General features: G+C 44.8%; 183 protein-coding genes and 4 riboswitches. Of the genes, 93 read left to right on the forward strand and 90 right to left on the reverse strand.

All coding sequences use genetic code 11. The features are described 5' to 3' along the window. Positions 1-489: 489 nt before the first annotated feature. From ACVBJC_RS02840 to ACVBJC_RS02850, 3 genes are all read right to left on the reverse strand, one after another. Positions 490-1,377 carry a phosphoribulokinase gene (locus ACVBJC_RS02840; protein WP_447159367.1) on the reverse strand — a complete coding sequence of 296 codons (888 nt, stop codon included), beginning with the start codon at positions 1,375-1,377 and terminating at the stop codon, positions 490-492. Between the two features lie 172 nt (positions 1,378-1,549). Then, positions 1,550-1,804 (reverse strand): YheU family protein, encoded by a 255-nt coding sequence (locus ACVBJC_RS02845; RefSeq protein WP_447159368.1) that lies wholly within the window; start codon positions 1,802-1,804, stop codon positions 1,550-1,552. Beyond that, positions 1,798-2,778: a hydrolase gene (locus ACVBJC_RS02850; RefSeq protein ID WP_447159369.1), complete on the reverse strand. Its 981-nt coding sequence runs from the start codon at positions 2,776-2,778 to the stop codon at positions 1,798-1,800. The genes ACVBJC_RS02845 and ACVBJC_RS02850 overlap by 7 nt, the downstream gene beginning before the upstream one ends. A 307-nt stretch (positions 2,779-3,085) precedes the next feature. Between ACVBJC_RS02850 and ACVBJC_RS02855 the strand changes: the two genes are divergently transcribed. Then, positions 3,086-3,601 carry a TAT leader-containing periplasmic protein gene (locus ACVBJC_RS02855; RefSeq protein ID WP_447159370.1) on the forward strand — a complete coding sequence of 172 codons (516 nt, stop codon included), beginning with the start codon at positions 3,086-3,088 and terminating at the stop codon, positions 3,599-3,601. A gap of 35 nt (positions 3,602-3,636) precedes the next feature. Next, on the forward strand, positions 3,637-5,223 hold the full coding sequence (locus tag ACVBJC_RS02860; protein ID WP_447159371.1) for a GMC family oxidoreductase N-terminal domain-containing protein: 1,587 nt from the start codon (positions 3,637-3,639) through the stop codon (positions 5,221-5,223). Between the two features lie 27 nt (positions 5,224-5,250). On the opposite strand, the gene ACVBJC_RS02865 is transcribed toward ACVBJC_RS02860, so the two are convergent. Together ACVBJC_RS02865 and ACVBJC_RS02870 are read right to left on the reverse strand one after the other, a co-directional pair. Then, entirely contained in the window at positions 5,251-5,712 is a 462-nt protein-coding gene (locus tag ACVBJC_RS02865) for a TIGR02444 family protein (RefSeq protein WP_447159372.1), read from the reverse strand. A gap of 107 nt (positions 5,713-5,819) precedes the next feature. Continuing rightward, complete coding sequence (locus tag ACVBJC_RS02870; protein WP_447159575.1) at positions 5,820-7,730, reverse strand: ABC transporter ATP-binding protein; 1,911 nt, start codon at positions 7,728-7,730, stop codon at positions 5,820-5,822. Positions 7,731-7,883: 153 nt separating this feature from the next. Between ACVBJC_RS02870 and ACVBJC_RS02875 the strand changes: the two genes are divergently transcribed. The 3 genes from ACVBJC_RS02875 to dbpA all read left to right on the forward strand — a co-directional run bounded on the left by ACVBJC_RS02875 (position 7,884) and on the right by dbpA (position 10,855). After that, on the forward strand, positions 7,884-8,099 hold the full coding sequence (locus tag ACVBJC_RS02875; RefSeq protein ID WP_447159373.1) for a YheV family putative zinc ribbon protein: 216 nt from the start codon (positions 7,884-7,886) through the stop codon (positions 8,097-8,099). A gap of 180 nt (positions 8,100-8,279) precedes the next feature. Next, positions 8,280-8,990 (forward strand): DUF3313 domain-containing protein, encoded by a 711-nt coding sequence (locus ACVBJC_RS02880; RefSeq protein WP_447159374.1) that lies wholly within the window; start codon positions 8,280-8,282, stop codon positions 8,988-8,990. A gap of 455 nt (positions 8,991-9,445) precedes the next feature. Continuing rightward, positions 9,446-10,855, forward strand: a complete 1,410-nt coding sequence (gene dbpA / locus ACVBJC_RS02885; RefSeq protein ID WP_447159375.1) for an ATP-dependent RNA helicase DbpA — start codon at positions 9,446-9,448, stop codon at positions 10,853-10,855. Positions 10,856-11,189: 334 nt separating this feature from the next. Here dbpA and ACVBJC_RS02890 read toward each other — a convergent pair whose 3' ends face one another. Beyond that, on the reverse strand, positions 11,190-12,722 hold the full coding sequence (locus ACVBJC_RS02890) for a DEAD/DEAH box helicase (RefSeq protein WP_447159376.1): 1,533 nt from the start codon (positions 12,720-12,722) through the stop codon (positions 11,190-11,192). Positions 12,723-13,104: 382 nt separating this feature from the next. Here ACVBJC_RS02890 and ACVBJC_RS02895 point away from each other — a divergent pair, with 382 nt between their 5' ends. The 4 genes from ACVBJC_RS02895 to cydC all read left to right on the forward strand — a co-directional run bounded on the left by ACVBJC_RS02895 (position 13,105) and on the right by cydC (position 17,769). After that, positions 13,105-13,305 (forward strand): DUF3565 domain-containing protein, encoded by a 201-nt coding sequence (locus tag ACVBJC_RS02895; RefSeq protein ID WP_447159377.1) that lies wholly within the window; start codon positions 13,105-13,107, stop codon positions 13,303-13,305. A 204-nt stretch (positions 13,306-13,509) separates the two neighbouring features. Next, positions 13,510-13,857, forward strand: a complete 348-nt coding sequence (locus tag ACVBJC_RS02900) for a DUF3622 domain-containing protein (protein ID WP_447159378.1) — start codon at positions 13,510-13,512, stop codon at positions 13,855-13,857. 370 nt (positions 13,858-14,227) lie between these two features. Further along, positions 14,228-16,033 carry a heme ABC transporter permease/ATP-binding protein CydD gene (gene cydD / locus ACVBJC_RS02905; RefSeq protein WP_447159379.1) on the forward strand — a complete coding sequence of 602 codons (1,806 nt, stop codon included), beginning with the start codon at positions 14,228-14,230 and terminating at the stop codon, positions 16,031-16,033. Then, the gene (cydC, locus tag ACVBJC_RS02910; RefSeq protein ID WP_447159380.1) at positions 16,030-17,769 is read left to right on the forward strand and encodes a heme ABC transporter ATP-binding protein/permease CydC; all 1,740 of its coding nucleotides are present in this window, start codon (positions 16,030-16,032) and stop codon (positions 17,767-17,769) included. Before cydD ends, cydC begins: the two co-directional genes overlap by 4 nt. A 100-nt stretch (positions 17,770-17,869) precedes the next feature. On the opposite strand, the gene ACVBJC_RS02915 is transcribed toward cydC, so the two are convergent. From ACVBJC_RS02915 to ACVBJC_RS02940, 6 genes are all read right to left on the reverse strand, one after another. Next, positions 17,870-19,750 carry a methyl-accepting chemotaxis protein gene (locus tag ACVBJC_RS02915; protein WP_447159381.1) on the reverse strand — a complete coding sequence of 627 codons (1,881 nt, stop codon included), beginning with the start codon at positions 19,748-19,750 and terminating at the stop codon, positions 17,870-17,872. A 386-nt stretch (positions 19,751-20,136) separates the two neighbouring features. Continuing rightward, the gene (locus ACVBJC_RS02920) at positions 20,137-22,017 is read right to left on the reverse strand and encodes a methyl-accepting chemotaxis protein (protein ID WP_447159382.1); all 1,881 of its coding nucleotides are present in this window, start codon (positions 22,015-22,017) and stop codon (positions 20,137-20,139) included. 371 nt (positions 22,018-22,388) lie between these two features. After that, complete coding sequence (gene putA, locus ACVBJC_RS02925; RefSeq protein WP_447159383.1) at positions 22,389-25,583, reverse strand: bifunctional proline dehydrogenase/L-glutamate gamma-semialdehyde dehydrogenase PutA; 3,195 nt, start codon at positions 25,581-25,583, stop codon at positions 22,389-22,391. Positions 25,584-26,160: 577 nt separating this feature from the next. Beyond that, positions 26,161-26,736: a TIGR04211 family SH3 domain-containing protein gene (locus ACVBJC_RS02930; RefSeq protein ID WP_447159384.1), complete on the reverse strand. Its 576-nt coding sequence runs from the start codon at positions 26,734-26,736 to the stop codon at positions 26,161-26,163. 162 nt (positions 26,737-26,898) lie between these two features. Beyond that, positions 26,899-28,167: an inorganic phosphate transporter gene (locus ACVBJC_RS02935; protein WP_447159385.1), complete on the reverse strand. Its 1,269-nt coding sequence runs from the start codon at positions 28,165-28,167 to the stop codon at positions 26,899-26,901. A gap of 24 nt (positions 28,168-28,191) precedes the next feature. Next, positions 28,192-28,872: a TIGR00153 family protein gene (locus ACVBJC_RS02940; protein WP_447159386.1), complete on the reverse strand. Its 681-nt coding sequence runs from the start codon at positions 28,870-28,872 to the stop codon at positions 28,192-28,194. 232 nt (positions 28,873-29,104) lie between these two features. Here ACVBJC_RS02940 and ACVBJC_RS02945 point away from each other — a divergent pair, with 232 nt between their 5' ends. Beyond that, positions 29,105-30,592: a CYTH domain-containing protein gene (locus ACVBJC_RS02945; RefSeq protein WP_447159387.1), complete on the forward strand. Its 1,488-nt coding sequence runs from the start codon at positions 29,105-29,107 to the stop codon at positions 30,590-30,592. Between the two features lie 207 nt (positions 30,593-30,799). Here the strand turns inward: ACVBJC_RS02945 and ACVBJC_RS02950 are convergent, their stop codons facing one another. The 8 genes from ACVBJC_RS02950 to ACVBJC_RS02985 all read right to left on the reverse strand — a co-directional run bounded on the left by ACVBJC_RS02950 (position 30,800) and on the right by ACVBJC_RS02985 (position 37,740). After that, on the reverse strand, positions 30,800-31,627 hold the full coding sequence (locus tag ACVBJC_RS02950) for a potassium channel family protein (RefSeq protein ID WP_447159388.1): 828 nt from the start codon (positions 31,625-31,627) through the stop codon (positions 30,800-30,802). A 58-nt stretch (positions 31,628-31,685) separates the two neighbouring features. Then, a complete protein-coding gene (locus ACVBJC_RS02955; protein WP_447159389.1) occupies positions 31,686-32,015 on the reverse strand; it encodes a hypothetical protein in 330 nt (109 codons plus the stop codon). Positions 32,016-32,142: 127 nt separating this feature from the next. Further along, entirely contained in the window at positions 32,143-32,793 is a 651-nt protein-coding gene (locus tag ACVBJC_RS02960; protein ID WP_447159390.1) for a hypothetical protein, read from the reverse strand. A gap of 11 nt (positions 32,794-32,804) precedes the next feature. Beyond that, complete coding sequence (locus ACVBJC_RS02965; protein ID WP_447159391.1) at positions 32,805-33,494, reverse strand: PspA/IM30 family protein; 690 nt, start codon at positions 33,492-33,494, stop codon at positions 32,805-32,807. A 12-nt stretch (positions 33,495-33,506) separates the two neighbouring features. Continuing rightward, positions 33,507-33,920, reverse strand: coding sequence for a YjfI family protein (locus tag ACVBJC_RS02970; protein WP_447159392.1), 414 nt, complete (start codon positions 33,918-33,920; stop codon positions 33,507-33,509). Positions 33,921-34,011: 91 nt separating this feature from the next. After that, entirely contained in the window at positions 34,012-35,739 is a 1,728-nt protein-coding gene (locus ACVBJC_RS02975) for a polyamine aminopropyltransferase (protein ID WP_447159393.1), read from the reverse strand. A 128-nt stretch (positions 35,740-35,867) separates the two neighbouring features. Continuing rightward, entirely contained in the window at positions 35,868-36,767 is a 900-nt protein-coding gene (locus ACVBJC_RS02980; RefSeq protein WP_447159394.1) for a DUF350 domain-containing protein, read from the reverse strand. A 13-nt stretch (positions 36,768-36,780) separates the two neighbouring features. After that, positions 36,781-37,740: a hypothetical protein gene (locus ACVBJC_RS02985; protein ID WP_447159395.1), complete on the reverse strand. Its 960-nt coding sequence runs from the start codon at positions 37,738-37,740 to the stop codon at positions 36,781-36,783. A 365-nt stretch (positions 37,741-38,105) separates the two neighbouring features. On the opposite strand from ACVBJC_RS02985, the gene glnE reads away from it, so the two are divergent. The 3 genes from glnE to ACVBJC_RS03000 all read left to right on the forward strand — a co-directional run bounded on the left by glnE (position 38,106) and on the right by ACVBJC_RS03000 (position 42,674). After that, a complete protein-coding gene (gene glnE / locus ACVBJC_RS02990) occupies positions 38,106-40,961 on the forward strand; it encodes a bifunctional [glutamate--ammonia ligase]-adenylyl-L-tyrosine phosphorylase/[glutamate--ammonia-ligase] adenylyltransferase (protein ID WP_447159396.1) in 2,856 nt (951 codons plus the stop codon). A 385-nt stretch (positions 40,962-41,346) separates the two neighbouring features. Further along, entirely contained in the window at positions 41,347-42,030 is a 684-nt protein-coding gene (locus ACVBJC_RS02995) for a DUF4347 domain-containing protein (RefSeq protein ID WP_447159397.1), read from the forward strand. A gap of 197 nt (positions 42,031-42,227) precedes the next feature. Then, positions 42,228-42,674: a hypothetical protein gene (locus ACVBJC_RS03000; protein WP_447159398.1), complete on the forward strand. Its 447-nt coding sequence runs from the start codon at positions 42,228-42,230 to the stop codon at positions 42,672-42,674. Positions 42,675-43,007: 333 nt separating this feature from the next. Here ACVBJC_RS03000 and ACVBJC_RS03005 read toward each other — a convergent pair whose 3' ends face one another. Then, positions 43,008-43,607 (reverse strand): hypothetical protein, encoded by a 600-nt coding sequence (locus tag ACVBJC_RS03005; protein WP_447159399.1) that lies wholly within the window; start codon positions 43,605-43,607, stop codon positions 43,008-43,010. A 669-nt stretch (positions 43,608-44,276) separates the two neighbouring features. Here ACVBJC_RS03005 and ACVBJC_RS03010 point away from each other — a divergent pair. From ACVBJC_RS03010 to ACVBJC_RS03030, 5 genes are all read left to right on the forward strand, one after another. Further along, complete coding sequence (locus ACVBJC_RS03010) at positions 44,277-44,975, forward strand: hypothetical protein (protein ID WP_447159400.1); 699 nt, start codon at positions 44,277-44,279, stop codon at positions 44,973-44,975. Positions 44,976-45,253: 278 nt separating this feature from the next. Next, positions 45,254-45,745: a hypothetical protein gene (locus ACVBJC_RS03015; protein ID WP_447159401.1), complete on the forward strand. Its 492-nt coding sequence runs from the start codon at positions 45,254-45,256 to the stop codon at positions 45,743-45,745. After that, positions 45,732-46,244 (forward strand): DUF3592 domain-containing protein, encoded by a 513-nt coding sequence (locus tag ACVBJC_RS03020; protein ID WP_447159402.1) that lies wholly within the window; start codon positions 45,732-45,734, stop codon positions 46,242-46,244. The genes ACVBJC_RS03015 and ACVBJC_RS03020 overlap by 14 nt, the downstream gene beginning before the upstream one ends. A gap of 331 nt (positions 46,245-46,575) precedes the next feature. Then, a complete protein-coding gene (locus ACVBJC_RS03025) occupies positions 46,576-47,142 on the forward strand; it encodes a TetR/AcrR family transcriptional regulator (RefSeq protein ID WP_447159403.1) in 567 nt (188 codons plus the stop codon). A 47-nt stretch (positions 47,143-47,189) separates the two neighbouring features. Beyond that, positions 47,190-47,699 carry a GNAT family N-acetyltransferase gene (locus tag ACVBJC_RS03030; protein WP_447159404.1) on the forward strand — a complete coding sequence of 170 codons (510 nt, stop codon included), beginning with the start codon at positions 47,190-47,192 and terminating at the stop codon, positions 47,697-47,699. A gap of 116 nt (positions 47,700-47,815) precedes the next feature. On the opposite strand, the gene ACVBJC_RS03035 is transcribed toward ACVBJC_RS03030, so the two are convergent. Further along, positions 47,816-48,844 carry a helix-turn-helix domain-containing protein gene (locus ACVBJC_RS03035; RefSeq protein WP_447159405.1) on the reverse strand — a complete coding sequence of 343 codons (1,029 nt, stop codon included), beginning with the start codon at positions 48,842-48,844 and terminating at the stop codon, positions 47,816-47,818. A gap of 161 nt (positions 48,845-49,005) precedes the next feature. On the opposite strand from ACVBJC_RS03035, the gene ACVBJC_RS03040 reads away from it, so the two are divergent. Together ACVBJC_RS03040 and ACVBJC_RS03045 are read left to right on the forward strand one after the other, a co-directional pair. Continuing rightward, positions 49,006-50,244 (forward strand): carbohydrate porin, encoded by a 1,239-nt coding sequence (locus tag ACVBJC_RS03040; protein ID WP_447159406.1) that lies wholly within the window; start codon positions 49,006-49,008, stop codon positions 50,242-50,244. Between the two features lie 121 nt (positions 50,245-50,365). Beyond that, positions 50,366-51,622 (forward strand): dipeptidase, encoded by a 1,257-nt coding sequence (locus ACVBJC_RS03045; protein WP_447159407.1) that lies wholly within the window; start codon positions 50,366-50,368, stop codon positions 51,620-51,622. 131 nt (positions 51,623-51,753) lie between these two features. On the opposite strand, the gene ACVBJC_RS03050 is transcribed toward ACVBJC_RS03045, so the two are convergent. The 4 genes from ACVBJC_RS03050 to dsdC all read right to left on the reverse strand — a co-directional run bounded on the left by ACVBJC_RS03050 (position 51,754) and on the right by dsdC (position 55,673). Next, positions 51,754-52,509 carry a leucine-rich repeat domain-containing protein gene (locus ACVBJC_RS03050; protein WP_447159408.1) on the reverse strand — a complete coding sequence of 252 codons (756 nt, stop codon included), beginning with the start codon at positions 52,507-52,509 and terminating at the stop codon, positions 51,754-51,756. Between the two features lie 201 nt (positions 52,510-52,710). Continuing rightward, on the reverse strand, positions 52,711-52,980 hold the full coding sequence (locus ACVBJC_RS03055; RefSeq protein ID WP_447159409.1) for a hypothetical protein: 270 nt from the start codon (positions 52,978-52,980) through the stop codon (positions 52,711-52,713). Positions 52,981-53,297: 317 nt separating this feature from the next. Next, positions 53,298-54,632 (reverse strand): cell division protein ZapE, encoded by a 1,335-nt coding sequence (gene zapE / locus ACVBJC_RS03060; RefSeq protein ID WP_447159410.1) that lies wholly within the window; start codon positions 54,630-54,632, stop codon positions 53,298-53,300. Between the two features lie 99 nt (positions 54,633-54,731). Beyond that, positions 54,732-55,673: a DNA-binding transcriptional regulator DsdC gene (gene dsdC, locus ACVBJC_RS03065; RefSeq protein WP_447170477.1), complete on the reverse strand. Its 942-nt coding sequence runs from the start codon at positions 55,671-55,673 to the stop codon at positions 54,732-54,734. A 247-nt stretch (positions 55,674-55,920) separates the two neighbouring features. On the opposite strand from dsdC, the gene dsdX reads away from it, so the two are divergent. Together dsdX and ACVBJC_RS03075 are read left to right on the forward strand one after the other, a co-directional pair. Then, the gene (gene dsdX, locus ACVBJC_RS03070; RefSeq protein WP_447159412.1) at positions 55,921-57,258 is read left to right on the forward strand and encodes a D-serine transporter DsdX; all 1,338 of its coding nucleotides are present in this window, start codon (positions 55,921-55,923) and stop codon (positions 57,256-57,258) included. A gap of 21 nt (positions 57,259-57,279) precedes the next feature. Then, a complete protein-coding gene (locus tag ACVBJC_RS03075) occupies positions 57,280-58,599 on the forward strand; it encodes a D-serine ammonia-lyase (RefSeq protein WP_447159413.1) in 1,320 nt (439 codons plus the stop codon). A 302-nt stretch (positions 58,600-58,901) separates the two neighbouring features. Here the strand turns inward: ACVBJC_RS03075 and ACVBJC_RS03080 are convergent, their stop codons facing one another. The 6 genes from ACVBJC_RS03080 to ACVBJC_RS03105 all read right to left on the reverse strand — a co-directional run bounded on the left by ACVBJC_RS03080 (position 58,902) and on the right by ACVBJC_RS03105 (position 66,987). After that, a complete protein-coding gene (locus tag ACVBJC_RS03080; protein ID WP_447159414.1) occupies positions 58,902-59,582 on the reverse strand; it encodes a hypothetical protein in 681 nt (226 codons plus the stop codon). Positions 59,583-59,592: 10 nt separating this feature from the next. Beyond that, a complete protein-coding gene (gene parM / locus ACVBJC_RS03085; RefSeq protein WP_447159415.1) occupies positions 59,593-60,606 on the reverse strand; it encodes a plasmid segregation protein ParM domain-containing protein in 1,014 nt (337 codons plus the stop codon). 310 nt (positions 60,607-60,916) lie between these two features. Then, the gene (locus ACVBJC_RS03090; protein WP_447159416.1) at positions 60,917-62,530 is read right to left on the reverse strand and encodes a M16 family metallopeptidase; all 1,614 of its coding nucleotides are present in this window, start codon (positions 62,528-62,530) and stop codon (positions 60,917-60,919) included. Next, a complete protein-coding gene (locus ACVBJC_RS03095; protein ID WP_447159576.1) occupies positions 62,530-63,927 on the reverse strand; it encodes a M16 family metallopeptidase in 1,398 nt (465 codons plus the stop codon). The genes ACVBJC_RS03090 and ACVBJC_RS03095 overlap by 1 nt, the downstream gene beginning before the upstream one ends. A 178-nt stretch (positions 63,928-64,105) precedes the next feature. After that, positions 64,106-65,653, reverse strand: coding sequence for a nitric oxide reductase transcriptional regulator NorR (norR, locus tag ACVBJC_RS03100; protein ID WP_447159417.1), 1,548 nt, complete (start codon positions 65,651-65,653; stop codon positions 64,106-64,108). A gap of 407 nt (positions 65,654-66,060) precedes the next feature. Next, a complete protein-coding gene (locus ACVBJC_RS03105) occupies positions 66,061-66,987 on the reverse strand; it encodes an LpxL/LpxP family Kdo(2)-lipid IV(A) lauroyl/palmitoleoyl acyltransferase (RefSeq protein ID WP_447159418.1) in 927 nt (308 codons plus the stop codon). A 100-nt stretch (positions 66,988-67,087) separates the two neighbouring features. On the opposite strand from ACVBJC_RS03105, the gene hldE reads away from it, so the two are divergent. From hldE to ACVBJC_RS03120, 3 genes are all read left to right on the forward strand, one after another. Continuing rightward, positions 67,088-68,518 carry a bifunctional D-glycero-beta-D-manno-heptose-7-phosphate kinase/D-glycero-beta-D-manno-heptose 1-phosphate adenylyltransferase HldE gene (gene hldE / locus ACVBJC_RS03110; protein WP_447159419.1) on the forward strand — a complete coding sequence of 477 codons (1,431 nt, stop codon included), beginning with the start codon at positions 67,088-67,090 and terminating at the stop codon, positions 68,516-68,518. A gap of 15 nt (positions 68,519-68,533) precedes the next feature. Then, entirely contained in the window at positions 68,534-69,385 is an 852-nt protein-coding gene (locus ACVBJC_RS03115; protein ID WP_447170565.1) for a hypothetical protein, read from the forward strand. Between the two features lie 95 nt (positions 69,386-69,480). After that, on the forward strand, positions 69,481-69,957 hold the full coding sequence (locus ACVBJC_RS03120; protein WP_447159421.1) for a TetR family transcriptional regulator: 477 nt from the start codon (positions 69,481-69,483) through the stop codon (positions 69,955-69,957). Positions 69,958-70,017: 60 nt separating this feature from the next. Here ACVBJC_RS03120 and ACVBJC_RS03125 read toward each other — a convergent pair whose 3' ends face one another. The 4 genes from ACVBJC_RS03125 to ACVBJC_RS03140 form a co-directional block, all read right to left on the reverse strand. Beyond that, the gene (locus tag ACVBJC_RS03125; protein WP_447159422.1) at positions 70,018-71,385 is read right to left on the reverse strand and encodes a MipA/OmpV family protein; all 1,368 of its coding nucleotides are present in this window, start codon (positions 71,383-71,385) and stop codon (positions 70,018-70,020) included. A gap of 166 nt (positions 71,386-71,551) precedes the next feature. After that, complete coding sequence (locus tag ACVBJC_RS03130) at positions 71,552-72,934, reverse strand: NAD(P)(+) transhydrogenase (Re/Si-specific) subunit beta (RefSeq protein WP_447159423.1); 1,383 nt, start codon at positions 72,932-72,934, stop codon at positions 71,552-71,554. 6 nt (positions 72,935-72,940) lie between these two features. Continuing rightward, positions 72,941-73,216 (reverse strand): NAD(P) transhydrogenase subunit alpha, encoded by a 276-nt coding sequence (locus ACVBJC_RS03135; protein ID WP_447159424.1) that lies wholly within the window; start codon positions 73,214-73,216, stop codon positions 72,941-72,943. Next, a complete protein-coding gene (locus ACVBJC_RS03140) occupies positions 73,216-74,430 on the reverse strand; it encodes a Re/Si-specific NAD(P)(+) transhydrogenase subunit alpha (protein WP_447159425.1) in 1,215 nt (404 codons plus the stop codon). The genes ACVBJC_RS03135 and ACVBJC_RS03140 overlap by 1 nt, the downstream gene beginning before the upstream one ends. Positions 74,431-74,775: 345 nt before the next feature. Between ACVBJC_RS03140 and ACVBJC_RS03145 the strand changes: the two genes are divergently transcribed. From ACVBJC_RS03145 to ACVBJC_RS03170, 6 genes are all read left to right on the forward strand, one after another. Continuing rightward, the gene (locus ACVBJC_RS03145) at positions 74,776-76,572 is read left to right on the forward strand and encodes an assimilatory sulfite reductase (NADPH) flavoprotein subunit (RefSeq protein WP_447159426.1); all 1,797 of its coding nucleotides are present in this window, start codon (positions 74,776-74,778) and stop codon (positions 76,570-76,572) included. Positions 76,573-76,662: 90 nt separating this feature from the next. After that, on the forward strand, positions 76,663-78,360 hold the full coding sequence (cysI, locus tag ACVBJC_RS03150) for an assimilatory sulfite reductase (NADPH) hemoprotein subunit (protein WP_447159427.1): 1,698 nt from the start codon (positions 76,663-76,665) through the stop codon (positions 78,358-78,360). After that, entirely contained in the window at positions 78,353-79,123 is a 771-nt protein-coding gene (locus ACVBJC_RS03155) for a phosphoadenylyl-sulfate reductase (protein ID WP_447159428.1), read from the forward strand. Before cysI ends, ACVBJC_RS03155 begins: the two co-directional genes overlap by 8 nt. Before the next feature lie 728 nt (positions 79,124-79,851). Then, on the forward strand, positions 79,852-81,576 hold the full coding sequence (locus ACVBJC_RS03160) for a hypothetical protein (protein ID WP_447159429.1): 1,725 nt from the start codon (positions 79,852-79,854) through the stop codon (positions 81,574-81,576). Positions 81,577-81,665: 89 nt separating this feature from the next. Continuing rightward, positions 81,666-82,088, forward strand: a complete 423-nt coding sequence (locus ACVBJC_RS03165) for a DUF3010 family protein (protein WP_447159430.1) — start codon at positions 81,666-81,668, stop codon at positions 82,086-82,088. Between the two features lie 171 nt (positions 82,089-82,259). Beyond that, positions 82,260-82,832, forward strand: coding sequence for a peroxiredoxin family protein (locus ACVBJC_RS03170; protein WP_447159431.1), 573 nt, complete (start codon positions 82,260-82,262; stop codon positions 82,830-82,832). 101 nt (positions 82,833-82,933) lie between these two features. On the opposite strand, the gene ACVBJC_RS03175 is transcribed toward ACVBJC_RS03170, so the two are convergent. From ACVBJC_RS03175 to ACVBJC_RS03185, 3 genes are all read right to left on the reverse strand, one after another. Further along, positions 82,934-83,794, reverse strand: coding sequence for a PA4780 family RIO1-like protein kinase (locus ACVBJC_RS03175; RefSeq protein WP_447159432.1), 861 nt, complete (start codon positions 83,792-83,794; stop codon positions 82,934-82,936). 97 nt (positions 83,795-83,891) lie between these two features. Then, positions 83,892-85,406 carry a hypothetical protein gene (locus ACVBJC_RS03180; protein WP_447159433.1) on the reverse strand — a complete coding sequence of 505 codons (1,515 nt, stop codon included), beginning with the start codon at positions 85,404-85,406 and terminating at the stop codon, positions 83,892-83,894. A 172-nt stretch (positions 85,407-85,578) separates the two neighbouring features. Next, positions 85,579-86,511, reverse strand: coding sequence for a phospholipase A (locus ACVBJC_RS03185; RefSeq protein WP_447159434.1), 933 nt, complete (start codon positions 86,509-86,511; stop codon positions 85,579-85,581). Between the two features lie 423 nt (positions 86,512-86,934). On the opposite strand from ACVBJC_RS03185, the gene cobA reads away from it, so the two are divergent. The 6 genes from cobA to ACVBJC_RS03215 all read left to right on the forward strand — a co-directional run bounded on the left by cobA (position 86,935) and on the right by ACVBJC_RS03215 (position 93,325). Beyond that, the gene (cobA, locus tag ACVBJC_RS03190; RefSeq protein WP_442529463.1) at positions 86,935-87,753 is read left to right on the forward strand and encodes a uroporphyrinogen-III C-methyltransferase; all 819 of its coding nucleotides are present in this window, start codon (positions 86,935-86,937) and stop codon (positions 87,751-87,753) included. Positions 87,754-87,843: 90 nt separating this feature from the next. Further along, on the forward strand, positions 87,844-88,752 hold the full coding sequence (gene cysD, locus ACVBJC_RS03195; RefSeq protein ID WP_447159435.1) for a sulfate adenylyltransferase subunit CysD: 909 nt from the start codon (positions 87,844-87,846) through the stop codon (positions 88,750-88,752). Positions 88,753-88,801: 49 nt separating this feature from the next. Next, entirely contained in the window at positions 88,802-90,247 is a 1,446-nt protein-coding gene (cysN, locus tag ACVBJC_RS03200; RefSeq protein ID WP_447159436.1) for a sulfate adenylyltransferase subunit CysN, read from the forward strand. Between the two features lie 2 nt (positions 90,248-90,249). Further along, positions 90,250-91,974 carry an SLC13 family permease gene (locus ACVBJC_RS03205; protein WP_447159437.1) on the forward strand — a complete coding sequence of 575 codons (1,725 nt, stop codon included), beginning with the start codon at positions 90,250-90,252 and terminating at the stop codon, positions 91,972-91,974. A gap of 175 nt (positions 91,975-92,149) precedes the next feature. Continuing rightward, entirely contained in the window at positions 92,150-92,767 is a 618-nt protein-coding gene (cysC, locus tag ACVBJC_RS03210; RefSeq protein WP_447159438.1) for an adenylyl-sulfate kinase, read from the forward strand. Between the two features lie 114 nt (positions 92,768-92,881). Continuing rightward, entirely contained in the window at positions 92,882-93,325 is a 444-nt protein-coding gene (locus ACVBJC_RS03215; RefSeq protein ID WP_447159439.1) for a GNAT family N-acetyltransferase, read from the forward strand. A gap of 187 nt (positions 93,326-93,512) precedes the next feature. Here the strand turns inward: ACVBJC_RS03215 and ACVBJC_RS03220 are convergent, their stop codons facing one another. Both ACVBJC_RS03220 and ACVBJC_RS03225 read right to left on the reverse strand, forming a co-directional pair. After that, positions 93,513-94,373: a TIGR03899 family protein gene (locus tag ACVBJC_RS03220; protein WP_447159577.1), complete on the reverse strand. Its 861-nt coding sequence runs from the start codon at positions 94,371-94,373 to the stop codon at positions 93,513-93,515. 191 nt (positions 94,374-94,564) lie between these two features. After that, entirely contained in the window at positions 94,565-95,767 is a 1,203-nt protein-coding gene (locus tag ACVBJC_RS03225; RefSeq protein WP_447159440.1) for an MFS transporter, read from the reverse strand. Positions 95,768-96,236: 469 nt separating this feature from the next. On the opposite strand from ACVBJC_RS03225, the gene ACVBJC_RS03230 reads away from it, so the two are divergent. The 6 genes from ACVBJC_RS03230 (at position 96,237) to ACVBJC_RS03255 (ending at position 103,584) form a co-directional block, all read left to right on the forward strand. Continuing rightward, a complete protein-coding gene (locus ACVBJC_RS03230; RefSeq protein ID WP_447159441.1) occupies positions 96,237-97,640 on the forward strand; it encodes a hypothetical protein in 1,404 nt (467 codons plus the stop codon). A gap of 51 nt (positions 97,641-97,691) precedes the next feature. After that, entirely contained in the window at positions 97,692-98,840 is a 1,149-nt protein-coding gene (locus ACVBJC_RS03235) for an imelysin family protein (protein WP_447159442.1), read from the forward strand. 128 nt (positions 98,841-98,968) lie between these two features. Next, positions 98,969-100,666, forward strand: coding sequence for a di-heme oxidoredictase family protein (locus ACVBJC_RS03240; RefSeq protein ID WP_447159443.1), 1,698 nt, complete (start codon positions 98,969-98,971; stop codon positions 100,664-100,666). A 216-nt stretch (positions 100,667-100,882) separates the two neighbouring features. Continuing rightward, on the forward strand, positions 100,883-101,416 hold the full coding sequence (gene hemG, locus ACVBJC_RS03245) for a menaquinone-dependent protoporphyrinogen IX dehydrogenase (protein ID WP_447159444.1): 534 nt from the start codon (positions 100,883-100,885) through the stop codon (positions 101,414-101,416). A gap of 17 nt (positions 101,417-101,433) precedes the next feature. After that, the gene (locus ACVBJC_RS03250) at positions 101,434-101,964 is read left to right on the forward strand and encodes a cytochrome b/b6 domain-containing protein (RefSeq protein WP_447159445.1); all 531 of its coding nucleotides are present in this window, start codon (positions 101,434-101,436) and stop codon (positions 101,962-101,964) included. A 615-nt stretch (positions 101,965-102,579) separates the two neighbouring features. Further along, the gene (locus ACVBJC_RS03255; RefSeq protein WP_447159446.1) at positions 102,580-103,584 is read left to right on the forward strand and encodes a glycosyltransferase; all 1,005 of its coding nucleotides are present in this window, start codon (positions 102,580-102,582) and stop codon (positions 103,582-103,584) included. Between the two features lie 62 nt (positions 103,585-103,646). Here ACVBJC_RS03255 and ACVBJC_RS03260 read toward each other — a convergent pair whose 3' ends face one another. After that, entirely contained in the window at positions 103,647-104,303 is a 657-nt protein-coding gene (locus ACVBJC_RS03260) for a thiol:disulfide interchange protein DsbA/DsbL (RefSeq protein WP_447159447.1), read from the reverse strand. 517 nt (positions 104,304-104,820) lie between these two features. Between ACVBJC_RS03260 and ACVBJC_RS03265 the strand changes: the two genes are divergently transcribed. Further along, positions 104,821-105,651, forward strand: coding sequence for a hypothetical protein (locus ACVBJC_RS03265; RefSeq protein ID WP_447159448.1), 831 nt, complete (start codon positions 104,821-104,823; stop codon positions 105,649-105,651). Between the two features lie 137 nt (positions 105,652-105,788). Here the strand turns inward: ACVBJC_RS03265 and ACVBJC_RS03270 are convergent, their stop codons facing one another. The 3 genes from ACVBJC_RS03270 to ACVBJC_RS03280 form a co-directional block, all read right to left on the reverse strand. Beyond that, positions 105,789-107,168: a DUF4397 domain-containing protein gene (locus ACVBJC_RS03270; RefSeq protein ID WP_447159449.1), complete on the reverse strand. Its 1,380-nt coding sequence runs from the start codon at positions 107,166-107,168 to the stop codon at positions 105,789-105,791. A 138-nt stretch (positions 107,169-107,306) separates the two neighbouring features. After that, positions 107,307-107,825: a hypothetical protein gene (locus tag ACVBJC_RS03275; protein WP_447159450.1), complete on the reverse strand. Its 519-nt coding sequence runs from the start codon at positions 107,823-107,825 to the stop codon at positions 107,307-107,309. A gap of 43 nt (positions 107,826-107,868) precedes the next feature. Next, positions 107,869-108,621, reverse strand: a complete 753-nt coding sequence (locus ACVBJC_RS03280; protein ID WP_447159451.1) for a winged helix-turn-helix domain-containing protein — start codon at positions 108,619-108,621, stop codon at positions 107,869-107,871. A 455-nt stretch (positions 108,622-109,076) separates the two neighbouring features. Between ACVBJC_RS03280 and ACVBJC_RS03285 the strand changes: the two genes are divergently transcribed. Further along, positions 109,077-109,898, forward strand: coding sequence for a cytochrome C (locus ACVBJC_RS03285; RefSeq protein WP_447159452.1), 822 nt, complete (start codon positions 109,077-109,079; stop codon positions 109,896-109,898). Between the two features lie 10 nt (positions 109,899-109,908). Beyond that, positions 109,909-110,445, forward strand: coding sequence for a hypothetical protein (locus tag ACVBJC_RS03290; protein WP_447159453.1), 537 nt, complete (start codon positions 109,909-109,911; stop codon positions 110,443-110,445). 172 nt (positions 110,446-110,617) lie between these two features. On the opposite strand, the gene ACVBJC_RS03295 is transcribed toward ACVBJC_RS03290, so the two are convergent. Further along, positions 110,618-111,886: a lipopolysaccharide biosynthesis protein gene (locus ACVBJC_RS03295; RefSeq protein ID WP_447159454.1), complete on the reverse strand. Its 1,269-nt coding sequence runs from the start codon at positions 111,884-111,886 to the stop codon at positions 110,618-110,620. Positions 111,887-112,061: 175 nt separating this feature from the next. Further along, positions 112,062-112,757 (reverse strand): 2OG-Fe(II) oxygenase, encoded by a 696-nt coding sequence (locus tag ACVBJC_RS03300; RefSeq protein WP_447159455.1) that lies wholly within the window; start codon positions 112,755-112,757, stop codon positions 112,062-112,064. Between the two features lie 304 nt (positions 112,758-113,061). Between ACVBJC_RS03300 and ACVBJC_RS03305 the strand changes: the two genes are divergently transcribed. The 5 genes from ACVBJC_RS03305 to ACVBJC_RS03325 all read left to right on the forward strand — a co-directional run bounded on the left by ACVBJC_RS03305 (position 113,062) and on the right by ACVBJC_RS03325 (position 118,081). After that, the gene (locus ACVBJC_RS03305; RefSeq protein ID WP_447159456.1) at positions 113,062-114,402 is read left to right on the forward strand and encodes a BamA/TamA family outer membrane protein; all 1,341 of its coding nucleotides are present in this window, start codon (positions 113,062-113,064) and stop codon (positions 114,400-114,402) included. 130 nt (positions 114,403-114,532) lie between these two features. Then, positions 114,533-115,426: a pirin family protein gene (locus ACVBJC_RS03310; protein WP_447159578.1), complete on the forward strand. Its 894-nt coding sequence runs from the start codon at positions 114,533-114,535 to the stop codon at positions 115,424-115,426. 222 nt (positions 115,427-115,648) lie between these two features. After that, complete coding sequence (locus ACVBJC_RS03315) at positions 115,649-116,242, forward strand: hypothetical protein (RefSeq protein WP_447159457.1); 594 nt, start codon at positions 115,649-115,651, stop codon at positions 116,240-116,242. A gap of 127 nt (positions 116,243-116,369) precedes the next feature. Continuing rightward, positions 116,370-117,251, forward strand: a complete 882-nt coding sequence (locus ACVBJC_RS03320; RefSeq protein ID WP_447159458.1) for a 3'-5' exonuclease — start codon at positions 116,370-116,372, stop codon at positions 117,249-117,251. 14 nt (positions 117,252-117,265) lie between these two features. Then, positions 117,266-118,081, forward strand: a complete 816-nt coding sequence (locus tag ACVBJC_RS03325; protein WP_447159579.1) for a DUF3465 domain-containing protein — start codon at positions 117,266-117,268, stop codon at positions 118,079-118,081. 55 nt (positions 118,082-118,136) lie between these two features. Here the strand turns inward: ACVBJC_RS03325 and ACVBJC_RS03330 are convergent, their stop codons facing one another. After that, on the reverse strand, positions 118,137-118,346 hold the full coding sequence (locus ACVBJC_RS03330) for a ribosome alternative rescue factor ArfA (protein WP_447159459.1): 210 nt from the start codon (positions 118,344-118,346) through the stop codon (positions 118,137-118,139). A 192-nt stretch (positions 118,347-118,538) separates the two neighbouring features. Then, positions 118,539-119,615: a permease gene (locus ACVBJC_RS03335; protein WP_447159460.1), complete on the reverse strand. Its 1,077-nt coding sequence runs from the start codon at positions 119,613-119,615 to the stop codon at positions 118,539-118,541. 207 nt (positions 119,616-119,822) lie between these two features. Between ACVBJC_RS03335 and ACVBJC_RS03340 the strand changes: the two genes are divergently transcribed. The 3 genes from ACVBJC_RS03340 to ACVBJC_RS03350 all read left to right on the forward strand — a co-directional run bounded on the left by ACVBJC_RS03340 (position 119,823) and on the right by ACVBJC_RS03350 (position 125,720). Next, entirely contained in the window at positions 119,823-120,782 is a 960-nt protein-coding gene (locus tag ACVBJC_RS03340) for a hypothetical protein (protein ID WP_447159461.1), read from the forward strand. A 363-nt stretch (positions 120,783-121,145) separates the two neighbouring features. Next, on the forward strand, positions 121,146-122,528 hold the full coding sequence (locus tag ACVBJC_RS03345; RefSeq protein ID WP_447159462.1) for a Na+/H+ antiporter NhaC family protein: 1,383 nt from the start codon (positions 121,146-121,148) through the stop codon (positions 122,526-122,528). 345 nt (positions 122,529-122,873) lie between these two features. Continuing rightward, positions 122,874-125,720 (forward strand): TonB-dependent receptor domain-containing protein, encoded by a 2,847-nt coding sequence (locus ACVBJC_RS03350; RefSeq protein WP_447159463.1) that lies wholly within the window; start codon positions 122,874-122,876, stop codon positions 125,718-125,720. Between the two features lie 371 nt (positions 125,721-126,091). On the opposite strand, the gene ACVBJC_RS03355 is transcribed toward ACVBJC_RS03350, so the two are convergent. Next, on the reverse strand, positions 126,092-126,958 hold the full coding sequence (locus ACVBJC_RS03355; protein ID WP_447159464.1) for a LysR family transcriptional regulator: 867 nt from the start codon (positions 126,956-126,958) through the stop codon (positions 126,092-126,094). Positions 126,959-127,058: 100 nt separating this feature from the next. Here ACVBJC_RS03355 and ACVBJC_RS03360 point away from each other — a divergent pair, with 100 nt between their 5' ends. After that, positions 127,059-128,126 carry an HlyD family secretion protein gene (locus ACVBJC_RS03360; RefSeq protein ID WP_447159465.1) on the forward strand — a complete coding sequence of 356 codons (1,068 nt, stop codon included), beginning with the start codon at positions 127,059-127,061 and terminating at the stop codon, positions 128,124-128,126. 69 nt (positions 128,127-128,195) lie between these two features. Further along, positions 128,196-129,257, forward strand: coding sequence for a DUF2955 domain-containing protein (locus ACVBJC_RS03365; protein WP_447159466.1), 1,062 nt, complete (start codon positions 128,196-128,198; stop codon positions 129,255-129,257). A 58-nt stretch (positions 129,258-129,315) separates the two neighbouring features. On the opposite strand, the gene ACVBJC_RS03370 is transcribed toward ACVBJC_RS03365, so the two are convergent. Continuing rightward, positions 129,316-130,584: an MFS transporter gene (locus ACVBJC_RS03370; RefSeq protein WP_447159467.1), complete on the reverse strand. Its 1,269-nt coding sequence runs from the start codon at positions 130,582-130,584 to the stop codon at positions 129,316-129,318. Positions 130,585-130,685: 101 nt separating this feature from the next. Here ACVBJC_RS03370 and ACVBJC_RS03375 point away from each other — a divergent pair, with 101 nt between their 5' ends. After that, on the forward strand, positions 130,686-131,471 hold the full coding sequence (locus ACVBJC_RS03375) for an AraC family transcriptional regulator (protein WP_447159468.1): 786 nt from the start codon (positions 130,686-130,688) through the stop codon (positions 131,469-131,471). A 36-nt stretch (positions 131,472-131,507) separates the two neighbouring features. Here ACVBJC_RS03375 and ACVBJC_RS03380 read toward each other — a convergent pair whose 3' ends face one another. Beyond that, on the reverse strand, positions 131,508-131,798 hold the full coding sequence (locus ACVBJC_RS03380) for a DUF6482 family protein (protein WP_447159469.1): 291 nt from the start codon (positions 131,796-131,798) through the stop codon (positions 131,508-131,510). Positions 131,799-131,977: 179 nt separating this feature from the next. After that, entirely contained in the window at positions 131,978-136,318 is a 4,341-nt protein-coding gene (locus ACVBJC_RS03385) for a collagenase (protein ID WP_447159470.1), read from the reverse strand. Between the two features lie 392 nt (positions 136,319-136,710). Between ACVBJC_RS03385 and ACVBJC_RS03390 the strand changes: the two genes are divergently transcribed. Next, positions 136,711-137,238, forward strand: coding sequence for a hypothetical protein (locus tag ACVBJC_RS03390; RefSeq protein ID WP_447159471.1), 528 nt, complete (start codon positions 136,711-136,713; stop codon positions 137,236-137,238). A gap of 181 nt (positions 137,239-137,419) precedes the next feature. On the opposite strand, the gene ACVBJC_RS03395 is transcribed toward ACVBJC_RS03390, so the two are convergent. Then, a complete protein-coding gene (locus tag ACVBJC_RS03395; RefSeq protein WP_447159472.1) occupies positions 137,420-137,932 on the reverse strand; it encodes a hypothetical protein in 513 nt (170 codons plus the stop codon). 164 nt (positions 137,933-138,096) lie between these two features. Then, positions 138,097-138,483: a DUF2541 family protein gene (locus ACVBJC_RS03400; RefSeq protein ID WP_447159473.1), complete on the reverse strand. Its 387-nt coding sequence runs from the start codon at positions 138,481-138,483 to the stop codon at positions 138,097-138,099. Positions 138,484-138,896: 413 nt separating this feature from the next. Here ACVBJC_RS03400 and ACVBJC_RS03405 point away from each other — a divergent pair, with 413 nt between their 5' ends. Further along, on the forward strand, positions 138,897-140,198 hold the full coding sequence (locus ACVBJC_RS03405) for an NAD(P)/FAD-dependent oxidoreductase (protein ID WP_447159474.1): 1,302 nt from the start codon (positions 138,897-138,899) through the stop codon (positions 140,196-140,198). Positions 140,199-140,250: 52 nt separating this feature from the next. Here the strand turns inward: ACVBJC_RS03405 and ACVBJC_RS03410 are convergent, their stop codons facing one another. Beyond that, a complete protein-coding gene (locus ACVBJC_RS03410; protein ID WP_447159475.1) occupies positions 140,251-141,297 on the reverse strand; it encodes a GGDEF domain-containing protein in 1,047 nt (348 codons plus the stop codon). A 95-nt stretch (positions 141,298-141,392) separates the two neighbouring features. Between ACVBJC_RS03410 and ACVBJC_RS03415 the strand changes: the two genes are divergently transcribed. Beyond that, positions 141,393-142,475 (forward strand): linear amide C-N hydrolase, encoded by a 1,083-nt coding sequence (locus tag ACVBJC_RS03415; RefSeq protein WP_447159476.1) that lies wholly within the window; start codon positions 141,393-141,395, stop codon positions 142,473-142,475. Positions 142,476-142,496: 21 nt separating this feature from the next. Here ACVBJC_RS03415 and ACVBJC_RS03420 read toward each other — a convergent pair whose 3' ends face one another. Together ACVBJC_RS03420 and ACVBJC_RS03425 are read right to left on the reverse strand one after the other, a co-directional pair. After that, entirely contained in the window at positions 142,497-142,709 is a 213-nt protein-coding gene (locus ACVBJC_RS03420) for a hypothetical protein (protein WP_447159477.1), read from the reverse strand. 95 nt (positions 142,710-142,804) lie between these two features. Next, positions 142,805-146,449 (reverse strand): hypothetical protein, encoded by a 3,645-nt coding sequence (locus ACVBJC_RS03425; protein ID WP_447159478.1) that lies wholly within the window; start codon positions 146,447-146,449, stop codon positions 142,805-142,807. Between the two features lie 416 nt (positions 146,450-146,865). Here ACVBJC_RS03425 and ACVBJC_RS03430 point away from each other — a divergent pair, with 416 nt between their 5' ends. After that, positions 146,866-147,231, forward strand: coding sequence for a DUF805 domain-containing protein (locus tag ACVBJC_RS03430; RefSeq protein WP_447159479.1), 366 nt, complete (start codon positions 146,866-146,868; stop codon positions 147,229-147,231). Between the two features lie 93 nt (positions 147,232-147,324). Here the strand turns inward: ACVBJC_RS03430 and ACVBJC_RS03435 are convergent, their stop codons facing one another. The 8 genes from ACVBJC_RS03435 to ACVBJC_RS03470 form a co-directional block, all read right to left on the reverse strand. Continuing rightward, positions 147,325-149,922, reverse strand: a complete 2,598-nt coding sequence (locus tag ACVBJC_RS03435; RefSeq protein ID WP_447159480.1) for a glycosyl hydrolase family 18 protein — start codon at positions 149,920-149,922, stop codon at positions 147,325-147,327. An 87-nt stretch (positions 149,923-150,009) separates the two neighbouring features. Beyond that, positions 150,010-150,093, reverse strand: a riboswitch (cyclic di-GMP riboswitch). A 417-nt stretch (positions 150,094-150,510) separates the two neighbouring features. Next, positions 150,511-152,553 (reverse strand): prolyl oligopeptidase family serine peptidase, encoded by a 2,043-nt coding sequence (locus tag ACVBJC_RS03440; protein WP_447159481.1) that lies wholly within the window; start codon positions 152,551-152,553, stop codon positions 150,511-150,513. Positions 152,554-152,836: 283 nt separating this feature from the next. Continuing rightward, the gene (locus ACVBJC_RS03445; RefSeq protein ID WP_447159482.1) at positions 152,837-153,499 is read right to left on the reverse strand and encodes a DUF2076 domain-containing protein; all 663 of its coding nucleotides are present in this window, start codon (positions 153,497-153,499) and stop codon (positions 152,837-152,839) included. Positions 153,500-153,812: 313 nt separating this feature from the next. Beyond that, positions 153,813-155,060: a NupC/NupG family nucleoside CNT transporter gene (locus ACVBJC_RS03450; RefSeq protein WP_447159483.1), complete on the reverse strand. Its 1,248-nt coding sequence runs from the start codon at positions 155,058-155,060 to the stop codon at positions 153,813-153,815. A gap of 21 nt (positions 155,061-155,081) precedes the next feature. Continuing rightward, positions 155,082-155,648, reverse strand: coding sequence for an NAD(P)H-dependent oxidoreductase (locus ACVBJC_RS03455; RefSeq protein WP_447159484.1), 567 nt, complete (start codon positions 155,646-155,648; stop codon positions 155,082-155,084). Positions 155,649-156,072: 424 nt separating this feature from the next. Further along, complete coding sequence (locus ACVBJC_RS03460) at positions 156,073-156,561, reverse strand: hypothetical protein (protein ID WP_447159485.1); 489 nt, start codon at positions 156,559-156,561, stop codon at positions 156,073-156,075. 337 nt (positions 156,562-156,898) lie between these two features. Then, positions 156,899-159,484 carry an acylase gene (locus ACVBJC_RS03465; protein WP_447159486.1) on the reverse strand — a complete coding sequence of 862 codons (2,586 nt, stop codon included), beginning with the start codon at positions 159,482-159,484 and terminating at the stop codon, positions 156,899-156,901. A 381-nt stretch (positions 159,485-159,865) separates the two neighbouring features. Continuing rightward, positions 159,866-160,345, reverse strand: coding sequence for an aminoacyl-tRNA deacylase (locus tag ACVBJC_RS03470; RefSeq protein WP_447159487.1), 480 nt, complete (start codon positions 160,343-160,345; stop codon positions 159,866-159,868). Positions 160,346-160,857: 512 nt separating this feature from the next. Here ACVBJC_RS03470 and ACVBJC_RS03475 point away from each other — a divergent pair. Next, the gene (locus ACVBJC_RS03475) at positions 160,858-162,168 is read left to right on the forward strand and encodes a hypothetical protein (RefSeq protein ID WP_447159488.1); all 1,311 of its coding nucleotides are present in this window, start codon (positions 160,858-160,860) and stop codon (positions 162,166-162,168) included. 170 nt (positions 162,169-162,338) lie between these two features. On the opposite strand, the gene ACVBJC_RS03480 is transcribed toward ACVBJC_RS03475, so the two are convergent. Genes ACVBJC_RS03480 through ACVBJC_RS03490 form a run of 3 tightly spaced genes read right to left on the reverse strand, consistent with a single transcriptional unit; the run spans position 162,339 to position 164,482 of the window. Continuing rightward, a complete protein-coding gene (locus ACVBJC_RS03480) occupies positions 162,339-163,064 on the reverse strand; it encodes an amino acid ABC transporter ATP-binding protein (RefSeq protein WP_447159489.1) in 726 nt (241 codons plus the stop codon). Then, a complete protein-coding gene (locus ACVBJC_RS03485) occupies positions 163,057-163,737 on the reverse strand; it encodes an amino acid ABC transporter permease (protein WP_447159490.1) in 681 nt (226 codons plus the stop codon). The genes ACVBJC_RS03480 and ACVBJC_RS03485 overlap by 8 nt, the downstream gene beginning before the upstream one ends. A 7-nt stretch (positions 163,738-163,744) precedes the next feature. Continuing rightward, positions 163,745-164,482 (reverse strand): basic amino acid ABC transporter substrate-binding protein, encoded by a 738-nt coding sequence (locus ACVBJC_RS03490; RefSeq protein ID WP_447159491.1) that lies wholly within the window; start codon positions 164,480-164,482, stop codon positions 163,745-163,747. A gap of 477 nt (positions 164,483-164,959) precedes the next feature. Here ACVBJC_RS03490 and ACVBJC_RS03495 point away from each other — a divergent pair, with 477 nt between their 5' ends. Then, positions 164,960-165,841 (forward strand): hypothetical protein, encoded by an 882-nt coding sequence (locus tag ACVBJC_RS03495; RefSeq protein WP_447159492.1) that lies wholly within the window; start codon positions 164,960-164,962, stop codon positions 165,839-165,841. A 337-nt stretch (positions 165,842-166,178) separates the two neighbouring features. Here ACVBJC_RS03495 and ACVBJC_RS03500 read toward each other — a convergent pair whose 3' ends face one another. Continuing rightward, the gene (locus ACVBJC_RS03500; protein ID WP_447159493.1) at positions 166,179-166,712 is read right to left on the reverse strand and encodes a MarR family winged helix-turn-helix transcriptional regulator; all 534 of its coding nucleotides are present in this window, start codon (positions 166,710-166,712) and stop codon (positions 166,179-166,181) included. Positions 166,713-167,065: 353 nt separating this feature from the next. Here ACVBJC_RS03500 and ACVBJC_RS03505 point away from each other — a divergent pair, with 353 nt between their 5' ends. Both ACVBJC_RS03505 and ACVBJC_RS03510 read left to right on the forward strand, forming a co-directional pair. Beyond that, positions 167,066-168,658, forward strand: coding sequence for an Ig-like domain-containing protein (locus tag ACVBJC_RS03505; RefSeq protein ID WP_447159494.1), 1,593 nt, complete (start codon positions 167,066-167,068; stop codon positions 168,656-168,658). A 180-nt stretch (positions 168,659-168,838) separates the two neighbouring features. Continuing rightward, entirely contained in the window at positions 168,839-170,785 is a 1,947-nt protein-coding gene (locus ACVBJC_RS03510) for a multiheme c-type cytochrome (RefSeq protein ID WP_447159495.1), read from the forward strand. Positions 170,786-170,872: 87 nt separating this feature from the next. On the opposite strand, the gene ACVBJC_RS03515 is transcribed toward ACVBJC_RS03510, so the two are convergent. The 5 genes from ACVBJC_RS03515 to ACVBJC_RS03535 form a co-directional block, all read right to left on the reverse strand. Further along, positions 170,873-171,214: an NINE protein gene (locus ACVBJC_RS03515; RefSeq protein WP_447159496.1), complete on the reverse strand. Its 342-nt coding sequence runs from the start codon at positions 171,212-171,214 to the stop codon at positions 170,873-170,875. A 326-nt stretch (positions 171,215-171,540) separates the two neighbouring features. Next, complete coding sequence (locus tag ACVBJC_RS03520; RefSeq protein ID WP_447159497.1) at positions 171,541-174,948, reverse strand: M66 family metalloprotease; 3,408 nt, start codon at positions 174,946-174,948, stop codon at positions 171,541-171,543. 104 nt (positions 174,949-175,052) lie between these two features. Next, a riboswitch (cyclic di-GMP riboswitch) is annotated at positions 175,053-175,140 on the reverse strand. 332 nt (positions 175,141-175,472) lie between these two features. Continuing rightward, positions 175,473-176,474: an adenosine deaminase gene (add, locus tag ACVBJC_RS03525; RefSeq protein ID WP_447159498.1), complete on the reverse strand. Its 1,002-nt coding sequence runs from the start codon at positions 176,472-176,474 to the stop codon at positions 175,473-175,475. A gap of 96 nt (positions 176,475-176,570) precedes the next feature. After that, positions 176,571-176,670, reverse strand: a riboswitch (purine riboswitch). Between the two features lie 264 nt (positions 176,671-176,934). After that, the gene (locus ACVBJC_RS03530; RefSeq protein ID WP_447159499.1) at positions 176,935-177,180 is read right to left on the reverse strand and encodes a YdcH family protein; all 246 of its coding nucleotides are present in this window, start codon (positions 177,178-177,180) and stop codon (positions 176,935-176,937) included. 170 nt (positions 177,181-177,350) lie between these two features. Further along, on the reverse strand, positions 177,351-180,635 hold the full coding sequence (locus ACVBJC_RS03535; RefSeq protein ID WP_447159500.1) for a mechanosensitive ion channel domain-containing protein: 3,285 nt from the start codon (positions 180,633-180,635) through the stop codon (positions 177,351-177,353). A 517-nt stretch (positions 180,636-181,152) separates the two neighbouring features. Here ACVBJC_RS03535 and ACVBJC_RS03540 point away from each other — a divergent pair. After that, positions 181,153-181,893: a hypothetical protein gene (locus tag ACVBJC_RS03540; protein ID WP_447159501.1), complete on the forward strand. Its 741-nt coding sequence runs from the start codon at positions 181,153-181,155 to the stop codon at positions 181,891-181,893. Positions 181,894-182,353: 460 nt separating this feature from the next. Further along, positions 182,354-183,397, forward strand: coding sequence for a flavin-containing monooxygenase (locus ACVBJC_RS03545; protein ID WP_447159502.1), 1,044 nt, complete (start codon positions 182,354-182,356; stop codon positions 183,395-183,397). A gap of 177 nt (positions 183,398-183,574) precedes the next feature. Here ACVBJC_RS03545 and metH read toward each other — a convergent pair whose 3' ends face one another. After that, complete coding sequence (gene metH, locus ACVBJC_RS03550; RefSeq protein ID WP_447159503.1) at positions 183,575-187,357, reverse strand: methionine synthase; 3,783 nt, start codon at positions 187,355-187,357, stop codon at positions 183,575-183,577. A 287-nt stretch (positions 187,358-187,644) separates the two neighbouring features. Here metH and ACVBJC_RS03555 point away from each other — a divergent pair, with 287 nt between their 5' ends. From ACVBJC_RS03555 to ACVBJC_RS03640, 18 genes are all read left to right on the forward strand, one after another. Beyond that, positions 187,645-188,277, forward strand: a complete 633-nt coding sequence (locus ACVBJC_RS03555) for a histidine phosphatase family protein (RefSeq protein ID WP_447159504.1) — start codon at positions 187,645-187,647, stop codon at positions 188,275-188,277. A 327-nt stretch (positions 188,278-188,604) separates the two neighbouring features. After that, positions 188,605-188,759, forward strand: a riboswitch (cobalamin riboswitch). Between the two features lie 209 nt (positions 188,760-188,968). After that, positions 188,969-189,886 carry an ABC transporter ATP-binding protein gene (locus ACVBJC_RS03560; protein ID WP_447159505.1) on the forward strand — a complete coding sequence of 306 codons (918 nt, stop codon included), beginning with the start codon at positions 188,969-188,971 and terminating at the stop codon, positions 189,884-189,886. Further along, positions 189,879-190,943 (forward strand): FecCD family ABC transporter permease, encoded by a 1,065-nt coding sequence (locus ACVBJC_RS03565; protein ID WP_447159506.1) that lies wholly within the window; start codon positions 189,879-189,881, stop codon positions 190,941-190,943. Before ACVBJC_RS03560 ends, ACVBJC_RS03565 begins: the two co-directional genes overlap by 8 nt. A 49-nt stretch (positions 190,944-190,992) precedes the next feature. Continuing rightward, complete coding sequence (cobT, locus tag ACVBJC_RS03570; RefSeq protein ID WP_447159507.1) at positions 190,993-192,021, forward strand: nicotinate-nucleotide--dimethylbenzimidazole phosphoribosyltransferase; 1,029 nt, start codon at positions 190,993-190,995, stop codon at positions 192,019-192,021. A 120-nt stretch (positions 192,022-192,141) separates the two neighbouring features. Beyond that, positions 192,142-192,921 carry an adenosylcobinamide-GDP ribazoletransferase gene (locus tag ACVBJC_RS03575; RefSeq protein ID WP_447159508.1) on the forward strand — a complete coding sequence of 260 codons (780 nt, stop codon included), beginning with the start codon at positions 192,142-192,144 and terminating at the stop codon, positions 192,919-192,921. Next, positions 192,918-193,463, forward strand: a complete 546-nt coding sequence (gene cobU, locus ACVBJC_RS03580) for a bifunctional adenosylcobinamide kinase/adenosylcobinamide-phosphate guanylyltransferase (protein WP_447159509.1) — start codon at positions 192,918-192,920, stop codon at positions 193,461-193,463. The genes ACVBJC_RS03575 and cobU overlap by 4 nt, the downstream gene beginning before the upstream one ends. Before the next feature lie 107 nt (positions 193,464-193,570). Continuing rightward, positions 193,571-195,118, forward strand: a complete 1,548-nt coding sequence (locus ACVBJC_RS03585; protein WP_447159580.1) for a cobyric acid synthase — start codon at positions 193,571-193,573, stop codon at positions 195,116-195,118. Positions 195,119-195,284: 166 nt separating this feature from the next. Continuing rightward, positions 195,285-195,956 carry a cob(I)yrinic acid a,c-diamide adenosyltransferase gene (gene cobO / locus ACVBJC_RS03590; RefSeq protein ID WP_447159510.1) on the forward strand — a complete coding sequence of 224 codons (672 nt, stop codon included), beginning with the start codon at positions 195,285-195,287 and terminating at the stop codon, positions 195,954-195,956. A gap of 448 nt (positions 195,957-196,404) precedes the next feature. Beyond that, a complete protein-coding gene (locus tag ACVBJC_RS03595) occupies positions 196,405-197,217 on the forward strand; it encodes a cobalamin-binding protein (RefSeq protein ID WP_447159581.1) in 813 nt (270 codons plus the stop codon). 448 nt (positions 197,218-197,665) lie between these two features. Continuing rightward, the gene (locus ACVBJC_RS03600; protein WP_447159511.1) at positions 197,666-198,223 is read left to right on the forward strand and encodes an HdeD family acid-resistance protein; all 558 of its coding nucleotides are present in this window, start codon (positions 197,666-197,668) and stop codon (positions 198,221-198,223) included. 196 nt (positions 198,224-198,419) lie between these two features. Further along, a complete protein-coding gene (locus tag ACVBJC_RS03605) occupies positions 198,420-198,803 on the forward strand; it encodes an MAPEG family protein (protein WP_447159512.1) in 384 nt (127 codons plus the stop codon). 618 nt (positions 198,804-199,421) lie between these two features. Further along, on the forward strand, positions 199,422-200,684 hold the full coding sequence (locus ACVBJC_RS03610) for an efflux RND transporter periplasmic adaptor subunit (protein ID WP_447159513.1): 1,263 nt from the start codon (positions 199,422-199,424) through the stop codon (positions 200,682-200,684). A 19-nt stretch (positions 200,685-200,703) separates the two neighbouring features. Continuing rightward, positions 200,704-200,994 carry a hypothetical protein gene (locus tag ACVBJC_RS03615; protein ID WP_447159514.1) on the forward strand — a complete coding sequence of 97 codons (291 nt, stop codon included), beginning with the start codon at positions 200,704-200,706 and terminating at the stop codon, positions 200,992-200,994. A 52-nt stretch (positions 200,995-201,046) separates the two neighbouring features. After that, a complete protein-coding gene (locus tag ACVBJC_RS03620; RefSeq protein WP_447159515.1) occupies positions 201,047-201,778 on the forward strand; it encodes an ABC transporter ATP-binding protein in 732 nt (243 codons plus the stop codon). Positions 201,779-201,799: 21 nt separating this feature from the next. Further along, positions 201,800-203,101: an ABC transporter permease gene (locus tag ACVBJC_RS03625; protein ID WP_447159516.1), complete on the forward strand. Its 1,302-nt coding sequence runs from the start codon at positions 201,800-201,802 to the stop codon at positions 203,099-203,101. A 26-nt stretch (positions 203,102-203,127) separates the two neighbouring features. Next, positions 203,128-204,339, forward strand: a complete 1,212-nt coding sequence (locus tag ACVBJC_RS03630; protein ID WP_447159517.1) for an ABC transporter permease — start codon at positions 203,128-203,130, stop codon at positions 204,337-204,339. A 126-nt stretch (positions 204,340-204,465) separates the two neighbouring features. Beyond that, positions 204,466-205,935 carry a sigma-54-dependent transcriptional regulator gene (locus ACVBJC_RS03635; RefSeq protein WP_447159518.1) on the forward strand — a complete coding sequence of 490 codons (1,470 nt, stop codon included), beginning with the start codon at positions 204,466-204,468 and terminating at the stop codon, positions 205,933-205,935. A gap of 56 nt (positions 205,936-205,991) precedes the next feature. Beyond that, positions 205,992-207,341, forward strand: a complete 1,350-nt coding sequence (locus tag ACVBJC_RS03640) for a sensor histidine kinase (RefSeq protein ID WP_447159519.1) — start codon at positions 205,992-205,994, stop codon at positions 207,339-207,341. 58 nt (positions 207,342-207,399) lie between these two features. Here ACVBJC_RS03640 and ACVBJC_RS03645 read toward each other — a convergent pair whose 3' ends face one another. Next, the gene (locus tag ACVBJC_RS03645; protein WP_447159520.1) at positions 207,400-207,972 is read right to left on the reverse strand and encodes a TetR family transcriptional regulator; all 573 of its coding nucleotides are present in this window, start codon (positions 207,970-207,972) and stop codon (positions 207,400-207,402) included. A gap of 97 nt (positions 207,973-208,069) precedes the next feature. Next, on the reverse strand, positions 208,070-209,497 hold the full coding sequence (locus ACVBJC_RS03650) for a coniferyl aldehyde dehydrogenase (protein ID WP_447159521.1): 1,428 nt from the start codon (positions 209,495-209,497) through the stop codon (positions 208,070-208,072). A gap of 181 nt (positions 209,498-209,678) precedes the next feature. Between ACVBJC_RS03650 and ACVBJC_RS03655 the strand changes: the two genes are divergently transcribed. The 3 genes from ACVBJC_RS03655 (at position 209,679) to ACVBJC_RS03665 (ending at position 211,249) form a co-directional block, all read left to right on the forward strand. Beyond that, on the forward strand, positions 209,679-210,059 hold the full coding sequence (locus ACVBJC_RS03655) for an STAS/SEC14 domain-containing protein (RefSeq protein WP_447159522.1): 381 nt from the start codon (positions 209,679-209,681) through the stop codon (positions 210,057-210,059). Positions 210,060-210,186: 127 nt separating this feature from the next. Beyond that, complete coding sequence (locus ACVBJC_RS03660; RefSeq protein ID WP_447159523.1) at positions 210,187-210,618, forward strand: universal stress protein; 432 nt, start codon at positions 210,187-210,189, stop codon at positions 210,616-210,618. Between the two features lie 187 nt (positions 210,619-210,805). Then, complete coding sequence (locus ACVBJC_RS03665) at positions 210,806-211,249, forward strand: universal stress protein (protein WP_447159524.1); 444 nt, start codon at positions 210,806-210,808, stop codon at positions 211,247-211,249. Between the two features lie 201 nt (positions 211,250-211,450). Here ACVBJC_RS03665 and ACVBJC_RS03670 read toward each other — a convergent pair whose 3' ends face one another. Genes ACVBJC_RS03670 through ACVBJC_RS03680 form a run of 3 tightly spaced genes read right to left on the reverse strand, consistent with a single transcriptional unit; the run spans position 211,451 to position 214,411 of the window. Continuing rightward, a complete protein-coding gene (locus ACVBJC_RS03670) occupies positions 211,451-212,029 on the reverse strand; it encodes a DUF924 family protein (protein WP_447159525.1) in 579 nt (192 codons plus the stop codon). Between the two features lie 2 nt (positions 212,030-212,031). Beyond that, positions 212,032-213,552, reverse strand: coding sequence for a PH domain-containing protein (locus ACVBJC_RS03675; protein ID WP_447159526.1), 1,521 nt, complete (start codon positions 213,550-213,552; stop codon positions 212,032-212,034). Continuing rightward, complete coding sequence (locus tag ACVBJC_RS03680) at positions 213,542-214,411, reverse strand: PH domain-containing protein (RefSeq protein ID WP_447159527.1); 870 nt, start codon at positions 214,409-214,411, stop codon at positions 213,542-213,544. The genes ACVBJC_RS03675 and ACVBJC_RS03680 overlap by 11 nt, the downstream gene beginning before the upstream one ends. 185 nt (positions 214,412-214,596) lie before the next feature. On the opposite strand from ACVBJC_RS03680, the gene ACVBJC_RS03685 reads away from it, so the two are divergent. The 4 genes from ACVBJC_RS03685 to torR all read left to right on the forward strand — a co-directional run bounded on the left by ACVBJC_RS03685 (position 214,597) and on the right by torR (position 217,750). Next, on the forward strand, positions 214,597-214,893 hold the full coding sequence (locus ACVBJC_RS03685) for a winged helix-turn-helix domain-containing protein (protein WP_447159528.1): 297 nt from the start codon (positions 214,597-214,599) through the stop codon (positions 214,891-214,893). A gap of 173 nt (positions 214,894-215,066) precedes the next feature. Then, the gene (locus ACVBJC_RS03690) at positions 215,067-215,891 is read left to right on the forward strand and encodes an ion transporter (protein WP_447159529.1); all 825 of its coding nucleotides are present in this window, start codon (positions 215,067-215,069) and stop codon (positions 215,889-215,891) included. A 198-nt stretch (positions 215,892-216,089) separates the two neighbouring features. After that, positions 216,090-216,827, forward strand: coding sequence for a TorF family putative porin (locus ACVBJC_RS03695; RefSeq protein ID WP_447159530.1), 738 nt, complete (start codon positions 216,090-216,092; stop codon positions 216,825-216,827). A gap of 212 nt (positions 216,828-217,039) precedes the next feature. Then, on the forward strand, positions 217,040-217,750 hold the full coding sequence (gene torR, locus ACVBJC_RS03700) for a two-component system response regulator TorR (RefSeq protein ID WP_447159531.1): 711 nt from the start codon (positions 217,040-217,042) through the stop codon (positions 217,748-217,750). 175 nt (positions 217,751-217,925) lie between these two features. Here the strand turns inward: torR and ACVBJC_RS03705 are convergent, their stop codons facing one another. Both ACVBJC_RS03705 and torT read right to left on the reverse strand, forming a co-directional pair. Continuing rightward, complete coding sequence (locus ACVBJC_RS03705) at positions 217,926-218,459, reverse strand: dihydrofolate reductase family protein (protein WP_447159532.1); 534 nt, start codon at positions 218,457-218,459, stop codon at positions 217,926-217,928. Between the two features lie 130 nt (positions 218,460-218,589). Further along, the gene (gene torT, locus ACVBJC_RS03710; protein ID WP_447159533.1) at positions 218,590-219,654 is read right to left on the reverse strand and encodes a TMAO reductase system periplasmic protein TorT; all 1,065 of its coding nucleotides are present in this window, start codon (positions 219,652-219,654) and stop codon (positions 218,590-218,592) included. A 138-nt stretch (positions 219,655-219,792) separates the two neighbouring features. Here torT and torS point away from each other — a divergent pair, with 138 nt between their 5' ends. Then, on the forward strand, positions 219,793-222,906 hold the full coding sequence (gene torS / locus ACVBJC_RS03715; RefSeq protein WP_447159534.1) for a TMAO reductase system sensor histidine kinase/response regulator TorS: 3,114 nt from the start codon (positions 219,793-219,795) through the stop codon (positions 222,904-222,906). 130 nt (positions 222,907-223,036) lie between these two features. Here the strand turns inward: torS and torD are convergent, their stop codons facing one another. The 7 genes from torD to ACVBJC_RS03750 form a co-directional block, all read right to left on the reverse strand. Beyond that, on the reverse strand, positions 223,037-223,702 hold the full coding sequence (gene torD, locus ACVBJC_RS03720; RefSeq protein WP_447159535.1) for a molecular chaperone TorD: 666 nt from the start codon (positions 223,700-223,702) through the stop codon (positions 223,037-223,039). Then, entirely contained in the window at positions 223,699-226,197 is a 2,499-nt protein-coding gene (torA, locus tag ACVBJC_RS03725) for a trimethylamine-N-oxide reductase TorA (RefSeq protein ID WP_447159536.1), read from the reverse strand. The genes torD and torA overlap by 4 nt, the downstream gene beginning before the upstream one ends. Before the next feature lie 14 nt (positions 226,198-226,211). Continuing rightward, entirely contained in the window at positions 226,212-227,390 is a 1,179-nt protein-coding gene (gene torC, locus ACVBJC_RS03730; RefSeq protein WP_447159537.1) for a pentaheme c-type cytochrome TorC, read from the reverse strand. Positions 227,391-227,431: 41 nt separating this feature from the next. Then, on the reverse strand, positions 227,432-227,602 hold the full coding sequence (locus tag ACVBJC_RS03735) for a periplasmic nitrate reductase, NapE protein (RefSeq protein WP_447159538.1): 171 nt from the start codon (positions 227,600-227,602) through the stop codon (positions 227,432-227,434). Between the two features lie 253 nt (positions 227,603-227,855). Beyond that, positions 227,856-228,230, reverse strand: a complete 375-nt coding sequence (locus ACVBJC_RS03740; protein ID WP_447159539.1) for a DUF2956 domain-containing protein — start codon at positions 228,228-228,230, stop codon at positions 227,856-227,858. 111 nt (positions 228,231-228,341) lie between these two features. Then, positions 228,342-229,793 carry a heme anaerobic degradation radical SAM methyltransferase ChuW/HutW gene (gene hutW, locus ACVBJC_RS03745; RefSeq protein ID WP_447159540.1) on the reverse strand — a complete coding sequence of 484 codons (1,452 nt, stop codon included), beginning with the start codon at positions 229,791-229,793 and terminating at the stop codon, positions 228,342-228,344. A gap of 329 nt (positions 229,794-230,122) precedes the next feature. After that, a complete protein-coding gene (locus ACVBJC_RS03750) occupies positions 230,123-230,551 on the reverse strand; it encodes a PACE efflux transporter (protein WP_447159541.1) in 429 nt (142 codons plus the stop codon). Positions 230,552-230,686 lie beyond the last annotated feature (135 nt).

A 230,686-nucleotide genomic window follows, 5' to 3' on the forward strand; every position in this document is an offset into this window, starting at 1 on the left:
ATATTTTTTGGAAGATAAAGTTAGGAAAGGGCAGTTAGCAATCCCGAGGAAATAAACAGATCAAGCATGGATGTGGAGTTTACTTTGGTTGTTTTGTTGAAAGCGGTAAAAATATATTTTTTGGAAGATAAAGTTAGGAAAGGGCAGTTAGCAATCCCGAGGAAATAAACAGATCAAGCATGGATGTGGAATTTACTTTTTTGCAGATAGAGTAGAAAGGTCAGTTAGCAATCCCAAAGAAACAAACAGATCAAGCATGAAGGTGGAATTTACTATTTGGAATATTTTTAGAGGAAGTAGCTAGCGATTTAAAGGAAATAAGAAGATCAATCATGAAAATTGGGCAGTTAGCAATCCCGAGGAAATAAACAGATCAAGATGGGGGAATTTACCTCCAAGGGAATGCTAACTTATCGTTCTTTCGCCTGAAATCCCGATAAGCAGCAGTCTACCTAGAGAGGCTTAAACAAATCTTAATATAATTTTGAGTTACTCATTTTCTGGAGAGATTAACTGTAATCGCTTATCCATCAGATCTTTCACTAGTGGAGTGAGAATGAGCTCCATCGCCAATGACATTTTGCCACCTGGCACGACAAGGGTATTAACCCGAGACATAAATGAGCCTTGGATCATGCGTAGGTAATAGGGGAAGTCGACATTTTTAATACCGCGAAAACGGATCACCACAAAGCTTTCATCTAGTGTTGGAATACTCTTAGCGCTAAATGGGTTTGATGTATCAACGGTTGGTACGCGTTGAAAGTTAATATGAGTGCGGGAAAACTGCGGCGTCATATGATTGATATAGTCATCCATGCTACGCACTATTGAGTCCATGACTTTTTCACGGCTATGGCCACGCTCAGAGGTGTCACGGATGATTTTTTGGATCCACTCAAGGTTGACGATTGGCACCATACCTATGAGTAGATCGACATGCTGCGCAACATCGCAATCATCGGTTGCGACCCCGCCATGCAGGCCTTCATAGTAAAGCATGTCGGTATTTTCAGGCAGCGGGTGCCATTGGGTAAAGGTACCTGGCATCTGGTTAAAAGGCACGGCTTCATCAAAGGTATGTAAGTACGCGCGAGTTTCACCTTGACCAGTATTACTGTAGTCGCTAAAACACTTTTCGAGACGATTAAAGTCATTTGCTTCAGGACCAAAGTAACTAATATTTCTATTTTCAGTTTTCTCTTTGCGGATCATTACCGCCATTTCTGGACGAGTAAAATGATGAAAACTGTCACCTTCCACAATTGCTGCATTAATGCCGAGCTGTCTAAAGATATGATTGAATGCCGTCGTAGTGGTAGTGGTGCCTGCACCTGACGAACCTGTGACGGCAATAATAGGATGTTTCGCTGACATTTTTTTACCCAAAATAAAGATAGTTAACGATCACCTGCACGTTAGCCAAAGCAGCGACTAATCATAGTGACTCAGGTAAGAATACTGTACTTAGAATCTTCAGTTATACGGCTTAGCTTAGCTAAGGTCAAACTCAGGTCAAAGTAAGCTCAAGCAAGTTCAACGGTTAAGCTTACTGGTAGTTCATGTCGTGAATGACAATATCCTCTTTACGCCTAATGCCAATTGACTCCTCTTCTTCGCTGTACTCTACGACTAAAATACCTTGTTTGAGGGCCGCTTTACATTGAACAATAGCCTTTTCCATGCTGTGCTGACCATCGCCGGAAAAGCTACCATCTTCAACTTGGCTGATAAGGTATTCTTTGATGAGGTTATAAAAGGTATCGCTAGGTAACTGCGACAAAGATTCGTAAGGAACTAACATTTTGAGGTTTCCGCTGAAGTTAAAAAATTCAATACACGCTGTTCAAGATAATATTTAGGTCGCCAAGGGCTGCCACCGTTTATAAAGCCCACATGGCCGCCATTATCGTGTAGTTCATATTGTACTTGATTAGACAATTGATTGTTGCTTGGGATGACAGCGTCAGTCATAAACGGATCGTCTTTAGCGTGTATAACTAACGTTGGCTTCGCAATCAAACTTAAATAAGGTAAGCCGCTAGCGCGGGTGTAATAGTCTTCGACATCGTTAAAGCCATGGAGTGGCGCCGTGATCTTATCGTCAAAGGCATAAAAGGTATTGAGCTGCTCAATATCTTTATGGTTAATTGGCATCACTGCTGCGAGTTCTGGTCTTGATAACTTGCCGCGCATTTTCTGTTGCAGCTGTTTAATTAGGTAGCTTTGGTAAACTTTGGAGAAGCCCTTTTCCAGTCGGTTCGCACAAGACCCGAGCTGCAGTGGAGCAGAGATTGCAACGGCCTTATCGATTAAACTTTGTTGCTGTTGCTCACCTTGATACTTAACTAAAACATTTCCACCTAAGCTATATCCTACCGCTAGCAGTGGGCTGTTTGGATGGTGTGCTTTTAAATGTTGTAAAGTGGTTTGAAGATCTTGAGTATCACCACTGTGATAACCACGAGCGAGTCTATTAAGCTCCCCTGAACAGCTGCGGTGATGATGCACAACCGCACATAAACCAATTGCCTTGCTGGCCGTCAGTATGCGACGTGCATAGTGCGACTCTGCACTGCCCTCTAAGCCATGAATAATGACCAGAATAGCTCGATGGTTTTCAGGTGTACCTTGCCAGTCTAGATCGATAAAATCACCGTCGCTCAGTTCTAATCTTTCGCGATCTAACTGTGGTCTGTCCACTTTGGTGAGTACCGGGAGAATCGTCTGAACATGGGGGTTTTTAGCCCACCAAGGGGGTGAAAAAGTTGGCTTCATAATAATTGGCTATTGCTGAAAATTAAAACGTGTGTTTAATTGTTATTGTGAGCAGAGTGTAGCATAGATTGTAATCAGACCATTTATCGACTTTGTTTCCAGCTGTAAGGCTGATAACTGGCTAAAGTGACTCGCGGAGTTATTTGTTTAGTTATTTGTTTAGTTATTTGTTTAGTTTTTCGTTTAGTGACGGGGTAAATCAGCATCTAAATGACAGCGTAAGTGAGGATATTTTAGCGCTAAAACACTCAGAATCACTCAATGATAAGCACGTAATTATAAGTACTTAATAACAATAGAGGGCGCGATGGAACGACGTACTTTTATCACGACGGCATTAGCAGGGACAGCCTGTTTAGCGCTGGGAGTTAATTATTACTCGTCGGATTATGTCCGCGTTAATAAAGAACTTGATGACAAGCATCGATTGTTATTTAGCGTGCTAGTGCCGGTGTTTTTAGATGGCGCCTTGCCTGAAGTTGCCACACTAAAGCGTGACGCGATAAATCGTACCTTAGATGCCATCGAGCACACTATTTCTATTCTTCCTCAAGAAAGCCAGGCAGAACTTGAACAACTACTTGAAATGCTCGAAGGACGCTTAGGTCTATTGATTTTGACCGGCAGTATGACTCCTTTGATGTTACGTAAACAGCCTGAGTTGATTGAGATGCTACAAAATTGGCGCACAAGCTTCATCGACATGATGGTGACAGCTTATCAAGGATTGCGAGAATTAGTGATGGCGAGTTATTACTCCAACCCAGAACATTGGAGCCGCTTACATTATGCCAAGCCAACTTTCCTTGAGGATATGAACTGATGTTATTAATCAACACGCTGGGTAAGGGGTAGCTTGTGGCCATTGAAGATCCTATTGTAACGGGCTTAGAGTCTGGCTGGGCACATATTAATGCGGCTAAGCTGACTCAAAACCAAACTTTAGAAGCTGACGTTGTGATTGTGGGGAGTGGCGCGGGCGGCGGGGTCGCAGCAGAAATTCTCACCGAGGCTGGCCTATCAGTGATTATCGTTGAAGGAGGCCCGCTTAAATCTTCGAAAGACTTTGTCATGGAAGAGCGTGTCGCCTATCCGGATCTGTATCATCAAGCGGCTGGAATGAAGACAAGCGATAAGGCTATTGGCATATTTCAGGGGCGTGCAGTAGGCGGTTCAACAACGGTTAACTGGACAACGTCTATCCGCACGCCAGAACCAGCACTTGAATATTGGGCTCAAGCCAAATCTGTGGTGGGGCTTTCTCGTCAGGAACTCGATCCATGGTTTGAGAAAATGGAGCGGCGGCTTAACATTAGTCAATGGGCCTATGATCCAAACCGTAATAACCAAGCATTAAAGCAGGGATGTGAAACGCTCGGTTGGGACTACACCGTCATAAAGCGCAATGTTAAAGGCTGTTGGAATACCGGTTACTGCGGCATGGGGTGCCCAGTCAATGCTAAACAGTCGATGTTGGTCACCACCATACCTGCGGCGCTCGATCGCGGTGCGACGTTAGTGAGTCAAGCTAAAGTGATGAAACTTGAGTATCATAATGACAAAATTTTTGCGGTAAAAGCTCAAGCGGTTGATAGCAACATGCAGCCGTTACCGGTTGAACTGATGTTTAAGGCAAAACATTATATCTTGTCGGCGGGAGCCATACATACTCCGGCCATCATGTTGCGATCTAAGTTGCCTGATCCCCATGAAATTATTGGTAAACGTACCTTCCTACATCCGACCTTATTGAGCGGGGCCGTGTTTAGCGATCCAATTAATGGCCACAGCGGTGCACCACAATCCATCTATTCAGATCAGTTTGTATGGCAAAATGGCGCGGACGGTGAACTCGGTTATAAGCTTGAAGTCCCGCCAATTCATCCAATTTTGATCGCTTCAAAAACCATTGGTTACGGCAAAAGTCACGCGGATTTAATGGAGAAGTTCAATCAACTGCAAGTGACCATCGCATTGGTTCGCGATGGTTATCATGAAAACAGCCAAGGCGGGCAGGTTAAATTGACCGAGCATGGCTTTACACTCGATTACCCGCTCACAGAAGCTTTTTGGCGTGCAGCAAGGCGAGCTTACGCGAGTATGGCAGAGCTGCAATTTGCCGCAGGTGCGCAGCAAGTACTGCCTATTAGTCAAGGCATGCCGTATCTTTCGAGCTGGAATGAGGCCAAGAAAGCCATAAAGAATATGGATCTCGCACCACTGAAAACGGTTGTCGCCTCAGCGCATGTCATGGGGGGCTGCCCAATGGGAGAAGATCCTAACATGTCGATGGTGAACAGCTTTGGTGAGTCGCACTACTTCGATAATCTATCGGTGATGGATGGTTCAATATTCCCGACGAGCTTAGGCGCGAATCCACAGCTGTCTATTTACGGTATGACCGCAAGAAACGCGACGCGGTTGGCTGAGAGATTAACAACATAACTACCATGTTATGTAAAACGGCGAGTATTACTCGCTTTTGAGTTGCAATGAGGGATAGTGAGCGCTTTTGAGGTTAAATATGCTCAGATAGTCGCTTACATTATTTGCGCCTTGGCCTGTGTCATTCGACTCTAATGGCATAGCTTGCAGTGTGTTAGAAATCATCGCCTGAGACTTACGCTCTAGCATTAACTCTACGCTTAGCATCTGTTGGTATTCCGAACTCTCAAGCTGGTTTTTACCTAGGCGTCTTAATTTTCGAAAGGGCAGTAAGAGCTTTTGTTCCCATGTAAACATCGTTTGCTGCAGCCTCTCCCAATGAGGTAACGCAAGAGTGTGCTGCTGTTTATCGAGCCAAATCGCTAATAGCAATAGATTGACGTTGAGCTGGTGGGCATCTTGTAACTGCAAACACAGGCTTTGGTGTTGCTCATAGATGGCATCGCAATCGCTCCACAAGCTGGGGGGAAGGTTATCTACTAATGTCATTAAGTTCAGTTGCCTAAATAATCGTTGAAGATTGATACCTATGGTATGACAAATAAAAAGGGAAGCAATGCTTCCCTTATACTCAATGGTATTAATTATGGTTCTTGTTAGATTTCAGTGCGAACACCTTGTTCAATACTTTCAATTTCTTCCTGGATCTCTAGCCACTCCATTTCGCTTTCCTCTAACCCTTGGGTAAGCGTGGTTCGTTCGGCTAACACTTGGGTAAGCTTAGCCTTATTATCGGCATCATAAAGGCTGGTGTCAGCTAGCATCCCTTCAAGTTCTTTTAAACGGTCGTTGGCTTTTTGCTGCTCTTTCTCCAGCTTAGTCTGCACTTTTTTAAGTGGCGACAGCTTTTGTCTAAGTTCGGCTTCTAAGCGCTTTTGCTGCTTTTTATCTTGAATCGGCGTGCTCGCGTCGCTGTCTTCCTCTTTGCCTGCGGTTTTTGCCGCATCAAGCAACCATTGATGGTAATCATCTAAGTCACCTTCAAAGCTTTTTACTTCGCCTTGGTCGACTAAGTAATAGTCGCTGCAGCTTAAGCGTAATAAGTGTCTATCGTGCGAGACGATAATCATTGCGCCCTCGAAGGTCTGTAGTGCCATGGTTAGCGCATGACGCATCTCTAAGTCTAAGTGGTTGGTCGGTTCATCGAGTAGCAATAGGTTAGGACGTTGCCAAACCAAAAGCGCTAATACTAAACGCGCCTTTTCACCACCAGAGAAAGGTCTAACTGGCGCTAAAGCCATATCACCATTAAAGCCATAGCCTCCTAAAAAGTTACGTAACTCTTGCTCTTTGGTATTTGGGGCTAGGCGCACCATATGCTGCAGTGGTGAGTCATCTAAGCTTAAAAATTCCAGCTGGTGCTGGGCAAAATAGCCGATATTTAAGCCTGGGTTTGTCTCATATTTGCCTTTCATCGGTGACAGCTCACCCGACAGTAGCTTTACCAGAGTCGACTTACCCGCACCGTTGCGACCTAATAAACCGATACGAGCACCAGGAACAAGGTTGAGATGTACCTTTTTTAGGATCTCAGTTTCACCGTAACCGATAGAGACTTGCTCCATGGTCACCAGAGGATTGGGTAGGGCTTCAGGTTCTCTAAAAGCCATGTGGAAAGGGCTATCAGCTTGTGATGGTAAGAGCTCGGCCATACGCTCAAGCGCTTTTAAGCGGCTTTGAGCCTGCTTAGCTTTACTGGCTTTATAACGGAAACGGTCAACAAAAGACTGCATATGAGCGCGCTCTTTTTGCTGACGTTCAAATGCCACTTGTTGCTGCGCCATCCGTTCTGCACGCACGCGCTCAAAGGAGGTGTAGTTACCTTTGTAATAGTTCAGCTTAGTATTTTCGACATGAACGATTTCATCGACAATGCCGTCGATAAAGTCGCGGTCGTGACTGATAAGAATAAGCGTACCTTGATAAGCTTTAATCCAGCCCTCTAGCCAGTACATGGTATCTAAGTCTAAGTGGTTGGTTGGCTCATCGAGAAGCAGTAGGTCTGAGCGGCACAATAGTGCTTGAGCTAAGTTCAAGCGCATACGCCAACCACCCGAGAAGCTCTTAACTGGATTGCGCTGCTCTTGCTCACTAAAGCCTAGGCCGGCGAGTAAGCTTGCGGCGCGAGAATGAATGGCATAACCGCCAATCGCATCAATTTTGCCATGCAAGAGCGCAATTTTATGGCCATCGTCGGCCTCTTGTGCAGCATGTAGCAGTGCTTCAAGTTCGCGGTATTCTGTATCGCCATCAATGACATATTCAATGGCTGAGACGTCAAGTGCGGGTGTTTCCTGCGCCACAGTGGCCATCTGCCAACCGCTAGGCATAGTAAACTCACCTTTATCAAGATGGATTTTGCCCAAGATAAGCGCAAGTAATGAAGATTTTCCGCTGCCGTTTGCTCCAACCAGACCGACTTTGTGGCCAGGGTAGACGGTTAATGAAGTTTCATCGAGCAAGGTTTTCGAGCCACGAACGAGTTGAGCTTGAGTGATGGTGATCATTGAGGTCGGCTTTATGTCAGAGTAACAGCAAATATTGGGGACAGATAATAGCTTAGAACCCATGGTTACTTCTATGGTGAATCCTAGAAAAGTACGGTCATGACGCAGCTTTTGTGGCAAAATGTTAGGCATATGTGTAAAGGAATTTAAATCATGACAACAACGACAACAACTAAAAAAGTGAAGAAACGTTTTGTAGCAGGTGCTAAATGCCCGAAGTGCCAAGCAAAAGAATCAATCGTGTTATTTAAAGAAAATGGTATTGAAACCGTAGAGTGTGTTGAGTGCGATTATCGTGAGCAACAAACAGAAGAAAAAGTGGCTAAAAAAGCCAGTGGTGCAGTTATTGGTGTATTTAATCCAGATTAATCGAAGTCGCTGAACCATAGATCAACCTTTTTAGATGGGAATGTGAGTATACGGTTGTGTACTGTGCTGTTTGTCACGTTGTGTGCTCTGCTGTGTTTTATTGCTGTGTTTTATTGGTGTAAACTTTGCTCATTATTTGCTAACAGGCGGGTTAGCATCGACTTAAAGTGAGTAAAGACCATGACTGTGACACGACTATTTTTGCTGGGTTTGACTTTATTGCTAACAGGTTGTGGCACCATCCAGGATTATAGAAACTCGCAGATGTTTAGTTCATTTGACGATTTTCGACCCGGCCCTGACGGTGGAAGTGACCTTATTTGGGCGCAACCTAAAATAAAAAGTGTTAGCGACCTTAATCAAATCCTTAGTCAGTACGATAGCGTCATCGTTGACCAAGCTTGGTTAGTTTTAGATGATAAAACCCGTTACGACAACTTAGATGATGAGGATGTTGTTGAGGTTTCACGTTATCTAATCAGTAAAATTAAGCAAAAAGCCAGTCAGCGTTTTAAGATCATCAACCAAACTGAACTGGAGCAAACCCTCGCTAAAGGTGAAGCGCCTAAAACACTTAGAGTCAGCGTGGCGTTAACCAATATTGAAACCCCGAATCCAATTTTAGCCGTCACTAGCAGTATTTTGCCTTTTGGGCTTGGGATCTCAAGTATTTCAAAGGTAGTGACTGGCGAGCATACCAATGTGGGTAGTGCGACGATAGAGCTTATGCTTAGCGATGCGCAAACGGGTAAGCCTATCGTGGCTGTGATTGACCGAAAAGCGGGCGGTAAAGACTTTAGCACCATGATTGACTCAACCGACGATGCTAGAGATGCGGTTGATTGGTGGGTTGATAGATTAAGCGCAACACTACGCGGCGAGGATCTGTAACTGACATTAGTTGTTTGCACTATCTATGCACTCTTGGCAAATTTGATGCGGCAATCATCCTCGATACGACTAATATTAAGCTGGCAAACATAGCCAGCTTTTTTGTGGCTAGGATTCTGTTGTTAGGAGCTTGCTCATTTACATCAGGGCTATTGCGGCCGAGTTAATAGAGGCACCAAGTTAACCAAACTCGGCGCTAAAGGCCGTAAAAGGCTGCGATAGCGATATATTTATTAGTTATCCTATATTCGACATGCTGCAACTAAAAGAATAACTGCTACAATAGCGCGCTATAATTTATAGCGATAGCAAACGACAACTTTTGCTCCTGATGGTTTGGAGCCTTGTCACCATGATTTTATCACTGCCAAGCGCGATTTGATGAACCTGATTAAGGTATCGAGTCCTAGAGGGTAAACGGCCCTAAACAGCAGTGAATACTTAGGAAAGATACTTTGACTCAATCAGTCCCAAACACCGATGGCCAAGCGCCATTCTCAAGCCTTAACCTTAAGGTTGAATTACTCGATAACCTAAAAACGATGGGTTATGAGTCGATGACACCGATTCAGGCGCAAAGCTTACCTGCCATTCTTAATGGCGAAGATGTCATTGGCCAAGGTAAGACTGGCTCGGGTAAGACGGCAGCGTTCGGTTTGGGCTTACTGCACAAATTAGACGTTAAACGTTTTCGCATTCAAGCACTGGTTTTATGCCCAACTCGTGAACTTGCTGACCAAGTAGCAAAAGAGATCCGTACACTTGCTCGTGGTATCCATAACATTAAAGTACTGACCCTTTGTGGCGGTGTACCAATGGGGCCACAAATTGGCTCATTAGAACATGGCGCGCACATTATTGTTGGTACGCCAGGCCGTATTATCGATCACTTAGATCGCGGCCGCTTAGATCTAGACAATGTACATACTTTAGTGCTCGATGAAGCTGACCGTATGTTAGAGATGGGCTTTCAGGTTGAGCTTGAAGGCATCATGGAGCGTATGCCGATAGAGCGCCAGACGCTACTGTTTAGTGCGACATTCCCTGAGCAGATCCAGTCTATTGCAGATAAGATCATGTTCAAACCCGTATTGGTTAAAGTGGCTTCGACTCATGCAACAAGCACCATAGAACAACACTTCTATGAGGTTGGTAATAACAACGACCGCATGCGAGCGTTGAAGTTATTGCTGCTGCAATACCGCCCTGAAAGTGCTGTGGTGTTTTGTAATACCAAGCGTGAAACCAAAGATGTTGCTGCGCAATTGAAGAATGACGGCTTTAGCGTTGTTGCTCTACACGGTGATTTAGAGCAAAGAGATAGAGACCAAACCTTATTGCAGTTTGCCAATAAGAGTGTGTCTATCATGGTGGCAACCGATGTTGCGGCGCGTGGCCTTGATATCGACGCATTGGACGCTGTGATTAACTATCACGTGGCTTACGACACTGAAGTACATATTCACCGTATTGGTCGTACAGGCCGTGCGGGCAGTAAAGGTTCGGCGCACACATTTTACAATGATGAAGATGGCTACAAGATTGCATTGCTCGAAGATTATCTTGAGCGTGATATCGTTAATGAAGCGCTGCCATCAGAGCACTTGTTAGATACCTTCCCGGTACAACCTGTGATGATCACCTTGCAAATCGATGGTGGTAAAAAGCAGAAATTGCGTCCTGGTGATATTCTTGGTGCATTAACGGGCGAGGATGGTATTGAGGGCTTTGAAGTCGGTAAAATCAAAATTACCGATATGCGCGCTTACGTGGCGGTTAACCGCAAAGTGGCTAAAAAAGCCCTGCATAAAATTACGAACGGTAAGCTAAAAGGCCGTTCATACCGTGCATGGGAAATGCGTTAAGCGCATTTGGGTGTGGCTTTAGGTATAAAAAAGCAGCGCTTAGGCGCTGCTTTTTTGTGCCTGGAGCACTTATGCCAAGACCCATGGATGGGTAGTCTTGGTATTTGTGCCTGGAGCACTTATGCCAAGGGCGCTAATGCCAAGGGCGCTAATACGAACACCGATGGGTAGTCTTGGTATTTGTGCCTGGAGCACTTATGCCAAGGGCGCTAATACGAACACCTATGGGTAGTCTTGGTATTTGTGCCTGGAGCACTTATGCCAAAGGCGCTAATGCCAAGACCCACGGATGGAGAGTCTTGGTCATTGTATCTGTTGCTGGCCAGTTTAAATATTAGCTATTTTGGCTTGGCTTATTAGCACTTCTATTTGAATGAGAACGACGCTGACCCGATGGCTTGCTTTGGCTGCGCTCTGGGCCGCCATTGCTTGGATTACCATTAGCAGAGCTGCCAGCGTTAGGGCGACGCTGACGTCTAGGTTTGTTTTCGGTTGGCTGGTGGCCACGTGCCATTTCGCCGCTGCGTTGACCATCTTTATGCTCAACCTTCACACCTTCGCTGCTTTGCGCATTGCCTTGACGACGTGGGTTTGGTGATTTATTGCTAGCACCGCCCGAGTTAGCGCCTTTATGTGGGCTGCGAGAACGTTCGTTACCTCGGCCTTGACCACCATTACGTGGGCCTTTGTTTTGCCCATGTGATTTACCCGTTAAGTCTGTTTCTGGCAAGCCATGAGTGGGTTCAAAACCTTCAACAGGGCGTCGCTCTAAGTTCTGTTTGATCAGTAACTCAATGTCACGTAGCAGCTTAATCTCTTCGCTGCTAACGAGCGATACAGCATGGCCAGAAGCGCCAGCACGACCTGTTCGGCCAATACGATGCACATAATCTTCTGGCACATTTGGTAAGTCAAAGTTCACCACTTGCGGCAGTTGGTCAATATCAAGGCCACGTGCAGCGATGTCGGTGGCCACAAGCACTCGCACAGCGCCACTCTTAAAGTCAGCCAAAGCTTTGGTTCTTGCGCCTTGGCTCTTATTACCATGAATAGCAGCAGCAGTAATATCTTTTGCTTCAAGATTCTTGGCAAGACGGTTTGCACCGTGCTTAGTACGACTAAATACCAATACTTGTTGCCAATTGTTCTGCTTAACTAGCTGGACTAAAACAGCGGCTTTTTGACCCTGATCGACTGGGCAAATCCACTGCTGTACCGTGTTAGCGGTCGCGTTACGTGGGGTAACCGAGATCTCTACAGGATTGTTCACTAAGCCTTTAGCGAGTTGACGAATTTCATCAGAGAAAGTGGCTGAGAACATCAAGTTTTGACGCTTAGCCGGCAGAATCGCCAGGATCTTTTTGATGTCGTGAATAAAGCCCATGTCTAACATGCGATCGGCTTCATCAAGTACCAATACTTCGAGCTGGCTAAAGCTCACTGCACGTTGATTATATAAGTCGAGTAAACGCCCTGGTGTCGCAACCAGAATATCAACGCCGCGGTTAAGTTTAGAAATTTGTGGGCCAATGCCAACACCGCCAAATATTACCGCAGATTTCAGAGGTAAAAATTGGCCATAGACTTCAACACTTTCACCAATCTGAGCGGCTAGCTCACGAGTGGGTGTTAATACCAATGCGCGTACTTGTTTTGCTGGTGCCTTAGTGCCTTTTGAAAGTAACTCTAGCAATGGCAGGGTAAAGCCTGCTGTTTTACCTGTACCGGTCTGCGCAGCGGCCATCACGTCTTTACCTTCAAGTACGGCTGGAATTGCTTGTGCCTGAATAGGTGAAGGAGTGTCATAACCTTTGTTGGCAACGGCTTTCAAAATTTGGGCTGATAAGCCCAGTGAGGCAAAACTCATAGATAGGTCTCATTTCGGCTGCGAAATAGGCGTTAAAGTACGACTGGCAGCGGTTTTAGGGGGCCTGCGGATGCTGGCGGCCGTGCAGCTTACAGGATCTGCTTAAAAAGCGCTAATTATTAAGCAATCACTGACCAAATAACCACGTTATAAAGAGTATGGCACTAAATTGATTCTAGGCTGGAGATATTGGGCTGGATTGATAACTGTTACGCACTGAAATGGGCTAATTTTGAAAAAAAACGTCGATTGTGTGATTTTTGGGCAATTAAAAGATGTTGTATCAGCGCTGCATGTGTTAATCTCGCGCCCCTGAAAGTTCATCTACCGATTTTTACCAGTAAATTCTAGGTAACTATTTTACCTAATTCGGCGGTTTGTCATGCTGCAGCCTATCGTGAGTTATCATAAAGATGATGAAGATCATTGGGTTGCCAATTTGTCTTGCGGTCATACTCAGCATGTTCGTCATCGTCCTCCATGGGAGCGGCGAGATTGGGTGACAGATCAAGAGGGTAGAAATGCCATGATTGGTTATAAGCTTAATTGTAAGCTGTGTGAATTAGAGTCGGGAATGAAGTAAAGCGTATTGCAGTGTAAGGTGAACATTGGCAGTGCGGTTTAGAAACAGAATTATGAACGTGAGAGTGATGCTTAGGTTGTTGTTCTTGCGTATTGATTGAGCTCACCAATATCGTTGGCGAATTGATCTATATTTAATAGGTTTATTCGGCCCAACAGTGTGTTTGGCTCAAGTATTAGAATTATTGTTAGGATAAAAAGTAACATGACACAAACTAAGAAGTATGATTTTCGCATAGTAGCAGATGGCGCAACGTGGACTGGCCAAATCACTCGTCGTCAAACAGCGAGAAAGATCGTTGTTTCTAAGAGTAAGAAAGGTTTTGCTACAGAAGCTGAAGCGCAAGCTTGGGGTGAGACTGAGCTTAAGTCATTCTTAGAAAACTTAGTCAAGCGTAACGAGCGTAAGGCTAAGGCACGTGATGAGCGTAACGAAGCTGCTGATGCAAAAGAGCAAGCTGCAGAAGTATGGCGCAGTGCACGTGAAGCTGCTGCGCCTAAAAGTGATTATGATGACGATAACTCAGATTACGAGTCTGACGCAGAGCGTTAATCTCCTATCGATAACGATGTTAATCGTTAATTGATTTAGCTCGTTCTAAATCAACCTTTAAACCGCAATGAGCCTAGCTTAGTGCGGTTTTTTTGTATTTAAATCGCAATTTATATCTATCGTCTTCTGCTTGGTTTATTGATCTAGCTCAATTTTTGTGAGTCCGATAACATTTACAGCATAGATGTTTTATTCTGCGATTAATGCCTGCGATACTCAGGCAATATTGAGATGCATTCTCGTTTTTTGCTCAAGGGTGATTGAACTTAGGCGATACGTTAAAGTCTTTAATAACGTGCTTATGTTGGGTTTGCCACAGTAAAGAGCAAAGCATCCACTCATCCCCAAGTTGTCTTTAGTCTGGAATCACATGGATAAAACAGTAGAGAAAAAGCTTACTAAATGGCTAAAGTTACAGAAAAAAGCCTGTGGATTTTACTTAAATTTGTCAGTTTTTTTTGGTGTGTTAACCGGGCTAAGCTTGATGTGTCAGGCGTGGCTTATTGCGACGGTTCTTCAAGGGATCATTATTGATGAGCTGCCCAAGTCCGATTTTATCGACCATTTTTTGGCTCTGTTACTGCTGACGGTTGTGCGTGGGGTGCTTGCCTTTGCCCGCGAGCGTGCCAGTTTTCAGGCTGGCGCTAGGTTAAGAATACAGATGCGCGCAGCAGTGCTTGATAAGTTAGCGCTACTCGGGCCTGCCTTTATTAAAGGTAAACCCGCGGGAAGCTGGGCTAGCATAGTGCTTGAGCAAGTCGAAGATCTACAAGATTTCTACGCACGTTATCTGCCACAAGTGGTGTTGGCCGGTTTCATTCCACTAATCATCCTCGTGGCGGTATTCCCTATTAACTGGGCCGCTGGTCTGATTTTATTGGCCACCGCGCCGCTTATTCCTATGTTTATGATTTTAGTCGGCATGGGCGCTGCAGATGCGAATCGCAAAAATTTTAGCGCGTTAGCACGTTTAAGCGGCCATTTTATGGACCGATTAAAAGGTTTGTCGACGCTCAAGTTATTTAACCAAGGTGAGAAAGAAGCAAGAGTGATCCGCAAGGCGTCGGAAGAGTTTCGTGAACGCACTATGGCTGTGCTGCGAATGGCATTTTTAAGCTCAGCGGTACTGGAGTTTTTTGCGGCAGTATCTATTGCAGTAATGGCGGTTTACTTTGGTTTTAGCTATTTAGGTCATTTGAACTTTGGTCATTATGGCGTTTCAATCAGTTTGTTTACCGGTTTATTTGTGTTGATCTTGGCGCCTGAGTTTTACCAGCCACTAAGAGATATGGGCACTCATTATCACGCTAAAGCACAGGCTATCGGTGCGGCAGAAGAGTTGATGACATTGCTCGACCACCCAACCGAGCAGTTTGGTGGTAATAAGCCAGTTGACGACAAGATAGAGATTGAAGCTAAAGATTTATCTGTTTATAGCCTAGATGGCAGTTTGTTACTCGGGCCTGTTAGGTTCCAGATCAAAGCTAACGAGCATGTGGCCATCGTGGGCCCGAGCGGCGCTGGCAAAACCAGTTTACTCAATGCCTTGCTCGGTTTTCTACCCTATCAAGGGGAGCTGCGGATCTCTGGTACACAGTTAAGTGAGTTAGCCCTGGAGGATTGGCGCAAGCAGTTGGCATGGCTCGGGCAAGAGCCGCAGCTGTTTCATGGCAGTTTGCGTGACAATGTCGCCATGGGTCGTGAGTTATCTGATGAGGCTATTTATAGCTTGTTAGCAAAGGCGCAGATCCTCGGTTTTGTCGAGCAGCAACCGCTAGGGTTAGCGTATCCAATCCAGGAACAAACGGCGGGATTATCGGTGGGGCAGGCGCAGCGAATAGCCCTTGCTCGTGCACTGGGTCAGCAAGCTAAGCTGTATATCCTCGATGAGCCAACGGCCAGTTTAGATAGCTTAAGTGAGCAAGCGGTACAATCTACACTGACCCAAGCTATGCAAGGCGTGGCATGTGTGATGGTCACTCATAGACTCGAGAACTTGAGTGCGATGGATAACATTTTGGTGATAGATAACGGCTTAATAGTCCAGCAAGGTAATTATACTGAGCTTGCCACTCAGGCCGGCACGTTTAAACAGATGCTTGATGAAGCCAGTAGCGTGAGCGAGTTTGATGCTGCAGCGCTAGTGAATAATATGTCAGAGGGAGCCAAGTCATGAGAGCACTCTTTCCCTATATCAAGCGTTTTAAAAGCCAATGGTTCATGATGTTTATTGGACTATTTTTAAGTGTGACAACCTTAATGGCTGGTATTGGATTATTGTCGTTATCGGGTTGGTTTTTATCTGCGGCGGCAGTTGCCGGATTAACAGTGCTAACGGCGCAGATGTTTAACTACTTTACTCCAGCTGGTGGAGTGCGCTTTTTATCGATTGTGCGCACAGCAAGCCGTTATGGTGAGCGCCTAGCAACACACGAAGCCACCTTTAGCTTACTTACCGACTTACGCTGCTGGGTATGGAATAAGTTACTCCCGCTGAGCGCCAAGAACCTACAGGGCGTGCGCCAAGGCGATCTGCTTAATCGCTTGGTTGCTGATATCGATACCTTAGATCACTTGTATCTTAGGTTAATCACACCGTTAGCGGCATCACTGTTGATGATGCTGGCGTTGTACTTTTTCGTGGGCCACTTTGATCCTGAGCTTGCCCGCACTTTATGTGGCGTGTTGCTCGCTGTTTGGTTATTGCTGCCAACGACCTTTTATTTTCTTGGGCGTAAGCCAGGCATTGCCCAGCTAGAAACCAAGCGAGTACTACGAGTACAGTTACTGGAGTACTTACAAGGTCAGGCTGAACTGACTCTATTTGGCGCGCAGAAGGCTTATAGAGACAGGCTTAATCAAGCGCAAAGCATGATGATCAATAGCCAAAATGCGATGAATCGAGTCACGGCATTAAGCCAAGCCTGTTTGATTTTGTGCCACGGTTTTGCGGTGTTATTGATGCTGTACTTAGCCGCGTCGGGTGTAGGCAGTGCGGTACCGCCGGGCCCAAGGCTTGCCATGGTGGTATTTTTAACCATGGCAACCATTGAGATGATGATGCCGCTCGCTGGCGCTTTCCAGCATTTATCAGCTTGTAGCTCTGCAGCAACAAGGTTAAATGAGGTGGTTGAACAAACGCCAAGCGTCACATTTACATCAAGCCAAACGGCAGAAATATCAGCTGGAAATATCGAGTTTAACGACATTGAGTTTGGCTACCTTGATGAGCAAACTGTACTAAAGGGATTAAACCTCAAGATCCCAGCGGGTCAAAAGGTGGCGCTTCTTGGGCAAACGGGCTGTGGAAAATCGAGCCTATTATCATTACTGACTCGAGAATGGTTACCTAATAAAGGCCAAGTCTGTATTGATGGCCTTGATGCGAGTGAGTATACCGAGCAGCAATTACGGCAATCTATGTCAGTGGTCAGTCAGCGCATTTATCTCTTCAGTGGCAGCCTGCGTGACAACTTAGCCATAGCGATCCCTGGCGCGACCCGTAAAGATGATGACAAGTTGATTGCTGTACTGAAAAAGGTGGGTTTGCAGAGTTTATTACAAGCTGAAAAGCCTTTAGATGTTTGGTTCGGGGAGGGCGGACGTCAATTATCGGGTGGTGAACAGCGCCGCATTGGTGTGGCAAGAGCCTTATTACGCGATGCACCAATCTTACTGTTAGATGAGCCAACAGAGGGCCTGGATAAGCGTACCGAGCGTGAAATCCTCCGCTTGTTGTTCGAGTTTGCCGAAGGTAAAACCATGTTGATGATTAGCCACCGCCTTACTGCGATGAATAAGATGGATGCGATTCATTTAATGGATCAGGGGGCAATTCGCATGAGTGGTGTTCATAGTGAACTGCTTGAGAGTGATGCTTACTACGCTAGCCTGTTTAAGCGCTTAGGTTAATTGGTAGCGAAAAATAGCTAAGTAGAAAAGCTCTGTCAATAATACAAAAAGCCCAGTGGATCTGGGCTTTTTGTTGGCAAGGCTTAAATTATTGCGAAGATTAAATCCTGAAGCGTGATACTCGATCGCTTAGCTCACCAGAGGTTTGTAGCATCATCTGTGCATTATCACTGACCTCTTGGGTTTGAGAGGACAATAGGTGCGATGTATCACTTATCGCTTGAGTATTACGGCTAATATCGTCAGATACCGCACGCTGCTCCTCAGCGGCACTGGCTATCTGTGTTGCCATATCGGTAATTTCGGTGATTGAATCGGTGATGCGCAGTAAGCTTTGTTTGGCCTGATTAGCAAACTCGACGCTGCTATCCGCAATACCTGTGCTGGAGGCCATTGAGGCGACAGCTTGCTGACTGTTTTGCTGCAAGGTGGCGATCATGGCACGGATCTCTTCGGTTGAATCTTGAGTGCGATGACTCAGTACCCGCACTTCATCGGCGACCACGGCAAAGCCTCGACCTTGCTCACCGGCTCGTGCCGCTTCAATTGCGGCATTGAGCGCCAGTAGGTTGGTTTGTTCGGCAATTGACTGAATGGTTGAGAGAATTTTATTAATCTCTGTGGCATTCGCTTCAAGTGCTGATACAACCTGCGATGCGTCGCTGAGCTGCTCTGATAGCAGTTCAATTGAATCACTGTTCTTAACGATAACCTCATTACCTTCCTGACAAGCCTTAGCTGAAATTTGAGCTGCATTGGCGGTCATCTCTGCATGATTGGCGACTTCGCTCGCAGTCGCTGACATTTGATGAATTGCCGTGGCAATTTGATCCACATCCTGATGTTGAGCATTGACACCGTTACTGGCTTGCACCGCAATGTCTGATGACTCATTGATCTGCTTGATTAGCATTTGGGTATCATTAGAAATGGCTTGAATCATCAGCTGTAAGCTCTCTAGGAACCGATTCATATGGCGCTCAAGCATGCCTATTTCATCTTGACGGTGAGCTGAAAACCGCTGGGTTAAGTCACCGTCCCCTTTAGATAGCGACTCAATGGCGCTGGTGAGCTGTTGTAGCGGCTTAAACATATGATTGATGATCACCGAGGCGATAATCAAAATCACTAAGGCGAGAATAACCACAGCAATAAGACACTGCTGGAGCTGTTTTGTTATCGCCTGATAGGCAAGCTCTTTATCTTCGACTAAGCCTAATGTCCATTTGGTACCCTGCAATGGGGTCAAGCGTAACAGCTTGTCTGCGCCGTCTTGCCACTCTAGGGTCGTGATGTCACCGTTGTTAAGCAGAGTTGAGATGTTTGACTGAGTCAGGCTGCGAGCAAAGCGGCTGGCATCTTGTTGGGCGTAACCGCTATCTCTAAAGGCCAGTATTTTGTTGTTTTCATCGAGTAAGAAAGCAAAACCCGCATTGGCAATATTTAGATCGGCTATCTGCTGCGTGATGTAAGCGATACTAAGATCTGCTGCCAGTACGCCATGAATGTCGCCATTAAAGCGTTTGGCTAGAGTCACAACGGTATCACCAGAGAGATCCACATAAGGTTGTGTAGTGATGATGTCATGGGTGTTGTAAGCATCTTGATACCAAGGGCGAGTACGCCCATCAAAGTCGGCAGGGATCTCAACGCTTTTATCGCCAGAGATCACTAAGCCATTTTCTAATCCTATATACAGGTTGATAAAGCCGCCGGCCTGGATACTTAGCGCCAATTCACCATCATCGCTAAGTGCACTGCTTAAGCGCGCCTCATTGGCATTGATGATGCGTTTTTTATCTGCTAACCAGCTAAAAATATTATTGTTGAGCGCTTCGGCTTGCAGTGTGAACCGAGTCGAGACAGCTTGATCGGTTTGCAGGTTGAGCTGCTTGCTTGCGATAAAGGCGAGAGTTGCGGTTATGGTGATTATCACGAGCAAAACGGCGAGCTGGATTTTGTGCTTAATGCTGAGGTTCATTATTATTATATTGACGGACAAGGGCCCATTTACGCTGAGCGAAAATTGGGGGGACATAATCCTGTTAAATGTGCGCGGATTATAGGCGATGATATTTAAATGAGCATTTTAAATGTATCAGTGATGAGAAGTTTGTCTCAAATTATCAATAACTAACACCAATGATTTCAGTAATGTCTAACACCAATAGTTGGCATTAATGCAGGCAGTAAAGCTGGTACTTAAAACAGACACTTATAGTTGACACTTATAGCAGGTGCAAGGATGTGTTAAGCCGTTTTTATGGTTGATGAGTCACTCAGGAGTCACTGGGCTGGTGGGATTATTGTATCTATGAGTCGAGACGATAAAGCCCTGAATGTGACAGGGCTTTATCGTTGTGATGATTAAATCTTAAAGCGTGAAACTCGATCGCTTAGCTCACTAGAGGTTTGTAGCATCATCTGAGCGTTGTCGCTGACCTCTTGGGTTTGACATGACAACTCATTTGAGGTGTCACTAATTGCTTGAGTATTACGACTGATGTCTTCTGATACTGCGCGTTGCTCTTCGGCGGCGCTGGCAATTTGAGTCGCCATATCATTGATTTCTGTAATTGAGTCTGTAATACGCTCTAAGCTGTGTTTGGCTTGGTTAGCAAATTCGACACTAGACTGAGCAATATTGGTGCTAGACGTCATAGATGATACTGCGTGTTGGCTGTTTTGCTGCAAAGTGGCGATCATAGCTCTAATTTCTTCGGTTGAATCTTGAGTGCGGTGACTCAGTACTCGCACTTCATCAGCGACCACGGCAAAGCCTCGGCCTTGCTCACCAGCTCGAGCGGCTTCAATTGCCGCGTTTAGGGCAAGTAGATTCGTTTGTTCAGCAATGGCCTGAATGGTTGATAGGATCTGGTTGATCTCTGTAGCGTTTTCTTCAAGTGTTGAAACGACTTTAGAAGCGTCATTAAGCTGCTCAGATAGCAGTTCAATTGAGTCACTGTTTTTAACGGTAACCTCATTGCCTTCGATGCAGGCTTGAGTCGATACTTGCGCCGCATTGGCTGTCATCTCGGCATGGTTAGCGACTTCGTTTGCTGTTGCTGACATTTCATGAATCGCCGCTGCAATTTGATCGACATCTTGATGCTGGCCATTTACCCCTTCGCTCGCCTTGGCAGCGATATTTGATGATTCGTTAATCTGCTTGATTAACTGCTCGGTATCGCTAGAAATGGCCTTCACCATCTGTTGCAAACTCTCAAGGAAGCGGTTCATATGGGCTTCAAGTAGGCCGATTTCATCTTGTTTGCTTGCGGCAAAACGTTGGGTTAGATCGCCATCACCTTTTGATAACGTTTCAATCGCATCGGTTAATTGCTGCAGCGGCTTAAACATGTGGTTAACAATGAAAGACGCAATAATTAAGATAATAAATGCAAGCACAGCAACTACCATAAGTAAGTTGATAACTTGTTGTTCAATCATTTGATAGGCAAGTGTTTTATCTTCAACTAAACCTAAGGTCCAGTTAGTACCCTTCAGATGCGTTAAGCGAATTAGCTTCTCTTTACCATCTTGCCACTCGATAGTGGTGATAGCGGAGCCATTGCGGATTGATTCAATATTGGATGGGGTTAACGTTTGAGCCAGACGGCTGGCATCTTGTTGGGCGTAGCTACTATCGCGGTATGCGAGGATCTTGTTATTTTCATCTAACAAGAAAGCAAAACCAGCGTTGTCGATACTAAGGTTGTTAATTTGTTCAGTAATGAAGCCAATACTCAAGTCAGCGGCAAGTACACCGTTCATTGCGCCATTAAAGCGTTGTGCCAAGGTCACAACTGCTTGACCTGTGATATCGATATAGGGTGGCGTGGTGATCATTTCGCTACTGGTATAAGCCTGCTTATACCAAGGGCGTGTGCGAGGATCGTAATCTTCTGGCCATGGCTGAGACTTATCCCCTGAGATGATATCGCCAGTATCAAAACCGGCATAGACATCGATAAAGCCACCACCATTAATGGTAAACAATAATTCTCGGTCGCTATCTAAGCCTTGCTGAATGCGTGACTCATTGGCTTTTACAACCTGCTTTTTATCGTCTAACCAGCTAAAAATATTATTACTCACAGCTTCAGCTTGTAGTTTGAATCGCGCTGCAATGGCGGCCTCGGTATCATCGCTAAGTTGGCGTGTAGAAATGCTAGCAAGAGTGGCACTTATTGCGACAATAGTGAGTAAAACTGCGAGTTGAATTTTATGTTTTATCGTTAGATTCATTTTATTTATCACTAGTAAAATTAGGGGGAACTAGCTGATTAGACCAGTAAATTTAAAAAGGTGGAGTAAAAGACAGCTTGAAAACAGCAGGATTATAGAGCAAGCATTTTATTTAAGTACATCAATTTTACAATATTTGAGAGCGTTACCTCAAATAATATACAATTAATTAAAGAGTGATGAAAGTACAGCTGTATATTTAGCTGAACATGCAAATTTTTTACTAGAATTGATTGATAGATATAATGAGATTTACGCTTGAAATATAAGGGCCGATTGGGGGCAATCGGCTCTTATGCAGACAAATATTTTGTCTATATGTTCAACTGAAAGATAGTTAACTAAAAGATCGTCAGCTGAATGTTTAGCGACTACTCGTCACTATCACCCAATGACAATAAAGTCGCATTACCACCAATTGCGGTAATGTTATTGGTGTGGGTTTTTTCAGTAATAAAGCGTGTTAGGTAGTGTGGACCGCCCGCTTTTGGTCCTGTGCCTGATAGGCCTTGACCACCAAACGGCTGTACGCCCACCACTGCACCAATTTGGTTGCGGTTAATATAAACGTTACCCGCTCTAATTTTAGCTGCGAGTTTCAATGCATGGCCTTCGTTGCGGCTGTGAATACCTAAGGTCAAACCAAAGTTGGTTGAGTTGATCTCAGTAATCACTTTATCCAGCTCAGAAGACTTATAGCGGATCACATGCAAAATAGGACCAAAGTGCTCTTTCTCTAGCACCCTAATTGAATCGATCTCTACCGCTGTCGGTGCGACAAAGTAACCATTTTCAGTGCCTTTAGGTAACTCAATCTGCTTAATGAGCTTACCAACTTGCTTGATATGATCGATATGCGCGTTTAAGTTTGCCGCCGCAGTCGCATCAATAACAGGACCTACATCGGTTTTAATTGAATTAGGGTTACCAATCGTCAACTCTTCCATTGCGCCTTGCATGACATCGAGTACGCGATCGGCAATATCTTCTTGCAGGAACAATACGCGCAATGCTGAGCAGCGTTGACCTGCGCTAGTAAATGATGATGACACTACATCATTAACGACCTGCTCAGGTTGTGAGGTTGAATCAACCACCATGGCATTTTGGCCACCCGTTTCGGCAATCAATGGAATAATCGGCCCTTCACGCATGGCTAATGTACGGTTGATTAACTTGGCTGTGCCTGTTGATCCTGTAAAGCACACACCACCAATACGTTCATCGGAAGTAATTGCAGCGCCAACGGTTGCGCCCGTACCCGGAAGGAACTGCAGTACGTCTTTAGGAATACCCGCTTCGTGGGCGAGCTGAGTCGCTCTGTAACCGACGATAGATGTTTGCTCGGCAGGTTTAGCAATAACGGTATTACCTGCAGCGAGAGCCGCTGTGACTTGGCCTAAGAAGATGGCAAGTGGGAAGTTCCACGGGCTAATACAAACAAAGATGCCGCGACCTTCCAGATATAGCTCGTTGAGCTCACCTGTAGGGCCAGGAAGCAACTCAGGCTTAGCCATCATCTTTTTGGCTTGCACTGCGTAATAGCGGCAGAAGTCCACAGCTTCACGAACTTCATCTATACCATCTTGAATGCTCTTACCTGCTTCGCGAGTGCAAAGGACAATTAGCTCTTCACGATTTTCTTCCAGTAGGTCGGCAAGTTTTTGCAATGCATTGGCTCGAACCTCGACAGGGGTGTTACACCAACTTGGGAAGGCAGCTTCAGCGCTTGATAGTGCCTGCTCAATCGCTTGATTGTTAGCAAAGGCAATCTTACCGACAACTAAATTAGTATCGAATGGGCTGACCACTTCTTTAGTATCGCCAGACAAGGTCTCACCGTTAACTAAAGGACCTGCTGACCAGGTGGTGTCTTTGTACTTGTCTATCGCGGCAAAAAATGGTGCAGATTCAGAAATAATGTTCATATTCAGCCCTTTGGAATTTTTACGTTCTTTACCAAAGATATCTTCAGGTAAGACGATTCTATTGTTAGCCAGGGTTTTATAGCCTTTGAGTGTGGTGAGTGGGTGTACCACTAATGACTCAATCGGGGTTTTGGGGTCAACTAGCTTGTGCACGAACGAAGTGTTAGCACCGTTTTCAAGTAGACGACGTACTAGGTAAGGCAGAAGGTCTTTGTGCGCGCCCACGGGGGCATAGATACGTACGGTCTTAACACCACTTTCTGCTAAAAGCGTATCGTAAAGCTCTTCTCCCATGCCGTGTAGGCGCTGGAATTCATAGTCACGATCGCCGGCCATATCGGTAATGCTCGCAACGGTTTGTGCGTTATGGCTGGCGAATTGTGGGTAGATAGCACCGCGAGTCGCATCTGATAACAAGTATCTAGCACACGCTAGGTAAGAGACGTCGGTACCTGCTTTGCGGGTATAAAGTGGGTAACCGGCTTCGCCATTTTCTTGTGACCATTTTAGCTCGCTGTCCCAGTATGCGCCTTTAACTAAGCGCAGGGGGATTTCATCGCCTTGATCTTTGGATAAACGCGTTAACCAGCACAGTACAGGTAGTGCCCGCTTAGAGTATGCTTGAACGACAATACCTAATAGACCCCAGCCTTTAGCTGCATCTGAGTTATATAGGCGTTGGAATAACTTTAATGACAGCTCTAGCCTGTCCATCTCTTCTGCATCGATAGAGATACCGACATTAAGGCTACGCGCTTGCTTGATAAGCAAGATAAGCGTTTCATATAGCTCTGTTAGCGTTCTATCTTCATTGGCGACTTCATAGCGTGGATGCAGGGCTGAAAGCTTAATCGAGATAGTTGGGCGAGGGGCATAGCTGGTATCGTATTCTTGCGCGCCTAAGGTGGCAATCGCACTCGAATAGTCGTCGAAGTACTTTTGTGCATCTTTTTTAGTTAACGCCGCTTCACCTAACATGTCGTAACTGTGGGTGTAGCCAAGTTTGCGCTTATCGACACTGTTTTTCAGTGCTTCTTTAACGGTGCGGCCTAATACAAATTGCTTACCCATGATCTTCATGGCTGCAAGCATAGATTGTCTTATAACAGGCTCACCGACCTTATTGACCAAGCGGTTTAGTAGGCTGCTTGGCTTGCCGTCAATATTGTGGTCAAGCTTAACGATCTTACCTGTGAGCATTAACCCCCAAGTTGACGCGTTAACTAAGATTGAATCGCTCTTACTTAAATGTTTATCCCACTTGGCCCCAGACAGTTTGTCTTCGATTAAGGCATCGGCAGTATCTGAGTCTGGAATACGAAGCAGGGCTTCAGCAAGACACATTAAAATAATGCCTTCTTGTGTCTCTAAGCTATATTGCTGAAGGAAAGCATCAATACCGACCATAAGGCCTTTTTTGTCATATTGACGGACTTTGCTAACTAGCTCGTGTGCACGGCTCGTCACACGGTTGATCTCTTCATCACTCGAAGGAACTAGCTTTATCAAATCAGATAAATATTGCTCTTCATCGACAATATAGTTATCGCTGATCGCTTGGAACAGTTCGTTGAGGTCGGCTGAATCGTAATGACCAGCTAGTACTTCACTCGCTTTGAACATATTAATCGCTTCCATCTAGGCCACTGGGGCTGATTGCTTGGATAAGGTGTCGCGACAAAACCTCTGTTGTTATTCTTTTGTATACAATCGAAGGCCTCCGCGCGCCGATTATAACCACAAAATGTGACCTATGACAATATTGTAATATTTATTGTGATCCGCGTTTGATTGTGGTTGGCGTTAAGGTGCGCTAGCCCTTATATCATAAGGGCTGTGGAGAGGCGATAAAAAAAGCAGTGTTTTAATCAAACTGGCTTTATATGCGGTTTTACTGAATGATTACTGGCAGCTTTCCGGCATATTTGGCTGGCGATTACGGAGAAGAGATAATAAATAAGCCAGCGTATGGTTAACGTTGTTTTACATGCGGTTTCACTGAATGATTACCAGCGACTTTCAGGCATATTTTGTTAGTGATGAGACGGAAGAGATAATAAAGAAGCCAGCGTATGGTTAACGCTGTTTTACATGCGGTTTCACTGAATGATTACTGGCAGCTTTCCGGCATATTTGGCTGGCGATTACGGGAAGGAGGTAATAAAAAAGCCAGCGTATGGTTAACGCTGGCTTTATATGCGGTTTAGCTGATTTATTACCAGCGATTTTTCGGTTTACGTTGTGGCTTAGGTAGATAAACCAGAACAATACCTAAAATTAGGCCTCCGATGGCAATAAAGCCACCTTGCTTCCACATTTCAAAACGTTCGTTCTTTTGGATACTGGCTAACTTAGCTTTAGCGCTATCGCGTTCGTTGCTAGCGCTATCTAAGGCTTTTTGAGCGGCAGCAAGTTGAGATTTCACCTGGTTAAGCTCTTGAGCATTGTTATCGCTGCTGCTTAATGCTGCTTCGAGATCGGCTTTAGTCTGCTTAAGCTCTGCCTGAATCGCAGGTAGCTTTACACGCAGGCTTGTCTTTGCGCTGAGCATTTTTGTTTGCACCCAGCCTTCACGGTCTTTACCGTCAATAATCTTGCTGTAATCACCTTGAGTCTCATTAAGCGAAGTGACTGGTTGGCCTGCTTCGATGCTGCCTAAAATACGGAATTGTGTTCCAGGCCCACCATGAAGGTAGATATAAACATCATCTGAGATGTAGCGCGTTTGGTTTGCTGCAAGCAAAGAAGGGGAAAGTAGCATCATTCCCGCAATAATTAGAATTCTTAACACCAATCTATTCTCATCTACGAAATTTAGCCCACATGCTAGGGATTTAAAGGGGGTAATGCAAGTGGCAAAAGAGTGATAAAACGCAAAAGGGAAGTTTGATACAAAAATTATCAAACTCCCCTTTAGATTACGTCGTTTTTGTAAAACGAATGTTGCTCAAGGTTATTCGAAAATACTCTTAATGATATAGAAGAATATAATTGAAAGACCAGCACCTGCAGGAAGGGTGACAACCCAAGATACAACAATGTTACGCACTACGCCCATATTGATTGCGGCGATACCACGAGCCATACCGACACCCAAAACCGCACCAACTAAAGTTTGTGTGGTTGAGATTGGTAGACCTGTGCCTGATGCAATAACAACTGTTGAGGCTGCAGCAAGCTCAGCGGCAAAACCACGGCTTGGTGTTAGGTGAGTAATGTTTTTACCAATGGTTTGCATTACACGCTTACCAAAGATGGCAAGACCTAGAACGATACCCACAGCACCTAAAGGTAGAATCCACCAAACAAGTGGTGCAGTGCTGTTGATTTGTCCGCCACTTTCAACAACTGAAACAACAGCTGCCAATGGACCAATCGCGTTAGCTACGTCGTTAGAACCGTGAGCAAATGCCATACAACATGCCGTGACAACCATTAAGATAGCGAATACTTTCTCAACGTTACCAAACTGTGTTTGACGATCTGCTTTAGTGTCCATTTTAAGACGCTTAATCGCAATCATGCCACCAAAACCAACTGTAATTGCAATCAATGTTGCTAAGCCATACGCCTCAACAGTGCTGAAGTTTATACCAACATGCTTAAGACCTTTAGTGATTGTCACGAGTGACATCATAAAGCCCGCTAGTGCCATGTAGAAAGGCACGTAACGTTTAGCGTTTTCTAGTGGGTTATCGGTGTTGAAAATCAGCTTTTGTACACTCTGGAATATCATAAAGGCGATAAAGCCCGATATTGCCGGGGTGACAACCCAAGAACCAACGATACCGCCCACTTTACCCCATGCTACAGCGTCAGCACCAACACCTACCGCAGCGAAACCAACAATGGCGCCAACAATAGAGTGAGTGGTCGAAACAGGCCAGCCTAATGCAGAAGCTGCAATTAGCCAGATACCAGCAGCAAGAAGCGCTGAAATCATGCCGTAAACGAGTAGTTCAGGTGAATTGATAAAATAAGCAGAGTCAATAATGCCTTTACGGATCGTACTGGTTACTTCACCACCAGCTAGATACGCACCAGCAAACTCAAAGATCATAGCAATAATGATCGCTTGCTTAATTGTAATCGCATTTGAACCAACAGAGGTTCCCATTGCATTGGCTACGTCATTTGCGCCAATACCCCATGCCATTAAAAAACCAAATAGCGCCGCAATGCCAATAAGCACTGGGCCGTTGGTTACTAATACATCAACCATGTTGTTACCTTGATAATCTTTTGATTAGACGCGAGCTAACATTAGCTCTAAGCGAGAACCGACTCGTTCAGCAAGATCTGCCAAGTCACCAACCCACTCAATTATCTTGTAGAGGAACATTACATCGACAGGATTTAATTCAGATTCGATGGAGTATAGTTGTCTACGGATCTTAATCTGTAAATCATCTGTATCTTCTTCGATAGAATCTAGCTCTGCGATCATTTTAGCGACAAGATCCACTTCACGCCCTCTAAAACCTGTTTCTAACAGATCATCGAGTTCGTTAATTGCTTCTTTTGACAGTGACACTGCATCAATACAGCGCTGTAAATAAGCAATAAATGGCTCTTGAATTACTTGAGGTAGCTCTAGTTGTCGGCCAATGACGCGGCCGGAAATGTCTTTTGCTTTGTTAGCAATTTTATCTTGCTGGGTAAGTAGCTCCAGTAAGTCAGTGCGTTCTACAGGCATAAACAGACCGCCAGGCAGAGTTAAACGGATCTCACGTTTTAGTGAGTCAGCTTCTTGCTCTGCAGAGCTAATTTGCTTACGCAATAGAACTGCTTTGTCCCAGTCTCCTGCGACAGTTGCTTCAAAAAATGGGACAAGTATTAACGCACAATCGTATACTTTGTCGATATGCTCTTGAAGAGGCTTAATTGGCGATTTTGCAAACACGCCTAAAATAGAGTTTACTGGCATTGCCGTGTACCTATTTTGGTTATTCCACTATTGGAAAAAGCGGGCGCATGTTAACTCAAGCGGCCGCGTAATAAAACTGTGTTTTTCTATTTAAATAGACAGTTTTTTATTCTAGCTAGTTATATCCTAACTGCAAAGCGGATCCTACGACGATATTATTGCAGAAATATTACAATGTGTAACTTTAATGGCAGATTGATTAAATTTTGATGACAAGGTGAATGGTACATCGATGGAAGCTGAGATTGAACTCAAGCTTTTCTTTAATGAAAAGCAAAAGAAAAGCCTTATAAAACTACTAGATAGCTTACCAAATTGCGAAGCTAAAGGTATTGAAAAGCTAACGAATGCTTACTTTGATACAAATGCGCTTACCTTAAGAAAATGGGACATGGGTCTGCGGATCCGGGGCATTAATCAACATTTAGAGCAAACAATTAAAACAAAAGGTCAGGTTGTAGGCGGGATCCATTCTCGGCCTGAGTATAATGTTGATATAGATCAAAAATTTCCGCAATTAAATTTATTCCCGAGTAAAATTTGGCCTGAGGGTGTGAATATTGACCAAACACAGTCTGCACTCTACTGTTTGTTCAATACTGATTTTGAGCGTCAGCGTTGGCATATTTTTATTGATGACAGTTTAGTTGAAGTGGCTTTAGATATTGGTGAAATCTGTGTTGAACAAGCCGTTGAGCCGATTTGTGAGCTAGAGTTTGAGCTATTGGCGGGCGATACCAGTGCATTATTAACTCTCGCTGGCATCGTGAGTCGAGAAATTCCTGTGCGTTTAGGTCAAGCGAGTAAAGCGCAGCGAGGCTATCGTTTAGCTGGGCAGTCAGCGCCTGAAACAATTGCTGCACTTGAGTTTATAAAAATCGAACCTCAGCAGAGCCTAAAGCAAGTTGTGGTTAACCTACTCACCCTGGGGTTAGAACGCTGGCAAACCATTGAGTCTATGCTGCTCGATCACCAACAATCCCTAGAGGCATTGCCCATTCTGAGTTATCGTTTACGAGCTTGTATTCGATTACTTAAAAACACCCTAAAGCAGTTCGAACTGCTCGAAGACACTTTTCAAGCGGATTTTGATTGTGTTGAGCGTCGACTCAACTTCATTGAAGAAGCGTTAAGTTTATATGGCATCATTGATGATGACGCCGCACTGATCGCCAAATTACCGCAACAACAAGCTTTAGTCGATGTCGCCTTAGTTAAATTGCAGCATCTGGATATTATTGGCCAAGTGGAGCAATTACTGGCTGACATTTGCTACGGTCGATTGCAGGTGCATTTAGTCGACCTGTTAACTCAGATAAGTGACGACCAAGTTAGCATCAATAAGCAATTGGAGCTTAAGCACTTTGCTAACCAGATGCAGGAAAAGTCCTGGCAGCGAATTTTAGATGTGATGCCATTAGATAGCGACCTGAGCAGCTCGGATTACCAGTCGGTTGCGAAGGCACTCGATGACAGCATTTTTGTTGGCGTGGCCTATGGCGATCTTTACCCTGTTAAATCACGTGATCAATTTAGATCACCTTGGCAAGACTTAGCTTTAGGGATCCGTACCTTAGCGGCTTATCGTCAGTTAAAGCTCATTAGCGAAATTGCTTATCTAGATATTACCGACTGGCTAGAAAACAAAGAGCAAAGTTTAGTGCAAGCGATGGAGTTCTCTCGTCGCAGCGCGATGAAAAATCAACCGTATTGGCGTTAATCGTAATCAATTTAAAAGTATCATTCAGTTTAAATAAATGAACACTTCGTGGTTTATCGCTTTTAAAACAAAGAGCCCAGCTAATGCTGGGTTCTTTGTTTTTGTTTATAAATCAGATGTTGGCTTAACTTAACGGCATTGCTACTTGATGCGGGCTTTTTTCTTCTTTTTTATTGTGGTTTTATAAAAATAGCCTACTCAGATTGCCTACTTAAATTGCTCAGGCTTGTTATGACTGACTTGCTTAGACTCTTGTTTTAGCGCTTGTTTAAGCTCAGAAATTTCCTCGAGCAACATCTGTTGATTTTTCTCCATCCTAATCAAGCTGGTATTGAGTTCAGAGCGGAGCTCTTCGGCGTGGCTATCGAGTTTTTCCGTTTCATCAGGAGAAACAAAAACAGACGCCATATAACCTGAAATGACACCAAAAAAGCTCACGCCACAGACTATCACTACTCCGCCAATAATGTGGCCTGCAGTCGTCACTGGGTAGTAGTCGCCATAGCCCACTGTAGAGATGGTCACCAGTGCCCACCATAACGCGCTCTCTGCTGTGTCGATATTGGCCCCTTCAACACCGCTTTCAACAATTAGCATCAGTACAGATGAGAAGGTTAAAATGGTTACAAGTGCGACCAATAGGCTGGCAACGGTCGCTTGTCGGCGCTGTTTAAGCATAGGAACAAGAAGTGAGCGCGTCATACGGATAAGGCGCACGACTCGTAATATTTGGAATAGGCGCGCCATTCTAAGGGCTTCAATGGCCGGAATACTGGCCACAAAATCAATCCAATGATGTTTTAGATAGTCGACCTTGCCATCAGCCCTGAACAGTTCAAAAAAGAAATTAGACATGAAGATGAGACAGATACTGGTATCTATCAGAAACAATAAGCGTCTTGTTTCGCCATCCAATCGGCCAAAGGTGAGCACGAGCACTACAATAACCGACAGCAGTGATAGCAACATCATTGCCAGTTGGATTGGGGTGGGAGGCGTATCGGGCTGCAGTAGCCAGCGCTTTTTATTTGCCATCGCTTAGGTCCATCTATTGAGGTGCCGGCGAGTGCCTATGAGGCACCTTGGTTTGCGCCTATTTATCAGCGCTAAATTGGATTAAATCATCTAATACATGCTTTTTGATTTCAAGTTGTTGCTCTGCCAAGAGGTTATATTTTCCAGCTAAAATCTCATAATCACTCAAGCTAAGCGATACGGTAAGGCGAGGGCGCTTAGGGCGTTTAGTCACACTTAAGCCCAATATTTCTCTGATCTGATCAGATGGGCTTACCCCTGCATCGAGCGCTGCCTTGCGAATAGCATACTGGAACTTTTCATCCATATCGAAGGCAATTTGCGTCGCTTTGGCTGCTTTCTGGTTTTGTTGCCACTGCGCGGGTAAGGGATTTTTTTGTTTGGTCATGCGTGCGGTACCTAAATATTTTCATCCGTAAAAGAACGTGCGGAGTATGCTTAATACCAAGAAGTATATGCTACCACTCATCGGAGCTGAAAAAAATGGTTCTAGATTTTCGTCTAGAACCATTCATTTATGCGCCTGGCCAATATTCTCGAATATCAGTCAGTGGGCGGTATAGGGTTAACATAACGTCTGTTTCGCCACCCTCATACACCTCAACATCAACAGCCTTATCTTCGTCATCGTCTAGCAACTGATAAGACTCAAATGGGTCACCAGTCGAACCATCTGCGTCTTGTGGTGGCCTTAGACCACGGTAATCTTGGCGGTGAAAGTAGCCAAAACTCCCTGAAGTAACCTGATGATAATGAGGTGATAACCACTGTTCATAATCATTCAAGTCTGATGACAGTGTTTGCGTATCTAGCTCCGCTTTACCTGCCTCTTCGAAAATTTCGCTAAATTGATCAAGATCGAAAAGCTGTTCAACTAGGCCTCGATTGACCTTAATCGAGAGGGCTAAGTAAGTTTCGTCATCTTCATCAAGACTCAGAAAAATAGCATCGCCACTGTGGCCTTTTAACACCCATTCTGTTTGTTGCTTGCGCTGATACTCATAAGTATTGACCGCTTCAACTCGCAGTTGCTGACCACGCAGTTGTGGTGGCAAGGCAAAACTGTCATCAAGGGAGATCATATCTCCCTTGTTGAGTTTTGATGGATGGTCAAGTTGACGTTTAGGTTCCTCTTTTTTGCCAAATAGGCTGCTTAGAAATCCCACGTCAGTCTCCTTTAGCCTTTACGCGCTTTAATGCGATCAAGTACAGCATTTGCGTTAGACTTTTGCTCGCCAATACCGGCTTGAGCTAGTTTGTCATGCAGTGCTTTGTCGCTGTTCTCTTCTGCTAAGGTTTCAGAAGCTTTTAGACGGTCGTCAAATGACTGCTGACGCGCTTTGATGCGCTCTAATGAATCTTTAGCGTTGAGTAGCTTAGAGTTGCTACCTGCAAATGAGTCTGTAATCGTCGCAGTTGCTTTTTGTACGCTTTCAGTGGTTTTAACCATCGTTAACTGGCGCTGGTAATCTGTCACTTGGCGCTCAGTTTTACGGACTAGCTCTTTTAAGCGAGTTGCATGGGCGCTAAAGCTATCGTTTGCCGACTGTTGATCGTTAAGCTCTTGGTCTAACTCGGCAATTTTCTCAGCCACTTCAAGTGCTAATGGCTCATTACCCTTCTCAAGTGCTTGAGTCACGTAACCTTCATGTTCTGCAATAGAGCGCTTAAGACGATCAACTTCACGGCTTGCTTGCATCTCTTTTGCCATCACTTCAGTTAAGTCGCGCTTAGCTTTAGTTAGGTGTTTTTCAGCATCACGGATTTCTTGTTCAAAAATACGTGTTGAGTTTGCATCAACGATGCCTTGACCAACTTCCGTTGCACCGCCACGGAAAGCTGTAAGAATTTTGTTTAGAATGCCCATAATGTGGCTCCTTTATTTAAGGTAGTCGACGAGTTCGTCGATAACTTCAAGACAATTGTCAGATAGAACAGACAGTTCCTGCTCAATCTCTTGCATACTTGAATGTACTGATAGTGCGCCGTAAACCACATATTTGTCGTCGATTTTTGCAAACGATGACAGTGGCATTGGAATGTTGAGCTCTAACATGGTCTCAAACATTTCACTACGACGCTCTTGATTCACTTCATCCTCGCCCCATAAATAACTGATGCAAAGGATTTGGTTGTCCGTGACCGATACAAATACCGGGATCTCTTCACGGCCAACAACGTTAACTTGTAAGACTTCCACGTCACCATCTATTGGATAACAATCAAATTGAAAGCCAGTTTGGCTATTGTCGCCAAGTTCATTTAGGTGGTTGGCAATTGTGTGGATATTCATATTTGTCCTTATTGACATATTATGTCTGTGATTAAAGATAACACCGCGACATAATATGTCAAGTGCTATCTTTACGATTCAAAAATAAACTCTACTGATTTTCTAACCAAGCCTGCTGATGGTATTGATACAGCTGGCTTGAACCTAAAACATTGGGTTTAATTTGAGCCTTGTTCTGGTAAAAATTCCCAGGGAACTCAAAAGCTGCATGCATCAATCCTGAGGTAAACCAAGGATCATCTACAGGCAGTTGTTGCACATTTTCTAGCCTATTTCGAGCGCTTTTGCCACCTAAAGTGGCAATGCTCCAGCCCCATTCGCCGAAACTTGGCACGTTATGATGATACTGATCGACATTAAAGCCCGCCAATTCCAAGGTGTTAGCCACAGAAATAAAGGCATTGGGCGCATGATAAGGTGACGTTGACTGTATGGTTAAGGCAGCGTCATTACTCATTAGTTCCTTGAGTTTAAGATAGAAAGCATCGGAATAAAGCTTATTGAGATCTGGATGGCTAGGGTCGGGCAGATCAACGATAATGACATCGAACTTTTCTTCTTTCGCCAGCAATTTATCGACCCCATTAAACGCATCGTCATACATAATTCTTAAGCGTGGGTCGTTAAGTGCATCTTGGTTGAGTGCTAATAATGCACGGCTCAAATGCTCAGGCATATCACTGGCAGGATTTTTAAATAGTTCAACCAGTTCCTTATCAAGATCCATCAGTGTCACTTGCTGAGGTTGCCACTGCAGCACTTGAGTTAAACCAAGGCCATCCCCACCGCCTATGATCAACACCTTGTCATGACGAGCGCTAGCCGCCATGGTTGGATGCACTAAAAATGAGTGATAGATATGCTCATCACTGCTGGAGAACTGTAATCGACCATTGATATAAAGCGAATGCACAGGCCCCAGTCCATTGCCTCTTAAACGCTCAGTAAAGGTCAGTTGTTGAAAGCGCGTTGCCTTGGCATAAACAACCTTGTCTTTATACAGCAAGTTATTAAAGTTCTGCTCCCATTGAGGGCCGTGCAGTGCAAGTAATACCAAAATACCAGTCGCAATAAAGTGACCCACTAATAGCAGTTTTACATGACGTATTTGGTGCCAGAAACGCCAGATAAAGATAAAACCTGCTAGCAGATTAAAGCTTGCAGTTAAGGCGGCGGCAAGTTGGATATCGATCGCCAGCATAAAGCCAACCCAGATAGCTGCACCAATACCGGCGCCAACATAGTCTGCGCCATAAATGGTACCCGCGTTATGCATCAGGTGCGCTTCAGACAGGGCTTGGCGTACTCGCGCGATCAGTGGGATCTCCATACCAATCATCAGGCCGAGTAACACGCCCCATACGTAAGGCAAGTATTCACTGAGCTTTTGCAAAGTGCCAATAAAGCCACCGTTGGGTAGCTGATCGGCCGGTAGACCTAAGGTATCAGCAATGATTAAGGGTAATTGCTGGCCAAAGCCGATAACGGCAGCGGTGATTAAAATTGCCAGTGAGCCACATAGGGCTACACACAGTTCTAATACGGCAAAACCGGTAAAGGCGCAGCGAATTTTACGGGCAGCAAAAGCGCCGACCCCCATAGAGACGATCATTAGACCGATCATGGTGTAAATAGCGGCTTCGAGCGCCCCTAGAATACGGCCAGCATAATGTGATAACAGGTATTCATAAATCAGGCCGCAGCCTGCGAGTACGGCCATAATGCCGAGCAATAAGATATCGTCGAACCAGCCGAGTTTGCCCGATTCTATGGTGTCATTTTTGGTTGGAGTCGTCGTGCTGCTTGAGTCGGTTTGCATTGAGTGTCAGTTGCTTATTTAGTGGAGATTATTTTTGGAGAGTTTTTTATTCGAGATAGCCACACTCGGATATATGTTAATGGCAGTAAATAGAAAAGGGAGCGTATCGACCGCTCCCTTAATCTTACTTAAGCCATTAAGGCGGCGAGGATTATCGCGATAGAAACGCTAATAGCCATCTCAACGAAAGCAAGGCCAATATTATGTTGTTTTTCAACTTCATCGCAGAGGTTGATTTTGGCCAGCACTAACTTTTTAATCAGGGTGATTAGCAGTGATAGCGTCACTAGCATCACCACTGAGAAGACAAGCCAGCCGATGAGGTTAGCGACATAGGCATGTGGGTCAAAAATAATGAAATGGCTGGCAGCATTAAAACTAAATGCCATGGCAAGCATATAGCCGCTATGACGAATCGCCAGCGCTACATGTCCCTGAGCAATGGCCGCTTGCATCGATGCGCCTTGATTACGCTTAGCGTAGCGGTTCTCGCGGCCACGAGTGAGCAGCACTAACATCAGCTGTGAAATCGCAAAGGCACTAAAGATGGCGATAAAGGTGTAAATGGTAAGGTCTTCAGCCCACATTAATACCGAGCGAATAATAATCGCAGTGGCAATCGCAGCGGTTGCATCAACAATCGCGACAGAGACATTACCCTTGAGGATTAAAGCGTTCTTATCAATATCATTAAGTGCAATCTTGTCATGCAAAAAACGACCGAGTTTAATCAGTACTAAGCCAAACAAACCATAAGCACTCATGCCAATGGCTTCAACCAAATAGGACTCGGCGGCTTCACCGGTTATCGCACCTGTGAGCACAATACCCAGTGCCATCACAGCACCCGCAGTACTAATACCAAAGGCAAAGTTATCGTTTTCTGCCAGTTCGTGGCGACTATTTACTTTAATTGTCCAGCCTTGCAGATAGCGCATCAATGTTAATAGCAAGACTGCAATGGCGATATCGATGGCCAAAATAATCAGTAGATCGAGTGTGAGGCCATAGTTTTCTAAAAATGTCATAAAAGTTCCTTAATTATTTGCCTCGGCGAACACCGCGAGTAGTACGACTGCTGGAATTACGGAAGCTGCTGTCCTTAGAGTAGTTAGAGCGGAACTTGCTCTTGCTGCTCGCAGTGCGTCCTGTTGAACTGGCTTTTGGGGTGCTGCTACTTTGTCTCGAAAGACTACTTGAGCCTGTGCGTGACTTAGCATACGGGCTATCAAACTTTTTACCTTGAGAGTTAAATTGCTTTTTTGTTCGCTCATAGGTTTGAGTTTGGGCTCTAGCCTGTTTCGGTGAGGTATAACGGTAGCGTCCCACATCATTGTAATAGCTATAGTTACGTCGACTTGACCAACGATCGTAACCAATTGGGCCGCGAGTTAAGTTGGAGAACATCGAGTACATGCCGTACCAAGCCCAAAATGACATGCCATTAGAGCCTGTTTGCCAGTTACCGTAAGAGGGGTTACCCACTAGCTGGCTACCGGCACCAAAGTCTTCGGCGCCATTAGCAAGTGCTGCGGCTTCACGGCTGATGGAGTTCACTCGAGCGAGCGCGCCGCCCGACATATCAGCAACCACGTTAAGTGGATCTGACAGCATATCGTTATAGAGGCTAGGATCTGCGGCTTGATACAGGTTTTCGACTTCAGCCAGTTGCTGATCGAGATCGACAAAATTGGCCGGGTTTTGCGCTTCAGTCAAACGTCGCGTCAGTGAGGTAAACATCGGGCCGCGGTTAGTGGCATCGGTGGCAAGCTCTGTGAGCAGTGGGCTTAGGTCTGGTTTTTGCCTTTCCAATACTTGAGTGTATTGTTTTAGCAAATTAGCATTACGTACCTGACCGTCGCTCAACATAGTGCTTAGGGTATCGAGGCGTTGCTGAGTCAGCTGCTGATACTTTGCAATTTGCTCTGGCCTATCATCACCACATCCTGCGAGGGTGAAAACCAGTATGACGGTGAGAACGCGCTTTAGCATTCCTGCCATAGTTTCTCCAAATTCGATTATGTTACTTTTTAGTGGCCAAATGCCGAATGTAACAAAGACATATTGCCATAATGCTTAATGATACTTTATAGCGATTTATATTTATTCAGCATACAAGATTTTTCAGTTGCTGAAACATTGAATTCGCAAGAGAAATAATTTGCTCTTACTGTAATTATCACTGCTTGAGTATAGTATTGCCTATTAGAGCATAAAAATAGCAATGATCCTGTTTTCATGGCCTTGAGTAATTAAATTTACTCAACTGACCAACATTCTCGACCAAAGCTGCTCACATTTGTTCACGCTCTATCTATATCATTAATGACATAATATGTCGATGTACAAAATTGTTAGGGATTATTATGCGCACGGCTACACAGGGTAATAAGCTTGTCAGCACTCAAATGGCTGAGACCGCAGAGCGATATTGGCAAAGACTCACCGATAGCGCAGCAGATGTGCTAGCGGCGTTGACAGATGAGCAGCAACAGGAACTCAAACTGGTTTTTGGGTTAAGTGATTTTATTGCAAGCCAGCTGTGTCGTCACTCGCACTGGATCCCCGCATTATTTGAGCGCGAACTGCATAATATTGAGCGTCAAACCTTCGATAGCGAACTGACAAGCTTGCTTGAACCTGTGACCGATGAAGAGCAGGCAAAACGTATTTTACGTCAATATCGTAACCGACAGATGGTGTGTATCGCCTGGCGTGATTTTCTTGGCTACAGTGAATTAGAAGAGTCCTTGCTCGATCTGTCAGCGCTAGCCGAGGCGTTAGTGATTACCGGGCGCGACTGGTTATATCGCGAGATGTGCGCGCAACTGGGCACCCCAAGTGATAGCCAAGGTAAGCCGCAAAAACTACTCATCTTAGGCATGGGTAAGCTCGGCGGTCGTGAGCTTAACTTCTCTTCAGATATCGACCTTATTTTCACTTTCCCTGAGCATGGTGAAACCTTAGGTGGTAGGCGTGCGCTTGAAAACCAACAGTTCTTTATTCGCATGGGTCAGCGACTGGTTAATCTGCTTCATCAAGTGACGGTTGACGGCTTTGTGTATCGGGTCGATATGCGTCTGCGCCCCTATGGCGAAAGCGGCCCCTTAGTGGTTAGCTTTAGCGGGCTAGAAGATTACTATCAAGAGCAGGGGCGTGACTGGGAGCGCTATGCCATGGTAAAGGCGCGCGTACTCGGGCCGTGGACAGCCGATTCTGATGAGCTACATGATCTGCTTAGGCCGTTTGTTTATCGCCGTTATTTAGATTTTTCAGCGATAGAATCACTGCGCAAAATGAAAGGGTTAATCACTCAAGAAGTACGCCGCCGTAAGCTCACCGACAATATTAAGCTCGGTGCTGGCGGGATTCGAGAAGTCGAATTCGTGGTGCAAAGTTTTCAGCTTATTCGTGGTGGGCGAGAGCCCGCATTGAGGCAGCAGAGCCTGTTTGCGGCCATAGAAACCTTATACCAGTTAGGACAGTTGGAATACCTGGCTGTCGATGAGCTTAAAAATAGCTATGTGTTACTGCGCCGGGTTGAAAACCTATTACAGGCGATAAACGACGAGCAAACTCAGACATTACCAAGCGAAGTGCTAGATTGGCAGCGTTTATGTTATGCCCTCAATGCCGATACTGAAATGGATCTGCGAGAGCAGATTGAAACGGCAATGAGACAGATCCACAGCCATTTTCTGGAAACTGTTGGCGGTAATCTGCATGAAGATCAAAACGAGACCTGGACCCAGCAGCTATGGAACGCCTATGAAGATGAGCATGCGCTCTCTATTCTAGAAGAGCAGGGGATCGATGATGAAAAACTGTGGCCGATGCTTAACAGTTGGCACGAAACAGTGGTGCGCCGCACTATCGGACCGCGAGGGCGGGAGACTTTAGATAAGCTAATGCCCAAGTTGTTGTGCGAGTTTACCAATCTTCCCCATCCATCTAAGGCATTTGATCCAGTGTCAAAGGTACTGGATCAAATTTTAACCCGAACCACCTATCTTGAGCTCTTGTGTGAAAACCCTGGGGCAAGACAACAGCTCGTTAGCCTCTGTCTTGCCAGCCCATGGATTGCTCAGCAACTGGCAAAATTCCCCATGCTGCTCGATGAGCTGATCGATCCAGCCCAGTTGTATGACACCACATCGTTAGACGACTACGGCAGCGAACTGCGTCAGTATCTACTGCGAGTGCCTGAAGATGATTTAGAGCAGCAGATGGAAGCACTGCGACAATTTAAATTGTCACAGCAGTTAAAGATTGCCGCCGCCGACGTGACAGGTGTGCTGCCAGTGATGGAGGTGAGCGATCACTTAACTTTCTTGGCCGAAGCGATTATCGAGCAGGTAGTGCATCATGCATGGACACAGGTGAGTGCCCGCCATGGTGTACCTGAAAACCTAAAAGATAATGAGATGGGCTTTGCGGTTGTGGGTTACGGAAAAGCGGGCGGCATTGAGCTAGGTTACGGCTCAGATCTTGACTTAGTGTTTTTACATAATGGCAGCCAAGCCGGTCAGACCAATGGCGATAGAGCCATAGATATCGGTCACTTTTATCTAAAGCTTGCCCAGCGTGTGTTGCACTTTTTCTCAACGCGCACTAACTCAGGTGAGCTATATGAAGTGGATATGCGCTTAAGGCCATCAGGCGCATCAGGGCTATTGGTGAGTGAGATAGAACACTTTGGTGATTACCAGCGCAAGGAGGCTTGGACATGGGAGCATCAAGCCTTAGTGAGAGCCCGTTTTATATTTGGCGATAATGCACTTTCTATGCGCTTTAATGAACTCAGAGAAGAAGTACTAGAAAATCAGCGTGATATATCAATCTTAGCCAAAGATGTGAGAGAAATGCGGCTTAAGATGCGCGATCATCTTTTAAACGTTGAAGCGGGCATGTTCGATCTTAAGCAAAGTAGTGGAGGAATTGCCGACATTGAGTTTATTGCTCAATACTTAGTACTGGCACACAGTCATAAGCATAAGGCGTTGTCATTTTGGTCTGATAATGTGCGAATTTTTGCCGAGCTTGCTGAGCTTGAGTTGATACCATTCGAGAGTGCGCAGGCATTAACTCAAGCCTACTGCCATCTGCGTGATGAAAGCCATAGATTGACGCTGCAGCAGAAAAAAAGTGTGTTACCTATTGAAGCGATAAAATCCCAAACAGATCGGGTGGTTGAGATCTATCGACAGATCTTAGGCGAATAACTTAAGTTAAACAGCAAAGTTAACGATCTAGGTTAAAGCTTAAGTTAAAGCTTAGGCTCAGCATTCGTCCAATCGCTAGAGTAAAACAAAGTCCTCTACCGCATCCGCGTGGAGGATTATTTATGTTGACATCAAGACTGTTACAGCCCAAAAACAACCCCAAATCACCTCCAAAGCATCCACAAAACAATACTAAAGCCACACAAAATTCATGGCAAATTGCATTGCAGATTAAGACTTGTATCGAGTTAAAAAGTGATCTCTGTTTTTAGGTATTTGCAAGCCACTGAATTGAAGTCATAAGTTAACTTTATTTCTTGTATGCTTTAACTTGGTTTGTTCTATGCAACATCGGTGTATTCAGTCTTGCAGCACGGTGATCGCTATGAATCCACTTAAGCAGATAAGCCGCTACACCACCTTTAATGACAGCCTTACTGACATGGATGTTTTTAAGGATATCTCGCTTAAAATGACACTGGCTAAATCGGCAATGGCTTTTATACGTGAGTTGCCGCTCTGTTGGCTGCTATTACTCTGTTTACTACTATTTGTGAATGATGCCGTGGCCGAGGCACAGTCAACCAAAGTCACTATAATCAGCAGCGAGTTAGCCAATTCAGTAGAAAGCGCCAACTTAGTCATCTTAGACCGCTCAGTAGAGCAAGTAGAGTCGTTACTGTCGGGGTTTAGAGGTGATTTACACCTGCTGATATTGGAAGATGATAACGAGCCATTTGAGCAGATTAATCAGGCGCTAAGTGCAGAGCCTCTTTATTCGAATGTCACTATTATTGCTAAAGCCTCAAGCTCAGCAATTTATTTGGGAGGTCGCTGGATTGATCAACACTATTTACTCGAACATCAACAAACATTAGCCACTTTTGCCAAGCAGTTTGCTAACGATAGTCAGCTATCTTTGTACACCACTAACTTGACGGTTAGCCATGGTGGCGGCGAGTTTATTGGTTTGTTTGAAAATCTGACTCAGCTGAATGTGGACGTAATTTATATGCAAGGCCAGCATTATGAGCCCCTTTGGGTACAACGAGCCGAGTTTGACTTTTAGTGCTTAACAGTCGGAATTGACATCGGGGTTTCTCAATAAAACCTATGCCCTAATGTAGTGTTTAATGAAGCAGTTAGTCTCGATACGTTTTGTATCATATTTTGAGCAGATACTGCTTTGCGGATATAGAAATACTGCTTACTATCAGCTCAAGTATGTCCCTATGTAGTATAAGGGACTAATTAGAGGATGGTTTGATGAGTTCTATCAGTGGTGTAGTCAATAGTACAAGTATCAATGTAGGGGCTAAAATCACCTCCAACGTTGCAGCTGATTCGGCTACTCAGCAAGCCACAGCCAGTCACGTGCCAGATATCGCTGCCAATGCAGCTTCTGCTAGCGCCTTAGCTAAGCCGCTCCCAAATACAGGCGCCAGCACCACAGTGGTATTATCAACGGCTGCACAAGATAAGCTCATCACAGAGCAAGGCAGTGCTAAAGCAAGCAGTTCAACGGCTACAGGCTCTACAGCTGACGGCGTCAAAGCCGAAGAGGAAGGTGGCGATTTAGAGTCGTTTGTATTTGGTGCGCTAGGGCTCGATCACCCCGAGGAGATCGATGAGAACGGTGACCCTTCATATTCTGCAGGTCAATATGTTAAGGCGGCTGCCACTGTGGGCGGCATGATTGCGATGTTTATTTAGACTTCGTCTAAAAATTGTTTTCTATCAGGCTGCGCCTGACTAACGCTTTACAGCGATAGACAATCAAGCTGCGCTTGATAAACGTCGTGGGATTCCATCCCACACCCGGGCAAGAAGGGGTCAACAGCTACCCCCTCTTGCATCTCCCGAGCCGCCCCGACGAAGTTGTTGATCCTCACTCATTTTCGAAAATAGCTATCGCCTCATATTCGCCATCCCTGGCTCACCTAAGGCTATCTCGTCATCCATGACTCGCTCACGCGATTTTCTTCAATGACTTCGGCAACTCCGATGGGGAATTGGTGTTTTTTGTAGGATCATGATTTAACTGAATTATTCTGTAGTGAATCTAGGAAGTTCTAATGCATGCTCTTGAAGCTTGGATATGCTTTTTATTACATTTCCATACCGAGTTTCTAAGCTATAAAAACAGTTATCTGTATTGCTAGCAGATTTGGATATGTAAGATAGACAAGTTAGTGATAAGTCTAATTCTGTATTCTCATATTCAGCTAGTATTGGTTTTAACTCAGGCACATAGAGATGTATAAGCATACGGAGTCGTACTCTGTCATTAAAAGTACTACTAAGCTCATTTTTAATAAGCTCCACTTTTTTTAATACTTCATCAGAACTGATATCTTCACTTGTATGTGGGGAGATATATGTTTTATAAATTTCGTTATGCATCAAGCTAATAGTGCATAGTAAATTGAATATCAATTCTATATTAGAAAGCCGCTCTTTAGCCTCAGTAATACGTATTTCATGTTGATGTTGTTTTTGTTGTTCATCAAAGCGAGAGTTTATGTCTTTTCTGGATCTATTATCTTGTCGTATTTGTATATAAATTATGCCAGCGAAAGCTAAAATCGCGGTGAGGAACTGGGAGATAGGTCCAAGTAAGTATTTATAATCAGTTATATTTTCCATATTTGATGAATTCTTATTTCTTAGCTCTGATGATTAGGTAGTGCTCTAAAATGTTTTTAGCACTAAATACTGTACAAAACTAAATATTTTAAAAACTCGCGGTGTACTTTGCTTAATTTCTCACAGAAAACTCCTATTCCCCATCGAAGTTGCCGAAGTACGCAGATAAAAATGCCGTAGAACCATCATGGATGATGGTTCAGGCTCAGCGGGACATGGATGTCCCATATGAGCCGTTAGGCGATTTTTATTGGAGTATGAGGATCCACAACTTCGTCGGGGCGGCAGGACTCTTTATGAAAGAAATGGCCAAGAGGGGATTGCTGTTGATCCCCTCTTGGCCGAGTGTGAGCTGGAAGCTCACGACCTTAGTCAGGCTAGCCTGATATGTGGCAAAGCCACGAGCTTTATCAAGCGAAGCTTGATAGAAATCCAGTAGTGACACCCATTGTTAATGGCATGTTTTTGGCCCGCCACTTATTGTTGATTTAGCATGGGTGGCTTATGTTTTAGCTTATGTTTTAACTTATGTTTTAACCATGCCCAGGGTGAGTCCATATAAGTAAAGTGTATCCTGATCAAACATTTGACTTGCTCCAGCTCCAATATCCCTTTACGCTGCGTGACATTCGGCTGAATAAGCCAAAACGCCTAATGTCGGTACCCTGAATGTTGCGAAAACCCACACCCTACTCTAAGCGCAAAACCCACAACCTGTTTAAAAGCAAACTCAAACGCGCTCTGGGCAGGATAAACTGGAAACGGTTCTGCTCAATCACGCTTTTGGCTGCACTGGCCTATGCTGCCCTCTATTACATTAACTCACCGGCCAGAGTCGTAATGAACATGAGTATGGCGGACATGATCTACAACAGTCATCAACTCTCAAGCCAACAAATAGAAGAGGGCGGTGGGCAGGCACACTATCAAATGATTATAGAGGAACTGTCTGCATTCGGTATTGACCCATACACCAGTCTTAATGATGTATTGCAGGACCATCCACAAATCGCGTCAGTGGAGATAACACAAGACCGGGATTGGGAATACCCTGTTCAGGGAACCTGGGATACCGCGCCGGGCTTTTACGTGAGCGTCTGGATAACAGAAAAACACCGCGATGCCGGCTACAGCGCCAAATTTTCATTGCGTAGTCCGTTGCACTTGCCTTTCAATTATCAATTCAATAACATCACCGGGTCAAAATGGATAGACACACCACCGGCCCCCAAGGCGCTGGCTGAAAGTCATATGTACTATGCCGAAACATTCAGGCAAACCGATAAAACTCCGTGGGAAGTCGTCTATCTATTACAACACAGTGAGTTTCCCCCCTTAACCTACGAATCAAAAGCCTCTGACATTTAGCAATAATGTCGTCCTGTCGTGACACCTAACGTTGATGGCATGTTTTTTACCCTCCCTTGTTGATTTAGCATGGGTGGCTTATGTTTTAGCATGCCCGAGTGTGAGCTGGAAGCTCACGACCTTTATCAAGCGAAGCTTGATTGTATTGCCTTAGGGATACCTTAGAGAGCAAGGCCTAATACCAGAGAAAAAAACAAGATGTATTACAGTACGACTGTCTAGAGTCGTTTTAGTCTTAAACCGTTGTTGGCTAAAGTCGCTGTAAATAAGGATTTAAAATGGACTTATCAAGACACTCTCAACTCACGCAGCTACGCTACAGTTACTTTGCTGTGCCTGTTATTTATATTCTTGGCGTTCTTTGGTTGCCTGCGGCGGCGCTATGGATAGGCTGGCTTGGTTGGGTTGGGGTTAACTGGTACCGCATCCAATCGCCCGTTTTAAAACAAGGTTATTGGGTTATATTGCAATCGCTTGGCTTGCACCTAACGCTGAATTTGGCTGCCTTTGCCTCAGCTTGGGGAGCCAACATATTTAATCGTGGCGGGCTATTTTCCGGAGGCGGAGGTGATGATTTTCTTTATCTGCTTGGCTTAGGTTTGCTGGCGTTGGTGTTGCTGGTTATTAGCATGATATGGCCATTGATAAAACTTGTGAAAGGCTATCAAGCCTTGATGAATAGTCACAAGGATTGCACTGAGGGCTGTAGCGTCGATTGCAATAAAAAAGCTTGTGCGGATGTTGAGGATAACAATAGTGAAGCGGTTTAAGCTGTCGCAGATTTCAATATTAATGTGGTTTATGTTTACCATGTTCTCTTGTGCTGTAGGGGTGGCAACTTATGCTGTGCATCAGTCTCATGCTGCTTTTAATTGGCCAACAGCTAAAGGGATGGTCGTGAATTGCTGGCTCATTGAGCGCTATCATGAAAGAAGCAGCGCTGAATCGCATTACGAAGTGGCTATTGAGTACTTTTATGCTGTTGACGGTAAAATTTACCACAAGAGCAATAAGACCGATATTACAGGTGCTATTCCAGGTTACTCTTTGGAAGAGGCCGAAGCCTTGGTGGCTGAGTTTCCTCGTGATAAGAAGATCTTAGTGCACTATAAACCCAGTAATCCCAACACAGCTGTTATCAAACCAACAATGCACCTGTTTTTGATTGTGGCTTTGGTGGTGTTCTCTTTGATATTCATCCCCGTCCTTTATCTGATGTATTTGCAGATGACCTCAGACCGTGACAGTTTTATCGTTCGCAATGTATAAATTCAGCAACTCCTTTTGATTGCGACGATAGTGAGCATTGGGTTGCAGCTTTAAACGCCAGCTTCTTCTTTGCCCTGGCTTAGCACTGATAGTGCTCAAGACCGAACTTTTTACTGAGCAAAGCTTGATTGCTTAAGGCGTACATAAGCCAACGGACTTCATTGGCCTTTTACCCAAATCAAACTGCGCATCTCGACTCAAGTAGAGTTCAGTAACCATCAAGTCTGATCAACAAAAGATCTTGCGATCAAAATTGATGATCTATATTACCGCAAAAAAACAGACCGGATGGTCGGTATGTTTGCTGGGAGATCAATTTTAGGTGAACAATATGGACAAAAAACAACAAGCGATGCAGGCGGCGATTGAGCTGTTTGCCACGCAAGGCTATGAGAAAACATCTATTGCACAAGTGTGTGAAGCCGCCAAAGTATCAAAGGGTTTGGTGTTTCATCATTTTAAAAATAAAGATGATTTGCTCAGGCAAGTTTTTGTTCGTATGGCTGAAATCATTAGCGAAGTTGGCAGTAATGTCGATGCATCTAACCCAGGCTTATCGGTAAAGGACAGACTGATTAATCTGTTTGAGCATATCTTTGTATCTATGGTAGATCCAAAGCAGAAGCTGTTTTACCAGTTTGATTATCAGGTTAAGTGTCAGCCCTCGATGAGATTGATTTTGCAAGATCTGTTAGATGAGCGCTACCAGCTAATGATGGCGTCTTTTGAAGTGATTTTGACTGAGATCCCAACCGCTAATTATCCCGTCGATAGCCATATGCTTATTGCTGAAATCGACGGTATTGCACTGAACTATTTGTTTGCAGGTGAGGATTACCCTCTAGAGCAAATTAAACAACGTTTTATTAATAAGTATTTGCTATTGCTAGGCTTATAGCTGGCAATAGCTAATCTGAAACAGAAACTTAATCAGGAGTGTTTCAAGTGAAAACACCTTATGAAATTCAATATCAAGCTTTCGCTGCTGCTGCTGGTGGACTTTATGATGAGCGCCACGCGAAGCTTTATGCAAGCTTCGCTGACGATTTGATTAGTGACGGTAGCTTTTCTATCGTTTTAGAGGGCGTAGCCCATGCGTGTTACACGCCAATTACTATTGATGCAGCGCCGCACCTTAAGTGTTATGTGCTAGCGCCTTTAGCGGTATTGCCTGAGTACCAAGGTAAGCGTTACGCATCAAGATTGATGGATGAAGCTGAAAAGCAGTTAGATGCTGATGTTATCTTTGTGATGGGTGAGCCGTTCCATTATGGTAATCGTTACAATACGCCGCATCAGGTATTGCCACCTGTAAGCACCCAAGCGCCTTTAGAATGCTGGTTTGCTAAGGCATTAACACCAGGTGCACTTGATGGCGTTGGTGAGTCAACATCGAGTATTACCGGACCTTACGCTAGCCCATTAATGTGGGGACATCCGAGCGAGCAGGTTTAATAAAAGGAACGCATATGCGTTCCTTTTTTATAGCTGTTCGCAGTAGAAATAGGTTTGGAAATGTGTGGGGGGCTAGAGCAAGTTTTCTTAACTGCTGTTTATTGGTAAGGCTGCTTTTAGTTTTTATTGCCTGCGCGGTACTCTCTGGGCGCAATACCAGTTGCCGCTTTGAATGCTCGGGTAAAATTTTTGGGATTTCTATATCCCAACTCTAGTGAAACATCATTGATGGTTAGAGAAGGATCTCGAAGCAACTGAGTTGCTAGTGAAATCATGGCTCTATTTTTAGCTTCACGGAAAGTGGTACCTTCGCCCTCTAGCGCTCGCTGGAGTTTGCGGCTGTTGGTGCCAAGTGCGCAAGAAACATTCTCAAGACTGGAATTATCCTCAAATATTCGATTGGATATCATATCTGTTAGTAAAAGTGATGTTTGTTTGGTTTGGTATTCATGAGGTTGTGCGCTGCAGAACATTGAGCGGTCAATATCTTTTATTAAGTCGTGTTTATCAATGGGAATTGAGCCGTATGGCATAGAGTAGCCAACTTTGATATCTCTAAAAGCGCTGAGTTGGTCTTCGGAGCGGCAAGCTTGAACGCCGATAAAATCAGGTCGCCAACTTTCTCCTAAATAGCTTTTTATAACAGAAATAAAGTAGCTCATAACATATTGTTCCATTTGCCACGTACCGACACAAATCCCAGGTGTTCCTACACGGCACAAGTATATGTATCGTTCATTTTCACTCAACCAATAATTTTGATAATTGGTATGTTGCAGTAATTGGTTAACCAGACAACTTAATGCTGCAAATAAACTCTGAGACTGTCCTGCCTCCATCCCTAGTTTATCAAAGCAACTCGCTTGCTCTAAAGAAGCTACAAGCATGCCTAGATGATTAATGTTTTCTTGTTTAGAAATGTTAGCGACCATTTTCCAAGCTGCATATTCAGGCATCATTTGCGATGGGTGATCAAGCACGGAAGTTGAAAGGCCGACAGAGCCCAGAAGAGATTGAATTGGGACCCCTATTCTAACAAAAGTGTTAATGAAAGGGGTAAGTTGCCCTGCTGGGATATGATAAATAGTATTCACAGTTTTGAGTTCTGATTGTTTGTAAGGTTCTGATAATAAATGGTGTCGCAAAATGATACCTAGTTATACCACCGAATGTATTCATATGGTAAGTTTGCCTTTGTTGCTGAAAGGTTGGTTTTTGGTGTGGTCAATGTGGTGTTTGATGGGCCGGGGATTTCTGCAATAGTTCTGTTGAAGAACGATTTGACTTAATGAGGGAAATTTAAAGTATGGCTAATTCACTTTGGAACAATAATGGGTACCTTGTCATTTTGCTGACCCTTTTTTTTCCAGCACATGTTTTGGCTGATGTCGACTTCGGTGGGCCTGATGCTGTAGATAACACCATCAAAGATAACAAAAGGGCAAAACAAAGTTGGCGTGAAAACTTGGCATCAGATCATAATTTAACTTTTGGTCTGGATTATCAAGCGTTAGGCCTATCGGCTTCAGATCCCACAGAAGGTGGTGAAGATAACGCTGCTGCAGGTGTTGTACGGTTTTACGGTGCATGGGGACTTTCCGGTACAGAAAGCGGTAATACAGGTAGTTTAGTGTGGAAAGTTGAGCATAGGCATGCATATACCGAACTGTCGCCTAAAGAATTTTCGTTTATTGGTGATGGTTTGGGCTACGCAGGAATGATAGGACCAGCATACAGTGATCAAGGTGCTCGTCTCACTAATTTATATTGGAAGCAAAAAGTCAGTAGTGGCAAAGGGACCTTAATGGTCGGATACCTAGATACCACAGATTATGTTGATGTCTATGCGCTCGCTAGCCCTTGGAATGGTTTCACTAACTTAGCATTTAGCACTGGCGGTGGTGCTATCGGTTTACCTGACGACGGTATTCTGGGCGCTGCATTTGGTCATATGCTAAATGAAAACTTTTATGTTGTGGCTGGTATAGCTGATGGCAAAGGCAAGTCAGATGACCCGCTTCAAGGGTTTGAAAACCTGTTTAATGATAGCAAGCTATTCAAAACGCTAGAGTTCGGCTGGACAGCGTCTCGCGATCAGATTTATACCGATAATATTCATATTACGGCTTGGGATCTTGATGGTGGAACACAGCACAACCTTACCAATACGGATGGCGGCAAAGGGGTTAATTTTTCATTTAGCTACTTTGCAAGCCCACAAATCATGCCGTTTGTTCGAGGGGGGATCTCTGAGGGGGATGTCGCCTTGTACGATAAGTCGTTAACAGTTGGTTTAGGCTATTTTGGTTTAGCTGGTGAGAATAACAACTTAGGATTTGCAGTTAATTGGAGTAATGTTAATGACAACCTCGAACATGCGTATGGTATCGATGAGTCAACTCAATTAACGACAGAGCTTTATTATAACTTGCAGCTCAACGACATCATCCAGATCACCCCAGATCTTCAATACATCAAAGACCCCACATTTTCATCTGAATCTAGCTCTTGGGTTGTAGGGCTAAGAGCAAGGTTATATATATAGTTTGTAATCAATTTAAAATCTTGGATTTACTTTTAAGGTTTTGAAGTTGAGGTGCTTTTTGTTACTCCGTAGCTAAGTAATGCCGGTTAAATGGAATTAAATTCAACATTCAGAGGTTAGTATGATTAAGACTTTTTCACAGACAGCAATTGCGATTTCGTTATCTATGAGTATGGCTATGGGAACAGCTTACGCTAGCGTAGAAAGTAAAACTTGGACAGCTTCAGATAAGGCAAATTCTTTTGTTCAAGACACGATTGTAATTGGCATGTTGGCTAGTCCTTATGGCGCAGGTTGGACCGATGAGCAACAGCTTCTTGATTACTTTCAAGCAGCAAGAGACAGCGGTATTACTGGGCACGAATATACAATTACTGCTGCAGACCATAACTTTGATGACTTTATTTTTCATCACCATAAGCACCGAGCGGCAATGGTAAAAGAGCCTGAAAACTTTATCGTCGCTTATTCAAACCAAGATATTGAGAAAGCGCACGTTGAAGGAAAAACCGCCGTACTTTGGAATAGCCAAACAGCGACGATTTTAGAAGAAGATGTTACCCGTATGGCATTGCTTAGAGATATGGGGTTAAAGAGCATGATTTTGGCTTATAACGACATTTTTCGAGCGGGTTCGGGTCAGCTCGCTGCTTACGATGGTCGTGATATAGGCTTAACCCCTTGGGGGGAATCCGTTATTGATGAAATGGTTAAATATCAGGTGCTATTAGATTTAAGTCATACGGGCTCAAAAACTGCCAATGATGCGATGAATTACATGGAAAAAAATCATCCAGGTATCCCATTTGTTTATTCGCATTCAGTACCAGCAGGACTATATAAAAACGAGAAAAACGCAACAGTAAAAGGCTGTTATCGTGCAATACCAGATGATGAAGCAATTCGAGCGGCGAAGTCGGGTGGCTATATCTCTCCAACCTTTACCGAATGGATGATGGATGGTGTTTGGCCTGAAGACATTTCGCCAAAGCAAGCAGCAGATATGATCGATTACTATGTGAAATTAGTGGGTGTTGATCATGTTGGGATCGCGACTGACGATATGTTCTCAACCGCAGGTGTTGTCGATTTTGCTAAGAAGAATGCGGAAATGTATAACGATGGTGGTTATATGATTGAAGCCTTTAATAAAGGTGCGACAGGAAACGGAGAATTGTCGAAAATCTTAGCTGCAATTACCGATGAGCTTTGGGCGCGAGGTTATACCAATGAAGATTTGGCTAAAATTTATGGCGGTAACAAAATGCGTGTTTATGCTCAAGTTTCTGAAGGGATCGAACCTGAAGAGTTTCAAAAGCTATATGCAGAAAGATTAAAAACTTTAACCAAGTTGCGTAATGAGAGATTGGAAAAGTAATTTAATTGGTTGAGGCGCTAAATAAGCGCCTCTTTTTTACTACAATCAATAGTCGCTGCAAGCTGATGCTCTTTAGTAAGCTAAGCCAGATTACTTAATAAACTTGAACGCTAACTTAAGCGAACTTGAGCTTACAAATCACCAAAGACTTCTAGCCACTCTTCGTCAGTGAGTTCTCTGGGCGGCTTTTTCTCGCCAAAGCCTTTAATGATCCTGCCCCTTAATGGGTTATCGGTAAAAGCGCCATTCCCCATGTAAGTGACCGAAGTCGGAATGAATACACTGGTTATAGCATTATCTGCAAACGCTTCAGAGTCTATGTCAGTTACCGAGTCTGGAATTGTAATGTTTTGAAGTGCATTCCCCCTTAATGCGCCTAAACCTATTTCAGTCACGGAATCAGGAATAGTGATGCTGGTTAACGCATTAAATTGAAACACTCGGTCATTAATTTTAGTCAATGAATTTGGCAGCCTCAGCTGAGTTAATGCATTTTTGGCAAATGCTCTTTCTGCAATTTCAGTCACTGAATCTGGGATATCAACGCTGGTAAGTGCGTTTTCAGCAAAGGCCTTGTAACCAATATGAGTGACAGAGCTTGGGATCACTATCTCGGTAAGGGCGTTACGCTGAAATGCACTATCGCCAATTTCTATGACAGTATTAGGGATAACCACGCTGGCTATTAGGTTCTCTGACGCCTCTTCGAATTCTTCGCTTAGCTCCTCAACCTCTGAAAACGCATAATCCCAGATCTTGGTGACGGGGATACCGTCAAAATTATCAGGGATAATGATATGTTTATGCTTGCCCTTGTAGACATCAATCCTGCCTTGTTTTTTATCAAATGAGACGTCATCTAATGTCAGGGTATGTGGCTGGCTCACGGCTAATTCTCTTTTTGTTGTAGTTGTATTAGTTGTTGCATTAGTTGCAGCTTTATGTGCTAGGCTTGGGAGAAACTTGGCTTGATGCGCTGAGCTTTCTGTTATAGCAAGCCCAAACAGGGTGGCAAGGATAGCACCAGTTAACATGCGAGATAAGTTGGTGCTAAAGCGATTAATAATGCTGATATTAAGCAGCTTATATTAGTCTTCCATCCAATCTAGATTTGGCATGGCATCTAAATGCTGGTTGTAGCGCTTTTCGTTAAATGACGCGCCATTTAGCATCACATCGCTAACTTCAATAGCTAGCGCGCATGCCATCCATTGAATCGCTTCTTCACGCGGTGTACCTGTCATCACTAGGCGCATTAAGGTTTCTTTTACCTTTTTCGGTTCGCCATCGGCGATTTGATTTTCGACTGTTTCAATAAGGGTTTCTTCAGTCATGTAACTTTCTTGCTGGTTGTCCATTTTTACGACTCTGTAATGTAATTGGCGCCATTATGCCGCAACCATGAGATGATCAATAGATGTGATATCGAATTTGTTGAGCATTCTGACGTTAGCCGCATAAGCTTGGATAGTCCGCTGTTCTAACTCAGTGTCGATAAGGCTGAGGCTTTGGTGGTAAGGCCGCTCTATGACGTTCATGTCACCGCGGCATGTGTGAATCCATTCACATCAGATGTTTTCGTTGAGCTCACAAGGATATACTCGCTGTGAGCATCGGCACATGCTAAGGCCGCAGGTCATTGCAACCACTGATGGTGAGAGTATTCTTAGGGCAATCAATATTGCAAACTCTGCATCTGGGTCAGGCGGCTCAATGTACGTCTGAACTCAAAACTAAGCGCGCCGCCAATATACAGCTCATCCATAGACACAGCGGCTTGAATATACAGCTCCACTCCTTGGTCATATAACTCATCTACTAAGCTGATAAAACGCCGCGCGGGGTCATCACTCACCGCGTAAGACAGTTGTCTATTGCCCGTTTCAAAAGCAGCAGTGTTAAATGCAGCCGTTTCAATAGCGGCAGTTGTATTGGCGCTTTCAATTACAGTGGTTGTAAAGTGCTGGGCGCCATCTTCGGTGCCGCGGGCCCTAATCCAACTGCGGGGCTCGCCGCCTAATACAGGCACTTGAGTCAGCAGTACTGTGCTAAAGCGGCTGGCGATGTCGATGTAATCGAGCTGCGAACGTGGGCCGTCACACAGGGCGTCGAACTCAAACCAGGCCACTTTGGAGGTGTATTTTACGGTGTCGATTATGCGGCCATGAATTAACAGCGGCGCTGAAATTAATGCACCTGCATTAGTATCGGTATCAGCATTAGAGCAAGCGCTAAAAATGCGCTCAAACTGTTCAGTCACTTCGTTAGCTTCAGCAGCCAACTCTTGAGAGTGCGTTTCAACAAAGTAGCGCTGGGTCTGGCTTTTTGCTGTTACCTGATGAAAACGATGGTCCTGCTCGCCACTCAGGTGGATTTCTTGGGTAAAGGTATTTAATAGATCTATCGTGGGTAAAAATCGCTGTCGTTGTAAGCCATTTTTATATAGCTCATTAATCGGGGTATTAGAGGTGGCGATTAAGGTAATACCTTGCTCGAATAGCGCTTCAAACAGCTTGGCTAAAATCATGGCGTCGCCAATATCACTGACAAAAAACTCATCAAAACATAACACGCGGCACTCTTTGGCGACCCGTTTGGCAATGCGCTTGAGTGGATCACGATTACCCGCTTCGCTAATCAAGTCTTTATGGATCCGTGCCATAAAGCGATGAAAGTGCAATCTAAGCTTAGGGACGTTAGTTTTAGCACCACCCTCAAGGCTATTGTAAAACAGATCCATCAAATAGGTTTTACCGCGGCCAACATCACCCCATAAATACAGCCCCTGACAGACTGGATTTGCATGGCCATTCATTTGAGGCATTTGAGTTAGCCGCTGATGCAATTGCTCGAGCGCATTAACGGCTTGGTGCTGCGCGCTGTCATCAATAATCAGCAGCCGCTCTACCTGCTGCAGGTAGCGAGCCTGTGGACCACTCTGTGACAGCGGCTCATCACTGCCGCCGTGTTCGACCTGTTGGCTGATTAAGTTGCAGGCTTGATTAGTCATGGTTTCACATAGGGCTCATTACGTTAGATGGCGAGAGTATATCAGCTTGAGCTTACTTATTGGGCATCACGCTATATGAGTAAATTTAATCGGGCTGCATCATAAAGTATGGTTTGCTTGCTTTTTTAGCCAGTCAACAAACAGCTTAGCTTTGGGGTTGAGATCTTTATCATGAGAAGCCACATAATAAGTTTGTTCGCATGTTACTTGCTGGCCTGCAAAAGGCGCGATGAGTTCGCCTCGATTGATGCGCTTACTCACTAACTGGCCTCGCCCCATAGCAATGCCTGCATGATTCATCGCAGCGATAACGGCCAAGTCTGAACGGTCAAAACCGATTGAGCGGCTGTCATCAATATCAATCGCTTGCTTATCGGCCCAATACTTCCATTCATCACAGTCTGAGTCATATTCCCAGGCTTGGTTGTCATGCAGCAAAGTACAGCGAGTTAAGTGCTCAGGCTTGCCAATCAGGTCGTGCTCGGCGGCATACTCTGGGCTGCAAACCGGCATAATCGTCTCGTCCATTAAATGCTGGCAAAACAGTTTGCTGCGCGGGTGATTGTCGTAATAGATGGCCAGATCAATATGAAAGCTGTTGAAGTTAACGTTTTCATTGCCGGTCAAAATATTGATCGAAATAGCCGGGTATTGACGGCAAAAGTCGGCAATTTTAGGCACTAGCCAACACTGGGCGATAGAGGGCCGAGAATAGATGGTCAGCTTACCCGACACCTCTTGGTTTTTAATCTCAAACACTTCCTGATTCAGGCTTTTTAAGCTGTCTTTCAGCTTTGCAAATAAACGCTGCCCATCTTCTGTTAGCTCGATTCTGCGATGAAAGCGGCAAAACAACTTAAAGCCTAATTCATTTTCCAGTGCGGTAATTCTATGACTCACGGCAGAGGGGCTTACACAAAGCTCTTCTGCTGCAAGGGAGAAGGATTGATGGCGGGCAACCACTTCGAAGGTATGCAATTTTGCCAGCTGATAACTACTGAGTAAACGGTTTCTGCTGAACACATCTTGTTGGGAGTACATGACTAACTTCTCAAAATTGGATGTCAGCATTTTACCCTAAGCCGCTTTTGAGCGCCGATTACATCAACACACTTGAAGCTCTTGTCATGTAACAGCACATTTTGTGACACCTGAGCGCTTGTTGTCACAATCTAGCTCAACTGAACTGCAATTTATATCTTTTGTCAGCACTTCATTGATTGGCTTTAATAGCGCCACGTTTCAATACCTTTTGAACTCCTTTTAACTTAACCAATAGAGAAATACAATGGAATCACAGCTGTGGATTATCGGTACGCTGCTTAGCAGTATCTTGTTGATTGTCATTAGCATCGTTAAGTTCAAGTTGCATCCTTTCCTTGCTCTGCTACTTGCCAGTTTCTTTGTGGGTGGCATGATGGGCATGGCGCCACTTGAAATGATCAAGGCGATGGAGTCTGGCATTGGTGGCACCTTAGGCTTCTTGGCGATTGTTATCGGACTTGGCACCATCCTAGGCAAGATGATGGAGATCTCAGGCGCAGCCGAGCGTATTGGCATCACCTTGCTAAAGTCTCGCTACTTAAGCCCCGATGTCATTATGGTATTAGTCGGCCTTATTTGTGGTATCACCTTGTTCGTTGAAGTCGGCGTGGTATTGCTGATCCCACTGGCATTCTCTATAGCGCGTAAAACCAATACTTCACTGTTAAAGCTCGCCATTCCACTCTGTACTGCATTGATGGCCGTGCACTGCATCGTGCCGCCACACCCTGCAGCATTGTTTGTGACTAACGCACTAGGCGCTGATGTTGGCTCTGTGATCATCTGGGGGCTACTCATCGGTCTACTGGCTTCGTTAATTGGTGGCCCACTGTTCCTTAAGCTGTTTGGCGATAAATTGCCGCACCTACCAGTGCCCGCTGAGTTTAGTGAAGTCACTGCTCGTAAAGAGAGCGAGTTACCATCACTTGGCACCACCTTGTTCACTATCCTTTTGCCAATTATCTTGATGTTGGTTAAAACCGTGGCCGAGCTGTACATGGAGCCGGGTACTGCACTTTACACCACGCTTGAATTTATCGGTAACCCAATCACCGCGATGTTTATCGCAGCATTTGTGGCTTATTACCTGCTAGGTCTACGCAACAAGATGACTATGGGCACCTTGCTGACTAAAACCGAAGACAGCTTCGCCTCAATTGCTAATATCTTGCTGATTATCGGTGCGGGCGGCGCGTTTAACGGTGTATTAAGTGGCAGCGGCATGGGCGACAGCCTGGCGCAAATTCTCGCAAACCTTGATATGCACCCAGTGCTACTGGCTTGGTTAGTGGCCATTATCCTGCACGCAGCCGTTGGCTCCGCAACTGTGGCCATGATGGGCGCAACTGCGATTGTGTCGCCGTTATTAGTGCTTTACCCAGACTTGAACCCCGTTATCGTGACCTTAGCTATCGGTTCTGGCGCAATCGGCTGCACTATCGTTACCGACTCACTGTTCTGGCTCGTTAAGCAGTACACCGGCGCCACGATGAAACAAACATTTATGTATTACACCACCGCAACCTTTATCGCCTCACTTGTGGCACTGGCTGCGACCTTTGCTCTTTCTTATGTTATTTAATCCTAAAGGGAACCTGAAACCATGAATACTCAACAACTGATAAATGACTTCCCTTTGCTGACTAAGCTTATCAATCTAGAAGAAGTCAGCTGGTTTGAAACCAAGGCGACCCACTTAGCGGAATCACTACCCTATGTAGGCTTAGACAGCACTGATGTGGCTGATGCAAGTGCACGCTTACAACGCTTTGCACCTTACCTTGCGCTGGCATTCCCAGAAACGGCTGCAACGAACGGCATTATTGAGTCAGAAGTGGTGGCGATTCCAAAGATGAAGCAGGCGCTAGAAGCCAAATACGGCCAAAAGATTGCCGGTAAACTGATGCTGAAAAAAGACAGCCACTTACCGATTTCTGGCTCTATCAAGGCGCGCGGCGGGATTTATGAAGTGCTAACCCACGCCGAAAAATTGGCGATTGCAGCAGGTAAATTGAAAGAGTCTGACGACTATCAAATGCTGTTCACCGAAGAGATGAAGAGCTTCTTTAGCGGTTATAGCATTGCGGTGGGGTCGACCGGTAACCTAGGTATGTCTATCGGCATTATGAGCGCCAAGCTTGGCTTTAACGTTAGCGTGCATATGTCTGCTGACGCCCGTCAGTGGAAGAAAGATAAGCTACGTAGCCACGGCGTGAATGTATTTGAATATGAACAAGACTATGGCATTGCGGTAGAGCAAGGTCGTAAGGCATCTGAGTCTGATGCTAACTGCTTCTTCATCGACGATGAAAACTCGCGCACGTTGTTCCTTGGTTATTCAGTGGCTGGTGAGCGCTTAAAAGCGCAGTTTGACGGCGCGGATATCAAGGTTGATAGCGAGCATCCGCTGTTTGTTTACCTACCTTGTGGTGTAGGCGGTGGCCCTGGTGGTGTGGCGTTTGGTCTTAAGTTAGCGTTTGGTGATAACGTACATTGCTTCTTTGCTGAGCCGACACATTCTCCTTGTATGCTACTTGGCGTACACACGGGTCTGCATGATGAAATCGCGGTACAGGACTTAGGTATCGATAACGTCACGGCAGCCGATGGTTTAGCCGTAGGCCGTGCATCAGGTTTTGTCGGCCGCGCCATGGAGCGTATGCTTGATGGTTATTACACCTTAAGCGATCAGCACATGTATGACCTACTTGGTTTACTGGCTAAGAGTGAGGGCATTGAGCTTGAGCCATCGGCCCTTGCAGGGATGCCGGGCGCACTTAGAGTGAGCGGCGATACACAGTATCAAGCGCGTATGGGGCTAACACCTGAGATGATGAGCAACGCGACACACGTGGTGTGGGCGACGGGCGGCGGAATGGTGCCTGCGGTTGAGATGGCAAAGTACCTAGCGCAAGCTAGCTAATACTTATATAAAAGTTAATACCTTGTATAGTAGTTGGTACTAATGTAGCCGCTAATACTAATGTAGTGGCTGGCTCGTTCTTATTAATGTATCGAGTTGGAAGAAGGGCAGAGCTGAGACATTGAGTCTTGGCTCTGCTTTTTTGTTTCTAGCGTTCAATCTTGCTCAAAAATGCACAGCTAGAATTAAAGCCAAAAAAAATCCACCCTTAACAAGGTGGATTTTTTTATTGTAACTGTTTTATAGCACTGAAAATTAAGCACTGAAAATTAATAGCACTGAAAATAAAGTACTGTAAAAAATTACCACAAGCCTTTGGATTTTACTCGTCGCGCTCGCTCCAGTTGAGTCTCTAAGTTAGGAGTCTCATCGTTCGCTGGCGCGCTGGCAGGTGTATGGGCTAATTGGCTAGATAGGCTTTTTATCTGCGCCATTAACTTGTCCTGCCCCTGTTTAAGCTGACTAAATTGCGCGGCTAAATCAAGTTCTGCATGAGGCTGCACAGTGTCAGCTACGGCGGGCAAGTTATTGAACAGTTTACTTAACTGCTCCTGCCCTTGTTGTAACTGCTCAAGTTGCTGCTCAATTGAGCTTAGGTTCAATGGCTCGCTTTGCTGATTAGGTAAGCTAGCGCCCTCAAGCATAGAGGTTAACTTTAGCCACTGCTGCTCAGATAAACCGTTATCTTCACTCGATTCTAAAGACAGGCCCGCTGAGCGGATCTGGCACACTAAGGTTTGGCAGTTCACCTTATCTTGTAGCAGAGTCTGAGTGAGCATAGACGGCAACTGCGGCGCCAATTCATGCAGGAATAATCCCGATAGATAGAGATCGCGATGAAACTGAATACGGCGCTGTAGCACGATATCAGTCTCATCATTACGCGCTTTTTCCTGCTGCTGCCAACCCCTTAGGGTTTTTATGGCGTAGCTGTGGCTGTCATAGATTTCAGGCTCTAGACCTACATTGAATCGAATGCGCATAAGGGTCCCTTTAAGCCGCGTCGCTTGGCTCTGCCGCGTGGTAGCAGCAGATCTCGCGTGATAGCGCTTCTTGCGGATCTTTCACCATTACAATCTTTTCGCCCAGCGACGGATACGCATCGCGGATCGCGCTTTCAATCAGCATCGCGCCGCCACCCACTAAGTAGATGCGGTTTGGATTACGGGTAAAGGTTTTAGCTTCATAGGCAACAGCCGCACCGAGCTCGGCAATCTTGTCTTCGATACGCTCCAGCACCCAGTCTACCTTGCTGATATCGTTAATGACTTCTTCAACAAACTCGCGGTTATGGCGGCGCTTAATGAGCTCGTTAGCCACTAAGTAACTCGCGTCGCTGTCTGCCGCAGATAAGGCTTTTCTCGCTGCGTTGGTGACCATAGACACGCCAATCTCAGCATTGCCATAAACAGCCGACACATCGTCAAATTCACCGACAATCACCCCCATATCTAAGGTGGTGCCGCCGCAATCAATCACCAAAGATTTAGCAAACTCGTTAACGCCTGAGTCCATCAGTGTGGTCAACACGGCCGGTAGGCTTTCTGGCAGCACTTCAACGTCAACAATGGTAAATAGCTCGCCCTTGTTAAGCGTAATTTCGCGCATCAAGTTGGCTTTCTTGCGGGCAATATTTTCTTCGTTTTTCTGACAATCGTCAGCTTTGTAGTACTCGGTGATGGGCAAGGTAACCAAAATACTGACAGGACCTGGCTTTACACCAGTTTGTAGCAGAGCATGGTGAACAGAAAGTAGGTTTAAGTCATCATATTGAAAGGCAACATGAGTGGTAGAAAGTGCTTTGTCAGATGTGGCATCGTAGGTGTATTTAGTCGATGCGATTTGGTAGTTAAATACTTTGCGATCACTGAGTAAAGCAGCACTTTTCCAGTCCTTACGAAAAGAGTTAGGTGAGGTAACACTACGCACTTGACCGTTGTCAATCCAGCTAATTTTTACATTGGTAGAGCCATCATCGATAGCAAATTTGGTCATGCTCGAATGCATTACAGTTCCTTAAAATAAACCCAATTTTGCAAATTAATGCGACCGCAACTTTGAAGAACTGAAATCTAAATGTGATTTATTTTTTAAGGCTGATATCTCAGTCGCAAACTTGATAGTTTGGCGCTTGAAAAAGCATCAATAATCGGTGGTGTAAATTGGCGGGTCAGTGGCTATACCATCACAGCTATGCAACCCCTATGTCATCACTGTTATGTGGTAGGGATTGTCGTAGGGATGGACATAGGGATGGCATAGCCTGAATGTCGGCAGATGAGCAGAGCGTTATTGTCGCCACGGCGAGTCATATTGGCTAATCGACACTGGCGTTAACAATGTTCCACTCGGGCAATTTTTGCTTAATATCTTCGCGTATTTTGTCACTATCGCCTCTAATCACGATATAGGGCGTATTGTTAAATACCGAGCTGGCAATCTGTTGTAGCTGTGCAGGGGTTAAGGCTGCCAACCTTGCAGCCTCTTTTTGCTCGCGCTCAGGTTCATAGCCGCGCACTAACTGCTTTATGCTATCGAACTCGACGGCGCGGTAGCTGGCTTGGCGTAGCATCTGCTGACTAGTGAGGTAGTTCTTTAAGGTACTGACCTCTGCCGTTGATGCCGGCGTTTGGCTTGCTAATGCTAAATGATCTAACACGCCGCTGATAAAGGCACCTGAGTGCTCAAGCTTAGTGCTGCCGTAAAACTTAAGTGTGCGTGATAGTGGATTATCAAAGCAGCGGCCATAGATGCCGTAGGTTAGCCCGCGCACTTCGCGTAGATCGTAGTAAAGCCGGCCTGAAAAACTGCGCCCAAGCCAGCTGGCCAGTAGTTTACAATCTTGAATGCTATCCTTGCTTGTGTCACTGGCATCCAGTGGGTAGCCGATACGTACCTGTGTTTGTACGCTACCAGGGGCATCGATGATAAACAGTGTCTTGTTATCATTGCTGATATCGACTGCAGGACTGATAGCTGGGATGACAGCAGGGCTAGAGTCCATCACGGCACTAGAACGCGTTGTCAATTTGCTGCTCGCCGCTGAGTTTGCGAGCTGGGCAGTAGAGATTAACGAGCTAAATTGCTTTGTCACCGCAGAAGTAAACTGCTTGTCTTGTCCAAGGCTTAGATTGGCAAACAGCGCCCAGTTAGATTGGGCAAAAATCGTGTCTCTGACTTGGTTAAGCTTGGTTAAGTCAAGCTCATCAGCAAGGGTTTTGTCGTTGAGCACTTGATTATAAACATGTTGCTCACCGAGGATTTTTTTAGCCCACACATCATCAATTTCGGCGCCACTGTAGGCATTGATATGTTTAGCCAACTTGAGTTGGCGGCGCACATTGGCGATGTCTATTTCGTTAAAACTGCCTATTTGGTTAACACTAGCGGCTTGCCAAAACTGCATTAACAACTCACTAGCAAGAGCGGGGGAGTCGGGGCAATCGATACTAATCGTCAGGCTGTGCATGCTTGGGCGAATACGCAGACTCTCAGCGCAGGCTAAGTTTGATTGCTGCGCTAAGTAGCGGGTTTTTTCGCGAAAAGCATTCACCAGCACATCAAGATTTGCCATCGGAGTTTGGCTATAAGCCACTAGCGACAGATGATTTAACCCAGAGGACGTATCGTCAAATAGGTACAGTTCAAGCTCTGGTTTTAACTGAGGCTCAAGTACAGAATCAGAATCAGCTTTAATTTCAATAGGCAGCACTACACGCTCAATGGGAGTGGCAGCTTGATAGGTTAGTGCGGCAATCTCTGGTGCGCCCTGCAACTTATCAAATATTGGCAGCTGCGGCTCAGCGGTTGGGGTAAATGTTATCTGGGTTTGCTGGCAGCCCAATAGACTTAACATTACGCTTAGCAGTAGCGTGCCACAGGTTAGTGGCTTAAGTTGTTGCTTCAGCGGTTTTTCAATATATGGCTTCATCACATTACTCCCTCTTCAAGGCTGTCGGTCATTCCCTTAGGCAAGAGTTCTAAAACTGACTTAGTGGCGCGAATATACCAAGGCGGAAGCAGGTCGAGACGCACCCCATTTTGGCTAAAATAGCCTTGGGCAATAGCTTGCAGTTGTGCAGGGGTGACGGCGTTAACTCTCTGCCACGGCCCGGTCAGTGGATGATGCTTATCTTGCGGGGCTGTGGCCGACAGTGCTTTTGCTAGTTGTGATGGTGAGTCTAAACGCGCTAGCGCTTTATTAAGCCAAATTTGTTTTAGCTGACACAGTTTGGCAGCTGATATCGGCTTGTCTGTCACTGTGTCGATTAAGCCCTGCACATTTTCAGTGAGCCTATCGAGCGAAGTGCGCGCGCGTGGCACTAATACTAAGTTAGTTACGCCGTGATGGGTCATCGTTAACGGGATAGAGTAACTTAACAGCTGGTCGGGGTCGTTAAGGCTAGTGCCTTGAATGAGGCTGCTTTTGTTTTGAAACAGATAGGCCTCAAGTAAGGCTAATCCGGCTGCATCGGGTGAGTTGCTCCCCGCAGTGTGCCACGCTAATAGCACCGCAGGCCAGGGGCCTCTCTCATCGATAATCTCACCATGCACAGGCTGTGGGGTTATCTTAAGATCACTTAATTGTGTCCGCTCAATGTTGGGTGCTTGCCAGTCACCAAACTGCTCATCTACCCAAGACTGGGTTTGAGCTGGAATATCGCCCACCAAGCTTAACTGCATGGCATCGGGGCGGTAATAGCGTTGATGAAAAGCGTTTAAGCTCTCGGGTGTGGCCGCTTTGACATCAGCCACGCTGCCAATCACCGCATGACCATAGGGCGTATTCTCAACTTGCGACAGTAAGAACTCCATCGCGCTGCGCACATAAGGCTGATTATCTATGCTGGTGGCCATCTCCTCGAGTACAGCAGCTTGCTGATTTTTTACCGTCGTCTCATTCAAGGTCGGATAACGAAAACGGTCGGCCTCAAGCCACAAACTCAGCTCGAGTGCTTGGGAGGGCACAGTTAAGTAGTAATTGGTGAAATCAAAAAAAGTGCTGGCATTAAACTGGCCACTTAAGGCGCTCATGGTTTGAGTATAACTGTCGCCGGGGGCATGTTTACTGCCCTTAAATAACATGTGTTCAAACAGGTGAGCATAACCGGTCTGGCCGTTAACTTCATTGCGGGAGCCCACATCAAACTGGCTGGCAATGGAAACGGCTTGTGTATCGTCTAAAGGCAGAACCCGAACTTGAAGACCATTATCAAGCAGACGATACTGCAATCGCTGCTCGGCATGAAATAGCGGCTGAGCAAGCGTGCTCAGCTCACAGGCTTTAGGCTCATGTGTGTCCTGGGCGCTCACGGGCAAAGAGAGCATGAGTATCGATAACGCAGTAATGGAGTGGGTTATTAATCGCTGCAATTTAGTTTTAATTCCTTTTAACGGCCTTTTTAGCATGAATAAACAGGCCAATTTATATCAGCTTAATCTACTGAATTATATAGGCGGTATCAGCTTAATCTACTGAATTATATAGGCGATATCAGCCAAGGTTTTATTTAATGCCGATACGTTTAGCGAGTCGGTGCAGGTTACCGGAGTCGACATCTAGCGCTCTGGCCGTTGCCGCCCAGTTGTTGCTGTTAGCGACTAATGTCTGGCTAATATATTGCGCCTGAAACGCTTCAGTAGCTTGTTTTAGCGTTTGCTCAATGGCTATTGTTTGGCGGGTTTGCGTTGCTGTTTTAAATGTTGTCTCAAGCTGCTGCTTGTCTTGACCACGCAAGTCAAAGTGTTGCGGGGTGATCACCGCAATATCTGACTGAGACTGCGCTCTGGACAATACCGCCGCGCGGCGCAAAACATGTTCAAGTTCTCGTACGTTACCCGGCCAATCATAGCTATTTAACAGGTTAATACTGTCAGGGCTTAATCTCAGGCTCTTTAAACCGAGCTTTTCTCTGCTATGCTCGACAAAAAAGCCGCTTAATAAGATTACATCGCCTTCGCGCTCGTTTAGTGGTGGCACTATGACTGGGAATACGCTTAAACGATGATAAAGATCGGCCCTAAAGCGTCCGGCCAAGACTTCTTGCTTGAGATCTTTATTGGTGGCGGCGATGATGCGCACATCAACCTTTAAGCTTTTATCAGAGCCGACTTTTTGTAAATCGCCATACTGTAATACCCGCAATAATTTTGACTGTAAGGACAGTGGTAATTCACCGATCTCATCTAAAAAGAGGGTGCCTTTATCGGCCGTCTCGAACTTTCCGCTACGATGGCTAATCGCGCCAGTAAAGGCGCCTTTTACATGACCAAATAACTCACTTTCAGCAACGGACTCAGGCAGGGCGGCGCAGTTTAAATACACCAGCGGTTTACCTGCTCGCAGCGAACGCTGGTGGATTGATTTGGCAACCAGTTCTTTACCGGTCCCCGTGTCACCTAAAATCAACACATTAAGGTCGGTACTGGCTACCACATTAAGCTCGTTTTGCAGTGTTTGGATAGCAGAGGATTGACCAATAATTTCCACTTCACTGTCTGAGCTATTGTGGTTGAACGATGGCGGCTCTTGAGATTGCAGCGCCTGTTTTTCTAGCTTTTCGATAAGCAGGGCATTGTTAAGTGATGCCGACGCGATAGCGCTTAAGGTGCGTAGCTCTTTATCGCTAAAGCTATTGAACTGCTCTGGGTCAAAACCGTCGATAGTGACCGCGCCGATAAGCGCGCCGTTAGCGACTAAAGGCAGGCCAATACAGGCGTGCACCATTAAATGGTCTTCTTGATGGGGAATTAAACCATCGTAAGGGTCGGGCAGTTTACTGTCGGCTGGAAATCTTACCACATCACCCGCGCGAGCGATGGCCTCAAGTCTTGGGTGCTCGCTCAATATAAAGCGCCTGCCAAGTACATCGGGACTCAAACCATCGATAGCCAGTGGGGTAAAATGTTTACCGCTAAATTGCAGCAGCGCGGCGGCGTCACAGTGCAGAGTTTGACGTATGGTATCAAGAAGTCTTGAGTATCTATCGTGATCTGACAGCCCTGATGTGATATCCAGTGCTATACGGGTAAGGTCGCTTTGACTCAGTGACATTGGCGCTCCAATTTCAGGTTAATTCGTTAACCTTGGACGAGTGTTTTAGCGTGCACATTCCAGTGTGCTGATACTAGGATCAGCCTAGGTCACTCGGGTGTGTCTTTTTAACAGTATTTAGCTATGGGCTGTCGATGTCAATTTTACACTTTGACTAAAGTTGGGGGAGTTAGATTGCATCTATGGCTGCTGGCCATCAAATTTCGTTTGAGCTTCAAGTTAGACGGCGTCTAACAATTAACATCGCGGCGCTTCGCCCGCAGTTATAGCTAATCAAACTACGTTTGATAAAAGGTCGTGAGCTTCCAGCTCACGACCCTAGTCAGGCGTAGCCTGATACCTTTAGCTTTGCTAGAACCTAGAACCTAGAACCTAGAACCTAGAACCTAGAACCTAGAACCTAGAACCTATTTATATAGCGAAGCATCACCCTTATTAGGCCGTGTCTTAAACCGCCTATGTAACCACATATACTGCGATTTATTGCGGCTAATAATCTCTTCGATAATCTTATTGCCACGCTTGGCATCTTCAATCTCATTTTCGCCGGGAAAGTTATCTAACGGCGGCTGGATCTCAATATTGTAGCCTGTGTCGTCACTATTACGCTCAACAAAGAAAGGCAACACTTTGGCTTTTCCCAGTCTGGATAGAGTGGTGGCGCCGGTGATCGTTGCGGCTTCGGGTACATTAAAGAAGGGGATGAAAGTGGCGCTTGAACGGCCAAAATCTTGGTCGGCGGTATACCAGATAACGTTAGGCTCGCGCAGGCTGCGTACCATCTGGCGTAGGTCGCGTTTGGGGACTAAGGCTTTGTTCGAGCGGAGCCGACCTTTAACCTGTAAGTATTCCATCACCGGATTATTGTGCGGGCGATACACGCCAACACCGGGCTGGAACTGACCAAAAATACGGGCGCCCATCTCTAGAGGCAGACAATGGACCGCAAACAGAATCACGCCTTGACCACTTTCTAATGTCTGCTCGACATACTCTTGGCCTTTTATTGTCATGTGTTGCTGAATTTTTTCATCAGACCACCACCAAGCATTTGCGGTATCGAAGATAGCTTTGCCTGTTTGCTCGAAGTTCTCTTTGAGCAACTGGTCGACTTCATTCTTGGGCATATCAGGGAAACACAGTTCTAGATTACGCCTTGCGGTCTTAGCGCGTCCGCCGACGAGCTTCATTCCTAAGCGACCAAGTGCTGTGCCCATTTTCATCTGAATTCGAAGCGGTAATAGCTGAGTTAAACGCATAAAGCCGACGCCTAACCATATAAGCCAATACTTAGGGTGATAAAGGTGAGATGTAAATTGCGCTTTTTCTACCACGTAATTCTCGAGTCCATTGAAAAATTACTCATTATTCTAACTCAAAAGCGATTAGAATTAGGTACAATCACAATTAAATTTTGCGAAAGATATAGGCACTATGAAGATTTCTCTGCCAGCATTTGAAAAAGCCAAGGTTCTCGTTGTCGGTGACGTAATGTTAGATCGCTATTGGGCGGGCTCTACCGCGCGGATCTCACCTGAAGCTCCTGTTCCTGTAGTTAAAGTTGAACAGCTTGAGGATCGACCAGGCGGCGCAGCTAATGTGGCAATCAATATTGCAACTCTAGGTGGCAGTGCAAGTCTTGCGGGTATTGTGGGTGAAGATGAAACCGCTGACGCGCTTACTCTAGGCATTCAGACCCTTGGGGTCGAGCCGAACTGGCATAAAGTGGCTGGCAAACCGACTATCACTAAGCTGCGTGTTATGTCGCGTAACCAGCAGTTATTGCGTTTAGATTTTGAAGAAAACTACTCTGAAGCTGAGAGTGAAGCGCTGTTAGCACAAACCTTGCCGGAACTGGATAAGGTCGATGTCGCGGTGTTATCTGATTACGCTAAAGGGGCATTAATTTCGCCACAAAGCTTTATTGCCGCCGCTAACGCGAAAGGCGTAAAAGTGTTGGTCGATCCTAAAGGTAGTGATTTTGCAAAATATCGCGGCGCGTACCTGTTGACGCCAAATATGAGTGAGTTTGAAGTGGTGGTGGGCAAGGTTGAGTCTGAGTCGGACTTAGTGACTAAAGCGCAAGGTCTGCTTGAGGCGTATGACTTTACCGCTATGCTAGTGACTCGCTCTGAAAAAGGCATGACCTTGATTACTCGCGACCAACCTGAGCTACATATTCCTACCGTTGCTCGTGAAGTTTTTGATGTAACGGGCGCGGGTGACACGGTGATTTCAGCTTTAGCAACCGCCATTGCCGCGGGCAGTGATTTGCCGCAGGCCTGTGCTATCGCGAACACGGCAGCAGGCATCGTAGTGGCTAAACTTGGCACCTCGACGGTGACCCGCCTTGAGCTAATTGAAGCGTTATCGCTTAATCATGGTGAGTCTGGTTTTGGGGCGGTCAGCGAAGATCAACTGGCCTATGCGCTTGAGCAGGCAAAGCTACGCGGTGAGCGTGTGGTGATGACCAATGGCTGTTTTGATATCTTGCATGCAGGCCATGTGAGTTACTTACAACAGGCTCGCGCTTTGGGCGATCGCTTAATTGTGGCGGTAAATACTGACGCATCGGTTAAACGCCTTAAAGGTGAAGGCCGCCCGGTTAACACCGAAGATAGACGCATGACGGTATTGGCAGCCCTTGCCTCGGTGGATTGGGTGGTACCGTTTAGCGAAGATACACCGCAACGTATTATCTCTCGCTTACTGCCAGACCTATTGGTTAAAGGTGGCGATTATAAAGTGGAAGATATTGCCGGTGGCAGCGAGGTCATGGCCGCCGGTGGTCAGGTCAAAGTCTTGTGCTTTGAAGACGGTATTTCAACCACGGCGATTATCCAAAATATCATGGCTAATCAGTAGTATTAACGTTATATGATGAGCTCGCTTGCCGTCACTTTTGCGCTCAGTGTCGGTACTGCAAGTGGCTTTTTATGGACAGATATAGGTCCTAAAAAAGCCCTTGTTTGCGAGCTAAATCTGCTTGAAACTTGTGTTACCCAGCTTCCGCCATCAGCTCGTCGTCAACTTCCCACTCGGCTCAACGATTTACACTATCTACTCGGTCAGCGGGGCGCGATGGTGCTGCCTCTACGCCATGATCATATTGCTGGTTTGGTGATCACTGATTATGAGCAATTACCGCGTAGCCAAACGATTAATTGGGGCATGGGCCACTTCTCCTTGCCGCTTAAACAGCAGGCGCAATTAACTTATTGGCACGAGCTTGGGCATCTGTATGCCATTGACGCGCTAAGTCGTCAGGGGCAAACGATTACAAGCCCATATCAGCACGAGTGGTTGGCGGATCTGTATTTGGTTTGGCGCATTGCGCTTGAGACTCAAAGTTTAGATCTCGCATGGCAGCAGTACCATAGACGTAATCTCGCGGTGATGGCTGACAGTGAGTTTATATCCCACTGGTCGGTGCCCGTGCTCGCGCAGGTACTTGCGCATTATTCACTTGAGCAGCTAAATCAATTTGACAGTTTTAATGACTTTTGGCGCGACATATCGCCTCGACTCGTGCTGCATGACAAAGATACCCTCAATGAGTTTTCTAGCCTTATGCAGCGCACTTTTGGTGCGGGAACGGTGCAACCTTTGCCGGGTTATATCTATTGGCGCAAAGCAAAATTGGGCGAGTATTTAACGCCAACCTTGGTTGAGGTGATGGGGCAAACTGCAGCCGCTGACTGGCTTAGCTCGCAACAGATGACGGCTGAGTAAGAGCTGAATGAGAGCTGAATGGAAGTGATTGATTTAGGCATTGATAAAGTACTTTTGCTACAGTATCGCCATATCGATTTCAGTGAAGTGGTGTTATGGCAAAGCGTACTAAAATCCAAACTAAACAGACCATACAACAGATCCTCGATGAGGCGATGAAGCAGATTTTAGATCTGGGTTACGATGCCATGTCATATTCAACTTTGTCTGAGGCAACTGGCATTAGCCGTACCGGGATCAGCCATCACTTTCCCCATAAAATCGACTTCCTAAAACAGTTAGACTCACGCATCGCAAACCTGTTTATCGAACGCTTAGACTTCTCCTGTATTCAGTCATTACAAAATTCGTGGAAAGCCTCATTAAAGCTACCTTACTTTAGATCGATTATCCGTTTGTTCTTTGCCATTTGTGGCTCTAACCAGGTGCATGTTGAGCGTTATAACGCTATCAGCTTGGCCAGTGAAACGGCCGTAAAGGAATTGGGCGAGCAGGGAAGGTTACTGGTTAACGCTTTGGTTGGTCAGAGCGCGTTAGTGCTATTTGGCGAGCCCAATGAGGTTACCCGTTAGTATAGAGTCCACGATAAAAAGGCCGCAATTGCGGCCTTTTTAATGAGCATTAATTTAGTATTAGAAGTGCCACTGCAGGTAAACACTCTGATAGTTACTGCCGCCACTGATCCGACCGAAGGCTGAGCTCGACTCGAAGATCCCCGATCTATGATGGATGCTGTAACCAAACCACATGTTATCTAACTTAGCGGAATTAAAAATATCCCCCACATTGACGTCGAGTGAAAAGTCTAGGTAGTTAAGTAATTTAGAGGGTTTGTAATCTTTGATCTCTAGCTCACTGCCCTCGATATGGGTCACGCTACTGACGTAAGATAAGCCTTCTGCGACACCCAGTCTAAAGCGTGGACCAATCTCAAAGGTATAAAATGCCTTAATAGCAATGACGGCTTCGGCAATATCATTTTGCACTTCTGAGCTATGATGCCAAACAAGTCCCGGAGTGAGGTACATATCGATAGGCAGAGTAAACAAATTGTCGGTGAGCTGAGTACCATAAAATGCCGAGGTCATCTGGTTATTGTATGGGTCGGTCTTGGTTTGCCATTTCAAGATGGCATTAAGGTTGGATGGTGTTGCCCAGCCGTGGGCGATGCGGATATATTCGCTACCCTCTTTACGCTTAGTGGGGGCTGGTTGCGCTGAGTATTTTTTGCTATTAGGTTCAGGGAAGAAACCAAAGCCTAAGAATGACTCATATTGAAAGCGGTTATTAATGGTTGGCAAGTTGTAGACATCGTCTTCGAGACGACCAACGCCAAACTGTCCGAGCAGATATAGGTTGCTGAACACATGGTAGCGTGCTTTCACACCGGCGTTAACACTCACACCACCGCCTACATCGTATTGATTTAAGCCGTAGTAGTAGTCATTAAAATCAGCGCTTTTCCATTGAAATTCTGCATAAGGCTTGACTCTCCAGTCACCAGACTCCCAGTGATATTGGGTGCGGCTATAGGCATAGCTGCGTTTATGAGAGTCGGATAAAAAGGCCAGGTCAACATCCCACTCATCTTTAACGAAGCGATATTGTAATCCAAAATCAAAGGCTTGAGATTGGGTGTCGTTTTGCAGTTCTTTGGGGATGTCGACAAAACGAAAACGGGTGTAGAGGTTGATCTGATGGTTGTCGTTTTTCCAGATATGACCCGCAGCTTCCATTCCATTAATGTAGAAATAATCATTTTTAAAATAGATTAAAGGCAGGGTGTCGTATACCTCATCGTCTTCGGTTGCATAAGGAATATCGCCGCGGCGCATGCCAATGCCTATGCCCCAGTTATCGCTCCATTGCACTTTTGTGTCTTGCGCTAATTCGACGGGGGGCGGGGGCATTTTTGTTTGCTGGCTATTTTCTGCGGCCTGCAATGCGCTCATTGGTGCTAATAGTGTAAGGGGGAGCAACGAAAGCATTTTTTTTATCATATTATTTTCTTTTTAGCGCGGGGTACTGTGAGCTAGAGTACTGCTTTTTAACCGTGAATTACATAATTTTAACAACGACAAGTTAAATAGAACTTAATACCAATGTGGAATAAAAATAAAAGGCCGCATTGGCGGCCTTTTGGTGTTTAGCGATTAAACATTACTGCTAGTCAGCTTCTTTTAAGCTCTGTGTTAGCTCCACAATGGCCTTCTTACCATCGCCAAACAACATCAATGCGTTGTCCATGGCAAATAGCGGGTTAGGCAAGCCAGCAAAGCCTGGGCTCAATGAGCGCTTAACCACAACCACTGTTTTGGCTTTATCGACGTTAAGAATAGGCATGCCGTAAATTGGACTGCCCTTATCTTCACGCGCCATTGGGTTGGTTACGTCATTGGCGCCAATCACAATCGCGACGTCAGTCTGTTCGAACTGTGGGTTGATCTCATCCATCTCAATCAACTGCTCGTAAGGCACTTCAGCTTCAGCAAGTAAGACGTTCATGTGACCAGGCATACGCCCTGCAACTGGGTGAATCGCATACAGCACCTGTGTGCCACGTGCTTCCATCACCGAGGCCAATTCACGCACGGCGTGCTGTGCTTGCGCCATGGCTAAACCGTAACCTGGAACAATCACTACGCGCTCGGCAGTTTCTAGTAGCATGGCCACTTCTTCTGGTGAAGATGACGTCACTTTACCCGCGTAGACTTCGTCGGCATCAATGGTTTCACCGCCTTCAGCCATCACACCAAACAGGACGTTAAACAGTGAGCGGTTCATGGCTTTACACATGATTTGCGTCAGGATAATACCCGATGCACCAACCAATGAGCCCGATACAATCAGTACTGTGTTGCCAGTGATGAAACCTGTGGTCGCTGCTGCAATACCTGAATATGAGTTAAGTAAAGCAATAACCACTGGCATGTCTGCGCCGCCAATGGGTACCACAAGTAGCAAGCCTAGAACCAGTGACACTGCGACCAAGGCGTAGATCAGGTTGATGTTGCTTGGATCCATGACGATAGCGATAGCAAGACCAATGGCACTGATAAGCAATAGTGCATTAAGCACCTTGTTGCCCGGCACCTTGATCGGGTTACCTGAAATCAGTTCTTGCAGCTTTGCAAACGCAACAAATGAGCCCGAAAGCGTGACCGCACCAATAATCACAGTCGCGGCAATAGACACAAGTGCAACCGTATGAGTTGCTGAGGTTGGATCAAGGAAGTTAGCCAATGCAATAAACAGTGACGCACCGCCGCCGAAGCCGTTTAGCATCGCAACCATTTGTGGCATTGAGGTCACTTGAATTTTGGTCGCCATAACAGCACCAATCGAGCCACCCAGTAACACACCAGCAATAATCCACTCGTAGCTTAAAATGCTTTGGTCAAACAGGGTGACCACTACCGCGATAAACATACCGAGCGCTGAAAGCTGGTTACCCCTAACGGCTGTACGTGGTCTAGTTAGCCCTTTAATACCTAAGATGAATAAGCATGAAGCTACCAAGTAGGCGAGGTAAATAATCGTCGTACTCATAGTGGCTTATTTCCTTTTAAACATGGCTAGCATGCGGTTGGTTACCATGTAACCGCCCACAACATTGATAGTGGCAAGTACCACAGCGACAAAGCCGAGTACGTTCACCCAAATACCAGCGCCAGAACCTGCTGACAACAGCGCGCCCACAAGCGAGATCCCTGAGATCGCATTTGAACCCGACATTAATGGCGTGTGCAGAGTAGGTGGCACCTTAGTGATCATCTCGACGCCTAAGAACACCGCAACCACAAATAGGGTCAATAGCAGTAAAATTTCCATTATTTAGCCTCCGGAGCTGTTTCAACTGGACTTTCTGCTGGACTGTCAACTTGGCTTGCAACGTCAAGCGCGGGTAAGCCTAAAAGCTCACGTAAACGCGCGCTAGTAACCTGACCTTGGTGAGCCACAACCGTGTCTTTTACGATCTCATCTTCAAAGTCGAGGTTTAACTCACCTTCTTTGCTGACAAGTAGCTTAAGTAAGTTGTCAATATTGGTACCGTACATCTGACTGGCATGGTTTGCTGCTGTGCCAGGGACGTTTGATGGCCCCAAAATGGTTACACCTTTGTAAACCACCTCTTTATCAAGTTCGGTCAGTTCACAGTTACCACCGGTCTCAGCTGCGAGGTCGACAATAATGGTGCCGCGCTTCATGCCATCGACCATCTCTTTGGTGATAAGTATTGGTGCTTTACGGCCGGGGATAGCAGCGGTGGTGATAACGATATCTTGCTGAGCAAGTACGTTGGCCATTGCTTGCTGTTGGCGCTTAAGGAAGTCATCAGACTGCTCTGCAGCGTAACCACCTTTGGTTTCGGTATTTTCGGTTTCTAGATCGAGCTCAACAGGTTTGGCGCCTACCGAGATAATCTGTTCCCGTGCAGCGGGACGAATATCGTAAGCCTCAACCACAGCGCCTAAGCGTTTTGCAGTCGCACAAGCTTGAAGGCCTGCTACACCCACGCCCATGATAAAGGCGCGCGCAGGTTTTAGGGTGCCCGCTGCTGTCATCATCATGGGGAATAAACGCGGCGCTTTATGCGCAGCAAGTAACACCGCCTTATAGCCTGCGATTGTAGCCATTGAAGACAGAATATCCATGCTTTGTGCGCGAGTGATCCGTGGCACAAGTTCAAGTGCAATTGCGGTCGCACCAGTATCTGCAATCGCCTGGGCATTTTCGGGATGCGCTAGCGGATCCATCATGCCTATGACAATTTGCTGTGGCTTGATAAGCGATGTGAGTTCTGCGAGCTGTTCATCTTTTGCATTCACCACCGTGATGATGTCAGCGTCACTCAGAACTTGTTCGCGAGACACAATCGATGCGCCTGCTTGGATATAGTCTTCATCAGTAAAACCAGCATTGCTACCAGCGCCACTTTCAACAAGAACTTGTAGATTATTTTTAAGTAGTCGAGCCACATTGGCAGGAATAATCGCAACGCGACTTTCACCTGCGTGACTTTCTTTGGGTAGACCTAGCTTCACAAAGGTAAACCTCTCAGTTGAGGACATTAGTAGGAACAGATGTCATTTATTTTTCAGGGTGCATATTGTGGCGACTCTGGATTTAGACACAAGCGCATATTTTTCAATATCCTATTTTCAGGACTGGTCAGACTGAAAAGTTTGCGCTGCGACACACTTTTGAATAGAAGTTTGCACTCGCAAACCCTAGACCAAATGGTTTATTTGAACCGCTAGTTACTTTTGTAGCTTAATTTTTGAACTTTGTATATTCCAAAATCGAATTAAAAATCAGCTTTTATTCTTTTTTTCTTTTTCAGCGAGGGGATAAGCTTGCCTACATTACACTGATACAGGGCCGTTTCCATGTTGTTAAAAGAGCTTTCATCACTCGCTTCGCCGCTTTCTGCTGGCCAAGTGGACAAGTTAAAGCAGCTCACTGCAGAGCTGAGTGCCGTTCAACTTGCTTGGGTTAGTGGCTATCTTGCTGCAACGTCTGAGCAAGGATCGGCGGGAGTACCACAAGCCGCGGGAAGCTCGCAAGCGGGTACAGAGCAAACTATTACCATTCTTTACGGAAGCCAAACGGGTAACGGTAGAGGAGTGGCAACTGAACTCGCCGAAAAAGCGCAGGCACAGGGCTATGCGGTCAACCTAGTGTCTATGGGTGACTATAAGACGCGTCAACTTAAACAAGAGAACTTACTGCTGTTAGTTGTGAGTACTCATGGTGAAGGTGAGGCGCCTGATGATGCTATTGAGCTGCACAAATTCTTAAGCTCTAAGCGCGCCCCTAAACTGGATAACCTTAATTACTCGGTGCTGGCATTGGGTGATTCAAGTTATGAGTTTTTCTGTCAAACCGGTAAAGACTTTGAGTCTCGCCTTAACGCATTAGGCGCGAGCGCTATTGCGCCATTGGTTGAGTGTGATGTGGATTACGAGGAACAATCACAGCAGTGGCAAGCGGATGTGCTAGAGGCGGTTAAGCCCTTGGTACAGAGCACGAGCGCAAGCGTGGTTTCAATTGCCAGCACCCAAGCTGTGACCTCAAGTTTTAGTAAACAAAAGCCTTACACCGCAGAGCTGCTTGTGAGTCAAAAGCTGACTGGCAGAGACTCAGATAGAGATGTTCGCCATGTTGAAATTGAGCTGGGTGAGTCGGGTATTGAATATCAAGCTGGTGATGCCTTAGGGGTGTGGTTTACCAACTCTCCAAGCTTGGTCTCAGAACTCATTGAAGCTTTGAAACTTGATGCTGATGAGCAGGTTAGTGTGGGTAAAGAGACCTTAACGCTTCAGGATGCGTTAACGAACAAGAAAGAGCTGACTCAACTTTACCCGGGCTTAGTGTCGGGATGGGCTGAGTTTAGTCAAGATCAAGCATTACTCGCAATCAGTGCGGATAAATCGTTAACCCGTGAGTTTGTTAATAACAACCAGGTGGCTGACTTAGTGCGCCAATACCCTGCGTCTGTGAGCGCCGAGCAATTTGTTGGCTTGCTACGCGGTATTACCCCAAGACTTTACTCTATCGCATCTAGTCAGGCTGAAGTTGAGTCTGAAGTGCACTTAACGGTGGCATTAGTTGAAGATGACCGTGACGGCGTAGCGCGTTTTGGCGGAGCGTCTCAGTTCTTGGCGAGCGCGGAGGAAGGTCAAGAAGTGCAGGTGTACGTAGAGCCTAATAACCACTTTCGTTTACCTGAAAATCCAGACACGCCAGTGATCATGGTCGGTCCTGGCACCGGTGTGGCACCTTTTAGAGCTTTCATGCAGCAACGGGCTGAGCAGGGCGCTCAAGGCAGTGCTTGGTTGTTCTTTGGTAACCCGCATTTCGAGCAAGATTTCCTTTATCAAACTGAGTGGCAGCAATACCTGCAATCAGGTCTGTTATCTCGAATCGATTTGGCCTTTTCTCGTGATCAAGACCATAAAGTGTATGTGCAGCATAAGATTGCCGAACAAGGCGAGGCACTGTGGCAGTGGTTAGAATCTGGCGCGCATTTCTATATCTGTGGTGATGCTGAGCGTATGGCGAAAGATGTACATCAAGCCCTGTTAGATCTTGTTGTTGAGCACGGTGGTAAAAGCAAAGAGCAAGCGGCTGAATATTTAGAAGCACTGCGAGCGGCTAAACGTTACCAAAAAGATGTCTATTAAGACTCAGCGTTAAACGAGCACGCAATGATGAGCGCCGCTAGGGTGTAACTGGCGCGAGAGCAGAACAGAATTTGAAGAGAGTACCTTGCTATGAGTGAGCAAAAGTTAGCAGTAAATGAATACCTAAAAACCGACAGTGATTATCTGCGCGGTACGATTCAAGAAGGTTTAGACACCGCAGTAACGGGTGCGTTTAGTGAAGGCGATCAACAGTTGATCAAATTCCATGGCTTTTATCAGCAGGACGACCGTGACTTACGTAACGAGCGAAAAGAGCAAAAACTTGAGCCTCTATATAGCTTTATGTTGCGTGCCCGTGTGGTCGGTGGCGTGTGTTCGCCAGAGCAGTGGTTGGCGGTTGATAAAATAGCCTCGAACTTGACGAGCTCAAACAGCATCCGTTTAACCACGCGTCAAACGTTCCAGTATCACGGTATTCCAAAGCGTAATCTTAAGACGATTATTCAAGATCTCGACAAAGAGGCGCTGGACTCTATCGCGGCATGTGGTGATGTAAACCGTAACGTGATGTGTAACCCAAACCCTGTAGAGTCCAAGTTGCATCAACAAGCTTACGCTTATGCAAAGCAGCTGTCAGATAACATGTTGCCGCATACTAAAGCCTACGCTGAGATCTGGCTAGACGATGAAAAATTAGTGACCACAGAAGGTGAAGAGGTGGAGCCTGTTTACGGTAAAACCTACCTACCACGCAAATTTAAGATGGCGGTTGCCGTACCGCCAGATAATGATGTGGATGTTTACACTAATGATCTGGGCTTTATTGCTGTAGCCGAAGGCGATGAGTTGGTTGGCTTTAATATGGTTGCCGGCGGCGGCATGGGCTCAACTCATGGTGAAGTCTCGACCTTCCCACGTTTGGCCGACGACTTTGGCTATATCAAGGCCGAAGACACCTTAAAGTTTGCCGAAGCGGTAATGACGATTCAGCGTGACTGGGGTAATCGTGAAAACCGTAAATTATCACGCTTAAAGTACACCATTGTTAAACATGGTTTTGACACTTTTAAAGCTGAAATTGAAGCGCGCACGGGCATTAAGTTTGAACCTAAGCGTGATGTAGTGATTGGCGATCGCGGTGATCGCTATGGCTGGAAGCAAGGTGTAGATGATAACTGGCACTTAACGCTATTTATTGAAGGCGGCCGCGTTACAGATCTACCGGGTCAGCCGCTGCAAACAGGCCTGAGAGAAATTGCGAAAATTCACCAGGGTGATTTTCGTATGACCTCAAACCAGAACATTATTATTGCGGGTGTACCGAGTGCAGACAAAGAGCAGATTGAAGGTTTAGCAAGGCAGCATGGCTTACTTGGCAAGCTTATTACCGAAACCCGCGGTCACTCTATTGCTTGTGTGGCACTGCCAACGTGTGCGCTTGCTATGGCAGAAGCCGAGCGCTATTTCCCTGACTTTCTGACTAAGGTTGAAGGCTTGCAAGAAAAGCATGGTTTCCTCGACCAAGGCATTGTTATTCGTATGACGGGGTGCCCCAATGGTTGTGCAAGACCCTTTGCCGCTGAAATTGGTTTAGTCGGTAAAGCGCCGGGTCGCTACAACCTCTATTTAGGCGCTAGCTTTGAAGGCACCCGCTTGAATAAATTATATCGTGAGAATATCCAGGAAGCGGAGATCCTTGCGGAGTTAGATACCCTGTTTGCGCAATATGTATCACAGCGCCAGGCGGGTGAAACTTTTGGTAACTATACCGTGCGTAGTGGCGTAGTTGCAGCTGTGAACGATGCGGCTAAGGACTTTCATGGTTGATACCCACAATGTTGTTGATTCTGTGATTACGGCGGACGCGCTTAGCGCGTTATTAAGCGCGCCGAAAGTAGAGCAACAAGCTGAATTAAAACGCGTCAATGAATTTTTAGCTGAGTTGACACCCGTCCAGCGCGTGCGCTGGGCATTGGCATACTTGCCGGGTAAGCATGCATTATCGTCAAGTTTTGGTATTCAAGCGGCGGTGATGTTGCATATGGTTAGCGCTGAAAAGGCAGATATTCCAGTACTGCTCACCGATACGGGTTACCTATTTAGCGAAACCTATCAATTTATCGACGAGTTGACTGCAAGGCTCTCGCTTAATCTCAAGGTGTATGCATCGCCTTATAGCGCGGCATGGCAAGAAGCGCGCTTTGGTAAGTTGTGGGAGCAAGACTTAGATGGTCTGGATAAATATAACCAGATCAACAAAGTAGAACCTATGCAACGTGCCTTGGCTGAGCAAGAGGTCGGTACCTGGTTTGCGGGGTTGAGACGTTCTCAATCGAGTACTCGTGAGGCTCTGCCAATTTTGGCGATTCATGGACAGCGCTATAAAATTCTACCGATCATTGATTGGAGCAATAAACAGGTGCATGAGTACTTAACCGAGTTTGAGCTGCCTTATCACCCATTATGGGAGCAAGGTTATGTCTCTGTGGGCGACACCCATTCGAGTAAACCCCTAGAGCTGGGAATGAGTGAAGAGGAAACGCGTTTTAATGGATTAAAGCGTGAATGTGGTCTGCACTACGACATTTAGTGATAGAAACAGGCTAAGCAGAGTAATCGCCATAACAAGTGGTACAAACGTGCCATTTGTAGGCGAGTGAAACGTATATCTGCATACAAATTCAATCTTCGTAAGTGATTGTTGTAAAATGGTTTTAGTGCTTTAGTATTAATTTTTGTTTATTTCTGTACATTTTTACTCACAAGGTTATGCACAGTTATTTTTTTAGGCTATAGTTTGAGGTTCCCGTAGATGGTTTTAGGGAACTGTTCTGTATCAAGCTCGATTGGGCTAGGCAAGGTTTAGTCTTCCACTGATTATTCGAGACGTACATCAAATGTGGTGTACATATCAAAATCAGCTAAACATTGCAGGCAGAGCCGTCAGTAACCAGATAAACCAAGCTCATTTTTTACAGCCAAGGGGCGAAAAAAATGAGTGCTTTGATTGGCTTGCTAGCGCCTGCTTATCAAGCGATTTGTGCCCCAGGCAACCCCGCTATGTTGGGTTGCCTGGGGCTTTCAAGTATTTGGGGCTGGCGTTTGCTGTTATTATTCAGTCTCACCTCGCGCTAAATTAGTGTCATTTTTAGTTTCTCCCCACCCCTATTTAATCCAAATAGCATCATATTTCAGTCAATTTCCGCCGCTATTTCATACAGATTAGTATTAGCTACACACAATGTTGTAGTATTGATTCGGTAACACCGTTTACTGCTGTTTATACTGGATTAATTGAATTTTTAAATGGAGTTTTGAATGAATAAGATGCTTATTGCTGCAGTGGTTGTCGCTGCGGGTGCTGGTGGATATTGGTATAGCCAGCAATCAACGCAGGTGTCGGCAAGCGATAATGCTGTATTAAGCTATGTGCCAGCAGATACCCCGATTTTCTCTGCTCAGCTACAACCTTTTCCTATTAAGTCTTATATCAATTCTCTTTCTGAGGCCTATAGGCAGTATCCTGCTGATGCCTTAGATGATCTCGAGCAAGAATCCGACCCTAAAACACGATTTATATTGAGCCTTGCTAAGTCATACATGGCGTCAATGAAAGACGGTAGCACTTTTATTCAAACCTTTGGCCTTGCAGAAAATATTCGTAGCTACTTTTACACGCTCGGCCTAATGCCGGTGATAAAAGTTGAAGTTGAAAATGCCGATGCGATTTGGGCGTTACTCGATAAAGCCGAGGCTGATAGTGGCTTTACTCACACAAATGCCAATTTAAAGGGCGTGGATTATCGTAGCTATCAGCTCACAGATGAAAGCGAAAAAGAGCATATTAATCTGATTGTTACAGTGCATGATGGCCTGCTGGTATCAACCATAACCACCTCTTTTAGTGAAGCTGTTTTACTGGAAACCGCACTAGGCGTGACACCAGTGGATAATTCAATTGTTGATGCACATATTATTGAAGACATCATCAAGAACAATGGCTTTATGAACGAAGGTGTGAGCTATATCAATCATAAAGAGATTGTCACTGCGCTAACCAGCACAGATGGAAATCAACTTGCAGGTCAGCTATCTAAGTTATTTGAAATGGTTGAAGAAGACCCTCTGGTAGAGCTTAGAACACCGGCATGTCAGCAGGAGCTTGCATCGATAGCCGATAATTGGCCGCGTACGGTGGCAGGTTATGATGAGCTTAAAGTTACCGACAAAGAAAGCATATTTGGTTTTAGAACGGTAGTAGAAAGTAATAACCAGGTGCTGCTAAATGCCTATCAAAAGCTGCGTGGATATATTCCAGCTTATGTACAAGACATTGACAATAGTGTGTTTACTTTCGGTCTTGGAATTGATGTTAACCAGATGGTGCCGTCATTAACGGCTATTTGGGACGACATGTTAACTCCGGAGTACCAGTGTGGCCCCCTTGCTGAAATGCAGGTGCAGATGAGCCAACAGAGCCCTGCAATGCTAGGCATGTTTACGGGGATGGCAAATGGCGTGAAAGGTATTGGTGTCTCGCTTATCGATTATAAGATCAGTGACAATCTTGATAATCCACAGCTTGAAAGCCTAGATGCGGTATTGAGTTTGTCTGCTGAAAACCCCGCAATGCTGTTTAACTTGGTGAAGCCTTTTGCACCTGAGCTGGCCAACATTCAGCTACCAGCTAATGGTGATGCAATCGATCTCAACACGATTATCCCAATACCAGCAGAGGTGAATGTCTCGCCAAAGTTGGCAGTTAAAGGGAATCACTTAGTGTTGTTTGCGGGCAATAAAGGTGAGGCTATCGCTAATAGCTTAGCGGCTGAAACGCTAGTCAATAATGGCTTGATGGTGATGTCTACTGATTACATGAAGATGTTTAAGCCTTTGCTAACCTTTATTGAGTTAACGGGCGAGCCTATACCTGAAGAGCTTGAGATGATGAAAGACTACGATATGCGCGTTAAGCTAAGTCTAGATATCGACCAGAAAGGCTTTGAGATTGACTCTTATGTTAACTCTCGCTCAACTCAGTAAAGCATTTATGCAATAATGAGCAATCGAAAACGCCAGCCAGTTACGGCTGGCGTTTTTATTTACCAATAGCATTATGGTTTGGAGTCAAGATGACTGAACAGGTTGTTTGTGGGGTATTTTTAAAAGCCAATGAAGTGAGGTTGGTTACCCTGTCGGGAAGTCGGGATACTCATCATGTTATCGCGCCTAAGGTGAATAAATTTAGCTTAGTGAAAAACCCGACTCAACAAGATACTCGTGAGTTTGTCGCGTTAATCAAGGCTTATATCAAGGAACATAAGCTTGATAAGTTAGTTGTCAATCGACGTGCGACAACGGGGCAAGGTGCTGGTGGCGCAGGCACTTTTTTAATGGAAGGCGCGATATTAGCCAGCGTAGAGATCGAGGTTGAGTTTGCTCATCCTGCTACACTAAGAGCAACAGATAAGCGTTGTAGTGACCTCAAAACACACAGACCTAAAACGGTCGACTTGGGCAAGGCTTACGATTTAGCGTTTGAGTGTCTGGGCTAGTGCGGAGTTGATCCTTAATCAGCTCTTTACGTATTAAGTAGCTAAAGCATTAAATAAATAAAGCTAAGTGTTTGATTTGACCGTGAGGCTAAATTGAATATTGATAATAAAAACAAAATACAAACAATTCATAGAGTCAAAATGATTCATTGAATCAAAAAGGTGAACAACATGATTAAACAGCTTTCAAAATTTGGATTTGTCGCATTATTGCTGATGCCACTCGCTGCGATGGCAACCGATTTAAAGGTGGGGGATATCGCACCTGACTTTAAACTGCAGGCAACAGATGGCCATTTTTACCAATTAAGTGACTACAAAGGTAAGCAAAATTTGGTTTTGGCCTGGTACCCAATGGCAAACACGCGTGGCTGTACTTTGGAATGTAAATCGTTAGTGGAAAAGGGTCACCTAATCCGTGAATATAACGCCGTATACATGATGGCCAGCGTTGATGATTTAGAAGATAACCAAGCCTTTGCCCGTGAGCAAAAGGCAGACTTTCCAATGCTTAGCGATCCAAGCAAAGAGACTGCCAAGGCATACGATGTACTTAACTTTGTTCGCGTTGCGAGCCGGGTGACATTTTACATCGGCACCGACGGTAAGATTTTAAAAATTGATGAAGATATCAATGCTAAAACAGCAGCGGAAGATATCGCCGCAAACTTGGCTGAACTGAATATTGAAAAGGTTAATCTAGAGTCTGCAACGCCTCAAGGCGACACCGATCAAGTTGACTAATTTCGATTAAACGGCACAGCAAAAATCCCTGCAATGGCGACATTGCAGGGATTTTTATTTGATAAATATCAGCTTAACTAGCTTAGTTATACAGATGAGGATTAAAACTCATCTTCCGTTTCACCCTGGATCCGCGCTTTTCTATCTTGCTCCTCTTCAAAAGCGGCTTGGATCTCGGCTAGCACCGCCTCAATATCGGCACTTTGCTCGCTCTCAATAAACTCACCTGTTAGCTCAGTATCGGGTAACAAGTCGCCAGACTCGAACTTAAGCCACATCTCTTGGGCATATTTACTGCCGAGCAGTGACGGCGCAAATTGACCGTAATACTGAGTCATATTATTCACATCACGTAATAACATGCGTTTAGCGTTATTGTTGGCAGCGGCATCGACCGCTTGAGGCAGATCAATGATCACAGGTCCAGTATGGTCGAGTAACACGTTAAACTCAGATAAGTCACCGTGAATAAGGCCTGCACATAGCATACGCTGCACATCTTTCATCACCATAGCATGGTGCGCGATGGCCATATCGGCGTTAAGAGTGACATCGTTAAGTCGTGGTGCCACATAACCGGCTTCATCTGTGATGAGCTCCATTAATAGCACACCATCAAAACAGCCATAAGGCGTAGGCACACGCACGCCAGCATCCGCTAGACGAAACAGTGCATCGACCTCGGCATTTTGCCATGCCTGCTCTTGTTCTTGGCGTCCGTAGTTAGATCCTTTCTCCATCGCCCTTGTTCGACGAGAGTTACGACCCTTACGTCCTTCACGGTATTCGACGGCTTTCTTAAAGCTGCGCTTATCAGCTTCTTTATAAATTTTGGCACAACGAACGTCGTCGCCACATCTAACTATGTAAACATCGGCTTCTTTGCCGCTCATTAATGGACGAATCACTTCGTCAATTAGTCCTTCATCAACCAGAGGTTGGAGTCGTTTTGGGGTTTTCATTGGGCTCTTATACCTTAGTTAGCCTGGTGATGGAATGCATTCGCTTATTATCATAGAAAAAAAATGACATTAATCAGTATTTGTTAGCCGAAAACCGCTAGCGTTTTTCTTGGGGAACGATAGCTAAAGTCCCCTTTAATGGCAGAAGCGATGCGTCTAACTTCTTGGTTGCGATAAGTTTAACAATCAGAGGATCCTCAAAGGCGAGCTGATTTAGCTGCATTGCTGGGGTAAGACCAACACCTGAGATCAGCTGACCGTTGGGAGCATACACAACTCCTTTACTAAATTGCACCTCAATACCACTGTTGGGCAAAGTCACGCGATGACGAGGGCTTAGACTGCCGCGGGTGGTTTCACCTATTAGCTCGACATGAGGCCATTGCAGCGAAGCGAGAGCTACCCATTCGCACTCTAGTTCGCAACTTGAATCAACTAATAAGGAGAGGTAATGACTCTGCTGCTGGCTGTTAGATACCTGAGTTGGATGATATTTACGTACTAGATAATCGCTAAATACGGATGCGGGAGGCTGATGAGTTTCAAACCCCTGGTTTTTTAGCTCAGCTTGTTCAAAAAAGCTTAATTGTGACATTGGTATGTAGCGCGTGGGAAGTTGGTCGGCTCTGGATGTCGCAAAGCGCTTGTATTGTAATAAACCGATACTTTGTGGCTTATGTTGTTTAGCAAAATGGGTAATCAGCCAAGCCATAAGCAAGGGTTGAGGCTGCTTAATTGCCCGGATATCAATAACCAGCGGCGCAGTGGGATCAGTGCTAAGCCCTGCTAATTGGCTTGAAAGTAACTCTATTGTGGCTGCGTCTATATTTGGGCTTAGGCGCACAACATCTAAAGGCAAGGTGCTCTGAGGTGGGCTCGTTTCTGGAGCTGTCACTTCTAGGGCATTTACTTTTGGTGGCAGCTCTTTTGCAGTCAGCAGATCTTGCGTCAGCTTGATAGAGCGTTGCAGGCTTGTTTCGCCATTACTTAGGGTTATTACGGTTTCATCTCTGTCACTAAGGCCAATATCTAGCCTTAATCTGGCAATCTGTTTTATCCAGCGGCTTTGCGCCTGAGTCGACAACTTTATTGGATCGGCAAGATAGGTCAGGCTCGCCTCTACCCAACGTCTCATTGGTAGTCCATCGATATGAGTCAGGTAGGGAAAGTCTGGTTCGAGTATTTCACCATGTTGGGTAAATGCTTGCCAGTACTGACCATCAAAGAGTATGTCTATTGGCAGTTGCTGCAAACGGCTTATGTTGCCCGAGGTATTTATGGGGAGCAGCGCTCCGGCGCCGGGATCATTGAGTTGGCTTAGTAGTTGTAGTAACTGCTGCTCCAACTGTATGGCATGGTTACTGTTAGTCGCTGACAGCAGCAGTGACTGAGTTGCATGTGTGATAGCGGTTACACGCTCAGGGTCCATGGCGGCAAAGGCGGAATGCTGCTTAATGGCTTCAACAAGGGTATCAATATCTTGCTGATACTGTCTGTGGTTAAGCGTGGTTTTACCTGGGCTGGAGGGAAGTGATAGGTGAATGAGCTGAGCAGTACTCGCGCAAATGAGTATAGCGAAAATGCTAATGATGCCCTTAAAGCTCAAGCTCATGCTTCATCCTTTTTAATGCAGGCTTGGCGTGGTATAGAACCAGGCCTGCTATAGATGTTTTTGGTATCGAGCCTACTACTGGTTATTCAATGCTGCTTACTCGTATCGCTTGCTGGCAGTCGCTCGCTGTCGATAGTGTGTTGTCAGTGACAGTAATGGCTAGTGGCGTCGATTACAAAATGTCGTTGATCGAAACCCCGATACCTATTCGTTGGTTATGTACATTGTAGTCGATTAAACTTTCGCCGTAGCCATTAAAATATTGAGTATAAAGTCTTAAGTTACCCAAAATCGGATAGCTCCAAGTAAACTCGACTGCGCCATAGTTAGGTTTTTGAATGTAGTTGCGCACCATTAAGGTAAACCTATGTTCATCGAGTCCGTAAACGCCAGTGAGCTCTACATTTCCCATATAATCAGTAATGTCGGGATTATCATCGCCTCGTGGTGAGCTGGGCGTCTCTTTTTCATCTTCAGGAATACGCCACCATGCCTTGGCTTCAATGGCAAAGGGACCATTATCAAATACCATCATGCCATAGAGCCTGTTCCAGCTACGAGAACGAGGGCCAGACTGGCCATTAGATTGATGCACAGCACCCAGCCCCCAAAAAGAGTTGGTCAGTGGTCCTAGCTGCCAATCGTTGGTAAACAGCATAAAGATCTCTGGCTCGTGGTTAGTCTCCCTAAACGGCGAGGAGATCTCTTTATTGTATACCTGCCAGTAAGACTGGTTGGTATAGGCCGCAAACAGATGACCGTTATCACCAAATACATTATGCCAAAGCGGAAACTTAAAGCTGATTTGAAACTTAGCTTCCATGTTATCTAAACCAAATGGATGCTCAGCGGCTTCCTCAGCAAAAGGAGCCATATTAGGTGATGCGCTGTAAGTCACAGGCAAAATGTAGTTCACTTTGTGCGGCGTGATGACATAGGGGAGATCGCCAGTGGCACTTTCCTCTGAGATGCGCTTATCGACTAATGACCTTTCTTTCTTTGGCTGGACTTCTATATTCGCGTTGCTGCTTTGTGTATCGGCAGCGTAAAGCGTAAATGAGCAACACACGCATAGCGGTATGAGTAGCGCACTAAGTTTGTTCATAACTTTCCCTGAGATTTGGTAGATCAATATGCAGCATTTTGTTATTTGTGCTGGATTCTACCTAGCTGCATAAAGATTTAACAGCTATTGAGCAGTCATGTAACACAAAGACACCTTTGATGGTGTGAAGTGCGAGCCTGTACGGCGCGTTGCTTATTTACTTGATTTTGTGACGCCTACTAGATCTAAATGCAATAACTTAGTGCTAAAAATGAGCTAAGAGAAAACCTTCATCAACGCCTTCGTCACGATAAATATTTTTTCCCTTTATTATACATGTACTTAATGGGTTTCTGGTTTAAGTAGTACGCTATTGAAAATCATTCAAATAACAAAAAGTTATAACGAGTAATAAATATCTATTTATTATGGAATAAGCAGCCCGCTATATTTCAACATAACGAAATAGAGTGAGGTAGCGTGATGGAGATTGTAGCTTTACCCGGTCAAGCCGAATTGGGCAAAGTATGGCTAGTGGGAGCAGGACCTGGTGATGTCGATCTACTGACGGTTAAAGCATATCGGGTGCTGCAAAGTGCCGATGCCGTACTTTATGACGCATTAGTGAGTGATGATATTCTTGCGCTTATCCCACAGCATGCCGAGAAAATTGCCGTCGGTAAACGCGCAGGCAAGCATAGCGCCGCGCAAAGTGAGATAAACCAGCTGCTGGTAACAAAGGCCTACACCCGTAAAAATGTCGTCCGTTTAAAAGGCGGCGACCCGTTTATTTTTGGACGTGGTGGCGAAGAACTCGAGACGATTGTTGCTGCCGGAGTCGATTTTGAAGTCGTGCCAGGAATAACCGCAGCGAGTGGCACTGCAGCCTATGCAGGTATCCCGCTTACTCACAGAGATTATGCTCAAGGCGTTACCTTTATTACTGGTCATTGCAAACTTGAGAGCCGTCCCATGGACTGGCAAGGCTATGCGAACCCCAATAATACTTTAGTGGTTTACATGGGGATCTTAAACGCAAGCCGGATAAAGCAAGGTTTGATGGGAGCCGGCAGAAAAGCTGACACCCCAGTGGCTATCGTATCGAAAGCCACGACTGCCGAGCAGCAAACTTTTGTAGGGACACTCGACAATATTGATGAGCTAGCTAATCATCCCGACTTAGTGATGCCAGCGTTGATGGTAATAGGTGAAGTGGTAGCGCTCGCCGATAGTTTAAATTGGTTTACCCCTAAAAAGACTAGCCAGCTCAATAGCTCTGAATTAGCCGCACAACTTAAATAAGCTACGCCTAAACGTAACTGCCCGGCCAACTCAATGATCCTGAGTTAGCCGTAATGAAAAATAATTGATTGAAGAATACGGAGAATTAGCATGGCCGCGAAAGAGTTAAGCCATTTGCAACAACTGGAAGCTGAGAGCATTCAAATTATCCGCGAAGTGGCGGCTGAATTCGATAACCCAGTGATGATGTATTCCATCGGTAAGGACTCTTCTGTGATGCTTCATCTTGCTCGCAAAGCTTTCTATCCGGGAAAGATCCCCTTCCCACTGTTACATGTCGACACCGATTGGAAGTTCAAAGAGATGATCGCCTTTCGTGATGCTCAGGCTAAAGAGTTTGGTTTTGAGCTACTGGTTCATAAAAACGCTGAAGGCATAGAGATGGGGATTAACCCATTTGAGCATGGCAGCGCTAAGCACACTGACATCATGAAGACCCAAGGATTAAAGCAGGCGCTGAATAAGTATGGCTTTGACGCCGCTTTTGGTGGCGCACGTCGCGATGAAGAGAAGTCTCGCGCTAAAGAGCGCGTCTATTCGTTCCGCGATAAGCACCATACATGGGACCCTAAGAATCAACGCCCAGAGCTATGGCGTACCTATAATGGTGCGGTGAATAAGGGCGAAAGCATTCGTGTGTTCCCGTTATCTAACTGGACTGAACTGGATATTTGGCAATATATCTATCAGGAAAATATCCAGCTTGTGCCGCTGTACTTTGCCCAAAAACGTCCGGTTGTCGAGCGCGATGGCATGATGATTATGGTTGATGACGACAGAATGCCACTTGCACAGGGCGAGCTGCCGAAAGAGGAGTTAGTGCGCTTTAGAACCTTAGGCTGCTACCCATTAACCGCAGCGATGCACTCAGAGGCCGACACGCTAGAGAAGATCATTGAAGAGATGTTATTGACTCGCTCAAGTGAGCGCCAAGGTAGGCTTATCGATTCAGATCAAAGTGCATCGATGGAACTGAAAAAACGTCAGGGCTATTTCTAAACGCATGTCATCTGGGATGAATGTGGACTAAGAATTCTAAGGAATCATTATGAATCAAGCAGTAAATAATAACGCGCGCCTGGCGGCAGAACTTGAAGATTTAGGTGTGAAGGAATACCTGTCATTACAACAGCATAAAGGGCTATTACGCTTCTTAACCTGCGGTAGTGTTGACGACGGCAAGAGTACCTTGATTGGTCGCTTGCTGCATGACAGCGCACAAATTTATGAAGATCAGCTTGCGAGCTTAAAGAGTGATAGCGCAAGGCTTGGCACCACGGGTGAAGAAGTGGATTTAGCCCTGTTGGTCGATGGCTTACAAGCAGAACGTGAGCAGGGCATTACTATCGATGTGGCTTATCGTTACTTTTCCAGTGACAAGCGTAAGTTTATTATTGCCGACACGCCAGGCCATGAACAGTACACGCGTAACATGGCAACGGGAGCATCTACCTGTGATTTAGCCGTGCTTTTGGTCGATGCGCGTTATGGCGTACAAACCCAAACCCGCCGTCATGCATTTATTGCATCGCAACTGGGTATTCGTCACTTTGTTGTTGCTATCAACAAAATGGATCTATTGGGCTTTGATGAACAAGTCTTTAATAACATTCGCGCCGAGTTTGCCGCGTTTGCCGAGCAGTTAGGTGATATTGATATTGATATTCGCTATGTGCCGTTGTCAGCCCTTAAAGGTGATAACGTGGTTGATGCCAGTAGTCAAACGCCTTGGTATAGCGGTGGCACGCTGTTAGAGCTATTAGAAACTATCGATACTCGCCGTGAGCTTAACAGCCTGCCGGTACGCTTTCCTGTGCAATATGTGCAGCGCCCCGATCTCGATTTTCGTGGTTTTTCCGGCACGCTGGCATCGGGTGTGATTAATGTCGGTGACGAGCTGGTGGCACTGCCATCGGGTAAGCGCAGTAAGGTTGCCCGTATCGTAACGTTTGATGGCGATCTTGAGCAGGCCGTTGCCGGCCAGGCGGTGACCTTAACCCTTGAAGATGAAATTGATATCTCAAGGGGCGATCTGTTATCGCAAGTCGACAACGCGCCAACACTGGCTAACCATGTCAGCGCCGATATCGCTTGGATGGATGAAAAGCCACTGCAATTAAACCAGCTATATGATCTGAAAGTTGCAGGTAAAAAGTTGCAAGCCAGCGTGGTAAAAATTGAATATGTGGTTGATGTTAATACCTTAGACCGTAATGACAGCAACAGTATTGGCCTTAATGATATGGCGCGAGTCACACTTGAGCTCAATGAGTCGATTGCTATCGACCCATACACGTTAATTCGTGATACCGGTGGCATGATCTTAATCGATCGTTTGTCTAACGCGACCGTTGCAGCCGTCATGGCGGTATCGAGCTCTAAAGAGCTTAAAACGGCTCAGCAATACAGTGATTTTGAACTTGAGCTCAATGCGTTAATTCGCAAGCAATATCCTCACTGGCAAGCGATTGATATCAGTAAGGTCGAGGGTTAGCCGTGGCTGATTTGTGGGTGTTATCGTGCATACTATTTGCCTTAGTCGCCGCCTTAATGGCGGGGCTATGGACACCTGCAGCGCTATTTTTTATTGCGTCGTTAACCACTTACTTACTTGGCATGGTGGAGCTGGAAACCACGTTAGCTAGCTTTACCAATGCTAGTTTAGTCACTCTAGTGCTGCTAATCATGTCGACTGCAGCGCTTGAGAAAACTTCGCTATTAGGCAAGTTAAGCCAGGTGGTCGGCCAAGGATCGCTGGCATCAACCATGGCTAAGCTAGGCTTGTCGACGGCACTATTATCGTCGTTTACGAACAATACCGCAGTGGTGGCATCACTCATTGGTGTGGTGCGCCGTAACCAGGCTCATGCACCGGCTAAGCTGTTGTTGCCGCTATCGTATGCGGCAATTTTAGGCGGAACGCTAACGCTTATTGGCACCTCGACTAACTTAATCGTCAACTCGTTTGTAGAAAATGCAGGCCTAGTACCTTTAGGTTTCTTTGAGTTTTCTATGATTGGCATCGTTATCGTTATTTCGGGCGTGGGGTTATTGGTGTTGTTAGCCAATTGGTTACCCGACAGGCGCGAAGAGTCTATCGATGAGGCTTTGCCTTACTTACTCGAAGCTCGGGTAGCAAAAGAGTCCTTATTGATAGGCCACAGCGTACAAGATAACCGCTTACGCGCGCTTAAAAAGCTGTATTTAGTTGAGCTTGAGCGCAGTGGTATTCGCATCTGCCCAGTGCCACCGCACTTAGTATTGCAAAGCGAAGATGTGCTGCGCTTTAGTGGCGCGGTGGAGTCGGTTGAGTTATTACATCAGTTTGATGGCCTTGAATGGTTTGGTAAGCAACAAGCCAAGGGACAAAATTTAATTGAAGCGGTATTGGCACCGAGTTCGACTCTCGTTGGTCGCTCACTGAAAGAGTCGACTTTTAGAGAGAAGTTTGATGGTGCGGTATTAGCTATTCGCCGTGGTCATCACCCGCTTAAAGGCGGTTTAGGTGACATAGAGTTGCAAGCGGGCGATGTGTTGTTAATCACCCCTGGTGACAGTTTTAGCAGCAACACTAAATTGGCGTCTGAATTTGCTGCCGTGAGTGGTTTAGATTTAAGTGTCAGGCTAGATCCTCGCCGCAGCCAATGGGTGTTAGCGGGATTTTTACTGACCATCTTAGCGAGTTTGACCGGTATTTTGCCGTTAGTAAAAGGGTTGGTTTTACTCTTGATGAGCTATCTAGCCATCGGGGCGGTGAGTCTTTCAGAGCTAAAGCGTCGTTTTCCGTTTGAGCTGGTAGTCATTGTTGGTAGCGCCTTAAGTTTGGCGAACTTGATGCTATCAACCGGACTTGCCGATGATATTGCCTCATTTATTTTAGCGGCGATTAATGGTTATGGGGTATTTGCGGCGTTTGTGGCGGTGTACTTCATGACCTTGTTGCTGACAGAACTGATTACCAATAATGCCGCTGCAGCGCTGTCGTTTCCGGTAGCGTATGCTATTTCGTTAAGTTATGGCGTAGATACTCGGCCGTTTATTTTAGCGGTCGTATTTGGTGCTAGTGCCAGCTTTATTTCGCCTTATGGATATCAAACTAACTTAATGGTTTATAACGCAGGTAATTATCGTTTTAGTGATTTTGTTCGACTGGGCTTACCTTTGTCACTGCTTTATTCGGCAATCGTATTGGTGTTGGTTCCGTTGTTGTTTCCCTTTTAAGCCTCTTGAATCGGTCTTGCTTGAATAGACTGATACTTGATTAGCGCTAGTGTTTGAATGAGCAAGTGCTTGTGTGAAGCAGGTATTTGAGAGAATTAAGTGTGCAGTTTACGCTTTTATAATGTTGAAGCACATTTGGCTATGTATTGTATAGATTAGATTTTTTGGAGTTTTTATGTCTGATATCGTTTGGCACCAGCACAGTATTGATAAGCAGTCTCGCGCGGATCAGAAAGGGCAGAATCCTATCTTATTGTGGTTCACAGGCCTGTCAGGTTCGGGTAAATCCACCTTAGCGGGCGCGCTTGAGCGGGCTTTATTTGATGCCGGATTTCACACTTACCTGCTTGATGGCGACAATGTGCGTCATGGTTTATGTAAAGATCTTGGCTTTAGCGCAGATGATCGTGATGAGAACCTTCGCCGAGTAGGAGAGGTGGCAAAATTGATGGTCGATGCAGGCCTTGTGGTGCTGTCTGCCTTTATCTCGCCAACGAGAGAAGAGCGCGAGCGTGTGCGTGCATTATTCGATAATGGTCAGTTTATTGAAGTGCATGTGTCGACGCCAATAGAAGTGTGTGAAGCGCGCGACCCTAAAGGCTTGTACAGCAAGGCGCGTGCAGGAGAGATTAAAAACTTTACTGGGATCTCAGCGCCTTATGAAGTGCCAACCGCAGCCGAGCTCACCATAGATACCAGCAAAGGTGACTTGGCGACACAGGTGAGTGCGTTACTGGATTACTTAGCGGCGATTCAGGTGATTGACTCAAAGAAGCTGAAAAAAGCGGTGTAAAGGCCCATGTGAAGCCCTTCGCTAACAGTGAGGTGCGTTGTTAGTCCCTACACTAAAAGGGATGATACCGATAGTGTGTTTATGCGAGACGAATAACTAGCCCCAAGGAACGTGATGAATATAAAAAGGATTTCGATTAAAGAACTCGATGATTTGGTCATGCTATTTGATCAATATATGGTTTTTTATAAGCAAGCATCGGCACCCGCTACCTATCGAAAATACTTAAATGAGCGTTTACAAAACGCTGATGCAACGGTGTTTATTGCCTATAGCTCAGAAGATAAGCCTATTGGATTTGTATTAAATTATCATACCTTTTCGTCGGTATCGCTGGGTAAAATCATCGTCTTAAACGACTTGTTTGTGGCAGCATCACATCGAAAGCAAGGCGTCGCCAATAGCTTAATTGATTGCGCTATCGATTTAGCCAAACAAACTGGCGCCGTTCGAGTGGACTTAGGTACAGCTAAAGATAATCTATCGGCTCAGGCGCTCTATGAAAAAATAGGCTTTGTGAAAGACACAGAGTATTTTGCCTATAGCTACTCTCTTTAAGGCTGATAACGGGCAAAGCTAGCAGCTAGCCTTACTTTGAATGATGAATGAGTAATGATAACAAGCAATGCGATGCCCTTATGAACCCCATAGGCATCGCATTTTTGTTTGTGCTTTTTCTAAGTCGCTAAGGTGACATTAGCTAAGGTGACATTAGCTAAGCTGTTGCTCGGTAAATAAGTCCTGGCTATTCAATCTTAAAATCTTGGGCAAACAGTACTCTCATCGCCTTGATATAGCTTTTATCGGTACTGAAAGGAATGAGTTGTGCTAGCTCATCGCCTATTGAAGTAAAGCGATAATAGCTGAAAAATAGTTGGCCGCTCTTAGGGGTGAGTTTGAGCTTTTGCTCGCTAAGAGAAAAGCTAATGGGCGTCTTACTGCTAAGCAATCCGGTCTCTAGTTCGCTGCGATGTAAAACTCCCGCCTCAACTAAGGTCAAAATATTAGAGTAGGGCAGGCCAAATTGAGACAGGCCGATATTGGTCGAGGTGGCTTTTTTAAAAAATTGCCCCAAGCCACTGGCATGTTTAAAACCGATAATAAGCTTGAGCCGAGTCTCATTGTTCACTAGGACCGACATACCGAGTGCCTTTTCTAAGATCTGCGCCTCTTTATGGGTTAACTGTTTCAGCGTGCTTAAGGTACGCAGGCTAAAATTGCCGGGAGAGGTGATCTCATTCGCTAAAATTCTGCCCCAAAGCTCCTGCATTTTACGGTTATGAATTTGCTCGGCCAATTGAAAAAACTGATGCGCCCAATCGGGGTCTAAATCCACGCCAGTCACATCGGATGGTGTGTGGCTGATGGCGATTTTGTAAATGGTTTCAAGGTTCTCTTGATACTGACAGGCCTGCTTCTGCGCCCTAAAAGCAGCACGTTCGCTAATCGAGGCAGTGCTAGCACGGTAGTCTTCCTCGCTGGCTAAACCAAGCATACGTCCCAGCAGAAGCGCTTTTTTACGGGCTGAAACATCAGCGGCTTTGCTGCTGTCTTTCGTTCTAGTTTTCACGGTATTGTTAGCCGTGCTTGTTACCGTTTCAACCATGGTTGTTTGTTCACCGTTTACAGGGTTCATAAGTATTAATAGGCTAGCGGTTTGTATCCCAGCTCAGTTAGCTGCGTAGGATCTTATATCGAGCTGAACTATCGAGCTTCAGTATTGAACTTGAGTACGAGCTTGCCGAAAAAAACAGATACTCAACACACGTTTATGCCAAGTATCTGCTTGATTGTCTATTAGTTTGTTACAGCTGTATTTACTTTTTTAATGACTTTAGTCACTTTGCCAAAATGAGCAACCTCTTCACCTTGCTCTGGGTGACGAGGCACATTTATGGCCAAAATGAGTGAGCACACGGCAAAGCCCGCCCCAATATAAAATACCATGTCAGGTGAGCTTAACCACAAGAAGCCTAACAGGGCCGGAATGATGACCGCCGCAATATGGTTAATAGTGAAACTGACCGACATTGTTGCGGCAATATCTTTAGGGTCAGCAATTTTTTGAAAATACGTTTTCACTGCAATTGCCATGGCAAATAATAAGTGATCGATAACGTAGAGCGCTGCTGCAAATTCAGCGTGTTCAACCAGCGCATAACTCACAAACACTGCGATTAAACCAATATACTCAATGGTCAATGCATTGCGCTCGCCGATGCGGCCAATAAAGCGGCCTATGGCTGGTGCAAATAACAGGTTAACCACATAGTTAATTAAAAATAGCGAGGTGATTTGAGTGATGCTGTAGCCAAATTTTTCAACCATCATAAATCCAGCAAAAACCATGAAAATTTGCCGTCTAGCACCAGAGAAAAAGGTCAGCATATAGTAAAGCCAGTACCGCTTTCTTAGCAGTAGCTTTTTATGTTGGACTTCACCTTGAGGAAACGTGGGGAAATAAAGGCTAATGGTGATCACCATGATAAGGCCTAAGGCACCAATAATGGCGTACATCCATTGGTAATCGAGTTTTAACCAGCTCATGACAAGCCAGATACTGGCATAGCCCCCAAGGGCAGCAGCGCTTCGCCATGCAAGGGCTTTACCCATAAAAGCAGCAGCCTTTTCTTTTTCTACCCATTGCAGTGTTAGTGATTGATTAATGGTTTCAAAATAATGAAACCCAACTGACATTAATACCGTGGTGATGTACAGCCCCAGTACTTGTGGAAAGAATCCAGTAATCGCCACACCAATACAAAGCACGGCAAGAGACACCAGAGCAAACGCCTGTTCGCGGATCAGTAATAATACGAAGATGGCTGTAAAAGCGAGAAAGCCAGGGACTTCTCGTAAGCTTTGTAATATGCCAATTTCAGCTCCGGTAAATTGTGCTCGCTCGATAACAAAATTGTTTAATAGTGCCTGCCAAACCGCAAACACTAACGACATAATAAAAGTCATCCAGAGCAGGAGTTTCTGTGGGTCGTTTCTCATCTTACTTTCCCTGTATCAACCGCTGCCTCAGTACCCTAAATAGCGATTTTAAAAATGGTCATTTTAATGTTCACGAGTATACAAGGTTCAGTTTTGATAATGATATAAGGCGCACAAGATTTGCAGCGCAATAATGCATTTCACTCACTAGCCACCATTTTTGACATGTAAGAGGCCTTAATATTGTTAATAAAGGCACTTAAGTCGTTAATCTTTATACCATTACTGTTGTAACGCTCTCACGCTAATGTGAGCGGCTACTTCTGCTTTAGATATTGTTTTCATTGGTTTTATTCTTGCTTTAGCATCTGCATTGCTTGTTGCTCAATAGCTTTTAATGTAAGTCGTTTGTAAAGATGATTGTAAATATTAATGTAAATCATTCTCATTTGGGTTAATTTGTCCGCGAATTAGGGGAGCTGGTTAATACCGATAGGTATACAGCGTAGGATCAAAATGAGAGCCGTTTATGAAATCTATTTCGAAGCATACCAAGTTGAATATGTTAGCGATTGCTATCGCTAGTGTGTTCAGTACGAATGCTATGTCAGCAACCGAGCCAGAAGCATTAGCTGCTGCAATAGCCAAGCAAGAAGCTGAACTTGCCGGGCTTAAGACTCAGTTGCTGCAATTAGCTGAGCTGCAAAAAGTGAGCACAGAGCAAGCTGCAGCTACTCAGCAACAAGTTTTGCAGACTGCTAAAGCGACAGACACAGTGAGTAACTGGGACAAGTTTTCGTTTAAGTCATATGGCAGCGTGATTTACACCAGCGACGAGTACTACGACAACGTACAGGATGCATCTCCTGAGCGCCGCAGCCGTTTTGATCTAGAGCGGATCGTGACTGAGTTTGGCTACCAGTTCAATGACGAATGGGACATGGAAGTTGAAATCGAATATGAGCATGGCGGCACCGGCACCGCGCTAGAATATGACGGTTTCGATGAGTTTGGCGAGTTCGAAGCTGAAGTGGAAGCCGGTGGCGAGGTGATGATTGAAAAAGCCGAGATCCGTTATCGCCCAAGTGATGCCTTTGGCGTTAAATTCGGTAATATCCATCTACCTGTAGGTGTCGGTAGTATGCTGCATAAGCCTAGTCAGTACTTGACCGTGCAACGCCATAAGAGTGAAGCGGCGATGTTACCTACAGTCTGGAATGAAAACGGCATCGGTATCTTTGGTGAAATGGCTAACTTTCGCTATCAAGCCCAAGTGGTTAGTGGTTTGAACTCAGAATATTTCCGTACCTATGACTGGGTGGCTTCAGGGCATCAAAAGCGTTTTGAGCATGTGAATGGCGATGATCTCGCTTATGTGGTTCGCCTCGATTATGGCAATTTTAAAACAGGCTCAGCCATTGGCGCCTCTTATTATTATGGCAACACCAGTGGTAATCGACATAAAACCAATAAACTAAGTGCTGACGGTACGGTTGAAATTCTATCAATTGCGGGTGCATTTGTTGAAGGCCCATGGATCTTACGCGGTCAATACCTTTATGGCACGTTAAGTGATAGTGACGCTATCACTCAAGCTAATAAAACTACCCCGGGCCTCAAGCCGGGTAACTTCGCTCAATTAGGCTCAAAGTCTGAAGCTTTCTTCGTTGAGGCGGGTGTTGACCTTGGTGAATTTACCTCTGTACCAGTCACCATTTTTGCCAACATAGACTACTCAAACCCACTAAAAGAAGTGCAAACCGGCATTGCTACAAAACGCTATGAAAACACTTGGATTAGCGCTGGTATTAACTACTTCCCCATCCCTGAGATAGTGATCAAAGCTGAAGCAGGCGTACAGCAGGTGGCTGTGGCGTCTATTCCAGATACCCACTTTTTTGCTTTAGGCGTTGGTTACCAGTTCTCACTTTAACTAACAAAAAGTAACTAACAACAAGTAACTAACAAAATACATGGAGTTTTTATGAAACACTTTACTCACTCAGCGCTAGCCATTGCGCTTATTTCAACGCTTAGCGCATGTGGCGGCTCTGGTTCTGACGATACCGCTGTTGTTGTACCAGAAACGGGTTTTAGCTTTGCCGCGACAGAGATGGTCACTAACCTCACTGATGATGTGATTGTTGCGGGGTACTCAAACCTTGCCCTGCGCGGTGAGGCAATGCTGCAAGCGACGCAAACATTGGTTGCCACACCGACACAAGCCAACTTGCTTGCCGCTCAAGAAGCGTGGAAAGCTGCTCGTCAGCCGTGGGAGCAAGGTGAATCACATATCTTTGGCCCAGTAGACTCACTGGGTATCGATCCACATCTTGATAGCTGGCCGCTAAACACCACTGATTTAACGACTGTGCTGGCCAATAGCACGGGCTTTGACGCTGACACCATTAAAGGTTGGAATGATGACGTGCAGGGCTTTCACACCATGGAATACCTATTATTTGGTGACGGTGTTGCAGATAACACCAAAACCATTAGCGAACTGACACCAAACGAGCGTGATTATTTAATGGGGCTTGCCGAAGTGTTTCGTGATTACACCAAGACACTCGATGACGCATGGCTTATCAGCCACGACGGTCAAAGCGGTAAGGCTTATGGTGAGTTACTGAAAAATTCTGGTATCGATGGCAATACTTTCTATAGCTCAGAAGTGGGCGTGGTAGAAGAGCTCGTTAACGGCATGATTGCGATTGTTGACGAGGTGGGTAACGGTAAAATTGCCGACCCATTTGGTGAGTCAATCGATAAAGCTGACACCTCAAAAGTTGAGTCTCAATACTCTTGGAACTCGCTTACCGACTTTAGCGACAACATTATTGGCGTACGCAATGTTTACCTTGGTGAGCTAGCGGGCAATGCCGATAAGCAAGGTATTATCGATTTCGTCAATGCCGCTAATCCTGAACTAGCAACGCGAGTTAAGACTGAGATTGATGATGCAATCACTAAAATCAACGCTATAGCCGGTACTCACAATATGCCATTTCGTCAGGCTATTTCTGATAGCGACGCACGTGTGCGTATTCAAACTGCCGTCGATGCACTGACTAAGCTACAAGCGAGTTTAGAGTCTGATGTGTTGCCACTACTTAAAGAGTGGAATATCTAGAAGGTGAATATTTGAGGAGGCCGTAAGGCCTCCTTTTTAATAGGATAATTCCCTTGTTTTTTAAATGGTTAAAAAACGATAAAAGATAATGGGGAATAATTTTTGGCATGCCGTGTGTGGAACAGCAGATGACAGATAAACACTCTCAAAAAAACAGATCGCAGCAAAACGAAATACCGCAAAAAAGAGCGCAATTAAATAGCGGCATTAGTTTTCGAAAAAGCCTTATTAGCAGCCTAGTCTTGTTAGGGACCGCAAGCTTAAGTGCATGTGGCGGCTCTGGCGATGATGCAGCGCCCACACCTGAAGGAAAAATCTATCCAGCTTATACCGATATCAAAGCCCTTGGTGGTGATACCACTACCTTTGATGCCTCTGAGTCGGGCCATGGTTTTTCAACTCCTGCGCCAAACCTGACGGCTAATGAGCTGGAGTTGCACCTTGAGGGAGATGTAGGCTTTGAAACTACTTTTACTACCGCGCCCAATAGTGCCCATCCTGAGCTAGATGGTTTGGGGCCAGTATTTAATAACGCAGATTGTAACTCTTGCCATCAGCGTGATGGCCGTAACTCAAGCCCTATCGTTCCTGCAGGCAAATCTCGGGTTAAACTCGGCTCACAAGCGGGAATATTCTTAAGGATCAGTAAGGCGCTCAGCGAGCCTTGCACCTTAGGTACGGCGGCAAATAATTACTGCGCGCCAATACCTGTGCCCGACTTTGGTGGGCAACTATTTCATCGCGGCGTACTGCAAGCTCGAGATGACTGGCAGCAAAATCAATTTATTGGTCAGGCTGATGTTTACCTCTCCTATGAAACTAAGCGGGTTACTTACAGTGATGGCACGAGTGTCACGCTGAAAAAACCACGGTTCGATGTGGAAAACCCCTATGATGCGCCGGGGGAAACTAGGGCTAGTAGTAACGTCACCTCTAACTTGCTGCAAGATGATGTACTGATGGGCTGGCGAAATGGTATGCCGGTATTTGGTTTAGGTTTGTTAGAGGCCATCGCTGAGGCTGATATTATCGCCAACGTTGATGCTGCTGATAGCAATAATGATGGCATTTCTGGTCGTGCTAACTATGTTTTTGATGCGGTTAAAGCACAAGCGGGAGACAGTAACCCAGTGTCGCTTGGGCGTTTTGGCTGGAAGGCTAATACGCCCAGCGTTAGGGTGCAGTCATTAGGTGCGCTGCGCGGTGATATTGGCATTACTAATCCGCTGTTCCCAGATGAAAGTATTGCTGGCACTGCGCTGCATGATGCTTATTTAACTCGTACTGGCTTTGTCGATACCGGAGTTGGTGTCGATGGAGAGCCTGAAGCGAGCGCTGAGTTCAGTGATGCCGTGGTGTTTTATGCTGAAACGCTAGCGGTACCGGCAAGGCGTAATGTGGATAATGTTGATGTTCGTGAAGGAGCAAGATTGTTTGAGCAGTTAAACTGCAGTGGTTGTCATACCCCACGCTTTGTGACTCAAGCTTCAGGTGACATTGGCGGCTCAGAGATGATTGCTGGCCATAAGAGTCAAACTATCTATCCATTTAGCGACATGTTACTGCACGATATGGGTGATGAACTTGCTGATGGTCGTCCCGATTTCTTAGCCGATGGCAATGAGTGGCGTACGCGTCCGTTATGGGGAATAGGCCTAACGCAAACCGTGAATCCGCAAGCAGGATTTTTACATGATGGCCGCGCAGCCACATTAGAGGAAGCGATTTTGTGGCATGGCGGTGAAGCAGAGCAAAGTCAGCAAGATTTTATGACATTAAGCCGCGAAGAACGCTCGCAAGTTATTGATTTCTTAATGTCACTATAAGCAAAGTCTGCATAACTGAAATTTACTCAGTCAACGTAAAAACAGCGGGGCTACCTCTTTAGGGGAGGCCCGCTGTTAATTTTGTGAACTAGGTAAAGCTAATTCGATTTATTGCACTACGCCTCGTGATCTGTTTCATGTAATCTTTTAGTCAAATCACCTATGATTTATTTATTAAATTCATTCACTTTAAAATTAACACTTCAGGGGTGCTTAGTGAGCAAAATTCTTATCGTTTACTCTAGTGTGCATGGCCAGACTCGTAAAATTTGTGCCTATTTAGAAGATAAGCTCAAGGCAGTCGGCAATTGTGTCACCGCTGTTAGCATTGCCGATAAAGTGGATTTAGGTGAATTTGATAAGATTATTATCGGTGCCAGTATTCGTCATGGTAAGCACAATGCGGCAGTTTATGATTTTATTGAAGCCCACCAAGCAGCATTAGAGCAAAAGCCGAGTAGCTTCTTTTCGGTTAACTTAGTGGCGCGTAAACCTCTAAAGAATACCGCTGAGACTAACCCATATATGCAAGCATTCTTTGAAAAGTCACCTTGGATGCCTGATGTGGCGCAAGTGTTTGCTGGCAACCTTAACTACCCAAGTTACGGCGTAATGGATAGGAACATTATTCGCTTTATTATGTGGATGACTAAAGGCCCTACTGCAGCTGATACTAATATTGAATATACTGATTGGAATAAGGTTGATACCTATGCCGACAGTATTAATAATTTGGCGATTACGGTTTAGCAAGCACAGGATGAGATATGGCGCAATCGACGTTTAAACGCTTAGCGAGAAAGTATATTGATTTGCAGCATGTGCTCATCATTATCACCAGTGCATATCTAATTTTTACAAGCGGCTCTATTGTGATGGGCCGCAGATTACGCCCCAATGCATCGTTTTGGGATCAAAGCCATGTGTATCTTGGGCTTATCGCCGCCTTCTTGTCGATTACCTTTTTGATTACTACCTGTCTTAAAGGAAAGTGGCGCCAGTATTTCCCCTGGTTGCTCGGTGATTTTTCGCAGCTTAAGTCTGATATTCTAGGCTTGTTTAAAGGCAAGATCCCGATTGCCGGCGGGCGTGGATTATTCAGTGTTACTGAAGGCATAGGCATGCTGCTGTTTTTAGCGGTTGGAGTCACGGGTCTACTGTGGTTTGCCACTCAAGGCAGCAGTGATGCGCTGTTCTGGCGTGGTTATCATATTCATTTTGCACAAGGTTTTATCGGTTTTATCGTATTACATGCCGTATTTGCTTGTTTGCACCTGCTAGATTTTTTCAGAAGCTAATAAAACTTACACAAATGCGATAAAATTTGCTCTCTTGAGTAAGATTATTGCTTTTTTCGTGTCCTCAATGTCCTCCGTTTCCATAAGTGTCTTCCGTGGTGAATTGCTTTTGCCTTAAAGTGGTTTAGTTAACGTATACAATATTGCGTCGGCATAACTCTATTTCAAAGCGGAAATTTAACCACGAAGCGCTTCGCTTTCACGGAGGTCACGGAGAAGATCGTAGAGCAAAAGATTAAAATGTTTGATGACGAGCCTTTTACTGTTGCTTTTGTTCTAGCTGTTGCTTTTCTTCGTGTAGCGTAGCGCTCCGTGTCCCAATAACATCCGTGTTTAACGGCCAGTTCGCTATCCCTAGCTCTCGCTTATTAGCACATGGCTTCGGCATATTCGCCGTGGTGAATAGCTTATGTCCCAAAATGAGTTAGAAGCTTCTTTAATCTTGTGTGACCACCAAGCGATTATGTCATATCTTAACTACCAACCGATTATGTTGACTTGCCAAATCAGCTTGAGTGGGCTGAGCAAAACAATGCTTTCAAATGGGTAGGTTTTTCTTTAACTTAACGAGTATGAAGTAAAAGGAACTTATCCAGCATTCTATAAGGACTCGCTTTGCGGCCAACCGTAATCCATCTCGTCGATGATATTAAGCTTGGTGGCGTGAACCTCGCGCTAACGAGTCTTGCCGCCTCAAGGTTACAGCAGTCTTTTTCTTTTCAACGCGTGGTTAGTCAATTCAATAAGCCGCAATTTAAACGTTATCAAGCTGATGTTATCGTCGTTCATGGCGCCGTTAATTGGCGCAAACTCCCTGCATTTTTAGCACTTAAACTTGCCAATATTGGCACGCCAATCCTTTATCAAGAGCACCATTATAGTCGAGAGTTTGCCCGTCACTGTGTTAAATCCCCATGGCGATTTCGACTTATGCTTAGGCTGGGTTATGGGCTTATGGATAAAGTGTTATCTGTGTCTAACGCCCAGGCTGACTGGTTACAAGCGCTAGGCGTATTACCTACCGATAAGCTGGTGCGAGTCGGGCAGGGGAAAGAGCTGAGCTCGTTTATTGCATTGCCAGAAAAGAGCGCTAGTGCGCCAATTAGGTTATTGGCCTACGGGCGTTTGAGCCAGCAAAAAGGCTTTGATTTGTTGATTAAAGCAATGGCGAAAGTGTCGCCTAACAGAGTCGAACTGATATTAGCGGGAGAGGGAGAGCAAGGGCCCGAACTTGCAGCACTAGCAGCGCCTTTAGAACATGTTCATTTGGTTGGTGAGGTGCATGATGTGCCTCAGTTTCTTAGCCGTGGCGATCTTGTCATTATCCCCTCACGTTGGGAGCCGTTTGGTCTAACCTGTTTGGAAGCCATTGCTGCGGGTAAAGGCGTTATCGCGGCCAATATTGATGGTTTAGGTGAGCAGTTAGCAGGGTTAGAGCGACAAGGGGGTTATCAGCTGATTAATGATCTAACAGTCGAGGGCATTGAAAGCGCGATTAATCACGCAATAACAGAGCCGCTTAAGATCACGGTCTCTGCGCGGTTATCTAGCGTTCAAGCTTGGGAGTCGATGCTAGAGTGTTGGCAACAGGTGTTAGAAGATGTGCTTAACAACAAATGATATTTAAAAACAAAAAAGGCGCTAATTAGCGCCTTTTTCTATTTCTCAACACGAGTTTGAGATTACTTGTGCTCAAGTGCTAGGTAGTTCATTAGGTCGATTAGCTCGGCTAGTGTACGGATAGAGCCCATGTTAACTGCATATTTGTCGTTGACGATGAACGCAGGTACGCTTTGTACTTTAAATTCACGTTGCTGTGAACGCCATAGCGCCAACTTCTCGTTGGTTTCTTTGCTGTCTGCTGCAGCATCGTATTGCTCTGCAGTTACGCCAAATTTAGCAAATACGGCTTTGATGTCGTCACGGCTTTGTAGCGGTTCGTCATGCTTGTGGCCTGGTGCGCTGTGATCATGCTTCTCACCATTATCGCCTTGGATAACTTTGAACATAGCATCAGTTAATGGCTTTTGGTTATCTAATGTTTGGATAACCGCAAGAGAGCGCATAACTTCAGTGTTAATTTCGGTGTTGGCAAAATCAACGTGCTTGCTGTCAAAGGTAACTTGCTTGTTCAAGTTGGCTTTGATATCAGCTAAGTACATCTTTTCCATGTTGAAACAGTTGCCGCAGTAGAACGAATAAAACTCAGTTAGTTTTGGTTCGCTGCTTGGTGCTTTATCTGAGATAACGCTGAAGTGCTTACCTTCAACAAATTGTGCGGCAAAGCTGCTCAGTGGAGCAACGGCAAGTGTTAACGCTAAAGCAATATGTTTAATCAAACTAGTGTCCTCTAGGTGACGTTTGTATAAGTAGTCAAGCGATAACGAATAATACAAATATTATTCATCCGTTACAGCAAATTACATTGTTGTTAAGAATAAAACCAGATGCTTAATTATGACTGAATTTGCATATTAATACATGCTCTAGAGTGTGACCCACGCAATGATTTTAAGCGCAAACGGGAGTTTTCATTTTAAATTTTGCTAAGCCTCACAATCTCAGTGAAATTTTATAAAAAGTTAACCTCCCAAGGGAACTTATTGCGCTTTTTAAGCCATGTATATCGAAATGCTGGGTTTAGACTGCAGCGAGAAGCCGATTTCTTTAACGGTAATTAATAAACTTTTAGATAATATCATGACTAATATTAAACAGATTATCTTATCTATTTATGTTAGTTTTTGACTAAGTTTAGAGCAGTGCTTTGTTAGTTAATGGGATTGATTAATCAATATCTTCCGATTAATCAATAGTTTCTATATAAAGTCTGAGTATGCCTTGGGGGAAAGGGACTTGAACAATCAACCGCACTTATTTATTGCAGCATTAGCTCTTGTGGCAGTAGGGCTAACAACCAATGCACAGGCGACAGACTGGCGCATTGCATTTGGTGGCCAAAATACCATTGTCGATCAGGCCGACTCTCATACACTCGGCGCACATGCAGGCTTTTATGTCGCGCATCAAACCGAATCAGAGCTGCTATGGCAAGGTGAGCTAGATATCTTTATTGATGATGATAAAGATAAGTTAGACCCTGATCATATTCCTATTTGGTTCCAAAGTGCCTTTTCCGTTGACGGTAATTTATACCGCTTTTCTGAGGTGATGAACTTACAGTGGCAAGTAACCTTAGATGGCAAACGTAATACGGTTAGCTCGGTAGAGAAACAAGCTAAACTCTTTCCCGGTATCGTAGCAAGGTTTGATAATGGCCGTGTGTATGCGGGATTTGAAGTCGCTGCGGGTTATTACATGCTGGAAATTGACGATGATGTGCCAAGAGAGCGTGGCTATGATCGTGACGACTTTCAAAATAAAACCGGCGCCTATTCAATAGCCCTCGATACTCTACTGCCCCTTGGTGATTCGTTTGACATTTATGCTGCGGCACAAACCTGGAATGATGGCAGTGATTGGCTAGAAAATAAGTATACCGGTGTGCTGAGCTATCATTCTGATGGCTGGATTGAGAATAGCGAAATAAAGCTTAGCGTTGAGCATACAGAATATAATCTTGACCCATTTGATAATCGCGATAAAACCTCACCAGATTACCTGGCTATCTTGCCATGGGACAGAGACACGTTAGTACGAATTTATGTAGATATGCCTTGGGGTTAACGATTGCTCTCTGAGGTTAACTGACGTATTAGTAATAAAAGCGCCATGCATTGCATGGCGTTTTTGTTGGTTGTAAATACTGTAATTAAAAGAGCACTATTTATCTGTATGAGATATCTGTAATGCGTTAGCCGTAACTATTTATTAGTGACGAAGTCATCTAGTAAAATGACACTAAATACACCACTGGTATCGGTATCGATTGCAGCAACACCATAAATACCACCATTTTCTAAGCTAATGGGTAATGGACCTATGGCCACGGTTTTAGTACCTGTAACTGTTACGCTAACCACATAGTCACCAGCAGGAACACTTAAGCTACCTGAAGAGGCTTCAAATGGCACATCTGTCAGTACTGGGGTCGCATTAGCAATATCATCGGTTGCAGTTAAATAAATATCAACATTAGGCGCAGAGTATGCGGCATGAGATACCGTTAACTTAGCCTCTGTTGCTACCACTCGGGTATTTTCCATGATGATCCAAGGGGCAATGTCGTTATCAGCTAAAGAGCCTACGGCAAAAATTGAGTAGCTGTCACCAAGGTCTAACTCAAATGGTGCGTTGTCGATGACAACAACATTGTTGTCGGCATTGGCTGCAACTGTAACGGTATGGTCACCTGCTGGGATGTTAACGTAACCGACAACGCCTTTAAACATCAGATCTGTGATTGCTGCAGTTGTGCTGCCATCTAAAAATACGTCAACCGCTGGCGCATCGGCTACGGCGTGTATGACGCGTATATCACTGCCACTGTTTATGTCATTGAGTAATACTTGCCCTTCAGGCAGCGCCACAAGCAGAGCGACAGGAGACATACCGGTCCAAGTATTAGGGATAGCCGAGATAAAGTAATCTTCTTCATCGGCTAATGTTACCGGCCCTGAATCATATACTGCATCTTTTGAACCCGCAGCCGTAATACGAATTTGATATTTAGCGGCAGGTACCTCAAGTTGTGGACTCGCATCCATATAGTTTGCTGATAGGGTTGGCTGCATTGTACTGATATCGGCATTCGGTTCGGTAACGTAGACATCTACCAGCCCAACGGCAGGCGCGGCATGCAACACCTGCACTCGTGCGTAGTTATCGGCGATATCTTGCTCTGGGTTGGCAATCAGTTTAAGCATGAGTGAGTTGTCAGCGACTTTGCCTAAGGCAACGGCGGTATATTCTGTATCAGCTTCAGTATCTAAATCCGCAGTTAATACTGTTGTTGTCGTACCGTCGGGTAAAAGTGCATCGACCGCTACGGCGTAGCTGCCACTTGGCACCGTTGTTAAACCGCTCGACATGGCATAGTCCACATCGTCAACAAAGTTAGCGCCGTTGGCGGTAACATTGACTAGCGGTGCATCACTACCTGCGTGTATGACACGAATTTCAGATTCATAGAGTACAAATGGAGGGGGGACTATATCATTATCATCATCGCTACATGCAGTTAGACCTAATACTGAAATGGTAATGACAGAGGCATAACGTGCGAATGGAGTTGAAAATTTCATTGCTATATTCCTTGATGTTTAGTTTCGACAACCATTACGCTGCTGAAATTTCGTTAGATCAAAAAATATACAAATAATTTACATTGAGTCTGTTTTATGGTTTTGGAAGAGTGTTTTTTGGCATTCTAACGCATGTGCTTAATTGACAAGTCGGCAGCCGCATACCGTATTGCTGGGTTGAAACAGCACCACTGCAAAGTCTTTATTTTCATCGCGCTCTAAGACTTGAACGCTTAGATTATGCATGCCCTTCTTATTCAGGTTTAGGCTGCTGACATAAGACAGGTATTTAAAATGCTCTGGAGCCTGTTCCTGGTTCGAGTGTGTAAACTCTTGTTTGGTTTTGACTGAAATGTCATAAAACATGTTATCAATATCAACCTGATTGACGTGCCCTTGCATGGACACTGAGCCCGCTGAATTGCCGTCTAGGTCGAAATAGCGATAGTTGATTTGTGCTTGTCCGTCTTTAGAAAACAGGTCGACTAATAGATAATGCTGGCTGTCTTGATTCATTTTCTGTCGATTGAATAGCTCTGAGCTACAGCTAAGCATAAAGCTAGGCTGCTTTGCTGTTAGTTGATAGATCACCGCGACGCAGCTCAGTAAAGCTAGCAAAATGATGATATTTATCGCCCAGCGCCATGTTCGCGTCATACTCAATTCCTCGTTCTTATTCTTGATATTATTGATTAAGCGGCTAGTCACAAATCTCAACGTCTTGCAGCCATTGCTGATTGATAAACTGCTGGGGTTGGCGCAGATCACTAATCTTTAAATTGCGAATGATGGATTGGCCAAATTGATCACCCCGTAAGGTGATATTAAGGACTTGCTTGTCGTGGGATAGCGACAAGTACACGTTCTTCCAACTTGTGAGCGGGCATTGGCGTAGACTGCTTTTCATGATTTGGCCCAACTCGAGCAATAAACCATTGTTGGTTTTTGAATGGGAATACAAAATGACGTAGACAGCTTGTCCTGCGATGGTACTGACTTTGCTGGCTTGCAGTGGTGTGGGTTTACTTTTAGATAAACCGGGCGCAGCGTAAAAAATCCAGCCACAACTTAAGGCGAGGACTAAACAAAAAGTCAATATTGCTGTGAGTTTAAAAGGGAGCCTTTTGCGCGGTGATCCAGGTTGAGTTGCCTTTCTGCTTCGATGGTGGCGTAACAGATACCCCTGGCCTTTGACCGTTTCTATGAGTGACTCATATTGCGGGCCCAAGAATGAGCGAAGTGTGAATACCGCTCGGGTCACCGAGGAGTCACTAAGAGGAGGCTGCTTGCCATCACCGGCTTTTAATAGTGGTTTAGCCACCACTTTGCCTTGATAGTCTATCAATAGGGTTAAAACTTGCAGTTCGGCTCTTGGTAGGTGCCAAGTATTGCCATTGTCTAAGTTCGTTAACTCTTCTTTTTCAATATCAAATCTGCAATGTCCCAATTGCATCTTCGCCGCCTCACTAGAACTATCAATGTATACAAGTCTATGAAGTAAAACTAATGAAGTCTGTGATCCTGGTACTTATGTTGTTTAAAGGTGGCAAAATTGAGTCCTGTGTATAGGTCAGTATGGCTAATTGGGAGCTTGGTCACATTGATTCATACAATTCATTAACTTAATCATGTGTATAAAATGCCGCAAATAACCACTAATTAAGTGATTGGTGTCGCAAATTCGCAGTATTTGCGATATGCCTCGGTGCGTTGATTCGTTGATGCGGCGTCTAATTGTTGAGTTGTGTTGCTGCTAGCTTCATCTGTTATAAATCACATTTTTATTTTCCTCATTTCTTACTGTTACTCCATCGAGTCGTTATCCAAAATTTGAACTCGTTGACTAATCGACATAGGCCCAGAGGCTTATAGACAAAATAAAATAATGATGGATATAGGGTGATTATTATGAGTATTGATAGACGTCAGGCGTTAACCAAAATTATCGGATTAAGCACTGCCGCTGCTGGTGCAGCATTAGTGGGGACTTCAGCTTTTGCCGCCACTGATGCAGACGGTAACTATCGATTAGAGATCGGTGAACAGCTTAAGTATGTGCCGCTAGATGCAATGGCGACGGCAAAGCTAGCCTATGAAACAGGTGGCGGCTGTATGCACCAAGTATTCCACTCGATTATTACCATGTTGGCGCAATCAACTAGTGTTGATGCTGATAAGTTTGCCTCGATCCCAACCGCGCTTGCGGGCTACGGCTGGGCAGGGATTGTGGGTCAAGGCACCATCTGCGGTAACTTAAACGCGGCGGGTATGTTAATCAATATTCTAGATGACATTAACGGTCAAAATAGCGCGATTATCGGCGCATCATTCCGCTATTACGAAACTGAAGATTTACCTCTTTCATCTGATGCATTTATTACTGGTATTGGCTCTACAGCAGAAAAGAGTCTAGAGGTGGGGAAAACATCTATTGCTAATAGCCCACTTTGCCACTCTTCAATCAGTAATTGGTCAGCGGCTTCAGGCAAGGTGTTTAAAGAGAAAGGAGAGCGTTGTAAGCGCCTTTCAGCCAGTATGGCTTATCACATTGTAGAGCTACTTAACCGTGCTCATGGTGGTGAAGATATCTCGTTGCTGCCTGAGGCGAAACCTTCAGCGGAGGCGCAAGCTTGTCAGTCATGCCATGGCGTAACAGAGACGATGGGCTCAGCTGCCAGCGTGAAGACAGATATGGAATGCACGACTTGTCATACGGGTCATTTTAATTAAGGAGTCAATTATGAAGGTCAAATTATTGAGCGCCTTATTGGCAAGCTCTGTGCTCCTTATGGGGTGTGGCAGCGATGATGACAATAATGATGTTACCGAGCCACCAGTGGTTGTGCCACCGCCTGTTGCAGATGTTATTGATATTAGTGAAGCCACGAGTATCGAGATGAGTCTTAAGAGCTTTGATGGGGCAACTGGCGCAATCACGTTTAGCTTGAATGATGGAGATAATAAAGCCATTACTCAGGCCACAAATTACGACATTTATTATTTTGGTTACCCAGATCCTGCGTCACCATCGACTAAGCCAAAGGCTTGGAAACGCTGGCATGTGACTCAAGGCTATAAGTGTGACACTAGCACCAATGACGAATGTGGCGGAGTTTTGACTGAAACGGCGACCAAGGGGCAATACACCTTTGATGCCACTGACTTAGATTTAGATTCTAAAGCTGCAGCTGGGGCGGTTGAACTTTATAAGGTCGCGATTCAGATCCATGGCGCACAGGCAAGCAATGAGATCGAGCTGATTGCTGCTGAAGAATAATAGAGTTCAGTAAAGCACTCTTTTAATTTCAGGTACTGACTTAGATTAGTACGAGCACCCTGCCTAATTTCAATCTATGCAGAGGGGGAGTCCTCCCCTAGATTGAGTTAAGCCTTCAAAGCCGCAATGATTATATTGCGGCTCTTTTTCTTTTTACTATTCGCTAATGCGTTCATTCTGGCTCATTGAGCGCGTGCTGTTTAAGCAGCTTGCGTTCGATAATGCTTGAGGCGGTAAACATGGTTAAATAGCCACAACCTAGGGCTAAAATTACCGCGACAACGTTGTCGGTAAACAGCCTAAGTAGATAGAACATGATGAGTAGCGTTGCAACACCTAACAGACGGATCATTAAGCTCTGTAAAAACAAGCCATGTGCTTTGATATAGGCGACCTGAAAAGCGTTGAGCATCATAAAACCAAAAAACAGCGCAAAATGCAGCAAGATAGGTGCGGCGTTAGCGTAAGTGTCGGGGAAGACAAAGCCGACGATTTCATCGCTAAACATCAATAATACAATTAATAAACCGACGCTAATTGTTAGGCTAAGTTTAAAGAACCAGCGGCGTATTTGTTGGATCTGTTGATGCTGTCCACTGCGAAGACATTGGGCTAGTTCAGGCAAAATATAGCGATAAACAGGGAAAACAAACAGCATAGTTAAATAAGCAATCAGAGGGCGGACAACGACCTGGAAATCACCGAGTTCGTCAATAGTAAAGTAGCCAATGGTTAGCAATACCGTGATGTACACCATCAAGATACTGGCGCCAACTTCAAGTGAAGACATCATGCTTTTTTTGACGAAATTACGCATCTCTGAATCGAGTTGCACAGGGGCTAGTGGCGTAGTGGCAATCTGCTTTCTACGCTGAATAAACATATAGGCCGCAACGGCTAAGTTAGATAGCATTAAGCTGAAAAATAGCGAGGACACAGGAGATAAGGCCAATAGATAATAGCAAACTAAAAACAGCAATATCTGCACCAGCGGCTCTATCCAGATAGTCTTATTAGCAATGTCATAGAGGCGGTACATGCCGATTTGATTGGTAAAATACACCTTAAACCCCATACCCAGAATAATCCCCACCAATTGGATGTATTCAACATCGATATTCAGTTGATGCTTGATGTAAGGCAGCACTAGCCCCCAGGTAAATAGCACCATAAAAATAAGTGAATAACGGAAAATATTAGTGATATCTCTATCGTTCTTGGTTTGAGAGAAACTCACCACCATAGAGGTACGAAAGCCACTCAATAAGATAAGTGACATAGAGATGATATCAACGACCGTGTGATACAGAGCCAAGTCATCCTTCTCGACCCATTGAGCTAACCAAATCTTAAATGCTAAGCCGAGCGACATACTGGCAAGTGTCGCCCAGATAGCGCTAATGAAGACTTGCTTAACTCGAACGAATGAAGACTCTGTCATGCTGTTGTGTTACTCAGTGGATGCTTGTTAACGGGTGTCAAATATTAACCATTAACACTTGATGTGCTAGGACTGTTGCTAAAAGCTGTGAAGTGGCGATTGTAAATGATGCTAGCCAACGGTAGTGCAAAAGAAAAGTGCGGACTCATCCGCACCAATACCAATCAATATTATATTATTGAGAACGGAACCAGCCCGTTATAGATAAGCGCTTCGATGGGCAAAAAGGAGCCAAATAGGTGACTGCATGGACATGTTTAACATCAAATAAAGTCATGGAGTTAAATTGTGGTGCCCAAGCATCTCTCGGGGTGCCATCATCTTGATAAAATTGCAGTAAACCTCCCCAGTCAGGGTGCCACTCTGGACTAAAACTTAATACAAAGGCGAGTATTCGACCCTCATGTTCAACCACATCTCTATGGCGAGTTAAAAAGTTGCCCGGGGTATATTGTGTTCCTTGAGCACTTGCGAGCTTGATATCAGCTCTACCAGATATGAACCTGATCTTTTCAAGCAGCTCCTCGGAATTTAAATAGCGTTTAACGGCATTTAAAGTAGTCGGACTAGATGGGGATATCATATGGCGACCATACCAAAATCCCACACCTTGAGCGGCATCTTGGTATAGATTGTGGAAGAGTGTCTTTTGACTATTGCTAGGCATAGCTCTTAATGCACTATTGCTCGATTCTATTGCTTTGCCAGCTTGAGTATAAGCATGAGAAAACTCCGTGTCATTCGCTAAACATTGCCTAATATCTTGCGCATCTTCAGTAAGCCATATGTTGTTTATTTTTATTCGATTATCTTTGGAATATTCGTTTTTAATCAGATCCCAATTGAGATCTGGAGAGAATGATTTACTCAAAAAAGCCTCCGACGTTTAAACATCATTTACAGGTTCTGCTAGATTAAACATATCTGCAGATTCGAGCTACAGAAACAATTCTCAGAATATATCAGATGTTATGCTTTTGCTTCTATGTTGTCTTGGTATTGTTTCGACATTGTTCGACTGTTTTTGTTATGATTTTTATTTTGTGGACCTAGGCAAAGATATTGGTTTTCAGTGGCTTTATGACTCAGGGACAAGTCATAGATGTTATCTTTTCAGATAGCGACAGGGTTCTTTATGGCGGTAAGAGTTAAGCGGGTTTTGCAAAGGAGTGATTATGCTTAAACAGAATGTGGAGCTGAGGCTTAAGCGGGTGAGTTACGCGTTAGCTTGGGTCTATTTGTTGCTGCCTCAGCTTAGCTATTCGGCCCCTGCTGCCAATGTAAAAACAACGATCGATAGGGTGGAAACCCCTGACAATGTCAAAGAAAAGTTGATTCTACCCTACCTATTTAGCACCGACTCTATGGGGTTGAACATCGGTGTGGGTGGAATGCTTAGTGGTTACTTTCAAGATCAAATGACTGTCGGTGGCACCGTGTTTGGCGGCGATGTGAGTCAAGGCGCTGGACTTGGAGTATGGAATGTAAAACTGCCTAAAACCGAGCGCTTCTTTTTAAGCGCCTATGGTTTTTTGGGCTATTACCCAGATCAAAGAGCCTATACGGGAGGATCGCGCGAGTTCATCCCGTCGGGTACGCCACTGCCTGGAAGCAATGGTTCCAGTAATCAGCAGTTTTTAGAGGCTGATGGCTCCTCTAATTGGTTCGACATTAAGCTTGAATATGCTCTACCTATAGGGGCGACCAAAGATAAGGGGCGAGTTGAATATAAGTTAGAAAACGGTTTACTCATTTCAGAGCCTAGTGGTGGTAAAGAGTGGAACCCTCTTGAAAGTGGTGCGACGGTAATAGTGCTGCGCCAGTTCAATCGTTATCAAAGTTTTGAGTTTGAAGATGAACCGCTTGACGGCAGTATTCATGCTGTTGAGCTTGGGATCTTATATGACAACACCGATTTCTCGGTCAATCCAAGTTATGGCAGTAGTCAGTACCTTTCTATATCACGAGATGTCTCTTGGCTAGATTCTGATAGTGAGTGGACCTTCATTAATCTCGATATGAGTAAATATTTCTCTTTTGGTGAGTCTGATTGGGCAAGCCAACGAATATTAGCGTTAAACTTTTGGAGCGGCTACTCCCCGTCTTGGGAGCTTGAATATGACGAGCAAGGTGGCCGTAGAATAACCAATGCTGCGCCTTATAATGAAGGGGCTACCTTAGGTGGCTTTTATCGTATGCGGGGTTTCGAGCAAAATCGATTTCATGACAAAGCTGCCATTTATACCAGTGCTGAATACCGGTACACCTTGAGGGCTAATCCAATAGAAGATGTGAATTGGTTAAGGTTCTTACGCTTAGATTGGTTTCAGCTGGTGGGTTTTGCTGAAGCGGGTCGAGTCGCGCCACAGTATAGTGCCAGCGAATTGTTGTCTGATGTAAAGTTTGATTATGGCGTGTCGCTGCGAGCCTTAACTGCTGGGATCGTTATTCGGTTTGATATTGCACACTCCGATGAAGCGACAAATGCTTGGGTGATGGTTGATCATCCCTTTTAACCAATGAAAACCACTAGAAGGCTGTAAGTTACCTTCTGTTTTTTCGAACGTTTGGTGTACCTTTTAGCGTTATTTATTCTGGTTTGTGCTTGTTATGCTACAGTCATTAGAGATTAATGAGGCAAGAATGATGAAGCTGCTAGCACAATATCAAGCGCATAAAGCAATGGATGGTGATGGGGTTAATATCCGCCGAGTCGCTGATTTTAATCAGTTAGGTTTCGATCCTTTTTTGATGATAGATGAAATAAAATCTGATGATAAAAATGATTTTATCGGTGGATTCCCCGCGCATCCGCACCGCGGTATTGAAACCTTCACCTATATTTTAAAAGGTGGTTTTGAGCACAAGGACCAATTAGGTAACGTTAAAGCTATCCGTAGCGGTGATGTACAGTGGATGAGCACAGGCAGTGGCGTGATCCATTCAGAGATGCCATTAAAGGATGCTAATGATGGGCTGCATGGTTTTCAGATCTGGTTGAATATGCCTGCAAAGGACAAAATGCGCCCGGCACGCTATCAAGATACGGCCGATATTGATTTACCTCAAGCGACTATAGAGGGAGTGTCTTTTAAAGCATTGGCTGGCCGTTGGCATGTTGGCGAGCATAGGTTAAGTTCGCCTTTACAGGGGCTTGCTGGCAGTGCTCAGATAGCGGATCTTATATTTGCACCTGAGGCAAACACCGAGCTTGATTTTAGTGTACTTGAGTTAAATGAAAATCGATTTGTGGGGATTTATATCTATGCGGGGTCGCTACAACAAGGTTTACCTGTAAACGGGGACGCTATTACTGAACAGCCAAAGCAGGCATACCAGGCGGGACACATGTTGGTATTAGACAGCCACACTATAACGCAGTTACAAGCTGGTGATGATGGCGCTGGGATCCTATTACTGATAGGCCAGCCGATAAATGAGACCATTGTTCACATGGGCCCGTTTGTGATGAACACTCAAGCAGAGATCCGCCAAGCGGTTGAGGATTACCAAATGGGACGTTTTGGCCATATAGAATAGTGCTAGACGAACGTTAATCGAAATAAAAATGCGAGCGAGTAAGCTCGCATTTTTATTGTCTAAGCCTTACTATCCGCTTGATAAAAATTGCAAAACTTAGCGAGTTTTTTACAGCTAATTTAACTATGACACGACTTACTCATGACGCGGCTTAATTATGAGACGATTTAATTATGAGACAAGTAGTATGCAAGTCGTTTGATATGGCTTTAGGGAGAGTAAATGGCGCTATGTTTAAATATATTTTCATTACCGAATGAGCATATTCGATTTTTGAAGGCTCACCCGCAAACGTTGGACGCTTATTTACAGGGGCAAAAGCCTCAGGCTGATGTGTTTCAGGATCGCGGCTCTTTGCTGAGCAAAATCGCCAAGTTGATGGCAGGCTCTGGTGCGCAGTCTTTGCCTAATGATTGGCCTGAACACGAGGCGATGATGATAGGGCCTGATGCAAATCATCGTAATGTGGACCTTTATCATTACATTCTCAATAATACTGAAGAGCGAGTAAAAGGCGCGGGCAGTTTGTTTCAAACCTGGCTGGATATAACGCACCACGATGCGATAAAGATGGATGCTGATAATGAATCATTTGCATTTGAAAGCCATCGCATACCCGCCTTGGTGTCACTGCTATCAGTACTTGATGAGTGCAGGGTTAGAGACCGATTCGATGCTTGGCTTGCGATACATAATCCCGATTACATTGTGCAGGAGCCTGAGTATCAAGAGATGACTCAGGGGATGGAGCGCTTTAGACGCAAGGTGACTGAGGCTAATACGCAGGACTTTGGCTTAATGTGGGTGACTCAGTAATACTTGATTGGGAACCGTTGCGAGTTTAACGATATTGACAGCTTTGCATGGTGCCAACTATTTGCTTATGCACGCTGTAAGGCTCGATATGGTTACGAGCCGTAATTTTACAATGTAGAGTAATCTAATGAGTCTATTTAAGTTTGGTTTAGCGGCAGATAAATCCGCGACAATTCGCCGAGAGCTAGGTAAAGATGCAGCGGCTTATTTTAACGTCATGCAGGCCGCTGAAGCGTCATTTTTTCGCGAGATAACCACAAAAGAGAACAGATTAAAGCTTGATTGGTTGCAGCTGCGTACTCGTTTAATTACTCGAATTGATGACAGTGACTTATCTAGACTAACTGAATTCAATGTCGAACTTATTCAGAATGTGTCTGCAGAGCAAGATGGCCAATCACGACAGGTCTGTGTGGTTACGCTTGAGTCGCTGCAAGCGGCGATAGCCGATATTGAAGCGCAATCTTGGCTAGGTTTTGATACCGAAACGGCGGCCACCTTTGAAAAGGGGCGACGTAATACTAATCCTATCTCATTGATTCAAATCGCAACTGCCACTCATTGCTATCTGTTTCGCATGCAGTCTGAGAATGTAGAGCCCTTTAAGGCGGCACTGGCACCGGTATTAAGCAATGAGCATCTGCTTAAAATTGGTATCGGCTTGAGACATGATATCAATGCAATGAAGCGAGATTTTGATATTAGTATCACCGCGATACTGGATCTAAATTGGCTGATGAATCAACTTGGTGCACCTAAACAGTTAGGCACACAGCAAGCAGCCGCAACGGTTTTGGCACTAAAGCTGCCTAAAAGCAAAAAGGTGACATTATCAAATTGGGGCAAGCCACTTGCCGAGCCGCTGAGTGAGCTACAACTGCAATATGCGGCGGCAGATACTTTTGTGGCATTGGACATTTTACATTCAATAACAGTGCAAATTGCCCCTTATCAAACACTATGGCCTAAATCGCTGATACAACGTTTAGCCGACTTAACAGGATCTTAAAAGAGAGAGACTTGATGATATATAAAGGTCAATTGGTACGATGGAATGATACGAAAGGATTTGGTTTTATTCGTATTGAGCAGGCTGATGACGTTAATGACTCCAATAATGAAGTGTTTATTCATGTGTCTGCGTTAGGCTTGATACCACGTAGACCCTTGGTGGGAGATAGCATCTCTTTTCAAATACTGACGCAAAAAGATGGTAAGCGCAGGGCGGTAGAAGCGCAGATCGAAGGGCTGACTCTAGCACCGACTAGAGAACGGCAGAAGCTTAATCTGGAGCATCTAAATCTGCAGAAGCTTCATCTGCAAAAGGGGACTTCGCAATCGCAGCACCGAAAGTCGATTAACGGCGTTTTATACCGTATTGGCATTATGCTGGTGGTACTGGCTATTGCGAGCTTTGCCTATAATCGCGTATTTACAAGCACTGGGAATTTACATGGTGCGACAACATCAGGCTTAGCAGCACCATTTTCTGGTGAGCAACAGAGTAGCGCAGGAGAATTGCAGCGCGCTTTTGAGCAGGGGCTGAGTAACCTTCAAGTGCAAAGCTCTGGCGTGGTCAGTAAGGTTCTAGCAGATGATGATAAAGGTAGTCGTCATCAACGATTTATTGTGACATTGCCACACGGGCAAACGGTTTTAGTCGCTCACAATATTGATTTAGCGCCGCGAATAGCGGATTTAAATGTTGGTGATTCAGTTGAGTTTTACGGTGAATATGAGTGGAATGATCGCGGTGGGGTAGTGCATTGGACTCATCATGATCCTAGGGGGCGCCATATTGGTGGTTGGCTTAAGCATAATGGCCAAACTTATCAATAGTTTATTATCTATACGCTCAGTGTCATAGCGGTATGGGAAACACTGGAGCTTGCCGTTAATGTAGTGCCAGATAGTCAAAAGGGGCAAAGCCCTTCAGCTTTTGCCCCTTTTGTTGTTTGCGGTTGTAAGACCCTTTACCTTTCTTTGGTTTTTCAGTGCGCGTTCTAAATAGCGAGCTAGTAACGATTGCCTTTAAAGCGTTATCTTTTATTACGCCGCGACCACTTTCGTGTTCGGTATGCGTTTGCTGGTGATGTTTTGCCATCATATTCTCCAATGGGTTAATTGAATCGATAAAAAAGCACCGTGCGGACAAATTTAAGCTATTGCTAAACTTGTCGTTACGGTGCGATTATACGCTGTTTTTTAATGACGGCGAACATTTATTGTTCACTTTTTAAACCGCACAGTCACTATGGCTCTGAGCTAATGAGCATTAAGCATTAAGCATTAAGCATTAAAAGATCAGCGTGTATAGGTAACCTGCCGCTATCGCCATACCCAAGATAACCGCTAAAAATGCTGCAATCATTTGGTTCTTGAAGATAGATTTAAGCAAGATCACCTCGGTTAAGCTTGCGCCTGCACTGCCAATAATCAATGCCATCACTGAACCTAATGCCATTCCTTTCGCGACTAAGGCTGAGCTTAGTGGGATCACCGCTTCTGCACGAATGTAGAGTGGGATACCAATTACAGCTGCGATTGGAATAGCATACCAAGTACCTTCTCCGGCGTATTTTGCGATTAGCTCTGTAGGAATAAAGCCATAGATAAGCGAACCAACTAAAATACCAATCATTAAGTAAGGCAGTACTTGCTTAAAGTCTTTCCAAGTTGAACGCCATACGCGCATCCAACGACTATCTTCTTTTACCGCTGGAGCTTCGCAGCAGCTACTTGCTTCTACCTGAGTAGAGCAACCACTGCTGACCGTTGCGAGAGCGGGCTCTGAACAGCAACTTGCTTGGGCAACTGGCTCCACTTTTTCAGGTGCTGAGCAGCAAGCGGCTTCAGTGTTAGCTTTTTGCTTTGCTGTATCGTCACAACTTATACCACAGCTTGAAACCCCCGCAGCTTCATATGCTTCAGGCTTTACGTAACGCTCAAAGCCAAGTTTCTCAAGCACATAACCCGCTGTTACTGAAACCACCATGGCAACGACGAAATAAAATAACGCCACTTTAAAGCCAAAGGTCACGATAAATAGGCCAATAATAATGGGGTTCAATAATGGGCTTGAGAACAAGAAAACCATCATAGGACCAAAGCCCGCTTTTGCTCTTAATAGACCCTTTAAGAAAGGGATCGTCGAGCAGGAGCAAAATGGCGTTATCGCACCGAGTAGCGCTGCAATAACATAGCCTTTGCCTTTCTTTGAACTCAAAATCGACTGGATCTTTTCTGGAGGAATATACTCCTGTAGTAATCCGACGATATAGCTAATCGCGATAAATAGTACGGTTAACTCAGCTGCAAGGAATAGAAACATTCCGGCTGACTCTTTTGCCATTGCAATGATTTCAGGGCTCATGGTGTTTACCTCTAGATTCTTTGTTTATTATTTCCGGAAAAGTCGAAATAACAAGTTGGGCAAATAATAATCCGATTTGCAAAAGTGTCAATCATTATTTCGGTAAATGTGGAAATGATTTTATGGCAGTCTAGTCGTCAGTGACGTGCTTGTCGCGGTAGTCGTTATTCTCTATGATTAAAAAATAATGCAATTTAGGACGTTAGCATGCTTGACGCGATATGTTTATTCGATGAGTCGAATCCTATCACTTACTCTATATTTAAGTTTCAAAAGCTCAGTGAGTTAGATATCGAGCAATATCGCCAGGCATTGATATGTCCTGCTTGCGCAGGTAAAGCCTATTACCGTAAAGCATCTAAAGATGGTAAGGCCGCCTGCTTTGGTTCGCGCTATCACCAGACTGGTTGCCGCGAATTCAAACCTTCTGCGGCTAAAGAGCGCGAAGAGCAGCATGCCGTTGAGGTGAATCAGATATTAGCTGATAGCGATGCGATGATGATTGATTTTAGTCGCCATCCGCGATCATTTAAGTCTATGACAGATGAGCGAGCATCGTTAAACACCAAGGCAGATGTTGCCTTACCTACGGGGAAGAAACCGCTTGATGAAGCGGATTTTCAGCCCAGCGTGGGATCTGAGCTGCAAACACAGACGCAAGCAAGCCCACAGCAGCAGGCTGTGAGTCCGTCACCCAGTGACGTCGCTGCTCATTCTTCCACTGTTGAAAAGCGTATTGCCAGTGAAGGCCTAGAGAAGATATTGCACAGCTTAATGCGTGGCAGTGAGCTGGCCAGTTCAGAACTGTGGGTTTATACCGATCAGAAATACCGCTGGCGCGCCAAGAACCTATTCGTCAATTTTGCCGATGCCGAGCCAACAGAAAATGGCTCTCCTAGAATGTACTGGGGCACTATTTCCCATATGGATAAAGAGGGGCTTTGGCTTAACCCTGCTGATAGCAAAGACGTTGGGATCCCAATTGATAATATCGCTAAAGCATTACAGCAGCGCTTTGGGTTAACTGAAAGGCGAGATTTCGAGGGCGCAGGCATTATCTTATTCGGTAAATGTTTTTGGAATAAAGCTAAAAACCGAAAAATTATTCAATTGTGGGGTAAGGACTTAAATCGTATTTTTATTTCTAAATCGGAAGAGGGCGAATAGTCCAAATTGATGAAATGTAAAACCCGCTGGGATTAGGCAAAGATTTCGGTATTTTTAAGTCAAAATTGGCTGTAATTTGTCATTGGCGTCAATATTGTTAAAGTTAATATATTCAATGGCTTGCGTTTTTTACGTCAGTGGTGCTTATAAAAATTCACTCAATGGGGATATTTATTATTGACTCAAAGGCCAATGGGGATTATTTTCTGCGCGATGTTTTTACTAGGGGCCCCAAAATAGCCCGTAAAATTCAAGGTATCGGCAGGTATCTCAACGGTAAAGCAGCAATTAAACTTCGCAAATAATTGCGTGAGTTTGGTGATTAATTGCCATTTTGGCACTTTATTATAAGGACGTTAGCGCATGTCTGAACCGACAGCCTTAAGTCTTATCCCACCTGTGGTGGTATTGGTGTTAGCGATTGTGCTACGCCGCCCAATTCTTTCTTTGATTATCGGTGCATTAGTTGGCTTGGCTATGTATGAGCCGCAGAATTTACTGACTAATTTTGCTGATACCTCTTTGTCTGTTATGACCGATGAAACCATCGGCTGGCTGATCCTTGTGTGTGGTGGCTTTGGTGCTCTGATTGCTCTGCTAGTGCGTACCGGTGGCTCGATGGCGTTTGGTCGTCATGCATTGAAGTTTGCCAAAGGGCAAAAGTCATCACTGTTTATGACCTTTATTCTTGGGGCGGTTATCTTTATCGATGACTACCTCAATGCACTAACGGTTGGCTCAACCATGAAGCGGGTCACCGATAAGTTTAAAGTGTCTCGTGAGATGCTGGCTTATGTTGTGGACTCAACCGCAGCACCGGTTTGCGTATTGGTACCGCTATCTACCTGGGCAGTATTTTTTGGTGGTTTGCTTGTCGATAACGGCATAGCGGCTGAAGGCCAGGGCATTGCTGTTTATATGCAGGCCATTCCTTATATGCTGTATGCATGGTTGGCTGTGGCTATGGTGCTATTGGTGATCTTAGGGATCGTGCCTGCATTTGGCCCAATGAAAAAGGCGCAAATTGCAGCGGCTAAAGGTGAGCCAGCGATTAAGCAGATGGACTTAGATGAAGTGCAAACTTCTGACGAGTACGCATTAAAAGCGATTGAAGATGAATTTAAGCATGCCGACGATGGCGGCAAGCTACATAACTTCTTTGTACCAATCATCTTGTTGGTCGGCTTTACCGTCTATTTTGACATCGATGTGCTTAAAGGTCTGATTGCTACACTTGCAGTTACCTTGCCGTATTATGGTCTACAAAAGCTGATGCCACTGTCAGAGATGATGGAGCAGATGATTGATGGCTTTAAAAATATGCTACCAGCAATTGGTACCGTAATTGCCGCATTCATCTTTAAAGATGTATGCGATAAATTGATGCTGCCACAATATGTCATTGAGAGCTTAAGCCCGTTTATGACGCCGCAACTATTGCCAGCCGTGGTGTTTTTAACCATGTCGGTTTTGGCCTTTGCGACAGGTTCTAGCTGGGGTATTTTTGCGGTATCAATTCCGATTGTGATGCCACTGGCTCAGTCAGTCGACGCCAATATTCCATTGGTGATTGGTGCACTTTTATCGGCATCATCATTTGGTAGTCAGGCGTGTTTCTACTCTGACTCCACGGTGCTCGCGGCGCAAGGCTCAGGTTGTAACTTAGTGAGTCATGCGGTGACTCAGTTGCCTTACGCATTACTCGCCGCAGGCATGACTTTTGTTGGCTTCTTATTGCTGGCATAAGCCTTTAATCGCGTAATACGTCATTTGGTTATTATTTTAAAGGGCTGCACTTAGGTGCAGCCCTTTTTGTTGTCTATTAGACTATGCAGCTTGAGTTTTAACCACCTCGATAACTATTAATTAATTTCACGTATCGGAGTTTGGCTCAGCAATACTGCTGGTACATTTGTTGGCAAATTTAACTTTACACACGTAAGGTTAACAAAAATAAGGCAAAGTGTTGACGTTATTTAACAATGCTGTAGATTTGTTGCTTAGTTAAGGGTAGCTACCTTGGCTTAAAAATTAGAAGACTCAACAAAATTGAATGAATTGAGTTCGCAATTAACAAAGGGAATGTTGAATATGACGTCAATAAGCAGTTTATCTAAAGCTGTCAAAGTTGCATTACTCGCAACGACAAGTGCAGCGTTAATGACAAGTGCTGGAGCTTATGCTGAAGAGCAAGAAGGCGATAGTATTGAAAGAATCGAGGTGACAGGATCAAAAATCAAGCGAATTGGTCAACTGTCTCCAACTCCTGTAACTGTGATTACAGGTGCAGATATGATGGATATGGGTATCACAAACGTTGCTGATATCTTGAATAAACTTCCATCATCAACTGTTGGTATCTCTCCAGAGACTTCTAACAACACTATTTTTGCCAATGGTCTAAACCAAACCAATCTACGTGGCCTAGGGACAGATCGTACACTTGTATTGGTTAACGGTCGTCGTTTTGTTGCTGGTTCAAATGGTGACTCTGCAGTCGATTTGAACACCATTCCCACAGCAATGGTTTCTCGCATTGAGGTGATTACTGGTGGCGCATCTGCGGTATATGGTTCAGATGCGATTGCTGGTGTAATTAACATTATTACTCGAACAGATATTCAAGGTGTTGAGCTTGATGTCTCTTATACGCAACCAGAACAAAGTGGCGGTGAAGAGGGGCAGTTCTCGTTAACTGCAGGTGGAACCTATTTAGACGATAAACTGTCGACAGTATTTAACTTTACTTATGCTGAGCAAAAAGAGTTACGCTCAACTGACAGAGACTTTTTAGATAATCCAGTAAACAGTATTTATAACCCTGATTGGAATCCAGATTTAGATGATGGAACTCCTGCACGTATTGAGTACATTGGTCGTAAGCCACTGTCTTGGATTAATGAGGCGGGTACTTTCTATGGTGGTGATGGCGGTCAATATACTTTCGGCCCAGATGGTTCGATGAAAGTATTTGATTATGGTGAAGGCTTAATCCCAGGTCCTGGTAATAATGATAGCTATTGTGGACCAAGCTGTGAGGGCTATGATCCTGTTGATTACGGTCTAGTGCGTACACCGTTAGACCGTAAGGTATTTACACTAAATACTGACTATGAAATTAATGATGAGCATAAGATCTTCACTGAAATCACTTATGTTGATTATACCTCTAACGGTGAAAGCACCCCGGTATTCCATACGTGGAACCCCGTCATGGCTGATAACGCTTTTTTACCACAAGCAACCCAGGATCTGATGGCCGATACAGGTATGGAATACCTAAACCTTTCCCGTATCGATGGTGAGTTTGGTAACCGTACTTATAATCAAGACCGTGAAACAACGCGCTTCCTCGTCGGTGTAGAAGGTGTGATCAGTGATGATTGGGATTACTCTATTCACGCTCAACGTGGTCAGTTAAAGGAAACCACGCTATGGAAAGGTCAGATATGGGATGAGCGTTATGAGCAGGCTAAAGATGCTATCTTAGTCGATGGTGAAATAGTTTGTCGTGATGCAGATGCACGTGCAGCGGGTTGTGTACCTATGAACTTACTTGGTGAAAACCAAGCAAGTCAAGAGTCTATAGATTGGGTTGGCACAAGTGCTGGCCAGACTGCCAAGACAACACAGACTAGTGCTGGTCTCGTTGTTAGTGGTGCGCTATTTGAGCTGCCTGCAGGTTATGTCAGTGCAGCATTCAGTGCTGATTACCGTAAAGAAGAGTCTGAAACTAATCCAGATCAAGCGTTAGTTGACGGTACAATTTTTGGTAATAGTGCCAACCCAATGCGTGGTGAGTATGATGTTACTGAATTTGCAGCTGAATTTAATATTCCATTATTATCTGATATGTTCCTCGCACATGACTTAGCGCTTGATTTAGCTTATCGTTGGATGGATTACAGCACTGCAGGTCAAGATGATGCATGGAAAGTGGGTTTAAACTGGGCTCCAATTGAAGATCTGCGTCTACGAGCGACACGTTCTAAATCAGTTCGAGCACCAAATATTGGTGAGCTATTTAGCCCTGCAGGGCAAACATTTGAAAACTTTACAGATGTTTGTGACAAGATTAACGTTGAGCTAGGTCCAAATGATAACCGTAAGGCAAACTGTCAGGCTGCTGGTTTGCAAGATGGGTGGAATCCGTCTGATTCTTGGTACCAGAGTAATCACCCAGGAAGCAACGCTGGTAATCCAGATCTTAAGGCTGAAACGTCACACGATTACACAATTGGTGCGGTTTATACGCCTAATTATCTTGAAGGTTTCTCTATCACAGTAGATTACTGGGCATTTGAGATCTCAGATGCAATTGAATACATAGATGTTAGTACTGCTGTTCGTTATTGTTACGACTCTGAGTCACTAGATAACGTTTATTGCAGCCGATTTACTCGTGATGCCGCGACTGGTGATATTGTCGATTTCGTTCAGAGCCCTGTTAACTCTGCGTCATTTGATGTTAAAGGTGTCGATATTGAAAGCCAATATGACATTCCAACTGATAGCTTTGGTGACTTTAAAGTTCATGTTATTGCGACTTACCTAGAGCAGTGGCAAACAAACCCGACAGGTTTTGCTGATGATCTACAGGTTGATGTTGGTGAATACACAGATCCACGTTGGAAAGCGATGTTTAGCTTAGGCTGGAAGTACGATGCACTAAGTCTAGAAGCACGCTCTAACTATCGTCATTCTGCAGTTGCAAGTAATGACTGGAAGCCTGAGAACAACAACTATAACGATATTCCATCTAGTACCATTTGGGACTTCACTGGTTCATATGCCTTTAATGATGCTCTATCTTTACGCTTCGGTATATTGAATGCCTTTGATCTTGCACCACCACGTAACCCATATGTATACGATGGTGCAGGTTATTACGACACAACAGGTCGTGCATTCTTCCTAGGTGCAAACTATAAGCTTTAATATTATTAAATAATTAGTTAGTCATATCGTGCCCTAAAATGCATTGATATTATTAAAAGCCAGTAGCGATTAGCTGCTGGCTTTTTCATTTCTATCAGTAAGATATTTGTCATCAATGATGCGGCGGGCTCTCCCGCTGCTATGCAGCAGATATGGTCGTTACTGAGTCATGTTTGTTTCTCTTACAAAGTGCAAGAAAGTCGCAGGAAAAGTACTCGCTGTAGAGATTGAGCGACAGGCTATAGCTTCAGTGTAGTTAGCAATATTTTTCTCTTTGAATGTAAATCCTTTTATCTAAGTTAGTACGAGCTTTCACATTGGCGCAATCCATTAGATTTAGAATTGGTATCTTTAGCACTCACGCTAGGCTGCTAATTGAACTTAAAGGTATCCCTAAGCAGCTCGATCAAGGCTCGGCTCTTCTCCGGTAAAAACTGCCTAGAAGCATAGATTAAGGTGAGTTTGATTTCTGGCAGCTTTTCTTTGGGTAACACAGGGAACAACTCGCCTGATTTAAGCGCATCTTGGACTAAGATGGTTGGCAGTAGGGCGACGCCTTTGTTACTGCTTGCCATGTGCTGAATTAAGCGTAAATCGTCAGAGCACAGCCTAATAGTGAGGTTGTCGGGGAGTGATGCAAAATTATAACGGCTCACCATGATAGGGTGCTTAAACAAGTCGTCAAAATCGACTATAGGCTCATGATTTTGCAAGTAATCAGCAGACGCGACTAAGCTACTCGGGAATCGCAATAGAGTTTGCTGTACATAATCCTCATTTATCACCTTAACCCCATCGGGTAAGATCTGGATATCGACGTTGTCTCGTTTAAGGTCGACACTTTCCTGACAATGCAACACTTCTAATAATACATCTGGAAACTGCTCAAGATAATTATCGATCAATAGGCTGAACATATTAGAGGTAATAAGCGCGGCGGGAACGGCGACTCTTAATACCCCTTGCAAAGACTTTTGCTGATTACTGAGTAACTTTGCCGCATGCGCCACGCCACTTAATGGCTGATTAATTTGCTGGTACAACAAGCGACCATTTTCTGTGAGCTCTATTTGGCGTGTGGTGCGAATAAGTAATTGGCAACCCAAAGCCTTTTCCAGTTCTTGTAAGCGCCGGCTTACTTTCGAACGCTGTAACGAATGCTGTTTTGCTGCAGCGCTGATCCCTCCATGTTGAACAGTTAATACAAACAGGTGTAGATCATCCATGCTAATGTTCATTGTCCTACCTATAGGTTGTAAATGTGCTATTTGTCATTCTATTTAATCTAATTAGCAATATCTATAATACTTGCCCCTCAGATCGACCTTGGACTTATCCATGCAAACCGCAGAACATGCTTTTCGTCGTTGGATGCAAAGCCTCATTATTCTATTTATTATTTTTATTGGCTATATCGTTATTGCTGATCGCTATGCTCCACTCACCACTGAAAGCCGGGTGCAAGGCTATGTGGTTCAAGTCGCAGCAGAAGTAACAGGTACTGTGGTGGACGTTCAGGCTGAGAATAATCAAAAAATGCGTAAAGGTGACCCGCTTTTTAGCATTGATGACCGTAAATACCGATTGGCAGTGGAAAAGGCGCAGTTAGCGCTAGAGCAGGCGAGCGAACAAGAAGAGGCTATGTATGCCAAGGTTGCAGTGGCTGAAGCTAATGTTGCGACTAATCAGGCCGCTTTTAAAAATGCCAATAGCGAATTTAACCGAATAAATAAATTGGCAAAGCAAAAGTTAGTTTCGGCGTCGATGCTGGATAATTCGCTGGCTAACAATAATGCCTCGCTATCGAATCTGCATGCTGCTAAGCAGGAGTTGCTCGTGTTAAAAGTGCAGTTAGGTGGACTTCCAGGGCAAAGTAGTGGCGTTCGCGCCGCACAAAATACATTAAAGCAGGCGCAATTAGACCTTTCTCATACCCAAGTGTTTGCCCCTAGCGATGGTGTGGTGACCAACTTGCAGCTCAAAGTGGGCAGTACCGCCAATGCGAACATGCCGCTACTGACATTTATTCCCACTGATTCGCTTTGGGTTGCGGCGGATTATCGAGAAAAAGCGGTTGCGAATATTACCCCTAAAACAAGCGCACTGGTGGCATTTGACGCGTTTCCGGGGCGTGTCTTTAGCTTCAATGTGCAAAGCCGTGACTTTGGTGTCGCCGCCGCGCAGCAAAGCCCTAACGGCCAGCTGACTCATGTGGAAGTTAATAACCGCTGGGTACGTGATGCACAGCGAGTCAGAATTAACTTAACCAGCCACAATCCTTTACCACAACCGCTATTTGTTGGTTCTCGCGCTACAGTCGTATTGTATCCAGAAGACAATATTGTGTGGGGATTTCTGGCTAAGGCTCAAATTCATATTGTGAGCTTACTTCATTATATCTACTGATTTTAAGTCAACATTTACTGAGTTTAAGCCAAGGTTTACTGATTTTAAGCCGTGCAAGGGGGGCTGGTTGTGCAACGAAAAACATTAATAAAGACTCAACGGATCTGGTTTGGTTGTGTGTTTGGCTTGGCTGTTACCTTAGTGTTTGGCTGGTCAAACGGCATGTTTGCCGCGCTGTTACCCATGTTTGTCTTAACTCAAATTGATAGGTGGAACACAGGCATCATAGTGCAGCTTATTTTGGGGGTAACTTGGGTCTGTTTACAGGTCACTTTTATTGTTGGATTTTTCCAGCCTTACCCACTATTAATGACCCTAGCTGTAGCGATTATGATGATGTTTAAGTGTATCGCCATGACCCATAAAAGCAGCTACCTTTTTGGTTATATAGGGCTATTAATGGGCTCGATTTTGCTTAACTTTGGCAGTTATCAGGGCTTTGACTTAGAAGATTTTGTAATGGGGTTACTTGCTTCTGCCCTGCTAACTGGGCCCGTTGTCGCTCTTGCATTCTATCTATTTCCTGAGCCTGTCACTAAACAGGCTTTACCCAGCTTAGACAGCAATAATGGCGCTCGGGCGCATATCGATAATCAACGCAAAGATCATGTAGGCATGGTGAGGCAAGCCGCACTCGGCTGGATTATTGCCATGGCGGCATTTATCCTGTTTCAAGTGGCAGATCTCAATGATTCCTTATCGGCTCAAGCTTCTATTTTTATTGTACTGGCGCCGATGACTTTTATTGGCTCTATGGCGGTAGCTAAAATCCGTATCATCGGCACATTTTTAGGTTGTTTAGCAGGTTTAGTGCTGCAGTTAACTCTCTATAGCTTAGCGAACAACATGCTGCTATTTTTGCTGGGGTACGCCATTGCAGCCGCTATATTTTGCCGCTGGCTGGCAATCGGAGGTATCAAAGCGGGGATCGGTTTTTCGGCGATGTCGGCACTGACGGTGCCGCTAACAAGTGCTTTTATTCCTGAGCAGCAAGATGCATTTTTCTCTATCTGTTACCGGTTTAGTTCAATCGTCGTGGCCGTGATTTTGACCTCGGTAGTGATTTGGATTGTTCATCACTTTTTAGTACGGATAATAAAACCCAATTCTTTAGGGGTGGAGGCGAGTTAGGCGATAGAGCATTGCGGCGATAACAAGGGAGTTTTATGCTCCCTTGCTACTTGCGGATCTAAGGCTGGGCTGTGACTAATGCGTCATTGCCATTGCCATTGCCATTGTGATTGTGATTAGGAGGCTGGATTAACTCATCTTTTGCCGCTAAAAATGCGAACACCCCCCAGAGCACAGCACAAATAGCGCAGATGATTAATGGCAACTGCCAACTTGCGGTTTGTTCGTGTAGCTCGCCAATTATCATAGGGCCTGTGGCTGCCAACAGATAACCTAAAAACTGCGCCATACCTGATAACGTCGCAGCCTGGTGTGCACTAGCGGTACGCAGGCTTATTAAGGCTAATGCTAGAATAAAGCCACCTCCAGCACCAAAGCCAAATAACATACCCCAAACCATGGCAAACTCAGGTTTCAGTAGCAGCCCCATAATGCCAATAAATGCCAAAAATGTTAGGCCAAAGCTGAGCAAGCGTTTGTCTTTAAGCTTACTCATAAACGGAATTAATACTAAAGCGGGTACCGCTGTGAACAGTTGCAACATGCCATGGATCACCCCCGCCTCATGATGGCTGTAACCGCAGTCGACTAAAATTGTCGGCAGCCAACTGATAAAGATATACATCAAGAAAGAATTTAAAGCCAAAAATAGCGTGATCTGCCAAGCGCTAACGTGACGCCATAAGTAACTATGGCTATCGAGCGCCTGCGTGTCTTTGCTCGGTGGTGTGTGGTTACGCATCTGTGGCAGCCATACCAAGATCGCGATAATCGGGAATATCACTAAACTACCCAATGAAAACGCCCAACTTGGAATAAAACTTATCGATAACTGTTCAGCCATATCGACTAACGGTATCGCTAAGCTCGCACTCATTGCTGAGCCCGCGCCCATCATCAATACGTACATCGAGGTCATGGTGGCAATTTTAGTTGGAAAGTCGCGCTTCATTAAGCTTGGTAGTAGCACGTTAGCAAAGGCGATACCGGCACCTATGATGACGGTTCCGAGAAAAAGAGTGCTTGATGAACCCAAAGACCTGACTGTTAAACCGATAAGAATAAACAATAGCGATAGCATGAGCGCTTGCTCAAGACCACGCTTGCGTGCAAGTTTGGAGGCAACGGGTGAGAAGAAAGCAAAAGCTAACAAAGGCAAGGTGGTCAACATTCCTGCCTGTGTTGCAGACAGGTGCAAGTCTGTTCTTATGGCGTCAAGTAAAGGGCCAACACCCGTAATAGGGCTGCGTAAGCTAATGGAGATTAATAACACACCAAGCAGTAAAAATGCGCTGCTGGCAACACGAGAAGGATGCGATAACGTCATAATAGGCACCTTTTGAGAATATGAAAGTGCGATAGCTTACGCTTCTAAATGCTTGCTGTATTGAGCTATAGTGACTCTATGTTGCTAAAAACGGTCATGCTATGAAGTTCGGTACGCCCTCACTACCGGAGTTTGACTCCGACAATTACCCTCAACCTGTGGTGGCACTGCGCTTAGTCGGGGAAGAAGAAGATGCTGAAACTCCGTTTCATCAGCATCGAAAGTGTCAATTGGTACTCGCACTGAGTGGCTTTGTAAAATGTAAAATTGATGACGCAATTTGGATTGTGCCACCCAATTGTGCTGTTTGGATCCCAAGCCAGGTGCCTCACTGCAATCAGATCTCGAAAAACGCTAATGTGTGTATGTTGTTTGTCGACCCTGATGTCGCTGGCATGCCTGATCGCAGTTGTACTTTATCTGTGACTCCTTTAATCAGAGAGCTCATTGCTCATTTGACGCTTGTTGAACAACATTATCCGCAAAATAGCTCAACCGACAAATTGGTGGGAGTGCTTATCGATCAGCTGCGGACTATGCCAACACAGCACTATGACTTTCCTATCCCGACTGAGCCGAGATTGAAATCCATTGCCAATGCCTTGATTACATCGCCAGAAGATAGGCGCACAGTAGCGCAATGGGCGGGACAATATGCGATGAGTGAGCGCACGCTTGCGCGTTTAGTTAAGAGTGAAATCGGTCTTAGTTTTGGTCGTTGGCGTGGACAGCTACATATTGTTTTAGCTTTACAAAAACTGGCGACAGGCGATTCGGTGCAACGTATTGCTGAAGAGCTAGGTTATGAGTCTGTTAGTGCGTTCATTACTTTTTTCAAAAAGACGTTGGGCCAATCACCTAAGCAATATATGAAACTAAAAGATTAGTCGCTCGATAAGTGCAATTGCTTAGGGCGTTATCGGTTAAAGTTTAATGGTTTCTTTGTAGTTGCTGGTGCACGAAAGGCCGCACATTTCATCGTAAGCAGTCTGGTATTCAAGCTCTGCTACTTGATAATGATGACGTCGTAATAATTGCTTTGCTTGAGCAAGCGAAGTGACACATTGCACGCTGGTTTCCTCATCAAGTTGAACAAAGTTATCGTTATCATCCATTGCACCAACAAGGTAATGCGGTGCGTCGGCGACACCAATGATACGAGGATGGGTCGACGAAGAGTGAAATGTTTGGCTGAGTGACTGAAACATACCCATAATTGTCTCCTATTAAGCAGCAGTGACTATCGCTACAGAGCATTACGCTCGAAATGCTAAAAGGGTTCAGCCTATTTCTGGAAATGAATGGGTTAATATTAAGCAGACTGCAGACATAAAAAAGCAAACCACATGGGTTTGCTTTTAGCGAGTCTGTTATGAATACCGTTGAAAGTAGCCTATTTGAGCGTGACCTTCAGTGTGACATCCTCACTGCTTGGTGTGCTCTGCACTGAAATGTAGTACCAACCATAATCAGGTTGCTGAACAACAACTTGCTCCTGAGTCCCCACATTGGTTGACTTCCCCGTGTTGTTGTCGGCATCAGGCCAGCTCTCACCTACATATAGCTCTAGTTCACCCGTACCGTGTCCTGTTTCGGCGGTTAGGCTCTGAGTATCCCTAGGGATATAGATGTAGAAAGATGAGCGACCATCTTTAACACAGATAGGGACACCGTTACTGATGCTGCCATAATCTTTAGCCGTACTGGTGGCACACATATTTTCTAATGCTGTTGGTACTTCCGGCTCCACTGGTTCAACAGGAGTTTCTGTCGAATTGTCAGTTAGGCTAACGGTCATTGATACACCGCTGTAGCTTGAGTTGGTATCAATGGCAATGTAGCGCCAGCCGCGATTAGCGACAACATGTAGTTGCTCATTATTACCACTCGCTTCAGACTTAGCTTGCGAGCTTGTTGCTGATGCCCAAGTGTCTGCACTGAAGTAAATGTTGGCATTGCCATCACCGCCTTGAGTGCTGATATACAGGTTTGTATTGTCCTGCTCAACCCATACGTAGAAGCTTGATTTACCGCCGCTTACGCATTCTTGCTTTTCAAGGGTTAACTTACCTGAGCCAATGGTCGCTGCGCCGCAATGTGCTACCACGCCATTGTTAGGATCGCTTGGGAAAGCATCACTATTGTCACCTATGCCATCACCATCAGTATCAAGCGTTTCTGTTGCATCATTCGGGAAGGCATCGCCGTTGTTACCCACACCGTCTCCATCAGAGTCGACAGATTCAGTCGCATCGTTAGGGAAGGCATCGCCGTTGTTACCCACACCGTCACCGTCAGAGTCGACAGATTCAGTCGCATCGTTAGGGAAGGCATCGCCGTTGTTACCCACACCGTCTCCATCAGAGTCGACAGATTCAGTCGCATCATTCGGGAAGGCATCACCGTTGTTACCCACACCGTCTCCATCAGAGTCGACAGATTCAGTCGCATCATTCGGGAAGGCATCGCCGTTGTTACCCACACCGTCACCATCGCTATCAGTAGTTTCAGATGGATCATTTGGGAATGCGTCTTGGCTATCAATCACGCCGTCGCCGTCCGTATCAACAGGTACGGTAACATTACCATCGAGCAATTCGTCAGTAATTAGGTACTCATTGAACTCTTCCTCTTGGTCCATCACAGCTACGCCTAAACACTGATTGTTTTCATCAGTAATGGCTGCGCGGCGGTTACCAAACCACTTCCAGGTCGTTTCACTGTCGTAAGTCTCACCGTTTGCGATAGTGGTAAAGCCAAAGCTTTCACTGAGCTCTCCGGTTTCATTGTCTACACGGTGAATACGTACAGGTGTATTAGTGGTGTTAGTAAATGAGAAGTCAGCTTCAAATGGGCCCACTAAGTGCTTAGCTTGAAGATCACAACTACCAATGGTATTCGCTGCTGGAATGACTTCTGGCTCTGCCGCGTTAGCGATAGTGGTTTCATCAATGGTAAAGTCAGCTGTTGGATTATTGAGTACGCCGACACTTAAACAATTAAGACGCGCATCGGTTACCACAAAGCGACGGTCACCATACCAAATATCCGATGTATAACTTTCGCCTTGGTTGAGTGTGCCATAGCCAAAGTCAAAGCCCGTGGCGGCGCTTGCATATTTTGGTTTGCCAGTCAGATTATCAATACGGAACAGGCGAACTGGGTAGTCCGTGGTATTGGTAATGGTGAACTCGTGAGACTCATCTTTGATGAGGTGAGGTCTAATCAGATCGCAGCTGCCAAGTAGATCCTGTGCTGGGATCTGCTCAGGTACTACATCTTTTACCAATTCTTGCTCAATCGTGAAGTCGTTGCTGGCATGGGTCATTACGCTCACACCTAAACAGTTCATTGCGTTGTCGCTCAGCATCATGCGATCGCCTTGACGCCAATTTTCAGAACTGTAGCTTTCACCAAGATTCAGCGTTTTATAATTGTTAGCAAAGTTGGCTGTGCCTTTATTATTGTCTACCCAGAATAGTGACACTGGGGTATCAGTACTATTGGTGATGGTAAAGTCAATTTTGTCGGCATCGATGTGACGCGCATATTGCTGAGTTAGTGCACACTCACCTATTACATTGTTTGCGGGTATTGTGGCAGCTGGTGGGGCAACAACATCGGCATTCGCTAAGACAAACGCTTCAAAACCAGATTCAGTGCGCTCGGCCACGCCTTTGAGTACTTCTGTATAGGCATCTTTGTCACCGGCTTGCAGTGCTTGGGTTACCTTCACAATTTCGTCAGGGTGCTCTTCAGACAAATAACGCATTGCGTAATAACTCCAAGGATAGAGCTCATCGTATCCATAAGCCATAAACAGTAGGTTGTAGAGCGGTGGAATGGTCTTGCCTTCTAGCGTGTTATTGGTTCTTGGGTGATCATGACCGTTGGCTAAATACTCTGCCATACCTTCTGACCAAGACACGTTGTAGTCGAACGAACCGTAAGAGCCTTTTTTGATATAACGGCCATCTAGGTAATGCACAAATTCATGGCGCAGGTTATAGATTTGATCTTCATATTGGCAAGAGTTGCCAACCCATGAATCCGGGCACTGCATGGCAATAAAGCGTGCCTGATTGCCTACAACCTCAGGTGAACCTTCAAGGTACATACCGCCATTATCAGTACTAATACCAAAGAACTCTGGGGCATATTTTTCATAATCTTCAGGTGAAGCGAAGGCTACGACCTCAAGTACTTCATTTTGATCGCCTGCTACCGGAATGCCATTAGTATTAAAGAAGGCGTGAAACTCAGCTTCTTGCTCGGCCAAGTCGGCACAAGATTGAGTTAGCGTTGCTTGTGAGATACTGCTTTGAGCGCGAATGATTAACTTGTCAGTACACTCATGACGCACGCTTAAAATATCTTCCTCTTTTGGCGGCACGATACACTTACCAAACAAGGCATCACCGGCTTCACATTGGCGCTCGGCAGATTCTAAGTAATTCTTAGTCACCATAGTTTCGGTCGTCTCAAGAGAGATGATCGCCGAAATTTTGTCATGAACTTCTAGCACTGTACTGTCAAAGCGTGCTTTTGCTTCATCAGTCGCAATGGTTGATATTTTTCCTAGCGCGATAAGAGTATGTGGCACAATCCACTTTCTATCGTCTTCTGCAGGCCAACGCATATCAAGTGAAGTTTCGCCTAGATAAGCAAAAGAGCGCATAACAGACAATACGTCGAGCATATTGTCGTTATAAGCAGCTTTTGTTGCAGAGTCACCATAATAGGCCGCAGAATTAATGGCCTTTAGCAGCTCCATTGCCGCATCACCCGCGTTGTTACCTGCAAATGGGTTAGATTGCTCTGAGTAATATTGAATACTGGCAAGGAGATGAGGCAGTAGATCTTTAAAGTATACCGCTCCTGCACCACGCTCGAAATTCTTCAATGCACCAGCAAAGCCTTCTTGGATAACGCCGCCAGCATCGCCGATAAAGTTAGTCATTTTGGCTACAGCCTGCAGCGCAATGCTCAATTGCTGCGCTTCAGCATCTGTCATTGCCTCTGCGTAATATTTATATGATGCGAGAAAATATAGAAGTTGGTTTAGATCTGGATCGGCTAAGTCATCAGCGCTTGCTAAGTAATGTAGCGCTTCAGCAACGTCAGTAATGGGATCTTGGCTTGCTCCTGCAATGGTTTCAAAGTCGCTATAGCTGGCGGCCAGAATGGTTGCAATCGTAGCACCATATTGGCTCTTAGAGGTGATAGCAGGAGCTGGCAGAGCAACGTCAATATTGGTATTAAACACAATGTAGTCACCCATAGGCGGTGGTACATCTCCCCCCGTAATAGTCACTTCTAATGTGGTTTCTTGAATGTTGCCATTAATTTTAAAATATCGTTCACCAGCACGAGAAACAAAAGAAAGCTGCTCGTCATTAGTGCCTGGAGTATTACTAATAAGTTCTTGGTTGCCGCTCCAGTCGCTGCCATCGTAGAGTATTAACTCGGCATCACTACCGGTATAGGTGCCACCTGATGTACTGATAGTGACATTACTGTTTTCGTAAGGAACATTAATATACAGGTAATGACCATAATCGGTGATGCAGTGAGTTTGATTCGCCGGTACTTCACCTTGCCGGTCTAAGGTTTTGTCGCCGCACATTTCTGCAGCTTGTACAGCTCCGACGTTGATTGATGCAAGGATCGCACTGGTTAAGATGGATTTGCGCGAAAGAATATTGGGGAAGTTGGTTGTTATCTTTTTTATCATAGTTATATAACCTCAGTAGGTTAGAGGGTGTTGAGGTTAGGTGCTATAACCTTAACCGGATCCCTAAATTAGTCGTATCAACTTCCTTTTGACTGTAAATACTTAACTATCCGAGTTAAGCTGCTTGTTATTTTATTGTTAAATTTAACCGAACCTTAACAATATAATGTATACAAAGTCAAAGTTTGATGAAATTTAAATGAGATTTTGGTTACCAAAAAAGAGTAATAGCCTGAAATGCTGCATTAAAAAGTGCGTTTATCTATAGGTGTTATAGGGCGTGTCAGAGTTGAGTTGCAGCTGAAGATTAATTAAGTTTAAAAGTCGCTATTTAATTAACTAGGTATACTAGCGGTAGTGGCTAATTAGCCTTTGATTTTTGGAGTATATAAATGCAGTTAAAGACGGTTATAGTTCCGGCTGTTTTGGCGTTTAGCCTAAGTGGTTGTGGTTATTTTGGTGGTGATGAAAAGCAGCAATTAGAACAAGCTTGGTTAGCCAAAAATGAGCAGTTACAGCAAGTAATTGAACAGATCCGTACTCAAGGCATTGAAGCGGTAGCAAATGGCGCCGACGCAGGTAGTGTTGCTGCTTGTGTTGCCAGTAAACTGGAGATGGATCCAGTTGGTGAGCTTGTTAATGTTGAGGGCGCTTTAGTCGAGTCGGCAAAGATTGCAGAGCTGCTTAGTGAACTAGAAGGCTTGATGGAGCAGGATTTTAGCCTAGAGAATATGTCTAGCCTGCTGCAAAAAGGCGCCGATGCGGCGGCTTACGCTAAACAGATCATTGCCGAACAAGGTGTTGAGCAAGGGTTACAACAGTTGCAGCAGATGGCAACGGCAAGTGAAGAGTTTGCTAGCCAAGATTTAGGCGCGCATTTTCAGCAGCTATTGCTCGAATGTCAGCAACAAGCCAATTAACTTCCAATAAGCATTGGCTCAATGAATCATGGCTCAATGATCATAGCTCAATGATCATAGCTTAATGATCATAGTTTAATGAGCCATAGCTCAAGATCATAGCTCAATGAAAAATGACCACTATTAAGTGGTCATTTTTGTATTAGGATTGGTGTTTATCGCAGACATATTTAGGCTATAGCTACTCGAGATCAATCGTCACTACGTTAGTTACTCCAGGGGTGACATTGATCATTCCGGTGGTGTAGAACTTGCCTTGGTCTGATTTTGCTTTCAGGTAATATTGGCCGCTATTAAGCATCGTCGTGCGAGTATCGTACGCAGCTATGCTTTTATCTGCCATCCAGCCATTGTCATCAACGGCATATAGGTATTGATCGCTTTCCATTGCTGCCCCACTATCTTGATGGAAGGCAACGAAACGCACCATGGTCATGCCTTTAGGGTTTTTTTCAGATTCAATTGAGCGAATAACGCCAAAATCTCTGCTCGTTTTCCCCGTCAGTGCGGCATAAACATCTTCAGATTGATTTGAATATTGTGGTTTGTCGTGGCTGTAACCTGGATTAGAAGAGCCGCTAGTGGATGAGCCTATGCTAGCGATATCTGAAACGGAATCTGCAATGTTTTTGATGTCGTTACTTTTGCAGGCGCAAAGGCTTAGCACGAATGTGCAAAGAAGAATCTTTTTCATAATTTACTCCATGTAAGTCAAACACATCCTTTAAAATGACCATAAATATCCCGAGTAACCACTCACGGTGGTGCTTGACATAAATACAGTCACTTTACTTTATCGGCTAAAGTAGCAACCGCTAAATAAGTCGTCAATAGTACAGACGTCTACTTCTGGAGGTATTACTTTTTACGGCCGTAAACTTTAACACCTGCTTTAGAACCATCAGAGTTACCGAAGACTTCCAGCTTTTTTACACAGCGACGGTAAGCGAAACCACGCCAGTCAGTGTGTTGGTTTTTCTTTAGATCACGATAGAAGCGAATTGTCTTAGTCTGGCCGTTATTAAAGGTGACTTTGATTTTTTCTAAATGCAGATCGCGCTCAGCCTTTACACGAATCGCGTCAGTTTTACGGCAAATCAATAGCGGAATTTTTGCGCCGTGATCGCCGCCGCTCAATAAGATCGTACGACCTAAAGTAATTTGCTCATCAGCCATAGCAATATTGCTTACTGCTAGCATGCTTGCAGCCATCATTAAGCCAGCCACAAAGGATTTGATATTCATATTTTCGGTTAGTGAATGAAAAGGGCGGCTAAATTAGTCTTTTGTTTGCTTTCGCGCTAGCAAATATTGAATGAAGTTAGACATCACTAGCAATAATTTGAATAAGCACAGAGCGACAAGTTCGCTTGCTGCTCAATGTAAGCTTGTAAGCTCTAGTGGTAATAAATAGGTGATATTTACTTAAGTGTTAAAGATGCTGTCATTGGTGATTTTATCCACCCTGTTGTGTTGTAACTTTTTTGCTGGCTAGTTAAAAGTGCTGAAAAATGTCAAATTTTTGGATTTTATCAACGTGACTTAGGTCATGTTTTGCGTCAACATAGCAGTATTAAGTAAGTGATAGTTAATTTAGAGTCTGGCTCGATTGCCGCCTTGTAAAGGGCGCAATATTTGGCCTATAGAGGAATGAAGTGATGAGATCGGCAAACCCAAAAATTGTGATTGTAGGTGGTGGCGCTGGTGGTTTAGAGCTAGCAACGCAATTGGGGCATAAACTGGGTAGAAAAAACCTAGCCCAAATTATCTTAGTCGATAAGAATCGTACTCATATTTGGAAGCCATTATTGCATGAAGTGGCGACGGGCTCACTGGACTCTGCGCTTGATGGCGTTGTGTATTCTGCTCACGCAGCTAAACATGGTTATCAGTTTCAGCTAGGCACATTTTGTGGTTTAGATGAGAAAAGTCAGTCACTGTCTGTGGCGCCCATTATTGATGAGGCGGGTAAGGTGATGTTGCCTGAACGTCAAATTCAATATGACAAATTAGTCATCGCAATTGGTAGCGTCAGTAATGACTTTAATACTCCAGGTGTTAAAGAGAATTGCTTCTTCCTAGACTCACATCAGCAAGCGAATCGTTTTCATAATGCGTTGCTAGACAGCTTTACGCGAGTGCATCAGTCAGAAACGATTAATGAGCTTAATATTGCCATTGTCGGTGGCGGCGCAACAGGTGTTGAATTATCGGCTGAACTGTACCATGTAACCGATATGCTTAAGGTTTACGGCTTAAGCAAGATGACGGCTGAAAAACTTAATATTCACTTGATTGAGGCGGGTGAGCGTATTTTACCAGCCTTGCCTGAACGTATTGCCACCTCGGCAAGAACTGAGCTAAGTAAATTGGGGGTTAATGTGATGGAAAACACCCGTATTAGCGAAGCGACGGCTGAGGGTTTTGTGACCTCTGAAGGTCAGTTAATTGAAGCTAACATTATGCTTTGGGCTGCAGGCGTTAAGGCGGCAGACTTTATTAAAGATATCGGCTTTTTTGAGCTTAACCGTGCTAACCAAATTATGGTTAAGCCTAATCTACTCAGTACCGTAAGCGATGATATTTACGTGATTGGTGATTGCTGTGCTTGTCAGCAAGCTGATGGCAGCTTTGTGCCACCAAGAGCACAATCTGCGCATCAGATGGCAGAGTGTGTCGAGAAGAACATTCTTAATGAGCTGAAAGGTGAGCCACTACATGATTATGTGTATGTCGATCATGGCTCACTGGTTAATCTTTCGCGTTATAGCACAGTCGGTAGCTTGATGGGCAACCTAACTAAAAACAGCATGTTTGTTGAAGGTAAGATTGCACGTCTGGTTTATATTTCGCTATATCGTATGCATCAGCAAGCCATTCATGGCACCTTAAAGACCATCGCGTTATGGTGTGCCGAAAAGCTGATGCGAGTGGTGAGACCGAGAATGAAGCTGCACTAGTTCGCCTATATGAGTCAGGCTTGAGTCGCAAAATGAGAACTCAGGCCTGTATTTAGGCTGAAACGGGTAAAGATAGTAATGGGTAGACCACTTGGTCTCGACCATTTCCTTTGGCCTGATAAAGGCATAGATCGGCCTCTCGTAGCAGGTGAGATAAATCCATTCCTTGGCGATAATGACTGATACCGATACTGACTGTGATCCCCACCTCTATATCTATACTCTTATCTTGTACTACAAAAATAGCACTCGCTATCTGAGCTCTGATTGACTCAGCTAAAGCAATCGCTTCTTTGTTGCTAGCAGATTCAACAAGCACGCAAAATTCTTCTCCACCAATACGAAAAATATTGTTATCGCCCGCTATACTGCTTAACAAATTGGCACAGCGCTGAAGGATATGGTCACCAGCCTCATGGCCATAGTTGTCATTAATATGCTTAAAGTGGTCAATATCTAAGATCAGCATATGCATGTTTTTATCGTTTTTGTTCATTGATTGCGTGTCAGCCAGCGCAAATTTTCTAGTGAGCGCAAGTCGATTAAAGCTTTGGGTGAGTGGATCTTTGAGGGCTAGCTTTTGTAGCTCAGCTTCCGAGTGGGCTCTATTTTTTTCGTAGGTATGAGAAACAATCCAAATTATCAGATAACTGCAGATAAAGTTGACTAAGACAGGGCTTAAGGCAAGGCCATACTTATTGATGAGATCAATGGTAACCATAATAAACATGATAAAGATGGGAATGCTTGCATATTTTTTACCAAGAATAAGGTAATACACTGTAGGGAGAACTAATGCCCAACAAAAAATAAAGCTATTGATTGCAGAGATATAAACGGCATAGATGACTAGGGCCGTTAGACTGGAAACATAGAGGTGAGTTTGCCAAACTTTATGTTTATTGTTGTACACCCGCCACAATAAATAGAATGAGAATAGACTGTAAAGGAACTGTAAATAGGCTAAAACTGGCCACTTCCCACTAATAAATAGGTTGATGATACCGAGAAAACAGCCTATTGCACCTAATAAGCCACACACACCTGCTAATACAGAGCATCTTAGCCGATGAGTGTTATCTAGCTCTATAGCATCCATGTTACTTCCATCCCTACCTTGTTGCCTACATGTTATTGTACTTTGGGTTTATTTCAAGCAACCATTTAAAAATAATAGCAATTAAAGGAACTAATATGTGCTTAAGAGTGTTAAATAACCTCAATCCAAACTTTCCTGTAACGGGCAGAAATATGAACTGGTTTAGGCCTATAGAGGCGAGTTTATTTCATTTCCCAAAAGGGTTGGCTAAGAAGGGGCTAAGTGTAGCGAAAGCCAATGAACTTGATATCGGCCCTGATGCGATATTTTGCTGGCACTCTACGTATGCCAGTGTGGCCTCTGTGATGGGGGACAATATCCAAGGTTATGCGACAGTTGATGGCATGAATGTAAAGGGTCTAGTGGTAAATGCGTTGTACGATACCCCAGCGACCTATGGTGAGCCTAATCCACAATTGAAAAATGGCAACATTAGCGTACTACGTTGGCCACAGTATATTTTAGATTGCTTTTCGAGTGTTAAGTCTGTGGTCGAATATGCACGCAATAATCATTTACAGTTAATTCAAGATAATGTGCCAGAAGGGGGCAATGCGACAGCATTAGTGCCGAGTAATATTCATCTTGCGATATCAGATAAAGATGGGCAATCAGCGATTATCGAAGTGAAAGAAGGCCAATTGAGTGTCTATTCTGGGGAAGCAGATCAAATCGTAACCAATGAGCCTGATTATCCGACCCAATTAAATATTTTAAAATATTGGCAATATCAATGGGGGCAAACGGAGCCTGCAATCACGACGCCAATGTTTACCGTTCCAGGTGGCACATCACCTACGCAAAGTTTTGAGCGAGCCGCTTTTTATTTGACCTTATCTGATGCCGCACAAGATCCTGCTGCTGTGTTGGCGCAGACCCGTGCGCTGATGCAAAACGGTGCCGTGCCATTTCTCTTTAACCCAGATAAAAAGGCTGAGGCAACGTGTACGCGTTGGACGAACTTAAGTGACCATAAAGCGGGTCAATATTACTTTATTAACCCACTGAATATGATGCCAGTTTGGCTTGCTACAAACGCTGAAATTGATCATTGCGCCAAAGTTCAGCTTATTTCGGTCAACAATGACAAGCAAACAGCTAATAATCACCCTGAACTTCAAGGTGATATGGTTAGTCATTTGCAGCGCTGTGAAGATCCCTACGCGAATTTGCTTTAGTGCCAATATCGCTCTAAGTCACTATCGCTGTTGTAGCCACCATTTTTTTAGAGTGGGATAAGCCAGGCTGACAAAGCCACCAATCAGGCAAGCCCACATAAGACAAATCAGTGCCGCAACACCGTATAACGCGACTTCATTGTCAGCGTAAGCAATATAGAGATGATGCGTACCTTGAAGTAGCCCGGCAAAAGCGGCAAAGCAAACGATACTGATTAAAATAGCTTTTAACATATTGTACTTCCTTACTTTTGTTGGTTTTAAACAATTTAGGCGAAGTTGGTACTATAAAAAAGTACCAACTTCGTTAGTTGAGAGCTTGGTGCTATTTATTTTAATGCTGCTTCTACACGATCGCGTATTTGTCGTGACTTTTCTTTGGTAAAAAGGCTCATTAGCTCGGCGCAATCTGCTTGTTCAGCCAATATGTCGACTAGATCTGCCTTGGTTTGAATATGTAAAAACGGCATTAAGGATTTGATTTCATTTCGGCGTGCCATGGCGGCAATATAATCGGCCATGCATGGATGGTAGTTTTTGATCATATATAGCAGCAGGTATTCAGGTTTCACATCATGACTAAATAACCAATCAAGCATTGCTTGATACGCAGCCTGTTCATAATCATCTTCATCGCACTCTAAGCGAGTGGCTAAATCCATTTTGCCTTGTAGGGTAAGCTGGTCCATATAGCCGGTAACAAGCTGCTCGAAAATAATCTTGTAGCTACGATAACTATGATTAGCCAGTAAGTGCAGCAAACGGCCGCAGCGTTCATCATCAAGTAGCCACAAGTATTGGCCTAAACTATGACTTTGACGCTCTTTTAGGCCAGTAACCGTTTCGTATTCTATACATTCACTAAACTGAGTTGTAAAGGCATCATAGGCTAAATTCCCCTGCAGGTACGCCCATAGATTTTGCTTAAGTAACAGTTCACGCTCTTCACTACTAGGCAGTTGGGCAACGGCGTTAATCACGCTTTGTGCATCGACGCTGTCATTAATGATAAGCAACTGACCTGCGATATAAAGCTTGCCGTCACGGGGGAAATTCTTGTCGGCGACTAAGATTTGTAATTCGTCACCGACATGCTGGGCGATAGTGGCATTAATCCAGCTCATCTTGTCACAATGACGAGTTTGGTTCAGATCGGCATTGGGGTGCAGGGTAACAGGCAACCTCAGTTTTTTGGGTAGGTCGCTTTCGTCTGATAAAAAGTCAAAATACACTGTAGCATCTTTAAACTTACGCTCAATCACCTGTTCCCACGAGTTATTATTGAGTTTGATAAAGTCCTCAAGGCATTGCTGTAGCTCATTATCGAGTGCCAACGGGCGGCTAGGGAAGCGCATTGCCACATGCTTATGAAAGCTAAGCTTAATCGGTTGATAACTATAATCTAGGCCGCACAGTAACGCCTTGGCATCTTGGCGTCTTGCTGCAGCTATCATGCCCGGCTCTGCAATACCCTGCTCTGTAACATCAGAGTCTTCATCAACGAGCTCACCCATTAATTCCACTAAATTAAGGTAATCATCCGTGCGTGATGATCTATCTATATACTGCTCAACTTGATAGGTCTGAGTGAAGGCTTTATCGATGCCATGGCTGTTGAGCATATCGAAAAAGTTTATTTCATCTTGCGGTGTGTCAAACATGCATCTGCGAGTATGTTCGCTAAAGGCTTTACACATCAGCCCGATAATTCTAATCGGCGCCATAGCGACTAATAATTGCCAAATGCGCTTGGCGATTAACGCTTCTGGACTATTGAGCTGTTTAAGCCAAAAACAAGCTAGCACCACCCGTTGATAATCTTCATCATAATCATTTAAAAACAGATAGCTCTTCTGCATTGGGCTGATTTTAGGGAAATGGAGTACCGTTTGGCGGCAGATATCTTGGCCATAAAGGTGCTGGTTTAACAGTGCGATTATCTGTTGTTGATGTAGCTCTGGCGTTGGTCCAGTAAAATAGCCTTTTACCTGTGCAAGCTCGCTGTCGTTTAAGCCTTTTTCAGTAAAGGGACCTTCGCCTAGAATATCGGCGTTTTCTAGCATCAAGTTAACGGCACGCTCAAACACGCCACTCAGCTTGGTTTGCAACGCCTGAGTGTAGTCATCATTAATATTGTGCTGTTTATCTTGCAAAAGTAAGTATGCGCAAAGAGCGTCGATGCCGAGCTCATCTTCAGGCCAATCTTGGCTGTTTAAGCAGGCTCGATTAGCAAATAGCTCATTGGTTTGCTCAAGCATATCGGCAGTGACGGCACTGTCCATATCGCTATACTCATCGAGCAGGCTCTCAAGGGATTTTCGCTCTTTTACGCTTATTTCTGAGTCAAGTTTTGCTGTGGCGTCGATTGGCATAAAGCGAGCGTAATAGTCTTCAGCGCTGATAATCGCTTGGTATACAGACTCTCCGCTCAGGATATCGCACAGTTCATCATCGAAGGGCTGCTGGCCGAATAAGCGATAGAAAATATCGATAAAATGCAGCATGGTTTGCGCGCTGCGCACTTGGCTTTGTGGTTGGGTGTTAGCTGCTGTCATTGCTTCAATATCAGCGCCATTATTAGAGCTGTTATTGGCGCTGTTGTTAGAGTGAACATCTGAGCGAATGCTGACTCGGCGAATGAAGCCGTTCACCGTTTCCTCATCCATGTCATCATCTATATCTTGCATTAGATCTTTTGCTAGGTAATGCAAAGGTTCATGGAAGTTCTCTCGCACAGAATTAAAGTTATTCATCTCCCAGCAGGTTTCGTCGATAGTTTCGAAAAGCGACAATGCATGCTGTTTACAGTGCTTAATAAAATTAAAGGATTGAATGTCATCAAGTACTTGAGGATTTTCACCTGTAGAGATGTATGCGAGTAGGTCGTGGCTATTCTCTAGGCTAGCAATAAATTCGCTGAACATGTGCAGACCGCCGAGATACTTATCACGGTCCTTTTCGCGCTTGTCGCGTTGGCATCGGAGCGCTTGCTTATGAGCAACGCTACCGGCATAACAACACAGCGGTTTGTTAAGTTCTAGTTTGAGTTGGTTTTGTAGATCCATCGCCTCATTTTCGAGGCTGTCATTAATAAAATGCCCGGCTAGCTCCTGATTTCTATCTTCATCATGTTGGCCGCAGCACTCTGCAAGTAGTGTGGTGTAGATATCCAACACGGGATTTTGCTTATAAAGAGGCTCATTTTCGCTATAAACTAAGACCGGTAAGCCATGAAAACGCTGCTTTACTAACTCAATAAAGCGTGGGTATTGCGCTGGATTAGCTTTTAAGTAATCCCCAAGAGGCTGATATCTAGGGGTTGGCTGCTCCCAATCACTGCCGTAGAAAGCGAATCTAAACTGTGGATTGTCACACCAGATAAAGGCGTTAATCATCGCCTCACACCAGCCATGTTGCTCAAGTAAGCTTAACAACATATCTTCATAGCCGGTTGCATGTTCATCATCCCAATATGGGATAAAAAACTGCGCTAAATAAATTGCATCATTAGCATCTTTAGCCGCCATCATATAAAGCGGTTCTGCGCCAAATACCCGAGTATCATCGAGCCACATCTTACTGGTATCGTTTTCAAAGCGGGCGTAATTGACCATGGCTTGCGCGGTTATACGCAGCTGTGGGGTTAGTGAATCGTGCTCAAGCGCGAGGGCAAATAGCAGGGTTTCAGACAGATAAATCTCGCGGTCGCTGCTAACGATATAATTGCTTCGATAGCCGCCGTCTGGATTCAGGCTCAGCGCCTTCATTGCTAGCTGTTTATCTTGTAGGTTATCAAGCTGCAGATGCTCACGCGCGCCGCTGCTGTTATCCATAAATACCAAGTTTAATCGACCGCTTTTATCAAAGGCTTGATGAGCTTCTAGTTTGGCTTGATAGATTTGTAAGGCTTGCTCGATGCTAGTGGCTTGGTGGCGGTTAAACTCGATAACTTGCAGGTGGCTGAATGCGTCCATACTTCTGTCCTATTAACATTGAATCCATTCCAAATATGCTGGAATGCCGACGATATTTACATGGGAGGTTAACTGATTTATTGTTTGATAGTAGAGGTTTAGCTAATAAAGTTACTTTATAACTGGAAATGTGTGATGACAGTGGCACAACGTGCTTGTTGCTGGCGAAAATTCATTCGATGTAATGCGATAGCTTGATGAATGCGTGGTCTTCTGTATATGAATGGTACCGATTGAACTATCAGCTACCCCGAGTCATATCTAGATTAAACTGAACTAAAATAGTGACCTTATTTTAGTTCTTTTATTTTAGCTATCTTAACTTAGTTATCTTATGGGGCTTGAAACTGTGGCTTTTGATTGTTTACTATGCGTGCTAATACGATATTTATCGTCATCATAAAAAGGAACTATACATGGATTGGTATCTTCTTGCTTTTAAAAAATATTTTGATTTTTCAGGCCGCTCAAGACGTAAAGAATATTGGATGTTTGCCTTATTCAATATCATCTTCAGTATTGTTCTATCAGTGCTTGATACCCTGTTTGGTACCATGAGTTTAGAAACCGGATTGGGACTGTTTAGTGGCTTATATGCGCTAGCGGTATTTATTCCTAGCCTTGCGCTATCCGTTCGTCGTCTGCATGACATCAACAAGAGTGGTTGGTGGTTGCTGATCTTATTGATCCCATTTATTGGTGCGATAATCCTGTTGATTTTCTTTGTGCTTGATAGCAAGACTGAAGACAATAAGTGGGGCTGCAACCCTAAACTGGCTTAATACTGTTGTAGAGTTAGCGCGTAAATAAAAATGCCTGTCAGAATGTGTGACAGGCATTTTTGTGAGTGCTTTGCACCCATGGCTGGCTAGGGCTTATTTACAGCCTGCAGCGCCTTTATCTACCCATACACTGGCAACGCCAGGCTCATCGCCTTTTGTCCACCACTTTGCTTGCCATTGACGGCCGTTGTGCATAGTAATGTCGTTGCCGTTATAGGCTACGCCTTTGTTCCAGCCAAGTTGTACATTGCTGACTAATAACCACTGATCAGCAGTACGCGATGGCGTATTACCTTGAGTCCAATATTTAGCTTGCCAAACTAGGTTGTCGTGACTCACTACGTCGCCGCCTGTGTAAACGCTAGCTGATTGCCACGCAGGGTGGTTAGCGGCATCTGGATCGGTTGCGCCGCAGCCGTTATCACCGCCATCATCTTTAACGTTCACTTTTACCAAGCTTGAGGCGCTGGCATCTAAGCTGCCGTCAGACACAGTTACAGAAACGCTAAACTCAGTTGCTTCTGTTACCCTTGGCGCAGTCATCGTAATGCTATGGCTGCCTTGACCTGTAAAGGCGATATCCGCTGGTACGGTCCAAGCATAAGTTAGCGCGTCACCATCTGCGTCAGCCGCTTTTGCATTTAGGCTTACTTTCTTAGCAGATTCCACTGCAACACTCGTCACTAAGCTTACGCTTGGTGCTTGGTTAGCTGCAGGGGCTTTATTGGTCACAGTAACAGTATCTGTTGCTGACAAGCCTTCGATATCGGTCACTGTCAGGCTAAATTCATATTCAGTATCAAGCTCAACGAGTTCTAACTCGATATTGGCAATGGCGCTATCGTTGTTGCTGATGGTTAGCGCAGGGCCAGAGACTTGAGTCCACAGATAAGTTAATGCGCTGTTTTCAGGATCTCGAGAGTTGCCACCGTTTAGCTCGGCATCTGCCGGGCCCGTCACTGTGATATCAGCACCGGCGTTAGCAATCGGCGCTTTGTTTACAGGTGGCGTCGTGCCTTCACCGTGACCTAAGCCTTCGTGCATAGCATTAAGTAAATCACCGTTATCGGCATCAATTTCCCAAGAGAAAATACCAGCAAGTTGATTGTCTAATACATATTGGCCTTTGGCTTTAACCGAACGCTCATCATCATAAGTGATTAAATCACCGCTTGAGGCTTTAAATAGGTAAGGCGCTTCAGCTGCAGTGTCGTAACCATATTCCCACTCTGGGCCCATGTGGTTATTAATGATGTCGCGGTAATCAATAACGCCATCTTCCCAAGTACCTTTGATAGGACCTGTGGCAGTACCAGTAAATGGATTGCCATTGCTGTAATCGCTGACGCCCGTCCAGCCGCGGCCATACTTAGCCACGCCTAGAACCAGTTTAGCGGGATCAACGCCTTGCTCTAGTAAGATACGCGTGCCTTTATCGGCGGTGTACTTAGTGTTTTCTTGCCTGTGACCATCGTAAAGGGCAGTCTGATGGCCTAAATCTGTGTTCTGCCATGCGCCATTGAAGTCATAGCCCATCATAAAGATGTAGTCCATGTACTGCTGAGCATCGGCGTAGTTAACGGCGCTAAGTTTGTCGTAACCGACGTTGATAGCTGAAGTTAGCTGATAAGTGCGGCCAGTTTCAGCGCTTAACTCGTCAAGCATTGCGCGCAGTTCACGCATCAAGGTTACGTAGGTTTCGCCGTCTTTGCTGCTTCCTAGGTTAGGGTTAGCGCCGCCACCACCTGGGAATTCCCAGTCGATATCTAGACCGTCGAAGAACTTCCACGTTAATAGGAATTCACGAGCTGACTCAATGAACGTGGCGCGCTTAGCTTTGTCATCAAAGAAGAAGAACGGATCTGACAAGGTCCAGCCGCCGATTGATGGCAAGATCACTAACTCAGGTTGCGCTTGCTTAAGTGCCATTAACGCGCCGAAGTTACCTTTGTAAGGCTCGTTCCAGCCTGAAAGACCTGATTGTGACATTTGAATCGCCGCCCATGGATCATGGATTGCGACTTTAAAATCTTCGCGACCTTCACAGGCACGTTGCAACGCTTGGAAACTGCCTTCGATAGTTTTTAAGCTGTCGTTGATACCGTCACCACCACAGATTGGCGTAAAGCCATACAATACGTGAGTTAAGTTTTGCGCGGGCATTTTTTCAACCGGGAACTTACGGTCGTATACGCCCCATTCAACGTAATAAGTACCGACGACTTTACCTGTCTTATTTTGGTATGGACGGTTGTTTTCAAGCATCGGGGCATTGAGCGGTTTTAGGTGGCTACCATCGGTATCTGCAACCACAATTTCTTTGCTGGTACTCATTGAGCAGCCATCAGCATTACATAGGCCAACCTGCATTTGATAGCGGCCACCTTTGCTCACTTTAAATGTGGCTTCACCTGACGCGGCGGCGGGGCCTTGCCAAACTTCATTACCGTCTAAAAATACCTTAGCAAGGTCACCGAAGTCACCGTTCCAAAGGTTCCAGTTAACCGACACATCAGCAGCGTCTTTGACTTTTATTAGTTTATTGTAAGCCGTTGCAGATTGGTCGACTTCGATGATTGAGAATTGTGATTCACCCCAGCCTAAGCTTGGTGTGCCTGGCAGCGCAGCATAGCTGTTAGCCGCGAGCAGTGAAGAAACCACTAATGTGGATATTGAAAGTTTAGCTTGCAAGAGAGTGTTCCTTATTGAGTTTTCAATAAGGCAAACAAAGCATGAGCACAGTTAAACTAGCGCCAAGAGTATTGGTGCTAACTTATGGTTGGCGTCCCCGCTATCTTAGGAAATTCCCTTAGACCGGAAGCTTTGCGTCCCAGCATTTCTACTGGTTTGCCTTTGTCTTTTTAGTCAGTCTAGTGTGCTGACTGGCATGTAGCATAATGCTAAAAATAATAAACGCAATAAGCTGTTGAAAATATAGGGTTTACCGTGCTTTGCGTGCCAATAGGTTGACATGTTTAGCCTGGAGGGGAGGCAATGAGTATGCGCTTGTAATTGATGTTTGATATTGATTTTATTGAGATTATTTTAAGCAAAGTCGCTTCGCTAAATTAGTGATGGCTTTAATAAACGGCAAGCGCCAAAAACTGGTCACTAAAAATATTCTTTTAACCAAAGCCTTAACAGCATGAGAATATCCTTACTCTGGGCGATATGATGATGTAAGCCTGATGAAAATCATTTTCCTTCAATGTATTTGTGACCGATTTGGGTTAATAAAAAGGCTGCCATTTGGCAGCCCTTAGTTACTTCAAGCGCAGATTAACGTCCGCCAGGCTCGGCAAAGCGGGTCATCCAGTCTTCTACTTGGTTGTACCAATAGATAGAGTTATTTGGCTTCATGATCCAGTGATTCTCATCAGGAAAATAGATCATTTTAGATTCGATGCCACGGGTTTGTAAGGTGCGGAACAGCTCAAAACCTTGTCCTACAGGTACGCGGTAATCAAGCTGACCGTGGATCACCAAAGTTGGGGTGTTAAAATTCTCGGCAAAGTAGTGCGGCGAGATCGCTTTGTAGATCTCAGGCTTTTCCCAGTAGTTACCAAAGCGGGTACTATGGACCGAGAAATCTGCTGCCATTTGCGAGTACATGTTGTACACCGCTGCGTGGATCATCAAGGCATTAAACGGATGCTCTTGGCCCAAGATTATCGAGGTTAAGTAACCGCCGTAACTTGCGCCCCCAGCCACTAAACGCTCGCTGTCGATCCACTCTTGCTGTTTAAACCAATCCGTTGCTTTAAATACATCTTCAAGTGATTTGTTCTTCCAGTCAGGGTTGATGCTATCGGCAAACTCTTGGCCAAAACCACTTGAACCATGAAAATTTGGCCATGCAGTGACATAACCCCAAGAAGCAAAGGTTTGCGCGTTCCAGCGGTAGTGGAAACCATCGGTAATCGCGCTGTGTGGGCCGCCGTGAATCAGCATCATTAGCGGGTATTTTTTACTGCGATCGAACCCCGGTGGGTAGTGTACCCACATCTGTATATCTTGGTCGTTATAGCCTTTGTAGGTTACCGACTCGTAAGTGCCCATATCGACATCAGCAAGAATGTCGTCATTAAAACTATCTAAACGGGTGGTTTTACCGTTGCGTGGATTAATAGTGACTAGACGTGCTGGATATAAAAAGCTGTCGTTAGTCGCAACGATAGTGCCGTCTTTTGCCATCACAGGTTTACCAAAGTTAGTGTCTTTGGTAATGGCTTTTACTTTGCCGTTGTTAGCATTGATATGATAAATACGGCTGGTGGCTGCATCATCAATTGCGGCGTAAAAGCCTTTGCTGTCTTGAGTCCAGCCAAAGCGTGATACTGAGCGATCCCAAGTGTCGTTAATCACTTTGGGTTGACGCTTTTTCATATCCATCAAGACGAGACGTGATGTATCAGCATAGAAACCGTGAATAAGTTGCTGAGTAAAGGCTAAGGTTTTGCCGTTAGGGCTAAACTGCGGATTGCTGTTTGGCGCTTCATTATCTGGTGTTAGGTTTTGGGCGTTACCGCTGCCGATTTTAGCTAAGAAGATATCAATCTTTGGGTCGACTTCACGGGTTTTAAGTGAGGCATCCCAGCCGTTAGCGGTAAAGGCAATCCACTGCTCATTTGGCGCGATATCGTAGCTTGAGGCGCTTTGTGATGAACGCGGTAGCTGCTGTTTTAATGGCTGAGTAATAGCTTCGATTTCACCGCCTACAGCAGGGATACGAAACACGTGCGCTTCACGGTCTTCATCAATCCAGTGGTCAAAGCTTGAATAGGGCAGAGCGTTCCATTGGTGAGCCGATACCTTATTGTCTTTGTCTGCTTTTAGCTGAGCAATCATTTCATCCCAGTTTTTGCCTGGGAAAATACGGCTAATAAAGTAGATGTGTTTGCCAACCCACCTCATACCATATACGCCGCCTGGCACATCAGTAAGCTTTTGTGCTTCGCCTGGGCCGTTCATTGGCAGCAGGTATACTTGACCTGCTTCATCGTCGTCACGCTTGCTGATAAAAGCCAGTGTTTTACCGTCAGGGGAAAAAGTGGCTTCGCTTGCGCGCATGCCTTTAGCGGTTAATGCTTGTTGGCTATCGCCGTCTTTGTTAAATAACCAAAGCTGGGTAGAGCCTTTATCTTCCGGTACATCATATTGGGTAACAGGCGCGATAATTTTGTCGCCCTGCGGTGAAATAATTGGACTGCCTATACGGTTAAGTTGCCACAGCACATCAACCGAAAGCGGTTTGGTTTGTTCTGCAAATGCGCTTGCCATTGGCATAAGCATACACAGCAACAGGATCCCGGCTTTCTTCACGAGTGGTTCTCCTTGAGAGCAATTTGTTGAGTTTTTTATTAGTGTTTTAACCAGCTTGTTACTGGCGAGGCTAGTATAGCTGCCAATATTACAAAAAGGATATCAATATCAAAAGGCTGTTGCAGATGGTTACACAACTGATTTAAGCCAAGATTAATTACAGGGAATAGAAACAGAATTGAGAAGAGAGTGAGACTCAAATAGAAATGGCGGCTGAACCTTGAGTTCAGCCGCCATTATCTTTTGCGCTTTTAGCTATGATGCTAGCTGCGATTAAGCGAGATTAAAAATCTTCGTCATCGCCACCAAAATCACCGAAACCGCCGTCATCAAAGCCGCCAAAGCTTTCATCACCACCAAAACCGGTGTTAGCAAAGGTGTCTTCACTCGCATACTCAGAAGCGAAACCTGAGTTGTCATCTAAGAAGCTAGAACCAGCTTCTTCTGGCGCAGCGGTATCAGCAGCTGCAGTTTCTGTTGGCGCTTCAGTTTCTGCAGCAGCTTCAGGAGCAACTTCTGGCGTTGCTTCTGCAGTTGCAGTATCTTCACCACCAAATAGTGCATTGCTAATAAGGTTACCGGCAACCATACCCGCTGCAACACCGGCAGCAGTTTGCATAAAGCTACCAAAAGCACTTGGCTGACGTACAGGTTGAGGCTGCACTGGCGCTGGGTTAGTACCGCCCATCATACGGCTTAATGTGCCGCGCTCTGATTCTTTTCTGAAGTGCTCAACTTGTGATTCTAAGAAGTCATTTTTTGACTTCATATCTTTAAGCGCCATCTCTTGCACGATGACCGCTTGAGTTAGCTTGTAAACGATATCTTCTTGAGATGCGATCTCTTGGCCGATTAGGCTTTCAGCTTCTGCATCTTTTGGCTTGTTTGGGCTAGCCTTTAATTTATTGGCTACGTTTTGGATTAGTTCTTGTTCTTGCGGAGTCATGTTTCAATTCCTAATGTAAGGATACGTCTTTACGTATTTGACGCGCATCCTAGCCTAAGGTTCACATCCTGCGTATCACTAATAATTGATTAGCTAATCAATAGCTTAAATAACTATCAGTTAACAACATTTAACAAACAAGCAGCTTTAAATACTTACAAAGATTAAGAGAATTTTATCTAAAAAACAGCAGGGGATTGAGGTAAGTAGAGGTAGATTTGCTGAAGAGAAGAGTATGGCAACCGCAATCGCTCCGGTTGCCATCTGTTATTTCATTCAATCTTGAGTGTTGAGATTGAATGAAAAGGTGATTTTAAAAAGACATAAACAGACCCACAACGGTTGCTGATAATAGGTTTGCCAGCGTCGCTGCTAGTAGCACTTTCATACCGACAGACGCAATGTAGCTAGACTTATTTGGGATCATAGTGCTGAGCGCTGCAACCACCATAGACACAGAGCCGATGTTAGCGAAACCACATAGAGCCACGGTAATAATCGCCACCGATTTCGGTGACATCACTTCACCTGTTGCGGCAACCACAGTTTCACCAGATATATAAGGCGCAAAACCTGCGTAGGCCACAAACTCGTTTAGTACGAGTTTTTGCGCAATAAAGTTACCGGCAACATTGGCTTCAGCCCAAGGTACACCAATTAACCAAGCGATGGGTGAAAATGCGTAACCCATCAATAGTTCAAGTGTTACGTCTTTAAAGCCAAATAGTCCGCCAGCCCAGCCAATCATGCTGTTTAGCATGGCCATTAAGCCGATACAGGCAATCAAAATTGCGCCCACTACCGCGGCAATTTGCATACCGGCAATGGCGCCTTTAGCAATCGCATCGATAAAATTAGATGGCTTTTCATTATCAGGCAGAGCTGGGACATCATTCACTGGCTGCTCTGTTTCAGGGATCATCAACTTTGCAAATAACAGACCCGCAGGCGCACTCATAAAGCACGCCATAACTAAGTAGCGAACTTCGACGCCCATGCCTGCAAGACCTGCTAATACAGAGCCTGCAATGGAGGCTAAACCACCGACCATGATGGCAAAAATTTCTGATTTGGTTAGGTGAGGGTGCCAAGGTTTAACAAATAGAGGCGCTTCAGTTTGGCCGCATACTGTGTTGGCGATAGCGTTCATTGATTCAGCCTTGGAAGAGCCAATAGCCTTTTGCAGTCCGCCGCCGAGTACCTTAACAACAAAGGTCATGATGCCCATGTAGTGCAGCAAGCTGACTAATGATGCGGTGAAGATAATGGCTGGCAATACCTGGAAAGCAAAGATAAAGCCTAAGTTTTCAACCTGGAAGGTGACTAAGTTGCCGAATACGAAACTAATGCCTTTCGCTGCAAAGCCAAGCACGTTGGCGACGCCATTTGAAACGGCTAATAATACGTTAGCGCCAAAGCTGGTGGCTAATACAAAGCCTGCAATGGCGAGCTGAATAATGAGTGCGCCACCGACTGTACGCCAGTTGACTTGTTTTTTAGCATTACAAAAAAGATAACCCACAACTAACAGGGCTGTGATGCCTAATAGAGATTGCAACATTATAAGAGGACCTATTTATGATTAATTCAGTTGGTTGATTACGTTGATTAAGCGCTCAACATGTTGTTGAGCCAATTGCATAACGGTATTTTGATCGCCACCCTCATCAGATGTTGAATTCATTTCAAAGGTGATAACCGTATCGACAATCTCCATTTGTGCAGCTTTGATAGGGTGCACAGCGGCTTGTAAATACTGCTCTAGAGGCAAGAAGTTAAACTCTCCTGGCTGATAGGAGCTCGCGGTTGCGCCACAGGTGATAGATAGAATCACTTTCTTGTGTTTTAGCTTGTCTCCTTCAGGGCCGAAGGCGAAGTTGTAGGTAAATACTTCATCAAACCAAAGCTTCATTAAAGCGGGGTAGGTGGACCAGTAAAGGGGAAACTGGAACACGATAATATCGGCTTGGCTCAGTAATGCTTGTTCAGCTTGGATGTTAATCTGATAGCTGGGGCAGGCCTCATCGAGTTTATGGATCGTAAACAGGCTTGTTGTATCGAGCCGTTTAAGAATTTCGGTGTTAGCAACGGAGCGACTGAGATCGGGATGGCCCGAAATAAGCAGTATGTTACTCGTCATGTCTTTCATGTTTTCTACACTTAAAATTAGTCAAAAAGTAATGTTAAAGTGCGCGCAGTCTCCTCAGTTTTTTAGGTATGAGGCCGCCTATCGCTTTATAAAACAAAGTGATAAACCCTATTAAAAATCAGGTTTATACATTTGGTTATAAGCGTTTTATTTTTTAGGTCTAGATCTACGGCGCGCTAATATTGCATAGCGGCCAAGTAAAGTAGATTGGCTTAATGAGTTATTGGTATTGGAGTCACATTTAGGCGCCAAGTTGAGTGTGATGCATGCATGTTTTGCAGGTAAATCGACAGGTTTTGGCTCGTGCAATTATATAAAAGTCTTATTTATTAGTTTGTTAATTAGCTGATAATTAATTATGGCTAATAGATGTCTTGAGCGAGTTAGTTGTGATTTTATCGCTGATCAAGGTATGGGTTTGAGACTAATTGAGCGTGTTTCTTAATGAGATATCGCCACTGATGATGTTAGCTTGCTCTCCCGTCAGGCTGACCAGTTTAGCTTCGATGTGCATCGACATTGGAAATTGGCTATCGGGTTGTTTGATGATCACTTCAGCATAGGTCCGAACGCGATTCGACAAAAAGTAATAAGTGCCATTCCATAAACAATCAAAGTAAAAATTAGACTCACTTAGATTGATATTCTCTAAGCGATTTTTAGCGTGTCTAAGGTAATTATCTGTAGTGATAATACTGCAGGTATTGTTAGCGCTGCCATTACCAAATTTAAAGATAAGAGCCGATTTTTCTTTGAGTTTTCCCTGGGAACCACCAAGATACTTATTTAAGTTAATCGTGGTGGCAGGCTTATCGATAGCTGTAGTCGTTTTGGTAGTTGCTTGAGTATTTACCGATAAAAACAGCAAGCCAATAGTTACTAATACTGGGCTAATCCAGAGCTGAAGATGCATGGTGCACTCCTTGTCGCATATTCTTTATTGCCAAAGTGTTCTCACTACACTTGAGCAAATCATGCACTTGAATATGTGTTTCAGCAAGTTTTGGAGTGTAATTAAGTTATTGAAAATTAAGCATTCAATTGAATAGCGAACAACAAGGATGACTCTGTGTTGTATATGGGAATGAAAGAAGAGGCTAGCGCTTGTAGGACAAGGACTGAGCTGTAGCGCTATTGTTTTAGACGGTGATGCTTTACCTAGTAAAAGGGGATAAACCTCAGTTTATCCCCTCTGTATCGCGACGAAAGTCTGTATTTAGCTTGTTACAGAGTGCTGACTTTGCGTGTTATTACTTCTGCGCGCTTAGCTCAATCGTTGACTCAACTGCAGCGGCAATATCGCTTTCATTAAACAAGAAAGGACGGAATTGCTTACTGTTTGAGTAAAGTTCACTTTGGTCATTAAACTGCGGGCTCATAATATTGCTCGATTGCGAGTACGTTAAGATGCCTTTAGCCACTGGGCCTTGATCGGTAAAGCTCACCGCCATCATCCAGCTTGACCCATAACGAATTGCATAGCCTTGCTCAGATAGACCCGATGCGAGTGGTTTGCCGGTAACGGCGTCCATCACCGCGGCATACTCATGCTGAGGTACTAACGTATCGTCACCCGATAAACGGGTTGAGAATACATTAAATCCGCCTTCTGCATTATGGGTACCGGGCCAAGGTAGCTTGGTGCCTGATGGTGTGCCATCGGGTAATGACTTTTCAACAAATTGCACAGTGCCCATTGCGGCATCAACATCAAAACCTGCAGCTTCTACGTTTAACGCTGCTTTGGCTAGCGCCACTAATGCACTGCCATCTGTGGCTAAGCTATTTGGCGTAGTGGCGGCATTATTGGCATCAAATGGGACAGTCAACATACTTGCTTGATCAAACTGGTGGGCAAACTCACGTACAAGTGCACCAGCAATGCTGTCGTTATCTTGCTTACCGTTCCATTGCTTTAACGCTGCGCAGGCAGCACTGATATCTTTAGATTGAGTCGGGCTGACCACCACTGGATCGCTACCTTGAGCTTCACACTGAGCAATTAAGTCAGTAAATACCAAGCTATCAAGATAGATGTCATTAGCCAGTGCAGCAGCTTCTAGCTCGTCGATATTAAATTTACCGTCTTCACCAGCAGCCTCGCTCATCAGCTTAAGCGCCATACGGGTACGTAGAGACTGTTGCCCACGCTCAGGGCCGTACATTGCAGAGTAACCTTCAAGCGGCGCTTCCAGGTTGGTTGACCAAAATGAGTTGTTAGAGTTTTGCACAAAGTCACTACGCTCAAGCTTAGGGGCGTGCTCGTAGGCCATTGGCTTGTCAAAGGCAAACATAGAGGCATTGCCCGGTAAAATCGTAAACCCAGCTTGCTGTCGTGCGGCAATAATATCGGGGTTTGATTTTAATAGGCTAATGGCGATCCCAGATAAGCCCGGAACGGTCGAGTCATCAATATAGAAAGTGTTACCGTCTTTATCGGCATACATGGTGTTATTAAAAATCACGCCATCGTAATCTTTAAAGGCCTGCTGGAACTCATCTTTGTTGGTTGCGCGGTTCATGGCTAACCAATGATCGATTGGATCTTTGTTAGCCATGTTGGCATCTTGCAGCATAAAGGCTTGGCCATCATCCCAACCAAATGGCGCTTGGTTAGCCGGAGCTTCTGCAATAGGGCCTTTTGGTGTGGTGTAGATATCTTTTTCTGCCACCAACATGCCCGCAGGGCCGCCATTGACTAAGATCTGTACTGTTTCTTTAGTGATGGGCATTGCCTCACCATCAAACAGGTATTGCATGCGATCGCCGCTAACGAGCTCAAGATTGTACAATACAAAGTGTTCAGCGGTTGAGAAGGTATGCGTCCACGCCACATCTTTGTTAAAGCCAATGTTAATGGCTGCTGGCATACCGACTAAAGAGCCTCCCATGACATCAATATGACCAGGAATGGTTAAGTGTGATTGCCAAAAACGCAAGTTACCTGTATGGGGGAAGTGCGGATTACCCAGCACCATGCCTTTGCCGTTTTCAGTCTTATCTTTACCTAAGCCCCAACCATTTGAACCGAGATCTCTAGGGTTAGTTTCTGGTGTCTTAATAGCGTTTTGATAAGCAATAAACTTGCTATTCACGTCCTGAATAAAAGCTGTTTGCGCTTGAGTTGGCGCTGGGCCGACGATGCGCGGAAGGTACTCTTGACCATCACCGGGGTTGGCGTAAAAAATCAGGTCAAGGAAGTTAGCCGCACCCGGTAGCAAGGCGATAGAAAATAGGTAGTTGGCCACATCTACGCCATCAATAGGTTTAACCCAAGGCTGGCCTGAACAAAATGGCTCGCCAGTTTGGGTCCCTGCTTCTACGTCGGCTAGAAATTGGTTATAACCAGCACTGAAACCTTCCATTAATGCGCGTGAGTTGTAGCTAAAGCTTGGGTATTGCGCTTCAGCTTTTTCACGGATCTTCAGTGCCTTGTAGGCAAAGTCTGAAATTAAGTTGCCGTTGTCTTCAGCCGTTGGCAAACCCGTGGTGAAATCGATAGAAGCATGAGGGCCAAAGTACATCGAGCGTTCAGAGTTAGCCTTGATAAACCCATCAGCGAGCACACATAAGTTGTCTTGAGCCTGAGCATAACCGCTGCCAAAACCTAAGCTTTCAAGATTGTCGGCTTGGATATGGGGGACGCCATAAGCGGTGCGGCGAATTTGGGCTTTAAGCTGCCCTTCGGGAGCAAAAGCTTGCAGCGGAGGGATCACTTCAGGTGTGGGTTCTGGTACAAAGAGTGAGTCACTTTTGTCAGTTTCTTCATAGCCGCAACCGGTTAAAACAACCGTCGAAGCCATCCCCAAAGCGAGCACTAACTTATTTAAGCGCATTAAAAGATCCTTTTTATTGTGTTGTTCCATCAATCATTGTTGATGGATACTTTTATTATTTCGGATGTCTTAATTTTGATAGTAAAACATATACTTACTGAACTAGTGAACGAATAAGTACCCAAAATATTTTTATCAAATACGACAAAGACATGTTGGTTAGTTAACCAGTCATTTAAACGTTTGTCTACATCTTGTTAACTTTTTGGCGTGGGGGATCATAGCGGCGAGAAGGGGGCGATTATTCAGACTTCAATTGATTAATAGCGTTAGCGATTAAAAATTAAGTAGGTTTAAAAGCTTTGCTGGAAAAGCAGTGGTTTAAAGGTGTTGGTTTTTAGCCAGAGTGCAGCACCGAAGTTTATCGGCGCATGCGCAGGCTTAATGAATACTTTGGTGGCTGAAACGTAAGTGCTTAGCGTCTTTTATGAGCTCGATAAAGTTTTGTCTACTCAAATGCACTAAGGTGTTGTGATCGCCGGCCTCGAAATAGATCTCCTTAGCTTCGACCAGTAGATCGTCGTAAACCGCCTCTAGGTTGTAAGCATCACCTAAAGAGGGAATGGCACCTTTGTGACAATCGCTAAACATGTCATAGACCTCTTTCTCCTCAATCAAGCGAAGATCTCGGTTTAGCTTGTCGCCTAATGTTCGTAAACTGACCTTGTGATTGGCTGGCAATACAGCCATGACTCTTCGGCCTTCATGATCCTCTAAAATGACGGCTTTGGCTAACTGTGACGGGGGTATATTGGCGGCAATAGCACTGCTCAGCGAGCTAGAACTATGGGGATGGGGAACAAGATTAAATTTGATCTTGTTGTCATCTAGGTAGTCATTCAATCGAGCTGAAATAGACATGGTGTTACCTCATAAAGGCTAAATAATGCTACCTATTATTATAGTTCAGAGAGGGATAACTGGCTTATAAACGTATTAACTACAGCAGGAAATATCTTGGTTTTTCTGGGGAGATAGAGAGTAATGGTTGAGCCTAGATTGGCAAGCGAGTGTGGCGATATTCATTTCAATATCATAGGCAATAGGCTTTGGATTAGCTGCTTATGACCTGGTGTTAATTGGCTATTCTTTCAAGGCTTAAGTAGAGGGGGGGTTAAATAATAGACAGTTAAGGCATAACAGGTTACCGTAGCTTGAATGTTTTTTAGTCACACATTTGTAACAATTAAACGTCTGCTTTGCTTGGGGTTTATACAATCCCTTAAGGGAGCCTGTTAACGAATAGCTATTGACTATAGCAAGTAACTAATAAGCAAATTTAATGGGTCATTGATGGCCATTTAACGGGTTTAGACGCAACAAGACTAAATAAGTGACTATTTGGTTTATTTATACATATTCAGGAAGAAGATATGACAACAAGAAAATGGACGCTAACAGCATTATCTGCATTGGTTTTAACCGCATGTGGCGGAGGTGGTGATGATTCATCAGGCTCTACTGGCAATGGTGGCTCATCTGGCGGTAATGTGCCGCAAATTACATTAAATACAGTTGTGGACAATCAATGTGGAATAGAACAGCCTAAGTCTGGCGTCAAAGTATTTGTGCACAATAATACGGGTGACATTATTGCTGAGTACGTAACAGATGCCGATGGTGCGCTCACTGCAGATTGGCCGAGTAATGCTAAACATATCACGTTAACCGCGGACAACCAGTACTATTACAAAGACCTGCCAACACTCAAGGTTATTTCTAATGTTAATGTTGAAGCTGGCGATTTAGGCATTACCTATTTTCGTGATGACAACAATGATGAAGGTTGTAACTGTAAACAAGTCGAGTTTCCGGTGCAGTCGCTTATCGAGGATGCGCCAGACAGTTTGCTGTATTTGGGAGGCAGCAGCTATGAGTTAACGCCATTTACTCGTTCCCCCTTAATTGAGTGGTGTGATGGTGTTGGGCCAATAGATGTGCAGTTAATTGCTGCCGATGGCCAAAGTAGCCTAGGTGGCAGTATTGATTTGACCGATAAAACTCAATATACATTGAATATGAGTGACTTTACCCAGCAGGGCGTAGTGGTTGACTATGTTAATCCTTATGATGCACGGATCTTATATGCCCGCTCATTTGAAGGTTGGACCAATTATAGTCAAAACGATCCGGTATTTGTTTACCCAACATTAACTAATAGTAGCTATGTTTGGCCAGCGAGAATGGGTCAAGAATACATTGGTAATGTTACCGCCAATAGTTATAGCTCTGCACGACATCTAGTCACATCAGAGGGCAAGACTTCTCCGATAATGCTTTGGGATCCGGCTAACGGCTTTTCTGATGCGGTCTACTCATTATTCAGTGAGATCTCAACTGGCCAGGCGCCATACCAATATGATTTTAGCAACGTAAGTACTGATATCGCGTTGACTCACATGAGTTTGTCTGGAGATATTGATAATGGGGATGCTGAATGGATTATTTGGGGGGGCGTATCAGGCAGCATGCCAGATATCAAATTGCCAGCGGATTTAGATGCAAAATTTGATTCGCTAAATTACCCAAGACTACAGATTGGTGTTAGAGGCTACGGCTCAGAAAAGCCACTAAGTGAGTGGCGTAAACTGTTGGCTGAACGAAGCCGCATGGCAGATGGTCAATTGAGCGTACTTGATTATGAAACGAATTATATGCGACTGAGTTTCGATCTTAATCAGTAATTTGAGTTAACAATGAGTTTAATTACCGATAATTAAACTAAAAAGACAGCGAAAGCTGTCTTTTTTATATCGGGGTTTATGCAAACGACGAGCCTTTGTGAGGCTCTTTGGTTATAGCGTTGCTTAACGTTAGTGCTAAACGAGTCTATAAATAGTTGGGTTGATTGAGCTTATCTCAATACTTTACTTAAAAACGCCTGAGTTCTGGCTTCTTTAGGATTGCTGAACAGGGCTTCTGGTTCATTCTGCTCAACGATAAAGCCGCCATCCATAAAGATAACTCTGTCTGAGACATCGCGGGCAAAGCCCATCTCGTGGGTGACAATCACCATGGTCATGCCTTTCTGGGCGAGCGACTTCATCACATCGAGTACATCACCGACCATTTCAGGATCGAGCGCCGAGGTGGGTTCATCAAACAGCATCAATTCAGGTTTCATTGCGAGTGCACGGGCAATAGCTACCCGCTGTTTTTGTCCACCCGATAGGCTCGATGGATACGCATCGGCCTTATCTTTTAGGCCAACCTGCTCAAGTAGAGACTCGGCTTCAATGTCGGCTTGTGCTTGTGTCATCAGCTTTAGTTTTACAGGTGCAAGGGTGATGTTTTGCTTAACCGTCTTATGGGGAAACAGATTAAAGTTTTGAAACACCATACCCACTTTTTGTCTTAGCTTATCGATACAAGCGCCCGCAGCGGTAATCGATTGACCATCGATAAAAATTTCGCCTTGAGTTGGCAGCTCTAGTAAGTTGATGCAGCGTAAGAAGGTACTCTTACCGCTACCTGACGGGCCGATCACACTGACAACCTCGCCATGGTTAATCTGCTCATCTATCCCTTTTAGCACTTGGTTATCGCCAAAGCTCTTATGTAAATCATTAATTTTAATCACTTTGCTTTAACCTCGTTTCAAATCTAGATAGCATAAAGGTAAAAATATACGTCAGTAACAGGTAGATAAGTGCGCAGGTAAATAGCGGCACACTGTCTTCAAAGGTACGGCTACGGATAATTTCACCTGCACGCATTAAGTCCACGCCACCAATAAAGCCAATTACCGCAGTTTCTTTAAGTAACACAATAAACTCGTTACCTAGCGAGGGCAGAATGTTTTTAATCGCCTGAGGCAGGATCACCTCTTTCATGGTCGCTGCTTGCGATAAGCCTAATGAACGTGCCGCTTCCATTTGCCCTTTATCGACGGCTTGAATACCGGCTCTAATGATCTCAGAGATATAGGCGCCGCTATTAAGACCGAAGGCGATAACGGCTGCAGTGATCTTATCCACGTCCAGTGCCGCTAGCACAATAAAGTAAAGGATCACTAACTGCACAACCACTGGCGTACCACGGATCACGCTGACATAAAAACTGGCTGGCCAACGTAGATACCATTTCGATGACATCTTCATCAAGGTGGTTGCCACACCGAGAATTGAACCGATTATCATTGCGAAGAAGGTCACAATCAAAGTGACTTTAAGGCCATTCAGAATAAGATAAATTCCGATTAAGCCATCTTCGCCTATTGGGGTAAACAGTGAAGTATTAATTGCATCAATCATGCTCTACTCACTTCATGTGCTTGTTAACGAGGGCGTCATAGCCACCGTTTTGCTTCATGATGCTTAAGCTGCTGTTAATGCTGTTTAGCAGCTCAGCTTTGTCTTTAGCCACTGCAAAGCCGTAAAACTCGGGTGAAAAATCCAGCTCAACCATTTTTAGCTGTGGATTCTTCTCTAAAAAGCTGATGGCAGGTTCGCTGTCAAACAACACCAGGTCAACCTTGGCATTTTTTAGCTCCATCACGGCTTCGAAGCCTGAGTTGAAGGCGGTCACTTGTTGGCTGTAACTCTTAGCCATAATGTCGCCAGTAGAGCCTAGCTGCACCGCGATATGTTTACCCTTAAGATCATCTAGGCTGTTGATGCTGTTATTGTCTTTATTGACGAGTACCATCTGGGTGGCTTCATAGTAAGGCTCAGAAAAGTTAACGCTAGCCTGACGCTCTGGAGTGATGGTCATGCCCGAGGCGATAAAGTCGACCTTACCCGCATTGAGCGCCACGATAAGCGAGTCAAAATTCATGTTTTCAACTTTTAGGGTTTTGCCTGCATCCTTCGCGATCTGCTGAGCTAAATCGATATCGAAGCCCATGATTTCATCGCCACTAACGCCACCCACATATTCAAAAGGTGGGAATGACGCATTGGTGCCCACTACAAGTACATCATCACTCTTACCGCAGCCAGATAACATTAATGTGCCTGTTAAACCTAAGCTTGCTACAACCAATACTGACTTCTTCATTTTCCACTCTCTTAATCAAAATACTCAACTGGGATTGACTATAAGCTCATATAAAGTTAAATCAATACTTATGCGTTAAATCTGACTAAAAATTCAATTGAAATTGGTTTGACTGATTAGTTATTAATCTGCTGGAAGGTTTTTTAACGTATTTTTAACAGGTTTTTCTTTGTGTTATAAGGTTTCTTCACATTATCTAGTTTTTAATGTAGTAGCTATTGGTGAATAAGTATGTGTTAGGAAGGTGTTTTGTTTTATGGCGAGATAACCTTGATCGCGTATCTTTAGCGAGATTACCGCAGAAGGCTAATGGCTCCTCAAGTGACTCAGTATTTTGTCTATATCATTTTTGATTTTTATCGAAAACAGTCGCCTTAAGTAAGGCTTGCCACTGTTTACGTTGCTGGCCTGATTTTATATGAAAATTAATAAAAACAAACATCACATCAACTGATTTCCCGTTTAAGGTTATTACTTATGAAAAAGCTCTTACTTTCAACATTGTGTTTTATTTCTCCTTTTGTCTATTCAGCTAACGAGTCGGTCTATCTGCATTATGATGAGGCATTGGATGGTGTTACCGACTTCCAGAAACAGATCAAATTAAATATCGATCTATCAGGGAACACTATTATTGGTACGACTGATACGGGGTCGGTTATTTCTGGAGAAGTAGAAAACACTAATAGCCAATATATAGGTTCTGGTGATAAGCCAAGATTTCAGTTTGAGATCCATCAAGGTGAAACCCGTAATTGGTATTTTGGTAACATCAACGGCAAGTATTGGGAGGGCGTGTGGTTTGGTGCGGATGGTGAAAAAGGTGACTTTTCACTCTATAGTGATTTATTGACTAAAGACGTGCCTCAGTTTGAAAATATTATTGCCTATTATGCTGATGATGTATTTCAGTCAGGTGGTAATAACACTCATAACAGCTTGAACTCAACCTTCTTAGTTGACTCTGATAATCTTGAACCTCATTTTACCAATGATGAGTATTTCGACACCAGCAAGGGCATGTTGCTGCAGGCTGATGTACGTGATGCTAACTTGCCAATCTCTTTTTATATCGATTTTGAAAAGCCAATGCCGATGAAAACGTTCCGCTTAGGTTCGTTTAACAATGGTGAAGGCACAAGACTGCGTACCTTTAACTTTGATATTTGGAAAAATGGTGAGTGGCAAACAGTAGGAAACTTTGAGTTTGCGCCGATTTATGCACCAACTTATCAAAGACAGGAGTTTAATTTACCGCGTACAGTCTATGCCGAGCGCATTCGTATTTCAGCGACAGCCACCGACGATTATACCGACGGCAGCAAGCTACTAATGTGGGGTCTTTCTTTTAAGCGTTAGTTGGTTATCGGCTAGCGAAAATGTCCGGGACTTTGAATAAGTGCCGGACATTTTATACGAGTACTCTCTACTCAAAACTGCATATAAATAATTCGAGAGTCGTTAAGTTACTCGTTGAGCTTTACACCTTCATCGACTTCATAATCATTAAACGGATATTCAGTTCTGTCAGTGGATTACCTGTTGCCCAAAGGGCTCTTAGTTTCACATTGTGACTCACATCTCTAGCAGTGAGTTTTTGTCTGTGACGTGTAGCTGGGTCAGTTTTTGGCTCTGGCTCGCATCCAGCTGAGTGAATGCGTTATACATCGAGCTAAGCTGTTTAACAAAGAGTTCGCTAATATCGCCCTTGAAATTGCATCCGCTTAGGATATTGATCGTTGTCGCTGTTCATTTTTTGTGTAATTCGGCGCATCATATCGTCTAATTGATCCAATTCATGACAGCTTAATGCTGATAGCATCTTCTGCTCTTGCCTATGTAGTTCGGGCATAACCTCTTCGACCAAGTCTTTACCTTTAGCTGACAGCACGACTAACTTGCTGCGCTTATCTTCATAGTTATCACAGCGTTCAATTAATCCCGACTCTTGTAAGCGGACCAGCACTTTAGTCAATCCCCCTGAGCTAAATAGCAAACTTTGATACAGCTCTGTAGGCGAGAGTATGTGGGGGGCAGGTTGACGACGAAGGCAACTAAGTAAGTTGAAGTCAATGGGCTGCAATTGATAATGGCCAACGCACTCAGTGATAAGTTGGATAAAAATGTTATTTACCTGAGTCAGTCGCAATAAAGCTGGGTAGGAAGTTTTTGCACACTCAGGCCAGTTCGCCGCATTCTGTTGCAGCACTTCTTCCATACTCTTTTCCACTTGCGTTACCTCTCAAAATCAATATTTTGCGCACAATATACCTTGCTGGAAAGCTAAAGGCTATCTAGTATCTTTCTAGAAAGAATCTTCCCGGAAAGGTAGTTTGCGTCAGCCAATATTTAGCTGCTGAAGCATCACTTTTCAATCGATAAAAAATGTAATTGGAAGGTCTTTCAAATAGTTAACCACAACTAATCAATAGCTTACTTGGTGAGCGAGACCCGTTGCTACAGGCTACTGAAAGTATGCTATTGAATGCTCGTGGTCATTGAGGTTTTAGGCTTAATTGGCAGCGCTTTGGAGGCATGACATTGGTCTCCAGCGTGAAGATATTTATAAAAATGAGGAATGATATGAAAAGGTTCAAAACGGGAGCTGCAATACTACTGGTCGGGCTGACATTAACAGCTTGTGGTAGCGATGACTCAAACTCAGTGCCGTCGGTAGACAATTCTGCGCCGGTAGCTGTTGCTGATACTACAATGGCTTGGATAAATACCCCTGTACATATTGATGTATTGGCTAACGACACTGATGCAGACAACGATGCGCTAACACTATATGACTTTGTTCTCACCCAAGGCGATGATGAAGTGACTCAGTCCGGTAACAATATTGTCTTTACCGGTAAAAATGTAGGCACCAGCATAATTGATTATACGATTGTCGATACCCATGGTGCTAAAGCTACGGCTACCGTGACCATTAAGGTACAAGCGCATGCGGTGGAATTTGTTGGCTCTCAAACTTGTATTGGTTGCCATGAAGATAAGCAAAGCTTTTTCGAAACCGGGCATAATTTCAAACTAAACAAAGTGGTTGATGGTAAGGCGCCAGAGATGCCATTTACAAACCTAGAAGGCTCGGTTGAGCTATTCAATGGTGTGGCAAATAGCACTAATAATACTGCTAACCCTAGTGATTTTGAGTGGACTTGGAGTGACATCAGTTATGTGATCGGTGGCTACGATGCTTGGGCAAACTTTATCGACAAAGATGGCTATATCCTAACCGGTAAGCATGTTGCGGTATCCATGCCGCAAAACGGTGAAGCGATTTCAGAAAAGCATATGCAGGGTTTTTCATCGGGTCCGTTAACAACGCCTAAGGAATTTGATTGTGGTCTTTGTCACTCTACCGGATGGAAAGACTTCACGCCTGATTCAGATCTAAACCCCAACCGTCAAGACGGCATGAAAGGCTTTGGTGGGACATTTAATCAAGCAGGGATCCAGTGCGAAGCTTGTCATGGTGCGGGTGGGCAACATATCAAGAGTCAATCTCGAGATGATATCGTATTGGCAGCTAAAGGGCGTTTAGCAGCAGATTTACGTCAACCTGATATGGGCTATGGTTTGGCAATTAAGTGCTCAGAATGTCATACCAAGCAGACGAACCGATTCTTTGTTAACGACTTTGTTAGCGAGCATAACCGAGACTTTTGTGGTGATAACGCTAGCTGTGAGGACACTATTGGTGGGCGTGCCATCAATTACTTCGATGGTGGTCGTTTTGCCGGAGATGCGCTACTGGGCTTAGATGCTAATACGGGAGAGCCAACAGGTAAAAAGCGCAATATGGCGTGTTATACCTGCCACAACCCGCATGCCTCTATGAATAATAGGGATCAGCCGGGCCACGAGGATGCACTCATCACTAGCTGCACCAATTGTCACGCTAATAAGATGTTCAGTGCTGATCTAGAGATGCATGCTGAGATTGATTGTACTACTTGCCATATGCCATCGAGTAAACACCTTTTCCGCATTAACTTAGCATTCCCGTCTGACGACATTAGAAACTACTCAGAGGCGAATGAGGCGACGAATACGAAGGAGAAGCAATTTGTGCAGCCTTGGAATATCGCTAAAGACAGTTGTGGTAGTTGCCATAAAAAAGACTACGATGCGCGCGCTGCTGCGATTGTAGGGAGGATGCATAATTAAACGGTATCTATAGGTTTCAATTCATGCACATGGTTTAAGTTTGCTTAAGCTGTGTGCATGGCATCAATGAGTGGTCTGGTGAAGTTATGTGCTAATTCAGCATTGGCTCTACTATTGAGCGCCGAGCTCAAAGTCCATTTACTCATTTTAGTGTCCAGCTATTTTTTGCAGTGAATAATAATGATAAATATCCATAAAAATTGGCATTATAGCCTACTGGTCGGCCTTGTTTTTACTGGGCTAACAGCTTGCGGTGGCAGTGACGGTAGCTCAGATAATTCAGGTGGAGAGTTACCTGATGGCAAGCCTGCCACAGAGATTAACGAGTTGCAGCTCAGCATTACTGACATCACAACTAGTCAAGATGAAACACAAGTGACCGTGTTAGCAACCAACGAGAGTGATGAGTTTGTTGCGGGGTTACAAGGCCTGTCGCTGAACCACTATCTGCTATATCCACAAGGGTTTACCGGCAGTGGGAACTCCGCTCGGTGGGCAAGCAATGGTAGTTTTGAAAACTACATTAATAATGGTGATGGCACTTATACCTTCACCCGAGCTGCTGTTGAGGTCGATACAGGGCTGACGCAGCGTTTTAATATCATTTCACGAGAAGGTCCATTTAATGGCCGTAAAACATTAGCCCCACATCAAGAAGTCAGCCTCGATTTCAGCGGCGATGGCGCAGATGCGTTTTACACTAAAAGCATTGTTGCTCAAGCAAGTTGTGAGCAATGTCATAATCCCGCTGAACCTATCGCACGTCGCCATGATCAATACTTTGAATTGGAAACCTGTGTCAGCTGTCATAGTGAAACCAATATGCAGGGTAAGCGTGCAAGCTTTCAGCATTTAGTGCATGCAATCCATGATAATACTCGTGCCTTTAGCGACAGCAAAGGCAATGAGTACACGGGGCAAACTGCCGAGAAGCTACTGCAAAATAATTGTGAAACTTGCCATGTCGCTTCTAGCGAACTCAGCGAGTGGGGCAATTGGAGTCTGGTGCCAACTAAAGAGACTTGCTCAGCTTGTCATAATGCAGGCTACGACGACAATAACGAGATTAAATATGTAGCTCATTTAGCGAGTCAAATAGACAATGCCAGCTGCGGAGCTTGTCATTCTAAAAGTGATATAGAGCAAAATCATGTTGCTGATTTACGCCTAGATAACCAAGCCGCCGATTCACTCAGCTCTGAATTAACACTCACAGCAGCCGCTGATGGCATGGTTAGCGTCAATCTGCAATTACTAGACTCACAAGGTAATAAGGTTAGTGCTAATGACTATATTGACTCATTAGACTTTGTTGAAATTATTGGCAATGTTAATCCACAAGCAACGCAGCTCAATTATGGCGCTAAAGCTAAGCTGTCAGTTCGTGGGAGTGGTGATAAGAAAATTGCTGATTACCTTACTCAAGATGGCAGTATTGCCACTCAGTTTAAGCTGCTCTCAGAGCCATTCGCCCATGACACCGCTTTAGTTATTGCCGGTATACGTTTGTGTAGCGCAAAGGGGGAATTTGTTAGTTGTGGTCAACATGACAGCTACATTGCTATCGACTCCGCGGCAGCGACTGTGGCTATTGAAGGGGGAGCACTGACGACGCGCCATAATGATTCAATTGATAATAGTCGTTGTGCAGCTTGTCACTCGGATAACTTCCAAATCCATAACAGCTTTGTTGAGTCGAGTAGTGCGGCAGGTTTCACGCTGAACGACAATATGCAACTGGGGGATTGTGCTGCCTGTCACTCGACTCATGGCACTTGGGCCAATGGTGCAAACCAAGGTGCCATAGAGATGAAGTTACATCGCACCCATCAATCTCAGCCAATCGTATCTGATTGTAGTCAATGCCACAGTCAGTTTAACCTTGCCTCATTCGAGCAAAAGACGCCGTTAGCCACCGAAAAAAACGTGTACAGCTCACCTTGGGCGGCAACATGTGGTTCTTGTCATGACTTTGATAGCAAGATGAAGGATGGAACGGTTGCTGAGCATATGATGGACTTTGGTAATGCAGTTATCAATATGCCACTAGAAAGTGCGATTAGCATGGAGTCGTGTGGTATGTGTCATACCCCATCACTTAGTGATCATAGTGCCCGCAAGTTCTAATCTTCAATGACTATATATAAGAAAAGACAGCCGAGGCTGTCTTTTCTTTATCAACTGAGTTAGGCAAGTTGTTTAGGTTGCTCTTAATTAAAACCCTTGTGACACACGTTTACAGTAACGCTGCTCAAAATTAAATGGCGTCATCTTTAAGGTGCGTACGGCATCAACCCAGCCGACAACCATAGGCACAAGTGTCCAGCTAAATGCTAAGTACAGGCTGCCCTTTAAGTGCTGGCCTAAATAGAACTTGTGTAGCCCCAGTCCACCAAATAGGAAGCTAAACCAGATCGCCAATTTTTGATTTTTAATATGCATTTCTGGATCGACGCCAGAAAGGGCTTCTAGTCCCTGGGCGGCATGACATTGGGGGCAGGAAACTACATTTACGTCGATCTTATGGCTGCACTGTGGGCAATCTATGTTTTGCATTGCTAACTCCAACGGTCAAATTACTGATACCTCATTATGTGTACAAGTGTTCGCCGAAACATAGGTGCATAGTTCACAGAATGAAAATAAAACGCACATATTGCGCTGAAAGCCACACTGCTAAAAGTTAGAGCGACTGTTTAACCTTGATTAAAAAACATATATGTTCACGCCATCTACCTTTAGAGGCTTTATTAATGTGAGCTTTTAGCAATGTGTAGAACCGGCTATTGACAGCTTAGGCCAAACGTAAAAAGCCAGTTGCGCGGGCAACTGGCTTTGGTTTCTAAGCGCGTTTGTAGCTGTCGCAAGGCTAGGCTAGCAGTTTATTTGTAGCTGTATTGGCCGTAACCATTGGAGAATAACCAATCATTACCGTTTGACCACTTAATTCCAGATGCTTGTGTACATTGGCCGCCTGCATTGATAAAGCCCGCACCGTAGAAGCCTGAGCGAGTCACACTACACAAGTTCTGCTTACTATCAACTTTCGCTTTGATACGCTCACCAGTATGCAGTGGATTCCATAAAGACAACCACTGGAACTGATTAAGCTGTGACTCAAGTCGTTGCTCATTGTCACCTTGGATCACAGTGATGTCATCACCGCCGCTACAGCGGTAGTCGTTAGTCACGATTTGCTCAACAAATCCATGTACAGTTTGTACTGTGCCATTGATAGCTAGCTCAAAGCGGCAAACGGGGAGATTTTGACCATTTACTTTCATAGTGGCCAAGTTATTCAGTTCGCGTGAGCTTAATGAGTTGTAATCCATTTTAGCGCTATGATCGAACCAGCCATTACCTAGTGTGCTATTGAGCGCGTCGTAACCATGCTCTTGACCTAAGATCACGGCTTCAGGCAGTTCATCGATACCGGTTTCTAATGACGGCGTTAATTGTGCAAGGACATGCACACCTTCATTATCTTCACAGCGTAAGGTGATGTCTGCTAGCTGTTGTTGTGGCAAGTTTAAATGGAACTTATTGCTTTCGACGCTGTTGAAACGTTGGCCTGCTAGATCGTAAGACTTTGTCTGTCCTTGTTTATCAAGCACGTCAAGACGACAGACATTGTGGTGACGATATTGACTCTGCTCGATTTCATTACGCCAAATAGTGTAGGACCAATCATTATTATTGCTGTGCTTAACGCCAGGAATTTGCACGCACTTATCGCCTTGTACAAAGCCTGCACCATTGTGACCTGGGTTATTGAGATCGGTTAACATACAGATATTAACTTCACCGATATCCATGGTAGGCGTATACATAATTTTTCCGCGACCGATTGGGTATAGCAGGGCATAATCGCCACTATCCGATACCATGTGTTGGTTTTGTCCATCAATTTTCCAACGCATATCGTCACTGGTACGACAGCTATTTGTGTCATCAACGTGACCGACTAAGTTGACGTTATCACCTGCAGTCGTGACAAACTCAAATTGGCATAAACGCTTAGTTTTGCCATTGTCCGCAATCGTTTTCCAAGTGCTTAATGTCTGTTGAACCGTGGTTAAACTTTGGTAATGGTGCCAGCCGCTGTTGAGTGTTTCACCAGAGTTAACCGGTGTGTATTCAGTCGCTTCTGGTAATTGAAAGGTGTTACCGTAGTTTCCGTAAAGTACTGGGTAAATCTGGCTTGGATTAAGTCGCATAGGGTCGTAGATTCCCACTAAAGTGGTGACATTGATACCTGTATGCTCTGCTGTGCTAGCGTCTATTTCTGAATCAACATAGCGTTGCTGCTCTTGGCTCCACTTAACGTAGTAATCTGCGCTATCTGGCATTTGATTGAAGCCACTGTTAAGCCAAGTCTGAGTTGCTCTTGCTTGAGTGGGATGCTCAAAAGTGTAGTTGCTGACGACGCCAACTTTCTTGTATTCACCGCCAGCTTGGGCATCGCGTAAAAAGCGGAAGGTATCTAAATACGGTGATGAGACTTCGCCGCCTATATCTAGCTCTTCAGCTGAACCACGCCAATCGATATTACCGATAAAACGCTTAAATACCGCGTCCCAGCCCCAGCCACTTTCCATATCGTGTACTGATGCCATGCTTGGCCAGTGGCCTCGGCCGTAGTTATGGCCTAGTTCATGTGACCACTCATTACCGGTTGTGTCTTCAAGGGTTAAAATGCCGCCGCCGCCACTGCCGCCATGAACCACGGTTTCGGTTTGCTGAGTTTTTGTATCAATATATACGCCAACGTTGGTATGGGCGGTAATATGGTTAAAGTAACGGTTATAGGTTTGCGAGTTACCTGCGCTGGTAGTAATGCCGACGTTAGCATTATTAATACCAGTCGAAATCATCGCCTTGCCAATGGCTTCACGCATGTCACCAGAGTGCCAGCCACCGTCTGAGTCACTGCGCTCAGTATAAACCTTACCATTTGGCATGGTCACTACTGGAAAGTAAGCTGATGCGTATTGACCTACTACAAGTTTAGACACGGGGATCTTTTGGAAGTAATCAGCAGCATGTTCAGCCGTATTGTTAGCCATAGTATTACGGCCACGCGGCTCTGTTAGCATACCCATATCGATGTTTTGGATAATGAGCTCTGGCGCACCACCAAATTCAATGTTTTGCTGTAATAACTCGGCATAGCGACCATGATTATCAACAAATTGTAGGGATAAACCTGGTTTTACCCATTGCCACTCTAGTGGGAAACTCCACACATTGTGGCCGAAAATAACCGTTGGACGACCTTCTACTGCATACTGATCGGTTTTTGGTTGGTTGGCTGGTGACAGCATCATTTGGCGACTGACTTGCTCGCCATTTTGATAAACCTCAACCCAGATTTGGTTGATATCATCTTGCTGTGGGCTTAGTAATAGCATAGCTTCGCGGCCAATCACGATGTCTGGCGCATTGAGATCGGCATTACCGTATGGCGCAGTAAGACTGTGACTTTGCATAAATGATACATGCGCAGCTATCTCACCATCGAGGTGATTTAAGTTGCGAATACCGTCATGAAAACCCACTTTTTTGGCTTCGGTCGTGAATAGCAATGGCGTAACATCAACACAAGCAGTGGTGTTACAAGCTTGGATCTGCGCTTGATATTCGGTGCTTGGGGCTAGTTGGTTGAAGAAAAATTCAGGTGAGTCGGTTGTAAATAGTTGTGGTGCTATCTTGCTGTTGGTTTGGCTTAAACTGATTTTATATTGATTACCTGCAATATGCCCTTTCCAGGTCAGGTTTGCGCCAGTATCGAATACGCCTGATAACTCAACATCACTCAAACTAGGAGCGCTGTTACATTCTGTTTTTTCAAATCGCATAGCTTGTTCAGCTGAAAAGCTTTGGTTTGGATAATACTCAATAAAACAGCCAAGAGTATCACTACTCATGCTGCCGAATTCATCATTAATAAAATAAAAACCGTAGTCATTATTCATTACGATATCCCATTTTTCATCAAGAAAAGAGAACGTGTCGTAATAAGGTTTTAGGGCTTCATCACCGCCGTAAGGAAACGGAAATTTAGGGTAGTTATTGGGGTGTAGCTCGAAGCGATGGTTGTTGTGAACAATATAACGTTTGTTATCTTCTTCAATTACACCGTCACCAGTTATCCCTCGCTGCTGCATACTGGTGATAATGCTGAAGGTTTGTTCAGCAGCTTGTTGCATATTAACTTGTGCTTGCGCCGATAATGGCACAATTGCACTAGCAATCAGCAATGTTAAAGGTCGAACTCTATTTTGTAGCATTAAATAAATCCTTATTGAGATAAATCAATCAATAAGGCAAAACGCGTAAACATGACCCGTCACTCATCGATAACTACAATGAGTTATTTGAGTGGCAAGATACCAATGGCATCCCCGCTATCGTAGGTACAAATGACCCTTAGACCGGTGGTTTTGCGTCCCAGCCTTTCAACTGGTTTGCCTTTTTCTTTGTTGCAGCGATTGATTGCTGCAGGCGGAATGTATGTTTAACCGTGAAATAAAACAAGTATTACCGTAAATTGCTGGCTGTTTGCTGTGTTTGTGAGCGGATTGTTGCTATTTTGGGTTTGGTGGGCATATTCTTGATGCTCTAACTTGGCTAGACTGCCTGAAAAGTCAGCAGAGGTTTTCAATCAAGTTGAAATATTATGTTTGTGAGTTGAATACTGACGGAGCTGTATGACGGAGCTGTATGACGGAGTTGGCTGGGAGAGATAGAAAAGCCTAGCAGCGATAAAGGCGGATAGGCTTTTGGGAGCTAAATTAGCTAGCTTTGCTACGTCTTAAATAGGCTTAATAAAGCTCAATAAATGCTGTTTAACTTGATCTGATGCAAATGAGTTTTCAGCGCTCATCTTGTAGATTTTGAAATAATCAGCTTCGGTTAAGTTAAATTTTTCAACAGATTTTTGCAGCTCTTTAGTCATGGTCGTATCAGATACGGTACGGTTATCTGTATTAATCGTGACCAGTAAGCCATCTCTATAAAAGTCACCAAATGGATGGCTGTCTAAGCTTTCAACGGCTTTGGTTTGTACATTGCTACTAGGGCAAGCTTCAAGCGCAACCGCTTCGCTTTTGACTAAGTCGTAAGCGTCTTTATGGCTATTGATATGGATACCGTGGCCGATACGTTCTGCACCGAGTAGTGAAATGGCATCGTACACGTTTTGCCCTACGCCTTGTTCACCGGCGTGAATCGTGATGCGGTAGCCGCTTTCAAGCGCATATTTTGCGTAGGGGATGTACTCATGACTAAAACCTGGCTCTTCACTTGCAGCTAAGTCAAACGCGACCACCCCATTATTGAGGAACTTAGCGCCTGCATCGATAACATCATTGATATCATCTTTTGGCAAAACTTTAATGATAGAAAGGATGTAATTACCTTTAATATCATATAGTGCTTCAGCTTTACGCATACCCTTGATGACACTTGCAATAATTTGCTCGAAGTTAAGGCCTTGCTTGCGATGAAGCTGTGGTCCAAAGCGTACCTCTAAGTACTTCACATTCTCTTTAGCCGCATCTTCAAATAGCTCAAATGAAATGCGCTCAAGCGCTGCTTCTGTTTGCATAACCGATAACGGAAGTGCAAAGCGAGTGAGATATTCATCGAGGTTTGGGCAAGATTCTGGCGCCACCATTAACGCTTTAATGTCATCAACATTATAGCTTGGTATTTCAACACCCTGAATTTGGGCAAGGTCGATAACTGTTTGCGGGCGAACGCTACCGTCTAGGTGGCAATGAAGATCGATTTTGGGTAGCTGTAGATAATTCATGAAGCTCTCCTTTATTGATTGGTTATACCGATCTGGATAAGTAAAGGTTCAAACATTGCATAGCAAGCATAAACAAAAACTTAATTAGATTGGTATTACATAAAGTAAAGTCTTCATAATCAAGAGTTTAGGGCTCTTGGTAGAAACTCTCAAACCATATCATTGAGATTATACGAAGGGTTAATGCTAAATATTAGCATTCAATTACCCAGTTGCGAAAGATCTCAATAACAAATAACTGCAAAGTGATCTTCATTTAATGCTAAAAGTGGGCAACGGCGTAGCCTATTTTGCGAAAGTAAACCCAGCCAAAAGGTAAGAGTATTTCTCCTTTCGACTGGCTCTAATTGCATGCACTAAGCGGCATATCATGATTTGCTACGGATAACTTTGCTACGGATAGCTAGGTTACTATATAGCTGCGGCTATCTTAGTTACTAATAGCGACTCCATGACAGCTTTAGCCGTGGTGTGCTTTGAGTTTTTGAAATAAGCTGTCTTTTAAGTTAGCGCGGGTCAATTTAAGTTGATGCATATGTTCGTCATCGGTAGGACTACCGGCAATTTCAAGCTGACGAATGTCATAGTCTAAGAGGTGATATTGTTTTGATAATTTTTCAAACTCTTGGTCGGTATAGTTCAAGTAAACAATGTCTTGTTTAAACTCTGGAAAGTCGAAAATAAGCGCATGATTTTCATTTAACATAGATGCTCCTTGAAAGACTGAACTGGTTTATTTTAGAACTGCAATCACTATAGCACCATGATACTGAGTAAAGAGGTAGTTTTTCGACATTTTAGCGATCCAGTTAACAAAAATGTTGCTGTTCTGCATAGAGTGAGGCATGGCATAAAATGTCGAATTGAAATAGAAGGTTACGTGTCTTGGGGTTTAGGTGGAAAATCACGCACATGCACATCCATTTGTGGGAAGGCAATTTCAATCTCGTGCTCTCGGAACAAGCGATCAATGTTTTTATTGATGATATGAACCGTTGATAGACGTAATTCAATCGCAGTGATATGCACTCTCAATTCAAAATCAAGACTACTTGCCCCAAATGTTCTGAACACCACGGAAGGTTGTGGTTCGGGTAACACCAATGGGTGCTCATCTGCAATTTGGTACAGCAAGGTCTCCACTTGATCGATATCAGAGCCGTAAGCGACTCCAATAGGAATGACGATTCTGGTGATGGGGCTCGTCAATGACCAGTTAATTAGCTTTTCTGTAATAAAGGTCTTATTTGGCACCACTATTTCTTTGTTATCCCAATCAATAATGGTGGTTGCACGGGTCTGAATTTTACTGACTGTTCCCGATAAATCATTAATAGTGACAATATCGCCAATACGTATTGGCCGTTCAAACAAGAGAATCAAACCGGAAATGAAGTTAGCGAAAATTTCTTGTAATCCAAAGCCTAAGCCAACGCCGAATGCGGCGACCAGCCATTGCAACTTAGACCATTGAAAGCCCAATATGGAAAATGCGGCCATTAAGCCTCCCATCAAGATCACATAGCGCAGCAAGGTTGTCACGGCATAGCCTGCACCTGGAGCCAAATCAAGACGGCGTAGGACCAACAGCTCTAAAATTCCCGGTAAGTTTCGTACTCCAACAAAGGTTACGATTAATGTCACCATTGCATAAAGCAATGATTGCAGAGTCACATCCACTAGCTTCACACCGGTTTCCGTGATCTCGTTTACCTGCCATACCACGATGCTATCTAACCAGCTGGTCATCTCCAATGCACTTGACCACAGGGTTAACACCGCAACAATTAAGCCTATCAAGGAAAAACCACGTAATAAGGTTAATGATTGCTCACTTATCTGCTCACTCGCTAAACTGCGTTCTTCCACATCAGGAATCGTTTCTCTTAGCTCGGCAATTTCGGGAATTTCATCTGTTTGCTCTTGTTCTTGTTGCTGGGCAATCAGCTCTTCGCGTCGGGCTAGCAATCGTTGGTAGTTAAGTTGCCTATGCTCTAGCTTTAACCAGCGCTCTCCCATTTGATAGGTGAATAGCACTGCTAACACCACGTAAATAGTGAGTTGCTGATAGATAAGTAAAATCCATGACGCAATATAGAGCCCCATGACCGCCATAACGATAATGGTGATAAACGAGCCGATAATCACAAAACGAAATAGATAGAGAGAAAATCCTCGATTGAGAGGCGCGGGTAACGTAGAGGGCAAATGGTTTTCCTTCAACAGTGAAATAAACACCGTCATCATGACCCCCATCAGTAAGAGGAACAGCACTCGTGATATTTCTGCTTCATGGATACCAGATATAAGCTCTGCAGCAAAAATACACATCAATAAAATGATAAACGGCCAGCGAATGCGTTGCGTTCCTCGGTGCAGGTAGTCACAAATATTTTCAGGCCAATTTAGGTGTAAAGCTAATACGCCCTGCTTATAACTTAGGGCGTTAATGAGTTCGACGACAAACAGGCCTGATGCACTGGCGAAAATGAGTGTACTGAGCTCATTCGAAGTTGGTACAGGCCAAAGCCAATAGACTAACCAAGTCGTTATCACATACCAAATAGGTAAAATAAGCGCACGCAGGATTGCTAATGCAAATAACGAAAAAGTAAAGTAAAAACGGTCTTTTAATGGGTGACCAAAGACCTTATGGAGCTCATCTTTACGTCGTGCTGCGTATCGATTGAGTCGTGCAGTCATATAGATAAGAAGGCTGGTGTATAAAGCAAACACTGTGGCCAAAATTATCGACTGCCTTTGTGTCACTTTATCGAACATGTCTTTAAATGATTTATTGGTTCCAAACCAAATTTCTTCTTTAAAATCGGTAAGGTGCTGCCAGATAGGTACGTTGCTGCGCGTCCATAACTGCTGTTCTTTTAAAAAGCTGCGAGCCTTTTCAACTGTTTGCGCATATTGGTCTTTGACTAATTTTAATTGGCTCAATGCAGAAATAAGTTTTTCATAGTCCTTTGTCAATTGAGCTAATAATTGATCTAATAACGCGGCTAACTTATCAGGGGCTTTATCGCTCGCTTTATCTGCGGCAGTAGTACTTTCTAGTGCATTATCTCTTATCTGACCTATTTCGTATTTGCGAATGTGGGCTTTGGCAATACCGTCTGGGATATATCGAGTGTCCACTTTGGAAGGCAGGCGTTGCAACTGTGCTCGAATGGAAGCGCCAAAAGCGGTGCTGTCACGCAACCAGGCTAGGTTCGTTTTTATCAAGCGCTGTTCATCGGTTAAACTGCTCTGTTCCGACTCTATTTTTTGATAAGCGATCCGAGCTTTATCTATTTCTGCTAATACCTGTTCTAATTCCAAAGTATATTTTTTGAGTTGCTCTATCTGTTGTTGATCTTGTGCATCGCCTTGGGCTGACTCCTCACTAACCTGTCTTGCTTTTTCAATCAGTGTTTTAACTGAAGCTTGTTCAACTCGCGTCAATTTATCTTGTAATTTAATCAGTATTGGCGAGGCTGTTTGAATTTTTTGGTCCAACAATTGTTGTTCTAAACGCAGCAATTCAGTGCGTTCGTCTAAACTTTGTAACTGAGCGGAAGTTACTTGTCGTTGAAGTTTGAGCATGGCCAAATGGGTTGACTCAAGCCACTGATCTAACTGACTGCCTGTATCGCTTTTAATAATAGAGGCTTGTTCGATTTCTCGATCTGTTTGCGCAAGAGATTGGGGCAGAGCCGTTCTTGCATTAACCAGCTGTTTACTTTGATCACTATTGGATTGATAGCTTGAGCGCCACTCAGTCACAGCAGCCTCTAGTGTTGCGATAGATTGAGAAAGATCGCTGTACTTATTTTGTTGTCGAAAATTAAAGATCTCTAGCTGCTCTACGTCGGTTATTTTTTTTAGTAACCGCTCTCGCTGCACCGGAAACTGGCTGACAATATTTCGATATTTGTCGCGTTCGGCTTTCTGTTTTTTGTAGCCATTAACCCGGGAGAGTAAGGTCTCATATTGGTTAATTAAGGCTTCACTTTTTGGGGATTCACTATTAAGGCGAGTGATTTCACTTTTTAAAAAAGTGGCATCAGGTAGGGTTTGGGCGCTTGAAGGCATAGATAACAGCATTACCGACAAAAATAGGTAAAGCCAGCATAGTCGTCCTTTGCGCTTGAACTTGGTTACTCGACTCACGTACTTTCCCCATTTTCACTTTATTATCCATAGATATAAGTGTATACGGCTTGGAAAAAGCTGCAGGAAGTATCCCAAGATTTAAGGCGATTAATTTTGTTGTGTCACTAGGCTAGATTGCCACGTTGCGAATATAAAAATTGCAGGCTTAGGTAAAATAGCTTGCTTACCACAGAGGCTTAGCTGCTCAGTGGATAGGGTATGGCTTCATAAACAGATACACTCTCTCAATATCCACTCCTTCACCTCGAAAAATCCTCAACCTGAATAACTGGATTCGATTGAAACGGTTTTATTTCATAACAGGGAACATGGTGTCAGGGGCACTGCTTGTCTTTATTTACAATGGCTTGATGTTATTTCACAGCGGAGCCCGCAGCTAACCTGCTTTAAGGGGGTTTTACAGGGAAATAATTTGTACCTATAGTTAATTCAAAATGTGGTCTGTATTGATGTCGATACTATTTTATGGGTACGGATAACATACCGGAAATGAGTTTATTGAACGGAGCTGTATATGGCACTTCATAAAAGTAAGGCGGAGCTATTTCCCTTACTTCACCTGCTTGATGATTTTAGCCGTTTTCAACTACACAATGGCTTTATTCAAACATTAGCTGAAAAAGATTTACGCCTTCAGGCTCCACCTTCTGTGGAGCTAGATGAGTCATCTGTTATACCTTGTGTCAGTGTTTATGACGATTCACTTCATGAAAACACCTCTGCTTTGCAGCAATATTTTTGCAGTAAAAGTGCAGACGATAATGCCGCTATCCAGCAGATTTTTCAAACGCTAAGCCCGGTAAGCCACCTATCGGAAAGTCGACATAAAAGACACTATCGGTTGGTCGCTTTCGCTGAAGAGGAAAAGCTCACGCCAGTGGCTTTTGTGACCTTTAATGTTGGCTTACTCGACTCTTGGTATTCAGACGATAATACCTGTCATGACCGGCAAGTTGGTGGCTGTTGTTACTTATTATATGCCTATGTGATACCTGAGTGGCGTCACCTAGGTGTGGGGAGTTGCCTGTTTCATCTGATCTCAAACTTTTTTTGGTCCCAGTTACAGTTTATCGATGCGCAGGCTATGTCCCATGATTTAACTATGGTGCCTTTGGTTTATGAGAGCGAAGCGGCAAAAGGAGCTGAAGGGTTATTGAGTCAAGTGGCCATGAATATTAATCAGTATAAGGCGTTATCATTAACCCATGATAAATCCTCGACAAGGGTAAAGCCTTGTATGAGTAATATTTCCTAGCTCTTTATTTTAGATCTGCACTTGGTTTCCTCTATGCCCATGCCTTTACGCACTGGGTAATATTCTACTTCATTTCGTTGCTATTGCCCCTTCTATATCACGCCGAAATAGCGTGATACGAAATTGCGTGATAATAGTAGGCTAAATGCTAAATGCTAAATGCTAAATGCTAAACGCTACACTCTAGACTTTAAGATCTAAGCTCCAGCCGCCGGCAATAAGGTTTCTTTTGATTACTGTATCCAAGTCACTCTCGGCTTGCCCTACGGGAGCGCAGAATCGAGCATCTTGTGGTCATTTGGGTAAAGGTATCGATGCACTTACTCGTGGTTTCTATCTGGTTATAAGGAAATGTTTACAGTTAGCGCTTTGGGTGTTTTCTGTATGAGTCAGGCTCTAGGCTTATGTTCTGTTAGAATACTGCGCATAATAATACCTATAAGCACGTTTTTTGGAGCTCATGAAAGAATTTATCATTATTGGCGCGGGTCAGTCTGGACTGTCTATGGCCTATAACTTGTCTAAGCATAATCAAGATTACTTGATTTTAGATGCCAACGAACATATTGGTGCGCCTTGGTTAAAGCGCTGGGATTCTCTAAAGTTGTTTACTCCGACTGAATATAACCACCTACCAGGGATGCCATTTCCGTTCCCTAAAGGGTATTACCCCAATAAATATGAAGTGGCAGATTACTTAAAGAGTTATGCCGAGAGGTTTTCGATACCTATTGAATTCAATCAAAGAATTACTTCGGTAAAGAAAGTCGATGGTATTTTTGAGATCACCAGTGACACCGCCAGCTATCAAGCCAAACAACTCATTATCGCCACCGGCCCTTTTCATACTCCCTATACGCCGCCTTGCCATGTCAATATCGCAGAAGATATTACTCAATTACACAGTGAAAACTACAAAAGCCCAGCACAGCTACAAGAGGGTGACTGTTTAGTGGTTGGAGCGGGTGATTCTGGCGTGCAAATTTTATCAGAAATTGCTGATACCGGGCGCAAAGTTCACTTCTCTGGTACAGATAAAATCACCGCTATTCCGCAGTCATTTTTAGGTAAAACGCTATGGTGGTGGTTTACTCATATAGGCTTTTTATCGGTTAACCGTTTTAGCAAAATAGGCAAATGGTTGAGTAAGGGCGGGCAGCCTGTTATCGGTACTGATGTGAAATCTCTTCTGGCAAAAGAAAATGTGATTCATATGGGCAGAACATTGTCAGCTGATGCAAGTAGTATCAAGTTTCAAAAAGGCAGTATCAGCAGTATCAAAAACATTATTTGGGCTACCGGTTTTAAACCCAATTTCTTTTGGATTGAAGATATCTCTTTTGATGAGATGAACTACCCGAGTAATTATCGCGGCGTGAGTAAAGACGTTGATGGATTGTATTTTATTGGTCTGCCTTGGTTGTATACCCGCGGCTCTGCAACACTCGGCGGTGTTTGGAAAGATGCTAAATACCTGATGACTCATATTCAGGAAAGTAAGTAAACGTAATAGCAAAGTCCCACTGATAGGGTTATCAGTAGGACAATAATTGAATTCCATCTTACTCTTTCTTCGCCCCTGCACGCTTGGTACAAGCGTGTTGAGGACTCTTATGGCTGTTAGTTTTAGGCCTACGGCCACCGAACAAACAAGTTTGTTCTCCCGCTCAAGGCTGGCTCTTTACTCTGGATCATAGTCAAGCACAGGGGCTAACCATCTTTCCGTTTCTTCAATGCTCATACCTTTACGTGCTGCGTAATCTTCTACCTGATCGCGGCCAATATTGGTGACGCCAAAGTAGCGGGATTTAGGATGGGCAAAGTACCAACCCGAAACAGCAGCCGTTGGGAACATGGCATAACTTTCAGTGATGTTAAGGCCAATGGTTTCATCTGGCTTTAATAAATCCCAAAGCAGACCTTTTTCTGTGTGGTCAGGGCAAGCAGGGTATCCTGGTGCAGGGCGAATACCTTTGTACTTTTCACGAATAAGCGCTTCATTATCGAGTACTTCATCGCTGGCATAACCCCAAAACTCTTTACGTACACGCTCATGCATACGCTCGGCAAAGGCCTCGGCTAAACGGTCTGCTAAGCATTTAAGCATAATGGCGCTGTAGTCATCATGGTCGGCTTCAAAGCGCGCCACATGCTCGTCGATGCCATGGCCTGCTGTTACCGCAAAGCCCCCCATATAATCGGCAACCCCTGAGTCTTTTGGCGCAACAAAATCAGCTAAGCAGAAGTTGTCGTTACCGACGCGCTCAATCTGCATCCGCAGGTGGTGCAGGGTGATGATTGGTTGCTCGCGAGATTCATCCGTCCCATCGGCAGAGTAAAGCTCAATATCGTCATGGTTAACGGTATTGGCAGGGAACAAGCCGATAACTGCTTTGGCGGTAAGCCACTTTTCACTGATTATTTTATCCAGCATGGCTTTACCATCAGCGAATAATTTACGCGCTTCAACACCCACCACTTCATCATCTAAAATACGTGGGAAGTGACCGTGTAGCTCCCAACTGCGGAAAAATGGCGTCCAGTCGATACGTTCAACCAAATCCTCTAGCGGATAATCATCAAATACCTGGCGACCCAGCACGTTAGGCACAAATGGAGTGTAGTTTGCCCAGTCGTGCTGGCAGCGGTTTTCACGCGCAGCTTCTATAGATGTGATGATTTTACGTTTGGTTTGCGATAGACGCTTTTCGCGCATCATATCGTATTCTTCATAAGCTGCGTTGATAGTTGCTTGGCGAGTGTCGTTGTTAATCAGCTTTGACACCATAGGTACGGCGCGCGAGGCATCAGCAATGTAGATGGCCCCCGTTGGTGCGTGCGGCGCAATCTTCACAGCGGTATGAATTTTTGAGCAAGTCGCACCGCCAATGATTGACGGAATCGTTAAGCCGGCTTTGTGGAAACTCTTAACGTTATGCACCATCTCATCAAGGCTTGGCGTGATAAGCCCTGACATGCCGATAATATCGACATTTTCAGCCTTGGCGACTTCGATAATTTTCTCCACCGGCACCATCACGCCTAAATCAATCACTTCATAGCCGTTACAAGCCAGTACCACACCAACGATGTTCTTACCGATATCGTGCACATCCCCCTTAACGGTAACCATTAAAATTTTACCGTTAGACTGGCCTGGGACTTTTTCAAGCTCAATATAAGGGTTTAAATAGGCAACGGCTTTTTTCATTACGCGCGCAGATTTAACCACTTGTGGCAGGAACATTTTACCGGAACCAAATAGGTCGCCAACAATGTTCATCCCATCCATTAGCGGCCCTTCAATCACATCGAGTGGGCGAGTGGCCTGTTGGCGTGCTTCTTCAGTATCTGCATCAATAAAGTCGGTAATACCTTTAACCAGCGCATGGGCTAAACGCTCATTTACCGGCTTAGTGCGCCACTCTAAATCTTCTTTCTTAACGGTTTGGCTGCCATCGCCGCGAAATTTTTCCGCAACCTCTAACAAGAGTTCAGTGTTGTTAGTCGGCTCCCCATTTTTATCGACAGCGCTGCAAGGTAAGTTCTGTACGATTGCCTCAACTCGCTCTTTTAATTCGGTGTCGATATCATCATAAATCGCCAGTTGTCCGGCGTTGACGATACCCATGTCCATGCCTGCTTGAATTGCATGATACAAAAATACGGCATGAATCGCTTCACGCACCGGGTTGTTACCACGAAACGAGAACGACACGTTCGACACGCCGCCAGAGATCATCGCATGAGGTAGGGTGCGTTTTATTTCACGGGTAGCTTCGATAAAATCAACGGCATAGTTATCGTGCTCTTCAATACCTGTGGCAATGGCAAAGATGTTGGGGTCAAAGATAATGTCTTCTGGCGGAAAACCGACTTTATCTACCAGCACGTTATAGGCGCGAGTACAAATCTCGATTTTACGCGCTTTGGTGTCGGCTTGGCCTTGTTCATCGAACGCCATGATAATTGCCGCAGCGCCGTAGCGTTTAACTAAGGTTGCTTGCTCGATGAATTTTTCTTCACCCTCTTTAAGCGAGATAGAGTTAACGATGCCTTTACCTTGAATGCATTTAAGGCCCGCTTCAATCACTTCCCACTTAGAGGAGTCGATCATAATCGGTACGCGCGAGATATCAGGCTCTGAGGCGATAAGGTTGAGGAATTTATGCATGGTTTCGGCACCATCAAGCATGCCTTCATCCATGTTGATATCGATTATCTGTGCGCCGCTTTCAACTTGCTCACGGGCAACCGACAGCGCTTCTTCATATTCGCCAGTTTTGATCAGGCGTAAAAACTTAGCCGATCCGGTTACGTTAGTGCGTTCACCGACGTTCAAAAATAGCGAATTTTTATCAATGGTCAGTGGCTCAAGCCCTGATAGACGACATGCAATTGGGATGTCGGGCTGTACGCGGGCCGGGTGCTTAATAACGGCTTGTCGGATAACGCGGATATGATCAGGCGTGGTACCACAGCATCCACCAATGATATTTAAAAAGCCCTCTTCGGCCCACTCTTCAATGATTTCCGCCATCTGCTCTGGAGTTTCATCGTAGCCACCAAATTCATTGGGTAGACCAGCATTTGGGTGCGCCGACACAAAGCATTCAGATATTTTTGACAGCTCTTCTACATATGGTCGAAGCTCTTTTGGTCCAAGGGCGCAGTTAAGGCCGATAGACAGAGGCTTAACGTGGCGCAGTGAGTTATAAAAAGCTTCGGTGGTTTGTCCGGTAAGGGTACGCCCTGAGGCGTCGGTAATCGTCCCCGAGATCATAATCGGTAGACGGAATTCTTGTTCATCAAACACGGTTTCAATCGCAAATAATGCCGCCTTTGCATTAAGCGTATCAAAAATGGTCTCGACCATAATGATGTCTGCGCCGCCAGCGATAAGTGCATTGATTGACTCAATGTAGGCTTCAACTAGCTCATCAAAGCTAACGTTACGAAAGCCGGGATCATTAACATCTGGACTAATGGAGCAAGTGCGATTGGTCGGGCCTAAAACACCAGCCACATAACATTGGCGACCCGTCTCTGCTTCAACTTCATTGGCGGCTTCGCGGGCAATGCGTGCGCCTGCTAAGTTGATCGCAGCTGAATGCTCCTGCATGTCGTAATCGGCCATGGCGATGCGGGTGGCATTAAAGGTGTTGGTCTCTATGATGTCAGAGCCGGCTAACAGGTAGTCTTTATGGATCTGCTTGATAGCATCGGCTTGGGTGAGCACCAACATGTCGTTGTTGCCCTTTACATCACAATGCCAGTCTTTGAACTGTTCACCACGAAAGTCATGTTCTTCAAATTTGCGATCTTGGATCATGGTGCCCATCGCGCCGTCGAGGATAAGGATCCCATCTTGAAGCTTTTGGGTAAGTACTGCTAAAACCTTGTCGGCAGAGTCTTGAGTATGTGCTACTGCGCTCAAGGCATGTGTTGGGGTACAAGTTGCCATAGATAATTCCTACCAGTTCGCAAATCGTTATTCTTGTAATACCAAGCAAAATAAGTCTCTGAATACTTAACTTACCTAGATCTGGTGTAAATCATGTCCGTTATTTTCAGTTAAGGTCGTTTATTATTAGTGACCTTTTATTTTGTTTGGACATTTATACGTATAGACGTCCATAATACGTGAGAGGCGATAAAAAGTGCAAGTGCTAAAGCATGATACTTTTTCAGCATTAAAAGCCAATGAATTTTAACTAAGTTGCTGATAAATAATGAAGGTCAACAGGTATAATGCAAACCACTAAGGTGATTTTACTTCGGCACGGCGAATGCGATGGTGGCAATATTTTACGCGGCCAAGTTGATGTTGCGTTAACTGAGCTTGGTCAGTTGCAGATGAAAAAGGCATTTTCCGCCTTATGCTTAACCGATTTGTCAGTCGATTTTACCGTTGGTTTTACTGTTAATAGTGTGATTAGTTCACCGCTTCAGCGCTGCGCCAACATCGCAGAGCAATTGGCTCGTGAGCATGATTTAGACTTTTCTATTGAAGCAGGTTTTAAAGAGCTGAACTTCGGCGATTGGGACGGACAAACCTTCGACGCGCTTTATCAAACTTGTGGCTCAGCGCTTGATAACTACTGGAAAAACCCTTGGTTGTTATCGCCGCCTCATGGCGAGTCTATGCAAGATTTTGAGGCGCGTATCGATAAAGCCTGGCAGGCGATGCTTGAGCTGCATCAAGGAAAGACGGTATTAGTGGTGACTCACGGTGGCGTAATACGTCATTTAATGAGTAAAGCTCTGGACGTCAGTCAGTGTGCGGGTTTTTACACCTCGCTTAAATTGCCTTACGCGGCCACGGTAGTGATTGATGTGCTGCACAATGATAATAAGCAGTTCATGACCCTAAATTGGCGGTAGAAGTTTAAAGAAGGACCTAGAACCTATGACCTAGGACCTAGGACCTAGGACCTAGAGCCTAGAGCTTAGAGCTTAGAGCCTAGAGCCTAGAACCTAGAACCTAGAACCTAGAACCTAGAACCTTTTTATCGTAGGTCGGGCTTTAGCCCGTCAATCTTGGTTTTATTTATAAAACAAAGGTGATATCAGCCTTGCTGGTATGATGCTAAACTGCGGCGTTAGCTTACTTGAGTGCTACTGTCTGCATTAAGGTTAGTGCTTAATACTCACGGGGATTGTCGCTGGGATAGTCTCGTTAGTATCAGCGCGACTAAGCTAATAATAAGTCAAACAAAATGAAAGCTAGGTGCTTAATCGCATAAAGGGAACCGGAGGCTGGCAGTTATTCGCCGCTTAGTCCGGACTGTACCCGCAACTGTAGGGAAGGTTAGCCATAGGGCTGTGCTTCCAAGTCAGATACCTGCCTAGCTTATGTTGTTCAGTACGTATGACTCAGTACGTGTTGATAATTAAAAGTGTATCCATATACACATAAACTCGTGCGGGCGACTCGAGGGAGACAATAAAATGAAGTTCCATGCTTGGTTGTTAGACCTAGACCTAGACCTAGATCGAGGCTTGCTAAAGGCCTGTTTATATGATGCTTGCTTATTCGATGCCCGTTTTTTCAAACAATGGGTAAATGGCTGCAATGGCTAATTCGCAATTAAAGCAGCAGATTCACGCTGAAGCTAAAACCCAAACAGTGCTGTCTGTTAACGACTTAGGCTGGCAACTGGATGGTAAAGCCATTTTGTCGGCAATCGACTTTAGCTTAGCTGAAGGTAAGATGCTGGGTATTATAGGGCCTAACGGCGCAGGGAAATCCAGTCTACTGCGCTGCTTATATCGCTTCATTAAGCCAACAACGGGTTGTATTAACTTGTTTGGGCAAGATATTAGCGCGCTATCGGCTAAAGCTTTTGCCCAGCAAATCGCCGTGGTACTGCAAGACACCCCCCATCATTTCGAGATGACCACTGCGCAACTTATCGGCCTAGGTTTAACGCCTCATAAAAGTGCCTTTGATTTTACTAGCCGCAGCGATCGCGTTGTGATCGCACAAGCACTTGAAAAAGTAGGTCTTGAAGATAAAGCCAATCAAGCCTATGAGAGCTTATCGGGCGGTGAAAAGCAGCGTGCCTTGATTGCTCGCGCCATTGCGCAGCGCCCTAAACTACTTATTCTCGATGAGCCGACAAATCACTTAGATATTCGTTATCAGATCCAAACCTTAGAGCTACTGCGCAGTCTCAATATCACCGTTATCACCTCTATTCATGATCTTAACCTTGCCAGTGCACTGTGTGATGAACTCCTCCTGCTTGATAAGGGCCGTGCTATAGCCAATGGTTCACCTAAGATGGTACTCACTGAGCAGCGCATCGCTGAAGTGTTTGATGTGTGCTGTGAAATCAAGCCTCATCCTCAGCATGGTAATCCGCTTATCTGTTATTTCTATGGTTACGAGGGCGTGTCGGCAAGTGGTGAGAAAACCGCCGCGGATATAAAGGCGTCAGTTCAAGCTGAAGCTTTCGTTCAAATAAAAGCGAGAGGTACAGATGTTTAAGGTGAGTAAGGCCTCAATCGCGAGTCTGCCGTTAGCCATTAATTGTCGTCGCCGAACTGAGCATCTCGTTCTGCTTATACTCACTTTGGTGGCGCTAATCACCCCATTTGCTGCCACCAGTTTTGGTGCTGCCAGTATTAGTACCTTAGATGTGCTAAATGTGTTTAGCCACAAGCTGTTTAGTATCGGCGATCCTGTTGGCGTAAAAGAGCGCATTATTTGGGAGCTACGTTTACCGCGAGTCTTATTAGCATTTATTGCTGGGGCTGGACTGTCGATAGCGGGCAGTGTGCTGCAAACTGTGACGCGAAATCCGCTGGCAGATCCTTATCTATTTGGGATCTCATCGGGCGCCTCTTTTGGCGCTGTAGTGGCGTTAACCCTCTTTAGCCAAAGCATGCTTTGGCTCAGTCTGCCGGTTGGCGCATTTATCGGTGCCAGCTTATCGGTATTGCTGGTATTGAGCTTATGTGGCCGTAACCTAAGCACCCAGGTTGAGCGCATGTTGCTTTCTGGCGTGGCAACCTCGTTTATGTTTGGCGCACTCGCCAGTTTGATGTTGTACTTTTCCAGTCCACAAGCTGCTGCATCGGTACTGTTTTGGACCTTAGGCAGCTTTGCTAAAGCCAGCTGGCAAGGCTTGTGGCTACCAGCTTCGGTGGTATTGCTATCTCTGCTAATTATCTTACTGAATAAGCGCCAAATAGTGGCGATGCGCGCCGGTGATGAAACCGCCCATACCCTAGGAATTAACGTCGCTCGTTTGCGTTTATCTATGCTGCTTATCTGCTCACTTATCACAGCTATATTAGTCGCTAATTGCGGTGGCATCGGCTTTATAGGCTTGATGGTGCCACATACGGTGCGCTTGCTTTTCCCTGGGCGATTCCCATTGCTATTAACGGCACTCGTCGGCGGATTATTTATGGTTTGGGTCGATGTATTAGCGCGAACCTTATTGAGTTATCAAGAGCTGCCAGTGGGGATTATTACCTCGGTGATGGGCAGTATTTTCTTTTTGTTTATTTTAGGCGGCCGTCGTGCCAAACGTATTTAACAATTAATGTTGAGTAAGCACCTAAGTTGAGTGGTCTAGGGGACTATACATGTTTGATATAAAACCAATAAATACTGAGTTCGATGCTGAGATTCAGCAAAAAATAGATACTAAAACTAAGCCCCTTGGCGCCTTGGGAGATTTAGAAACCTTAGCGTTACAGATTGCCCACGTATTAGGTAAAGACAAGCCGCAGATCTGCAATCCAAAGATGATGGTGTTTGCCGCAGATCACGGCATTGCTGATTCTGGCGTATCAATTGCACCAAGTGAAGTCACCACGCAGATGGTGATTAACTTTATCAAAGGTGGCGCAGCAATTAACGTGTTTACTCGTCAAGTGGGTTTTGACTTAGAGGTGATTGACTGCGGGATCTTAAAGCCGATTGAAAACCTAGAGGGTGTGATTAACCAACGTTTAGGTTCAGGTACAGGGCCTATTCATAAGCGCGCGGCGATGACTCTCGGTGCGGTAAAACAAGGCTTTAAGATGGCGACAGAGCGAGTCGAGTTCCACCATCAAAATGGTTGTAATTTGATAGCGCTTGGTGAGATGGGCATAGGTAATACCTCGTCTGCTGCTGCGATTATGGCGGCACTAACAGGCATGAAGGCTGAAGATTGTGTCGGCCGAGGTACAGGGATCGACGCGGCGACCTTTAAGCGTAAGAAGATGTTAGTCGAGCAAGCACTGCTTGTGCACCACAGTGAGCTTGACGAGCCTATGCAGGTACTGGCTTGTCTCGGCGGCTTTGAAATTGTGCAGATGACAGGTGCAATGCTGGCTGCAGCAGAGCGTAATATGCTCATTGTTGTTGACGGTTTTATTGCCAGTGCTGCGGCGCTCGTTGCGGTAAAGATTAATCCCAACGTGCGTGACTACATGATTTTTGCCCATCAGTCAGATGAGAAGGGTCACTTTTTAATGCTGGAGTTTCTGCAAGCTAAGCCTCTATTGAAGCTCGGCATGAAGCTCGGTGAAGGAACGGGCGCGGCATTAGCGTTACCGCTTATTCAAGCGGCGACCAACTTCTATAACGAAATGGCCAGCTTTGAAGATGCCGGCATAGAGATTTAGTTTTTAGAAAAGAAGGGGCTAGGTTCTAGGAAAAGAAAAATCTAGGTACTAGGGCGTTACAGTTAGCCTCTTTTGTAGGACCTAGGACCTAGGACCTAGGACCTGAAATCGGAGATTTACATGCAAGCTTGGCAAAAACAACTGAATCTATTTTTTATCGCGATGGGCTTTTTTACGCGTATTCCGATGCCGAAATGGATTGAGGTTGACGCAGATAAGCTAAATAAAGCCAGTCGATACTTCGGCTTGGTAGGTCTGCTGGTGGGCGTAATTAGTGCGCTGGTTTATAGCTTAATGCTGCACTGGGTATCGCCATCTGTTGCGATTGTGTTTGCCATGATAACCAGCGTGATAGTGACAGGGGGCTTTCATGAAGATGGTCTTGCCGATACGGCTGATGGCCTAGGTGGTGGCTGGACGGTAGAGGCCAAACTTAACATCATGAAAGACTCACGTCTGGGGAGTTATGGCGCGTTGGCTTTGGTGTTAGCATTATTGCTTAAATGGCAACTGCTGACAGAGCTTGCGCTGTTTGACCCCCGCAGTGTCAGTTTGGCATTGATAGTCGGGCATTGTCTAAGCCGCATTGTGGCCGCCAGTTTTATCTTTTCTGAGCAATATGTCAGTGACTCTGACACCAGTAAGAGCAAGCCGCTAGCCCAGCAGCAAGGCATTAATGAGTTATCGATATTGTTAGCAACTGGCGTATTGGCACTGTTGTTAGTCGGTGTTTTTCCTGCGCTCATTTTAATCGTGGGGCTTTTTCTGGTGCGATTTGGCTTTGTAAAACTGTTCAGAAAGCAGATCGGCGGCTATACCGGCGACACCTTAGGCGCAGCGCAGCAAGGTAGTGAACTGGCTTGTTATCTATTGTTACTCATCTTAGGAGTTAGCTGGTGATCCATCTGGTATTAGGCGGCGCCCGTAGTGGTAAAAGTGGCTTTGCTGAGTCGCAAGTAAAACAATTTTTAGCCGAGCAGAGTAAGAAACAGCAGGCAATAGATTGCTTGTACTTTGCAACGGCGCAGGCGTTAGACACTGAAATGGATGAGCGTATTTCTCATCATCAAACTCAGCGTGAGTCAGATACCATTCCATGGCGCACTATCGAATGTCCCCTCAAGTTAAGTGCTGGCTTAAAGGAGCATGCATCTGAAAATAGCATCATCTTAGTGGACTGTTTAACCTTATGGTTGACCAATCATTTATTAAAGCCTAGGGACGACTGGCTACAGGTGAAGGCGGAATTTTTGCACACTTTGACTATGCTGCCAGGCAGCGTGATTTTGGTCAGTAATGAGGTCGGTTGCGGCATCGTGCCGCTCGGCGAAATCAACCGCCGTTTTGTGGATGAAGCGGGCTGGCTGCATCAAGATATTGCTGCGGTTGCAGACAAGGTGACTTTGGTGACAGCAGGCTTACCGCTTAATTTGAAAGGTTAAAAAACAATCTCATGGCAACAATAAATAACACTGAGTTATATAAGGCTGAGCTAGATAAGACTCAGTTAGATAAGACACAGTTAGATAAAAATAAAGCCAAAGTGCTGATGATACAAGGCACCACATCCGATGCAGGTAAGAGCACTTTAGTGGCCGGCCTGTGTAGAATGTTTGTTAGACAAGGTGTGAAGGTTGCGCCGTTTAAGCCGCAAAACATGGCACTTAATAGCGCGGTCACAATAGATGGTGGTGAGATTGGTCGTGCGCAGGCACTACAAGCTGTGGCTTGTCTGCTTGAACCGCAAATTGACTTTAATCCTATTTTATTAAAACCCAGTTCAGATACTGGCTCGCAAGTCATCGTGCACGGTAAAGCCTTGATGCAGATGGAAGCTGAAGATTACTTTGGTAAAAATGCCGAGGGTTATCGAGTTAAGGCCATGGCGGCAGTGCTTGAGTCTTATCAGCGTTTAACATCTCAATACGACATGCTATTGGTAGAAGGAGCGGGCAGCCCTGCAGAGATCAATCTGCGTGAAGGCGATATTGCTAATATGGGCTTTGCGGAAGAGGTCGACTGCCCAGTCATTATCATCGCCGATATCGATAAAGGCGGCGTATTTGCCCATTTGGTGGGCACTTTAGCTTTACTCAGTGAGTCAGAGCAGGCGCGAGTTAAAGGTTTTGTCATTAACCGTTTTCGTGGTGATGTTAGCCTGTTGCAAGACGGCCTAGACTGGTTAGAAAGCTACACTAACAAACCTGTGCTTGGGGTCTTACCCTACTTACACGACCTGCACCTCGACGCCGAAGATGCACTCATTGCTGCGCCCGTAAAGAGCTGCGAAACTAAGCTTAAAGTATTAGTCTTAGTATTACCGCGCATTAGTAACCACACCGACTTTGATCCGTTAAGACTTAATCCACAAATCGATTTCAACTATGTGTCGTTGCAGACCCAAGCTGAAGCGAGCAGACATAACAGCCTGCAATCACTCCCAGCTGCGGATTTAATCATTATTCCGGGCAGTAAAAACGTGCGCGCCGATCTTGAGTTTATCCGTGAGCAGGGTTGGGACACAGCGATAGATAAACACTTACGCTATGGTGGCAAGGTGTTAGGGATCTGCGGTGGTTACCAGATCTTAGGGCAGGCGATCGACGATCCTGCAGGGATCGAAGATAATGCGGGCTGCAGCGAGGGCTTAGGTTTATTGCCATTAGTCACTGAGCTGACAGCCAACAAAGTATTGCAGCAAGTTGAGGGGAGTTTATCTTTGCTCGGTGAAACGGCTAGGGTACAGGGCTATGAAATTCATTGTGGCCGCTCACGATCGCTACTGCCATTAACTCAGCCGCTAGCACTCATGCCAAAAACAGAGGAATCCTCTGTTGATCAAACAGAAGCAAACAAGTGCGTGAGCCATGCCGAGGGCATGTTATCCAGTGATGGCCAAATTATGGGGACTTATCTGCACGGATTATTTGATTCGCCACAGGCGTGTCAGTTGCTCCTTAAATGGGCGGGTATGGAGCAGGCAGAGGTCATCGATGTGAATAAAGTGCGTGAACAGCAACTAGAGCGGCTCGCAGATGTGTTAGAGCAGCATTTAGATCTCGGTCGGCTTAATCAGATCTGGCAGGCAGTAGAGTGAAAAATAGCTGTGCTTGACTAAAAAATAGTAGATTTGTGTAAAAGTCAAACGATAGTTGAGTGCTTACTAAACAATTAAATTCTTATGAGCATTCATCATAATTCATTTGCTGAAATCCTCGCCAGTACTGGGATGCAGCCAAATTAAGTCAAAATAGGGACGTAACATGACAGACGCTAACGTTAATAATAGTGCCAATGAAAATAGTGCAAATGAAAATGAAGCCGAAAACGTAACCGCCGTCGAGAACAAGGCAAAGCGTCATAAAGCGCGTCAACAACGGATCAAAGAAGGCGTGGATGCCAAGATCGCGCGTGCCCAAGAAGAGAAAGGCATTCTGTTAGTGCTAACCGGTAATGGCAAAGGCAAATCCACTTCAGGTTTTGGCACTGTCGCTCGCGCAGTCGGTCATGGTAAGAAAGCTGCCGTAGTGCAGTTTATTAAAGGTAACTGGGATTGTGGTGAACGTACCTTGCTCGAAGGTGCAGGCGTCGATTTTCATGTGATGGGGACCGGTTTTACCTGGGAAACTCAAGACAGAGAAAAAGACACCGCAGCAGCGGTTAAAGCATGGGAAGCCACTGAGCAATTACTTAACGATCCAACGATCGATCTTGTGATGCTCGATGAGCTAACTTATATGATCAGTTATCACTATCTAGAAGTTGAGCGAGTGCTTGAGGCGCTGAAGAACCGTCCGCCAATGCAACATGTGATAGTAACAGGCAGAGCGTGTCACCGCGCGATAATCGAGCTGGCTGATACCGTTAGCGAGGTGCAACCCATAAAGCATGCGTTTGATAATGGTATTAAAGCCCAGCCCGGCTTCGACTACTAAATTTCTTCCTGCTAGCTTCTGTAGCGTTATTGTCTGCGCTTTCTCACCCAATCACTTGAGCCTTCAGCGGTTTTTGGGTGAAAAGTGCGTATGCTCATAGGCTGAGAAAGCTTGACGGCTTAGCCACAACTTCGAATGCTGTGAAATATCACGATTAGCTTTGTTACGGCTGCAACCGTTTGAAATTACTTTCTTCGCTTTCTTTGTTGTGGCGTTATTGTTGGTGCGGGTAGAGTTTAGAAGCGAGCTTACTCAATCAACCGGCTCTTAGAGTGAGTCGTATGGTCGGGGGCTGGATCTTTATTCTGTTGGTGTTATAGCGGGACGAAGTTCGCTCTAGCCGCGAAGCGTTCTCGAAGTGAGCTTGCGAACGCTCTAGGAAAGTGAGAGGAACATGCCGAAATTAGAACTAAAAAGGATTTTAATGAACAAAATTACCAGATTATTTATGTTGCTGACGGCTTGCGCCTTACCGTCGGCTTTTGTGTTTGCAGATATCGCAGCGCCCGCTAAACGTATTGTCGCGCTGTCGCCACATTCGGTTGAAATGCTGTATGCCATTGGGGCTGGGGAGTCTATTGTGGCGACAACTGAGCATGCGGATTTTCCTAATGCTGCGCTGCAAATTCCGCGTATTGGCGGCTATTACGGTATTCAAATTGAGCGGCTGTTGGAGCTAGAGCCCGACTTGGTGGTGGTATGGGGCAGTGGCAATAAGGCTGAAGATATAACGCGTATCAAAGAGTTGGGCTTTCAGGTGTTTGATAGCAACCCGAGTACACTCGAAGCGGTGGCCGACGAGCTTGTCTCTCTTGGAGAGCTAACGGGGCATCAAGCAAAAGCTGCAAAGGTGGCTGCTGATTATCGCCAGCAACTTAGTCTGCTACGCAGTGAAAACAGTGCTAAATCTGAGGTCAGTGTTTTTTATCAGTTATGGTCGACTCCACTGATGACTGTCGCCAAAAACAGCTGGATCCAACAGATCATCAGTGTCTGCCATGGCAAAAATGTATTTGTCGATGCAGCCAACGACTACCCACAAGTCAGTCTAGAAACCGTAGTGCTAAAACAGCCTGAGGTTATCCTGCAAAGCCAAGATGAAGGCAATATCATCGGCGTGGACTGGAATGCGTGGGCTGAGATCCCAGCCGTTAAGAATAAGCACATCTATCAGCTCAACGCCGACCTTTTGCACCGCGCTGCACCAAGAGCGCTACTTGGCGTAGAAGCCCTATGTGTTGCGTTAGATAACGCCCGTTAAAAATCAGTAACTCAATTTGCAAGCCTATTCGATTTAGGCTTGCCGCAGGCCGTAAAGTCATCCTCAACCTTATATTGCTATAAGAAATATAAGGTTATAGTTGTCAATCAAAGTCATGTTATTCGGTTATTTGTGATGTCGGTCTCATTTATTTTTAATGTCGAACTCTACCATATTAACTTAGCTAGGCGTATATCACTTAGATTGGGTGCATATCCCGAGTTAAAACCTATCAAAACTCACTAAGTACTAGATTACACCAAGAAAAATCACCTTACAGCTAGTCATATTTTTATTGATGACCGATACTAGAGGTTGTATCGCCAATTCACATTATTGCATTGGTTATTGAGTAGGCTATTTCAACTGGGGTTGCACAGTTAACGCTAACCCTTGAATACTCAACGTTTAAATGCAAATTAATTACTTGATTGTTAAAGGATATAATATGGAAAACCCAGTAAATACCATGCTAACTAAAGGCTGGAAATGGTTTGTCATTGTTGGCGTGGTTGTTACCCTTGCCGGCTTTTTTGCTATAAGCCTACCCGTTGCTGCAGGAATGACGATTACCACGATAATTGGCGCAATCTTTTTGGTTATTGGTCTGGTTCAGCTTTACCACACCTTGAGTTTTCCAACATGGAAAGCCAAGTTTTGGTATGTCATTAGCGCACTGTTTTATCTTATAGGCGGCATACTTATTCTCGCTGAGCCTTTTGTAGGCCTATTTACCATTACAGTAATGATGATCACTATTATGCTGTTTAACGGGGTGACTAGGATGTTTTTTGGCTTCAACAGCCGTAACAACCTAGATGGATGGCGCTGGATAGTGTTCAGTGGATTGCTATCAACTGCTATTGCGGTTTACTTTTTTACTTTAATGAACAACCCTGAATTTTCACTATCTATTTTAGGGATTTTCATTGGTGTCTCTTTCATCTTTGAAGGGATCAGTTTTATCTTCATTGGGGTACAGATGAAAAAGGTCGTAGCAAAATAATCATCTAAGCCTACATGTTGTTAGCACAGCTAGATATCTGCTAGCTGTGCTGTTCCTGTCTTTACCTCTGCCTCAACCTTTGTCTTTATCAAACTTTACCAGCCGACCCATTTTATGTTTTAGTGCTGATTCAATATAGCTGTAAAAGGGTGCTGCTCGTTAACGGCTAACTACAACAATAAGAAAGGAATTCACCATGACAACTCTACTCATCTGCCTATTTATCGCGATGTTGCTACCTTATGCCGCAAAAGGTCCTGTTGCGGTGGCAATGGCTAAACTGGGGGGGTACGACAATAGTCACCCGCGCGAACAACAATCTAAACTCACAGGTTTTGGCGCTAGAGCGGTTGCAGGGCATCAAAATGCCTTTGAATCTCTACTGATTTTTGGATTAGCCGTACTGGCGGTGATCGCCACGGATAAAGTGAATACTATCGCTGAAACCGCGGCTATCGTGCATGTCATCGCACGTATAACTTATCAAGTTTTGTACCTTATGGATAAAGGTACACTGCGATCGTTATCTTGGTTTGTCGCTGTTTTTGCCTCGTTCACCGTGTTTTGGCAGGCGGTTTAAAAGAAGGTTCTAGGCCCTAGGAAAAGCAGGTCGTAGGAAGAGCTAAGACGGTAAGAGCCGAACGGCCTACGGCTTAGTGAACGTGCCTGCGTCACTACAGAACGCTCCGCTTACGAATAGGCAAAGAAAGGTACCAGGTCCTAGGAAGAGCAAGAAAAGCAGTGTTTGTTGTAGGTCGGGCTTGAGCTTTTCCTAGTAGGGCGAAGCCCGTCCTCGTAGCGAAGCGTCCTAGGAGCTAGGTCCTTATTTTTAAGCTGAGACGGTACGGCTGTAGCTTGTTCGTCAGGTCAGAGCTATTACATCTATGACCGCTCGTCTTTGCTCTATTTGGCTGTTAACCGACTCAGCACTTTCCTACTCTTTAGCGTCTTAGCTTGCTTCATCTTTACTTATACCGTCTCAGCTTTACCCATTTCGGACACTTTCCTCGTATCGGACATCTCATTCTGCAAAGCGGACACTTTTAATCTGTGTCCGCGGACACTTGTGCGGCTATTTGCATCTGAAAATAGATTAAGATTATGTTTATTAGTGCTTTATTGTTTATGGCACGCAGATTGTATTAATAGACCTATCGAAAGCGATGAATGCTTAGAACGGACACTTTAGGGAAAGCAGATGATTCAGGATACCAGCGGACAAGACACGATTAAGCAGCCAAGCAAGGCCAGTAAATTTAAGCGTCCGTTGATGTTTGGTATTGCGGCATTACTTGTTTCAGGTCTGGTTTGGTCGAGCATGGGTAGCGACTCAGTTGCTACATCGATTAAACGCTCTGAACTGCGTTTTGCTACATTGGAACGTGGCACTCTGGTTCGTGATATTCCTACCACGGGCAAGATTGTTGCTGCTAATGCTCCTGTTCTGTATAGCCCTGAGCAAGGTTCAGTGACGTTAATCGCCAAGCCCGGTGACAAGGTTGTTCAAGGTGAGGTAGTCGCAACTATTGAGAGCCATAGACTCACTAACAGTTTAAAGCAGCAGCAAGCTGTACTTGAGGGAATGCAAAGCTCACTAGAGCGCGCTCGTCTAGAGGCTCGTCGTCAACAACTAAAAGCGCAGCAAACGCTGGATATGGCCAAGGTAGATTTAGCGGCTGCTGATCGCGAAAGCCGCCGTGGCGACCAGCTAATTGAGTCAAAGTTGATCAGTAGAATCGATTTTGAAAAGAGTAAAGATGATCTGCATAAGGCCAAGCTGCTGTTTGCTCATGCGGGTCAAGAAGCGCAGTTAATGAAAGACACCTTAACTTTCGAGCTTAAGAACACGTCACTAGAGGTGGACCGTCAAGCTTTGGTGGTTAAGGAGCTTGAACGTCAAGTTGTAGCGCTTGATATCACAGCGCCCGTTGGCGGCATTATTGGTAACTGGCTGACAGAGCAAAAAGCGCGTATTGGTCAGAGCCAACCCATTCTTACTGTCGTTGATTTAAGTGCCTTTGAAGCCGAATTAGCCGTGCCAGAGTCTTATGCCGACGAACTGGGGATAGGTATGGCAGTCGAGCTGAGCTTTGGCTCTGTGACGGTAATGGGCGAGCTGTCTTCTATCTCTCCTGAAGTGCGTAACCGTGAGGTGACGGCAAGAGTACGATTTGAGCAAAACGATAATTTACAATTGCGTCAAAACCAACGTTTATCAGCAAGAGTGCTACTTGAGCATCGTCCTGATGTATTGATGGTCAAGCGCGGAGCGTTTGTTAATAGCGGTGGCGGGCAGCAAGTGTATGTGATGCATGATGATATAGCGGAGCAAACCCCGATCCAATTGGGTGCACGTAGCATGAGTCATATTGAAGTGATTCAAGGCGGGCAGGTTGGCGATATTTGGGTGACCTCAAGCGTTGAGCCGTTTAATCAAGCCGCGCAAGTATTGGTCCGCTAGTCGAATAAGGAAGCAGGCAATGAATCAGGTAATAAACACAATAGTGAACAGAGTTAAGCAAATGAATCTGCAGCAAGCCATTACCGCAGCGGTATTAATGTTACTGGTCGTCGCGGTACAAGTCTCTACGGATAGAGCGGGTGACTGGATGTTTATTGGTTTGAATTTGATTGAAATTGGCTGTGATAACCCATTGAATTTAAGCGACGTATCAGATGTCACAGTAGATGTAACCGTCGGTGATACGGAGTTTGTGCAGCAGATAGTGACGAGGGTGCTCGAAAGTATCATTACAGGGCTGACTCAGTAGGTTTGAACAGATTTCAGATAGATTTGATAAACAGAATTAAAGGAATATAACCATGTTATCGATGAACAAGATTAGCAAAGTATTTAAAACGGATTTAGTTGAAACTCACGCACTACGAGACTTTAACTTAGAGGTTAATGAGGGCGAATTTGTTGCGGTCACGGGACCGTCGGGTTCAGGAAAAACCACTTTTTTGAACATTGCCGGCTTACTCGAAGGCTTTACCCATGGTGACTATTTTCTCGATGGGGTGAATATCTCAAATTTAAGTGATAACAAGAGTGCGGCTATCCGTAATGAGAAAATCGGCTTTATCTTTCAGGGATTTAATCTTATCTCTGATCTAAACCTCGCCGAGAATGTTGAGGTGCCACTGCGTTACCGTGGTTTTAACGCCAAAGAACGTAAAATTCGTGTGGAACGTGCGCTTGAACAAGTCGGGCTAGCAGCGCGAATGAAGCACCTACCAACACAACTTTCAGGTGGTCAGCAGCAGCGAGTGGCGATAGCTAGAGCCTTGGCAGGCGAGCCGCGCTTTCTGTTAGCGGATGAGCCAACGGGTAACTTAGACAGCCTAATGGCCCGCCAAGTGATGGAGCTGCTAGAAGATATTAATAAGGCGGGTACCACTATTATCATGGTGACTCACGATGCTGAGCTTGCGCGTCGAGCGCAACGTAATATTCAGATTGTCGACGGACAAGTGTGCGATTTCACTATGTATCAAGCTGGTTCGTCTGATCAAAAAGTACAGTCTATCGCCGATGCGGCATCGGTTGCTTAATCAACGGCTAAGGAGAGCATGATGTTTTTTTATTACCTTGATTTAGCTTGGCGCAGTATCAAGAAGACGCCATTTTTATCTTTGCTGATGGTCCTCGCCATCTCTATTGGTATTGGTATCACTATCACTACGTTGAATATCTATAAAATGGCCTCAGTTAATCCGGCTGGCGAGCGTTCATCACAGCTGTTTTCGGTGCGTTTGATGAGTCAAAATATTGATACTTGGGAAGAGATCAACGAGCAAATCACCTATCAAGATGGCTTCAACTTAAGAGAAAGTGGGGTACCGGTTCGCCAAGCCGCGATGTTTCGCACCGGTCTTGCAGTGCAGACTGATGATGAGAATTTCTCGCCGATGCTTGAAGGGGTTCGCGTAACCGACGGTGATTTCTTTGAACTGTTTGATGTGCCATTTATTTATGGCGGTGTGTGGGATAAGCAGGTCGATAGTGAAGGTGGCTACAAGGTGGTCATTAACCAAGAGGTTAATCAAAAAGCCTTCGGTGGGGGAAACAGTGTTGGTAAAACTTTACTACTCAATCGTAAGCCATATCAAGTGGTGGGGGTGATTGAAAACTGGAACCCAAATCCAAAGTATTACGATATTAATAATGGCGCCTTTAATGATTCTGAGCAGATCTATGTGCCGTTTTCTTTAGCGCCTATTGAAGAGTTTGAAAGCTGGGGGAATAACAACAGCTGGCGTCATGAAAATATCCAGAGTTATAGCGATAGGCTTAATTCAGAAATGCACTGGCTGCAGTACTGGGTAGAGCTTGATACTCCCGCATTGCAGCAAGAGTATCTGCAGTGGCTGTCTGCCTATGTTGAGCAGCAAAAGCAGCTCGGCCGTTTTGAGCGCCCCGATGCCAGAGGTGAGATCTCTGATGTTGAAACTTGGCTGAACGTCAACAAGGTGGTTCCAGAAGATAATAAGATTTTGGTGGGGTTAAGTGCACTGTTTTTGATTGTCTGTTTGGTCAATATGCTTGGGCTGTTACTGGCTAAGTTTTTAAAGCGTGCCCCTGAAGTTGGGGTGAGACGTGCCATTGGTGCCAGTCGTATGCAGATCTTCTCTCAACACATAGTCGAAGTGGGCTTAATTGGTTTTTGTGGTGGCGCCTTAGGGCTACTTTGGGCTTGGACTGCACTGCATTTCTTATCATCTAAGTTTGAGCTTGAGGCATCGCTGGCTCAGCTGGATCAAAGCATGTGGTTTATTGCGCCGACTATTGCTGTGAGCGCTACCATTGTAGCCGGGATTTATCCCGCGTGGCGCATCTGCAGCACCAACCCAAGTGTCTACTTAAAGAGTCAATGATTTACAGAGTGAGAAAGGAGCTTACGATGTTGCAAATTAAACCCATATTAAGCATGTTGATGCGTAATAAAAGCGGGCCTTTATTACTGCTTATTCAGATTGTGTTATCGGTTGCGATAGTGGCCAATGCCAGTTTTATTATTAGTGAGCGTATTGGCTTGATGAGCCGTGAGTCAGGGATTGCCGAGTCTGAAGTATTCGATTTCAGTATTTATAATTTCGATTCGAGTATCGAGCCGCTTAAACAAAACCCTCGCGATATCGAGATTATTCGTCAATTAGATGGCGTAAAATCAGCGACGTCTACCAGCATGACGCCACTTAGTGGCGGCGGCTGGTCATCGAGTTTTTCGCTAGGCAGCAGCGAAGAGAACCGTAAAGACACGCCCAGTGCGGCTATCTATTATGGTGATGAGCATATGCTCGAAACCCTTGGCATTAAGCTTATCGAAGGGCGTAACTTTTACCCTGATGAGGTAAGAAGTGGTGGCCCTGAGCTAGGCAATTTGGCGATAGTGTCGGCTGAGTTTGCGAAAAAATCTTGGGGAGATGAGTCAGCACTTGGGCAGGTGATGTACCGCGGGAATGTAGGGGAAAGCCCGATGACGGTGATTGGTGTTGTTGAGCGTCTGCAAGGAGCCTGGGTAAACCACTCAAACTTTAATAACAGTGTGATTGTTAATGTGGAGCTCGCTTCATCGTTTACTAAGTTTCTGGTTAGAGCCGAAGAGGGCACGTTAGTCAGACTCAAAGAAACGATCCCGGCCGCATTACATAAAGAGCATCCTAATCGAGTGGTGCGAGGGTTTACGTTAATTAGTGAGCACCGAGAGAAGGTGTATCGCAACCATGAATTGATGGCCACGGTACTGTCAATGATGGTGGTATTACTGCTGCTTATCACCTCTTTAGGACTCGCTGGCATGGTGATGTTTAATATTGAGCGCCGTACTAAGCAGATTGGTACAAGACGAGCATTAGGGGCTAAAAAGCGAGATATTATCAGCTTCTTCTTAGTAGAGAACTATCTATTGTGTCTCGCGGGGGGACTGATTGGCGGCTTAATTGCGGTGCAGCTCGGTCAGCAGTTAATGAGCCTTTATAGTTTACCTAAGCTAGAGCTTATTTATCCGATAGTGACAGTGGCGGGTCTGCTTGTGTTGACCACCATTGCAGTGATCTTACCGGCTCAAAAAGCCGCAAAGATTTCCCCTGCGATTGCGACGCGAAGCGTGTAATCCACTACTGCTAACACCAAGAAATGCTAACTAATTGTTAGCCAAATGTGAGCTTTGCTTTAACTCTGTTTGGCTTTCAGTTAGTTTTATAGCTAGCCCTCTAAAAGAATAAATAATAAAGAGTTTATGGATACCATCCTAATTGTCGACGATAACCAAGCCGTGTGTAATGCGCTGTCTTTAATGTTAGAGCTTAACGGTTATCGAACGCTGACCTGCTTATCACCTGAAGTCGCACTTGAATTAGTGCAGTTGCACGATGTCGTGCTAGTTGTGCAAGACATGAACTTCACTCAAGACACGACCTCTGGTGAGGAGGGCAAGAGTCTATTTTATGCTTTTAGGCAACTGCAGCCTGAGCTTCCCATTATATTACTGACCGCTTGGACCCAACTTGAACTCGCTGTCGAGCTAGTCAAAGAAGGCTCGGCTGATTACATGGGTAAACCTTGGGATGATGCGAAGCTATTAACCAGTATTAATAACCTTATTTCATTGCATCGATTGTCTAAAGAAAATGCGCAGCTAAGCCGTGTTGAAAATCAACGTATGGTCGCGATTAAAGATGCCGATTTATGCGGCATTATTTTTAATAGTGGTGCGATGCAGCGTTGTGTTGATTTGGCACTACAGATAGCTAAATCCGATGTGTCAGTATTAATCACCGGCCCTAATGGCGCAGGTAAAGACAAGCTTGCCGATATTATTCATGCTAATTCTCCTTTAAAGCATAAGCCGTTTATTAAGGTCAATATTGGTGCGCTGCCAATGGATCTACTTGAAGCCGAGCTGTTTGGCGCTGAGGCGGGGGCGTTTACTGGGGCAATAAAAGCAAGGATTGGTCGCTTTGAAGCGGCAGACGGTGGCACCTTGTTTTTAGATGAAATAGGTAACTTGCCACTTTCTGGCCAAGTTAAATTACTGCGGGTGCTGCAAACCGGTGAGTTTGAGCGCCTAGGCAGCCATCAGACTCGTAAAGTGAATGTGCGGGTGATAAGTGCGACTAATGCTGATTTGGTTGAGGATATTCAAGCGGGGCGCTTTCGAGAAGATCTGTTCTATCGCCTCAATGTGATTGAGTTAGCGCTGCCTGCACTTAATGACCGAAAAGATGATGTGCTGCCATTGGTTAAACATTTTGTTGGTGCCGATTTCAGCTTGTCGCGACAAACACAGCAAGTGTTGCAGGCTCATCATTGGCCGGGAAATGTACGTGAACTTGAAAATGCCTGTAAGCGAGCCGTAATCTTAGCTAAATGTGCTCAATTGTCTGTAGCAGATTTTGGTGTAGAGAGTGCATTAGGACAGACTAAACCAATTGATTGTGACGCACAATCGCTAAGCCACAGCCACAGTAAGGCTAACATGAGCACTAGCAGTCAAAGCGATAGCCAAAGCCAGATCCATCATTACAGCCAGATAACCGAACAAGCTAATACCAGCGCATCTGCAACAACACAAGTTATAGATGAGAAAGCTGGTATCGAGGCTGCACTTGAGCAACACAATGGCGTTATTGCAAGGGTGGCTAAGTCTTTAGGGTTAAGCCGTCAAGCCTTGTACCGACGTATGCAAAAATACCAGATTGATAAATAGCGCCGGCAAATAACCAGCGAACATCATGAACAACAATTAGGAGTTAATTTATCACAGTGTCATTAAGGGGGAAGCTGATAGGCAGTGCCGTATTAGCGTGCGCTGCGGGGCTGTTGTTGGCATTTACTGGCTTACTATGGTTTGCATCAACTGAGGTACAGCAGGCGATTGCGGCAGACTCTTGGCTGTATATGTTGTTATTTACTTTAGCGATATTGTTGACGGTGGCGATAAGTTATATCGGTACTCGTAGTCTGGCAACAAGCTTAATGGCACTTGAAGTTGGCTTACTTAACTTTAAAGATAACGACTTCAGCGTGAGCATTCCGGTGAGTGGTGATCGTCAATTAAAGGCATTATCAAGCCTGTTTAATGAGTCTGCTCAGACATTGCGTAAAGAGCGGCAGTATATCTATCAACGTGAACTGCTACTCGATAAGGTCATACAAAGCTCGCCTAATGTGATGTTACTGCTCGATGACCAACAGCGGATTATTTACGCAAATGATGCGGCAAGGCACTTGTTTCATAATGGTTTACATATCGAAGGGATGAGCTTAGAGAGTTTGTTACAAGGGGCCTCTCAGGAACTCGTTAGCGCGCTAAACAATCCGAAAGATGGGTTGTTTTCACTGAGTAGTGACACTGAAAATAGTGATGTTGAGACATGGCACCTATCTCGTGGACAGTTTTTGCTTAACGGTCAGTTTCATCACTTAATACTATTAAAGCAGATGACCCGAGAGCTTAATCGCCAAGAAGTGGCGGTATGGAAAAAAGTGATCCGTATTATCAGTCATGAGTTGAATAATTCGGTTGCTCCCATTGCTTCTATGGTCAACTCTGGCCGTATGATCACCAAAGATCTCAACGACCCTAAGTTAAAGCTGATCTTCGATACCATTGAAGATAGAACCAGCCACCTGAGCCAGTTTATATTTAACTACGCTCGATTTGCTAAATTATCATTACCGAACAAAACATGCGTCGATTGGCACACTTTAACTGAGCAACTTAAGCAGCATTACCAGTTTGAGTTACACGGTGAATTTCCTAAAAGACCCGTTAATGTTGACCTGATCCAGATGGAGCAGGTACTACTAAACCTGCTTAAAAATGCCCATGAGTCGGGTTCTGATATTGATAAGATTACCCTAGAGATCAAAGAGTCGAGCGCATCCGATCCCAATCAAGAGTTATGCATCGAAGTTAAGGATGCTGGCTCGGGGATGTCGGCTGATGTATTAAGGCAAGCATTGCTGCCTTTTTACTCAACCAAGCAGTCTGGCACGGGGTTAGGGCTGCCATTATGTAGAGAAATTATTGAAGCCCATGATGGACGAATAAGCCTACATAATCGTGACGATAAAGGCTTATGTGTGAGCTTGTGGCTACCTAACGCTTAAGCCTTGCACTAAAACGATTAAATTCGAACAAGAATTAAGCTTGCAAGAATAACAGCCCTTAGGCTTTCATCGCATTCCAAAACATTGCAAAGCTTGCCTGCTTATGTGGCCCGTCTTGCCATGCTTGTGGATTATCTAGAAAGTAGCGCGTGGCAGCAATATATTGGCCATGGCAACTCTCTAACATCAAGGGTAGTGGATAATGTGCTAGCACACCTATTTTTTGCCCCTGCTCAATGAGCTCACCCATAAAGCCCAAAATACTGTGCATGGCCTGCAGTCTAACCTCTGATGAAATCGACGGAGACATAGAGTATTGCTGGAAAAACTCTTGTTTTAATGGGTTGTTCATCGCCCAATTTATGGCAACTTGCCACAGGTGCTGAGTATCGGATTTCAAATCACCCGTTTGAGTGATTTGTGACTGAATAGCATCGGCAAACTCCTGCTTGATAGACAGGAACAGGTGATTCATTAGCTCCTCTTTTGAAGCAAAATGATGAAATAGGGTGCCAGTGGCAACGCCGGCTTGCTTGGCTATGGAAGCGGTCGACGTTGCATAAACCCCTTGGCTGACAAACAGCGTCAGCGCTGTGTTCAATATGGCTTGTTTCTTGTCGATACGACTCATTAAATGGGTTACCTACTGCAACAGTGAAGAGCAAAGCTTACAAGGTTAAAGCTTGTAAGCTTTATGCTTAATAAACGTAAGTCTATAAAATAAAAGCTTAACGTAAGAAAAATTTCATCAGGATGCGTTGAATAATGCCACCGTAAGGCGGATGCACCAGTTTACCTGTATTGAGGTATTTTCCGCGGCTAAGTACTGTTTTTGCATGGCTTAGGGTTAAGAAGCCTTCTTTACCGTGATAATGCCCCATACCCGATGGGCCGATACCACCAAAAGGTGCATCATCAGCTGCTACGTGAAAAACGGTTTCGTTAATACAGACGCCACCAGAGTGAGTGTTTGCCAGAACCCGTTGCTGGGTGTCTTTATTAAAGCTCATCAGGTACAAGGCCAGTGGGCGAGGGCGCTGATTGATATAAGCGATAGCCTCTTCTAGGTTGTCGTATGGGATCACGGGTAATAGTGGGCCAAAAATCTCTTCTTGTAGCAACAACATATCATCTGAACTGTTTTGGATAAGTTGAGTTGGCACCTTACGCTTATCAGTATTAATGGCTTCATCGTTCGCGCTAATAATCGTAGCGCCTTTGGCTTTAGCATCTTCGAGTACATGCATAATACGGTCGAATTGGCGTTGATTGATCACACTGCCATAATCTTTATTGTCGCTGACCTTACCGTACATGCGAGTGAACTTATTCTTATAAGCTTGGATAAAACTATCCACCTTGTTACGTGGCACTAGAACATAATCTGGAGCGACACAAATTTGCCCCGCATTTAAGCATTTACCATAGATCATACGTTCAACGGCGATATCCATGTCGATATCATCAGCAACAATAACCGGAGACTTACCACCCAGTTCAAGGGTCACCGGGGTGAGGTTGTCAGCTGCGGCGCGCATCACATGGCGACCAACAGTGGTTGAGCCGGTAAACAGTATGTGGTCGAAGGGTAGTGCTGAAAATTCTGCCGCGACCTCGGCTTCCCCTTCGATGCACACTACGTGAGTGTCATCAAAGATACTGCTGAGCATAGTCTTAATGACTTGGTTGGTTTCAGGGGTAAACTCAGACAATTTAATCATCGCGCGGTTACCCGCTGCCAGCGCAGTTATCAGCGGCCCTACAGAGAGCATGATGGGGAAGTTCCATGGCACGATAATACCAACGACCCCTAATGGCTGGTAATGAACTTTGATTTTAGCTGGCGCTAATAATAAACCCGCGTGACGAGAGCTAGGTTTCATCCACTTCTTAAGATGTTTTAGGCTGTAATTAATGTTGTTAATACAAGGCATGATGTCAGAGATCATGCTGTCATCTATTGAGCGGTTGCCGTAGTCGCGGTTTAGGGCTTCTACGAGTTGGTCTTGATAGTTAAGTATGGCGGCTTTAAGGCTTTTGAGATGTTCAACTCTGGCGTCATAGCTTGGTGCGGGTTGATTTACATAGCAGCTACGCTGTTTGATTAGCATCTGTGAGAGTGGTTGAGCAGTCTTATTATCGATATGCAAATTCATTAGCTGAGCTCCAGAGGTGGCTTTAAAGTGACCGACTGATTAGTCGGTCTAATGATAATGAAGTTTTGTTTAAAGAGCAAATATCAGTTTAAATCGTGACCGAGATCAAATTTAATCATCGTGAGAGTTCTAGAATTGAGGTAAGTAAAAGCAAACATTATTCATAAAAAAGGATCATCAAATGAGTCAAGATAGACATGGTGTATCAGTTGGAATTGAACGCAGTGGTAACACGTTTTACATGACGTTTGTTGCTGTTGGTAAGCTAACCCATGAAGATTATGAATACATGGTTCCTATGCTTGAATCTGCGATTGCAGGTGTTGAAGCCCCAGAAATCAATCTGCTAGCAGATATCTCTGAACTGGATGGTTGGGAGTTACGCGCCGCATGGGATGATCTAAAGGTCGGCATTGCTCATGGCAAAGCGTTTAAGAAGATAGCGATTGTCGGTGAGGGGCGCGTCCAGCATTGGATGGCAAAAATTGCGGATTGGTTTACTCCTGGCGATGCTAAGTTCTTTGAGCGTAAAAAAGAGGCGCGTGAGTGGCTTAATGACTAACCTTAATGTGAGGAAATAGCGTTACGTTACGTTTTCGTGATTACATAAAATAATAGTATTAAGTCTTTGCCATAACGCAGTATTTATCATGGCGATAGCAAGCGAATAATGTTTGGAGGAAATAATTATGCGTAGTCGTCAAATCTTATGTCCAACGGATTTTTCAGACACTGCTTCTCATGCACTAAAGTATGCGATAGAAATGGCGAATCTATATCATGTGGGTCTACGTATCGTGCATGTCATTGAGCAGCCAATGGGGGTTGATAACTATCAAATTCTTACCGTCACGCCTGAAGAGCTCGCACAGAGTATGGAAGACAACGCTGCTGAGAATATGAAACAGTTATTAACCGAGCTCAATAGTGAGCTTTCAGTTGAGTCGGTTATTCGTCACGGCAGCGCCGCTGAGCAGATCCTTAAAGAGGCCGAGGGCTCGGAATCTGGAATGATAGTCATTGCCAGTCATGGCCGCACCGGACTGTCGCATTTTTTACATTCTAACGTTTCAGAAGCTGTGGCTAACCGTGCTCTGTGCCCGGTATTGGTAGTGAAATAGCATGCGATAAGATATCGCGCTAACCGTTAGAAGCATAAGTTGTTAGAAACATAGGTTGTTAGCGCATGCTAGTTGTTTGAAGCTAACAGAAAGTCGCTTTCTGTAAATTGTTCACTGTTGCTCTAATGCAGTGAGCCTTTGATGATTAAAGCAATCAAGCTCGTTAAGGTTTGATTGAGGAGAGGTTATGCGTACCCGACAAATTTTATGTCCGACGGATTTTTCCCTAACGGCATCTCATGCACAACGTTATGCGATTGAGATGGCAAACCTATATGGTGTGAGTTTACGACTGGTACATGTAATGAGTGAGCCTTTTAGTGAACATTATTACGGCATTGCAGTTGAATCAGCAGAGAAGTTAGAAAAGCAGATAGAGGTTGCAGCACGTGAAAATCTTGAGAAGTTACAGCTGCAGATCCAAGCGGAATTAAACCATGGTCTAACCGTGAAAACCGTAATGCGTAAAGGTGATACCTTAGAAGAGCTGCTTGAGGAGGCTGAAGTGGGCGAGGTGGGTATGATCGTTATCGCCAGCCATGGCCGTAAGGGAATTTCGCACTTATTAAGCCCTAATATCGCAGAAGGGTTAGCCAACAAAGCTAAGTGCCCAGTGCTGGTGGTGAAGTAAGCTTAACTTAACAAGCTTCATTTAGCCTCACACTGACTATTTGGGCTCAGATCTGACGATCGAAGCCTATTGGCAAATAAAGCCGCCTCGGGTAATGACCTGAGGCGGCTTTATTGTGCAGCTAAGCTTAAGGCTATGACTAAGCCTATAACTAAGACTAAGTTTACGCTGGCGTCTAGCGGGCTGCATAAACATGCAGAGCTAAAAGCTTGAACCTGGCTGTTGTAAAAAGGCGATTTCCTCAGCGGTGGATTCACGCTTTAAAATTGCGTTTCTGTGCGGGTAGCGACCAAATTGGTCGATAATTGCTTTATGTTTAATTTCGAAATCTAAATTGCCCTGAGCGGCTTCTCGGCCAAACAACCTTAAGGCAACCTCATGTATGACTGATGATTCGCTGTGCATATAGGGCATAAACAAAAAAGGCACCTGTTTGCCCTTAAGTTCGGAGTCGATTTTAAGTGCTACCGCTTCTTGAGCAAGCACCAGCGCAATAGGATCGGCTGCAAAAGACTGTGGGGTGCCGCGGTAGATGTTGCGAGAGAACTGATCTAAGACGATGATTTCAGCCAATCGTCCCTCAGGTGTGGTGCGCCAATGATATAGCTCTCCTTGCATGGCAGCGGCTAATAAGTCTGCATATCGCTGCTCAATTAAGGCATCAAACTCTAGGTCTTTTATCCACCACTGCTTAGGTTCAATCTCTTCAAACCAGAAATGAATAATCATGTCAGGTGTCATGGAATGAGCTGGTATCTTTGCTGGTACAGGTGTGTTCATGGCTATATCCAATTTCGATGATCGTTATTAATCAGCGCAAGTGATCGCTCTGCAATGTCTCGCGCCACTGTGATTGAAATATAAGGCAGTTTTACTGTACCACTCGCAAGGCCAATTTCAAGGTTTGCTAAACCACTGCGTTTTTGATTTGGCGATTGAGAAATTGCAACATGCTGCACTTTGCTAAGTGCAATGAGTTGCCAACTATGGCCGAGTAAACCTGAGTGAAACCAAAGGTTATTATCTTTAAGTAGATAACCATACTGACGGTACTTAAGATAAATACCAAGGCTGAATAATCCAGCTGCAAGCCATAAAATATCGGTAAAGAGGTTTAAGCCTAAAAAGTAAGTGTTAATAGCGGGGACTAATAATGGTAATAAACCTCGACGCCAAAACCAACCTAAGTGGATCCCTTGATAGCGATTAGGTAGCTGCAGCGAGGTGGCTTCGATGCCGTTAAGCTGTGGTAATAAATTAGCAATATTTTTAACTGACATACTAGGGACAAGCATATTGCTGCTGCCTTGCTTTTCAATTTCATGTCCCTGGACTTGTTTAAAATACACTGTCCATAACTTAAGGAGCCTGCCGACTAGCGGTTGGTAGAATTTAATGACCTGGATGCGCTTAATTGCCAGAGCATCATTTTGTTTAGCAATAATACCGCCAGTACGGTGCAAAGTATTGCCGCTACGGCTGAGTTTGTAAGGAAAGTATTTCAGCACAGCTGAAGTAATCGATAGGATCGAAAATAGCAGGTAAAACAGAACTAAAGCGAGACAAGCAAACAAGATTTGTAGCAAAGTATGGCTGGCAATATTGCTGTCATACCAAGCTAAAAACAGCTGAACTTGCTGTAGGTTTTCCATTGACTCCCAGTCAAGTTGGCCAAAAATAGGGCCTAAAATAACCGCTAACCAAATAGCATTATTTTGATAAAATCCAAATAGCAGTAGCTGTTTTAAGCTTTTACGGCTAAGCGTATTAACCTGGTTAGATTTGTGTTGGCTTTGTGATGGGTCGTTAACCTGAGCGATTTCGCTTTGAGGTCCATGGGCATCATGCTCAGCCATTAACTGTTTTTTAAGGGCGAGGGCATCTTTATAATCAAGGGCTGACAGCTCCGCTTCATTATTTTTAGAGCCTGCGGTTTCAACAATAATGCGGTAGAGCCCTACAGGGCGAAAATATAACGGCTGCTCTAAGCGTACATTTTGGATTTTAGCAAATGGTAGCTCGTCCGCTTTTTTAAAGACAATGCCATGCCTGATGATGAGCTTGTCGACAGTCACTTTAAAGCGAAACTTGAGCCATTGCAGCACACTAAAAATAAAGATGGCACTAATAATCCCTGCAATGGCAATGATAACCCAATGGCTGCTAAAGCCTTTTTGCCACCCGGTATAAACGACAGGGATGATGGCATAACCACTGCTGAGTAATTGCTTTATGGCGAGCAAGGTAAAGCTGATGATTGACCAGGCTGAAAGCGACGACCATTGAGAGAATTTATGTGTCATCGCTATGGCCTTGCTGAGCTGCCATGTTCTTCTCGTATGACTCTTCTTTAGCCGCACTTGTTGTATCAGCGGCCAATAGTGAACTTTTCGTTTGGCTTGCTTGTGCTTGGTCTGGCTCAGGTTGCTGTAATTTAGTCTCTGCTGCGGCCTTTTGGTTCGCTTTAGCGGCCTGGGCTAACAAATGTTGGCGCAGACGTTCAGCGGTTTGCTGCTCTATGCCTGGCAGTTCTATTTCTGCTGAGCCGCTACCAGCACTGAAACATTTAATTGTGGCGAGGTTAAAGTGGCGCTCAAGCGGCCCGTGAGACACGCTAACGTGCTGCAATCTAGAATAGGGTAGCGAGGTGCGTTTAACCCACCAAAAGCCTTGCTGCATAATCAGTTCGTGGTCACAAACAGCATAAGCAAGGGACTTGGCATGTTGATAGCGTAGATAGCTCCCTAGGCTAATGATTAATAATGCTGTGGTGCTAACTCCAAGGATTTTTGTGAGGTAGAAATCACCGGGAATAATAATTATCAATGATGCGGCAACCAGTAATAAGCAGCTAAATATCAGGCTTTCGATATTCACTTGGGTGTAGTGCTTGGCATCGACGGGGTCGAGTGGTACTTGATCGAAGCTTAGCCAGTCACTTTCTGGTATCGGGGTATGGCTATTGCGATTGATTGTAATGATAGGCTCTGACGTGGGCGCTTTTGCAGCTATAGGCACTGAGCTAGGATTATCAATATCTTCCAGCGCAATACTCGTCTGCTTCATGTCTGCAAGGTTTGAGGGGTGAGATTGATGTTTTATTGCTGCTTTTTGTTCAGGAGTCACTTCATGCCCTAGTTTACTGTCCGTGTCACTATTCATGTGTCACCGTTAACGTTATCGCTTTTTACCTTTCATCGACTATATCAGCATGGCAGAGGTTGTTGCTACAGCGAGACATATTTAGCAACATATTGTGATTTACTTGCCAGTGCGAGCTGTTTGCGACTTGTTATTTATTGTCAATGACGTACTTTATCGGCAATGCCCTTAATAATAAGAACCTTATGAGTCTCAACTTTACCGCATCTAAGCAGCAAAAGGCTTTGCTACGAAAGCTATATATTGCCTATCTGATCGACAGTGAAAGACATAACTTACTGTCTTTGCATAAGCTCACCGAAATGCCGCGTCGCACATTGCAAGACGCTATTGTTGCTTTGGCTGATCTCGCGATTGAGTGTGAGTTTGTGCAAGAGGGGGAGCGCAATAATGCCGGTTTTTACCAAATTAACCATTGGGGCGCCATTAACCGTGAATGGGTGGTGGAGCATTTATCCGAAATCGAAGCTCAACTTAACTAATCCAGCCAGAGGGAGCTTTCTCGCTCCCTAATCTCGTTTTTCTGTCTTTGATTTAACACAAAATTAAGCCTTGCTCATTACACTGCGCGATCCTTTGGCTAGCGTAGCGTTTGCTTGCGTGGTCTAGAGCAGTTTTATTGCCTTTTTAATCCCATTTTAAATAGGAGCACAGCGTGCTTGCGAATGTTTCTGGCTTACAGTCAAAACTCAAAAAAATTGATAACAGTAAGTTTTTTCAAGGCTTCATTATCTTCGTTATTGTGGTTTCTGCTCTGTCGATTGGCGCACATACCTACCACTTACCGAGTTGGATGGAGAGTAGCCTCGTGGTGCTCGATATCGGTATCACGGTGTTTTTTGCTATAGAGCTTATTATTCGCTTTCTTGCCAGTGACGGGCCGAAGCGATTTTTTAGCAATGGCTGGAACCTCTTCGACACCATTATTGTTATCGGAAGCCTTATTCCAGCTGGTGGTTCGGCGATATTGTTAGCGCGCCTATTACGTATTTTCAGGGTGTTGCGTTTAGTCTCGATGATCCCCGAGCTACGAATGCTGGTGAACGCCTTGCTTAAAGCCATCCCCCGCATGGGCTATATCGCTTTGCTCATGTTTGTGATTTTCTATATATACGGCGCTATAGGCAGCATGTTCTTCGCTCACATTAATGATTTCTTGTGGGGAGATGTGTCCGTTGCCATGTTGACGCTATTTAGGATCTCTACCTTCGAATCATGGACATCGATAATGTATGAGACGATGGCGGTGTATCCATTGAGCTGGGTGTACTATTTAAGTTTTATCTTTTTAACGGCGTTTGTATTTTTAAATATGATGGTGGGTGCTGTACTGGATGTCATGACCCAAGAAACCGCGGCGATGCGCGGTGAGCAAGAGCCTCAAGATCCAATGGATAAGCCAGCGAGTGTTGCCGATGTAGCAGAGCTTAAGGGGCAGATTGAGGAGCTAAAGGGGTTATTGTTGAAGAAGGCCAGCTAAACTGAACAGGGTTTAGATAAATTGCACTATTCATATTTTTTCACAATGTTGGTTTTTTAGTTCATATCTACTCTCAAGGTCATTAATAACTTGAGAGTAAGATTTTTACCTAAGCTCAGATTATAAAATCGTAAATTAAAAGCTGTGATTAATAGCTTTAAATTAAAACTTAGATCGAAAACAATTGGGATGATGATTATGAAATTTACACATGCGATTATGCTTGGTGGCCTAGCGATGGCGAGTATGGGCTCAGCAGTAGCCGCCGATGACAACGAACTTTTCGGTGGCCAAATTAGCGGTAATGTTAAGTTTGCAACTGACTATGTATTCCGTGGTGAATCCGAAACGATGGATGGCGACGTACCTGTAGTACAGGGGACTTTGGGCTGGGGCAATGATGATGGCTGGTACGCAGGTGCATTTGCGTCAAACATTAAGTTTGCCGATCCAAACCTTGAGATCGTAACTGCGCCATATATCGGTAAAGCGGGTGCCTTCGGAGATAGCGGCTTTACTTATGACGTAATGGTATTTTCATATCTTTATCCTGGTGCTTCCTATTCAAACTATACCGAATTATGGCTGCGTGTTGCTAAGCAATTTGGTCAGGCAAATGTTCAGCTTGAAGTCACACCGACATTAGACGATTGGTTTGGTGTTGATGGTTGGCAGGGTGTTAACTATGCTGTTCACCCAAGCTATGCTTTCAATAATGGCGTTAAGTTATCAGGTTCACTCGGTTACCAAGACCTTGATGGTGAAGGCGCCGAGGGCTGGACTCACTGGAACTTGGGTGTCGAAGCTAACTATGTAGGCTTAACTTTCGACCTTAGATACCATGGTAGTTCAGTTGGTGACTCTCACTTAGTTTATGGTACTCAAACTGAAATCTTCGATGACCGTGTCGTGTTTGGGGTCAGTAAAAGCTTCTAATGACATTGCTATTTTGATGAATTAATCACTACTCGCTAAAAGCCAACTTAATTTAAGTTGGCTTTTTTGTGTCTTATTTGTCGCTATAACTTGTGGCTATCTGTGACTTCCCACCTCAACGGCTCGCTTTACGTGTTAACTTGTGTATATTATGTGCCGCGTTTAAGCAGACACTTTTTATAGATAAAAGCGGTTTAGGGTTGAGGTGATATATGGGTTACCGAGTACTAGTTGTCGATGATGAAGCTGTCATTAGAGCTAGATTAAAAGGTTATTTTGAGAAAGAGGGCTATGAAGTGCTCGAAGCTCAAGATGGAGACCAGATGTGGCGTGAGTTTGAACGCCAACATATCGACTTGGTTATGCTTGATATTAATTTGCCCGGTGTTGATGGATTGAGCCTTGCGCGTGAGTTGCGTAGCAAGAGTCATGTGGGGATCATTCTGGTTACTGGGCGTGATGAAACCATAGACAAAATTGTTGGCCTAGAGATGGGCGCAGATGACTACGTCACCAAACCTTTCGAGCTAAGAGAACTGTTAGTTAGGGTAAAGAACTTACTCTGGCGCATGTCACTGGTGGCAAAGGCGGTTGCAGATAGTGCAGAGCAAGATGATCCCAATGACAATATCATTGCCTTTAATGATTATGTGTTAGAGCTAAATAGCCGGCAATTGACCCATAACGGTGAGCAAATTAAGTTAACTAAAGCCGAGTTTGAACTGCTAACCGCCTTTTCATTGCACCCGCAGCAAGTGTTATCCCGTGAGCGTTTAATGCTACAAACTAGCCACAGAGATCAAGACGTTAACGACAGAACCATAGATGTGATCATTCGTCGACTGCGTAATAAGCTATCAGCTGAGCTCTTTGTCACCATCCACGGTGAAGGCTACTTATTTGCCGCGAAAGTGAAGGATTAATACCTAATTAGGCATTTTGTTATTTGAAGGTTTTGTCCTGGAACCGCCATTAATGGTGAACTTTCGGCTTACACTGGTTTTAGGGCAGAAGCGGAGCTAAAGGTCAACGCTAGACGGTATTTCAGCGCTAATATAGTGACGTTTAGCCCTACCTTTTTATAGAACTACGCGGCAGCTATCTCAGCCTTATATAGCTGTTTTGTACTAGACAGTCGACTAAGCGCTCTGCTTTTACATGCTTAAATTTAAGCGGTGATGCGAGTTTGCCAAAAAGCGGAATACCTTCGCCGAGTAATATCGGGATCGTGGTGATGATGAGCTCATCAATCAAGTCCTCCTGTAAGAAGCTTTGAATGGTCTTGCCGCCGTCGATATACAGGTTGTTATAGCCTTGAGCCTTAACTTGCTTTAGCACCTCGTTAAGAGGGCCATTCACTAAGAATACCTTCCCCTCTAATGCATCGGGTAATGCTGTTAATGTATGACTTAATACAAAAACGGGCTTAGTATAGGGCCAGTCTATGCCAAAGCTGAGCACGATCTCTAATGTATTTCGTCCCATTATCAGTGCATCAACTCTGGTCATAAAGTCGCTGAAACCCAAGTCTGAACCATCGGGATTGGGGATATCATGTAACCAGTCAATTTTGTTATTTCTGTCAGCAATAAAGCCATCAAGACTGGTTGCGATATAAACGATATTAGTCATATAAACTTCTCAATTAAGTATCTCATTTAAAATTCGCCGTAGTCCGTAGTCCGTAGTTCATAGTCTTGCAGGTATCAACTCCATACGCCCATGATAATCTCAAGCTTATAAAGTCGTTGTTCTATTAGGCTCAATATTCAATGTTTACTCGGTAAATCGGGTAATAGTCCGCTGGAGGTAAACTGGTCTCGAGCACATTTTTGCTAATATGGCCTGGGTAAAGAGTGTGGATTTTGGGGCCGATATCACCGAAGGGTTTAGCCCCTTCAAGTTCTCGTACTGTAATGTCGATAGCCAACTTTCCTTGCAGAACCACCTGATCGTCGTTACTAAACTCCACTTTATCACGATAAATTCCGCGCAATATCGCTGGGGATAAATAGCTGCTGATAAGCTTTACTTTATCGGTTAGCTGATACTGACGCAGCATGCTAACCCCCGCCTCTATGGCTACAGCACTACCTAAAATATAATCTGGAGTTTGATTACTGAGTAGGGATTCTAATTCATCACGGTACAGGTTGCGATTATTGTCGGCGTGGTGAATAGCGCTAATGCTAACTAAGCTGCCTTTTAACGCTGCAGATAGGCCTTGCTCAACAAGGTCGCTGCCACCTAATTTATCTGGGCCAGTTAACAAGGCAAGGTTGGCAGGCTTGTGGGCCTGTTGTTTAATATAGTGACCAGCAATATAGCCCATCTGATACCAGTTAACACCGATGCGAGTATTGATTTTTTCGTGAGCCAGCCGATTAACCAGCGCGATAACGGGTTTATTAATTGGGGCCAGGTAAAGGTCTAAAATATCGGGGCGAACACCACCGAGCAAAATCGCGTCAAAGTTGTGTTTCATACAGTTATCGAGCTGGCTTAACTGCTTGTCTACGCCGTAATAACCACCGGCTTCGAATAGCGCCAGTTCGAGATTTAATTGCTTTGCTTGTTGCACTAATCCGTAGTTAATTCCGGTCCAGTAGGTGTCTTTTAGGTGAGGTACGAGCGCACAAATTCGCCATGTTTTTTTAGATGAGGTGAGCGGTATGAGTTCGATTGCAGTCCTTTGCTGCTGTATGCTCTCAAAGGGCGTTCTTTGCTCTAATAACCAAGGTGAGGCTGTTTCTGCGGCGGTTAAAAGCGGGCTTAACAAACATAAGCCAACAAAGGGTAACAAACGCTGCAGCAGAATTTTTACCATGGTTAACATCCCTATGAATCGACTGAATAAGCGATTAATATTGTACCAGCTTAACAGATAACAGTGAGTGTATTGTTTTTGCCAAAATCACCTTTGCCTAAATTATCCCTATCAACAAAAAGCCTAACAGGTCGCCTTATGCTGGCTTTTGGTTTGCTAGCCTTATTATTGCTGCTGTTGGTTAGCCTAGGGAGTATTAGTCTGCGTTGGGTTCAAGAGGCAGATAAATATTTATATAACCGCGCGTTACCTGCATCAGAAGCGGCCAGTGAGTTGGCTCTTTCGAGTAATGCCTTAGCTGAAAATGCAAAACAATTAGGCCAGACACAAGATGAGTCTCAGCGTCAGTTTGTGGGGCGTAAGTTGTCAATTGAAAGCGCGACCATGGTTGGTGCAATTCAGATCCTCAAGGCGCTAGAGGTGAATTTCGACTTAAGTCTTGAGCAAAGCGCATCGGATATTATTGTCGACATTTCAAAGCTGGGTGAGCAGGTTGGCCAACGTATTGAGGTAGCTTACAATTTAAAAATGCAGGGCAAAGAGTTAGTCAATGCGGCCAATAAAAGTACCGAGTTACTCTTGGCGGAGCTCGCTATTGTTGATTCGGGTATTTTGTCTAAGCTGAGCCTAGCTTACCCCGAGGCGGTAGGCGCTGAAAAAACTGCGCAGTTACTCGATACATTGATTGAGCAAGATTTAGATACTCAAGAACGCCTCAATCGCGCGTTAAAAATAGTGCATAACATTGCGCTTATGGGGCAGATGTTCCAGTCTCCAGAACTGGAGTCCGGTATTTATAGTCTGCTGGGTAACATGAGCAGTCGTACCACTCCTGTGGTGCGCGACCTCTCTTTTCAAAATCGTGTACCTTTGCAGCTCCCGGCTAAACCTCTTGCCAGCAGAGGGAAAGCAGTGGCTGGCACATTTGGTGATGTTGAGAAAAGATACCTTTCTTCTCTGACAAGTCTAACGGCCATTATTCGTGACCCTAATCGCGCCAAAGCCTTATCTAAGCAATTTTCTCTACTGCAAAAGTTACCGCAAAGTATGATATTGCAACAGGAATACACCCAATACAATCGAGCGCAAGAGCTGCAACTACAACAGATAACCGACAAACTGGATGTACTCAATAAGGTGGTGGCGAATGCCATGCAGCAGCAACGTTTAGAAGCTGAGAATGCCAGAAGTGCCTATCTCAAGCAGCTAAGTTGGTCAAAGTTGGGCCTGTGGGTGACAGGGCTATTGATGTTTTTGGTGATCTTTTTTGTGGTCTACAGAGTTATTTATAAAGGCATTGCACTTAAGCTTGATGCGGCGACTAAGGCGTTGGCCCAGCTGAGCCTTGGCAATACAGCAGTAACCATTGATACCCAAGGTGATGATGAACTCGCCGCGATGGCGAGTGCTATTAAAGCGTTTAAACAGAAAACTGACCATAACCAAAAATTACAGGCTGAATTACGTGATATCGCTGCCGAATTGTTTGAACATAAACAAGCGTTGGAAGCTAAGGTTGAGGCGAGAACACTTGAGCTTGCGGAAGCGAATATTCAGCTAGATAAAGAATCCAAAGGTCATGTGTTAGCCCGTGATATGGCTGAGCAAGCTAATCAGGCTAAGTCGCTGTTTTTGGCGACGATGAGTCATGAGATCCGTACGCCGCTTAATGGTCTACTGGGTACCTTAACCTTGCTTGGGCATTCTAACTTGCCAGCTGCTCAGCAACAGATGTTAGCACTCTCTCAATATAGCGGTACCTTGCTGCAAACCGTGTTGAACGACATTTTAGACTTCTCTCGCTTAGAGCAGAGAAAACTCGCTAATGAACCGCGCGCGGTCGATATTAACGAGTTACTCGATCAAGTGGTGGCAATTATGCTTGCCGGTGCCGGACTTGCTGGATTAACGCTGCGCTCCAATCATGCAGGCTTACCTCAATGGGTTTATATCGATGGGCCCAAACTCAGGCAGGTATTGCTTAATTTATTAGGCAACGCGATTAAGTTTACTCCTCGAGGCATGGTTGAGCTCACGGTTGAAGCTAAAGACAGTCAACTGCTGTTTACCGTGCAAGATACTGGTGTTGGTATTGATGCTAAAGCGATGAAAAAGCTTTTTAAAGCATACAGTAATGAGTCGAGTAAAGGCCGGGACCGTGGTACAGGTTTAGGCTTAGCTATTTGTAAGCAGCTTGTGGAATTAATGAATACCGGTGCAGAGACTGAAAATCATGGCGTCTGGGTAAAGAGTGAGCTGGGTAAAGGCAGTACCTTTGGTTTTTCACTCCCATTAATGCGTTGTGATAGACCCGATATTGAACTGCAAGCTACGGCTGTGCATGTTGAATCCAAACATATCTTAGTGATTGAAGATAATAAAATTAACGCCATGGTAGCTCAAGGCTTCTTAGCCCATTTGGGGCATACATCAGTATTAGCCCAAAGCTGCGAAGCGGCGCGGAAAATTTACCATCAACAAAGCGCAGAGCAGTTTGACGCCATCATGCTCGACATTCAACTTGGCGACGGTTCTGGGGTCGCATTATTGGCAGAGCTGCAGCAGGTGAATAAGCAGGCTCAGCATCAGATAGAAATTGCCGCATTTACCGCGCAGGTGCAAGCTGATGATATAGATAACTACCATGAAAAAGGCTTTAACCTAGTCTTGATGAAACCCTTAGACATGCAAGCCTTATCAAACTGGTTGGGGGAGGCAGAGCCATCAGCAGGTAAAGAGCCTTCAGCAAGTATAGAGCCGTCAGCAAGTATAGAGCCATCAGCGGGTAAAAAGCCTTCAGCGAATATAGAGCCCTCAGCGGGTAAAAAGCCTTCAGCAGGTATAGAGCCCTCTGGGGGCAAACACCCTTCACCTTTTCAATTGCTCGATGAAGTCCAGTTAACTCAAGACTTAACTTACCTCGGCCTAGAAACTGTAATAGAGCTAGCAACGCTTTATCAAGACACCAGTCAGGTGCATTTTGACAATTTATTCAAGGATGATTCACTCAATAACAGGTTACTCAAAGACGGTGTCGATATTGGTCATATATTACATGCCCTAAAAGGGAGTAGTGCCAATATGGGCTTAGGTGAGTTATCAAAGCAGTGCAAGGCACTTGAAAAGTCCGGCTTAACTCTAAGCGAGTATCAAGCCAGCGAGCTTGAAATGCTCAAAGTATTATGGCAAGCATCAATCGCCCAATTACAGGCTTGGATAGAGCAGCAAAAATCTGAGCGTAACGGTTTGTAAAAGTGCAATCAATTAAGGTTCGCTGCTCGATTAGCAGATGATTAACAGACATAAAAAGCGTGAGAGAACTTAAGTTCACTCACGCTTTTTATGGACGGTTTTTAATAGACGCTTGGTAATAGCTTTGGGGTTAGCTTAATTCAGATGCTAACCATTCGGCATCAGACTTAACCCAAGAATAGGTGAGTCTTGCCAAAGCTTGATAGAAGTTACCATGATCAACTTCGGTGACTTTAGCCACAAAGTTATTTAGCCAATTAGCTAAGTTGTCTTGAATAAAGCTGAGCTGAGCAGCGTCATCACTATGGGTACAAAGGTGAGCGACATAAGCCAAGATCACCGCAAGGTGATCGGCAGGCTCTGGAAACTCGCTTTGTACTTGTAGCTGACTCTGCTTCAAAAACTCACTCATCTGCTGATGCTGCTCACCAAAGAGCAGTGGCTCATCGCCTTTTCTTGCTGGCTTGTTGTCTAAATACAAGCTTGCGTAGGGCGATGCACTGAATTTAGTGCCAACTAAGAACAAGCCACAATAATCAGCAGCAAGTTCTAGTAGTGCCTTATCGGTGTTAAGCGTAGCAAGCTCTGCAACCAAGGTATTTACATCGGCTTTAAAGGCGCTTTCACTGCTCAGTTGTGCCCAGAAAATCTGCGCTTGCTCACTGGTTAAATCATGCAGTGTTTTATGATCAATTTCTTTCGCAAACAATGACGAAAGTAACTGATAAATAGTGCTTCGAACCTGATTAACTGGGTTAACCTCTATTGACTCTGCGTTTACAGCATCTGTACTCATAGTGCTATCTCAACCGGACCACTGAATGAACTGACTGCAGGTACTTTACCTTGATACTTTTCGTAGTCAACAAGGCAAGTATAAGCAGAACAAGCCTGTGCAAGCTTAGAGGTACCGATATCTAGTGTTAGGGTATTTGGATCGCCATAACTGTCTAGCGCGCCAATTTCTGCACCACCTTCTTTGCTACCATCTTTGCCAACCGGCCCATACCAAGCACCCTCTTGAATACGGATAACGCCTTCAGGGAACTTATCCGATACTACGGCACCGGCAATAAGCTGACCACGGTCGTTAAATACACGTACAATATCGCCAGATTTAATGCCGCGTTTCTTGGCATCTTCTGGGTTTAAGTATACTGGCTCACGCCCTTTAACTGTGTAGGTTTCACGGAACTCGGTTGATTCACACATTTGTGAATGCAAGCGTTTGTCCGGATGACAAGACTGCAACCAAATTGGGTGCTTCTTAGAACCTGGACCGCCATGACTACGTTCAACCTTTTCCATCCAAGTTGGGTGGCCTGGGCAGTCATCATATTTGTAATTAGCTATTTTACGGCTGTAGATCTCAATCAGGCCAGAAGGGGTACCTAATGGATTGATCTCTGGGTCGTCTCTAAATGCCTGATGGCGAACCCAAGGTTTACCTTCACCAAAGTTTACATAGCCAGCTTGCCAGAACTCTTCAAATGATGGCATTTCAAACTTGCCTTTATTCGCCGCTTTACAATCGTTGTATAGCATCTCTAGCCACTGATGCTCAGTCATGCCGCGAGTGTACTCTTGTGCTTTACCTTCGCCTAACAGTGCTGCAAATCGAGTGAATATTTCAAAATCTGACAGACTCTCGTATAGCGGCTCGACCATTTTCTGCATGGCAAGCAAGCCGCGGTTAGCATAAGATCCGTAGACGTCGAGATCGTTACGTTCGAACGTGGTACAGGCTGGCAGCACGATATCAGAGAAACGACAAGCTGCAGTCCAGTTCATATCGATAGACACAATACACTCAAGCTTGAAGAAGGCTTCCTTCATGCGGTTACGGTCTTGGTGGTGGTTCCATGGGTTGTTACCAGAGAACACCATCATCTTAATGTCTGGGTAGGTGACCTTAGAGCCGTTTGCATCGATGGTTTTACCTGGTTCAAGAATTGAGTCAATCCAACGGGCAACAGGAATAACACTACTTGCACCTTTAAAGTCTGTGCTATCAAAAAGTTGCTTTTGGCCATCGTCAAGGTTACGTGGAAACGCACCTGGCGCCGCGGCACCTGAAGATGGAATACCAATACCTGAGTAATGGTGGCCATAGCTAATACCGCCGCCAGGCAAACCAATTTGGCCTATCATGGTCGCAAGTACCGCAGACATCCAGTATGGCTGCTCACCATGCTGCTGACGCTGTACACACCAACCCATCAAAATTTGAGTGCGGGCCTTGGTCATGACTTTTGCAAGATCACGGATAATCTCTGGAGAAACACCACAAATTTTTGATGCCCATTCAGGTGTTTTTTCAACACCATCAGTTTGGCCTTTTAGATAAGGTAAAAACTTGTCAAAGCCTAAGCTATAGCCTTCGATAAACTCATTATCGTGTAGGTTTTTTTCTACCATTTCATGGGCAATAGCCAGCATGAATGGCACGTCGGTTTGTGGGTTTATGTATAAATGCTCACAACCTAGGTATTTCTGTGTTTTGGAAACAACAGGGTCGATACTGATAACACGGATCTCGCCTTTAGCAACCTTCTCTTTTAACTGAGCAAGGTAGGCATATGATTCATGGGTTTCAGCATTCCAGCCAACCTGTAGGTTTTTGTATGGATCATTTGACCATAAAATAATCGTTTTAGAGTGTTCAAGGATCAGTGACCAAGAGGTACCTTGTGCATACACTTCGGTAGAGCCTAAGACGTAAGGCAAAATAGTTTGCCCTGCACCTGTTGAGTAGTCACCGACTTTTTTAACAAAATTACCGTGCATGGCGACTGCGCGCTGCATGTGGCTAGTACATGAGTGCAGCTGACCGGTTGCACGCCAACCTGTTTGTCCAGCGTGCAGTCCTGATGGACCATATTTTGTTTGAATAAGATCGAGTGAGTCTTTAAACAAGCCAAGTGCTTTGTCCCAGGTCACACGAACAAAGCGGAAGTCACCACGTTGTTTAGTGTCGCTTTGGTGACCTTTTAATAAAAAGTCTAAGCGAACCATTGGGTAGCGAATACGTGATTCGTTATAAACTAACCCTTTAATGCCGTTGATCATATCCGTTGGATACATATCGGTATCGAAAGGAATAACCTCAGAGATCACGCCATTTTTACGCTTCATCTTGAACGCACCCATGTGCGAACCTGTTGTAAGCCAGCCGTCACTTGCATCGGCACCTGATGCTGCTAACGCATTGAGAGGTGCAAGTACTGATGATCCGCTAAGTACGACATAAGATGTTCCTACTAAGCCTTTTAGAAAGTCTCTTCTGTTCATTGCATTATGTCCTATTAGTGAGCCGACTTATCGAAAGTTGATGAATGCTCTTGTAAATACTTCTGCACCAAAGCTTGCGTATCTTGATCCATGTTGACGAATGCGATCATGCCTTGGAACATGCCTGGCCAAGTATTTGCGTCAAAGTGGGCAGGTGCTGGTTGAGTGTGACATACACTACAGCTGGTATCGTATGTGCTACGAGCGTAATCCCATAGTGGCTGTAGATCAGATAATAAGTAGTCAGTATCTGTCCAAATGTCAGCTTCTACACGTTGCCAAATTAGGCCCGTCATAGGATCTTCTTTCTCTTCGAATGTCTTAATCACACCTTCTTCTAGCGCAGCATCTTTAGTGAGCTGAGCTGAAAGGATATTTAAGCCAAAGTCGTAATAGATCACGCGGCCAGCACCGATTTTCTTTCTCCAGCCGTCAATACCAATCTTGGCGCGAGTACCCACAACTTCAAGCACTTTGACCTTAGTTGCGATATTTAGCGTACCCGCTTCAACGTCAGTTTTATCGTTGAAGAATAGTGGCTTGGTTAGCGCAGTGAAGTAGCTTTGTCCTACTTGAAGACCGCTAATGCCACGACCGACTTCAGCAATCAATTCAGGTGCACGAGCTGTACCCATGTCAGGTAGCGTATGTGCAATACCCTTATGGCAGTCAACACAACTTTGGTCTGTCTCAGCAGCGCGCTTCATTTGCTTAACTGCAAGCTTAGACATGGTGTCCCACTTCATTGAATCGTAGTTATGACAGTTTTTACAGGCTGCAGACTTGTCACGGTCAAATCGTTTCCATTCGCGGCTCGCCATTTCGAGGCGTTTCGCGTTGTACTTTTCAGGCGTATTGACCGTATTGAATAACCAGCCGTATACATCGTGAGAGGCTTCTAACTTACGGGCAATTTTACGGCCATAGTTATGTGGTACGTGGCAGTCTGGGCAGGTCGCACGCACGCCAGAATTGTTAGAAAAGTGCACCGTTTTTTTCAGTTCTTGGTATGGCATGCTTTCCATACTGTGGCAGCTGATACAAAAAGCTTCTGTGTTAGTTGCTTCAAGTGCAGTATTAAAGCCTCCCCAGAAGATAATACCCATTAGGAAAGCTGAAATACTTACAGTGCCTAAAGTCAGATATTTAGCCGGTTTAGTTAGTGTGCGCCAGATGTTAAGTAACCATCTCATAACGGCATCCTCTTAATAGAATTTAAAATAAGTTGTTGAAATTAGTGAGATGGAACGCCTGTAAGTGTCAAGGTTAGCCAGACAATTAAGCCGTATACGCTAACCAAGGTAACGCTTAGCGCAGGGAATAAAATAAAGATGATAAAGCCTAATGCTTTTAGCTCATCTTTTTTGCTACTAACTTGTTCTTTTGGGGGGCATTGCTCAGTCATGACCGTGTGCTCCAGCTAATCCATATATTTTGATAGGCTAAGTATAGATAGATATTGTGAATAGTGATGGAGAGATCAATGAATGAGATAAGACAACTTATGACAAATTATGAACAGATCTCCACCTAACTTTAAAATCAGAATCTAGAAATAAATCAAATGCTAAACAATATGGCGCTAAATGGGAATTGCACTAATGGCTAGTATTAGTGCAATTTCTGAAAGGAAGTGGCAGATAAGGTAAAGATGTGACTTATTGAGTGAGGATTATGTAGATAATAAAGCCAATCCAACTCAATGTGAGCAGTCCCCAAGGCAGGTACGGACTTGCTGCGCGATCTTCAATGTTACTGTGGTCATGATCTTGTTCACTGGCTTCACGCGCTTTACTTCTTAAGTCTTGTTTACGGGCTTTATCGCGCTCTCTTGCCTTACCCTTTTGCAATTTTTTATATTCGGCGATGCCTTTTTCAATCCCCTGGGCGATGAGTTTGGTTTGATCTTTGCTTTGCCCTGGCTTTTGAGTCGCTTTAGCCATTTTCATCGCTTCAGTTTTGCTTTCGGTTGAAATTGACGGTTTTGACATCGGTGCTTTTGAGTTAGTACGCTTTGGGGTTGCTGTTGCCATAGATAAATGAATGCTTAGCTAAGAATATGCGCACTATATCAGCTCTTTAAACAGATTGCAGTGCGCGTAATGGTGACATAAGCCTTGGTTTAGGTTTGGGGAAAATGTAGCCTAGCTGGCAGTTGCATGATTAGGCATTGCAACATGTTTGGGTTTTGGAACGGTACTATTAATCGAATGCCCTGCTGGTTCAAGAGGATTTTCTGCAAGATACTCAAACAAACCCGTTTGCATATTAACATTCCAAAAACGTCCGGCTAATGTAAGTCTTAACTCACTTGAAGTGAGCGTCGCTAACCCATTTTTTTGCCACTCGCTAAACAGTGGCTGTAGGTGAGTGACCATTTCAACAGACAACAAATTAAGTGTTAGTTTACCGCTATCTAAGCCACGCTTAAATATGGCATCTAACTTGGCTGATGGGTTAGGGCTCATCAACATACCCGGCACCTGCACTGGGTTATTTTGTACAGAGGAGGTATCGCTTGATATTGCTGGAGTCATCACTACATCATGAGCTAGATGCCACTGTTTAAGATCTCTGCCGTTCATACAACCGTGGCCGTGAATACTGCCGCCTGCACCTGCGCCAAAAGGTAAGATCTCTATGCCACTTTTTGCCAAGCTATTATAAACGCTGCGCTCACGGCTATCTCGGCGCCAGTGGCAACTAGATAATCGTTGCCAATTTAGTGATTCAAAGTGCGCGGCACCACTGGCATACATATTGGCACGAGTTTGACTGTCTGCTTGAAACTCGCTGAGGGCTGTACCCAGAATTTTGCCTTTTTCACGGGCGTGCTCAATACGAGTGCCACATAGACCAATCAGTTGATACAGATCAACGCCATGCACGCCACTATCAATTACAGCTTGTAGATCTTGCTGCCAAATATCTAAGGTTTGCCCTGGTAAGCCAAAAATCAAATCAATCACAATACTGGCGCTAGGGTGTTGCCTCAATTGCTGTAGGCGGTTAATTAAATAATCTCTATCATCAAAACGACCAGCAGCTTGGCGTACTTGGGTATCGAAGCTTTGCACCCCAAACGAGAACCGGTTGAAACCGTGTGCTATAGCGTTATGCCATTTATCATCATCAAAACCATTAAGCCTACCTTCTAGAGTGACTTCTGCCTTTTCAATTAGCGGAAATCGTCCAATGGCTTCGCCAAGTTGTTTGACTTCGTTGCTACTGATATCAGTTGGTGTTCCGCCGCCAACATAAACCGTATTAAAAGCTTGGCTCTGCACTAAAGGAGTATCAGCAGCGATTTTCAGTTGCTCCGTTAAGTGCTCAATGTAACGGCTTATCCGCTCTGGATTCGTGCCATTTTCGAAGAAATTACAAAAGGTGCAGCGCTTGCGACAAAATGGAATATGTATATAAAGCGCGCGTTCAGATGCTTGGCTGGGTTCTTGCCACCATTGTTGCCATTGAGCAGGCTCAAGAAACACCGGACGGCTGCCACTGCGACCGGCATGAGGTGCACTTTTTACTTTAAAAGCATGTTGCAGTGGGTCTGGGCTGGCAATACCTGTCATGGTTGGTGTTAAAATCATCGCAGTTCTCAATCAATAAAGTTGTTTTGATAATGATAATTATTACTATTTGGTGTTTTGTTGCGATTGATCAAGTTATTGGGCTTTGCAATGTAAAGGTCTCTGCTAAGAGCACCGTCGGCTAACGGCCTTATTTAGTGTGAGTGGAGCATAAAGATAACCGTGTGATGAGTATGGATATGATGCGTATCTGTATATTGCTAATAGGCGGTCTAAATATTGTGAGGGGTATGAGTGGTTCGCTACCGGAATAGTTAATAGCTGAGGCGGGTGTAAAGTTAACTGCTAACGATAAACTAAGCCGTCAGTCAGCAGTTAACGGCTTGTAGTTATGAGCAAGCAATGGTGCGGTTGCGCATAATAAAGGCGCGGGTGTGATCGTAGATTAGGTTATAGGTAAAAGCATAAATGGTAATAAATACCGTTACACCTAAGTCCATAATCAATGCTTCTACGATGCCGATATTGAGAATGTAAGCCATTACCGGTATGGAAAAAAACAGCAAACCGACCTCAAACAAAGTGACATGAATGATGCGCATTTTTAACGGGCGCTTTTCTTTATCACCAGTCATAATTCGGTCGAAACCCCAGTTGAAGATGAAATTCCAAATCATCGCAATAGTGGCTACAGCTATCATCATTCCTGATAGTGACTTGATGTCGAAATCGGTAAAAATGGTTAAGCCGATAACAGATAATGTCACTGCTAGCACTTCAAACAACACAGAGTGAAATACTCGCTCTAAAATCCCCATGGTGTACTCCAATAAAAATATTAACGCTGAAAAGTGACACTGATTATTACAAGAAATGCTAATAGAGAAAGTTAGTAGCTATCACAACTGGTGATAGCTTGTGGGAGGTGATATATTTGGCTGCAGATTTAAGAT

The sequence above is a fragment of the Shewanella sp. 0m-6 genome (assembly GCF_052977325.1).

What these genes read in the sequence shown, in the direction of transcription:
- ACVBJC_RS02840 (WP_447159367.1), bottom strand. Translation starts at nt 1,377, where the DNA reads ATGTCAGCGAAACATCCTATTATTGCCGTCACAGGTTCGTCAGGTGCA.
- ACVBJC_RS02845 (WP_447159368.1), bottom strand. Translation starts at nt 1,804, where the DNA reads ATGTTAGTTCCTTACGAATCTTTGTCGCAGTTACCTAGCGATACCTTT.
- ACVBJC_RS02850 (WP_447159369.1), bottom strand. Translation starts at nt 2,778, where the DNA reads ATGAAGCCAACTTTTTCACCCCCTTGGTGGGCTAAAAACCCCCATGTT.
- ACVBJC_RS02855 (WP_447159370.1), top strand. Translation starts at nt 3,086, where the DNA reads ATGGAACGACGTACTTTTATCACGACGGCATTAGCAGGGACAGCCTGT.
- ACVBJC_RS02865 (WP_447159372.1), bottom strand. Translation starts at nt 5,712, where the DNA reads ATGACATTAGTAGATAACCTTCCCCCCAGCTTGTGGAGCGATTGCGAT.
- ACVBJC_RS02870 (WP_447159575.1), bottom strand. Translation starts at nt 7,730, where the DNA reads ATGATCACCATCACTCAAGCTCAACTCGTTCGTGGCTCGAAAACCTTG.
- ACVBJC_RS02875 (WP_447159373.1), top strand. Translation starts at nt 7,884, where the DNA reads ATGACAACAACGACAACAACTAAAAAAGTGAAGAAACGTTTTGTAGCA.
- ACVBJC_RS02880 (WP_447159374.1), top strand. Translation starts at nt 8,280, where the DNA reads ATGACTGTGACACGACTATTTTTGCTGGGTTTGACTTTATTGCTAACA.
- ACVBJC_RS02890 (WP_447159376.1), bottom strand. Translation starts at nt 12,722, where the DNA reads ATGAGTTTTGCCTCACTGGGCTTATCAGCCCAAATTTTGAAAGCCGTT.
- ACVBJC_RS02895 (WP_447159377.1), top strand. Translation starts at nt 13,105, where the DNA reads ATGCTGCAGCCTATCGTGAGTTATCATAAAGATGATGAAGATCATTGG.
- ACVBJC_RS02900 (WP_447159378.1), top strand. Translation starts at nt 13,510, where the DNA reads ATGACACAAACTAAGAAGTATGATTTTCGCATAGTAGCAGATGGCGCA.
- cydD (WP_447159379.1), top strand. Translation starts at nt 14,228, where the DNA reads ATGGATAAAACAGTAGAGAAAAAGCTTACTAAATGGCTAAAGTTACAG.
- cydC (WP_447159380.1), top strand. Translation starts at nt 16,030, where the DNA reads ATGAGAGCACTCTTTCCCTATATCAAGCGTTTTAAAAGCCAATGGTTC.
- ACVBJC_RS02915 (WP_447159381.1), bottom strand. Translation starts at nt 19,750, where the DNA reads ATGAACCTCAGCATTAAGCACAAAATCCAGCTCGCCGTTTTGCTCGTG.
- ACVBJC_RS02920 (WP_447159382.1), bottom strand. Translation starts at nt 22,017, where the DNA reads ATGAATCTAACGATAAAACATAAAATTCAACTCGCAGTTTTACTCACT.
- putA (WP_447159383.1), bottom strand. Translation starts at nt 25,583, where the DNA reads ATGGAAGCGATTAATATGTTCAAAGCGAGTGAAGTACTAGCTGGTCAT.
- ACVBJC_RS02935 (WP_447159385.1), bottom strand. Translation starts at nt 28,167, where the DNA reads ATGGTTGATGTATTAGTAACCAACGGCCCAGTGCTTATTGGCATTGCG.
- ACVBJC_RS02940 (WP_447159386.1), bottom strand. Translation starts at nt 28,872, where the DNA reads ATGCCAGTAAACTCTATTTTAGGCGTGTTTGCAAAATCGCCAATTAAG.
- ACVBJC_RS02945 (WP_447159387.1), top strand. Translation starts at nt 29,105, where the DNA reads ATGGAAGCTGAGATTGAACTCAAGCTTTTCTTTAATGAAAAGCAAAAG.
- ACVBJC_RS02950 (WP_447159388.1), bottom strand. Translation starts at nt 31,627, where the DNA reads ATGGCAAATAAAAAGCGCTGGCTACTGCAGCCCGATACGCCTCCCACC.
- ACVBJC_RS02955 (WP_447159389.1), bottom strand. Translation starts at nt 32,015, where the DNA reads ATGACCAAACAAAAAAATCCCTTACCCGCGCAGTGGCAACAAAACCAG.
- ACVBJC_RS02965 (WP_447159391.1), bottom strand. Translation starts at nt 33,494, where the DNA reads ATGGGCATTCTAAACAAAATTCTTACAGCTTTCCGTGGCGGTGCAACG.
- ACVBJC_RS02970 (WP_447159392.1), bottom strand. Translation starts at nt 33,920, where the DNA reads ATGAATATCCACACAATTGCCAACCACCTAAATGAACTTGGCGACAAT.
- ACVBJC_RS02975 (WP_447159393.1), bottom strand. Translation starts at nt 35,739, where the DNA reads ATGCAAACCGACTCAAGCAGCACGACGACTCCAACCAAAAATGACACC.
- ACVBJC_RS02980 (WP_447159394.1), bottom strand. Translation starts at nt 36,767, where the DNA reads ATGACATTTTTAGAAAACTATGGCCTCACACTCGATCTACTGATTATT.
- ACVBJC_RS02985 (WP_447159395.1), bottom strand. Translation starts at nt 37,740, where the DNA reads ATGGCAGGAATGCTAAAGCGCGTTCTCACCGTCATACTGGTTTTCACC.
- glnE (WP_447159396.1), top strand. Translation starts at nt 38,106, where the DNA reads ATGCGCACGGCTACACAGGGTAATAAGCTTGTCAGCACTCAAATGGCT.
- ACVBJC_RS02995 (WP_447159397.1), top strand. Translation starts at nt 41,347, where the DNA reads ATGAATCCACTTAAGCAGATAAGCCGCTACACCACCTTTAATGACAGC.
- ACVBJC_RS03000 (WP_447159398.1), top strand. Translation starts at nt 42,228, where the DNA reads ATGAGTTCTATCAGTGGTGTAGTCAATAGTACAAGTATCAATGTAGGG.
- ACVBJC_RS03005 (WP_447159399.1), bottom strand. Translation starts at nt 43,607, where the DNA reads ATGGAAAATATAACTGATTATAAATACTTACTTGGACCTATCTCCCAG.
- ACVBJC_RS03010 (WP_447159400.1), top strand. Translation starts at nt 44,277, where the DNA reads ATGTTGCGAAAACCCACACCCTACTCTAAGCGCAAAACCCACAACCTG.
- ACVBJC_RS03015 (WP_447159401.1), top strand. Translation starts at nt 45,254, where the DNA reads ATGGACTTATCAAGACACTCTCAACTCACGCAGCTACGCTACAGTTAC.
- ACVBJC_RS03025 (WP_447159403.1), top strand. Translation starts at nt 46,576, where the DNA reads ATGGACAAAAAACAACAAGCGATGCAGGCGGCGATTGAGCTGTTTGCC.
- ACVBJC_RS03040 (WP_447159406.1), top strand. Translation starts at nt 49,006, where the DNA reads ATGGCTAATTCACTTTGGAACAATAATGGGTACCTTGTCATTTTGCTG.
- ACVBJC_RS03045 (WP_447159407.1), top strand. Translation starts at nt 50,366, where the DNA reads ATGATTAAGACTTTTTCACAGACAGCAATTGCGATTTCGTTATCTATG.
- ACVBJC_RS03055 (WP_447159409.1), bottom strand. Translation starts at nt 52,980, where the DNA reads ATGGACAACCAGCAAGAAAGTTACATGACTGAAGAAACCCTTATTGAA.
- zapE (WP_447159410.1), bottom strand. Translation starts at nt 54,632, where the DNA reads ATGACTAATCAAGCCTGCAACTTAATCAGCCAACAGGTCGAACACGGC.
- dsdC (WP_447170477.1), bottom strand. Translation starts at nt 55,673, where the DNA reads ATGTACTCCCAACAAGATGTGTTCAGCAGAAACCGTTTACTCAGTAGT.
- dsdX (WP_447159412.1), top strand. Translation starts at nt 55,921, where the DNA reads ATGGAATCACAGCTGTGGATTATCGGTACGCTGCTTAGCAGTATCTTG.
- ACVBJC_RS03075 (WP_447159413.1), top strand. Translation starts at nt 57,280, where the DNA reads ATGAATACTCAACAACTGATAAATGACTTCCCTTTGCTGACTAAGCTT.
- ACVBJC_RS03080 (WP_447159414.1), bottom strand. Translation starts at nt 59,582, where the DNA reads ATGCGCATTCGATTCAATGTAGGTCTAGAGCCTGAAATCTATGACAGC.
- parM (WP_447159415.1), bottom strand. Translation starts at nt 60,606, where the DNA reads ATGCATTCGAGCATGACCAAATTTGCTATCGATGATGGCTCTACCAAT.
- ACVBJC_RS03090 (WP_447159416.1), bottom strand. Translation starts at nt 62,530, where the DNA reads ATGAAGCCATATATTGAAAAACCGCTGAAGCAACAACTTAAGCCACTA.
- ACVBJC_RS03095 (WP_447159576.1), bottom strand. Translation starts at nt 63,927, where the DNA reads ATGCTCTCTTTGCCCGTGAGCGCCCAGGACACACATGAGCCTAAAGCC.
- norR (WP_447159417.1), bottom strand. Translation starts at nt 65,653, where the DNA reads ATGTCACTGAGTCAAAGCGACCTTACCCGTATAGCACTGGATATCACA.
- hldE (WP_447159419.1), top strand. Translation starts at nt 67,088, where the DNA reads ATGAAGATTTCTCTGCCAGCATTTGAAAAAGCCAAGGTTCTCGTTGTC.
- ACVBJC_RS03115 (WP_447170565.1), top strand. Translation starts at nt 68,534, where the DNA reads ATGAGCTCGCTTGCCGTCACTTTTGCGCTCAGTGTCGGTACTGCAAGT.
- ACVBJC_RS03120 (WP_447159421.1), top strand. Translation starts at nt 69,481, where the DNA reads ATGGCAAAGCGTACTAAAATCCAAACTAAACAGACCATACAACAGATC.
- ACVBJC_RS03125 (WP_447159422.1), bottom strand. Translation starts at nt 71,385, where the DNA reads ATGATAAAAAAAATGCTTTCGTTGCTCCCCCTTACACTATTAGCACCA.
- ACVBJC_RS03130 (WP_447159423.1), bottom strand. Translation starts at nt 72,934, where the DNA reads ATGAGTACGACGATTATTTACCTCGCCTACTTGGTAGCTTCATGCTTA.
- ACVBJC_RS03135 (WP_447159424.1), bottom strand. Translation starts at nt 73,216, where the DNA reads ATGGAAATTTTACTGCTATTGACCCTATTTGTGGTTGCGGTGTTCTTA.
- ACVBJC_RS03145 (WP_447159426.1), top strand. Translation starts at nt 74,776, where the DNA reads ATGTTGTTAAAAGAGCTTTCATCACTCGCTTCGCCGCTTTCTGCTGGC.
- cysI (WP_447159427.1), top strand. Translation starts at nt 76,663, where the DNA reads ATGAGTGAGCAAAAGTTAGCAGTAAATGAATACCTAAAAACCGACAGT.
- ACVBJC_RS03155 (WP_447159428.1), top strand. Translation starts at nt 78,353, where the DNA reads ATGGTTGATACCCACAATGTTGTTGATTCTGTGATTACGGCGGACGCG.
- ACVBJC_RS03160 (WP_447159429.1), top strand. Translation starts at nt 79,852, where the DNA reads ATGAATAAGATGCTTATTGCTGCAGTGGTTGTCGCTGCGGGTGCTGGT.
- ACVBJC_RS03165 (WP_447159430.1), top strand. Translation starts at nt 81,666, where the DNA reads ATGACTGAACAGGTTGTTTGTGGGGTATTTTTAAAAGCCAATGAAGTG.
- ACVBJC_RS03170 (WP_447159431.1), top strand. Translation starts at nt 82,260, where the DNA reads ATGATTAAACAGCTTTCAAAATTTGGATTTGTCGCATTATTGCTGATG.
- ACVBJC_RS03175 (WP_447159432.1), bottom strand. Translation starts at nt 83,794, where the DNA reads ATGAAAACCCCAAAACGACTCCAACCTCTGGTTGATGAAGGACTAATT.
- ACVBJC_RS03180 (WP_447159433.1), bottom strand. Translation starts at nt 85,406, where the DNA reads ATGAGCTTGAGCTTTAAGGGCATCATTAGCATTTTCGCTATACTCATT.
- ACVBJC_RS03185 (WP_447159434.1), bottom strand. Translation starts at nt 86,511, where the DNA reads ATGAACAAACTTAGTGCGCTACTCATACCGCTATGCGTGTGTTGCTCA.
- cobA (WP_442529463.1), top strand. Translation starts at nt 86,935, where the DNA reads ATGGAGATTGTAGCTTTACCCGGTCAAGCCGAATTGGGCAAAGTATGG.
- cysD (WP_447159435.1), top strand. Translation starts at nt 87,844, where the DNA reads ATGGCCGCGAAAGAGTTAAGCCATTTGCAACAACTGGAAGCTGAGAGC.
- cysN (WP_447159436.1), top strand. Translation starts at nt 88,802, where the DNA reads ATGAATCAAGCAGTAAATAATAACGCGCGCCTGGCGGCAGAACTTGAA.
- cysC (WP_447159438.1), top strand. Translation starts at nt 92,150, where the DNA reads ATGTCTGATATCGTTTGGCACCAGCACAGTATTGATAAGCAGTCTCGC.
- ACVBJC_RS03215 (WP_447159439.1), top strand. Translation starts at nt 92,882, where the DNA reads ATGAATATAAAAAGGATTTCGATTAAAGAACTCGATGATTTGGTCATG.
- ACVBJC_RS03220 (WP_447159577.1), bottom strand. Translation starts at nt 94,373, where the DNA reads ATGGTTGAAACGGTAACAAGCACGGCTAACAATACCGTGAAAACTAGA.
- ACVBJC_RS03225 (WP_447159440.1), bottom strand. Translation starts at nt 95,767, where the DNA reads ATGAGAAACGACCCACAGAAACTCCTGCTCTGGATGACTTTTATTATG.
- ACVBJC_RS03230 (WP_447159441.1), top strand. Translation starts at nt 96,237, where the DNA reads ATGAAATCTATTTCGAAGCATACCAAGTTGAATATGTTAGCGATTGCT.
- ACVBJC_RS03235 (WP_447159442.1), top strand. Translation starts at nt 97,692, where the DNA reads ATGAAACACTTTACTCACTCAGCGCTAGCCATTGCGCTTATTTCAACG.
- ACVBJC_RS03240 (WP_447159443.1), top strand. Translation starts at nt 98,969, where the DNA reads ATGACAGATAAACACTCTCAAAAAAACAGATCGCAGCAAAACGAAATA.
- ACVBJC_RS03250 (WP_447159445.1), top strand. Translation starts at nt 101,434, where the DNA reads ATGGCGCAATCGACGTTTAAACGCTTAGCGAGAAAGTATATTGATTTG.
- ACVBJC_RS03270 (WP_447159449.1), bottom strand. Translation starts at nt 107,168, where the DNA reads ATGAAATTTTCAACTCCATTCGCACGTTATGCCTCTGTCATTACCATT.
- ACVBJC_RS03275 (WP_447159450.1), bottom strand. Translation starts at nt 107,825, where the DNA reads ATGACGCGAACATGGCGCTGGGCGATAAATATCATCATTTTGCTAGCT.
- ACVBJC_RS03280 (WP_447159451.1), bottom strand. Translation starts at nt 108,621, where the DNA reads ATGCAATTGGGACATTGCAGATTTGATATTGAAAAAGAAGAGTTAACG.
- ACVBJC_RS03285 (WP_447159452.1), top strand. Translation starts at nt 109,077, where the DNA reads ATGAGTATTGATAGACGTCAGGCGTTAACCAAAATTATCGGATTAAGC.
- ACVBJC_RS03290 (WP_447159453.1), top strand. Translation starts at nt 109,909, where the DNA reads ATGAAGGTCAAATTATTGAGCGCCTTATTGGCAAGCTCTGTGCTCCTT.
- ACVBJC_RS03295 (WP_447159454.1), bottom strand. Translation starts at nt 111,886, where the DNA reads ATGACAGAGTCTTCATTCGTTCGAGTTAAGCAAGTCTTCATTAGCGCT.
- ACVBJC_RS03305 (WP_447159456.1), top strand. Translation starts at nt 113,062, where the DNA reads ATGCTTAAACAGAATGTGGAGCTGAGGCTTAAGCGGGTGAGTTACGCG.
- ACVBJC_RS03310 (WP_447159578.1), top strand. Translation starts at nt 114,533, where the DNA reads ATGAAGCTGCTAGCACAATATCAAGCGCATAAAGCAATGGATGGTGAT.
- ACVBJC_RS03315 (WP_447159457.1), top strand. Translation starts at nt 115,649, where the DNA reads ATGGCGCTATGTTTAAATATATTTTCATTACCGAATGAGCATATTCGA.
- ACVBJC_RS03320 (WP_447159458.1), top strand. Translation starts at nt 116,370, where the DNA reads ATGAGTCTATTTAAGTTTGGTTTAGCGGCAGATAAATCCGCGACAATT.
- ACVBJC_RS03325 (WP_447159579.1), top strand. Translation starts at nt 117,266, where the DNA reads ATGATATATAAAGGTCAATTGGTACGATGGAATGATACGAAAGGATTT.
- ACVBJC_RS03330 (WP_447159459.1), bottom strand. Translation starts at nt 118,346, where the DNA reads ATGGCAAAACATCACCAGCAAACGCATACCGAACACGAAAGTGGTCGC.
- ACVBJC_RS03335 (WP_447159460.1), bottom strand. Translation starts at nt 119,615, where the DNA reads ATGAGCCCTGAAATCATTGCAATGGCAAAAGAGTCAGCCGGAATGTTT.
- ACVBJC_RS03340 (WP_447159461.1), top strand. Translation starts at nt 119,823, where the DNA reads ATGCTTGACGCGATATGTTTATTCGATGAGTCGAATCCTATCACTTAC.
- ACVBJC_RS03345 (WP_447159462.1), top strand. Translation starts at nt 121,146, where the DNA reads ATGTCTGAACCGACAGCCTTAAGTCTTATCCCACCTGTGGTGGTATTG.
- ACVBJC_RS03350 (WP_447159463.1), top strand. Translation starts at nt 122,874, where the DNA reads ATGACGTCAATAAGCAGTTTATCTAAAGCTGTCAAAGTTGCATTACTC.
- ACVBJC_RS03355 (WP_447159464.1), bottom strand. Translation starts at nt 126,958, where the DNA reads ATGAACATTAGCATGGATGATCTACACCTGTTTGTATTAACTGTTCAA.
- ACVBJC_RS03360 (WP_447159465.1), top strand. Translation starts at nt 127,059, where the DNA reads ATGCAAACCGCAGAACATGCTTTTCGTCGTTGGATGCAAAGCCTCATT.
- ACVBJC_RS03370 (WP_447159467.1), bottom strand. Translation starts at nt 130,584, where the DNA reads ATGACGTTATCGCATCCTTCTCGTGTTGCCAGCAGCGCATTTTTACTG.
- ACVBJC_RS03375 (WP_447159468.1), top strand. Translation starts at nt 130,686, where the DNA reads ATGAAGTTCGGTACGCCCTCACTACCGGAGTTTGACTCCGACAATTAC.
- ACVBJC_RS03380 (WP_447159469.1), bottom strand. Translation starts at nt 131,798, where the DNA reads ATGGGTATGTTTCAGTCACTCAGCCAAACATTTCACTCTTCGTCGACC.
- ACVBJC_RS03385 (WP_447159470.1), bottom strand. Translation starts at nt 136,318, where the DNA reads ATGATAAAAAAGATAACAACCAACTTCCCCAATATTCTTTCGCGCAAA.
- ACVBJC_RS03390 (WP_447159471.1), top strand. Translation starts at nt 136,711, where the DNA reads ATGCAGTTAAAGACGGTTATAGTTCCGGCTGTTTTGGCGTTTAGCCTA.
- ACVBJC_RS03395 (WP_447159472.1), bottom strand. Translation starts at nt 137,932, where the DNA reads ATGAAAAAGATTCTTCTTTGCACATTCGTGCTAAGCCTTTGCGCCTGC.
- ACVBJC_RS03400 (WP_447159473.1), bottom strand. Translation starts at nt 138,483, where the DNA reads ATGAATATCAAATCCTTTGTGGCTGGCTTAATGATGGCTGCAAGCATG.
- ACVBJC_RS03405 (WP_447159474.1), top strand. Translation starts at nt 138,897, where the DNA reads ATGAGATCGGCAAACCCAAAAATTGTGATTGTAGGTGGTGGCGCTGGT.
- ACVBJC_RS03410 (WP_447159475.1), bottom strand. Translation starts at nt 141,297, where the DNA reads ATGGATGCTATAGAGCTAGATAACACTCATCGGCTAAGATGCTCTGTA.
- ACVBJC_RS03415 (WP_447159476.1), top strand. Translation starts at nt 141,393, where the DNA reads ATGTGCTTAAGAGTGTTAAATAACCTCAATCCAAACTTTCCTGTAACG.
- ACVBJC_RS03420 (WP_447159477.1), bottom strand. Translation starts at nt 142,709, where the DNA reads ATGTTAAAAGCTATTTTAATCAGTATCGTTTGCTTTGCCGCTTTTGCC.
- ACVBJC_RS03425 (WP_447159478.1), bottom strand. Translation starts at nt 146,449, where the DNA reads ATGGACGCATTCAGCCACCTGCAAGTTATCGAGTTTAACCGCCACCAA.
- ACVBJC_RS03430 (WP_447159479.1), top strand. Translation starts at nt 146,866, where the DNA reads ATGGATTGGTATCTTCTTGCTTTTAAAAAATATTTTGATTTTTCAGGC.
- ACVBJC_RS03445 (WP_447159482.1), bottom strand. Translation starts at nt 153,499, where the DNA reads ATGACTCCGCAAGAACAAGAACTAATCCAAAACGTAGCCAATAAATTA.
- ACVBJC_RS03450 (WP_447159483.1), bottom strand. Translation starts at nt 155,060, where the DNA reads ATGTTGCAATCTCTATTAGGCATCACAGCCCTGTTAGTTGTGGGTTAT.
- ACVBJC_RS03455 (WP_447159484.1), bottom strand. Translation starts at nt 155,648, where the DNA reads ATGAAAGACATGACGAGTAACATACTGCTTATTTCGGGCCATCCCGAT.
- ACVBJC_RS03460 (WP_447159485.1), bottom strand. Translation starts at nt 156,561, where the DNA reads ATGCATCTTCAGCTCTGGATTAGCCCAGTATTAGTAACTATTGGCTTG.
- ACVBJC_RS03465 (WP_447159486.1), bottom strand. Translation starts at nt 159,484, where the DNA reads ATGCGCTTAAATAAGTTAGTGCTCGCTTTGGGGATGGCTTCGACGGTT.
- ACVBJC_RS03470 (WP_447159487.1), bottom strand. Translation starts at nt 160,345, where the DNA reads ATGTCTATTTCAGCTCGATTGAATGACTACCTAGATGACAACAAGATC.
- ACVBJC_RS03475 (WP_447159488.1), top strand. Translation starts at nt 160,858, where the DNA reads ATGACAACAAGAAAATGGACGCTAACAGCATTATCTGCATTGGTTTTA.
- ACVBJC_RS03485 (WP_447159490.1), bottom strand. Translation starts at nt 163,737, where the DNA reads ATGATTGATGCAATTAATACTTCACTGTTTACCCCAATAGGCGAAGAT.
- ACVBJC_RS03490 (WP_447159491.1), bottom strand. Translation starts at nt 164,482, where the DNA reads ATGAAGAAGTCAGTATTGGTTGTAGCAAGCTTAGGTTTAACAGGCACA.
- ACVBJC_RS03495 (WP_447159492.1), top strand. Translation starts at nt 164,960, where the DNA reads ATGAAAAAGCTCTTACTTTCAACATTGTGTTTTATTTCTCCTTTTGTC.
- ACVBJC_RS03505 (WP_447159494.1), top strand. Translation starts at nt 167,066, where the DNA reads ATGAAAAGGTTCAAAACGGGAGCTGCAATACTACTGGTCGGGCTGACA.
- ACVBJC_RS03510 (WP_447159495.1), top strand. Translation starts at nt 168,839, where the DNA reads ATGATAAATATCCATAAAAATTGGCATTATAGCCTACTGGTCGGCCTT.
- ACVBJC_RS03515 (WP_447159496.1), bottom strand. Translation starts at nt 171,214, where the DNA reads ATGCAAAACATAGATTGCCCACAGTGCAGCCATAAGATCGACGTAAAT.
- ACVBJC_RS03520 (WP_447159497.1), bottom strand. Translation starts at nt 174,948, where the DNA reads ATGCTACAAAATAGAGTTCGACCTTTAACATTGCTGATTGCTAGTGCA.
- add (WP_447159498.1), bottom strand. Translation starts at nt 176,474, where the DNA reads ATGAATTATCTACAGCTACCCAAAATCGATCTTCATTGCCACCTAGAC.
- ACVBJC_RS03530 (WP_447159499.1), bottom strand. Translation starts at nt 177,180, where the DNA reads ATGTTAAATGAAAATCATGCGCTTATTTTCGACTTTCCAGAGTTTAAA.
- ACVBJC_RS03540 (WP_447159501.1), top strand. Translation starts at nt 181,153, where the DNA reads ATGGCACTTCATAAAAGTAAGGCGGAGCTATTTCCCTTACTTCACCTG.
- ACVBJC_RS03545 (WP_447159502.1), top strand. Translation starts at nt 182,354, where the DNA reads ATGAAAGAATTTATCATTATTGGCGCGGGTCAGTCTGGACTGTCTATG.
- metH (WP_447159503.1), bottom strand. Translation starts at nt 187,357, where the DNA reads ATGGCAACTTGTACCCCAACACATGCCTTGAGCGCAGTAGCACATACT.
- ACVBJC_RS03555 (WP_447159504.1), top strand. Translation starts at nt 187,645, where the DNA reads ATGCAAACCACTAAGGTGATTTTACTTCGGCACGGCGAATGCGATGGT.
- ACVBJC_RS03560 (WP_447159505.1), top strand. Translation starts at nt 188,969, where the DNA reads ATGGCTAATTCGCAATTAAAGCAGCAGATTCACGCTGAAGCTAAAACC.
- ACVBJC_RS03565 (WP_447159506.1), top strand. Translation starts at nt 189,879, where the DNA reads ATGTTTAAGGTGAGTAAGGCCTCAATCGCGAGTCTGCCGTTAGCCATT.
- cobT (WP_447159507.1), top strand. Translation starts at nt 190,993, where the DNA reads ATGTTTGATATAAAACCAATAAATACTGAGTTCGATGCTGAGATTCAG.
- ACVBJC_RS03575 (WP_447159508.1), top strand. Translation starts at nt 192,142, where the DNA reads ATGCAAGCTTGGCAAAAACAACTGAATCTATTTTTTATCGCGATGGGC.
- ACVBJC_RS03585 (WP_447159580.1), top strand. Translation starts at nt 193,571, where the DNA reads ATGATACAAGGCACCACATCCGATGCAGGTAAGAGCACTTTAGTGGCC.
- cobO (WP_447159510.1), top strand. Translation starts at nt 195,285, where the DNA reads ATGACAGACGCTAACGTTAATAATAGTGCCAATGAAAATAGTGCAAAT.
- ACVBJC_RS03595 (WP_447159581.1), top strand. Translation starts at nt 196,405, where the DNA reads ATGTTGCTGACGGCTTGCGCCTTACCGTCGGCTTTTGTGTTTGCAGAT.
- ACVBJC_RS03600 (WP_447159511.1), top strand. Translation starts at nt 197,666, where the DNA reads ATGGAAAACCCAGTAAATACCATGCTAACTAAAGGCTGGAAATGGTTT.
- ACVBJC_RS03605 (WP_447159512.1), top strand. Translation starts at nt 198,420, where the DNA reads ATGACAACTCTACTCATCTGCCTATTTATCGCGATGTTGCTACCTTAT.
- ACVBJC_RS03610 (WP_447159513.1), top strand. Translation starts at nt 199,422, where the DNA reads ATGATTCAGGATACCAGCGGACAAGACACGATTAAGCAGCCAAGCAAG.
- ACVBJC_RS03615 (WP_447159514.1), top strand. Translation starts at nt 200,704, where the DNA reads ATGAATCAGGTAATAAACACAATAGTGAACAGAGTTAAGCAAATGAAT.
- ACVBJC_RS03620 (WP_447159515.1), top strand. Translation starts at nt 201,047, where the DNA reads ATGTTATCGATGAACAAGATTAGCAAAGTATTTAAAACGGATTTAGTT.
- ACVBJC_RS03625 (WP_447159516.1), top strand. Translation starts at nt 201,800, where the DNA reads ATGTTTTTTTATTACCTTGATTTAGCTTGGCGCAGTATCAAGAAGACG.
- ACVBJC_RS03630 (WP_447159517.1), top strand. Translation starts at nt 203,128, where the DNA reads ATGTTGCAAATTAAACCCATATTAAGCATGTTGATGCGTAATAAAAGC.
- ACVBJC_RS03635 (WP_447159518.1), top strand. Translation starts at nt 204,466, where the DNA reads ATGGATACCATCCTAATTGTCGACGATAACCAAGCCGTGTGTAATGCG.
- ACVBJC_RS03645 (WP_447159520.1), bottom strand. Translation starts at nt 207,972, where the DNA reads ATGAGTCGTATCGACAAGAAACAAGCCATATTGAACACAGCGCTGACG.
- ACVBJC_RS03650 (WP_447159521.1), bottom strand. Translation starts at nt 209,497, where the DNA reads ATGAATTTGCATATCGATAATAAGACTGCTCAACCACTCTCACAGATG.
- ACVBJC_RS03655 (WP_447159522.1), top strand. Translation starts at nt 209,679, where the DNA reads ATGAGTCAAGATAGACATGGTGTATCAGTTGGAATTGAACGCAGTGGT.
- ACVBJC_RS03660 (WP_447159523.1), top strand. Translation starts at nt 210,187, where the DNA reads ATGCGTAGTCGTCAAATCTTATGTCCAACGGATTTTTCAGACACTGCT.
- ACVBJC_RS03665 (WP_447159524.1), top strand. Translation starts at nt 210,806, where the DNA reads ATGCGTACCCGACAAATTTTATGTCCGACGGATTTTTCCCTAACGGCA.
- ACVBJC_RS03670 (WP_447159525.1), bottom strand. Translation starts at nt 212,029, where the DNA reads ATGAACACACCTGTACCAGCAAAGATACCAGCTCATTCCATGACACCT.
- ACVBJC_RS03675 (WP_447159526.1), bottom strand. Translation starts at nt 213,552, where the DNA reads ATGACACATAAATTCTCTCAATGGTCGTCGCTTTCAGCCTGGTCAATC.
- ACVBJC_RS03680 (WP_447159527.1), bottom strand. Translation starts at nt 214,411, where the DNA reads ATGAATAGTGACACGGACAGTAAACTAGGGCATGAAGTGACTCCTGAA.
- ACVBJC_RS03685 (WP_447159528.1), top strand. Translation starts at nt 214,597, where the DNA reads ATGAGTCTCAACTTTACCGCATCTAAGCAGCAAAAGGCTTTGCTACGA.
- ACVBJC_RS03695 (WP_447159530.1), top strand. Translation starts at nt 216,090, where the DNA reads ATGAAATTTACACATGCGATTATGCTTGGTGGCCTAGCGATGGCGAGT.
- torR (WP_447159531.1), top strand. Translation starts at nt 217,040, where the DNA reads ATGGGTTACCGAGTACTAGTTGTCGATGATGAAGCTGTCATTAGAGCT.
- ACVBJC_RS03705 (WP_447159532.1), bottom strand. Translation starts at nt 218,459, where the DNA reads ATGACTAATATCGTTTATATCGCAACCAGTCTTGATGGCTTTATTGCT.
- torT (WP_447159533.1), bottom strand. Translation starts at nt 219,654, where the DNA reads ATGGTAAAAATTCTGCTGCAGCGTTTGTTACCCTTTGTTGGCTTATGT.
- torS (WP_447159534.1), top strand. Translation starts at nt 219,793, where the DNA reads ATGCTGGCTTTTGGTTTGCTAGCCTTATTATTGCTGCTGTTGGTTAGC.
- torD (WP_447159535.1), bottom strand. Translation starts at nt 223,702, where the DNA reads ATGAGTACAGATGCTGTAAACGCAGAGTCAATAGAGGTTAACCCAGTT.
- torA (WP_447159536.1), bottom strand. Translation starts at nt 226,197, where the DNA reads ATGAACAGAAGAGACTTTCTAAAAGGCTTAGTAGGAACATCTTATGTC.
- torC (WP_447159537.1), bottom strand. Translation starts at nt 227,390, where the DNA reads ATGAGATGGTTACTTAACATCTGGCGCACACTAACTAAACCGGCTAAA.
- ACVBJC_RS03735 (WP_447159538.1), bottom strand. Translation starts at nt 227,602, where the DNA reads ATGACTGAGCAATGCCCCCCAAAAGAACAAGTTAGTAGCAAAAAAGAT.
- ACVBJC_RS03740 (WP_447159539.1), bottom strand. Translation starts at nt 228,230, where the DNA reads ATGGCAACAGCAACCCCAAAGCGTACTAACTCAAAAGCACCGATGTCA.
- hutW (WP_447159540.1), bottom strand. Translation starts at nt 229,793, where the DNA reads ATGATTTTAACACCAACCATGACAGGTATTGCCAGCCCAGACCCACTG.
- ACVBJC_RS03750 (WP_447159541.1), bottom strand. Translation starts at nt 230,551, where the DNA reads ATGGGGATTTTAGAGCGAGTATTTCACTCTGTGTTGTTTGAAGTGCTA.